Annotated in this window: 217 protein-coding genes, 1 tRNA gene and 1 pseudogene (2 of these 219 cut by a window edge); 30 read left to right on the plus strand and 189 right to left on the minus strand. The window is 50.6% G+C overall.

The window, feature by feature from the left end; genetic code table 11:
• Positions 1 to 1,643, minus strand: the 5' portion of a protein-coding gene (locus R50912_RS18685; RefSeq protein ID WP_042237026.1) for a glycoside hydrolase family 52 protein. 475 nt of this gene lie to the left of the window's left edge; the window shows 1,643 of its 2,118 coding nt (coding positions 1-1,643); the start codon lies at positions 1,641 to 1,643; its stop codon lies beyond the left edge, outside the window.
• Between the two features lie 174 nt (positions 1,644 to 1,817).
• On the opposite strand from R50912_RS18685, the gene R50912_RS18690 reads away from it, so the two are divergent.
• Entirely contained in the window at positions 1,818 to 2,783 is a 966-nt protein-coding gene (locus R50912_RS18690; protein WP_052416489.1) for an AraC family transcriptional regulator, read from the plus strand.
• A 356-nt stretch (positions 2,784 to 3,139) separates the two neighbouring features.
• On the opposite strand, the gene R50912_RS18695 is transcribed toward R50912_RS18690, so the two are convergent.
• The gene (locus tag R50912_RS18695) at positions 3,140 to 5,044 is read right to left on the minus strand and encodes a beta-L-arabinofuranosidase domain-containing protein (protein ID WP_231637673.1); all 1,905 of its coding nucleotides are present in this window, start codon (positions 5,042 to 5,044) and stop codon (positions 3,140 to 3,142) included.
• Between the two features lie 143 nt (positions 5,045 to 5,187).
• On the opposite strand from R50912_RS18695, the gene R50912_RS18700 reads away from it, so the two are divergent.
• Positions 5,188 to 6,072, plus strand: coding sequence for a helix-turn-helix domain-containing protein (locus R50912_RS18700; RefSeq protein ID WP_042237028.1), 885 nt, complete (start codon positions 5,188 to 5,190; stop codon positions 6,070 to 6,072).
• Positions 6,073 to 6,192: 120 nt separating this feature from the next.
• Entirely contained in the window at positions 6,193 to 6,945 is a 753-nt protein-coding gene (locus tag R50912_RS18705) for a YdcF family protein (protein ID WP_042237029.1), read from the plus strand.
• A gap of 4 nt (positions 6,946 to 6,949) precedes the next feature.
• Here the strand turns inward: R50912_RS18705 and R50912_RS35035 are convergent, their stop codons facing one another.
• A complete protein-coding gene (locus R50912_RS35035; RefSeq protein ID WP_156123195.1) occupies positions 6,950 to 7,195 on the minus strand; it encodes a hypothetical protein in 246 nt (81 codons plus the stop codon).
• Positions 7,196 to 7,455: 260 nt separating this feature from the next.
• On the opposite strand from R50912_RS35035, the gene R50912_RS18710 reads away from it, so the two are divergent.
• Positions 7,456 to 8,265 carry an aminoglycoside phosphotransferase family protein gene (locus R50912_RS18710; protein ID WP_042237031.1) on the plus strand — a complete coding sequence of 270 codons (810 nt, stop codon included), beginning with the start codon at positions 7,456 to 7,458 and terminating at the stop codon, positions 8,263 to 8,265.
• A 63-nt stretch (positions 8,266 to 8,328) separates the two neighbouring features.
• Here R50912_RS18710 and ybaK read toward each other — a convergent pair whose 3' ends face one another.
• From ybaK to R50912_RS18730, 4 genes are all read right to left on the minus strand, one after another.
• Positions 8,329 to 8,805 carry a Cys-tRNA(Pro) deacylase gene (gene ybaK, locus R50912_RS18715; RefSeq protein WP_042237032.1) on the minus strand — a complete coding sequence of 159 codons (477 nt, stop codon included), beginning with the start codon at positions 8,803 to 8,805 and terminating at the stop codon, positions 8,329 to 8,331.
• Positions 8,806 to 8,892: 87 nt separating this feature from the next.
• Positions 8,893 to 9,144, minus strand: a complete 252-nt coding sequence (locus tag R50912_RS18720; protein ID WP_039294685.1) for a YolD-like family protein — start codon at positions 9,142 to 9,144, stop codon at positions 8,893 to 8,895.
• A gap of 144 nt (positions 9,145 to 9,288) precedes the next feature.
• Positions 9,289 to 10,713 carry an aspartate ammonia-lyase gene (aspA, locus tag R50912_RS18725; RefSeq protein ID WP_042237034.1) on the minus strand — a complete coding sequence of 475 codons (1,425 nt, stop codon included), beginning with the start codon at positions 10,711 to 10,713 and terminating at the stop codon, positions 9,289 to 9,291.
• A gap of 207 nt (positions 10,714 to 10,920) precedes the next feature.
• A complete protein-coding gene (locus R50912_RS18730) occupies positions 10,921 to 12,594 on the minus strand; it encodes a hypothetical protein (protein WP_042237036.1) in 1,674 nt (557 codons plus the stop codon).
• A 294-nt stretch (positions 12,595 to 12,888) separates the two neighbouring features.
• Between R50912_RS18730 and kduI the strand changes: the two genes are divergently transcribed.
• The 3 genes from kduI to kduD all read left to right on the plus strand — a co-directional run bounded on the left by kduI (position 12,889) and on the right by kduD (position 15,334).
• Positions 12,889 to 13,722: a 5-dehydro-4-deoxy-D-glucuronate isomerase gene (kduI, locus tag R50912_RS18735; RefSeq protein WP_042237039.1), complete on the plus strand. Its 834-nt coding sequence runs from the start codon at positions 12,889 to 12,891 to the stop codon at positions 13,720 to 13,722.
• 34 nt (positions 13,723 to 13,756) lie between these two features.
• The gene (locus R50912_RS18740; RefSeq protein ID WP_039294698.1) at positions 13,757 to 14,512 is read left to right on the plus strand and encodes a DeoR/GlpR family DNA-binding transcription regulator; all 756 of its coding nucleotides are present in this window, start codon (positions 13,757 to 13,759) and stop codon (positions 14,510 to 14,512) included.
• A gap of 66 nt (positions 14,513 to 14,578) precedes the next feature.
• Positions 14,579 to 15,334, plus strand: coding sequence for a 2-dehydro-3-deoxy-D-gluconate 5-dehydrogenase KduD (kduD, locus tag R50912_RS18745; RefSeq protein WP_042237041.1), 756 nt, complete (start codon positions 14,579 to 14,581; stop codon positions 15,332 to 15,334).
• A 214-nt stretch (positions 15,335 to 15,548) separates the two neighbouring features.
• On the opposite strand, the gene R50912_RS18750 is transcribed toward kduD, so the two are convergent.
• A complete protein-coding gene (locus R50912_RS18750) occupies positions 15,549 to 15,917 on the minus strand; it encodes a hypothetical protein (RefSeq protein WP_042237043.1) in 369 nt (122 codons plus the stop codon).
• Positions 15,917 to 16,342, minus strand: a complete 426-nt coding sequence (locus R50912_RS18755; protein WP_042237045.1) for a hypothetical protein — start codon at positions 16,340 to 16,342, stop codon at positions 15,917 to 15,919. Before R50912_RS18755 ends, R50912_RS18750 begins: the two co-directional genes overlap by 1 nt.
• Positions 16,343 to 16,494: 152 nt before the next feature.
• On the opposite strand from R50912_RS18755, the gene R50912_RS18760 reads away from it, so the two are divergent.
• Complete coding sequence (locus tag R50912_RS18760) at positions 16,495 to 17,124, plus strand: NUDIX hydrolase (RefSeq protein WP_042237046.1); 630 nt, start codon at positions 16,495 to 16,497, stop codon at positions 17,122 to 17,124.
• A gap of 254 nt (positions 17,125 to 17,378) precedes the next feature.
• Here R50912_RS18760 and R50912_RS18765 read toward each other — a convergent pair whose 3' ends face one another.
• Positions 17,379 to 19,457 carry a beta-galactosidase gene (locus R50912_RS18765; protein WP_042237047.1) on the minus strand — a complete coding sequence of 693 codons (2,079 nt, stop codon included), beginning with the start codon at positions 19,455 to 19,457 and terminating at the stop codon, positions 17,379 to 17,381.
• Between the two features lie 188 nt (positions 19,458 to 19,645).
• Here R50912_RS18765 and R50912_RS18770 point away from each other — a divergent pair, with 188 nt between their 5' ends.
• Positions 19,646 to 20,512, plus strand: coding sequence for an AraC family transcriptional regulator (locus R50912_RS18770; protein WP_081956570.1), 867 nt, complete (start codon positions 19,646 to 19,648; stop codon positions 20,510 to 20,512).
• A 194-nt stretch (positions 20,513 to 20,706) separates the two neighbouring features.
• On the opposite strand, the gene R50912_RS18775 is transcribed toward R50912_RS18770, so the two are convergent.
• From R50912_RS18775 to R50912_RS18790, 4 genes are all read right to left on the minus strand, one after another.
• Complete coding sequence (locus R50912_RS18775) at positions 20,707 to 21,234, minus strand: histidine phosphatase family protein (protein WP_231637674.1); 528 nt, start codon at positions 21,232 to 21,234, stop codon at positions 20,707 to 20,709.
• Positions 21,235 to 21,497: 263 nt separating this feature from the next.
• Positions 21,498 to 22,628 carry an IS4 family transposase gene (locus R50912_RS18780; RefSeq protein ID WP_042237049.1) on the minus strand — a complete coding sequence of 377 codons (1,131 nt, stop codon included), beginning with the start codon at positions 22,626 to 22,628 and terminating at the stop codon, positions 21,498 to 21,500.
• A 393-nt stretch (positions 22,629 to 23,021) separates the two neighbouring features.
• Entirely contained in the window at positions 23,022 to 24,761 is a 1,740-nt protein-coding gene (locus R50912_RS18785) for an ABC transporter ATP-binding protein (RefSeq protein ID WP_042237051.1), read from the minus strand.
• Positions 24,758 to 26,497, minus strand: a complete 1,740-nt coding sequence (locus R50912_RS18790) for an ABC transporter ATP-binding protein (RefSeq protein WP_042237052.1) — start codon at positions 26,495 to 26,497, stop codon at positions 24,758 to 24,760. Before R50912_RS18790 ends, R50912_RS18785 begins: the two co-directional genes overlap by 4 nt.
• Before the next feature lie 169 nt (positions 26,498 to 26,666).
• Between R50912_RS18790 and R50912_RS18795 the strand changes: the two genes are divergently transcribed.
• On the plus strand, positions 26,667 to 27,536 hold the full coding sequence (locus R50912_RS18795) for a LysR family transcriptional regulator (protein WP_042237054.1): 870 nt from the start codon (positions 26,667 to 26,669) through the stop codon (positions 27,534 to 27,536).
• Between the two features lie 468 nt (positions 27,537 to 28,004).
• On the opposite strand, the gene htpG is transcribed toward R50912_RS18795, so the two are convergent.
• Positions 28,005 to 29,888, minus strand: a complete 1,884-nt coding sequence (gene htpG / locus R50912_RS18800; protein ID WP_042237056.1) for a molecular chaperone HtpG — start codon at positions 29,886 to 29,888, stop codon at positions 28,005 to 28,007.
• 224 nt (positions 29,889 to 30,112) lie between these two features.
• Between htpG and R50912_RS18805 the strand changes: the two genes are divergently transcribed.
• A complete protein-coding gene (locus tag R50912_RS18805; RefSeq protein WP_042237058.1) occupies positions 30,113 to 30,565 on the plus strand; it encodes an AraC family transcriptional regulator in 453 nt (150 codons plus the stop codon).
• 1 nt (position 30,566) lies between these two features.
• Here the strand turns inward: R50912_RS18805 and R50912_RS18810 are convergent, their stop codons facing one another.
• Together R50912_RS18810 and R50912_RS18815 are read right to left on the minus strand one after the other, a co-directional pair.
• Positions 30,567 to 31,253 carry an MBL fold metallo-hydrolase gene (locus R50912_RS18810; RefSeq protein WP_042237061.1) on the minus strand — a complete coding sequence of 229 codons (687 nt, stop codon included), beginning with the start codon at positions 31,251 to 31,253 and terminating at the stop codon, positions 30,567 to 30,569.
• A gap of 60 nt (positions 31,254 to 31,313) precedes the next feature.
• A complete protein-coding gene (locus R50912_RS18815) occupies positions 31,314 to 32,210 on the minus strand; it encodes a LysR family transcriptional regulator (protein ID WP_042237062.1) in 897 nt (298 codons plus the stop codon).
• 120 nt (positions 32,211 to 32,330) lie between these two features.
• Between R50912_RS18815 and dapA (R50912_RS18820) the strand changes: the two genes are divergently transcribed.
• Positions 32,331 to 33,206, plus strand: a complete 876-nt coding sequence (gene dapA, locus R50912_RS18820) for a 4-hydroxy-tetrahydrodipicolinate synthase (RefSeq protein ID WP_042237063.1) — start codon at positions 32,331 to 32,333, stop codon at positions 33,204 to 33,206.
• Between the two features lie 278 nt (positions 33,207 to 33,484).
• Here dapA (R50912_RS18820) and R50912_RS18825 read toward each other — a convergent pair whose 3' ends face one another.
• The 99 genes from R50912_RS18825 to R50912_RS19310 form a co-directional block, all read right to left on the minus strand.
• Positions 33,485 to 35,053, minus strand: a complete 1,569-nt coding sequence (locus R50912_RS18825) for a DEAD/DEAH box helicase (RefSeq protein ID WP_042237065.1) — start codon at positions 35,051 to 35,053, stop codon at positions 33,485 to 33,487.
• 275 nt (positions 35,054 to 35,328) lie between these two features.
• On the minus strand, positions 35,329 to 35,901 hold the full coding sequence (pduL, locus tag R50912_RS18830) for a phosphate propanoyltransferase (protein ID WP_039294751.1): 573 nt from the start codon (positions 35,899 to 35,901) through the stop codon (positions 35,329 to 35,331).
• A gap of 157 nt (positions 35,902 to 36,058) precedes the next feature.
• Positions 36,059 to 37,057 (minus strand): dipeptidase, encoded by a 999-nt coding sequence (locus R50912_RS18835; RefSeq protein WP_042237067.1) that lies wholly within the window; start codon positions 37,055 to 37,057, stop codon positions 36,059 to 36,061.
• Between the two features lie 265 nt (positions 37,058 to 37,322).
• Positions 37,323 to 37,583: a stage V sporulation protein S gene (locus tag R50912_RS18840; RefSeq protein WP_019910496.1), complete on the minus strand. Its 261-nt coding sequence runs from the start codon at positions 37,581 to 37,583 to the stop codon at positions 37,323 to 37,325.
• A gap of 202 nt (positions 37,584 to 37,785) precedes the next feature.
• On the minus strand, positions 37,786 to 38,580 hold the full coding sequence (locus tag R50912_RS18845; protein ID WP_039294761.1) for a TIGR00282 family metallophosphoesterase: 795 nt from the start codon (positions 38,578 to 38,580) through the stop codon (positions 37,786 to 37,788).
• A 66-nt stretch (positions 38,581 to 38,646) separates the two neighbouring features.
• Positions 38,647 to 40,188: a ribonuclease Y gene (gene rny / locus R50912_RS18850; RefSeq protein ID WP_042237068.1), complete on the minus strand. Its 1,542-nt coding sequence runs from the start codon at positions 40,186 to 40,188 to the stop codon at positions 38,647 to 38,649.
• A gap of 308 nt (positions 40,189 to 40,496) precedes the next feature.
• Positions 40,497 to 41,231, minus strand: coding sequence for a regulatory protein RecX (locus R50912_RS18855; protein ID WP_042237070.1), 735 nt, complete (start codon positions 41,229 to 41,231; stop codon positions 40,497 to 40,499).
• Positions 41,232 to 41,365: 134 nt separating this feature from the next.
• A complete protein-coding gene (gene recA / locus R50912_RS18860) occupies positions 41,366 to 42,430 on the minus strand; it encodes a recombinase RecA (protein ID WP_042138075.1) in 1,065 nt (354 codons plus the stop codon).
• A gap of 284 nt (positions 42,431 to 42,714) precedes the next feature.
• The gene (locus tag R50912_RS18865; protein ID WP_042237073.1) at positions 42,715 to 44,004 is read right to left on the minus strand and encodes a competence/damage-inducible protein A; all 1,290 of its coding nucleotides are present in this window, start codon (positions 44,002 to 44,004) and stop codon (positions 42,715 to 42,717) included.
• Positions 44,005 to 44,063: 59 nt separating this feature from the next.
• Positions 44,064 to 44,651, minus strand: coding sequence for a CDP-diacylglycerol--glycerol-3-phosphate 3-phosphatidyltransferase (gene pgsA, locus R50912_RS18870; RefSeq protein ID WP_039294770.1), 588 nt, complete (start codon positions 44,649 to 44,651; stop codon positions 44,064 to 44,066).
• Positions 44,652 to 44,801: 150 nt separating this feature from the next.
• Entirely contained in the window at positions 44,802 to 45,293 is a 492-nt protein-coding gene (locus R50912_RS18875; protein ID WP_042138080.1) for a YajQ family cyclic di-GMP-binding protein, read from the minus strand.
• Positions 45,294 to 45,527: 234 nt separating this feature from the next.
• The gene (locus R50912_RS35635; protein ID WP_167347618.1) at positions 45,528 to 45,689 is read right to left on the minus strand and encodes a hypothetical protein; all 162 of its coding nucleotides are present in this window, start codon (positions 45,687 to 45,689) and stop codon (positions 45,528 to 45,530) included.
• An 83-nt stretch (positions 45,690 to 45,772) separates the two neighbouring features.
• Positions 45,773 to 46,723 carry a RodZ domain-containing protein gene (locus tag R50912_RS18880; protein ID WP_042237074.1) on the minus strand — a complete coding sequence of 317 codons (951 nt, stop codon included), beginning with the start codon at positions 46,721 to 46,723 and terminating at the stop codon, positions 45,773 to 45,775.
• Between the two features lie 29 nt (positions 46,724 to 46,752).
• The gene (locus tag R50912_RS18885) at positions 46,753 to 47,520 is read right to left on the minus strand and encodes a DUF3388 domain-containing protein (RefSeq protein WP_042237076.1); all 768 of its coding nucleotides are present in this window, start codon (positions 47,518 to 47,520) and stop codon (positions 46,753 to 46,755) included.
• 147 nt (positions 47,521 to 47,667) lie between these two features.
• Positions 47,668 to 47,928 (minus strand): DUF3243 domain-containing protein, encoded by a 261-nt coding sequence (locus tag R50912_RS18890; protein ID WP_036692667.1) that lies wholly within the window; start codon positions 47,926 to 47,928, stop codon positions 47,668 to 47,670.
• 115 nt (positions 47,929 to 48,043) lie between these two features.
• Positions 48,044 to 48,811: an elongation factor P 5-aminopentanone reductase gene (gene ymfI / locus R50912_RS18895; protein ID WP_042237078.1), complete on the minus strand. Its 768-nt coding sequence runs from the start codon at positions 48,809 to 48,811 to the stop codon at positions 48,044 to 48,046.
• A complete protein-coding gene (gene yfmH, locus R50912_RS18900) occupies positions 48,811 to 50,091 on the minus strand; it encodes an EF-P 5-aminopentanol modification-associated protein YfmH (protein WP_042237079.1) in 1,281 nt (426 codons plus the stop codon). The genes ymfI and yfmH overlap by 1 nt, the downstream gene beginning before the upstream one ends.
• Positions 50,092 to 50,093: 2 nt before the next feature.
• Entirely contained in the window at positions 50,094 to 51,374 is a 1,281-nt protein-coding gene (gene yfmF, locus R50912_RS18905) for an EF-P 5-aminopentanol modification-associated protein YfmF (protein ID WP_042237082.1), read from the minus strand.
• A gap of 182 nt (positions 51,375 to 51,556) precedes the next feature.
• Positions 51,557 to 52,423: a spore cortex-lytic enzyme gene (gene sleB / locus R50912_RS18910; protein ID WP_081956571.1), complete on the minus strand. Its 867-nt coding sequence runs from the start codon at positions 52,421 to 52,423 to the stop codon at positions 51,557 to 51,559.
• Positions 52,424 to 52,795: 372 nt separating this feature from the next.
• A complete protein-coding gene (locus R50912_RS18915) occupies positions 52,796 to 55,474 on the minus strand; it encodes an FtsK/SpoIIIE family DNA translocase (RefSeq protein WP_042237084.1) in 2,679 nt (892 codons plus the stop codon).
• A 94-nt stretch (positions 55,475 to 55,568) separates the two neighbouring features.
• On the minus strand, positions 55,569 to 55,784 hold the full coding sequence (locus tag R50912_RS18920) for a YlzJ-like family protein (RefSeq protein WP_042237086.1): 216 nt from the start codon (positions 55,782 to 55,784) through the stop codon (positions 55,569 to 55,571).
• Positions 55,781 to 56,515, minus strand: a complete 735-nt coding sequence (locus R50912_RS18925) for a ClpP family protease (RefSeq protein ID WP_231637907.1) — start codon at positions 56,513 to 56,515, stop codon at positions 55,781 to 55,783. The genes R50912_RS18920 and R50912_RS18925 overlap by 4 nt, the downstream gene beginning before the upstream one ends.
• 178 nt (positions 56,516 to 56,693) lie before the next feature.
• Positions 56,694 to 57,713, minus strand: coding sequence for an anti sigma factor C-terminal domain-containing protein (locus R50912_RS18930; RefSeq protein WP_052416492.1), 1,020 nt, complete (start codon positions 57,711 to 57,713; stop codon positions 56,694 to 56,696).
• Positions 57,710 to 58,207, minus strand: coding sequence for an RNA polymerase sigma factor (locus R50912_RS18935; RefSeq protein ID WP_231637675.1), 498 nt, complete (start codon positions 58,205 to 58,207; stop codon positions 57,710 to 57,712). Before R50912_RS18935 ends, R50912_RS18930 begins: the two co-directional genes overlap by 4 nt.
• 167 nt (positions 58,208 to 58,374) lie before the next feature.
• The gene (locus R50912_RS18940; RefSeq protein ID WP_039294807.1) at positions 58,375 to 60,054 is read right to left on the minus strand and encodes a ribonuclease J; all 1,680 of its coding nucleotides are present in this window, start codon (positions 60,052 to 60,054) and stop codon (positions 58,375 to 58,377) included.
• 574 nt (positions 60,055 to 60,628) lie between these two features.
• On the minus strand, positions 60,629 to 61,504 hold the full coding sequence (gene dapA, locus R50912_RS18945; RefSeq protein ID WP_042237088.1) for a 4-hydroxy-tetrahydrodipicolinate synthase: 876 nt from the start codon (positions 61,502 to 61,504) through the stop codon (positions 60,629 to 60,631).
• A 16-nt stretch (positions 61,505 to 61,520) separates the two neighbouring features.
• Positions 61,521 to 62,741, minus strand: coding sequence for an aspartate kinase (dapG, locus tag R50912_RS18950; protein WP_039294812.1), 1,221 nt, complete (start codon positions 62,739 to 62,741; stop codon positions 61,521 to 61,523).
• Positions 62,742 to 62,881: 140 nt separating this feature from the next.
• Positions 62,882 to 63,781, minus strand: coding sequence for a dipicolinate synthase subunit DpsA (dpsA, locus tag R50912_RS18955; protein ID WP_042237090.1), 900 nt, complete (start codon positions 63,779 to 63,781; stop codon positions 62,882 to 62,884).
• A 134-nt stretch (positions 63,782 to 63,915) separates the two neighbouring features.
• Positions 63,916 to 64,512 (minus strand): dipicolinate synthase subunit B, encoded by a 597-nt coding sequence (locus R50912_RS18960; protein WP_039294817.1) that lies wholly within the window; start codon positions 64,510 to 64,512, stop codon positions 63,916 to 63,918.
• Positions 64,513 to 65,409, minus strand: coding sequence for a dipicolinate synthase subunit DpsA (gene dpsA / locus R50912_RS18965; protein WP_042237091.1), 897 nt, complete (start codon positions 65,407 to 65,409; stop codon positions 64,513 to 64,515).
• A gap of 431 nt (positions 65,410 to 65,840) precedes the next feature.
• Positions 65,841 to 66,287, minus strand: coding sequence for a dUTP diphosphatase (gene dut / locus R50912_RS18970; protein ID WP_197072942.1), 447 nt, complete (start codon positions 66,285 to 66,287; stop codon positions 65,841 to 65,843).
• Positions 66,265 to 67,530: a M16 family metallopeptidase gene (locus tag R50912_RS18975; protein WP_042138111.1), complete on the minus strand. Its 1,266-nt coding sequence runs from the start codon at positions 67,528 to 67,530 to the stop codon at positions 66,265 to 66,267. The genes dut and R50912_RS18975 overlap by 23 nt, the downstream gene beginning before the upstream one ends.
• A gap of 79 nt (positions 67,531 to 67,609) precedes the next feature.
• Entirely contained in the window at positions 67,610 to 68,596 is a 987-nt protein-coding gene (locus R50912_RS18980; RefSeq protein WP_042237096.1) for a polysaccharide deacetylase family protein, read from the minus strand.
• 255 nt (positions 68,597 to 68,851) lie between these two features.
• On the minus strand, positions 68,852 to 70,954 hold the full coding sequence (pnp, locus tag R50912_RS18985) for a polyribonucleotide nucleotidyltransferase (RefSeq protein WP_042237097.1): 2,103 nt from the start codon (positions 70,952 to 70,954) through the stop codon (positions 68,852 to 68,854).
• Between the two features lie 222 nt (positions 70,955 to 71,176).
• Positions 71,177 to 71,446, minus strand: coding sequence for a 30S ribosomal protein S15 (rpsO, locus tag R50912_RS18990; RefSeq protein WP_019910460.1), 270 nt, complete (start codon positions 71,444 to 71,446; stop codon positions 71,177 to 71,179).
• Positions 71,447 to 71,596: 150 nt separating this feature from the next.
• Positions 71,597 to 72,544 (minus strand): bifunctional riboflavin kinase/FAD synthetase, encoded by a 948-nt coding sequence (locus tag R50912_RS18995; RefSeq protein WP_042237101.1) that lies wholly within the window; start codon positions 72,542 to 72,544, stop codon positions 71,597 to 71,599.
• Between the two features lie 36 nt (positions 72,545 to 72,580).
• The gene (gene truB, locus R50912_RS19000) at positions 72,581 to 73,495 is read right to left on the minus strand and encodes a tRNA pseudouridine(55) synthase TruB (protein ID WP_042237103.1); all 915 of its coding nucleotides are present in this window, start codon (positions 73,493 to 73,495) and stop codon (positions 72,581 to 72,583) included.
• Positions 73,492 to 74,472, minus strand: coding sequence for a DHH family phosphoesterase (locus R50912_RS19005; protein WP_042237105.1), 981 nt, complete (start codon positions 74,470 to 74,472; stop codon positions 73,492 to 73,494). The genes truB and R50912_RS19005 overlap by 4 nt, the downstream gene beginning before the upstream one ends.
• A gap of 27 nt (positions 74,473 to 74,499) precedes the next feature.
• On the minus strand, positions 74,500 to 74,847 hold the full coding sequence (rbfA, locus tag R50912_RS19010; protein WP_042214811.1) for a 30S ribosome-binding factor RbfA: 348 nt from the start codon (positions 74,845 to 74,847) through the stop codon (positions 74,500 to 74,502).
• 18 nt (positions 74,848 to 74,865) lie between these two features.
• Entirely contained in the window at positions 74,866 to 77,568 is a 2,703-nt protein-coding gene (gene infB, locus R50912_RS19015; protein ID WP_042237107.1) for a translation initiation factor IF-2, read from the minus strand.
• A complete protein-coding gene (locus R50912_RS35640; RefSeq protein WP_039295273.1) occupies positions 77,561 to 77,884 on the minus strand; it encodes a YlxQ family RNA-binding protein in 324 nt (107 codons plus the stop codon). Before R50912_RS35640 ends, infB begins: the two co-directional genes overlap by 8 nt.
• Positions 77,877 to 78,185, minus strand: coding sequence for an RNase P modulator RnpM (gene rnpM / locus R50912_RS19025; RefSeq protein WP_036692616.1), 309 nt, complete (start codon positions 78,183 to 78,185; stop codon positions 77,877 to 77,879). The genes R50912_RS35640 and rnpM overlap by 8 nt, the downstream gene beginning before the upstream one ends.
• A 30-nt stretch (positions 78,186 to 78,215) precedes the next feature.
• Positions 78,216 to 79,313 carry a transcription termination factor NusA gene (nusA, locus tag R50912_RS19030; protein WP_039295270.1) on the minus strand — a complete coding sequence of 366 codons (1,098 nt, stop codon included), beginning with the start codon at positions 79,311 to 79,313 and terminating at the stop codon, positions 78,216 to 78,218.
• A gap of 26 nt (positions 79,314 to 79,339) precedes the next feature.
• Positions 79,340 to 79,807: a ribosome maturation factor RimP gene (rimP, locus tag R50912_RS19035; protein ID WP_036724721.1), complete on the minus strand. Its 468-nt coding sequence runs from the start codon at positions 79,805 to 79,807 to the stop codon at positions 79,340 to 79,342.
• A 180-nt stretch (positions 79,808 to 79,987) separates the two neighbouring features.
• Entirely contained in the window at positions 79,988 to 84,313 is a 4,326-nt protein-coding gene (locus tag R50912_RS19040; protein ID WP_042237110.1) for a PolC-type DNA polymerase III, read from the minus strand.
• A gap of 160 nt (positions 84,314 to 84,473) precedes the next feature.
• On the minus strand, positions 84,474 to 85,922 hold the full coding sequence (gene proS / locus R50912_RS19045; protein ID WP_042237112.1) for a proline--tRNA ligase: 1,449 nt from the start codon (positions 85,920 to 85,922) through the stop codon (positions 84,474 to 84,476).
• A 99-nt stretch (positions 85,923 to 86,021) separates the two neighbouring features.
• A complete protein-coding gene (gene rseP, locus R50912_RS19050; protein ID WP_042138122.1) occupies positions 86,022 to 87,296 on the minus strand; it encodes an RIP metalloprotease RseP in 1,275 nt (424 codons plus the stop codon).
• A gap of 150 nt (positions 87,297 to 87,446) precedes the next feature.
• The gene (locus tag R50912_RS19055; RefSeq protein WP_042237114.1) at positions 87,447 to 88,586 is read right to left on the minus strand and encodes a 1-deoxy-D-xylulose-5-phosphate reductoisomerase; all 1,140 of its coding nucleotides are present in this window, start codon (positions 88,584 to 88,586) and stop codon (positions 87,447 to 87,449) included.
• Between the two features lie 22 nt (positions 88,587 to 88,608).
• Positions 88,609 to 89,412, minus strand: coding sequence for a phosphatidate cytidylyltransferase (locus R50912_RS19060; RefSeq protein WP_042237115.1), 804 nt, complete (start codon positions 89,410 to 89,412; stop codon positions 88,609 to 88,611).
• Positions 89,413 to 89,433: 21 nt separating this feature from the next.
• Positions 89,434 to 90,201: an undecaprenyl pyrophosphate synthase gene (locus R50912_RS19065; protein ID WP_039295253.1), complete on the minus strand. Its 768-nt coding sequence runs from the start codon at positions 90,199 to 90,201 to the stop codon at positions 89,434 to 89,436.
• 78 nt (positions 90,202 to 90,279) lie between these two features.
• Complete coding sequence (gene frr / locus R50912_RS19070; RefSeq protein ID WP_039295250.1) at positions 90,280 to 90,834, minus strand: ribosome recycling factor; 555 nt, start codon at positions 90,832 to 90,834, stop codon at positions 90,280 to 90,282.
• Positions 90,834 to 91,562, minus strand: a complete 729-nt coding sequence (pyrH, locus tag R50912_RS19075; RefSeq protein WP_039295247.1) for a UMP kinase — start codon at positions 91,560 to 91,562, stop codon at positions 90,834 to 90,836. The genes frr and pyrH overlap by 1 nt, the downstream gene beginning before the upstream one ends.
• Positions 91,563 to 91,669: 107 nt before the next feature.
• Positions 91,670 to 92,320, minus strand: coding sequence for a translation elongation factor Ts (gene tsf, locus R50912_RS19080; RefSeq protein ID WP_039295244.1), 651 nt, complete (start codon positions 92,318 to 92,320; stop codon positions 91,670 to 91,672).
• A 136-nt stretch (positions 92,321 to 92,456) separates the two neighbouring features.
• Positions 92,457 to 93,158, minus strand: coding sequence for a 30S ribosomal protein S2 (gene rpsB / locus R50912_RS19085; protein WP_036692565.1), 702 nt, complete (start codon positions 93,156 to 93,158; stop codon positions 92,457 to 92,459).
• A 196-nt stretch (positions 93,159 to 93,354) separates the two neighbouring features.
• The gene (locus R50912_RS19090; RefSeq protein WP_042237117.1) at positions 93,355 to 93,990 is read right to left on the minus strand and encodes a hypothetical protein; all 636 of its coding nucleotides are present in this window, start codon (positions 93,988 to 93,990) and stop codon (positions 93,355 to 93,357) included.
• Positions 93,987 to 94,565 (minus strand): hypothetical protein, encoded by a 579-nt coding sequence (locus tag R50912_RS19095; protein WP_042237118.1) that lies wholly within the window; start codon positions 94,563 to 94,565, stop codon positions 93,987 to 93,989. The genes R50912_RS19090 and R50912_RS19095 overlap by 4 nt, the downstream gene beginning before the upstream one ends.
• A 62-nt stretch (positions 94,566 to 94,627) precedes the next feature.
• Positions 94,628 to 94,936, minus strand: coding sequence for a hypothetical protein (locus R50912_RS19100; RefSeq protein WP_042237120.1), 309 nt, complete (start codon positions 94,934 to 94,936; stop codon positions 94,628 to 94,630).
• Positions 94,937 to 94,998: 62 nt separating this feature from the next.
• Entirely contained in the window at positions 94,999 to 96,402 is a 1,404-nt protein-coding gene (locus tag R50912_RS19105) for a flagellar assembly protein A (RefSeq protein WP_042237122.1), read from the minus strand.
• Between the two features lie 30 nt (positions 96,403 to 96,432).
• Entirely contained in the window at positions 96,433 to 97,221 is a 789-nt protein-coding gene (locus R50912_RS19110; RefSeq protein ID WP_042138136.1) for a FliA/WhiG family RNA polymerase sigma factor, read from the minus strand.
• Between the two features lie 77 nt (positions 97,222 to 97,298).
• Positions 97,299 to 97,715, minus strand: a complete 417-nt coding sequence (locus R50912_RS19115) for a hypothetical protein (RefSeq protein ID WP_042138137.1) — start codon at positions 97,713 to 97,715, stop codon at positions 97,299 to 97,301.
• Between the two features lie 2 nt (positions 97,716 to 97,717).
• A complete protein-coding gene (locus R50912_RS19120) occupies positions 97,718 to 98,215 on the minus strand; it encodes a chemotaxis protein CheD (RefSeq protein ID WP_039295222.1) in 498 nt (165 codons plus the stop codon).
• A complete protein-coding gene (locus tag R50912_RS19125; RefSeq protein WP_216626453.1) occupies positions 98,208 to 98,801 on the minus strand; it encodes a chemotaxis protein CheC in 594 nt (197 codons plus the stop codon). The genes R50912_RS19120 and R50912_RS19125 overlap by 8 nt, the downstream gene beginning before the upstream one ends.
• A 36-nt stretch (positions 98,802 to 98,837) precedes the next feature.
• On the minus strand, positions 98,838 to 99,299 hold the full coding sequence (locus tag R50912_RS19130) for a chemotaxis protein CheW (protein ID WP_039295214.1): 462 nt from the start codon (positions 99,297 to 99,299) through the stop codon (positions 98,838 to 98,840).
• Positions 99,300 to 99,326: 27 nt separating this feature from the next.
• Complete coding sequence (locus R50912_RS19135; RefSeq protein WP_042237124.1) at positions 99,327 to 101,411, minus strand: chemotaxis protein CheA; 2,085 nt, start codon at positions 101,409 to 101,411, stop codon at positions 99,327 to 99,329.
• A gap of 34 nt (positions 101,412 to 101,445) precedes the next feature.
• Positions 101,446 to 102,861 (minus strand): protein-glutamate methylesterase/protein-glutamine glutaminase, encoded by a 1,416-nt coding sequence (locus R50912_RS19140; RefSeq protein WP_042237126.1) that lies wholly within the window; start codon positions 102,859 to 102,861, stop codon positions 101,446 to 101,448.
• Positions 102,862 to 102,896: 35 nt separating this feature from the next.
• On the minus strand, positions 102,897 to 103,778 hold the full coding sequence (locus R50912_RS19145; RefSeq protein WP_042237128.1) for a MinD/ParA family protein: 882 nt from the start codon (positions 103,776 to 103,778) through the stop codon (positions 102,897 to 102,899).
• Positions 103,775 to 105,163, minus strand: a complete 1,389-nt coding sequence (flhF, locus tag R50912_RS19150) for a flagellar biosynthesis GTPase FlhF (RefSeq protein WP_042237131.1) — start codon at positions 105,161 to 105,163, stop codon at positions 103,775 to 103,777. The genes R50912_RS19145 and flhF overlap by 4 nt, the downstream gene beginning before the upstream one ends.
• Positions 105,160 to 107,142 (minus strand): flagellar biosynthesis protein FlhA, encoded by a 1,983-nt coding sequence (gene flhA / locus R50912_RS19155; protein WP_371916295.1) that lies wholly within the window; start codon positions 107,140 to 107,142, stop codon positions 105,160 to 105,162. Before flhA ends, flhF begins: the two co-directional genes overlap by 4 nt.
• A gap of 71 nt (positions 107,143 to 107,213) precedes the next feature.
• A complete protein-coding gene (gene flhB / locus R50912_RS19160; protein WP_039295197.1) occupies positions 107,214 to 108,308 on the minus strand; it encodes a flagellar biosynthesis protein FlhB in 1,095 nt (364 codons plus the stop codon).
• Positions 108,309 to 108,330: 22 nt separating this feature from the next.
• On the minus strand, positions 108,331 to 109,122 hold the full coding sequence (gene fliR / locus R50912_RS19165; protein ID WP_042237133.1) for a flagellar biosynthetic protein FliR: 792 nt from the start codon (positions 109,120 to 109,122) through the stop codon (positions 108,331 to 108,333).
• 4 nt (positions 109,123 to 109,126) lie between these two features.
• Positions 109,127 to 109,396 carry a flagellar biosynthesis protein FliQ gene (gene fliQ, locus R50912_RS19170; RefSeq protein ID WP_042237135.1) on the minus strand — a complete coding sequence of 90 codons (270 nt, stop codon included), beginning with the start codon at positions 109,394 to 109,396 and terminating at the stop codon, positions 109,127 to 109,129.
• 22 nt (positions 109,397 to 109,418) lie between these two features.
• Positions 109,419 to 110,183 (minus strand): flagellar type III secretion system pore protein FliP, encoded by a 765-nt coding sequence (fliP, locus tag R50912_RS19175; protein ID WP_039295192.1) that lies wholly within the window; start codon positions 110,181 to 110,183, stop codon positions 109,419 to 109,421.
• Positions 110,180 to 110,710, minus strand: coding sequence for a flagellar biosynthetic protein FliO (locus R50912_RS19180; protein ID WP_052416495.1), 531 nt, complete (start codon positions 110,708 to 110,710; stop codon positions 110,180 to 110,182). The genes fliP and R50912_RS19180 overlap by 4 nt, the downstream gene beginning before the upstream one ends.
• A 9-nt stretch (positions 110,711 to 110,719) precedes the next feature.
• Positions 110,720 to 111,085, minus strand: a complete 366-nt coding sequence (locus tag R50912_RS19185; RefSeq protein WP_019910416.1) for a response regulator — start codon at positions 111,083 to 111,085, stop codon at positions 110,720 to 110,722.
• 26 nt (positions 111,086 to 111,111) lie between these two features.
• Positions 111,112 to 112,422 (minus strand): flagellar motor switch phosphatase FliY, encoded by a 1,311-nt coding sequence (gene fliY / locus R50912_RS19190; protein ID WP_042237137.1) that lies wholly within the window; start codon positions 112,420 to 112,422, stop codon positions 111,112 to 111,114.
• Entirely contained in the window at positions 112,412 to 113,410 is a 999-nt protein-coding gene (fliM, locus tag R50912_RS19195; RefSeq protein WP_042237139.1) for a flagellar motor switch protein FliM, read from the minus strand. The genes fliY and fliM overlap by 11 nt, the downstream gene beginning before the upstream one ends.
• A gap of 40 nt (positions 113,411 to 113,450) precedes the next feature.
• Positions 113,451 to 113,918 (minus strand): flagellar basal body-associated FliL family protein, encoded by a 468-nt coding sequence (locus R50912_RS19200; protein ID WP_042237140.1) that lies wholly within the window; start codon positions 113,916 to 113,918, stop codon positions 113,451 to 113,453.
• On the minus strand, positions 113,915 to 114,139 hold the full coding sequence (locus R50912_RS19205) for a flagellar FlbD family protein (protein WP_039295177.1): 225 nt from the start codon (positions 114,137 to 114,139) through the stop codon (positions 113,915 to 113,917). Before R50912_RS19205 ends, R50912_RS19200 begins: the two co-directional genes overlap by 4 nt.
• Before the next feature lie 122 nt (positions 114,140 to 114,261).
• Positions 114,262 to 115,080 carry a flagellar basal body rod protein FlgG gene (gene flgG, locus R50912_RS19210; RefSeq protein ID WP_042237142.1) on the minus strand — a complete coding sequence of 273 codons (819 nt, stop codon included), beginning with the start codon at positions 115,078 to 115,080 and terminating at the stop codon, positions 114,262 to 114,264.
• A 124-nt stretch (positions 115,081 to 115,204) separates the two neighbouring features.
• Positions 115,205 to 115,588 carry a TIGR02530 family flagellar biosynthesis protein gene (locus tag R50912_RS19215; protein WP_042237144.1) on the minus strand — a complete coding sequence of 128 codons (384 nt, stop codon included), beginning with the start codon at positions 115,586 to 115,588 and terminating at the stop codon, positions 115,205 to 115,207.
• Positions 115,585 to 116,070 (minus strand): flagellar hook assembly protein FlgD, encoded by a 486-nt coding sequence (gene flgD, locus R50912_RS19220; protein ID WP_042237146.1) that lies wholly within the window; start codon positions 116,068 to 116,070, stop codon positions 115,585 to 115,587. The genes R50912_RS19215 and flgD overlap by 4 nt, the downstream gene beginning before the upstream one ends.
• A gap of 26 nt (positions 116,071 to 116,096) precedes the next feature.
• Positions 116,097 to 117,557 carry a flagellar hook-length control protein FliK gene (locus R50912_RS19225; RefSeq protein WP_042237148.1) on the minus strand — a complete coding sequence of 487 codons (1,461 nt, stop codon included), beginning with the start codon at positions 117,555 to 117,557 and terminating at the stop codon, positions 116,097 to 116,099.
• 22 nt (positions 117,558 to 117,579) lie between these two features.
• Positions 117,580 to 118,536, minus strand: coding sequence for a MotE family protein (locus tag R50912_RS19230; protein ID WP_231637676.1), 957 nt, complete (start codon positions 118,534 to 118,536; stop codon positions 117,580 to 117,582).
• Positions 118,537 to 118,554: 18 nt separating this feature from the next.
• Positions 118,555 to 118,998, minus strand: a complete 444-nt coding sequence (gene fliJ / locus R50912_RS19235) for a flagellar export protein FliJ (protein ID WP_042237149.1) — start codon at positions 118,996 to 118,998, stop codon at positions 118,555 to 118,557.
• 6 nt (positions 118,999 to 119,004) lie between these two features.
• Positions 119,005 to 120,318 carry a flagellar protein export ATPase FliI gene (gene fliI / locus R50912_RS19240; protein WP_042242743.1) on the minus strand — a complete coding sequence of 438 codons (1,314 nt, stop codon included), beginning with the start codon at positions 120,316 to 120,318 and terminating at the stop codon, positions 119,005 to 119,007.
• Positions 120,311 to 121,159 carry a FliH/SctL family protein gene (locus R50912_RS19245; protein WP_042237151.1) on the minus strand — a complete coding sequence of 283 codons (849 nt, stop codon included), beginning with the start codon at positions 121,157 to 121,159 and terminating at the stop codon, positions 120,311 to 120,313. Before R50912_RS19245 ends, fliI begins: the two co-directional genes overlap by 8 nt.
• Positions 121,152 to 122,168, minus strand: coding sequence for a flagellar motor switch protein FliG (gene fliG / locus R50912_RS19250; protein ID WP_042138160.1), 1,017 nt, complete (start codon positions 122,166 to 122,168; stop codon positions 121,152 to 121,154). The genes R50912_RS19245 and fliG overlap by 8 nt, the downstream gene beginning before the upstream one ends.
• A 4-nt stretch (positions 122,169 to 122,172) precedes the next feature.
• A complete protein-coding gene (gene fliF, locus R50912_RS19255; RefSeq protein WP_042237153.1) occupies positions 122,173 to 123,762 on the minus strand; it encodes a flagellar basal-body MS-ring/collar protein FliF in 1,590 nt (529 codons plus the stop codon).
• 34 nt (positions 123,763 to 123,796) lie between these two features.
• Complete coding sequence (fliE, locus tag R50912_RS19260; protein ID WP_042237156.1) at positions 123,797 to 124,105, minus strand: flagellar hook-basal body complex protein FliE; 309 nt, start codon at positions 124,103 to 124,105, stop codon at positions 123,797 to 123,799.
• Positions 124,106 to 124,133: 28 nt separating this feature from the next.
• Positions 124,134 to 124,580, minus strand: coding sequence for a flagellar basal body rod protein FlgC (flgC, locus tag R50912_RS19265; protein WP_042237159.1), 447 nt, complete (start codon positions 124,578 to 124,580; stop codon positions 124,134 to 124,136).
• Positions 124,581 to 124,586: 6 nt separating this feature from the next.
• Complete coding sequence (gene flgB / locus R50912_RS19270; RefSeq protein ID WP_042237161.1) at positions 124,587 to 124,994, minus strand: flagellar basal body rod protein FlgB; 408 nt, start codon at positions 124,992 to 124,994, stop codon at positions 124,587 to 124,589.
• A gap of 375 nt (positions 124,995 to 125,369) precedes the next feature.
• Positions 125,370 to 126,770: an ATP-dependent protease ATPase subunit HslU gene (hslU, locus tag R50912_RS19275; RefSeq protein ID WP_039295151.1), complete on the minus strand. Its 1,401-nt coding sequence runs from the start codon at positions 126,768 to 126,770 to the stop codon at positions 125,370 to 125,372.
• 33 nt (positions 126,771 to 126,803) lie between these two features.
• On the minus strand, positions 126,804 to 127,346 hold the full coding sequence (gene hslV, locus R50912_RS19280; protein ID WP_039295147.1) for an ATP-dependent protease subunit HslV: 543 nt from the start codon (positions 127,344 to 127,346) through the stop codon (positions 126,804 to 126,806).
• A 144-nt stretch (positions 127,347 to 127,490) separates the two neighbouring features.
• Positions 127,491 to 128,870: an FADH(2)-oxidizing methylenetetrahydrofolate--tRNA-(uracil(54)-C(5))-methyltransferase TrmFO gene (gene trmFO / locus R50912_RS19285; RefSeq protein ID WP_042237162.1), complete on the minus strand. Its 1,380-nt coding sequence runs from the start codon at positions 128,868 to 128,870 to the stop codon at positions 127,491 to 127,493.
• Positions 128,871 to 128,893: 23 nt separating this feature from the next.
• Positions 128,894 to 130,990 (minus strand): type I DNA topoisomerase, encoded by a 2,097-nt coding sequence (gene topA, locus R50912_RS19290; protein WP_042237164.1) that lies wholly within the window; start codon positions 130,988 to 130,990, stop codon positions 128,894 to 128,896.
• Positions 130,991 to 131,089: 99 nt separating this feature from the next.
• Entirely contained in the window at positions 131,090 to 132,208 is a 1,119-nt protein-coding gene (gene dprA / locus R50912_RS19295) for a DNA-processing protein DprA (RefSeq protein ID WP_197072943.1), read from the minus strand.
• 182 nt (positions 132,209 to 132,390) lie between these two features.
• The gene (gene sucD, locus R50912_RS19300; RefSeq protein ID WP_039295139.1) at positions 132,391 to 133,320 is read right to left on the minus strand and encodes a succinate--CoA ligase subunit alpha; all 930 of its coding nucleotides are present in this window, start codon (positions 133,318 to 133,320) and stop codon (positions 132,391 to 132,393) included.
• A gap of 35 nt (positions 133,321 to 133,355) precedes the next feature.
• Positions 133,356 to 134,513, minus strand: a complete 1,158-nt coding sequence (gene sucC, locus R50912_RS19305) for an ADP-forming succinate--CoA ligase subunit beta (RefSeq protein ID WP_039295138.1) — start codon at positions 134,511 to 134,513, stop codon at positions 133,356 to 133,358.
• A 357-nt stretch (positions 134,514 to 134,870) separates the two neighbouring features.
• The gene (locus tag R50912_RS19310; protein WP_042237169.1) at positions 134,871 to 135,338 is read right to left on the minus strand and encodes a MarR family winged helix-turn-helix transcriptional regulator; all 468 of its coding nucleotides are present in this window, start codon (positions 135,336 to 135,338) and stop codon (positions 134,871 to 134,873) included.
• A 148-nt stretch (positions 135,339 to 135,486) separates the two neighbouring features.
• On the opposite strand from R50912_RS19310, the gene R50912_RS19315 reads away from it, so the two are divergent.
• Positions 135,487 to 135,915 (plus strand): organic hydroperoxide resistance protein, encoded by a 429-nt coding sequence (locus tag R50912_RS19315; RefSeq protein WP_042214922.1) that lies wholly within the window; start codon positions 135,487 to 135,489, stop codon positions 135,913 to 135,915.
• 217 nt (positions 135,916 to 136,132) lie between these two features.
• Here the strand turns inward: R50912_RS19315 and R50912_RS19320 are convergent, their stop codons facing one another.
• The 11 genes from R50912_RS19320 to R50912_RS19370 form a co-directional block, all read right to left on the minus strand.
• Positions 136,133 to 137,863: a YifB family Mg chelatase-like AAA ATPase gene (locus R50912_RS19320; protein ID WP_042237171.1), complete on the minus strand. Its 1,731-nt coding sequence runs from the start codon at positions 137,861 to 137,863 to the stop codon at positions 136,133 to 136,135.
• A gap of 212 nt (positions 137,864 to 138,075) precedes the next feature.
• Entirely contained in the window at positions 138,076 to 138,585 is a 510-nt protein-coding gene (locus R50912_RS19325) for a metallophosphoesterase (protein ID WP_042237173.1), read from the minus strand.
• 35 nt (positions 138,586 to 138,620) lie between these two features.
• Positions 138,621 to 139,034 (minus strand): hypothetical protein, encoded by a 414-nt coding sequence (locus R50912_RS19330; protein ID WP_052416497.1) that lies wholly within the window; start codon positions 139,032 to 139,034, stop codon positions 138,621 to 138,623.
• Positions 139,035 to 139,167: 133 nt separating this feature from the next.
• Positions 139,168 to 139,554 (minus strand): YraN family protein, encoded by a 387-nt coding sequence (locus R50912_RS19335; RefSeq protein WP_042237177.1) that lies wholly within the window; start codon positions 139,552 to 139,554, stop codon positions 139,168 to 139,170.
• Complete coding sequence (locus tag R50912_RS19340; protein WP_042237178.1) at positions 139,551 to 139,853, minus strand: EscU/YscU/HrcU family type III secretion system export apparatus switch protein; 303 nt, start codon at positions 139,851 to 139,853, stop codon at positions 139,551 to 139,553. Before R50912_RS19340 ends, R50912_RS19335 begins: the two co-directional genes overlap by 4 nt.
• On the minus strand, positions 139,850 to 142,066 hold the full coding sequence (locus tag R50912_RS19345) for a hypothetical protein (protein WP_042237179.1): 2,217 nt from the start codon (positions 142,064 to 142,066) through the stop codon (positions 139,850 to 139,852). The genes R50912_RS19340 and R50912_RS19345 overlap by 4 nt, the downstream gene beginning before the upstream one ends.
• Positions 142,067 to 142,134: 68 nt before the next feature.
• Entirely contained in the window at positions 142,135 to 142,746 is a 612-nt protein-coding gene (locus R50912_RS19350; protein ID WP_042242746.1) for a ribonuclease HII, read from the minus strand.
• Positions 142,747 to 143,367: 621 nt separating this feature from the next.
• Positions 143,368 to 144,228 (minus strand): ribosome biogenesis GTPase YlqF, encoded by an 861-nt coding sequence (gene ylqF, locus R50912_RS19355; protein ID WP_039309356.1) that lies wholly within the window; start codon positions 144,226 to 144,228, stop codon positions 143,368 to 143,370.
• A gap of 29 nt (positions 144,229 to 144,257) precedes the next feature.
• Positions 144,258 to 144,878 (minus strand): signal peptidase I, encoded by a 621-nt coding sequence (gene lepB / locus R50912_RS19360; protein WP_042237180.1) that lies wholly within the window; start codon positions 144,876 to 144,878, stop codon positions 144,258 to 144,260.
• Positions 144,879 to 145,083: 205 nt separating this feature from the next.
• Positions 145,084 to 145,428: a 50S ribosomal protein L19 gene (gene rplS, locus R50912_RS19365; protein ID WP_039309361.1), complete on the minus strand. Its 345-nt coding sequence runs from the start codon at positions 145,426 to 145,428 to the stop codon at positions 145,084 to 145,086.
• Positions 145,429 to 145,574: 146 nt separating this feature from the next.
• A complete protein-coding gene (locus R50912_RS19370) occupies positions 145,575 to 145,868 on the minus strand; it encodes a hypothetical protein (RefSeq protein WP_042237181.1) in 294 nt (97 codons plus the stop codon).
• 266 nt (positions 145,869 to 146,134) lie between these two features.
• Between R50912_RS19370 and R50912_RS19375 the strand changes: the two genes are divergently transcribed.
• Positions 146,135 to 147,085, plus strand: coding sequence for a hypothetical protein (locus R50912_RS19375; protein ID WP_042237182.1), 951 nt, complete (start codon positions 146,135 to 146,137; stop codon positions 147,083 to 147,085).
• Between the two features lie 108 nt (positions 147,086 to 147,193).
• Here the strand turns inward: R50912_RS19375 and R50912_RS19380 are convergent, their stop codons facing one another.
• Positions 147,194 to 147,451 (minus strand): LSm family protein, encoded by a 258-nt coding sequence (locus tag R50912_RS19380; RefSeq protein WP_042237183.1) that lies wholly within the window; start codon positions 147,449 to 147,451, stop codon positions 147,194 to 147,196.
• 229 nt (positions 147,452 to 147,680) lie between these two features.
• Here R50912_RS19380 and R50912_RS19385 point away from each other — a divergent pair, with 229 nt between their 5' ends.
• Entirely contained in the window at positions 147,681 to 147,881 is a 201-nt protein-coding gene (locus R50912_RS19385; protein WP_042237184.1) for a hypothetical protein, read from the plus strand.
• Between the two features lie 68 nt (positions 147,882 to 147,949).
• Here R50912_RS19385 and R50912_RS19390 read toward each other — a convergent pair.
• From R50912_RS19390 to R50912_RS19430, 9 genes are all read right to left on the minus strand, one after another.
• Positions 147,950 to 148,028: transfer RNA gene (locus R50912_RS19390), tRNA-Pro, on the minus strand.
• A gap of 921 nt (positions 148,029 to 148,949) precedes the next feature.
• Positions 148,950 to 149,738, minus strand: coding sequence for a tRNA (guanosine(37)-N1)-methyltransferase TrmD (trmD, locus tag R50912_RS19395; protein ID WP_042242748.1), 789 nt, complete (start codon positions 149,736 to 149,738; stop codon positions 148,950 to 148,952).
• Positions 149,738 to 150,262: a ribosome maturation factor RimM gene (gene rimM / locus R50912_RS19400; RefSeq protein ID WP_042237185.1), complete on the minus strand. Its 525-nt coding sequence runs from the start codon at positions 150,260 to 150,262 to the stop codon at positions 149,738 to 149,740. Before rimM ends, trmD begins: the two co-directional genes overlap by 1 nt.
• Before the next feature lie 93 nt (positions 150,263 to 150,355).
• Positions 150,356 to 150,586, minus strand: a complete 231-nt coding sequence (locus R50912_RS19405) for a KH domain-containing protein (RefSeq protein ID WP_019910364.1) — start codon at positions 150,584 to 150,586, stop codon at positions 150,356 to 150,358.
• Positions 150,587 to 150,608: 22 nt separating this feature from the next.
• A complete protein-coding gene (gene rpsP, locus R50912_RS19410; RefSeq protein ID WP_039309374.1) occupies positions 150,609 to 150,881 on the minus strand; it encodes a 30S ribosomal protein S16 in 273 nt (90 codons plus the stop codon).
• Between the two features lie 388 nt (positions 150,882 to 151,269).
• Positions 151,270 to 152,658 (minus strand): signal recognition particle protein, encoded by a 1,389-nt coding sequence (ffh, locus tag R50912_RS19415; RefSeq protein WP_042138192.1) that lies wholly within the window; start codon positions 152,656 to 152,658, stop codon positions 151,270 to 151,272.
• A gap of 21 nt (positions 152,659 to 152,679) precedes the next feature.
• Positions 152,680 to 153,036, minus strand: coding sequence for a putative DNA-binding protein (locus tag R50912_RS19420; protein ID WP_039309377.1), 357 nt, complete (start codon positions 153,034 to 153,036; stop codon positions 152,680 to 152,682).
• A 148-nt stretch (positions 153,037 to 153,184) separates the two neighbouring features.
• Positions 153,185 to 153,832, minus strand: coding sequence for a PAQR family membrane homeostasis protein TrhA (gene trhA, locus R50912_RS19425; RefSeq protein ID WP_042237186.1), 648 nt, complete (start codon positions 153,830 to 153,832; stop codon positions 153,185 to 153,187).
• 93 nt (positions 153,833 to 153,925) lie between these two features.
• Positions 153,926 to 155,443, minus strand: a complete 1,518-nt coding sequence (locus tag R50912_RS19430; protein WP_042237188.1) for a carboxypeptidase M32 — start codon at positions 155,441 to 155,443, stop codon at positions 153,926 to 153,928.
• 276 nt (positions 155,444 to 155,719) lie between these two features.
• Here R50912_RS19430 and R50912_RS19435 point away from each other — a divergent pair, with 276 nt between their 5' ends.
• From R50912_RS19435 to R50912_RS19445, 3 genes are all read left to right on the plus strand, one after another.
• Entirely contained in the window at positions 155,720 to 156,298 is a 579-nt protein-coding gene (locus R50912_RS19435) for a beta-class carbonic anhydrase (protein WP_039309384.1), read from the plus strand.
• A 187-nt stretch (positions 156,299 to 156,485) separates the two neighbouring features.
• Positions 156,486 to 156,911: a membrane protein gene (locus R50912_RS19440; protein ID WP_042242751.1), complete on the plus strand. Its 426-nt coding sequence runs from the start codon at positions 156,486 to 156,488 to the stop codon at positions 156,909 to 156,911.
• Positions 156,911 to 157,198, plus strand: coding sequence for a YxcD family protein (locus tag R50912_RS19445; protein WP_039309385.1), 288 nt, complete (start codon positions 156,911 to 156,913; stop codon positions 157,196 to 157,198). Before R50912_RS19440 ends, R50912_RS19445 begins: the two co-directional genes overlap by 1 nt.
• Positions 157,199 to 157,399: 201 nt before the next feature.
• On the opposite strand, the gene R50912_RS19450 is transcribed toward R50912_RS19445, so the two are convergent.
• Positions 157,400 to 157,753: a hypothetical protein gene (locus tag R50912_RS19450; protein WP_042237189.1), complete on the minus strand. Its 354-nt coding sequence runs from the start codon at positions 157,751 to 157,753 to the stop codon at positions 157,400 to 157,402.
• Between the two features lie 203 nt (positions 157,754 to 157,956).
• On the minus strand, positions 157,957 to 158,796 hold the full coding sequence (locus R50912_RS19455; RefSeq protein ID WP_042237192.1) for a DegV family protein: 840 nt from the start codon (positions 158,794 to 158,796) through the stop codon (positions 157,957 to 157,959).
• A 240-nt stretch (positions 158,797 to 159,036) separates the two neighbouring features.
• Between R50912_RS19455 and R50912_RS19460 the strand changes: the two genes are divergently transcribed.
• Positions 159,037 to 159,267 carry a hypothetical protein gene (locus tag R50912_RS19460; RefSeq protein WP_042237194.1) on the plus strand — a complete coding sequence of 77 codons (231 nt, stop codon included), beginning with the start codon at positions 159,037 to 159,039 and terminating at the stop codon, positions 159,265 to 159,267.
• 122 nt (positions 159,268 to 159,389) lie between these two features.
• On the opposite strand, the gene R50912_RS19465 is transcribed toward R50912_RS19460, so the two are convergent.
• Together R50912_RS19465 and R50912_RS19470 are read right to left on the minus strand one after the other, a co-directional pair.
• On the minus strand, positions 159,390 to 160,373 hold the full coding sequence (locus R50912_RS19465) for an aldo/keto reductase (protein ID WP_042237196.1): 984 nt from the start codon (positions 160,371 to 160,373) through the stop codon (positions 159,390 to 159,392).
• Positions 160,374 to 160,460: 87 nt separating this feature from the next.
• Positions 160,461 to 161,321, minus strand: coding sequence for an aminoglycoside phosphotransferase family protein (locus R50912_RS19470; RefSeq protein WP_052416499.1), 861 nt, complete (start codon positions 161,319 to 161,321; stop codon positions 160,461 to 160,463).
• Between the two features lie 164 nt (positions 161,322 to 161,485).
• On the opposite strand from R50912_RS19470, the gene R50912_RS19475 reads away from it, so the two are divergent.
• Positions 161,486 to 162,295 carry an alpha/beta fold hydrolase gene (locus tag R50912_RS19475; RefSeq protein WP_042237202.1) on the plus strand — a complete coding sequence of 270 codons (810 nt, stop codon included), beginning with the start codon at positions 161,486 to 161,488 and terminating at the stop codon, positions 162,293 to 162,295.
• A gap of 112 nt (positions 162,296 to 162,407) precedes the next feature.
• On the opposite strand, the gene R50912_RS19480 is transcribed toward R50912_RS19475, so the two are convergent.
• Positions 162,408 to 163,094, minus strand: a complete 687-nt coding sequence (locus R50912_RS19480) for a metal-dependent hydrolase (protein WP_042237204.1) — start codon at positions 163,092 to 163,094, stop codon at positions 162,408 to 162,410.
• A gap of 206 nt (positions 163,095 to 163,300) precedes the next feature.
• Between R50912_RS19480 and R50912_RS19485 the strand changes: the two genes are divergently transcribed.
• Positions 163,301 to 164,089, plus strand: coding sequence for a PaaX family transcriptional regulator C-terminal domain-containing protein (locus R50912_RS19485; RefSeq protein WP_042237207.1), 789 nt, complete (start codon positions 163,301 to 163,303; stop codon positions 164,087 to 164,089).
• Between the two features lie 67 nt (positions 164,090 to 164,156).
• Here R50912_RS19485 and R50912_RS19490 read toward each other — a convergent pair whose 3' ends face one another.
• The 15 genes and pseudogenes from R50912_RS19490 to R50912_RS19545 all read right to left on the minus strand — a co-directional run bounded on the left by R50912_RS19490 (position 164,157) and on the right by R50912_RS19545 (position 176,164).
• The gene (locus R50912_RS19490) at positions 164,157 to 166,277 is read right to left on the minus strand and encodes a thioredoxin domain-containing protein (protein ID WP_042237209.1); all 2,121 of its coding nucleotides are present in this window, start codon (positions 166,275 to 166,277) and stop codon (positions 164,157 to 164,159) included.
• Between the two features lie 499 nt (positions 166,278 to 166,776).
• A complete protein-coding gene (locus R50912_RS19495; RefSeq protein ID WP_042237212.1) occupies positions 166,777 to 167,226 on the minus strand; it encodes a DUF1569 domain-containing protein in 450 nt (149 codons plus the stop codon).
• 256 nt (positions 167,227 to 167,482) lie between these two features.
• Positions 167,483 to 167,872 (minus strand): YhfM domain-containing protein, encoded by a 390-nt coding sequence (locus R50912_RS19500; protein WP_042237215.1) that lies wholly within the window; start codon positions 167,870 to 167,872, stop codon positions 167,483 to 167,485.
• A 283-nt stretch (positions 167,873 to 168,155) separates the two neighbouring features.
• Positions 168,156 to 168,770: a DUF4304 domain-containing protein gene (locus tag R50912_RS19505; protein WP_042237217.1), complete on the minus strand. Its 615-nt coding sequence runs from the start codon at positions 168,768 to 168,770 to the stop codon at positions 168,156 to 168,158.
• 34 nt (positions 168,771 to 168,804) lie between these two features.
• The gene (locus R50912_RS19510; RefSeq protein WP_042237218.1) at positions 168,805 to 169,002 is read right to left on the minus strand and encodes a hypothetical protein; all 198 of its coding nucleotides are present in this window, start codon (positions 169,000 to 169,002) and stop codon (positions 168,805 to 168,807) included.
• Between the two features lie 70 nt (positions 169,003 to 169,072).
• Positions 169,073 to 170,467, minus strand: coding sequence for an ADP-ribosylglycohydrolase family protein (locus R50912_RS19515; RefSeq protein ID WP_042237219.1), 1,395 nt, complete (start codon positions 170,465 to 170,467; stop codon positions 169,073 to 169,075).
• A gap of 115 nt (positions 170,468 to 170,582) precedes the next feature.
• Positions 170,583 to 170,756: a hypothetical protein gene (locus R50912_RS35040; RefSeq protein WP_197072944.1), complete on the minus strand. Its 174-nt coding sequence runs from the start codon at positions 170,754 to 170,756 to the stop codon at positions 170,583 to 170,585.
• A gap of 340 nt (positions 170,757 to 171,096) precedes the next feature.
• A complete protein-coding gene (locus R50912_RS35045) occupies positions 171,097 to 171,477 on the minus strand; it encodes a hypothetical protein (protein ID WP_156123199.1) in 381 nt (126 codons plus the stop codon).
• Positions 171,474 to 171,944, minus strand: a complete 471-nt coding sequence (locus tag R50912_RS35050) for a hypothetical protein (protein ID WP_156123201.1) — start codon at positions 171,942 to 171,944, stop codon at positions 171,474 to 171,476. Before R50912_RS35050 ends, R50912_RS35045 begins: the two co-directional genes overlap by 4 nt.
• A gap of 630 nt (positions 171,945 to 172,574) precedes the next feature.
• Positions 172,575 to 172,796, minus strand: a pseudogene (locus tag R50912_RS34265) (IS5/IS1182 family transposase); the annotation flags it as partial.
• Entirely contained in the window at positions 172,778 to 173,137 is a 360-nt protein-coding gene (locus R50912_RS19525; protein WP_081956573.1) for an NUDIX hydrolase, read from the minus strand. The gene R50912_RS19525 and the pseudogene R50912_RS34265, both read right to left, overlap by 19 nt.
• 68 nt (positions 173,138 to 173,205) lie before the next feature.
• Positions 173,206 to 173,733: a hypothetical protein gene (locus tag R50912_RS19530; RefSeq protein WP_042237222.1), complete on the minus strand. Its 528-nt coding sequence runs from the start codon at positions 173,731 to 173,733 to the stop codon at positions 173,206 to 173,208.
• Positions 173,734 to 174,041: 308 nt separating this feature from the next.
• Complete coding sequence (locus tag R50912_RS19535) at positions 174,042 to 175,013, minus strand: MerR family transcriptional regulator (protein WP_231637908.1); 972 nt, start codon at positions 175,011 to 175,013, stop codon at positions 174,042 to 174,044.
• Positions 175,014 to 175,139: 126 nt separating this feature from the next.
• Complete coding sequence (locus R50912_RS19540) at positions 175,140 to 175,835, minus strand: stalk domain-containing protein (RefSeq protein ID WP_042237223.1); 696 nt, start codon at positions 175,833 to 175,835, stop codon at positions 175,140 to 175,142.
• Positions 175,836 to 175,876: 41 nt separating this feature from the next.
• A complete protein-coding gene (locus R50912_RS19545) occupies positions 175,877 to 176,164 on the minus strand; it encodes a hypothetical protein (RefSeq protein ID WP_042237224.1) in 288 nt (95 codons plus the stop codon).
• Positions 176,165 to 176,527: 363 nt separating this feature from the next.
• Here R50912_RS19545 and R50912_RS19550 point away from each other — a divergent pair, with 363 nt between their 5' ends.
• The 9 genes from R50912_RS19550 to R50912_RS19590 are packed head-to-tail and all read left to right on the plus strand — an operon-like array spanning position 176,528 to position 184,505.
• Complete coding sequence (locus R50912_RS19550; protein WP_042237226.1) at positions 176,528 to 177,001, plus strand: M67 family metallopeptidase; 474 nt, start codon at positions 176,528 to 176,530, stop codon at positions 176,999 to 177,001.
• Positions 177,002 to 177,013: 12 nt separating this feature from the next.
• Positions 177,014 to 177,886 carry a formylglycine-generating enzyme family protein gene (locus tag R50912_RS33380; RefSeq protein WP_052416501.1) on the plus strand — a complete coding sequence of 291 codons (873 nt, stop codon included), beginning with the start codon at positions 177,014 to 177,016 and terminating at the stop codon, positions 177,884 to 177,886.
• A 14-nt stretch (positions 177,887 to 177,900) separates the two neighbouring features.
• Positions 177,901 to 178,176 (plus strand): MoaD/ThiS family protein, encoded by a 276-nt coding sequence (locus R50912_RS19560; protein ID WP_042237228.1) that lies wholly within the window; start codon positions 177,901 to 177,903, stop codon positions 178,174 to 178,176.
• Between the two features lie 45 nt (positions 178,177 to 178,221).
• The gene (locus tag R50912_RS19565) at positions 178,222 to 179,007 is read left to right on the plus strand and encodes a HesA/MoeB/ThiF family protein (protein ID WP_042237230.1); all 786 of its coding nucleotides are present in this window, start codon (positions 178,222 to 178,224) and stop codon (positions 179,005 to 179,007) included.
• A gap of 33 nt (positions 179,008 to 179,040) precedes the next feature.
• Positions 179,041 to 180,090 carry a hypothetical protein gene (locus R50912_RS19570; RefSeq protein ID WP_042237231.1) on the plus strand — a complete coding sequence of 350 codons (1,050 nt, stop codon included), beginning with the start codon at positions 179,041 to 179,043 and terminating at the stop codon, positions 180,088 to 180,090.
• Positions 180,080 to 180,334 carry an acyl carrier protein gene (locus R50912_RS19575; RefSeq protein WP_042237233.1) on the plus strand — a complete coding sequence of 85 codons (255 nt, stop codon included), beginning with the start codon at positions 180,080 to 180,082 and terminating at the stop codon, positions 180,332 to 180,334. The genes R50912_RS19570 and R50912_RS19575 overlap by 11 nt, the downstream gene beginning before the upstream one ends.
• Positions 180,335 to 180,388: 54 nt before the next feature.
• On the plus strand, positions 180,389 to 181,648 hold the full coding sequence (locus tag R50912_RS19580; RefSeq protein WP_052416503.1) for an ATP-grasp domain-containing protein: 1,260 nt from the start codon (positions 180,389 to 180,391) through the stop codon (positions 181,646 to 181,648).
• 23 nt (positions 181,649 to 181,671) lie between these two features.
• Entirely contained in the window at positions 181,672 to 182,940 is a 1,269-nt protein-coding gene (locus R50912_RS19585; RefSeq protein WP_042237236.1) for an MFS transporter, read from the plus strand.
• Entirely contained in the window at positions 182,940 to 184,505 is a 1,566-nt protein-coding gene (locus tag R50912_RS19590) for an AMP-binding protein (RefSeq protein WP_042237239.1), read from the plus strand. Before R50912_RS19585 ends, R50912_RS19590 begins: the two co-directional genes overlap by 1 nt.
• A gap of 58 nt (positions 184,506 to 184,563) precedes the next feature.
• Here R50912_RS19590 and R50912_RS19595 read toward each other — a convergent pair whose 3' ends face one another.
• The 32 genes from R50912_RS19595 to R50912_RS19755 form a co-directional block, all read right to left on the minus strand.
• On the minus strand, positions 184,564 to 186,861 hold the full coding sequence (locus R50912_RS19595) for a glycosyl hydrolase (protein WP_042237241.1): 2,298 nt from the start codon (positions 186,859 to 186,861) through the stop codon (positions 184,564 to 184,566).
• 338 nt (positions 186,862 to 187,199) lie between these two features.
• A complete protein-coding gene (locus R50912_RS33385; protein ID WP_052416506.1) occupies positions 187,200 to 193,178 on the minus strand; it encodes a tail fiber domain-containing protein in 5,979 nt (1,992 codons plus the stop codon).
• A 38-nt stretch (positions 193,179 to 193,216) separates the two neighbouring features.
• A complete protein-coding gene (locus R50912_RS19605; protein WP_042237243.1) occupies positions 193,217 to 193,399 on the minus strand; it encodes a hypothetical protein in 183 nt (60 codons plus the stop codon).
• 19 nt (positions 193,400 to 193,418) lie between these two features.
• The gene (locus tag R50912_RS19610) at positions 193,419 to 196,265 is read right to left on the minus strand and encodes a tail fiber domain-containing protein (protein ID WP_042237245.1); all 2,847 of its coding nucleotides are present in this window, start codon (positions 196,263 to 196,265) and stop codon (positions 193,419 to 193,421) included.
• A gap of 28 nt (positions 196,266 to 196,293) precedes the next feature.
• Positions 196,294 to 197,040, minus strand: coding sequence for a phage tail protein (locus R50912_RS19615; RefSeq protein ID WP_042237247.1), 747 nt, complete (start codon positions 197,038 to 197,040; stop codon positions 196,294 to 196,296).
• Positions 197,037 to 197,909, minus strand: coding sequence for a baseplate J/gp47 family protein (locus R50912_RS19620; protein WP_042237249.1), 873 nt, complete (start codon positions 197,907 to 197,909; stop codon positions 197,037 to 197,039). Before R50912_RS19620 ends, R50912_RS19615 begins: the two co-directional genes overlap by 4 nt.
• Before the next feature lie 32 nt (positions 197,910 to 197,941).
• Positions 197,942 to 201,580, minus strand: coding sequence for a putative baseplate assembly protein (locus R50912_RS19625; RefSeq protein ID WP_042237251.1), 3,639 nt, complete (start codon positions 201,578 to 201,580; stop codon positions 197,942 to 197,944).
• Positions 201,580 to 201,975, minus strand: coding sequence for a GPW/gp25 family protein (locus R50912_RS19630; protein WP_042237252.1), 396 nt, complete (start codon positions 201,973 to 201,975; stop codon positions 201,580 to 201,582). Before R50912_RS19630 ends, R50912_RS19625 begins: the two co-directional genes overlap by 1 nt.
• Before the next feature lie 3 nt (positions 201,976 to 201,978).
• Complete coding sequence (locus tag R50912_RS19635) at positions 201,979 to 202,374, minus strand: PAAR domain-containing protein (protein ID WP_042237255.1); 396 nt, start codon at positions 202,372 to 202,374, stop codon at positions 201,979 to 201,981.
• Positions 202,375 to 202,390: 16 nt separating this feature from the next.
• Positions 202,391 to 203,113, minus strand: a complete 723-nt coding sequence (locus R50912_RS19640) for a phage baseplate assembly protein V (RefSeq protein ID WP_042237257.1) — start codon at positions 203,111 to 203,113, stop codon at positions 202,391 to 202,393.
• A complete protein-coding gene (locus tag R50912_RS19645; protein WP_042237259.1) occupies positions 203,110 to 204,153 on the minus strand; it encodes a phage late control D family protein in 1,044 nt (347 codons plus the stop codon). The genes R50912_RS19640 and R50912_RS19645 overlap by 4 nt, the downstream gene beginning before the upstream one ends.
• Positions 204,154 to 204,165: 12 nt before the next feature.
• Positions 204,166 to 204,777 carry a CIS tube protein gene (locus R50912_RS19650; RefSeq protein ID WP_042237260.1) on the minus strand — a complete coding sequence of 204 codons (612 nt, stop codon included), beginning with the start codon at positions 204,775 to 204,777 and terminating at the stop codon, positions 204,166 to 204,168.
• Positions 204,777 to 206,327: a hypothetical protein gene (locus R50912_RS19655; RefSeq protein ID WP_042237261.1), complete on the minus strand. Its 1,551-nt coding sequence runs from the start codon at positions 206,325 to 206,327 to the stop codon at positions 204,777 to 204,779. The genes R50912_RS19650 and R50912_RS19655 overlap by 1 nt, the downstream gene beginning before the upstream one ends.
• Positions 206,327 to 206,803, minus strand: coding sequence for a phage tail protein (locus tag R50912_RS19660; protein ID WP_042237262.1), 477 nt, complete (start codon positions 206,801 to 206,803; stop codon positions 206,327 to 206,329). The genes R50912_RS19655 and R50912_RS19660 overlap by 1 nt, the downstream gene beginning before the upstream one ends.
• 9 nt (positions 206,804 to 206,812) lie before the next feature.
• The gene (locus R50912_RS36480; RefSeq protein WP_081956574.1) at positions 206,813 to 206,998 is read right to left on the minus strand and encodes a DUF6760 family protein; all 186 of its coding nucleotides are present in this window, start codon (positions 206,996 to 206,998) and stop codon (positions 206,813 to 206,815) included.
• Positions 206,995 to 207,363, minus strand: coding sequence for a hypothetical protein (locus R50912_RS19665; protein WP_042237263.1), 369 nt, complete (start codon positions 207,361 to 207,363; stop codon positions 206,995 to 206,997). Before R50912_RS19665 ends, R50912_RS36480 begins: the two co-directional genes overlap by 4 nt.
• Before the next feature lie 140 nt (positions 207,364 to 207,503).
• Positions 207,504 to 207,947, minus strand: a complete 444-nt coding sequence (locus R50912_RS19670; protein ID WP_019910188.1) for a phage tail protein — start codon at positions 207,945 to 207,947, stop codon at positions 207,504 to 207,506.
• A gap of 23 nt (positions 207,948 to 207,970) precedes the next feature.
• A complete protein-coding gene (locus tag R50912_RS19675; RefSeq protein WP_042237265.1) occupies positions 207,971 to 209,509 on the minus strand; it encodes a phage tail sheath family protein in 1,539 nt (512 codons plus the stop codon).
• A gap of 210 nt (positions 209,510 to 209,719) precedes the next feature.
• Positions 209,720 to 210,292: a Pvc16 family protein gene (locus R50912_RS19680; protein ID WP_042237266.1), complete on the minus strand. Its 573-nt coding sequence runs from the start codon at positions 210,290 to 210,292 to the stop codon at positions 209,720 to 209,722.
• A 2-nt stretch (positions 210,293 to 210,294) separates the two neighbouring features.
• Entirely contained in the window at positions 210,295 to 212,706 is a 2,412-nt protein-coding gene (locus R50912_RS19685; protein ID WP_042237267.1) for an ATP-binding protein, read from the minus strand.
• A 299-nt stretch (positions 212,707 to 213,005) separates the two neighbouring features.
• Positions 213,006 to 213,677 carry a hypothetical protein gene (locus tag R50912_RS19690; protein WP_042237268.1) on the minus strand — a complete coding sequence of 224 codons (672 nt, stop codon included), beginning with the start codon at positions 213,675 to 213,677 and terminating at the stop codon, positions 213,006 to 213,008.
• Positions 213,678 to 213,735: 58 nt separating this feature from the next.
• Positions 213,736 to 215,670, minus strand: a complete 1,935-nt coding sequence (locus R50912_RS35055) for an HNH endonuclease domain-containing protein (protein WP_052416509.1) — start codon at positions 215,668 to 215,670, stop codon at positions 213,736 to 213,738.
• A gap of 120 nt (positions 215,671 to 215,790) precedes the next feature.
• A complete protein-coding gene (locus tag R50912_RS19705) occupies positions 215,791 to 215,982 on the minus strand; it encodes a hypothetical protein (protein WP_156123203.1) in 192 nt (63 codons plus the stop codon).
• Between the two features lie 178 nt (positions 215,983 to 216,160).
• Positions 216,161 to 216,769 carry an SMI1/KNR4 family protein gene (locus tag R50912_RS33390; protein ID WP_052416516.1) on the minus strand — a complete coding sequence of 203 codons (609 nt, stop codon included), beginning with the start codon at positions 216,767 to 216,769 and terminating at the stop codon, positions 216,161 to 216,163.
• A gap of 1 nt (position 216,770) precedes the next feature.
• A complete protein-coding gene (locus tag R50912_RS35945) occupies positions 216,771 to 217,586 on the minus strand; it encodes an HNH endonuclease family protein (RefSeq protein WP_052416518.1) in 816 nt (271 codons plus the stop codon).
• Between the two features lie 184 nt (positions 217,587 to 217,770).
• The gene (locus R50912_RS19720; RefSeq protein ID WP_042237269.1) at positions 217,771 to 218,208 is read right to left on the minus strand and encodes an SMI1/KNR4 family protein; all 438 of its coding nucleotides are present in this window, start codon (positions 218,206 to 218,208) and stop codon (positions 217,771 to 217,773) included.
• Complete coding sequence (locus R50912_RS34280) at positions 218,195 to 219,472, minus strand: hypothetical protein (RefSeq protein ID WP_231637678.1); 1,278 nt, start codon at positions 219,470 to 219,472, stop codon at positions 218,195 to 218,197. The genes R50912_RS19720 and R50912_RS34280 overlap by 14 nt, the downstream gene beginning before the upstream one ends.
• Positions 219,473 to 219,778: 306 nt before the next feature.
• The gene (locus tag R50912_RS19730) at positions 219,779 to 220,336 is read right to left on the minus strand and encodes an SUKH-4 family immunity protein (protein WP_042237271.1); all 558 of its coding nucleotides are present in this window, start codon (positions 220,334 to 220,336) and stop codon (positions 219,779 to 219,781) included.
• 30 nt (positions 220,337 to 220,366) lie between these two features.
• Positions 220,367 to 224,458: a hypothetical protein gene (locus tag R50912_RS19740; protein WP_052416520.1), complete on the minus strand. Its 4,092-nt coding sequence runs from the start codon at positions 224,456 to 224,458 to the stop codon at positions 220,367 to 220,369.
• Between the two features lie 161 nt (positions 224,459 to 224,619).
• Positions 224,620 to 225,417, minus strand: a complete 798-nt coding sequence (locus tag R50912_RS19745; protein WP_042237273.1) for a DUF1906 domain-containing protein — start codon at positions 225,415 to 225,417, stop codon at positions 224,620 to 224,622.
• Positions 225,418 to 225,462: 45 nt separating this feature from the next.
• Positions 225,463 to 225,729 (minus strand): hypothetical protein, encoded by a 267-nt coding sequence (locus tag R50912_RS19750; protein WP_042237275.1) that lies wholly within the window; start codon positions 225,727 to 225,729, stop codon positions 225,463 to 225,465.
• A 113-nt stretch (positions 225,730 to 225,842) separates the two neighbouring features.
• Positions 225,843 to 230,686: the 3' portion of an HYR domain-containing protein gene (locus tag R50912_RS19755; protein ID WP_042237276.1), read on the minus strand. It continues 2,650 nt past the right edge of the window; 4,844 of the gene's 7,494 nt are visible here — the last part of the coding sequence; its start codon lies beyond the right edge, outside the window; the stop codon is at positions 225,843 to 225,845.

Genomic DNA, 230,686 nt, shown 5'->3' on the forward strand with positions numbered 1-230,686 from the left:
ACAATGGTTGCTGCGCAGAGCTCTGCCTGTCTGCCGGCAGTCTGTGACAGCTCCGTATTGCCGTTATCGCGGAAGATCTTCTCCATCGCCAAATACGCTGCCCAGCATTTACCCGCCAGGTAAATATTGTTGCGCGCCTGGCCCAGTGACACATCAAGACTGTCGTACGTAGTAATCTCCGCACCGCCCATTGTCCGCGAGCTGTCGAGGGCCATCACACCGTTTCGTTTCGCCGGGTCCGGATGATCCCGGTTCAGCATACTCTGCAGGCAGCTCTCCAGTACTGTAAGGTTGCGTTCCATCCAGCTAAGGTCACCAGTATGCTCCAGATATACCGCCGCAGTAAGAATCCAGTTCACCAGCTGCTCATGGGTCATATGCGAGAAGCAGCCGTCGATGCCGTACAGCTCATATGAGGAATACCCCGGACGTGAGACGGCATTGGCTACCCCCATATCATGGGTGAAGCTGAGCCCGCCCGGATATTCCGTCATGTCTCCCGGGAAACGGACAGTATCCACATAGCTGTACCGGTCCACGAACATATCCAGCTCATTGCGAACGGTCCACGGATTCATCTTCAGCTCATAGAATAGCTGGTCCACCGTAAGATCGAATGTGTTCATCATCCGGTATTCGCCTTCGTTCACAATCCAGAACGGCTGGGCTTTGTACTCCAGCAGCTCGGTTGAGCCATAATAACTGCGGATGGCATGAGCCAGCATGAATGTCTGGTCTTCGCTGAGCCCGGTTCCTTCCAGCATGGTGTTAGCCTGCTCTGCCTGCTGCTTCAGCTGATCGAAATGGGACAACGCATATTCCGCTACCGCCTCTACATTACTGTAATAGCGGTTATAGTAATAACTGGCGTCCATCCCCGAGGTTACATAGCCGGACCGGTGGAAGCAGACTGCGAACCGGTAGACCTTGCGCTCTCCTGCGGGCACATCCATAACCAGAGCTCCAACCTGGCCGAGTCCGAAGGTCCAGTTCTCCTCCAGCTCCGCTGTGAGAATATCCTCCAGGGTAAAGTGCATGGCAGCTTTCACGCTGCCCTGTTCAGCAGCAATGGCCAGAAACCGGCCTTGTCCGACACCGGTCAGCTCTGCCTGGCCGCCATCGAATCTTCTCAAGGCGTTATAGGGATCATTCCCCTGGAAGCCGAAGAAGGCACGGCGGATAGCATTGCCCGAAGTGTTATCGACTTCCAGCTCTACCAGCACTGCGGGCAGCAGCACTTCCTTAAGCTCTTCGTCAGTAGCCGTTTCGGGGTCCGGAACCGGCCGGACCGGTGACAGAATGCGGAAGGTTAGGTCACCTGCCTGCCAGCTATCCGATGCCAGGCGGAAATCGCGGGTGATCTCTTCGTCTGCGTAGTGATAAAGAATCTGCGGCTTATCCGGGTTCGGGTCGGGGTTCTCGATGTCATAACGTTTACTTTCATCGTCGCTGCCCTGCTCATGGAACGGCAAGGTATCGAAGCCGCTACCATCCTTGCGCTCCAGACCAATATATACATTCTGTCTAGGCGGTTTGCCCACTTCCAGGTCAAAGCCGCCGGACGCTCCCTTAAATCCGAGGGTAAAGCTTGAAAAAGATCCAATCGGTGAATGATGGGCATTAAAGAATTGATTCTTCGGCATAACGTAATGCACTCCCTCCAGGCTGTGGCCCGGCAGTACCGGGCTTATAACTCTATGTTAGCGTTGCCCCCGCTTATGCAACAGGCGCAAAGCCGCCAATTATTTGGACAAATCAATCGGACGCGGCGGCTTATGCTATAATAGAGCCAACTTTTAGTGAAAAAGAGGTTGAGTATGAACGTATTAGATCCCGGTACACAGCATTCCATGGACGGCCGGATGTCCCCGGATATACAGGCTGCCTTTCATATATTCGCTGCCCACTGGCGCAAGGTGAACAAGGAGTGGCAATATCCGGCACACACCCATCCGATGTTCGAGATCAATATCGTCCTGCAGGGTTCGCAGCAAATGAATGTAGGCGGACAGTCTTACATCCAGCACAGCGGCGACATTCTGTTCATCCGCCCAAGTGTCCTGCATTCCAGCCTGGGTACAGTGTCAGAGGATGAAATGACCTATTATTGCCTGCATTTCGACATTGATGATCTGGTCCTGCGCCGTTCCCTGATGACGATGGACACCGTCAGCCTAAGCGGTGACACTCCGGAGCTGCAGGCGATCCGTTCTTCACTCGATGCAATTATCAGCTCGACGATCCTCCCTGATGCCAGCGATGCCCAGCGGGGCCGGCTGGTGACGCTCAATGCTTCGCTGCAGCTGTTCACCGCACTCAGCAGCTGGGTGCTGGCTGCATTGCCCTCCCCTGTCCGGAGCACACTGCCCGGTGTTACGGAGAAAACCGTTGCCCTGGCGAACGCCATTGAAGGGCTTCTGCAGGAATCCGTATTCACCGCTGCGGCAACCGGCAGCCGGGCCGGAAGCATTGAAGACATCGCTGCAAGACTTGGCTACAGCCCGAATCACTGCAACCGCGCCTTCCGGCAAATCTACGGATTGCCGCCGAGGCAGTATCTCTCTGATCTGATCATCCGCCATGCCAAGCTACTGCTGCTGGATAACAGCCTGTCAGTGGAGAGTATCGCCTACAGGCTCGGCTACCGTGATGTCTCCCATTTCAGCAAGCAGTTCAAGCGCTGGACCGGCCTGCCTCCCATGGGCTACCGTCAGCTTACGGAGGAACCGGGGAAGACAGACGGCAAAGCGTTATCCGCCAATACGCTGGGAGGCACATTATGAAGATATACTTTTTCAATCAGGAAACCGGTAAATCAGTTTCAGCCTTCAGCTCCGACTTCATTTTATCCCGGATTATCCAGACGGATAGAAAATTGCTTCGAGGATTATTCACAAGAAAACGAAGGTCGGCAGACCTCCGTTTTCTTGTGTAGGCAATAGTGTAATGTCACCGCCAGTATTCCTGTACCTGCCTGTCGTATTCAGTATTGGCCCGTTTCATATATTCTAGTACATCCCCGTCCTTAACAACCATTTCCTGCAGCAGCCTATAGAACCGGTTACGAACTGCGGAGGAACCATTGTTATCTCCCCGCCCATTGTTGATCATCAGGGATTTGGTAACGGCTGGATCGGGTTTATACTCCAGTCTGCTGGCCCCCAGCCTGCTCCACCGGAAAATATACCGTATACTCCTCGTCCTTAACCTCAAACAAAGGAATCAGACGAAATCCCCGCTCCTGGCGGATCGTCCGGTAACTGCCGAACATCCACCAGCCATGGTTACGTTCGCGGTCAGGGGTGAGCATGCTGCCCGGATCTGCCGCATCACCAATCAGCCTCCGCTCTTCTCCAACCAGACCGGCCAGTACCACCGGACCGTCCACGAATGCGAAGATATCCTGATCACCCGGCAATGGCTCCGCAGTTACCCCCTTGGGGAGTTCCACATCCACGGTGTCTCCACTGCTCCAGGTCCGCTCAAGCTCAACAAAGGCAGATGGCCGGCAGACTACCTGCTGCGGGACCCCATTCACCCTGATGACAGCTCCCTCCCGCAGCCACCAGGGCATTCTCAGCCGCAGGCTGAACCGGCTGTCCTCATTAGCCGCAACGGTAAGCTTATAGACAAGCGCATCCGGACGGTGCGCCGGGATTGGCGGAATATCTACTCTGGTAATATTCGTCATGCCGGCTACCGACCAATTATTCATAGGGTAGACGCCATGTTGGCCATCCTGCTCCAGCCGGATACCTATTTCGGCTCCGCCCTGCTTGAAGCTTACTGTGGAAGGAATCCATTGGCATACTTCTAAGCCGCCCTCCTCCTGCATGTAAATCATCGGTTCATAGGAGGCGTTGGCCTGCATCAAGGTGCCATGGCAGCACCAGAAATGTCCTGTTTCCGAGCCCCATGTTTTGGTGCTGCCCGCACCGAGCCCCAGGAAATATGAAATCCGGCCGTTCTCTCCATGCTGATGGGCCAGCACACCGTTATAGAAGCGCCGTTCCCAGTAATCCCCGTAAGCCGCATCTCCGGTCCAGCGCAGCAGGGTATGCGAGAGCCGCATCATATTGTAGTTGACGCAGTGCTCCTGACCAGCGCCCAGCCGGGCTGACATCTCTCCAGCGGGCATCCACAGCTCTCCATCATCGCCCGCACCGCTGCACAGATAACCGCGCACAGTAACGGCACATTTCCAGAACGCCTCCACAATGCTGCGGTAACGTTCATCCCCTGTGACCTCGTACACTTTTGCCGCTCCCAGTATCTCGGGAATCTGTGTGTTGGCGTGTTTATTGGTCAGTACATCCTGACCGTCCAGCAGGGCATCGAAGAAGCGGCGTCGGTCATAGCGGCGGATCAGCTCCAAATGCTCCTCCGATCCGGTAATTCCGTACAGATCCGCCCAGGCTTCGAGCATCCCTCCTGTCTCCAGATCAAGCAGTTCATCCAGCTGCTCCCTGCTGAACCGTCCGGTCCAGCGGAAGAACCAGGCTGCGATCCCCTTCATGATCTCCAGTGCCTGCAGATTGCCGGCTATGGCATACATCTCGTGTAAACCCATCAGGAGCTTATGAACTGTATAATGCGGAGCCCAGACATACTTGCCGTTCGCAATGCGGTGCATATAAGTCTGCGGAAAAGCAGCCAGCCACTCCCCGCCGTTCGCTTCCTGGCATTTGGCCAGTTCACCCACAATATGATCTGCCTTGGCCTTCACCAGCATATCTTCCGTCTGTGCATAAATACGCGCAGCCGCAGACAGCCAGTGACCCATAATATGCCCACGCAGCTCACAGGTCGGTGACTCCCAGCCCCAGTGCCATTGCTCCGGTCCATCCATGCTTGTTGTGGAGGCCGCTGTTGTCCCGCCGTTACCGCTATAGCTCCAGAGTCCCGCCTCCAGATAGAAACTGCGCAGCAGATTCATCGGGGTCAGACTCATAATATACTTTTTGTTCAACTCAAACCGGGCTTGCACCGGTCCGGGGGAAAGCTTAATCTGTCCAATCCGTAAAGCTGACATTGCGCTGTGCATGATTCAACAACCTCTCTTTATTTTGGCTATAACAATAATTATAGTCACTGTCCATTAAGAGAAAATGCATCAAACCACAGATTGCATATCCTTTTTTGTGATTATATAATGCGGATAGATTAGAGAGGACAGGAGGTGAAACCTTGGAAGAGCAGATCTTTTTGACGGCAGACGGGTTTCCGCTTGTCCGGGATATCGGCTGGAATCAGGCTTCAGGCCTGTACACCCATCCGGACCGCCTGCTGGATTATGAGGTATTTATTTATGTGACCCAAGGCAGCATGCAGGTGATAGAAGAAGGTACGGAATACGTAGTACAAGCGGGAGAATATCTTTTCCTGAGGGGAGGACTTCATCACTGGGGCGAACCCCGCTGCGCTGCGGGAACATCCTGGTACTGGGTTCATTTCACATCCGCTGCAGAGCACCGGGACAAGAGCAGCTACAAGGATTATATTCCGCTGCCTGAGCTGGAGTATTATTATCCCGATTATTACAAGTACCGGTTCCCGTTACCCAAATATGGCAGAGCACCGGTTCAGCTTGGACTGGAGAGCCGTCTGCGGCTAATTCTCGAGCAGGTTCAGCGGACCGAATCGCAAACGCACTGGATGACACGGAGCTGCCTCAGTGTATATGAGCTGTTCATGGATATACATGCGGCCGGGCAGCAGGAGAGCAGTACATCTGTCAGCGGCAAAAGCGGGAATGCTGTGCGGAGAGTTACAGCTTATCTGATCAAACACTGCGGCGAGGATTTCGCCGGGGAAGAGCTCGCTTCACAGCTGAACATGAATTACAGCTACCTGTCATCCGCGTTCAAGCAGGCCACCGGACAGACGATTATTGAGACCCATACCAAGCTCCGGATGAACAAGGCCATCGAGCTGATGCGGACGAGTGCGTACAATGTATCTGAGATCAGTGATGCGCTTGGCTACCCCAACCCTTACTACTTCAGCCGCGTGTTCAAAAAAGTGCTCGGTGAATCCCCCTCCTCCTACATGAAGCATCTGTACCGCACCTGAACATGGGCGAAGCTGGGAACAGCAGCCGGACTCATGGTACAATACAAGCAGAATTGATCTCCATGCAGGGCAGATGAACATAAGACTCTTATATAATCCTTCAAAAAGTTGGTGACCTGCTTGATCTACCTCATTAAATTCGTATACAGCTTTGTTCTGCCTCCGGGAATTTTTGTGATCCTGCTGCTGGGGATGGTGGTCTGGCTGTGGAAAAGCAGCCGCCGGCCGGCGGTCGTACTGCTCGCGGTGAGCCTGCTGCTCTATCTGTCGATGACCTCTGTAGTCAGTGACCTGCTGATCGGCAGTCTGGAACGGCAATATACACAGCCTTCTGCAGTAGAAGGCGATGTTATTGTCATCCTCGGCGGAGGCGCTACCTCCGGCACGCCGGATTTGGACGGACAGGGCAATATGTCCGGTCCGGCGGCGAACCGGCTGCTGGCTGCCGCCCGGCTGTACCGGCAGACCGGACTGCCGGTTATTTTCTCCGGCGGCCAGGTGTTTGCAGACAGCGGCAATGAAGCCGATATCGCCCGGCGGCAGCTGATCGGACTCGGCATCCCGGCAGAAGACATCCTGCCGGAGAACCGCTCGCTTAATACCGAGCAGAATGCGGTCAACACCGCTGCACTTATGCAGGAGCACGGATTCAGCCATCCGGTGCTGGTCACCTCAGCCTTCCATATGCCGCGCAGCATGGTGCAATTTGAGCACGCGGGATTAACGCCGCAGCCCTTCCCGGTGGATTACCTGGCCAGCCGCCCCATGTCACTCTATGTGAGCAAATTCACTCCCTCCGCCGGGTCCGTCTCCACCACCGGACTGGCGCTGAAGGAGTATCTGGGGCTTGTGGCAGCGAAGCTGTTGCCTTAACTGCTCAAGCTGCAAACCGGTTATCACGGGCGTGACGGGCATGACGGGCATAACGGGCATAACGGGCATAACCGAGTAACACTGATCGCTTGTGGTCTGCACTCCGCTCGTATAAGAGTAACATTAAGCCCTGGCTGACCGCTGCTCGGCCGTAACGGAGCAAGGCCGGTTTCGCGCGGACTGAGATTCGCCCTGGACGGAGCAATCCGGTCTCGCCGGACTGAGATTCCGTTATTTCGCTCCATTCCACCTTTTTGGAACTCCCACGGACTGAGATTCCGTTAATGGTGCCCGTTTGCTCTGAAAAGAGCCTTTCCGCATCACTTAGCGGAATCTCAGTCCGCAAGCTGCCGGAAATGCCTGTTTTCCGGCAAATAAAGGATTCTCAGTCCGCATACTCCTGAACGAACGCATCCATTCACCTCGTTGGTCCTTACTTTTCGGATGGGCTGCCGGGTAGTATCCTGCACTATATTACATACATCCTAAGTGAAAGAGAGGACTAGCCTGGTGACTCAGCATGAAGAAATACTGACCGGCGGAAATGTGAATCACATTGTCCGTAAGGCGGATACCGTCCGCCGTCCCACAGGGGATTGGAGTCCTAATGTTCATGCACTGCTGCAGCATCTGGAGAAGCAGAACTTCGGGGGAGCGCCACGTTTTCTCGGATTGGATGAGCCCGGGCGTGAAATACTCAGCTATATTCCCGGAGAAGTTCCAGGCAATGCTTACCCTGAACTTAAGCCGTATATGTGGTCTCGTGAGACACTTGCAGGTGTAGCACGCCTGTTACGTCATTACCACGATGCGACTGAAGGATTCAATCCGCAATCAGAGGGAAGCTGGCAGCTCAGCTATGCCGATAACAGTGCACATGAAGTGATCTGCCATAATGACGCTGCCCTGTACAATGTGGTTTTTCAGAATGATGCTCCTGCGGCATTGATTGATTTCGACATGGCCGGACCCGGTCCGCGGATGTGGGACATTGCATATTCCATCTACACATCAGTTCCGCTGGCCAGCTTCGCACCTGACTACACATCAGGGTCCACCGCAGCTTACCAAACCCATTTACATGCGTCAGACCGGTGCCAGCGGATACAGTTATTTTTTGAGGCTTATGGGATTCCCGTCCCCGCCCCTAAGGAGCTGAACAAGTGGGTGGTCGAGCGCCTGACAGCAATGTGCGATACCTTGAAGCAGGGAGCTGCCGATGGCAATCCTGCTTTTATGAAAATGGTTGATGAGGGGCATCTGGCACACTATGAGCGCGAGATCCGGTTTATAGCCGGTCACTACACAGAATGGAGTTAGCCAAAACCGCCAAAGAAGCCGGAATCCCTAGACCTCTAGGAATTCCGGCTTCTTGCTCTACAGCTATTCTTTAATGAGATCCGTAAATACAGCAGATACCACATCTGCCAGCAGCTTAGGCTCAAGCTCCATCTGCATGCCGATGCGCCCTGCACTGACGGCGATGGTCTGCAACCCCTCCGCGCTGCTGTGTATGAACGTAGGATACAGCTTCTTCATGCCAACGGGCGAACATCCCCCGCGCACATAACCTGTCCACTTCAGCAGTTCCTTCAGCGGGAGCATCTCGATCTTCTTCGCTCCGGCGGCTTTGGCCGCTTTCTTAAGATCAAGCTCTTCAGCCACTGGAATAACAAATACATAGGGCTGCGGCCCGCTGTGTGAGACCAGTGTCTTAAACACTGTCTCAGGCGGGAGGCCAATCTTCTCAGCAACAGCACTCCCGTGAATCTGGCCATCCTCATTATCATAAGTATGAAGGGTGTATCCGGCCTTTTTTGCATCAAGCATACGCATGGCATTGGTTTTGTTCACTTGCATGTCCCTGCTACCTCCAACCACTCTCCGGCGCGCCGGAGCTTTCTTCTGCCCTGCTATACTCTACCTTACAAGACCTGCCTCCAGCGGCTAATCCCGCGGGTAATTCACCTGCATAATATCCATGAACGGAACCTTGATAATTTCTTCGTTATATCGCAGGTGTACCTTGCCGGTACGCGAATCCATCTCCACAATCACTCCGCGAACCTGTTCTTCCTTCCCCCAGACCGTCAGCAGAATCTCGGAATCCTCCTGTTTCGCCTCGACCAGCTGATTGCCCAGCTCTTCCAGCACGAATTCGTCGCGGGTTGGACGTTTTGCTACTTTTGCCTTCGCCACACTATGCCTCCAGTAAGCCATTACAAATTTATGATACTTCCGGGTGTAAATGCTCCCGTATATTATAACACGACCTTTACCCCGGGTTTACAAAATAATACCGGTCTCTGCAGCCAATTTTCGCTATCCCCCGGATTCTGCCCTTTATTCCTTATTCAAAAGCGCCGCCCCCGCGATCCCGGGATGGGTCATTTCATAGGGATCGAGGATCAGATTAAGCTCTTCCTCACTGAGCACATTGTATTTCAGGCATAGAGCGCGCACGGATTCGCCGGTCAGAATCGCTTCTCTGGCAATACGCGACACCACTTCATAGCCCAGATGCGGGTTCACCGCAGTAATGATGCCTACGCTCTGCTCGACTTCACGCTGCAGCTTCTCCTTATTGGCCACAATGCCCGCCAGGCAGTAGTCCGTGAACACCTTGAAGGAATTGTTCATAATGCTGATCGACTGGATCAGATTGAATACCAGCACCGGCTCCATAACGTTAAGCTCGAGTTGGCCCGCCTGGGAGGCGAGACAGATCGTATGATCATTTCCGATGACCTGAAAAGCGACCTGATTGATCACCTCGGCCATCACCGGATTCACCTTGCCGGGCATGATGGAAGATCCGGGCTGGCGGGCCGGAAGCGTAATTTCACCCAAGCCGGAGCGCGGACCGGAGGCCATCAGCCGCAGATCATTGGCGATTTTGGACATGTTCATCATGCAGACCTTCAGCGCTGCCGAGACCTCGCAGTAGGCATCTGTATTCTGCGTAGCATCGACCAGATGCTCAGCACTCACCAGCGGCAATCCGCTGATCTCGGCCAGAAGTTCTACCACCCGCGCAATATAACGCGGCTCCGCATTCAGTCCGGTGCCTACCGCCGTCGCCCCCATGTTCACCTGATAGAGATGCCGCCGTGTATGCTCGATCCGCTGAATATCACGCTCCAGCACCCGGCTGTACGCCTCGAATTCCTGGCCCAGACGGATCGGTACCGCATCCTGAAGATGGGTCCGTCCCATTTTGATAACCGGATCAAACTCCGCCGCTTTCAGCACAAATACGCCATGCATGCTCCGCATAGTCACCAGCAGCTGCTCCAGCAGGGAGAGCGTGGCAATATGAATTGCCGTCGGAAAAGCATCGTTCGTGGACTGTGCCATATTCACATGCGTGTTGGGACTGAGCTGCAGATAATCGCCTTTGGCCCGGCCCAGCAGCTCCAGCGCGCGGTTCGCAATCACTTCATTCGCATTCATATTCAGCGAGGTGCCGGCCCCGCCTTGAATCGGGTCCACGATGAATTGGTCATGCCACTTTCCGGCAATCACCTCATCCGCCGCCTCAACGATAACTTCCCCCAGTCCCTTGTAGAGTCTACCGATTTCCATATTGGCCAGTGCCGCAGATTTTTTGACGATGCCCATAGCTTTAATCAGCTCCTGATGCACCCGGTACCCGGTTATCGGGAAATTCTCTACTGCACGCAGCGTCTGTATCCCGTAGTAGGCGTGTTTCTCCACCGGTTTACTTCCTAAGAAATCCTTCTCCAGTCGGTATTCTATCTCTGTCATACTGCTCCCCCCATGTCTCCATAGTAGATGCTTCGCTGCCAAAATAGTGATCTTATTGTTTCCTATGATCTACTAAGATATTACCATTCTTAACATATCATGCTCCAGCCCAATCCTGCTAGGCGAAGCAGCCGCAGACAATATAAGAACCCGGCAGACGCTTCAGCATCCCCGGGTCCTCTATAGGTTCATTAATTATTTACAAGCTTAGACAGAATAACTGTCAAAAGAAACCGGTTTGCCGTTAATCTCTGCTTTGAACTCTGTCAGGCCATTGCCTGTGCTGAGCTGTAAATACTCATGGCCGAGCCATGTAGTGTATTCCGCAGACAGAATTTCTCCCGCTCCAAACTTAGGCGCCCGCTGTGCGGCGGCTGCGGCAAACTCATCAAACCCGCTTATTCCCAGCTCCGCAGCCTGGCTAACGCTTAGCGCTTCAACAATGACTCCGCCCGGCATCCCTTCGGAGATCACCTCAAGATAATCCGGGCGTTCCAGCAGCTCATAGCCATGCGATAAGTAGACTGCAAAATACACATTGCCTGCATAACCGAACAGCGCTGCAGGCTGTTTACTCCACTGCCCCTTAGGAAGAACACCCACAACCAGCTTGTTCTCACTTTCGGGTACCGGGAACAGAGATATGACGGTGTTCTTATGGTACAGCACTTCCATATAAGGGCTTTGGTGCCGCGGATCGCCCGCGTTATACCCCTGGCCCGGATGGAAGAAGTACAGCCGGTTCACGCCTTCAGCTGCACCCACCGGGAGCGAATACGCCCAGCGCAGCTGCTCATTGTCGAACTCCTCTACCCGCTCCCACATGCCGCCTGCCGCATAATCCTCTGTGAGGTAGGCATAGGAATGGAGCGGCGGCTGGCGGTCCGGATCACCGGCAACCACCTTCTCGGTTTGCTTCTTGACCTCTACCGCTGCCTCGCGGTTCAGCGCATTCGAACGCACCTGCTCCGGCGCTTCATAGAACAGGAAACCGGCATATTCGGTGCGCGGCATCTCCGCCGGCAGCTTGAAGTCTCCGAACTGCACATAGTCGTGCAGCACATTGCTGTCAGCCGGCACATCATGCGGCCAGCCTCTGGAATGGGCACCTGCCCAGGCGCCCTGCAGATACCACTGGCTCCGCTCGTTCCAGAGATAATCAAGCATCTCGCCAAGGGTACGCTTAATGCCGCTGTCTGTCTCCAGCTCCCAGGCACAGGTGAATGCCTGCACCCAGTGCCAGAACCACGGGAGGCTGCCGTACTCCGGCATTCCTGTCTCCCGGATATGCGCCAGCGTGATGTCCAGACTCCGCTGTCCGTCTTCCAGCAGCTCGTCATCCTCGAAGAAGCTGCCGAAGATCAGCTTGGCTGCCGTATATTTTGCTTCATGGTGGCTTAACGTCGTTACCGGCTTACGGAAGAAGCCGCTGCGGTACACATGACCGATGGCCGTGTGGTAGGCAATACGCAGCCCTGCGCTGAACTGGCTGGAATATTGCTTGCAGAACCAGACCATCAGGCTACCCATGATCTCCACCGGCAGCTCATGCGGCGGCGCTTCTCTGGGCTGCGGATTCAAGCCCAGCGGCCAGTGGCCATAGAGTTCTGTACCGGGCTGGCGGTTCTGCAGCAGGACCGTTTCCAGCATGACGGCTTCCGCCTTCCGTTTGGCTTCCTCCTTATCGAAAGGCAGCTCCAGCGTATCATCTACCGCAGCAGCAAATAAATAAGAAGCATAATAGAAGTTATTCCGCACATCATCATGGAACCAGAGGCCGCTCGCAAGCAGCGGACGCCGCTCCGCCTCCAGTGCGATTGAACTGATAATTTCCTGCTGGCGTACTTTATAAGAAGTCTGATTCTGAAGCCTGTCTGCCATTTCCCTCACCCTCCATTATATATTCTGTATCACGAGCCCCTAATCCGGGAGTCATGCCGCGTGTGTATACATAGAACAACTATCCCTCTTCAATTAGGTAGACTTCACCTTGGGAACTCACTGCTTTCCAGCTCTATTGTGCACGCTTTCAGTTCAGATGGCAATCTCTAATCCTAACAAACGAACTAAAATAAACGTACTAAAAAAGATTATCACTTGCCAAATGAACGTAAATGGATTAAATTGTACCTATACGAACGAAAATACATTTTTCTTAAGGAGATTGAATATTCAATGGAAAGACGTTTTGCATCACATCCGAATGAAGTTAAGCAGTTTGACACTGAGCGCCTGCGCAAGGAGTTCCATATTCCGGTTATTTTTGCTCCGGATGAACTGAAGCTTGTCCTGACCCATGAAGATCGCATGATCGTTGGCGGGGCTAATCCGGTCAATGGGGATGTTGTACTTACAACGGACCTCAAGGAGCTTGGAGTGACTTACTTCCTGGAACGCCGTGAGCTGGGTATTATCAATGTCGGCGGCAAAGGTTCGGTTGTTGTAGACGGAACTGAATATGAAGTTGACTTCAAGGAATGCCTGTATGTAGGCCAAGGCTCCAAAGATGTTATTTTCAAAAGCGCCGACAGCGCCAAACCAGCGAAATTCTACCTGAATTCCGCTCCGGCTCACCAGTCCTACCCTACTACCAAGACCACGCTGGCTGAATCCGAATCCGGAGCCATGGGCGGACTTGAGAATTCCAACGAACGTACGATTCACCGCTTCATTCACACGAACGGCGTGCAGAGCGCACAGCTTGTGATGGGAATGACTCAGCTGAAACCGGGCAGCATGTGGAACACCATGCCATCCCACACTCACCCGCGCCGGATGGAAGCTTACTTCTACTTCGATCTGCCGGATGACTCCATCGTCTTCCATCTGATGGGGGAACCAACAGAAACCCGCCACATTGTAATGCACAATGAGCAGGCTGTCATTTCTCCGAGCTGGTCCATTCACAGCGGTGTGGGTACACATAACTACACCTTCATCTGGAGTATGGCCGGAGACAACAAACGTTACGATGATATGGACCCCGTAGGCATGAAAGAATTACAATAGAAGCAAATCAACTACGGAAAGATGAGGCAGGCGGATGAACCCGATACGGCGGCACGAGATGATTATGGAAGTTATGCTGAACCAGAAGGATGTAACAGTGAACGAGCTGAGCGACAAGCTCCAGGTAACGGGAAAAACAATCCGCGAGGACTTAAGCAAGCTGGAGGAACAAGGACTGATCATGCGTGTACACGGCGGAGCTGTGCTGGCACAGAGCGATCAATTCGGGATTCTGCCCTCCAAAGACCCGCTGGATAAATATTCCGAGGAGAAATCGGAGATTGCCCTGCGTGCGCTGGCACATATCGCCAAGGATGACATTATTGCACTCGACGGCGGGAGCACCACGCTTGAGATTGCCCGGCGGCTGGAGAATATGCCCCTGACAGTCATTACCAACGATGTGTATATCATCAGCGAGCTGGTTCCCAAAGACAACATACGTCTGGTCGTTCCCGGAGGGTACCGTGTCCGCAACATGCTGGCCGGCCCTGAAGCTGTCTCCTATGTACAGAAGCTTAATATTCAAAAAGCCTTTCTCTCGGCGACAGCCGTTCATATTGAGCATGGCCTGTCCATCTATACCGGAGATTTAATCGATTTCAAACAAGCCTTAGTATCCACGGCCCGCCAGGTATTCGCCGCTTGCGATCATCACAAATTCGGGCATACCGCTCTGCGCACCTTTGCTTCACTGCAGGAAGTCGATGTGCTGCTTACAGACAGCGGGCTTGCGCCCGAGACGGTGGAGCTGTTCCGCAAGGCAGGCGTCAACATCGAGTGCGGGTAGTTTAAATACACATTTAAGCCTTATAAGCGATACTCAATTATGCAACTTAAAGGAGAGAATTATAATATGTCATCTTTATTCAGTTTGGCAGGTAAAACAGCAATCGTAACGGGTGCTGCCCAGGGTCTTGGACAAGGGATCGCCCTTGCCTTCGCAGAAGCTGGCGCAGATGTAATCTCCGCTTCCCTTAATGGGAGTGAAGAGACTGTTTCAGCAGCTGAAGCTTTTGGCGTTAAGGCACTAAGCATTGCTACTGATCTGAGCGATCATTCCAAGCTTCAGGGCATGTTCGACGAAGCTGTTGCCTTCACAGGCAAAGTTGACATCCTCGTGAACTGCGCAGGTATGATCCGCCGTACGCCAGCCAAGGATCACAGTGAAAAAGACTGGTTCGACGTCATCAACCTCAACCAGAACACTGTATTCCTGCTGTCCCAGATCGCCGGCCGCCACTTCCTTGAAAGAGGCAACGGAAAAATCATCAACATCTGCTCCATGCTCTCCTATCAGGGCGGCATCAACGTACCAGGCTACACAGCAAGTAAGCATGCCGTAGCAGGTCTGACTAAAGCATTCGCTAACGAATGGGCTGGTTCCGGTCTGAACATCAACGCCATCGCTCCAGGATATATGGCTACTGAGAACACAGCTCCAATCCGTGCCGATCAGAGCCGTTCCGATTCAATTCTTGACCGCATTCCAGCCGGACGCTGGGGAACTGCTGAAGATGTTAAGGGCCCTGCTGTGTTCCTGGCATCTGCGGCTTCCGACTACCTGAACGGACATATCCTTAATGTAGACGGCGGATGGCTGGCCAGATAATTCCGGCTCGGAATTTTTGAACAACAGCACCATAAATTGATTCGGCTTGCTCCAACTATAGAGATAATAAGCGCCGTATATACAAACTGAGCGCGTATAGATAGGATTGTTCATAGTTTAGCGGCGGCTGTTCAGAGCAACTGCTAAACACATCAAACCCCGGATGCTTCACTTATGCACCGGGGTTCTTTGTATGCTTAATCCGACCCATCCCTTATCGGAACACGATGAACTCGTCAGGATTGGTACGGATGTAACCAGCGATGATCCGCAGACTATGTGCAGTAAACGGAGCATCTTCAAAAAACTGCAATCCCTCCAGCACACTGCTCCAGTATCCCGGCTGATCCAGCAGATAACTGAGCCACCCGTAGTATTCTTCCGCAGACTTAGAGCTGTGGTCATACAGAATCCGGAACATACAGAGCGCCCTCTGTCCCCTGCTTAGCTGTGCAATTGCTTCATTCTTCACCGCCGGAGATTTCGCGCGGATCTTCATGAACGTGGGTTCCATGCAGGCATAGTCGAGCCGTTCGTCACTAAGCGAGTTGAATGTAGTAAGCTCCATGGGTACTGGCTGCATTATTCGTCCTCCCTGACAGTCAAGAATATAGAGCATGCCTGAACAATGGCTACATACAAGAAATGCAGGATAAGTATCCCTATGAAGATTAGTCCGGTAACCGGTGCCGGCTCGTCCTCATGTACTGTCATGGGAAAGAGCGCAGCGAACAGGTAGACGAATAAGCTGAAATAGGCAAACCAGAGCAAACTCGTAATCATAGCTATTCTCCGGTTGTCCAGTATTCGCCGGGTTACATACACGATCAGAATTCCGGTCAGCAAAAAGCCTGCGATATTGATTAGCGTGACCGAACGCTCAACCTTCCCGTACTCCCATCCGGTGATCCGGCTAATCCTCAGTGCATTTCCAATCAGCTCAATGGCTGCAAAGACCGGCAGAGCCAAGATGATGCTGGCCAGATTTAGCTTAACCAAATATTTCATCGTTCTCCTCCTGAGCCGTACATTCCCTCTACCACACCTTCATTTGAATATTACTGTATTTCTGTATCTATGGTAAGCTGTAAAAAATATAATCGTCAAGACCCGCTGCATTCCGCATCCTGCTTTGACGCAATTGGTGAAGGAGCTTCTGTATGACCGAAGAGATACTAACTACATTTGATGAGCAAGGTAATAGAACCGGAACCGCTCCCCGCGATGAGGTACACCGCCACGGTCTCTGGCACGAGACCTTTCATTGCTGGTTTGTCCGTCAGGCTGACAATGGACTGATGATTTACCTCCAGCTGCGCAGCCGGCACAAAAGAGATTATGCCGGACTGCTCGATATCACTGCCGCCGGCCATCTGATGGCTGATGAGACGGTGGAGGATGGGGTCCGGGAGGTACAGGAGGAGCTGGGCCTTAGGCTTGCTTTTGACGAATTAAAACCTTTGGGAATTATCCCCTACCAGATGGATACAGCCGGGTTTATGGACCGGGAGCGGGCGAATGTTTTTGTTTACGAGAACAATTATGCTCTCAGTGACTTCTCGCTGCAGCAGGAAGAGGTAGCAGGGATCGTCCAGGCCCGCTTCGCCGAGTTCCGCAGCTTCATCGCTGGGGCAAGCAGCACTCTACATGTGCAAGGCTTCCGGGTAACCGATGACAGTGAATGGGCCGAAATTAATGAACGGGTAAACCACGCACAGCTCGTACCGCATGAGCCAGCTTACTATTTGCGGGTGATTGAGGGAATCGAAGCTCTTTACAGCAGGGAATGACGTCCAGATTTCAAACCTATTTGCTTACTCAGCTGCTTCCACGGCAAAATGTCAGGCGTAATGCTCAAACTAAATCCTTTAGATGGATTTAATACATTTATTTTTCGTCGAACGAATTGATTCCTGGCATTACGTGGATAAACAGCATCTGCTTCACTGCATTTTAGAGGCTTATCATATCATTCAAAAAGGCAGAACCCGATTTTTAGCGGGTCCTGCCTTTTTGAACTCATTGCTTATATTTTCAGCCTGCTTTATGACTTAGCAGCTTGCCGTTTCAGCATAACCAGCCCGTTGACCGGCAGCTTCAGCTCTGTAGGTGCAGCAGCACCGGATTCGAGGTCCGTATACTCCTGACCATCCAGCGTTACCACTTGCTCGTTGCCGCTGAAATTCTGCACAAATACATAATCATGCTCGCCGTCACTGCGCAGCTGAGCCGTTACTCCTGTAGGAAGCTCGGTGTTCAGGGAGCGGCTGATGCGTTCTTTGCCGGTAATTGCGGCGTACAGATCTACATAGAACTGCGGGTCCTTCACCCGTGTGGCCAGATGATAGGCTTTGCCTGCCCCCAGCTTGTTCACGGTCAGTGCCGGACGTCCGGCGTAGAAGTCGCTGCGGTAATGCCCCAGCGCTTCTGCACCCTCCAGATGGATCAGCTCAGCGATTTCATGCGCATCATAGTCTCCGGTCAGCTTCAGGGTGTTGCCAGGGTCCATCACGAGGCCGTTCAGATCGCGGCTGTGCAGACCTTCTGTCTCTTCTGCCCAGATACCCAGGGTTCTGCGCAGCGGTCCAGGGAAGCCGCCCAGGTGGCACAGGTCCGTCTCGCCTACGACTCCCGACCAATAGGTGGCCAGGAATGTGCCGCCCTGCTCCACGTACTTCTCAATCCGCTTGCCATTTTCTTCGCTGATCAAGTATAGCATTGGCGCAATGACCAGCTTGTAGCCGGACAGATCATCACCGGAGCCGACCACATCCACCGGAATCCCCAGCTCCCACAATCCACGGTAATGCTGAAGCACAGTCTCTTCATATTTCAGCCCGGAATTGCGGATACCCTGGGCATCCTTAACCGCCCAGCGGTTGTCCCAGTCGAACAGGATGGCTGTTTCGGCAGGAGTGGTTGTACCGACTACATCCGTTAATCCTGCCAGCGTACGCCCAACCTCAGCCACATCTCTGAATACACGGGTCTCCGCATGTCCGCTGTGATCGACAACTGCGCCGTGGAACTTCTCGCTGGAGCCGCGGCTTTTGCGCCACTGGAAGTATTGTACGGAGTCCGAACCATGGGCTACCGCCTGCAGGGAGGACAGCTTGTGCATACCCGGACGCTTCAGCTTGCTGACAATCTGCCAGTTCGTGAGCGAAGGTGTGCTTTCCATCAGCAGGAACGGTTTCTTTTTGAAGCTGCGGTACATATCGTGATGCATCGCCGTCCAGGCCGCCAGCCGGGCATCATCATCATCCTCGGTATACCCCCAGTCCGGATAAGCATCCCAGGAGACCACATCAAGGATCTTCGCCAAGTTACGATAGTCAATACCGTCGATCATATGCATGTTGGTCGTCACCGGCAGTTCAGGATTGAAGCTGCGCACCGAGTCAATCTCATGCTGGCAGAAGTTAATCGTCTGGTCACTTACGAAACGGCGCCAGTCCAGGTTAAGACCATGCACCTGAGTCTCTCCGTGCGGAGCCGGGGATTCAATCTGTTCCCAGGAGGTGTACGTATGGCTCCAGAACGTGGCCCACCAGGCATGATTAAGCTCGTCCAAATCTCCCTTGTATTTAACCTTAAGCCACTCTCTGAAGGCATTCTGACAGTAATCACAGTGGCATTCGCCGCCGAATTCGTTGGAAATATGCCAGCCGATGACTGCCGGATGATGAGCGTAACGCTCAGCCAGCTTGGAGTTCATCAGCGCGGTTTTTTCACGGTAGACCGGTGAAGTGAAGCAGTGATTATGACGGACCCCATGCAAATTGCGCACCCGGTTCCGTTCTACCCGCAATACTTCAGGATATTTCTCCGACATCCAGGCCGGACGTGCTCCGCTTGGCGTAGCTAGGAAGGCATAAATTCCATTATCCTTAAAAGTATCCAGCAGCTGATCCAGCCAATCGAAGGTGAATACTCCTTCTTCACGCTCCAGCGATACCCAGGAGAAAATGCCCACGGACATTACATTGCAGCCTGCCAGCTTCATCATCCGGATATCTTCTTTCAGCACCTCAGGGTATTTCAGCCATTGCTCGGGATTATAGTCGGCACCATGCAGCATTACAGGAGCCTTGCTGCTGATTGCAGGAACTTTGCTGTTCATATTATTACATTCATCCTCTCGTATAGGGTTCGATGTTAGAATGAGACTTTTCACTGATATAAGTTTTTCGTCAGCTCTATCCCTTTAGCTTGTAACCATTTATACTATTTATAATAAAGGATAATCAGTTGCCAATGGTAGTATAATAATAGCGTTTCCATAGCACAAAATGAATATGAGGTGTTTACATGCTCCCCTTCTCCCTGATCGAAATGCCGCGCGACCTGAATGCGTTCCCCTTATACCCTTATTCGGTCGGCCGCCATATCCAGTATCACCATGTGCGTCCGGCCGGATTCCCGGTGCATCAGATATTCCTGATCCGCAGCGGTAGCGGACGGTTCCGCGACCTTGAGAACGGCACTGAGACGGTGCTGACACCGGGAATGGCCTATGCTTTTCCACCCGACCGCGGGCACGAGTATTATCCGTTGTCACATGAGCCGTGGCATGTAGGTTTCATCGGCTTCCATGGAAGCCAGTCAGCAACTGTGCTGGAGGGACTCGGCCTGCTGCCGTCTGCGCTGTTCCATCCTGAACGATTCGAGGATTGCTGGGATATGATCGGCGGAATCTGGCATACGGTAAACGGAAACAGCACCGGCCGCCAGGAGGAGCAGTCGATGCAGGATCTGTCGGTAACCCTCTACAGGCTGCTGCTGATGCTGCGCAGGAGCGAATGCTCCGCCGGTACAGCGACCCGCCTGGAGAACGAAAATGTACGCAACGAAGCTCTGAATAAAGCCGTCAGCCTGATCAACGAGCATTTCACGGAGCCGCTGCTGATTACGAATCTGGCCGCTGCCGTCGGTTATTCTGTCCAGCATTTCCAGCGTCTGTTCCTGCAGGAATACGGCGTGACTCCGCATAAATATCTGCAGAACCTGCGGCTGCAGCGCGCGCTGCAGATGATCACCGAGGACCCTGAGCGTCCTGTGCAGGATATCGCCCTCAACCTTGGCATGGACACCAATTATTTCATCCGCGTCTTCCGCAAGGCGCACGGAGTGACTCCGGGGGTGATGCGGAGCAGGCTGCACGGGAGTGACGAGTGAGCAACGTATTCTTGCTCCATCCATTTTGCCAACTGCATAAGACGTCCAGAACCCCCAAACGTATGTAGAATAGCCAATTCATCTGTGACCCGAAGGTGTGCTTGGGAGGATGGAGTTATTTTCACGGATTAGTTCAGCCCGCAAATACTTCAGCCAAATGCTCCACGCAGTTGTACAGCAGGCAATCCCAGTTATTATTGATTTTGGTGAGCAGGGTTAGCGAAGCATTCTTTATGTAAGTAGTGGTGAACTTGCGGCAGCAGGTGCTGGAGCGTCAAGCCGATTAAGGCACCGTGGCTGACAACCAGTATTTTTTTGTCACCATAGCGGGTATACAGCTCCTCTAGAACAAGCTTTCCTCTGCGTGATACATCCTCTGCCTTCTCCATCCCGAGCTCCAGGCTGCGCCAGTCCGGCCCCCATCTTCCGAGCCATTCTGCCTCATTCAGCCCTTCCAGCTGTCCGCAATCCATTTCACATATCCGTTCGTCAATCAGGTGCTCCTCAATCCCTGAGGCTGCAGCAATAATCTCTGCAGTCTCCCTAGCCCGGCACAAATGGCTGGAAATCATGAGGTCCCACGGTTCTTTACTCAGCCGTCCGGCAAGTCTAAGCGCCTGCTCTCTGCCTTCCCCGTTAAGCGGGATATCCGACAGTCCCTGAGCCCTTCCTGCGATATTCCATTCTGTGATCCCATGCCTGATTAAACCGATTTTTGCCACTCGAATGAACCTCCATTGTTATCGTCTATTGATCACTGCAATTTAAATCACCGAAATCTCTCGTTAGCTGTGGCACAGCAGATTGAGTTACTTACTCACTTTTGCATGGGGTACTATTGTTGGTCGAATTGCAACTTTAATCTCTTAATATCCGGGTGTTCAGGAGGATTGTTGTACGAAATACGAAATACAAGAATTGTCCCGCTCAGCCGCTCGGTGGTTGCGAAATCCTGCTTTTTATACAGGCCTGTTGATTCCCCATATTATGGGATGGATATAATCCCCAAAACCCCTTTGTTCCTGAGCAGACTAAGTTGAACCTGCCACTCCAGCGGAAGACTAAATATACGCCAATGCTGCATAAATTCCCAAAGGGTCAGTTGAGCAAAGGCAGGCACGTTGGGGTGAATTTCATCATAAACGCGTTTCAGAAGCACATAGACAGCAAGGGCCACAAACAATTGGCTGTATACCGCATTTTCGGTGGTTCCAAATAGACATGGCACGTTCAGATGCTGTTTAATCCAGCGGAAAAAGACTTCAATTTCCCAGCGTGCCTTGTAGATTTCAGCGATCACATGAGCGGACTCTTTTCTCAAATCGGTCACGACCCGTACGACTTCACCCCGGTCATTTTCAAATTCTACGACCCGGTGGCGCTGAGCAGATTGGCACTTCCCTTGACCGATATAACAAGTAATATCACGAACAATTTTCGTTTCTCCCTCTGCGGGTCGCTGGAGTTCTCTTGGCTTCACCAAATGGAGATTGTCTTTGAGCCGAATCACAAACGACTGGCCCTGGAGCACATATTGATCCAATCTGCTGATTTTTCCATACGCCCGATCCTGTACCAAAATGTAGTCCGTATCTGCCAAGACTTCTCCAAACGGAGCGTCATTGCGCTTCGCGATCGATTCCTTCACGTTCAGGGGTGAACGCTGGCCATGCGAAAGAGCAACATGCAGCTTAATACCCCCTCTGAATTTTTTGTACGAGGCCCAAGGCATTCGAGAGTTCGCTGCCGTGACCGTAGTCGAGTCAATCAGCAAAAGATCTTTAGGAAGGTTCAAATGCCGCCGGGTTTGGCGGTTACATTTCGTGACGAGCAGTTGAAAGATACGTTTGAAGATTTCGTAAGGGACTTCACCGGCCTTGCCGGAAAGGGTGGAGTAATGAATTTCTGGCAAGTCAAAGCGTGGGCCTAAGCGGGCACTCTGCCGGAATCCGTCCCATTTGTGGTAGCAGGCTTGGACAAAGTAATCGAGCAGCAACCCGACGGTCATTTTGGTTCCTCTATCCACGTAGTCCTCGGTTTGTCCGGTCACCATTTGGACTTCTTCCGGTGTTAACACTTGTTTGAAAACGGCTAAAAATGGGGTATATTTATTCATGAGGTCGCCTCATTTCGGTTTGGTTTGGTCGTACTTACCATTACCCGAAATGGCGGCCTTTTTCGTCCCTTTTTTTGGGAAATCAACACGCCTACTTTTTATACAACAATTTCCGATTTGGCCCGAAATAATGAAGAGAATGTTGTATTATGTGCAGGATTTTCAAAAAGTCACCGGTTCGCCGGATCTCCACCACGATCAGAGAGTTAACCGAAGGATCTTGGCAACAGCAACACCCATCAGCGGCCTGAAGTCCAGGGATCACCAAAGTCACAGCTCATTCTTATGTAAATCTCCTAATAAGTTCAGTTTATCCCGCTGCAAAAAAGACAGCGCAGTCAGCCTCTTCCGAAGAGGTCCTGACCACAGCTGTCTTTCTGCATATCACCCTATCTAAACCGCCGTAAACTGGCTATTGTACAAACGGGCGTAATAGCCCCCGCTCTCCACCAGCTCCTCATGCGTTCCGCTCTCGACAATGTCGCCGTCCTTCATGAACAGAATCAGGTCCGACTCACGGATCGTGGACAGCCGGTGGGCAATCACGAAGCTGGTACGGCCGGAGATCATCGCCAGAAAAGCCTTCTGAATCCGCACCTCCGTCAGCGTATCAATACTGCTCGTAGCCTCATCCAGAATAAGCATCGGCGGATCGACGAGCATCACACGGGCGATGGTAAGCAGCTGCTTCTGGCCTTGAGAGAGATTATCTCCCGAGCCGCTTATTTTCGTATTATAGCCCTCGGGCAGCCGTTTGATGAAGCTGTGTGCATTCGCGGCTTTGGCGGCGGCAATGACCTCCGCTTCCGTTGCTTCCGGCTTACCGTAAGCGATATTATCGCGGATCGAACCTCCGTACAGCCAGGTATCCTGCAGCACCATCCCGAAGTTACGCCGCAGACTGTCCCGGGTAATCGAAGTAATGTCCGTACCATCAATCCGGATGGTGCCGCTGTCGACTTCATAGAAGCGCATCAGCAGGTTCACCAGTGTGGTCTTCCCCGCTCCGGTCTGGCCGACAATCGCCACGCGCGTGCCCGGCTTCACTTCCAGACTGAAGTTCCTGATCAGCGGCCGTTCCGGGGTATAAGCAAAGCTCACTTTGTCGAAGGTAATGGTACCCTGGCTTCCCTTCATCACTACAGCACCCGGAGCATCCGGAGTCTCCTGCGGCAGATCCAGAATGGTGAAAATACGCTGCGCCGATGCCGTCGCCGACTGCAGCTGGGTAATGACACCTGTAATCTCATTGAACGGCTTCGCGAACAGATTCGAGTAGATCAGGAAGCTGGACAGATCCCCGACGGAGAAGTGTCCGCCGATCACAAGTGCACTGCCGATCATCGCGATCACCGAGAAGGTGATGTTGTTCACCAGACGTGTAGTCGGATTAGACAGAGAGCCGTAGAACTGTGATTTGATCCCTGTCTTGTACAGCTCATTATTGCGCTCAGCGAAGCCTGCAAAAGAGCGGTCCTCGTAGTGATAGGCCTGCACTACCTTTTGTCCGCCGACGAGTTCTTCCACATAACCGTTCAGCCCGCCGAGGATTTTGGCCTGCTCCCGGAACATCTGCTGTGAACGCATTGTAATGAAACGGGCGACGAAGAAGGTCGCCGGTGCAGACAACAGCACCACCAGCGTCATCACAGGGCTGATATAGAGCATTAGCCCGATAGCCCCGGCAATGGTCACAATCCCCGTCAGCAGCGTGGAGAAGCCCTGCAGCAGCCCGTCAGAGACAGCATCCATATCGTTCACGAACCGGCTGATGCTGTCGCCTTGCGGATGATTATCATGAAACTTCAGCGGCAGTGCGTCCAGCTTGTCAAACAGCTCGCGGCGGAGATCGTAAACTGTCCGGTAGGCCAGCTTGTTCGTATAGTAAGTGAGCAGCCAGCCGAAGAAGCTGCCAATCAGATATATGGCTCCCAGGATCAGCAGCAGGCGTAAAATCCCCGGGAAGTCCACCTGATCCGGCCCGATCATACGGTCAACCGCGCGGCCGATCAGCAGCGGTCCGATCAGGCTGGAAATCACACTCAGAATGGCGCAGATGACTGCCCCGATAGTAATCTTCCGGTATTGGCTTGTATATCTAAACAGCCGTTTCCAGGTCGCCCTGCTATTCATTGTACAGCCTCCTCGCTCGAGAGCTGGGACATGCAGATTTCCTGATAGACCCCGCAGCTCTTCAGCAATTCTTCATGCCTGCCGATACCGGCAATCCGCCCTTCATCGAATACAATAATCTGATCCGCCTGTCTTACGGTACTCACCCGCTGGGATACAAGCAGAACCGTCCTATCTCCGCTGTTCTTGTTCAGTGCACGGCGCAAAGCTGCATCCGTGGCAAAATCCAGCGCACTGGAGGAATCATCCAGGATGAGTATAGGCGGACGTCCTACAACCGCCCGGGCAATTGTCAGCCGCTGCTTCTGTCCTCCGGACAAATTATGCCCTCCGCGTGCGACAAGAGTATCCAGTCCCTGCGGCAGCTTGGCAATGAACTCTTCCGCCTGGGCCACCGCTGCTGCAGACATAATCTCATCCCGGGTTGCAGAGGCCTTGCCCCAGCGGATGTTATCGGCAATTGATCCGGTGAACAACATGGCCTTCTGCGGCACAATGCCAATCCTGCTCCGCAGCTGCTCCAGCCGGTACTGCCGCACATTTACACCTTCCACCAGGATTTCACCCTCTACTGCATCATAGAACCGCGGAATGAGGTTCACGAAGGTCGATTTACCGGAGCCGGTACTGCCGATTAGTCCGACCGTCTCCCCCCGGTGAATGTCGACCGTGATATTCTCCAGCGCAAGCTCACCGGTTGTGTTATACCCGAACGAAACATTGCGGAAGGAGATCACCGGCGCTGAATCATCACGCTTGGCCGCCGGCGCGTCTGCCGCAACCTCGGCAACCGTCGCCGTCATTGCCAGTACCTCGTTGACACGGTTGGCAGATGACGAGGCTTTGGTGAACAGAATAACGAGATTAGATACCACAATCAGCGCCAGCAGGATCTGTGTCACATAGTTGATGAATGCAATGATCTCCCCCTGTGACAGCCGCCCGGCATCGATATGAATGCCGCCTGCCCACAGAATGGCGATAATCGCCGCGTTAACCACCAGCGTGGTCATCGGGCCCAGCCAGGCGGATATCCGTCCGACCCGGATTGCGGTCTGTGTCAAATCCTCAGAAGCTTCATTGAAGCGCTGCTTCTCGCGGCGGCTCTCTGCAAAAGCGCGGATGACCCGGATACCGGACAGATTCTCGCTAAGCACCAGCGCCAGACGGTCCAGCTTGACCTGATATTTGCGGTAGAGCGGCGAGCTGCGCGTAATGATGAAATACAGAATGACTCCGAATACCGGTGTAGCCGCAATCAGGATCAGCGACAGCCGGAAATCCAGAATCATCGACATGATGATCGCCCCGATGCAGATGAATGGCGCACGGATAACCAGCCGGATCAGCATGGCTACGGCCAGTTGGAGCTGATTGACATCATTCGTGATCCGGTTGATCAGTGATGGCGTGCCTATAATATCAAGCTCTGCGTAGGATAACGATGAAATATGCTTGAACATTTTGTTGCGCAGCGATGTGCCGAAGCCCTGTGATGCCCTGGCTGCATAATACTGGCAGATCATGGAGCAGCCGAAGCCGAGGATGGCCATCAGCACCATTAGGGAGCCCATACGGTAGACATAGGCACTGTCCTGCCTGCCAATCCCGTTGTTGATAATCAGGGCCACAATCGTCGGCAGCAGCAGCTCCAGAATTGCCTCCAGCAGCTTGAAGATCGGCCCGATGATCACTTCTTTCCTGTATGGCTTTAGAAAAACAGCAATTTTGAACACAGTAATCCTCACCTAACCTACGTAGTATGTATTCACTCTTGAAAAAAACAAAAGACCCGTTATGATTATGTCATACCTGCTTACATATTAATAATATTGGTTTCGTATCTTTGCCATATGATCTTCATATGGATATGATTGAAGACGCGGGACGGGAGGCTGTAATAACTTGGATATCCGACAATTGAAATATTTCCTTGCGATTGCCGAGGAAGGTCAAATCACCTCAGCTGCCAGGAAACTGCAAATGGCCCAGCCCCCGCTCAGCCAGCAGCTGAAGCTGCTGGAGGAGGAGCTCGGGGTCAAGCTGGTTGAACGCGGTCCGCGCAGCATCCAGTTAACCGATGCAGGAATTATTTTGCGTAACCGGGCACAGCAGATTCTTGAATTAACGGATTCGACCACGAGAGAAATCAATGATTTTGCCAAAGGACTGAAGGGCAGCCTCTCGATCGGCACCGTCTCCTCTTCCGGAGCCACCCTGCTGCATGACCGGCTGGGCGAATTCCACAAGAACTATCTGGGGGTTACTTTTGAAATCCATGAAGGCAATACGTTTATGATCATCGATCTGCTGAACAAAGGCATCGTCGAAATCGGCATTATCCGCACTCCTTTTAATACCAGCAATCTGGAATGTCTGTATCTCAATTCGGAGCCGATGATTGCCGTTATGACCTCTTATTATGATTGGAATTCCGGCGAGGCGGCTATTTCACTCGGGGAGCTTCAGCATAAGCCGCTTATCATTTACCGCCGCTTTGAGCAGCTTATTCGTGAGACCTGCCTGGAGCATGGCTTCGAACCCCAAATTTTCTGCATGAACGATGATGCGCGGACGACCCTGCTCTGGGCCAACGCCGGTCTTGGCATCGGGATAATTCCCAAATCTGCTTTTGAGCTGGCGAATCACGGGAACCTGATCTATAAGGAGATCCGGTGCGAAGCGTTGCATACCCGTGTAGCCGCCGTCTGGATCAAGGACAAGTATTTGTCGTCGCTAGCTACCAAGTTTATCGAGACTTTCCAGGTACGCTAAACGCCAAACGCTGAACCCTGAACAAGAACATACCATTCCGGCTCCCGGCAGCAGTGCAGTTATCCGGCCCGGACATTCTGAAGGATGTCCAATCTCTGCTTCCTTCACCCTGTCCTTCAGGCCGCCTCTAACCCTGCCATCACGCTGGAAGAACCCAAGATTCTGACGTTTCAACACCGCATGGACTAAATGTTGTACATCTTACAACTTGATTACCTGGATACCTGGGTGTTCAGACAGATTGTTGTATGCAATACAAGATTTGTCCCGCTAATCGGCCCGGAGGAGTAAAAATGCTGCCTTTATACAACAATCTTGAAATATAGCCGGGATTATAGTGAAATTGTTGTATTTTGGGCAGGATTTTATATAAACTCTACCCTTCAACAAAAAAATACCCCGCACTGGTCTGCACCAGTAGCGGGGTATTCTTGTATCGCAGGTCCTCTGGCCGGTGCGAACGCCGGTTTAGACCATGATTTTGCAAATATCGTTCGTGAACTGCACCGGATCGTTAACCTGCAGACCTTCAATCAAGAGCGCCTGGTTATACAAGAGGTTAGTGTAAAGACCCAGCTTCTCCTTGTCCCCTTCAGCAGCAGCCTTCAGCGATTTGAAGACATCATGGTGAATGTTGATTTCCAGCACCTTGTCAGCTTGTACATCCTGGCCGCCGTTAGGCATAGCCTTTAGGATTTTCTCCATCTCGATGGTCAGCTCGCCTTCAGTAGACAGGCAGACCGGATGGGATTTCAGCCGCTTCGAGGCTTTGACTGCCTTTACTTTGCCGGACAGGATGCCCTGCATCGCTTCGAACAATCCCTTGTTCTCATTCTCTTCCGCTTCAGAAGGCTTATCCTCAGCACTTTCTTCAATCCCTAAGTCACCGCTGGAGACGTTCTTGAATTCCTTCTCTTTGTAGGACATGATCATCTTGATTGCGAATTCATCGATATCATCGGTGAAGTAGAGGATTTCGTACCCCTTGTCCAGCACCATTTCTGTCTGCGGCAGCTTCTCGATGCGTTCCACCGATTCACCGGAGGCATAGTAGATATACTTCTGGTCTTCAGGCATTCTTTCCACATATTCAGCCAGTGTAACCAGCTTCTTCTCCTTGGAGGAGTGGAACATCAGGAGGTCCTGCAGCGTTTCTTTTTCCATGCCATAGTCATTGTAGACCCCGAACTTCAGCTGTCTGCCAAAAGATTTATAGAACGTCTCATACTTCTCACGCTCATCCTTCAGCAGGCTCAGGAGCTGGCTCTTGATCTTGCTCTTGATGTTCTTCGCAATCAGCGTCAGCTGGCGGTCATGCTGCAGCAGCTCACGGGAGATGTTCAGCGACAGATCCTCGGAATCCACCATCCCCTTGACGAAGCTGAAATAATCCGGCAGCAGATCCCCGCATTTGTTCATAATCAGCACACCGTTGGAGTAGAGCTCCAGGCCTTTTTCATATTCCTTGGTGTAGTAATCGAATGGCGTATTCTCCGGAATGAACAGGATTGCGTTATAGACCACAGCGCCGTCGGCACTGATATGGATATGCTTCAGCGGCTTGTCGAAGCCGTAGCGTTTCTCCGCATAGAAGTTGTTGTAATCTTCTTCGGTCAGCTCGTTTTTGTTCTTGCGCCAGATCGGCACCATGCTGTTCACGGTCTGCTCTTCCGTTACATCGACGAATTCATTCTCAGCGCCTTCTTTAGGCTGTCTGCCGGTAATGTCCATCTTGATCGGGAAACGGATGAAGTCCGAGTATTTCTTGATGATCGACTTCAGGCGGTACTCTTCCAGGAACTCATCGTAGTTATCGTCTTCGGTGTTCTCTTTGATCTTCAGCGTGATTTCGGTTCCGACAGCATCCTTCTCACAAGGCTCAATCGTGTAACCGTCCGCACCCTGGGATTCCCATTTGAACGCCTGGTCGCTGCCCAGCGCCTTACTGATTACGGTAACATCGTCAGCCACCATGAATGCGGAATAGAAACCTACCCCGAATTGTCCGATGATGTTGTGTCCGTCCTTGGCTTCATTATCCTTCTTAAAAGCAAACGAGCCGCTGTTCGCGATAATCCCCAGATTGTTCTCCAGCTCTTCCTGCGTCATCCCGATTCCGGTATCGGAAATGGTTAACGTACGGCTTGCCTTATCGGCGGTCACTTTAATGTAGTAATCCTCTTTATTGAACACCAGGCCTTCATCGGCCAGTGCCTTGTAATAGATTTTGTCGATGGCATCGCTTGCATTGGAGATCAGTTCCCGCAGAAAAATCTCCCGCTGCGTATAAATGGAGTTAATCATCATTTCCAGCAGTCTTTTGGATTCGGCTTTAAACTCTTTTTTGGCCATGAATAAATAAATCTCCTTTCAAAAATAACCTTCGGATTGCGGATCATCGTTTAGCACTCCACTCACCTGAGTGCTAACACTACCTTTTATATAACATATTCTCGTTTTTGATGTCAATATCTTGCTGCATATAGAGCTCCGCTCAAAAAAGAAATGAATTCTATTTTAGTCCATGTTAGCATTCGGAATGTACTCATTACAGCGAAAGAAAGGACAATGAAACGATGAAAATCCAGCTCGAAACGCTTCCAGCAACACGTATTGCTTATATGCGCCAGACAGGCCCCTATGGTCCCGGTAACAGTAAGGCTATGGAGGCCTTAAAGGAGTGGGCACGTGCACACCAGCTGCTTACCGGATCAGCCATCCTCTTCGGGATTCCCCAGGACAACCCGGACACCACCCTGCCTGAACACTGCAGATATGATGCCTGTATCAGCGTGCCAGAGAACGCCCCAGCGGATAAGTCTATTCACTACGGTGAAATTCCCGGCGGGACCTATGCGGTTGTTACTATACAACATACCGCTGAGGCTGTTCAAAAAGCATGGACGGAGATCCTCCCCGCCCTCTACAGCAGCGGACATCTGCTCGATTACCAGCGGCCGGTCATGGAGAGATATACAGGTGATATGATCAGCAATCATCTTTGCCAGTTGTGTTTTCCTGTGCACTAAGTTAGAAGCTGAGTTTTCCGCCATGGTAGCAGTAGTAGGATTGTGCGTTAAGAGCTTTTAACCGGTTCAACGACTGCTCTGCACTCTCCAGGTCGATACAATACTGCGGATTCGCAACAGCCAATGCACTCCCCTCATTCACTGCTGCATCCCCGGTTATGACAATGCCCAGTGCCGGAAAATACAAAGAAATATGACCTGACGTATGCCCCGGGGTGGCAAGGACCTGACACTTACCATCCAGAATGCACTCTCCATCCCGGACCGTCTGATTCACCGGAACATGCCGCAAATTCTTCAATAGCTGTACAAACTCTTCACCGGACGCCTGTTCTTCTTCAGGCATCTCCACTAGCAGAGCTTCTGCCTGGATCAGCCGCTCAGATTTCATCAGGCCTAAGATCGATGGGCTCTCCACTTCGCTCGCGATGACCGTAACGGACGGGTATTTCTCCACGAACTCATACAAGGCGCCGATATGGTCATCGTCGTAATGGGTAATAATGATATTCTTCAGATTCAAGGGGTCGTACCCCAGCCTCAGGATCTCCTTCTCTATCAAAGGCATGAAAGCGGGATAACCGGTATCGACCAGGGTTAACTCTTCCCCGGATACAATGAGGCTCGGGTAAATGTAATATGGCTGTCCTTCATACTCAAACTGAATAGGTAGCTCAATGATATTCATATGATCCTCCGCATGTCTATATTAGAACATTGCATACTTCGCTTGCTCAGGCTTCCACCCTCACAGTACAGCGGCTTTAGCCTTCGCATCCTCACGCAGCATCTGGATCAGTGACTGGAGCGGCAGCGACTTCCACTTCTTTGGATGGAGCAGGAGCTGCAGATCGAAATGAATCTCCGGATGGGCAAAAGACAGCTCGGCGAGATTCCCCCGCTCGATCTCCTCCTCAGCCACAATTCTCGGCAGCAGCGCAATGCCCAAGCCGTTCCGCACACAGCGCTTGATCGCTTCCAGATTCGACAGCTCAAAACCGATCCGGAACACAATCCCGTGCTCCCGGAGCAGGTTCTCGAACAGGCTGCGGTAGATACAGCTCTCCTCCGAGACAATCAGCTCACAGTTGTTGAGATCCTGCAGCGTAACCCGCGCCAGGCTTGCCAGCGGATGACTGGCAGGCGCCACGAGAACGAGCGGCTCCTCCCGGATGATTGTACGCTCAAGCAGGGTATCCGCTGTGCTGCGGTCCAGGAGGAGGCCAATATCGACCTCGCCGTCCCTGATTTTGGAGACCAGATTGGCCTCCTGCTCCGTTTGCAGATGAATGTTCAGCCCGGGGAACATGGTCCGCAGCTGCTGCAGGAACGGCGGCAAATAAAAGGCGGCAAGTGAATCAATCGTCCCGATCGTCAGTGTGCCGCCAATCTGCTGGGCAATTGTTTCTTTGGAGCGGTCGTACAGATCAAGAATCTCCACGAACAGCTTCAGCAGCTCTTCCCCCGGCGGAGTCAGACGCAAGGCCCGGCCATGCCGCTCTATCAGCGGTACGCCGTATTCCTTCTCGATCTTCTGAATCTGCATCGTTACACTGGACTGGGCATAGCCCAGTTCTTCAGCCGCACGGGTGAAGCTCTGCCGCTTAGCAACCTCGCGGAAGGTCCGCATATAGGTTAAGTCCATATCATCCACCCTAACATCAATATTATTGATAACCTACATCATTTATTATAGCTAACGACGATGCAATAATCCATGGTACAGTAGGATAAAAGGATTTTACAATTTTGGAGGACGATATTCATGTTAACAGAAGAACAGATTTATGGAATCTATGTTCCCGTGGTAACCCCGTTCCATGCCGCCGGCGAGATTGATCTGGAGTCGTATCAGCGGTATGTGAACAACATCATCAAGAACAGTATTCATGGTCTGGTCGTTAATGGAACCACTGGAGAATCGCCGACAGTCAACATACAGGAATTGCAGACACTCGTGGATGCATCACGCGAGCTTTTGAAGTCCAGTCCGATCCCGCTCGTGGTAGGTACGGGTACGAACGATACCGCTTCTACTGTAGCCCGCACAGAGCTTGCCGCGAACTCCGGTGCCGATGCCGCACTGGTTGTTGTCCCTTATTACAGCCGTCCTTCACAGGAAGGCATCATCGCCCATTTCCGCAAAGCGGCTGAGGTCGGTCTCCCGGTCATCGCGTATGATATTCCCGGCCGCGCCGGTGTCGGCATGTCCGTAGACACCGCCCGTACGATCCTGGAGATGAACAACGTTGTCGGGTTAAAAGACTGCTCAGGCTCTCCGGTGCTGGTCTCCGAGCTGTCCCGCCACGGCTCCAAGCCGGTTCTCTGCGGCGATGACTTGAACTTCTTCGATATGCTGGGCTGCGGAGCCGCCGGTGGTATGCTGGCCTCGGCCAATGTATATACTGCCTCCTATCTCAGCATCTACGAACAGTACAGAGCCGGCCAGGTTGACGCCGCACAGGCTGCCTTTGATCAGCTCGTGCCGCTGATGAAGCTGCTGTTCAAGGAATCCAATCCGGCGCCGATCAAATGGCTGCTCAGCGCACGAGGTGAGATCTCCTCCGACACGCTCCGCCTGCCGATGACCTCCATCAGCGCTGCGCTGCGCGAAGAGCTGGGTGCTTATCTCGCCGGGTAACTTCTTCTACTCAGAATGGTAACGATAAAGGTAACATCGGCGAAACCGCCGCTTCTCAGTCAGGGACTGGAAAGCGGCGGTTTTTGCTTGTTCTTCTACCAAGTAATGTTTGACGAGTAAATGATGTTTGACTAGACGCTTCCTTACATTTCTCACAAGCATAAGAGCCCATTGTATGCGATAAACCGAATACATCCGCAAAGGTTCTACCTCAAATCAAATAAAGCAGCCTCCCAAGGGAAGGCTGCAGTTTATCTTACATTATTCATCTCAAAGAGTTATTGAGATCTGCCTGCTTTGGCCGCAGGACGGCTGCTGGGGCGTACGTTCTGGCTGCTGCCGGGTCTGCTGCCAGATTGGCTGGACCGGTTAAACTGTCCACCACCCGGTTTATTGTTTGAACCGCCCCCTGGACGGGACGCAGATTTTTCGCCCGGCCTGCTGCCGGAGCCTGCTCTGTTGCCGGACTCGCCAGCAGGCCGGCTGCTGCCAGCCCCGCTGCCCGCATAGCTACTGCCCGATGCGCTTTTCGCTCCGTTGCCTGCATAGCCACTGCCCGACGCGCTTTTCGCTCCGCCGTTACCGGCGCCTTGCTTGCCTTGCGTGAACCATTCCGATTTCGGCTTGCGTGCCGGATTCGTTTTAGCTTTCTGCGACGGTTTGGCCGGTGCTTTGCCTGGACGGTCTGCCAGCAATGCCAGATTGCTCTTGGACATCGGATAAGCATGATCCTTCACTTCCGGAATCACCTTGCCGATCAGCTTCTGGATATCCTTCAGGTATGGAATTTCCTCAGCTTCGCACAGCGAGATGGCAACTCCGCTCATTCCCGCACGGCCGGTCCGGCCAATACGGTGAACGTAGGTTTCCGGAATATTCGGCAGGTTGAAGTTGATGACATGGGATAGCTCATCAATATCAATCCCGCGGGCGGCGATATCTGTAGCTACCAGCACACGTGTCGCGCCGCTCTTGAAGTTTCTCAGCGCATTCTGGCGGTCATTCTGCGATTTGTTGCCGTGAATAGCCTGGGCGGTAATATTAATTCGGGTCAAATCGCGGGTTACCCGGTCAGCTCCGCGCTTGGTGCGGGTGAAGACGAGCGCTGACACGATCGAAGGATCCTGCAGCAAACGGTTCAGCTGATTCTGCTTATTACCATTCTCCAGCAAATAAATCGATTGCTCAATTCTGTCTACGGTCGAAGATACCGGAGTAATCTCAATTTTCACCGGGTCCACTAGCAATGTCTTCACCAGCTGTGAGATCTCCGCCGGCATCGTTGCCGAGAAGAACAGCGTTTGCTTCTTGGCCGGCATTTTGGCAATAATCCGCTTCACGTCATGAATGAAGCCCATGTCCAGCATGCGGTCCGCTTCATCCAGCACGAGAATCTGCACATGCTGCAGATCCACATGTCTCTGGCTGATCAGATCGATCAATCTGCCCGGTGTAGCAATCAGAATATCTGCACCCTGGCTAAGCGCCCGTTCCTGGGCCTTCTGGGATACCCCTCCGACAATCGCTGTCGAGCGGATCGTTGTGAACTTGCTGTACGCCTGAATATTCTCGGAGATCTGCAGAGCTAGCTCTCTGGTCGGGGTCAGAATCAGGGAACGGATACGTTTCGCTCCGCCGGTTCTGGCCGGCTGCTGGCTGAGCAGCTGAATAATCGGCAATGAAAAAGCTGCGGTTTTTCCGGTACCCGTCTGGGCGCAGCCCAGAATATCTCTGCCGGCCAAGGCCGCAGGGATGGATTCCTCCTGAATTGGAGTCGGGGATGTATAGTTTTCCAGGCTCAGTGCCTTGAGAATCGGGGGAATCAAGTTCAAATCGTTAAATGTCATTTTATCTCCTTAATTTTGAGTACATATATTTAGTAAGTCATTAATCACAATCACTGTATATACCTTCTGCGGCGTCTCCACATAGCGCTCGTCAAAGTCATAACACATAATGATAACACGTTTTGCCATTAAAAAGAAGCGATACTTTCATCTCCCCTCTTCAAAACCAATATACGCCGGACTTTTTTCAGTTGTTCTTTAATGCTTTTCGAAAAAACAAGAAAAAAAGCAGAGGATTTCTCCCCTGCCCGTTGCCTTGCAATACTATTATAAGACTAATCTACGATTTCAGCAGTATCGCCGTTATTGGCACCTGCAGCGTTAGCTTCGTCGGTGTCGATATGCATATCAAGCTTGAAATTGTCGGATACACGGGCGATTACGTTCTCCAGCACAAGGCCGCGTTCGCCGCCAAGGCGTACCTTCAGGAGCTGCTTGTCGGCAATGCCCCAAGCTTCTGCTTCAGAAGTGTGGAAGTGGATGTGACGGGCAGCCACGATGACACCAGTCTCCAGTTCAACTTCACCGGCTGGACCTTTGATAGTAATGCCTGGTGTTCCTTCAATATGGCCGGATTCACGTACAGGTGCCTTCACGCCGAGGCTGAATGCGTCTGTGCGCGATACTTCCAGCTGGGAAGCCGGACGGGCCGGGCCGAGAATTCTCACTTTGTCGAACTTACCTTTGGTACCGATTACTGCTACTTGCTCATTTGCTGCGAATTGTCCTGGTTGGGAAAGGGGTTTGAACTCAGTCAATTGGTAACCTGCTCCAAACAATGCTTCCACATGCTCCTGCGTAAGGTGAATATGTCGGGCCGACACACCTACGGATACAGTCTTGCTCATTTTTAAGTCACTCCTTGTATTTTCTCTAGTATCTGTACAAGCCACTGAACATTATACATCTTATTACTCATAAAAAAAAAGACCCTCATCACAATGAGCGCCTTTTTTTCGACATTTTACGATTCGATAAATGGATTGTCATAGTTTTGCCATTTTATTATCCCTCTGGTGGGGACAGCGGATTCGCTCCCGCAGAAGAAGGCAGATGCGTTCTTAGGAAAGTCAGCGCATTCCCGCACAACCAGCCTTTCACCTCATCCTCAGGGTAGTACCTCAGCAGCAAGTCGGTAAACTCCGCATATTTCCCCGGATGCTCAAGGCCCTCGACCCACATCTCAATGCCGTCAAAATCTGAGCCGAACATGAGCTGCTTCGAGCCTCCCAGCGCGCAGACATGTTCAATATGCCTCCGCACATCATCCACCTTCGCCCCTCCCCCGTCGCGTACAAACCAGGGGACAAAGGTTAATCCCATCCGCCCGTCCATCGCAATCAGCGCCTGAATCTGCCCGTCACTCAAATTCCGCGGATGGCCGCAGATGGCCGCGCTATTGGAATGTGAAGCTATGAACGGGCGCTTACTGCGCTCCGCCAGCTCCCAGAAGCCTGCCGGTGCCAGATGGGACACATCCAGCAGCATGCCGCTTCCGTTGCACCACTCGATCAGCCTCCTCCCCTTCTCCGTGAAACCGCCATTGCGCTGCTCCAGCACACCATCCGCAGCCCAGTTGGCGTAATTCCAGGTTACCCCCAGGAAACGCACTCCCAACTCAAAGCATAGCTGTGCATAGAACAGATTGCCCTCCAGACCGTCCACACCCTCCAGAGAGAGCATCCCGAAGGCAGGGGCTGTAAGTATCTGTTCATCTGCCTCTTCCTTCCAGCGGAGCCACTGCAGGCCCCCTGGACCAACTACCTTCTGCCGGAATAATTCAATTTGCCCGAGAACATCCTCAAACTTCGCTCTTCCGCGGTCCGCCGACAAATAAACCGCAAAAACCTGAAGTTCGACATTCCCCTCCACCAGCCGTTCTGCCGTCACGTCCAGACGAGGGTCATTCTTGAAATCTATCTCCGGACTGGCCTGCAGCTTGCTTAAAGCATCGCAGTGGAAATCCGCCACTCTCAGCTTCTTGACACTCACTGTAAAGATCATCTCCCTTCTCTTGAAGAACAGAATAACGGTGGAATCTCTTATTTATAAGTGTATGCCACAGCATCAGGGAAGAGACGGGACAGTAAGTGAACACGGCTACGCCATCCTTCAAGGAACGGGGTGTCTAAGCGAGAAATAGAAGGATAAGTTATCAGGCAGAGCTTATAAATTCTATATATCAAAATAACCCCACAAAGTGGGGCACCCCAAAAATACAAAAACCTGTTTACAGTGTAAACAGGCTCAATCTAAAAAGGTCATATAATTATCTGGGTTCAACAATAAGTTTGATCGCCGTCCGGTCTTCCCCATCAATCACTATATCCGTAAAAGCCGGGATACAGATCAAGTCGACTCCGCTAGGTGCGACAAATCCCCGGGCGATGGCAACTGCTTTGACTGCCTGGTTCAGTGCTCCTGCTCCAATAGCTTGTAGCTCGGCCGATCCACGTTCGCGAAGAACACCTGCTAGTGCGCCAGCAACGGAATTCGGATTGGATTTAGCTGATACTTTTAATACATCCATAGTAAGTACCTCCCCTGGGAAAATGATGGTGTTCTTCTTCCACTACAGTAGATGTTATTCGCGAGAGAAGATTTAATTCCTTCTTTTTGCGGACCTCTCTGGAGAAATTAGTTCAAAAGATACTCTTTTTCGATATAATAAATATCACACTTCACCCAAAACAAGCGACTTTTCCCGAAAACCCTGATTTTTTGTAAATCCTCTAGCTCATCACCCATTCATCTTCACGCAGCCGGATCTTCTCCAGTCGTGTCGCCTTACCTGTAGCTTCATCAAGTTCTGCAAATAAACCGTGCAGCTGCCATTTGCCTTCGTCGACTACAAACCGGGAGGGAAGCTGAGTTGTAAATTTATAGATGATCGCATCCTTTTCCATACCCAGAATTCCTTCTCTTGAACCAACCATGCCCGCATCTGTTAAATAAGCCGTGCCTCCAGGCAGGATTACATCATCATTGCTCTGTACATGAGTGTGCGTACCAACAACGATCGAGGCGAGGCCGTCCATGAAATAGCCCATTGCAATTTTTTCGGAGGTAGCTTCAGCATGGAAATCAACCAGAATACATTTATGCTCTCTGCGCAGCTCTTCCACAATCTCCTCGCCAATGCGGAAAGGATCATCAATTGCCGGAAGGAAGGTGCGGCCCTGCAGGTTCACAATTGCCAGCTGTTTGCCGTTGCCTTTAACGACTGTGTACCCTCTGCCCGGAGTCCCCGGCGGAAAATTAGCCGGACGGATGATCCGCGGCTCGTCATCAATGAACTCAAAGATATCCTTGTTGTCCCAGGTGTGATTGCCCATCGTAATCCCGTGCACACCCCAGTTGAAGAATTCATTGGCAATAGCCGCTGTGATGCCTCTTCCGGCTGCTGCATTCTCACCATTGGCAATAATAATATGCGGCTGATATTTACTTTTCAGAGATGGCAGCATTTCACGCAGTGCCTTTCTGCCCGTATTGCCAACGATGTCACCGATAAATAAAACTTTAATGATTTTCTCCTCCTAAAAGTTTTGTATGAAAGAAAAAAGGCCCCGCAGGGGGGCCGATTTCCTTGCTTATTTAGCATATTCTACAGCACGTGTCTCACGAATAACGGTAACCTTGATATGACCCGGATAATCCAGCTCACTCTCGATCATCTTCGTAATGTCACGAGCCAGACGGAATGCTTCCGCATCATCAATCTTCTCTGGCTGTACCATTACGCGGACCTCGCGGCCTGCTTGGATAGCGTAGGATTTCTCAACGCCTTCGAAGGACTCCGAGATCTCCTCCAGCTTCTCCAGACGTTTGATGTACGTTTCCAGGGTTTCGCGGCGTGCGCCGGGACGTGCAGCTGACAATGCATCAGCAGCTCCGACCAGCATAGCAATCACCGAGGTAGCTTCGCAATCTCCGTGATGGGACGCGATACTGTTGATAACCACCGGATGTTCTTTGTACTTCTTCGCCAGTTCGACGCCGATTTCAACATGCGAGCCTTCTACTTCATGATCAAGCGCTTTGCCGATATCATGCAGCAGTCCGGCACGTTTTGCAAGCACGATGTCTTCCCCAAGCTCACCGGCCATAAGTCCAGTCAAATAAGCAACCTCCATGGAGTGCTTAAGTACGTTTTGACCGTAGCTCGTACGGAATTTCAGACGGCCCAGAATTTTGATCAGATCCGGATGCAAGCCGTGAACGCCAACCTCGAAGGTAGCTTGTTCACCGTATTCACGAATCCGCTCATCCACTTCTTTACGGGATTTCTCCACCATTTCTTCAATCCGTGCCGGATGGATACGTCCATCAGCTACCAGTTTCTCAAGTGCTGTACGGGCCACCTCACGGCGGATCGGATCAAATCCTGACAGTATAACCGCTTCCGGCGTATCATCAATAATAAGATCAATCCCCGTAAGAGTTTCCAGGGCGCGGATGTTACGGCCTTCGCGGCCAATAATCCGGCCTTTCATCTCTTCATTCGGCAATGTAACAACAGAAACCGTGGTTTCTGCCACATGATCAGCTGCACAGCGTTGAATAGCCAGTGTAATAATCTCGCGGGCTTTCTTGTCCGCTTCTTCCTTGGCCTGCTGTTCTATTTCCTTAATCATCTGAGCAGTTTCATGGCGAACTTCCTGTTCAACATTGCTGAGAATGATACTTCTGGCATCATCGATGCTCAGATTGGAGATACGTTCCAGCTCAGTAACCTGATTCTTGTAAATAACATCAATCTGCTGTTGGGTTTCATCAATTCGTTTCTCTTTGTTAGCTACTTGTTCTTCTTTTCGTTCAAGCGATTCCATTTTTTTATCCAGCGATTCTTCCTTTTGCAGCAAACGTCTCTCTTGCCGTTGGATTTCATTCCGACGTTCACGAGTTTCTTTCTCAGCTTCGGTACGGATTCTATGAACTTCGTCCTTAGCCTCGAGTACCGTTTCCTTCTTCAGCGCCTCCGCCTCTTTCTTCGCGTTCTCCACGATGACTACGGCTTCTTTCTCTGCGCTTGAAATCTTAGCTTCTGCAAGGGATTTACGAATAAAATAACCGAATCCAAAGAATGCTGCAGCTACAACGAGAACGATAATGACCCAGATCACTGTTTCCATCTGTTCACCTCCTCGTTGATATCCTCCAAGGCTTACCCTTGGGTATTTGTGCAGTTGTTAAACTATCCGTTCATCACCATACAAAAAACCGGTAATACACCGATTGCCATACTGCACATGCTGCACATGCACACTGCCCGCCTTATCCGGCGATTACATTTCATATGAGTTGTACGCGAACCGGAACATAAGAGTCTGCTTTTTGGGAAGGAAAAAGGATTCTTAGTTTATGCCGATTCATGTTATATTTTATTATTTATAAAAAGACATTGTCAAGAGAGTCGATAAACGCATTAAAGTCAAGAGAATCAATCCAGATCGAAAATCTCCTCTTCTTCCCCCGCAGAATCCTCTTCCGCACGTAGAATCTGGATCACCTGGCGTACCATTTCACCGGAGAAACCTCTGCGCATCAGAAAGGCGCCCGTCTTGCGCCGCTTCTCATTTATATCTCCGCGGAGCAAATTCCATTTCTTCCGCCCGGTCTGCAGTGCGCCCTCCATTTCCTGCTCAGGGGTGATCTGATCGAGTGCTTCAGAGATCAGCGATTTATCAATCCCCTTCTCGCGGAGCTCCTGGCGGATCCACATTTTGCCCTTGCGCTGGTTCGTTATGCGCTGTTCCGCCCACTGCTTGGCATACAGGGGGTCATCCAGAAGCCGCTCCTCCTGCAGCCGCAGCAGAACTTCGGCAATAACAGTCTCCCCTATTTCCTTCTCCCGTAAACGGCGGGCCATTTCCTGTGCCGTTCTGGGCTTACGTTCCAGATATCTCAGACCTTCTACGTAGGCCCGCTGGCGTTCATCAGCAGCAACAATTTCCTCCAGATCCGCCTTCACAAACGAGCTTCCGGAAATCATCCGGTATTTAATCATGACATCTTCATGAACAGTCATCTTATAGGCACCGAAATGAATCAAATAACGGTAGTTCGACTTCTTCAGCCGCTCTACGCGCGTGATTATGAGCTCTTCATCTTCGGGAAAATCGGCCAGAATCTGTACATCCTGTTCATCCGGCTCAGAATCCAATTGTATCACCATAATTGTCATTCACCTCGTTAACATAGACATAATGCCGTTTAATTTACGAAAAAGCGCCCTGCTCATTCATCACAGGGCGCCTTATATCTTATCTTCATTATTAAAATTAAATTGCTAAGGACCTGCAACTTACCTTATTCAATCTCAAGCAGCAATTTCTCTTCTTCCTCTTGTTCTGCAACCACATCAGCTTCTGTTGGTGCAGCTACCAGAGTAGATAAGTTACTTGCTTCGCGGATCTTATTCTCGATCAACAGGGCAATATCCTGATGTTCTTTCAGGAACTGCTTGGAGTTCTCACGACCTTGGCCAAGACGCTCACCTTCATAAGAATACCAGGCACCGCTCTTGTTAACGATATCCATCTCAGTACCGATATCCACAAGGCTTCCCTCTCTGGAAATCCCTTCGCCGTACATGATATCCACATCCGCTTGCTTAAACGGAGGCGCCACCTTGTTCTTCACGACTTTGATCTTGGTGCGGTTACCCACAACATCGTTCCCCATCTTAATGCTCTCTACCCGGCGTACGTCGAGACGAACGGAGGAGTAGAATTTCAGAGCGCGTCCACCCGGAGTGGTCTCAGGGTTACCGAACATAACTCCGATCTTCTCACGAAGCTGGTTAATGAAGATGGCAATCGTGTTGGATTTGTTAATGGCACCCGAAAGCTTACGCAAGGCCTGGGACATCAGACGTGCCTGCAAACCTACATGGGAATCTCCCATGTCGCCTTCGATTTCGGCCTTCGGTACCAATGCGGCAACGGAGTCCACAACGATGATGTCTACAGCCCCACTGCGAACGAGTGCTTCAGCAATTTCCAGTGCCTGTTCGCCCGTATCCGGCTGGGATAGCAGCAATTCATCAATGTTAACGCCAAGCGCATTCGCATACTTAGGGTCAAGGGCATGCTCCGCATCGATGAAAGCAGCTTGTCCGCCAAGCTTTTGTACTTCTGCGATAGCATGAAGTGCAACGGTCGTCTTACCGGATGATTCCGGTCCGTATACTTCAATAATGCGTCCTTTGGGAAGTCCGCCAATACCTAGTGCAATATCAAGTGCCAAAGATCCGCTAGGTACTACTTCCACTTTCATGTGAGTGGATTCTCCCAGTTTCATGATCGAACCTTTACCGAATTGTTTTTCTATTTGACGAAGCGCCATATCAAGCGCTGCACGACGATCTGACAATCAGACCACTTCCTTCACTGTTTATAGTATTATAATAACGTGTTTTGGAGGTCTTGCCAAGCTTTTTTTCGAACATACATTCGTTTTTTTTGTCTCCCGGGTTAATACTCCCTTTTATTGTAAGCCTCCTTCCGGATGATAGACACACAAGCTTAATCCTCAAAAGGTCTCACGCGGTGGATCATAGAGGTCACGCCAGCGGGGAATATAAACAAAGAACCGCAGCAGAGAATTTCTATGCCACGGTTCTTCCGTATGAACAAATTATATACCGGCCCGGTTGATTATTGCAAGGCCGATCCTTCAAGCGGGGTTGCCACTTTGCGTTCCTCCAGCCGGCGCCAGAGGCGGTACAGCAAAGCCTTGACTGTACGCAGGCGGATGTTCTCACGGGTTCCCTTGAGATTCAGCTCGTATACTTCCGTCTTCCGGCCGCGTTCGGCCAGTCCGACGAACACAAGCCCCACAGGCTTCCGTTCGGAATAGCCCGGCCCGGCTACACCGGTAACAGACAAGCCAAAGTCACAATCCCCGATCATCCGCACCTGCTCTGCCAGCACTTCGGCTACCTCACGGCTGACCGCTCCGGGTGCATCAGGACCCTCCAGCATAGCTGAAGGCACATTCAGCAGCTTCTTCTTCAAATCGTTCGAATAACAGACGATTCCCCCGGCGAACATGGATGCACTGCCCGGGATGTTCGTAATGCTCTCCATAAGCAGTCCGCCCGTGCAGCTCTCAGCAGCACTAAGCGTCAGGCCTGCATCCGCCATCCAGTCGACAATCAGCTGTTCCAGCGGCACATCAATATTGGCATACAGATTCTCTGGCAGAATTTCGGCAATCTTCTTCTCCAGCACATCAAGCTTAACCATAGCCTCACGCTCGGACGGGGCTTTGGTGGAAATACGCACTGTCACCTCGCCTTCCTTGGCGTAAGGAGCAATCGTAGGATCGCTCTGGCCGCGGATCAGGTCAATCAGCTTGTCCTCCAGCAGCGATTCGCCAATGCCTGCAAACTTAAGCATCTTGGAGTAGATCGGCATTTCGCTGGTCAGTGCATGCTGCTGCAGCCAAGGCTTGGCTTTATCTGTGAACATCGGCTTCATCTCCCGGGGAGGACCCGGCAGCACGATGTAATACTTGTTATCTTCTGCAAAAGCAATACCTACCGCAAGGCCGATTTCATTAGACAACGGTGTCGTCCCTTCAATCACCAGCGCCTGCTTGCGGTTATTCTCAGTCATGATAATCTTGCGGTCATCGAAGAAGCGCTGCACATGATCCATAGCAAGCTGGTCGATATGAAGGGTACGGCCAAGCGCCGCAGCCAGTGCATCTTTGGTCAGATCATCTTCTGTCGGTCCGATTCCACCGGTGAACAATATAATATCCGCACGGTTCTGTGCAATCTCAATCGCTTCCAGAAGACGGTTCTTGTTGTCACCAACTACGGTCTGAAAATATACATCAATCCCTAACGCAGCCAGCTCTATTGAAAGAAACTGGGCATTGCTGTTTACAATCTGTCCAAGCAAAAGTTCTGTTCCAACGGCAATAATTTCCGCTTTCATAGCTGGCGTTCTCCTCCTGATTGTAGAAATCATGCAAAAATCAAGCAGCTCGGCAAACTTCAGGCATTATGTAGCTGCAGCAAGTCCTTGTTCTTCACAAAATAATCAATCCCCGAATAGATGGTGATAATCGCTGCAGCCCAAATTGCAATATCATCCACCGGGATGCTGACGAACTGGAACGGGAAATTGTTGAGCAGAAGCAGCGATATTGCGACAATCTGAGTGACAGTCTTTATCTTGCCCCATTTGCTAGCGGCCACTACTTTGCCTTCAAGCAGTGCCACCTGGCGCAGGCCGGTCACGGCAAATTCGCGGCTGATGATGACAATGGCAATCCAGGAATCGCATCTTCCCAGCTCAACCAGCGAGATCAATACTGCAGAGACCAGCAGCTTGTCTGCAAGCGGGTCCAGCAGTTTGCCGAGATTGGTGACCATGTTATACTTTCTGGCTATGTACCCGTCTATTCCATCTGTACTGGCGGCAAGCAGGAAAATAACAGCTGCAATCAAATGATTAATTGAAAGCTGAAATGAGCCCCAATGTATCGGTTCCGGATAGAAGCTGAAATCCACCAGCAGAAAAAACATCATAATCGGGATAAGACAAATACGTGCAAGCGTGATGCGGTTGGGCAAATTCACTGAAGTTCCTCCCCTGATCCATACGAATCCGATATTCCACAATTTCCTTCAAAACTGCTTTAGCTAGTATATTATAGCCATAAATAAGTGTCAAAAAAACATAAAACACCCCGCAAAGTAAGATGCGTATACACTGCGGGGTACGTAAGCTTACTTTAAATTGTTAAACTGCAGATCGAGCGGCAAATCAGCTTTGCGCAGGAGCTGGATAATTTGCTGGAGATCATCGCGGCTTTTGCCGGTAACACGGATCTGATCACCCTGAATGGTGCTCTTCACCTTCAACTTGGAGTCGCGGATCAAGATGTTAATCTTCTTCGCGTTCTCCTGATCAATTCCCTGCTTCAGGCCCAGACGCTGGCGTACAGTGCCCAGTGAGGCGGGTTCTACTTTGCCGAAATCCATATTTTTCAATGTAATTCCGCGCTTAACCATTTTCGACTGCAGGATATCGATAACCGCATTAAGCTTGTATTCATCCTCTGAAGCAATGATCAACGCATCTTTTTCCAGCTTTAGACTGCTTTTGCTGTTCTTGAAATCGAAGCGGTTATCAATTTCCTTCTCCGTCTGGTGAACCGCATTGGTCAATTCCTGCATATCCATTTTGGATACAATGTCGAATGAACTTTCCGAACTCATGATTCCACGTCCTTTGCTTACATTTAGTCTGTTCCTATTATATGAGAAAGGGACTCTTAAGTCTAATACTGGAAAGAAAAGCAGCGCCGGCATTACAAAATAACCCCACAATGTGGGGCCTTGGCTTCCTGAGATAGAACATATAAGAGACAGAGCGTATAACTATGTATTAAGGATTACATAATAAAAAACACGTCTCCCGAAGCAAACTCCGGGAGACGCTCAATCCAGGCATTATCTGCTACGTGCAGGAGCCCGGAACATATCCAGAATCCCGAGCACAATATGTGCCAGTCCGAAGCCCAGAATACCATAGCCCCAGGCACTCGGTGTCAGATAATATCCGAGGAGACTGACAATAATGCCAAGCCCTGTTACGATCCAGCTGACGGTCATGAGAGAATACACCTCACTTTGGAGTATGAACTGTAAATCATTCCTAGGTTCTCCAATCCGCCGAAACCTATACATTGGATTTGCTATTCGGTAGTGGTACTCTCACCGTCAGCAGCTGCACCATCAGTGCCGGAGGCAGAAGTTCCGTCATCCAGCTCCAGAAGCAGCCGGGACGATGTTTTGCCATCGGTAATAACTTGTCCGTTCACTGAAATTGTAGTAGCCGGGGAATATCCGGATTTGATGTACATTCCTGCACTTCCGAGCGTAAAGCTCATATTATCGCCAGCCTTAGTGTTCCCGAAGCTTAGCTTCTCCCCCTTGGAGTTCTCGCCCTGGTAGACTTCAAGCCAGCTGACTCCCGTTGCGGCAATCTCTACCTGAACCGAGCTTCCCGCAGGTGCCGTAACCTTATAGATTGTCGTTTTGCCCGACTTGCGGTCCTCTGTAACCGTTATGGACTGCGTGGACGGAGTCGGGGAAGGCACTGGAGTAGCAGTTGGTGCAACAGTCGCAGTTGCTCCAGTATCCGTAGTAGCTGTAGCTGCTGCACCGCCGCCGGCCGCTGTGGCTGATGGTTGAACCTTCGCCGGATCTTGCGTAGCGGCAGTTAAATTCCCTGAATCCGTTTTGTCCGCCTCTTCTTTATTCATCGTTGAAGATGCATACAGATAGATGACCACAAGGATTAAGACAGGAAAGGTCCACATCAGCAAGGTAGGCAGCCACTTGGCATTCCGTTCCGTTTCAGGCTTGCGGCTCCGCTTCTGGATCACTGTCTCCATGGTGGTATCGACCGGAGCCGCAGGCACATTGCCGTGCTCCTCCATCAGTTCATCCGGGTTTACCCCGACCGCTTCAGCATAGGTTTTGATAAAGGCCCGGACATAGAAACTTCCCGGAAGCACTTTATAGTCACCTGCTTCGATGGCTTCCAAATATTTTTTGCGGATCTTTGTTACTTCCTGGACATCATCAAGACTCATCCCTTTTTGCAGACGCGCCTCCTTCAAATGCCGGCCCAGTTCCGACATACCATCACCTCCTAAAAATATTGTATATATTAAAGATCATCACTGTAGCTTGTCGTAAACGACTCGTACAATATCTCTTCGTTCGGCATATTGCGCAGCTCGATAATGATATCGAAATCATCAAAGGTGTACTCGGATTCCCGCACAAAAATATCCGGGTGCTCAATCACCTTGGTGCTCGGCATACTCATAACGTTCTGCAGCAGGTTGTAATGCTTCTCATTCGAACGTATAGTGCTGACAATTCCGTCAATGATGAATACATTATTCGGGTTCAGCTCATCATCCGCCAGTTGGCTCCGTACCGTCTGCCGCAGCAGCGTCGATGAGACAAAGGTCCAGCGCTTCATGGCACATACACTGCCGGCAATAATAGATTCCGTCTTCCCTACACGCGGCATGCCTCGTAGACCTATAACCTGATTCCCTTCCCGCTTAAACAATTCACCGAGGAAATCCACCAGCAGTCCGAGCTCATCGCGGGTGAAGCGGAAGGTCTTGCGGTCATCCGAATCGCGGTCAATATATCGTCCATGCCGGACAGCAAGCCTATCCACAAGCCGTGGAGTGCGCAATGCCGTAACCGTTATATTATCAACTTTTTTGAGCATCTCGCCCATCAGCATGATCTTCTCATCGTCACTTGTTTCCAGCAGCATCCCGCGGGTTTTGCCTTCAACACCGTTAATCGTCAGGATATTGACTTCCAGCATTCCCAGCATTGAAGCGATATCTCCAAGGAGACCGGGTCTGTTCTTATGTATCTTGTACTCCATATACCATTGTTTATATTCCACTTTTGCGCACCTCATAGATTCCTTTTCCCTGCATGTCACTTTCGCTACACGGGTCATGTTAATGATATATAAAAAAAAATTGAAAGGCAAGGACACTGTTGTAATAATTGCAGAAAAGCTCCCGCTAGGGGAGCTTCTTCCGCGTGCTTATGCGTTTTTCTTTGCCAGTTTGACCATGAGTCCAGCAATGGTATGCTTCTCATCATCCGTTCCGACATCCCAGAGCTCTTTGATGGCCCGGTTGGAATAGTTGCCCGGATCGACCTTCTTATCGAGGAATTCCCCGATTTCAAAAGCCAGCTTGGTGATGGTCTCGTCGCTCATCCCCATTTTTTCAGCCTGAATGACCCGGTCTCCCAAAAAGCTTTTCCAGGTATCAAAGTTCTTCACTACGGAATCTGTTGACATCTTAAATCCTCCTCAAGTTGTAATGATATTGAGATTTAAAAGCAACAGTTATAATATGTCTCAAGCCGGAAGTTCTTATGCTGGAGCATTTCTCCAGAACTCATGCTGCCTGGCCTTAAGTAATCCAGCCGCCGTTCGGACTGATGATCTGGCCGGTAATATAGCCCGATTCAGGCAGCGCAAGAAAATAAACCAGCGATGAAATATCTTCAGGAGATGCAAGCCTCCCCGCAGGGATCTCATCCTCCAGCATCTTTACCTCATCCGCCTGCAGATTGGCCAGCATGGCCGTGTGGACCGCTCCCGGTGCAACAGCATTCACTGTGACCTTGGAAGGCGCCAGCTCCTTCGCCAGCGCCTTGGTAAAGGCATTTACTCCGCCCTTGCTGGCCGAATACGCCACTTCACAGGATGCGCCCGAAATCCCCCATACGGAAGATACATTAATAATCCGCCCGTAACGCTGGGAGACCATATAAGGCATAAAAATCTGGCTGCACAAAAAGGTGCCCTTCAGATTCACCGCCATAATATCGTCCCACTCTTCCTCCGTTACGTCTGCAAGCATGCCATAATGCGCCTTCCCGGCATTGTTGACCAGAATATCCGGCATCATGCCGCTGGCCTCAAGCCGCTCGGCCATACGCACAAGCTGGCTGCGGTCCTTCATGTCCGCAGCCACAGTCATCACCTTTGCCCCCAGCGCCATGCACCGCCGGGCAACATCATTCGCCGCTTCATGCGAATTCAAATAATGAATCACAATGTTCATGCCTACCGAAGCAAATCGCTCGGCGATGGCTCCGCCGATTCCCCCGCTGCCTCCGGTAATAAGCACTGTCATTTCTCCAATCGCTTTGCTGTCCTCTCCCGGTAATGCCATTAAGGACTCACCACAAGCGATACGGCCAACTGCTCCCAGTCCACATGATTACGCAGCCGGTCATTCACTTCCTCCAGTGTGATCGATTCATAAAGGGGAAGCACTTCGAACAGATCTCCGCCGCGGAACTGGTAGCGGGTGAACTCATGGGCAATGCTCTCCGGCGAATTCAGCATACGCAGATAGCCGCCGATTTTCTTTTTGCGGGCACGCTCGAAATCCTTCTCGGCGAAGCCCGTCTCCTGGATATGTCCAATCTCTTCTTTGATCCGGTCAAGCAGCAGGCCCGGATCTTTGGTATCGCCACCGATTGCCGAGAACGCATACTGCGGGGAGCTGTTGAATTCATGGCCGAAGCTGTCCGAGATCAACTCCTCATCATAGAGCTTCTGATACAGCGCCGTACTGCTGCCGAGCAGCAGATCCAGCATCAGTCTGGTGGTCAGATCACGGCGAACTGCCGCCTCACCTGTGAGGCCATCTACCTTTTCCTTGAACCCGAACATCATTTTGGGAATGGAGACCGCGAGGCGGCTCTCCACATGCTTCGATGCCACCTCATGCGGCTCCTGCTCGAAGATACGGGTGATTTCACCCTGCTTCTCATAGTTTTTACCCTTTTGATTGTTGCGGATCAGTTCAATTACCTGCTCAGGATCGACACCGCCGACAATGAACAGCAGCATGTTACTGGGATGGTAGAAGGAGTTGTAACAGGTATACAACGTTTCTTTGGTAATGGTAGCGATCGACTCAATGGTTCCGGCAATGTCAATATGAACCGGATGTTTGGCATACATCGCTTCAATGAGCCCGAAATACACACGCCAGTCCGGGTTATCCGCATACATGTTAATCTCCTGGCCGATGATTCCTTTTTCCTTCTCCACATTCTCATCCGTGAAATAAGGACGCTGCACAAAATCAACGAGGGTACTGAGATTCTGCTCAATATTCTCCGTCGCTGAGAAAAGGTATACCGTCTGGTCAAAGCTGGTGAATGCATTCGCAGAAGCGCCGTTTGAAGCAAAGGTGGCAAAGATATCGCCTTCCGGCTCTTCGAACATTTTGTGCTCCAGGAAGTGAGCGATACCGTCAGGCACTGTGGTTTCTTCTCCGCCAGCTACCTTAAAGTGATTGTCTACCGAACCATATTTGGTCGCAAAGGTAGCGTAGGTTTTGAGAAAAGACGGCTTCGGCAGCACATACACCTGCAGACCGTTATCCATAACCTCATGATAGAGTGTTTCTTGAAGCCTTTCGTAATGAAGCTTTTCCACCGCTATTCCTCCTTCCCTGTCAGGAAATAAATCGTATCAAGCTGGAAGGTGTCTGCCGCTGCCTTCACTTCTTCCGCCCCGATGTGGTCAACCTGGTCCATCAGTTCCTGTGCAGAACGGTCTTTGCCTGATAACTGGCGGTTGAAATCAAACGAAATCATCTCAAATGCTGAATCTTGAATTTCGGACAAAAGGTTGCGGATCATCGCTTTGGTCTGGCTCAGCTCCAGATCACTGATATTCCCGGCCTTCAGCTCATCCAGCTGCTTGCGGATAATATCAACGGCCTTACCGTAATTCTGGGTTTCGATTCCCGATTGAATCGTCCCGATGCCCTTATGCCCGTCGTAGCGTGAGGAAGCATAATAGGCCAGGCTCTCTTTCTCGCGCACGTTGACGAACAGCTTCGAATGCGGATATCCGCCCAGAATGCCGTTGTACATGAGCGCAGAAGCGTATCTGTCATCCTTGTACGTGATTGAGGTGCGCAGACCCATATTCAGCTTGCCTTGATTGACATCCAGCTTCTCCTCCACCGTCCGCACTTCCGTAACCGTTACCGGGGTGAAGTCTGAGGTGTACGGCGCAGATTCGGAATGATGGGCACGGCCGAAATTGGCAATGATCAGCTTCTCTACTTCTTCCGGTGTAGTATCACCTACCACGTACAGATCAAGGGTCGCTCCATTCAGCCAGGAATTATAGGACTGGTACAGCGATTCAGGGGTGATGGTATCCAGATCGGCTCTTTGTCCGAGCGGATGCAGACGGTAGGGTTCAAGGCGGCACATTTCCTCAATGCAGCGTTCTGCCGCGTAACGGATTTTATCATTCACAATCGCTTCCAGCTTCTTGCGGACGGTCTCGCGTTCAGTCGCCACATAAGATGCGCGGAAGCTTCCATCCTCTAGCAAAGGCCGGGTCAATACTTCTCCGAGAAAAGCAAAAGATTCTCCAAGCAGGCTCTCCTTGCTCTGAACGAAGGAGTCATTGATCGTGTCCATCCGGAATTGCACAATCTGATAATCGCCGCGTTTATAAATATCGAAGCCGAAACCGGCACCATAAAGCTCTTCAAGGCGTTCGCGGAACTGTGTGGTTTCAGGGTAAGAGGCTGTGCCCCGGCGGAGCACAAAAGGAACCAGCGCTGTAGAGGTGACGGTACTTTCGTCAAGCGGAACGCCGGCATAAAGTGAGATGGCGAACGTCTTGAACGCCTTGGTAGGCAGAACGTGTATGCGCATGCCTGCGGCACTGCCATGTTGAAATCCATTATTTGTCAAGTCCAAAACTCCTTTGCGGCGAGGGTAGATGCTATACAACAAGTTTATGAAGTATTATCCATTCTAAACCATTCCAAAGTAAGGAAGCAACCGGAAGACAGCGTACCGGTTGCTCTCAGAAAAGATTTATACGGACGCTGTCATGCTGCCTTTAATGCCTTGGTGCAAAAACATTCCTACAGCTACATACAGAAAATATGCTCACCGATCGTCTTCACCTGCGGCCGGCTCCAGATCCACTTGGAGGTGGCCGTCTTGGGATTGAAATAATAGATGCAGCCACCGGAGGGGTCCCAGCCATTCAGCGCCTGTTGTACAGCTTTTCGCGCCTGTTCATTAGGCTCCAGATAAATTTGCCCGTCAGCAACAGCCGTGAAGGCCCCCGGTTGAAAAATCACCCCCGAAGGCGTATTGGGAAAGCTTGGTGATTTCACCCGGTTGAGAATGACCGCCGCTACGGCTACCTGTCCTTCAAACGGTTCCCCGCGTGATTCACCGTATACGGCATTAGCCATGATTTTCAGATCATTTTCGGATAGCCCCATCGTATTGCCGGAAGACAGCTCTGCTGTATTCGTTTTTGCTGTATCATTCTTTTTTGCCGCTGTGCCGGATGGTGTATCCTTTGTGGCGGTTGATGTCTTGGAGGCGGTAGGTTTCCAGGCTGTTGTTGCATTGTACAGTTTGAGCTTTGTTTTGGCACCAACGACTCCGTCGGACTTCAAGCCGAATTTCCACTGGAACCAGGTGACGGCATTTTTCGTTTTGGCCCCGAACTGGCTGTCAATAGCACCGGCATAATAGCCCAGATGCTTAAGTCTCCCCTGGAGCTCATACACATCCTGCCCGGAAGATCCAAGCTTCAGCGGCGTTGTTCCAAATGCGGGCAATGCTTCTTCCCCTTCGTCAGGAGTTTCCGTTATAACTGGCGCTGCAGCATACGATTGGGCGTAAGTCACGCCGCGATCTTCAAAGAATACGCCGGCAAACGGTGCGGCAGCCAAGCCAAGGGTTAGTACGGCCAAGATCCACTGCTTATGTTTTGTCATAGGGGTTCGCTCTACCTTTCTCTTGTAAGTTCTGCATGAATGGCTAAAGTTATTATGACGACTGACAAGACATCCTATGCATTACCGTAAGACTGGCAAGACCAAATCCATTGCAACTGAGAACAATTATCAACTATACTTGGGTTATGAACCAGCAGGAGTTGAGAAGAATCATGAATCTGAAGGACCACATTGTAATGTGGAACCACGCTTTAATAGAAGTTATTGATATCCGCAAGACCCTTTCACTTCGGGAGAACCTCCGTTGCTGTACCGCCTTCCAGCCAGTACATATAGTAAATGTAGATTAACCACAAATTTCCTAACTTAAAAAGATGACCCGTATTACTTCTACGGGTCATCTTTTTGGGGTTATGAACTGATTCTGTTATGCTGATACTGTTCGAGTGACATCAGCACCTCACGCGGCTTGCTGCCCTCGTAAGGCCCGATCACGCTTCTAGCCTCCATGGCATCGATTAAGCGTGCAGCACGGGTGTAACCGACCCGCATGCGCCGCTGAAGCAGCGACACCGAGGCTTGCTTGGCTTCAAGCACAATCTGGACAGCTTGTTCATATAATTCATCCTGCGGATCCTGATCTTCCGATAGGGTATCATCCACTTCAGGAACAAGGGATTCATCATAATTTGCTTCACCCTGGCTGCTTACATAATGCACAATCGTTTCGACCTCCTGATCACTCATGAAGGCCCCCTGAACACGGATCGGCTTGGAAGCCCCCATTGGCAGGAACAGCATATCCCCGCGTCCCAGCAGTTTCTCTGCACCCGGCATATCCAGAATGGTCCGTGAATCCACATTCGAGGATACTCCAAATGCAATCCGCGAAGGAATATTCGCCTTAATCAGTCCGGTAATGACGTCCACGGAAGGACGCTGTGTGGCGATGATCAGATGAATTCCCGCCGCCCGCGCCATCTGGGCAAGCCGGCAGATCGCATCCTCGACATCATTCGCCGCCACCATCATCAGATCGGCAAGCTCGTCCACAATTACTACAATGTAGGGCAATATCGCAGCCGGATTATCTTTCATTAATGTATTATAGCCTTCCATATTACGTGTGCCTGACTTGGAGAACAGCTCATAGCGCTTCTCCATCTCCACTACTATCTTCTTCAAAGCAAGACTGGCTCGCTTGGGATCGGTAACCACCGGTGCAAGCAGATGCGGAATGCCGTTATATACATTCAGCTCGACCATCTTGGGGTCAACCATGAGGAACTTCACTTCATTAGGCTTCGCCTTATACAGGATACTGGTGATAATGCCGTTAATGCAGACGGATTTACCGGAACCGGTAGCCCCCGCTACCAGCAGATGGGGCATCTTGGCCAGATTGCCTATAATCGTCTGGCCGGAGATATCCCGCCCGAACGCAATCGACAACCGTGACTCCGCCTCCTGAAAAATCTGCGTTTCCATCACTTCCCGCATGGTTACAATTGAGACCTCGGAGTTCGGTACTTCAATACCGATGGCGGACTTGCCCGGAATCGGCGCCTCCATCCGGATGTCCTTGGCTGCCAGCGCCAGCGCGATATCATCGGTAAGATTGACAATCCGGCTGACCTTGACGCCGATATCCGGCTGAATCTCATACCGGGTAACAGCCGGTCCACGGACCACCTCAAGCACCTTCGCCCTGACACCGAAGCTCTCAAGTGTAGCTTCCAGCTTACGGGCCGTCTGCATGTAGTCATTCTGGTCTCCAGCCTTAGCTCCGTTATTAGGCTTGGCCAAAAGCCGGAAGGATGGAAGCTTGTACGGCTTGGGAGGCGGAGGTGGCGGAATTGCCGGAACCACTTCACCATTCTCTGCCGTTCCCAGCAGCCCTTCCAGTTCTACAGGAAGTCCGTCCTCTGCAGCTTTATCCGCCGCTGCAGGATGTCCGGCAGCAGCAGGGAGAGCTTCATCGCCCACACCTGTAACAGCACCGCCGCGTGCAGCCGGCGAGAACTCGCTCCACTCCTCCCGGTCCTCCGCGTTCAGACCTTCCGAGCGGATGTGCTCGAAGAAGTCGCGGATGATAGGCGTAACCGGCTCCAGATCTTCTTCGGGGAATTCATCCTCGCAGAAATCCTCCGGCGGCATTCCCCTGCCTGCCGCAAGCCCTGATATTATCGGACCGTTCCGCGGTTCTGTCAGGATTACATCCGGCATTTCCCCGTCATCATATTCTTCCGTCCCGGGTTGCTGCTGATTACGGGCAGAGCCGCTGAACCAGCCGGCCACTCTTCCCAGCAGGTTCGGCTGTGCACGTCTAGGCAGCTGATTATTATTCTCTTCTTCATCGTCCTCGTAGTAGTCATCATCATCTGCCGGCTGTGGTGCAGCAGGTGTGCTGTTTCTTGCAGCCCTGGGCACTACCGGAACCGCTGCAGGGCGGTTGGCTGATCTGAGCTTAATTCCTTCCACCAGCTTAACCGCTCTTACCCGGAGCAGCGTAAACAGCTCCACATACGACAGATTGGTAATCAGCATGAAGCTGATCGCCAGCAGAACTATCATAAGCAGCTTCGCACCCAGATTGCCAAACAGCCACAGGAGAGCTGCATACTCCAGCGCTCCGATGTACCCTCCGCTGATGTCCTTGCCGAGCATGTACACACTGCTCTCACCAGCACCCGGAGACAGTGAACCTGAAAGGTCATTATGTATTTGGGCCAGCACATTGCCCGGATGCAGCATCCCGATCGGTCCCAGCTTCTGCTGCATAGCCGAAATCGTACTCATTAGGCACATGGACAGCAGCAGCAACAGCCCGCCGGTATACCGGCTGTTCCAGGTTGACGGCCATTTACGGTGAATCATGACCATCAGTCCATAGAAAATGCCGGCCAGCGGCAGCACAAAATAGAATCTGCCGAGTAAGTATCCCGCCATACTTGAAAGAGAGCGCCCTACAGCCGCTTCACCTGACAAAGCAATGACGGAGATGGTAATTAGCAGAATTCCATAGATTTCATATTTTAAAACGCTGCCCAGCAGCGCTTTTTTCTTTTTCTTTTTTCTTTTTTTAGCCACGCCAGCCACCCCCACAATATTATACCATATAATGGCGTGGCGTACCTATGTTCTCTTTTGTCAGAAAATGCATCTATAGGCAGTATGTTCGCATTTATTTGTCTAATTGAATGACCGATCCGGGGGACAGAGCTGCGTCCAGATACCTGTGGAGCGGACACTGAAGCAGCCTGACAATCCGCGCCTGACCGCCTTCAAGCGGTTCGACCTGCATCAGCATCCCCTGATAGCTGACCTCCTGCACCGGCAGCGCATAATGAAAAGCCCCCTCAAACACCTGCTCCATCGGCAGAATCGTATAAAAGGTCATTGCGGCAGCCCTCCCGGCGGCAGATGATCAGGCGAAAGCGAAACGTTTCCCGCAATCATTTGGTTCAAATGGGCCAGAGCGGCTCCTATACCGCCCACCTCATCCATAAGACCATATTTCACGGCATCCTGTCCGCCGACAGCGGTACCGATGTCACGGTTCAGCTCTCCGGTTTTGAACATCAGATCTTTAAATTGCGACTCAGTGATGCGAGAATGCGAAGTTACAAATTTAACCATCCGTTCCTGCATCCGTTCCATATATTCAAAGGTTTGCGGCACTCCGATCACAAGACCGTTCATCCGGATTGGATGGATCGTCATCGTTGCACTCTCAGCAATGATGGAGTAGCTGGAGGATACCGCGATCGGGACGCCAATGCTATGGCCGCCGCCGATTACCACAGTCACAGTTGGCTTGGATAAGGAGGCAATCATCTCGGCAATAGCCAGCCCGGCCTCCACATCCCCTCCGACGGTGTTCAGGATAATCAGCAGCCCTTTAATATTCTTATTCTGCTCGGCGGCAACCAGTTGGGGAATGATGTGTTCATATTTCGTAGTTTTATTATGCGGCGGCAATACGAAATGTCCTTCGATCTGGCCAATAATCGTCATGCAGAAAATATCCGGCTCCCCTGTAGGCACCGCCGTTTGCCCCAGCTCCTTCAGAACCCCCACCGGTCCGGGCAGCACAGGTTCACTGACCCCGGGTTTGATCTCTCCAGGCATAATCTCTTCGTTCTTGCCGCTGTTCATGCTTGCTTCTGTGAAGTCCATTGTGCGCAGCTCTCCCTTTCTGCTTACAGCACCCATCCGCTGCAGCCATACTATCTCCTGGTAGTATGACATTCCGGGGGACTCCCTTATGCAAATCCGGTTATAAAATATCAGTCTGTGTTTGTTCAAGTTAATAGGGATCTGCTACGGCACCAAGCACAGCCCCCCGGATATAGGTTTGTCCATTCAAGCTTTTCAGACCTGCGGCAGAGCCGGTGACAACAACTCCCAGAATCCGGACATCTGCGGCGTCAGGCTCAGCCTTATCCTTTTTTAGGTACCGGCTGATCCGGCTGTATTCGCTATAATAATTGTCTTTGTGCTCCAACCCGGATTGAAGCAATCCGAGAAAATCCTCCGGCGACACCTCACCGCCATTGTCATTGGGTCCGGTGCCGAATCCATAGATGCTCGAGGAAGATGACACAGGCTGCGGGCTTATCATTACGCCATCCCTACTCTCGTGGGGTTTCAGATAGAATCCGGAGCTATCGTCATACGTATCCACCCAATACCATACAGGTCTGGCCTCTTTGGGAAGCATTCTGTTTACCTCCTCGAAGGAATAGGGTTGATCAAAAGACAGCGCCATCTCTGCCAATTCATCCGGTTCCATCGCGGTAAGCAGGTTAAGGTCATTGAGGATTGAACTGTCGTATTCCACGCCCGGGATGTAATAGGCCATCTCCTTTTGCCCATTGTGCGGGTTATACTGCCTTCTGTATGCATTGCTGTCTGTGCTCCCCGGCGGCCGGATTTCCTCCAGATTCGATGTTCCCCCGTAAGCTCCGGTAGCAAACGGAAACCACCACTCGTTATAATTGAACCATTTCTCATTCCACGGAACAGGTACGCCTTCAATGATCTTGTATGTGTTCATTTCCAGCACTCCTGACAAGAATCCGCGGTTGTCTCTATAGCTGGACGTATATTCATTGGGACTGCTGATCATCAGATATTTCCATTCACTCATCTTTGTCTCAGCGGAGCGGTGGGCCACCAGCTGTGCCGCACCGAAGAATATCGCGGTCAATGTTAGAAGGGTAACGAGCAGTGAAATAACAATACTGCGGATTAAGCTTTTACGTTTAGCTTTTTTTAGTGTCAGGGCCAGATTCTGATCCTCTTGTCCTTCCCATGGGGCTGTCATTTAGCCTTACCTCCATAAATATGTTGAAACTGCTGTCTGGCACGATATAGAGAAGCCTTTACTATCCCTTCTGTGACTCCCAGAAGCGCAGCAATTTGTTTATAGGAGAAATCCATTTCATACTTCAGCAGAATTAGCTGGCGGTTCGCCGGATTCATTCGGCCAAGGATCTTCTCAATAAGTATTTTTTGCTCCTGCTGCAGCAGCATGGACTCCGGAAGTTCGCTCTCCGGCGCTTCATAATCCTCCATTTCATCAGAATACCGGAACCGTGTCTGCCTCCGGCATAGATCATAATAGCTGTTAATCGCTACCTTGTAGAGCCAGGCACTGAACTTATGCTCCTCAATTCCGTCAATATACAGCAAGGCTTTGTAGACTGTATCCTGCACAATATCTTCAGCATCCGCATTGCCGGCGCCAAGCCGGATTAAATATCTGCGTATTTCCGCCATTTTGGATTGGAGCAGCTGCTCTCTGTTTCCAGCCCCCACTTTCGCACCCCCTTGGCAGTATAACGATTGAGCTCCTTAAATGTTGTGTCCGCTGTCGAAAAAAATCTTATAGCTGCACAAAAAGCCCCTCCTCCCCAGGAAACCGTCCAATATTTCCGGGGAGAAGGGGCTATTGCCCTGCATATATTCTTAAATAACGCTTTGAATTATACTTCCATGATGATCGGCAGGATCATCGGTCTGCGGCGTGTCTGCTCGTAAAGGAAACGGCCGAGCGAATCTTTGACACTGGTCTTCAGAGAAGCCCACTCATTGACCTTCTCGCTCATCAGGCGCTGCAGCGTACCGGATACAATCCGGTTAGCTTCGTCCAGGAGACCTTCAGACTCCCGCACGTAGACAAATCCGCGGGAAATGATGTCCGGTCCGGAGACAATAGCTCCATTCTGCTTGCTGAGTGTTACCACTACAACCAGAATTCCGTCCTGGGACAAGAGCTTACGGTCACGCAGTACGATATTGCCGACATCGCCGACACCAAGTCCGTCAATGAGCACGTTGCCTGCAGTAACCTTACCGGCTCTGCGTGCTGCACCTCCGGAAATTTCAATCACTTCGCCAAGCTCCGTGATGAAGATATTACTTGGTTCTACACCGACGGACTCTGCAAGAATTGCATGTCTGCGCTGCATCCGGAACTCACCGTGAATTGGAATGAAGAATTTCGGCTTCATCAGGTTGAGCATCAGCTTCAGCTCTTCCTGGCTGCCGTGACCGGATACGTGAACACCGGAGTTGGAGCCGCTGTAAATTACATTGGCGCCAAGACGGAACAGTTCATCAATGGTACGGCCTACATACTTCTCATTACCCGGTACCGGTGTAGCTGCAATAATAACGGTATCGCCCGGCATAATGTCAACCTTGCGGTGACTGGAGCGTGCCATACGCGTTAACGCGGACATAGGTTCGCCCTGGCTGCCTGTACAAAGCACAACTACACGGTTGCCGGCCATTCTGTTCATTTCTTCCGGTTCAATCAGCATACCGTCAGGAATGTACAGATAACCGAGCTCGGAAGCAATGGAAACTACGTTAACCATACTGCGTCCGATGACAGTAATCTTGCGGCCTGTCGATTCTGCTGCATTCACCACCTGCTGGATACGGTGCACGTTGGAAGCAAAGGTTGCTACAACTACACGCTGTTCAGCTTTACGGAAAATATCTTCCAGAACAATACCGACATTCTTCTCCGAAGGTGTAAAGCCCGGCTTCTCGGCATTGGTACTGTCCGACAGCAGTGCAAGCACACCCTTCGATCCGATTTCGGCCATCCGGTGCAGATTCGCAAATTGACCGTTAACTGGCGTGTGGTCGAATTTGAAGTCACCTGTGTGGACAACGTTGCCTTCCGGAGTCTCGATGCATACACCCACGGAATCAGGAATACTGTGGTTAGTTCTGAAGAATGTTACCTTAAGCGAGGTGCCCAGTTCAATTTCCGAATCTTCGTTGATCAGAATCCGTTTGGTTTCACCCAACAGGTTCGCTTCCTTGAGCTTGTTATCCACAAGGCCAAGTGTAAGTCTTGTTCCATAGACTGGAACATTCAGGTTCTTGAGCACATAAGACAATCCGCCAATGTGATCCTCATGTCCGTGGGTAAGCACAATCCCTCTTACTTTGTCACGGTTCTCAGTCAGGTACGAGATGTCAGGTATTACAATATCAATACCGAGCATATCTTCTTCCGGGAATTTCAGGCCGGCATCCACGACTACAATGTCATTGCCGTACTGAATAACGTACATGTTTTTTCCGATCTCGCCGACTCCGCCTAATGCGAATATCGACAATTTATCGTTGTTGTTTTTTTTCGACAAATGAATCTAACCCTCCTATGATGTTGGACGTCATACTTTTATTTGTAAACAATGAGCTTCAATTATTTCAGCGGCGCTGTAGACTTTCTTCAAATTGCTGTTAACTTTCCTTATTCGACAATGAAATTCCGATAAGTCTGTATAATTGCGCAAGGCGAAACTCCCGAACCGGGCAGTAATATCGTCTTGAAGCGGGCAAACGCCGTCAAAATTTCACCACCGCGCCCCTCGCGCGAAAATCCGGCAGTTTTAGCACAGACTTATCCAAGGACCTATCCTGTCTCACAATGTAAAATCACATTGACGGAAGATTACCGCATATTTTATTTTAACCGCACCGAATCACTTAAGGACATTATACATGATTTTTTTGGCAAAAGACAAGTCATCCTGATCCCAGTCCTATTCTTTCCTTAACAAACAGCCATTATTTGAGGAAAAGACAAGCAAAAAAGTGGTTATGGCTTGCGTTTTTTTACATAGTCTTTATCCCGATCTGACAAACTAAAAAACCGGGCGCTCTCTAGAGCGGCCGGTTAAAGGTATAAATCTGCTTGAAATATAGCGGCAATGCCTATTTCAGTAAAGCTGCAATGAAAGCCGCTTCCTCTTCCGTCGGAGAAACCAGCGGCAGACGGACGGAACCTACGTCGATCCCGCGCAGACCCAGCGCATATTTCACCGCCGAAGGATTCGGCAGCGGCTGCGGGCATTCGAACAACCCTTTGAACACAGGAAACAGCGTCCGGTGGAGCTCACCGGCACGCTGGACGTTCCCGGAAGTGAAAGCTTCGATCATCTCCAGCATCTGCGCCCCGACAATGTGGCTGGCTACGCTGATAATGCCATGGCCACCCACAGCAAGCGTGGCCAGACCCGCAGAATCATCCCCCGAGTAGACATGGAAATCATCCGGGCAGGCCGAGGCAATCAGGGTGATCTGATCCACCGAGACGCATTCCTTCGTAGCGACAATGTTCGGAAGTGCGGCCAGACGCAATGTCGTTGCGACGCTAAGGCTCACCGTAGTGCGGCTTGGTACATTGTATAAAATGCAAGGCAGCGAAGTCTCAGCGGCAATGGACGAGAAATGCCGGTAGAGCCCTTCCTGATTAGGTTTGTTGTAATAAGGGACGACCAGAAGCACACCGTCCACGCCGAGTTTCTCGGCTTCCTTCGTGAGCTCGATGGAATGTCTAGTGCTGTTGCTGCCGGTTCCGGCGATGATTTTGCAGCGTCCGCCTGCCTGCTTTTTGACAAAAGAAAAGAGCTTCAGCTTCTCATCATCGGTTAAGGTAGGCGATTCACCCGTTGTTCCGCAGACTACCAGCGCAGCGGATTTCTGTTCTTCTATCAAGTAATCGACAAGCCTTGAAGTTGCTTCCCAGTTGATTTCTCCGTCCCCGTCAAACGGGGTTACCATTGCGGTTATTAGTCTTCCGAAATCCACTTTGAATTCCTCCTTGTCAGCGGTGCAATTCAAACTTGGCATGCAGGGCGCGAACCGACTGCACCATATCTTCCTTCTTCACCAGAACCCAAATGGTTGTATTGGAGTCTGCGGATTGCAGAATCTGAATATTTTGCGAGCTGAGCGCTTCAACAATACGGGCCATGATTCCCGGCACCCCGTTGATGCCTCCGCCGATAACGGATACCTTCGCACAGCCAGACAAGCTCCTAGGTCGCAGCCCCAGCTCCTGTAGCACAGAGATTGCCTTCTCCGATTTGTCATCGAATACAGTGTACAGAGCCTCGGATGGAGTCACATTGATGAAGTCTACGCTGATTCCATTATCCGCCATGCTTTTGAAAATCTGCAGCTGTACACCGGTTCCGTTGCCGTCCGGACATTCTACGGAGATCTGTGTAATGTTGCTGACGTACGCAACGCCCGTGACAAAACGGTCAACGACTCCGTGCGAAACATCGCTAAAGCCTTCAGGATGGGTAACAAGCGTCCCTTCCGCTTCGGAGAACGTTGACCGTACACGTACCGGAATCTGAGCCTGCATGGCGATTTCCACAGCCCGGGGATGAATTACCTTGGCTCCCTGATAGGCCATATTGCAGATTTCCGTATAACTGACATAAGTAAGCTGCTTGGCATCTTCGACAATCCGCGGATCAGCGGTCAGAATGCCGTCGACATCGGTATATATATCGACCATGTCCGCACGCAGTGCGGCTCCGAGCGCTGTAGCCGAAGTATCGCTTCCTCCGCGGCCAAGGGTTGTGAAGTCGCCAGCCTCAGTTTGGCCCTGGAACCCTGTTACTATTACTACTTTATGCTCACGCAGTTCGCGTAGAATGCGTTCTGTCCGCACATCCAGAATTCTTGCATTGCCGTAGCTGCTGTCTGTTACAAATCCCGCCTGCGCCCCCGTAAGCACGGTAGAACGGATCCCTTCCTGCTCCAGCAGTCCGCACAGATTGGCCGCCGAGATAATCTCCCCGCAGCACATCAGCAGATCACGCTCGCGGTCGGGCAGCGAGTTCCCGCTTTGAGCCGCCAGATCCAGCAGTGTATCTGTAGCATAAGGCTCACCTTTGCGGCCCATTGCCGAGACTACAACCACCAGGCTGAACCCGCTGGCCAGCTCCCGTTTGACATGACGGATTACATGTTCTCTGGCCACCGGTGTGGAGAGCGAGGTTCCGCCGAATTTTTGCACCAAAATACCCATTTATAATTCCTCCAATTACTTCTCTAAGCAAGCGCTGATAAATACGCAGAATAGCTGTTACTTTCATAGAAAACAGCTCTTGCTGCGCTGGGTGCATACCTTGAAATACTGAATCATGTGTTAATCAAATCTCTGACAGTTCATTCTTCCCCCGGCGTGTGCGAAACCTCGTCCGAAATCGACTGCAGCAATGCACCAGCCATAATCCTCCCTGCGCTTGCCGGGGCGACAATCCCGGGAAGGCCCGGGGCGAGAATCGCCTTGATCCCCCGCTTCTCCGCGTAACGGAAATCACAGCCGCCCGGAGCCGAAGCCAGATCGATAATTACACACTGCCGGGGCACACGCGAAAGAACCTCTGCCGTAAGCAACATGCCGGGAACGGTATTGAAGATAAGGTCAACATCATCCACATGAAGCTGCAGGGCTCCGGTCATAAAAGGCTTCCACCCCATTTCTTCCGCACGGGCGTAATGCTCCTGCTTCCTGACCCCCACAGACACCCTGGCTCCAAGGCCTTGCAGGGTCCAGGCCATCGTGAAGCCGGTTCTTCCCATGCCCAGCACCATTGAATTGGAGCCATGTATGGTGAAATCGGTGTTCTGAATGGCTATAACCAGCGCGCCTTCCGCTGTAGGAATGGAATTGTATATCGCCACATCATCCCTGTCCAGCAGCTCCACGAGCTTCAGTGAATGCCTGGTACACAAGGCACGCAAATAATCTTTGGCTATACCAGTATATACTATACAATCTGCCCGCAGCGCCGCGATATGTTCGTCCAGCAGTTGCAGCGGACCGGAGGAATACATCGCGTTAAGCTTCCCTTCCTCATCGCATCCTGCCACGGGCAGCACTAGCACATCAGCTGTGCCAAGCAGTTCTGCGGACATCAGTTCCAGAGACACCCCCGGAACCGGAGTCTTCCACTGGTCGAACCCCGCGGCACTTACTGCCGCATTCATCTCTACGCATCTGCGGATCACTTCGAGTTGTCTTGCGTCCCCGCCCAGGAATACGATCCTGATGCCAGTAAGCATAAGGAAAATGCCCCTTTCCTCCACCCTGAAAAATGCTCCAACCTTACCCTGCTGAATAAATTGTTGAACCGCCCTCAGAATGAGGACGGCAGTTAGGTTACATATGTGCTTGGCTGCTGTGAAGAGCCGTAATGCTATGCTGAATGAAACCGTTCGATAATCATAGGCTGCAGCTGGCTGCCTTGCAGGGCTGCATAACAAGCCTCAGGAATAAGGTCCATCCGGGCCACAAGTGAGTTAGGCTTAGCAACCGGATTATCCTGGCCGAATGGCACAAAATAAATATTTTTAGTTACCAGCAGCTTAGCAATATTCGCCGCATTCAGGCCCAGGCCATCGTTGGTGGAGATCGCCAGCACCAGCGGACGCCCATTGCGCATCTGCGATTTGGCAGCCATCAGCACCGGACTATCCGTCATGGCATTCGCCAGTTTGCTTGTTGTGTTCCCTGTGCAGGGAGCAATCGTAAGTACATCCAGCAGCTTCGAAGGACCCAGCGGTTCCGCTTCAACAATTGTAGAAATGATATCATTCCCCGTTATATCTTTCAACTGTTTTAACCAATTTTCCGATGTGCCAAAGCGCGTATCCGTGTTCAGCACAGATGCCGATACAATCGGCACCACGTTGGCGCCGCCATCCATAAACCGCTGAATCTGCGGCATTACCTCAGCAAAGGTGCAGTGAGAGCCGGTAATTGCATAACCAACTGTTTTACCATGCCAATCCATTTATTCGTCCCCCCTGATTGAAGTCTCGCCTGATAACGACTGTACCAGCGCATTAGCCATAATGATTCCGGCGCTCTTGGGGGCCACAATACCGGGAAGTCCCGGTGCCAGCATCGCCTTGATCCCGCGCTTCTCGGCATAGCGGAAATCACACCCGCCCGGTGCGGAAGCCAGATCGATGATCACGCAGTGCAGCTGAAGACGCGATAGAACCTGTGCGTTAATAATCATGCTTGGAATGGTATTGAAGATCAGATCCGCTTCCGGTACGTGAAGCAGCAGATCTCCGGTCATAAACGGCTTCCAGCCCATTTCCTCTGCCCTTGCATAATGCTCCTGTTTCCTTACGCCTACTTTTACAGTTGCACCCATGCCTTGCAGTGCCCTGGCCATGGTGAATCCCGTCCTGCCCATTCCGAGTACCATTGAGGTAGAACCATGGATGGTGAAATCGGTATTCTGTATAGCCATAACCAGTGCACCCTCAGCAGTCGGGATAGAATTGTAAATGGCCACATCATCCCGGTTCAGCAGCTCCACCAGCTTGAGTGAATGTCTGACACACAGGCCGCGCAAATAGCTTTTGGCCATGCCGGTATACACGATAGCCCGGGACGGCAGCGCAGCTATATGCTCTTCCAGCAGTTGCAGGCGTTCTGAAGCAAATACCGCATTAATATAACCCTCATCATCGCAGCCGACAGCCGGCAGCACCAGCACATCTGCGCTGCTGAGTAATTCTGCCGACATTTGTTCCAGGTTTACCCCCGGGCTTGGGGCATCCCACTTGTCGAACCCGGCAGCGCTTACCGTCCCATCCATTTCCACACATTTCCGAATCACTTCAATTTGTCTCGCGTCCCCGCCCAGGAACACGATCCTGATGCCAGTAAGCATAGGGATGACGCTCCTTTCAACATACACATTCGACTATAGAGCATCTTATGCCGTGTGGTGCGGATGGGTGAAGAGCGGAGATGAATTCCGGTGAAGCTGAGATAAATCACTGATAATAAGTGTTATTCATTCTACAATCAGCTATAAAAGTAAATTCACCCGCCCCGATCCCAGCCGTGATCCGGCCAATGCAGTTATGCCTGATATCGAAGTCTATACAACGGCTCAGGATATTATCGACCGCCGGGATGCCCAGATGGAGAAGCTCTATGAGGTAGTCGGGCATAAACAGGCTAAGGGCACAGCCAAATAGAAGGCTAACGTATTTACGCATATGCCAAACATAAAAAAGCTTGCGGTTACGCACCATGAAGGTGCGGTTTCCGCAAGCTTTAGTCTAATTTCTATAAGATCCTATACGAATTTGCTGCTTATTTACCCGTATGTCCAAAGCCTCCGACGCCGCGCTCCGTTTCAGAGAGCTCACCGACTTCCACCAGCGTTACAGATGGCACAGCCTGGAACACCATTTGGGCAATCCGCTCATTGCGGGCAATCGCAAACGGCTCCTGACCCAGGTTGATCAGCAGCACCTTAATCTCACCACGGTAATCCGCATCGATGGTACCCGGGGTATTCAGGCAGGTGATACCGTGCTTAAGGGCCAGGCCGCTGCGCGGACGGATCTGCGCCTCCAGCCCGTCCGGCATGGCGAGTGAGATTCCTGTGGGGATTAATGTGCGCTCGCCCGGAGCAAGCACCACAGCCTCTGCTACAGCGGCATACAGGTCATACCCAGAGGCCTGTTCGGACATTTTGCAGGGCAGCAGCACATCCTCATTCCCGGGAAGCTTGTTAATTTGAACGTAATAAGACAAGATCATCTCTCCTAACATTGGCTATCGCTTTATCTGTTGAGCCTACCATAGCCAGAGACAACGGCTGTGCGAACATAAAATCCAGCAGCGCATTGATATCCTCCATGGTCACGGCCCCTATTTTGGCAATCATCTCATCGAGGGTATCCTGCCTGCCGAGCATCAGCTCATTTTTGCCCATCCGGTTCATCCGGCTGCTGGTGCTTTCCAGACTCAGGATCAGACTGCCTTTCAGCTGCTCCTTGCCTTTGCGGAGTTCATCCTCACTCAGGCCGTTCACAGCAAGATCGTGCAGCATTTCTTTGATCAGCTCGGTAACCTCTTTGGTCTGCTTCGGCGCTGTGCCGGCATATACGGTGAACAAGCCACTGTCGGCCTGGGCACTATGATACGAAAATACTGAGTACGCCAGACCGCGCTTCTCACGGATTTCCTGGAACAGCCGCGAGCTCATTCCGCCGCCAAAGGCATTGTTCAGCAGAGCCATAGGATACTGCAGCGGGCCGCCGCTCTTCACACCGGGCAAGGAAATGCAGATGTGATTCTGCTCTGTTTTCTTCTTGTGGAAGACCAGCTCCCCCTGATAATCCGGTTCAGTCAGCGAAGGCGATTCACCGTGGTTCGCGAACGAGCCAAAATGCTGCTCCAGCAGTTCAATCAGCCCGTCATTAATATTTCCGGCTACGCTGATTACCGTATTCTCGATCGTATACTGCTCTTTCATGTATGCACGCAGGTCATCCGGCGTCATTTCCAGCAGACGTTCCTTGAGTCCGAGTATCGTGTAAGCCAGCGGGTGTTCGCCGTATGCAGCTGCACACATCAGCTCATGGACCAGATCATCCGGCGTATCCTCGCACATGGAGATTTCCTCCAGAATGACATTCTTCTCTTTAGCCAGCTCCTCGGCATCCATCCGTGAACGGAAAAACATATCCGCCAGCACATCCACAGCAATCGGCAGATGCTCATCCAGCACTTTGGCATAATAGCATGTATATTCCTTCGAGGTAAACGCGTTGACATTACCGCCAATCGCATCAAACTGTTCGGCGATCTCCTTCGCGCTGTACCGGTCAGTTCCCTTGAAGAGCATATGCTCGATGAAATGAGAAATCCCGTTGTTCAGCGGGTTCTCATTGCGTGAGCCCGTCTTGACCCAGATTCCGAAGGATACGGATCTTCCGGTAGGGATCTTCTCGGTAACCACCCGAAGTCCGTTCGATAATAATATTTTGTCCAATGTAAAATCCTCCTGGCACAGCCCCTGTATCTGTCTGTATTTATTATTCGCGCCTCTTATCCTATCAGAAATAGTCTGTTCACTCAACTTCCGGAGGTGTAATACGCTCTGTTGAGAGTGTCTGACTGACGGTTCCCAGCTGCAAGCCCTTGGCTCTAATCCCACGGATCATTCCCCTCAGCGCCTGGGAAGAGGAGTCTGTAGGATGCATCAGTACCAGGGTTCCGGGCTCCGCTTTGCTGCTGATCTTGGCAATAACCGAATCCGGAGAAGGATGGCGCCAATCGACTGTATCCAGCGTCCATAATACCGTTTTTAGTCCCAGTGAGGCTGCAATCTCCACCGTCTGCTGATTAAAATCTCCTGAAGGCGGAGCAAACCATTGGTTGGTTACCCCCAGGGTATTCTTCAGCAGCTTCTGTGTCTTCTCAATCTCGGCCGTTGCACGCGCGCGGCTGAGTGTACTCATGTTGGGATGTGTGTAGGCATGGTTCTCTACTTCATGTCCCCGCTTCAGCATTTCGGCGGCAAGCTCCTTGTTATGACTAAGCCAGCTTCCATCCAGAAAAAAGGTCACCTTGACCTTCTCCTCGTCCAGAATATCCAGCATCGGCACAATATACTCGTTCCCCCACGCCACATTAATCATCAGCGACACCATCGGCTTGGCCGGATTGCCCCGGTAGATCGGCTGCGCCCCCAGATCACTCAGCGATACCTTCGGCTCTGTCTGGCGGTACACCAGTTTGAGGCTGTCCGCCGGGCCCCGCAAAAGCGCGTTCCGGTAGGTTGCCTCCACATCCACTTCAAGTCCATTGTACCCCGGTATGGCTTTCCATACCCGGTCAACGACAGCATCGACAGGCTGCGCATTCAGCTCCGCTGCCTTGCCGGCAATCTGGGCGCGCAATTCATCGTTGGTTTGCTTTGGCGCATAGCTCATCACGGCCGTATCGGCCTGCGGCTTAAGCCCGGCGATCATCTCTTTGACCGGCCCATTCGTGCTGCCAATCCCGATTACTACTGCAATGCAGGCCAGCACAAGCGCTGCTTTGTCCGTCTTCATGACGTCTTTCCTCCCCGGCAGAAACGGTCTGATCCATCCCGGCACAAGGGTAGAAGTGCAGGGACGCTTTGTCCCAGCCTATGTATGAAAAGGGCCGAATATGCATAACGCAAAGAGTGCAGCCCACTGCCATATACTATCCGCACCTGAGTACTGTCGGTTCATTGCTAGAAAAAAAGAGCCAGAACGGTACTGCTTCTGTCTCTTCTTCATTCATTTAATTAGATTTCCGGAAAACCGCAGGCGAGGTTATCCTTACGCCTTCGCTCCGCTTTCCGAAGTCAGCACAGCTTTGCGCGACAGATTGACGCGGCCCTGCTGGTCGATTTCGGTTACCTTTACGGTAATGGTATCGCCGATGGCAACAACATCTTCCACTTTAGCTACACGTTCTGTAGACAGCTGGGAAATATGCACGAGGCCGTCTTTACCAGGAATCAGTTCAACGAATGCGCCGAACTTCTCAATACGTCTAACAGTACCGACATAGATCTCGCCGACCTGTACTTCACGCACAATGCCTTCGATAATGCCGCGGGCCTTCTGAATCATCTCTTCGTTGGAGGACCCAATGAAGACACGGCCATCTTGTTCGATGTCGATCTTTACGCCGGTTTCTTCAATGATTTTGTTAATGATCTTACCGCCAGCACCGATAACATCGCGGATTTTGTCCGGATTGATGTTGATGATAATGATTTTTGGAGCATATTTGGACAGGCTTGTTCTTGGCGCAGAGATTGCTTCATTCATTTTACCTAAGATGAACATACGTCCTTCTTTGGCCTGCTGGAGCGCATCCTGCAGAATTTTACGGTCGATGCCGTCGATTTTGATATCCATCTGAATCGCCGTTACGCCTTCTGCTGTTCCCGCTACCTTAAAGTCCATATCGCCGAGGTGATCTTCCATACCCTGAATATCTGTCAGGATGGAGACATGTTCTCCGTCTTTGATCAGACCCATTGCGACACCGGCTACCGGCGCCTTGATGGGCACCCCTGCATCCATCATCGCCAGGATACTGGCACAGATACTCGCCTGGGAAGTCGAACCATTGGATTCAATGGCTTCCGATACGAGACGGATGGTGTACGGGAATTCAGTTTCACTCGGAATCACTTTGGACAATGCGCGTTCACCCAGTGCACCGTGGCCGATTTCGCGGCGTCCCGGTGCTCTCAGCGGCCGGGCTTCCCCTACGCTGAACGGAGGGAAGTTGTAATGATGCATAAAGCGTTTGGTTTCAGCCGGATCGATTCCGTCAAGAATCTGTACATCCCCCAGCGCACCCAGTGTACAAACGCTAAGGATCTGTGTTTGTCCGCGTGTGAACAGACCAGAACCGTGTGTACGCGGCAGCAGCGCTGTATCGCATTCAATCGGACGAATCTCATCCAGCTTACGGCCATCTGGACGTACCTTATCATGCGTGATCAGACGTCTTACTTCGTCCTTCACGATATCATGCAGCACTTCCTTAACATCTTTAAGAAGCTCTGGTGACTCTATGTATTTCTCTGCGAAATACTCCACCGTTTCATTATTAACCAGATCGATAGCATCCTGACGGGCATGCTTCTCGGCAATCTTCACGGCGTCAACCAGACGGCTCTCCGCATAGGCACGAACCTGTGCGTTCACATCAGCGTTAACCGCATGCAGCTTCACAGCCATCTTTTCTTTGCCGGCAACGGCTACGAGCTGCTCGATTACAGCTACGATCTTGCGGACTTCATCATGTCCGAACATGATCGCTTCAAGCATTACATCTTCAGTGACTTCATTGGCTTCAGCTTCCACCATCATGATAGCGTCCTTAGTACCGGCTACAACGACATAGATATCGCTGATTGCCTGCTGGGCTACATCAGGGTTGATGATGAATTCACCATTAATACGGCCTACAGCTACGCCCCCGATTGGACCGTTGAAAGGCACATCGGAAATACTCAGAGCAGCAGAAGTACCGATCATAGCTGCAATATCAGGCGCACAGTCCTGATCCACGCTCATAACCAGGTTCAATACTTGTACGTCATTGCGGAATCCTTCCGGGAACAATGGTCGAATCGGACGGTCGGTCAGACGGCTCGACAGGATCGCCTTTTCACTTGGACGTCCTTCACGCTTGATGAATCCGCCCGGGATTTTACCCACCGCGTACAATCTTTCTTCATAGTTCACCGTAAGCGGGAAGAAATCCAGATCTTTAGGCTCACTGGATGCTGTAACCGTACACAATACTGAAGTATCTCCGTAACGCACCATAACGGCTGCGTTCGCTTGTTTGGCCAGACGGCCTGTTTCCAGCACAAGGCGTCTTCCGCCCAGCTGCATTTCCACACGTTGTTCCATAAAACCCCTCCTTGAATGATAGTAATTTGTTCTGTATGTTCTACAAGCAAAAACGGCTTGTCCTCCATGAGGTGATCTAGCCGTTTTTGCGAATAATATCCACTTATCTACTGTAAAAGTTTACCCTAAATTTTCAAAAAGCAACCCGGCTGTCCCGCTGTCGCTCGTAAGAAGGACATACGGTATACAACCAGGCTGCTTTAGGGCTCTACTTATGGAAAATTAACGACGCAATCCCAGTTTTTCGATCAGGGCGCTGTAACGTCTGATGTCTTTGTTCTTCAAATACGCCAGCAGTTTACGACGTTGTCCAACCATCTTCAGCAGTCCGCGACGGGAATGATGATCCTTCTTGTGCGTGCGCAAGTGGTCAGTCAAATTAACGATGTTCTCCGTAAGGATAGCAACTTGCACCTCAGGGGATCCAGTATCGGATTCGTGAGTTTTGTGCTCGTCGATCAATTGGTGTTTACGTTCTTGAGTCAATGCCATCCTGTTCACCTCCTTCATTATAATCGCCAGTAGCCTCGTCACCGTCGGTGAGAACAAGCAACCAAGCTAAGGTTATGCTGCTGTCATTCCAGCAACGTTAATCAGTATAGCACCTACAAAGACAAAAGTAAACGGCATGTCCGGGAAAGATTAGGAATGATATCCCAGAAGCCCTTTGGCTGTCTCGGCATCTGCGCCGATCTGGGCGATTAAGGCCTGGATGGACTCAAACTTGCGTTCAGAACGGATAAAGGATACCAGTTCTACCTTAAGCTCCTGCCCGTAAATATCTCCCGCGAAATCAAACAGATGCACTTCAAAGCTTGGAGCAATCATCCCGTCATGAAACGTAGGCTTCACGCCGACATTCATCACACCGTACAATACTTCTTCCTTGTAAAATACCTTGACGGCGTACACGCCTCTGGCCGGAATGACATAGCGGTCATCAAGCTGCAGGTTTGCTGTTGGAAACCCGATGGTCCTGCCCCGCTTCTCTCCATGACCCACAATTCCTCGCAGGTGATAACAACGTCCAAACCAGGCATTGGCTTTATCCAGTTCCCCGTTCAGCAGGCTCTTGCGGATGCCGGAGCTGCTGACCTTCTCTCCTTCGAGAAGAAACGGGGAGACCGTTTCTACATTCATAACACCCTGCCCCAGCTCCCGAAGTGTGTCTGTATCGCCTTCGCCCTTGTAGCCGAAGCGGAAGTCGAAACCGACTACGGCGGTAACAATCTGCAGCGGCAGCAGCATTACAGAGACAAAGTCCACCGGGCTAACCCGGGAGAGTTCTTCATTAAATGCAATAATATATAAAATATCAACGCCCATCCCGGCAAGCAGCTCCTGCTTGTCCCGGGATGGTGTCAAATATCCTTCATAGTCACCTTTACCCATAACATCCTTAGGATGGGGATAAAAGGTCATGACAGCTGCAGGTACACCTGCCTGGCGGGCAAGAGCTACAGCAGATGTTATGACGCTGGCATGTCCGCGGTGCAGTCCGTCGAACTGCCCCAGGGCAACTACTTGAGGCTGCGCCCACTCTGCTGCCGTCTCCGGCAACATAGGATAGCTTAAGGTTACGGTTCTCACGCTGTTTCTCACCTACATTCACAAATAAATTAAAGTCTAAGCCTGTGCAAACACTTTAACAGGAGCAATCGCACCGGTGGCTTCTAAAGCATAGATGCCTAGAAACTCCCCTTGCAGATCATAGAGCCGGAAATCTCCGCTGCTCTTTACTTCAGGTGCCACAACGCGTAGCGACAGACGTTGCCCTTGTAGGGCGGCCTTCTTCTTCTCCTCGGCTACCGTATGTTTGGGCAAATGCGAAATCGCCTCATCGGCGGCAATTAAATGTTCTTCCAGCGTACCTGCTTCCTTATATTCAGCAATTTGCTCCAGGGTCAGACAATGACTGGCAGATATCCCTGCCGACATGGTCCGCTCCAGCTTCACCATCACACCCGGTACTCCAAGCGCACGCCCGATATCCACGCATAGGGTACGGATGTACGTTCCTTTGGAGCATAATGCCCGGAACGTGATATCGGGATAATTGCCGCTCCAGACCATACCCTGCATTTCAATCTCATAAATTTCCACTTCACGGCTCTTACGTTCCACCGTCTTGCCTTCTCTGGCCAGCTCGTACAGACGCTTACCATCCACCTTCACTGCTGAATACATCGGGGGAACCTGTGAAATCACACCTTTGAAGGAATTCAGAACAGCCAGCACTTCAGCTTCCGTAACTTGAACCTCTTCAACTGATTCCGTAATCGTCCCTGTTAAATCCTCTGTATCACTGGCAAATCCCAGCCGCAGCGTAGCAACATACTCCTTGGGAAGCTCCTGGATGTACTCAACCACCCGCGTGGCCCGTCCCAGACATAACGGCAGCACTCCGGTCACCTGGGGATCAAGTGTACCGGTATGTCCTATCCGCTTCATGCCGAGAATCCGCCGCGCCTTGGCCACAACATCATGTGAAGTGAACCCTGCCGGCTTATATACGGCCAGAACACCTGTAAGTTCACTCATAAATGAAGTTTAACCTCCTCAAGCACCTTCGCTACCGCCTCTTCAAGACTTCCGTTAATGCGGGCTCCCGCTGCCCGCGTGTGCCCGCCGCCGCCGAAGACCTGCGCCAGCGCCGCGACATCGACCTTACCTGCTGAGCGCAGGCTGGCCTTCACCGCATGCTCATCGATTACCTTGAACAGAATGCCTACTTCAACCCCGCGGATATTACGCGGATAATTGACAATCCCTTCAAGATCCTCGTTGGCCGCATCACAGTCCAGCATATCCTGAGGTGTAACGTACACCCAGGCAATATCCCCTTCAGGACTGAGCTGCAGTGTACTGAGTGCCCGGTTCAGCACTTTGACCTGCGGAAGAGTCATCTCTTCAAGCAGTGTCTCTGCCAGTTCAGGTCCATTCACGCCTAATGCCAGCAGTTCGGATACAGCTGCCATCACTTTAGGCGAAGTGTTGTTATAGCGGAAACCGCCGGTATCTGTTAAGAGACCGGTATAAATGGCCGTGGCAATATCGATATCCCATTCCACCTCAAACGTCTTCAGCAGGTCGAACAGAATCTCTGCTGTAGCTGCCGCATCCGGCTTGATGAGCGTTACGGCACCGTACCCATTATTGGTGGGATGATGGTCTATGTTTACGATAAGTGCATCACTGGTGAAATGACGCTGGGTAAGTCCTACACGCTGAAAATCCGCACAGTCGACACAAATGACGTTGCTGTACTGGCGCGGCAGTTGGCCTGCAGCAGACAGATTGACAATTTGATCGGCATGCCATAAATATTCCATACGCTGCGGAATCTGGCCCTCGTTCAGCATACAATATTTTTTGCCCAGACATGAGAGAAGCCAGCCCACCGCGAGGGTGGAGCTGACTGCATCTCCGTCCGGCTGAACATGCGACACTACAAGATAATCGTCGTGTTCCAGCAGAAACTTACGGGTCTGCTGGAGACTTTGTTCATAGCTCTGCATTCGCCGTCTCCTTTATGTTCCGTAGCTCTATTCGGTTTTGCCGATTTCTCCGAGCAGCTTCTCAATATGACTTCCGTAAGCAACGGATTCGTCAATCTTGAAGATCAGCTCAGGAGTGTGGCGCAGGCGGATTGCTTTGCCAAGCTCCGAGCGGAGAAAGCCGTTAGCTTTCTCAATCGCCTTGAGCGAGTCTGACTTCTGCTCCTCGTCCCCGAATACGCTCAGGTATACCTTGGCCTGTGACAAATCATTTGTCACATCTACGCCAGTTACAGTTACGAACCCGACGCGCGGGTCCTTCAGTCCACTTTGGATGAGCTGGCTCAGTTCTTTCTTAATCTGTTCGCCAACCCGTCCGGTTCTGATTTTAGACATCTATATTCACCTCTTCGCTTAGCGCTCTACCGTTTCCATAATGAACGCTTCGATAATGTCGCCTTCAACGACATCATTATAGCGTTCCAAAGTTATGCCGCATTCATAACCCTGCGCCACTTCTTTGGCATCATCTTTGAAACGTTTCAAGGTGTCGATCTTGCCTGTGAAGACAACGATACCGCTGCGGATCAGGCGCATCTCAGCGTTGCGGGCAATTTTGCCGGAAGTAACCATACAACCTGCGATGGTACCCACTTTGCTGATTTTGAACACATTGCGCACTTCAGCATGGCCGATAACATTCTCTTTGTAGATGGGATCAAGCATCCCCTTCATGGCACTTTCAATTTCTTCGATTACATTGTAGATAATGTTATGCAGACGCACATCCACTTTCTCCTGCTCAGCTGCCGCTTTCGTCTGGGTATCCGGACGAACGTTGAAGCCGATAACAATAGCGTTGGATGCTGCTGCCAAGGTAATATCGGATTCCGTAATCGCTCCGGCACCGCTGTGAAGGATCTTCACGCGAACACCTTCAACTTCGATCTTGGCCAGGGAGCCTTTCAGCGCCTCTACCGAACCTTGTACGTCACCCTTGATAATCACGTTGAGATCTTTGATCTCTCCGTCCTTGATGTGCTTGAACAGATCATCCAATGTTACACGGGTGTTCGTGTTCAGCTCAGACTGGCGCTGCGTAGTCGAACGTCTGTCCGCAATCGCACGGGCCTTGCGCTCATCTTCGAAGGCCATAAACGGATCGCCCGCCTGCGGCACTTCAGTCAAACCGGTAATTTCCACTGGTGTGGAAGGTCCCGCTTCTTTGATCTTGCGTCCCTTGTCATTGACCATGGCACGTACGCGTCCGAAGCAGTTACCTGCTACAAAGGCGTCGCCGACTTTCAGCGTACCGTTCTGTACGAGAATACGGGCAACTGGTCCACGGTTTTTGTCAAGCTCAGCTTCTATAACAGTACCGCGTGCCCGTTTGTCCGGGTTCGCTTTGTACTCATTTACTTCAGCAACAAGCAGAATCATTTCCAGCAGCTCTTCCAGGTTGATGCGCTGTTTGGCCGACAGGTTAACGAAGATCGTATCGCCGCCCCACTCTTCCGGAACCAGCTCATAGCTTGTAAGCTCCTGCTTCACCTTGTCAGGGTCCGCACCTGGCTTGTCGATCTTGTTAACTGCAACAATGATCGGAAGTCCGGCTGCCTTGGCATGGTTGATCGCTTCTACCGTCTGCGGCATAACACCGTCATCGGCAGCGACGACGATAATCGTCATATCCGTAACCTGGGCACCACGGGCACGCATAGCAGTGAACGCTTCATGGCCCGGTGTATCAAGGAACGTAATTTTCTTGTGGTTGATTTCGACTTGGTACGCACCGATGTGCTGTGTAATTCCGCCTGCTTCTCCGCCAGTTACGTTCGTGGAACGGATGGCATCGAGCAAGGTTGTTTTACCATGGTCAACGTGACCCATGATCGTTACAACCGGAGGACGGGACTGCAGATCATCGTCGGAATCATTCTCTTCCACGGTTTCGAAGCTGTCTTCATCTACAGGGATCTTCACTTCTACTTCTACACCGAACTCGCCGGCCAGAAGCAGGATCGTGTCGATATCAAGCTCCTGATTGATCGTGGCCATAACGCCCATCGAGATCAGCTTCTTAATCACTTCCGAAGCATCCTTGTGAAGCAGCTTCGCCGTTTCACCAACCGTCATGCTGCCGCGGACAATAATCTTCTTCGGTGTGTTGTCAATCTTCTCACGGTGTACCATCGGCTGGTTTCTGCCGCGGTTGTTCTTGCCGCCACGGCCGCGGAAGTTGCCGCCTTTGCCGTCATCAAAACGTTTCTGGCCGCTGTTATTGTTCGGTCTGCCGCCAGTAGCATTCTTCTTAGGACCTCTGTCACCGCCGCGGGAGAAATCTCCGCCTGCGTTGCCTTGACCCTGCGGGCGGTCGCCCGTGCGTGGTGCAGTACCTTGACCTTGTGGACGGTCACCTGTACGGGGTGCGCCGCCTTGACCTTGCGGACGGCTACCAGTGGTGGAGCTGCCCTGCGGACGGCTGCCGCCGGTGGAGCTGCCTTGCGGACGGCTGCCGCCAGTGGAGCTGCCCTGCGGACGGCTGCCAGTGGTGGAGCTGCCTTGTGGACGGCTGCCAGTGGAGCTGCCTTGTGGACGGCTGCCAGTGGAGCTGCCTTGCGGGCGGCTGCCGCCAGTGGAGCTGCCTTGCGGACGGCTGCCAGTGGTGGAGCTGCCTTGTGGACGGCTGCCAGTGGAGCTGCCTTGCGGGCGTGAATTCTGCGTTGTACCTGTTGTTTGTGTTCTGCGGGAATCTTGTCCGCTTTGGGGCCTTGGGGACGTCGTCGATTGGTTGTTGTTTTGGTTACTGTTCATACCTACCTGCTTTTCCGGTTGATTTTTGTTGGCATTCTGAGCACTTTGGGGTTCGGCTGTTACCGCGCCGGTAGTTACCGGTCGGCTGCTGGTGCCGGTGTCCCGCTTGGCTGCAGCGTTTGACTTGATGTCCTTGAAGAACTGTTCTACTTTGTTCACGGAGCCATTCTCCATGACACTCATATGATTATTCACAGGGACATTCAAACGCTTCAGAATTGTAATGATTTCTTTACTGCTCATGTTCAGAGACTTCGCGTATTCATACACGCGCAGTTTATCCTTATTGTCTTCTTTAGTCAATAACTCCACCTCCGACAGTATCTCCAAGCGTTCTGGAGATCATTTCCGCGAATCCTTTATCCGTAACGGCCAGCACTACGCGCTGGTCTTTACCAATACTTGCACCGAGTTCATCCCGGTGAAATGCGATTACTAGTGGAATATCGTAGGTCCCGCACTTATCGCGGAACTTCTTTTGGGTATTATCTGAAGCGTCACCTGCCAGGACGACCAGCCTCGCCTCTGAAGACCGCACTGCCTTAAGCACAGCCTCGTCGCCGGTGACAATCTTGCCTGCTCTCATCGCAAGCCCTAAATAAGAAAGAGTCTTACTCATTGTCCTCACTATCCTTCGCTGCCAAAAATTGCTCCTCCACGGATGCAAAATCCCGGGCAAGCTGGGCATAGATTTCAGGACTCACTTGACATTTCAATGCTCGGTCAAGTGCTTTGGTCTTTTGTGCCAGCTTAAAGTATTCCAGTTTACCGCAGATATAAGCGCCACGGCCCGACTTCTTGCCCGTCAGGTCAATGAGCACTTCGCCCTCAGGCGTTCTCACCACGCGAATCAGCTCTTTTTTGGGCATCATCTCTTGGCTGGCAACGCATTTGCGCAGCGGTACCTTTCTTTGCTTCATAGTAGCGCCTCCCGTCAGTCAGCAGATTCATTAATCGATGGAGACGGAATCCTGATGCATTTCATCATTAGAAGTTCTGGGTCTGCCGTATTCCTGCTCTGCCTGAGTCTCACTCTTGATATCAATTTTCCAGCCGGTCAGCTTAGCAGCAAGACGGGCATTCTGCCCCTTGATGCCGATCGCCAGCGACAATTGGTAATCAGGAACGATGACACGCGCCATTTTCTCAGCTTCAAAGACCTGAACTTCAAGCACTTTGGACGGGCTGAGTGCATTGGCCACATACTCCTGCACAAGCTCGGAATACCGTACGATATCAATCTTCTCGCCCCGAAGCTCGGTTACGATGGTCTGAACACGTGTGCCTCTAGGGCCTACGCAGGAACCAACGGGATCGACTTCGGGATTACGCGAGAACACGGCGATTTTGGAACGGAAGCCGGCTTCGCGGGCAACGGAACGAATCTCAACCACTCCGTCAAAAATCTCCGGCACTTCCAGCTCGAAGAGACGCTTCAGCAGACCCGGATGACTGCGGGACAGCATGATCTGCGGTCCTTTGGTCGTATTCTCCACCTTGGTGATATAAGCCTTGATACGCTCGCTCTGCTTGAACTTCTCGCCCGGCATAAGCTCGCCCAGCGGCAGAACCGCCTCGATTTTACCAAGATCCACATAAATGTTACGCATATCCTGACGCTGGACAAGGCCGGTAACAATATCATCTTCCTTGTCAATAAAAGCGTTATAGATAAGTCCGCGTTCCGCTTCACGGATACGCTGTGTAACAACCTGCTTGGCAGTCTGGGCAGCAATACGCCCGAAATCACGCGGTGTAACTTCGAGTTCGGCAATATCCTCCAGTTGGAAATGCGGGTTGATCTCCCGGGCTCCCGGCAGAGAAATCTCTGTCCGTGAGTCCAGAACCTCCTCCACAATCAGCTTGCGGGCAAAAACCTTGATTACGCCTGTGTTGCGGTTCATATCCACACGCACATTCTGCGCCGCATTGAAATTGCGTTTATAGCTGGAGATCAGCGCAGCTTCGATGGCTTCAAACAGCACATCCTTGCTGATGCCTTTCTCCCTTTCCAGTTCATTCATAGCTTCGATAAACTCCATACTCATGAAATTCCGGTCCCCCTTTCAAGACGTTAAAAAATAATGGCCAATCTCGCACTGGCGACCTTGGCGTACGGTACTACATGTTCTTTTTTGCCCGCGGAGATGAGCAGTTCCTCGTTCTCGAACGAGAGCAAACGACCTTCGAATTCTTTGAGTCCTTGAATCGGCTCATACACCGTTACATATACATCCTTGCCAACCGCTTTGGCAACATCCGCCGCTTTCTTGAGCGGACGTTCAGCTCCGGGCGAGGAAACCTCAAGGAAATAAGCTTCGGAAAACGGATCATTCTCATCCAGCTTCTGGCTGATGTATTCGCTGATGGTACCGCAGTCATCGATATCAATGCCGCCTTCTTTATCTACGAATACGCGCAGGAACCAATTGGAGCCTTCTTTCACGTATTCAACGTCCACCAGTTCGAAACCATTGTCCTCGAGATAGGACCCGAGCAGCTGCTCTACCGTCTGTTTAATTTTGGATTTGGGTGTGCTCAAAAGAAGATTACCTCCACGAACTTGTCTTTTGCTATATACCAAAGATAAAGAGTGGGTTTCCCCACTCTTTACACAACGGACTTATCTCATTATTACCAAAAAAATTATACCATAGTGAGTCTGCACTGACAAGTACCAGCCCTTGACTCCCTTATTTCAAAGCATGATTTGCAGCGGAATTTAGAATAATGACAGCTGGTTGCTCTCAGGCAGACCGCGGAAGCAGCCCATTCCATTCAGCAGCTCAATTACCGTTTTACTGGCTTTGGATTTCTGCTGGAAGTCCTCAATGGAGAGGAATTCTCCGGCATCCTTGGCAGCCGCAATATTGATCGCGGCATTATCACCAATACCCGCAAGCGAAGAGAACGGCGGAATCAGGCTGGTGCCGTCAACCGTGAATTTGGTGGCATCGGAACGGTACAGATCGATATTTTTGAAGGTGAAGCCGCGGGCAGTCATCTCCAGTGCCATTTCCAGTACCGGAAGCATCGCTTTTTCCTTCGGCAACGCCTGGAAGCCTTTTTGCTCGATCTCTACAATCTGGCGACCAATGGCCTCATAACCCTTACAGCAGAGTTCAATATCAAAATCAGCGGCACGGACAGAGAAGTAAGTCGCATAATATTCAATCGGATAATACAGCTTGAAGAAGGCGGTCCGCACTGCAGAGATGACATACGCTGCCGCATGCGCCTTCGGGAACATGTACTGGATTTTGAGACAGGAATCAATGTACCACTGCGGCACCTTGCATTTCTTCATCTCTTCGATCCACTCGGGAGGAAGCCCCTTCCCTTTACGCACACTTTCCGTAATTTTGAAGGCCAGGCTGGCATCCATATCGGCCTTATAAATCAGGTAGAGCATGATATCATCACGGCAGCCGATAACCGTCTTGATGTTGCAGGTATTATTCTTGATGAGCTCCTGGGCATTCCCCAGCCACACGCCGGTCCCGTGGGACAAGCCTGAAATCTGCAGCAAGTCGGCAAAGCTGGAAGGCTTGGCTTCCACGAGCATCTGGCGGACAAACTTCGTCCCCATCTCCGGCACTCCGTAGGTGGCTACAGGGGTACGGATCTGATCCGGTCTTACCCCGAGCGCATCTGTGGAGTTGAACATGCTCATTACCTTTGGATCATTCATTGGAATGGTGGTCGGGTCTACGCCGGTCAGATCCTGCAGCATGCGCATCATGGTCGGATCATCATGGCCCAGGATATCGAGCTTCAGCAGGTTGGCATCGAAGGCATGATAGTCAAAATGGGTTGTTTTCCACTCTGCCGTAACATCATCTGCCGGGAACTGCACCGGGGTAATGTCTTCGATCTCCATATAATCCGGCAAAACAACGATACCGCCGGGATGCTGCCCCGTACTGCGCTTCACACCCGTGCAGCCGGCCGCCAGACGGCCTATTTCGGCTCCGCGCCAGCGTTTCTGGTGATGCTCTTCATATTTCTTTGTGAACCCGAAGGCGGTCTTCTCAGCTACGGTACCGATGGTGCCTGCCCGGAATACATTATCAGGTCCAAACATCGTTTTGGTAAAATTGTGGGCATTCGGCTGATACTCCCCCGAGAAGTTAAGGTCGATATCGGGAACCTTATCCCCCTTGAAGCCCAGGAACGTCTCAAACGGGATATCCTGGCCTTCCCCCTTCAGATTCCCGCCGCAGTCCGGACAGGCCTTGTCCGGCAGGTCGAAACCGCTCGGTACACTGCCGTCCAGGAACCATTCACTATACCTGCATTCCGAATTCGTGCAGATATAGTGGGCCGGCAGCGGATTAACCTCAGAAATACCAAGGAACGTTGCAACAACAGATGATCCTACCGATCCACGCGAGCCGACGAGATATCCATCCTGGTTCGACTTTTTAACGAGCCGTTCCGAGATCAGATAGTTGGCAGAGAAGCCGTATTTAATAATCGGCGCAAGCTCCTTCTCCAGCCGGGCTACTACAACCTCCGGCAATTCCTCGCCGTAAATTGATTTGGCTGTCTCATAGCAGGTATTGCGGATCTCATCATCCGCTCCTTCAATAATTGGGGTGAACAGCTCGCTCGGGAATAGATCATATTCCTCGAAACGTTCGGCCAGCTCCACGGTATTGGTGACCACCACCTCCATCGCTTTTTCCGGGCCCAGGAACTCAAATTCCGTAAGCATTTCCTCGGTGGTCCTGAAATGGGCATCTGGTTTACGCTGGTCTTTAAGCGGACTGAAGCCGGTAATCCCATGAATTGTAATATCACGGAACAGCTTGTCACGCGGCTCCAGGTAATGCACATTGCCGGTAGCAATGACCGGCTTGTTCATCTGGTCGCCGATTTCGCATATCTTGCGCACAACACCGCGTAAATCCTCGGCACTGGCCACGAAACCTTTATCCACCAGATGCATGTACATGGTCAACGGCTGAATCTCCAGAACATCATAGAACTGGGCCACCTCTATGGCCTCCTCCACTGTCTTGTTCAGCACCGCTTCAAAGAACTCGCCGCGCTCACAGCCGGAGATGACAATCAGCCCGTCCCGGTGTTCCTCAAGCTTCGATTTGGGGATACAGGGTACCCGTTTATAATATTCCGTATGTGACATGGAGATCAGCTTATAGAGGTTCTTTTTGCCGGTCGGATTCAGTGCATAAATACCGCAGTGAAACGGCCGTACATTCGAGAGGTCATTGCCTACATAATCATTCAGCCGGTCAAGCCGGGTCAACCCTTTCATCTTTTCCGCATCCGCGAGCAATCCATTGAGGATTCCGCCCAGGGCAATCGTATCGTCCACCGCCCGGTGATGGCTCTCCAGCAGCACTTTGTACTTGTCAGCGAGTGTATTGAGCCGGTGGTTCTTCATGGTCGGGAAGAGCAAACGCGCAAGCTCCAGCGTATCCAGTGAAGGATTCGGCAGCTGCGGCTGGCCCAGCTTCTTCAGGGAAGCCTGAATGAACCCCATATCAAACCGTGCATTGTGGGCTACCAGAATGCTGTCGCCGATAAACTGGGCGAACTCTTTGAGTACAGGTTCCAGATCAGGAGCGTCTTTGACCATTTCATCGGTAATGTTGGTCAGCTGCTGGATATGATAAGGAATCTTTTCATGCGGATTAACAAAGGTGGTATAACGGTCCAGCTCTTTGCCTTCGCACATTTTAATTGCTGCAAGCTCTGTAATATTGTTGCGCGTGATCGACAGACCGGTGGTTTCGATGTCAAATACGACATAGGTTGCTGTTTTGAGCTCCAGGGGCTGTGCATTCTCCACGATGTTTACTGCGTCATTTACAACGTTGGCCTCCACACCATAGAGCATTTTGAGCTTATGCTTATGTGCAGCATGGTTCGCATCCGGGAAGCTCTGGACATTACCGTGATCCGTAACAGCCAGTGCCGGGTGTCCCCATTTCGCAGCGGTTTTGACATAATCGGTGATGGTTGCCACTGCATCCATCGTGCTCATTGTAGTATGCAGATGGAATTCAACCCTCTTCTGCTTGGCATTGTCCTTACGCGCCGGCGGTGCTGAAACTTCCGACAAATCCGACGGGATCATCACCAGTTCTGGAATTTGCATGAAACGGTCATATTCAACTTTGCCGCGTGCCCGCACCCATTTACCGTTAGCCAGCTGCCCCATCACTTTCAGATCTTCCTTAGTCTTCGCAAACATCTTCATCTGCAGAGAGTCGGTGAAGTCGGTGATGCAGAAGGTATACAGTGTGTTGCCGTTACGCAGCTCTTTGGTGTCGAGTCCAAATATCGTGCCTTGAATCGTGATCTTCTTCTCTTCATCCTGTATGTCCAGAATGGATACGGCCTGTTCTTTGATCTCATACCCGATCTGAAGCTTAATCACCTCATTCGGATCACCGGGTTCCTCAGGCTCGTCCGGTTCACTGGCCATCATCATCATCTCTACCAGTTCACGCTGCTCCTGCTGGAGCTTCTGCTGGAATTCCTCGTAGGCATCCGCTTTGCTCTCATTCTCGGCAATCTGCAGCTTCACCTTAAGGGTAAGTCCGAAATATTTATCATAATATTTAATAATGGCTGCTTCGATGCCCTTTTTACGGGCCAGCTCAAGAGACATGGAATCGCTCAGGCTAAGCAAAAGCGTGCCGTCCTGCAGGTCCTGACTGGAGCGCGTCAGCCATCCGTTAACAGATGGAATCTCACGCTGGACCCACTCGAGGAACATTCCCCAATACTCCTGTACAATATCCGCTCTGCTGATTGAATCATCATATAGGAACAAGAAGCTGACTTTTGCAATATGCTGCAGCTTCTCACGCATTCTAAGGACAAAGGTCCGGTAGGTCTGGGCCGGAACCAGGCTGTCTTTCGCAATTACAATATGCCAGTCACGGTTGCCGCGGCTGATTTCCACACGCTCGATCTGCCCGTCCAAAAAGTAGGGATCAATGATGGCCGGAGGAATTTCCCCCTGCTTCATTAACAGCTCGAACCTTTTTCTTCTCTCCACGCTTAGCTCCATGGTTTCCCCACCTAACTCGGCAATAATTAGCTATACCTATACTATAATTCTAGTATAGTAAGAAAAGCTTCCGGTTCAAAAAGCATTGGGTAATTGCGGCCCGCCGACTCCTCTCGCCAGAAGCTAATATAAAGGATCAAATAAAAATTGAAGTTGCCGCTTAATACGCTTTGGCGAATACAACTGTATGCAGGGCCGGCTCACCGCAGCAAATACAAGTCTCTTTCGTTTCTGACGGATTGAACGGAATATTACGGCTGCCTGCGCCTGTTTCTTCCTTCACCTTGGATTCACATTCCTCCGAGCCGCACCAGCCTGCAAGTGCAAAGCCGCGCTTCTCTTCCATGGAATCCTTCATTTGCTCTAAGGTATCTACAGAATAGAAATGATCCTCACGGAACTTCAGAGCCCGCTCGAACATTTCCTGGTGAACCTGCTCCAGCATAGCCTTCACTTCTTCAACCAGATTCTCCTGCTGGATAATCTTCTTCTCACCGCTGATCCGGGATACGATTACGCAGACTCCGTTCTCCATATCACGCGGTCCAAGCTCCAGACGTACCGGTACACCGCGCATTTCGTATTCATTGAACTTCCAGCCCGGTGTAACATCTGCGCGGTCGTCTACACGTACGCGGATTCCGGCACTCTTCAGCTCTTTGAACAGGTCATCTGTGCGCCCGATCACTGCTTCACGGGTCTTAGGCGGCCCGATCGGAATCATAATGACCTGAGTAGGCGCCACCTTCGGCGGCAAAGCCAGCCCGCGGTCATCCCCATGCACCATGATCAGTGAGCCGATTAGACGTGTGGTAGAGCCCCATGAGGTTGTATGTGCATATTCAAGTACATTATCACGGCTTAAGTATTGGATATCAAAAGCCACTGCGAACTTGGTACCCAGATAATGAGAGGTAGCCGCCTGCACAGCCCGTCCATCTTTCATCATTGCTTCAATGGAATACGTGTCCACCGCACCGGCGAATCGCTCGGATGGTGTCTTCTGTCCGGTAACCACCGGAATCGCCAGAAAAGTCTCTACGAAATCACGGTAGTTATCCAGCATCTTCATCGTTTCTTCACGCGCTTCCGTCTCATTCTCATGAGCGGTATGGCCTTCCTGCCAGAGGAATTCCGTAGTGCGGATGAATGGCAGTGTGCGCTTTTCCCACCGGACTACGTTAGCCCATTGGTTGATCAGCACCGGAAGGTCACGGTAGGACTGAATCCATTTGGAATACATATGGCCGAACATGGTCTCGGAAGTTGGGCGGATTGCCAGACGTTCTTCCAGCACATCGCCGCCAGCTTCAGTCACCCAAGGCAGCTCCGGATTGAAGCCTTCAACATGTTCTTTCTCCTTCTGGAAAAAGCTCTCCGGAATAAACAGCGGGAAGTAGGCATTGCGGTGTCCGGTTTCCTTGAGGCGGCGGTTCATCTCCTCCTGGATATGTTCCCAGATCTCGTAGCCGTCCGGTTTGAACACAATACAGCCGCGGACCGGAGAATAATCCATCAGGTCCGCTTTTTTGATCACATCAATATACCAGCGTGAGAAATCTTCGCCCTGCGGCGTGATTTCCGTAACGAACTGCTTGTCTTTTGCCATGTAAAGAGATCCTCCTAAATTCGCCCCGCAAAGCGCCGGTTAACAAGCGAAGCTCTCAAGCACTTTGCGGAGACCCCAAAAGAATGTAATGTGAACCAATCAGCCGCTTATGAGGCGTAATATATCATTATAAGTCACAGCAATCATCACCAGGAACAGCAGTGCAAAGCCTACAAAATGGACCATGCCTTCGCGGTTCGGGTCCACCGGCTTACCGCGCAGCGCCTCCACACCGAGAAACACGAGCCGGCTTCCGTCAAGTGCAGGAATCGGCAGCAGGTTGAAGATTCCGAGATACAGGCTGAGTATAGCCGCCCAATAAGTCAAATACTGAATCCCCTGCTGGGCAATCTGCCCGGTCAGCTGGAAGGTTCCCACGGGTCCCGAGATATCGTCCATATTGAATTTGTTGATCAGCTGCTTGAAGCCGATGAAGATCAGCTTCGTGGTATCCACCATGGCAGTGCCTGATTTGGTGATAGTCTCACCAACCCCGGCCTTGCGTGTAGGAAGCTCCGGAGTGATCCCGACTTTACCGCCTTCCTCCCCTTCCATACTGCGGGGAATCATAGCTACATTAAGGGTTTCATCGCCGCGCTGCAGTGTCCATTTCATCTCTTTGCCCTTGGACGCGGAAGTGAGCGAGATCATCTTCTGGTAATCTCCACCGATAGTTTCGCCGTTAACGGCTACAACTATGTCGCCCTTCTGCAGACCGGCTTCCTGGGCTGGCATTCCTTCGCTTACATCGCCGATCTTCACATAGGTCGGATTCTCCACCTGGATACCGGCCATTTGCAGATGAAGCGCGAACAGCACAAAAGCCAGAATGAAGTTCATCACCGGACCGGCCAAGATCGCCACCGCGCGCTGGCCTACGCTTTTGCTGCCGAACTGGCGGTCTTTGGGCGCGATCTGCGTCTGCTGGCTTCCCTTAATCATCATCGCCTGCGGATGTACGTCGTATGTGGTTACTTCACCATCCACATCCAGACGGATTTTCAGCTCATTCTCAAGATCCGTGAATTGCGCTTCACCGCGGATAACATTTCTGCGTGTATCCAGCGAATCCAGGTAAATATTCTTCACCTTATTATCCTGGCCCAGTCTGACCGCAATGGTCTGTCCGGGACCGATCTCAATCATTTCCGGATCCTCTCCGGCCATCCGGGCATATCCCCCAAACGGCAGCAGGCGAAGCGTGAACTGGGTTTCATTGCGTTTATAAGAAAACAGTTTCGGACCGAAACCGATAGCAAATTCCCTCACAAGAATTCCGGCGCGTTTGGCAAAATAATAATGTCCCCATTCATGGACGGTCACCAGAACAAAGAACATAAATACCGTCAAAAAAACGACTCTTACCATCTCCATTGCGAAACATTCCCCCCTTTAGGTGTAAGACCGAAGTATGTCCTCTTAATTTATCATTATTCCAAGGTAAGGCACAAGAGAATCAACAGTCCACCCCTATTTTTCAGGGCATAACAAATATTTCCGGAAAACAAAATGCGCACTGTCCGCTTACAGCACAGCCGCAAGTTCCCGGGTCACCGTATCACAGTGCTGAATCTGCTCCAGATTCGGATGAGCCGCATTCTCATGGCGCTGAAGGACTTCATCAATAATCTCGTCAATCCGCAGGAACGGAATCTCGCCGCGCAGGAAACGGGCAACGGCAATCTCATTCGCTGCATTGAAGGCGGTTGTAGCCGTCCCCCCCATGGTGCCGCAGTCGATAGCCAGCTTCAGGGCCGGGAAGCGCTCATAGTCCATCTCACGGAAAGTGAGACTGGCTACTTTGGCCAGCGACAGCCGCTCAGCAGGCGACTGCCAGCGGTCCGGATAGGTGAGCGCATATTGAATTGGAACCCGCATATCGGGCGTTCCCAGCTGCGCAATGATACTGCTGTCACGGAATTCCACATAGGAGTGAATAATGCTCTCCGGATGCAGCAGCACATTAATCTGTCCATACGGGAGGGCAAACAGATGATGCGCTTCGATTACTTCCAGCCCTTTGTTAACCATAGTTGCCGAATCAATTGTAATCTTGGCCCCCATGCTCCAATTCGGGTGGCGCAGTGCATCCTCAACAGTAACATTCTTAAGCTGTGATCGCGTATAATCACGGAAAGATCCTCCGGATGCTGTGATGGTAATCGAAGCAACATCTTCGCGGTTCTCGCCATTTAAGCATTGAAAAATAGCCGAATGCTCGCTGTCAACCGGCAGGAGCTTAACACCTTTGCGGCCCGCCAGCTCTGTAACCAGGTGTCCGGCGGTAACCAGCGTTTCCTTGTTGGCCAGTCCTATATGTCTGCCGGCTTCAATCGCCGCCATTGTAGACTGCAGACCCACGCTGCCCACAAGGGCAGTCACAACAGTCTCTGCGTCACCGCCAGCGGCAATCTCCACCAGACCTTCATGTCCGCTGTAGAGCTCTACGCCGGCAGGCAGACTGGATCTGATCTCTGCAGCAAGCTCCGGTGTAGACACAGAAACGCGGCGCGGATGGAAGCGGCCCACCTGCTCCAGCAGCAGCCGGGTATTCGATCCCGCTGCCAGCCCGTCCACCACAAAGGCTTCCGGATGCATGGCTACGACATCGAGTGTCTGGGTGCCGATTGAACCCGTAGAGCCGAGAATACTGATTCTTTTCACAGTTGAAACCTTCTTCCTGTCGTTAATAGTAAGGCATCAGCATTACGATATGTACGAAAGGAAATACGATAATCCAGCTGTCACAGCGGTCCAGGATGCCTCCATGACCAGGCAGCAACGAGCCTGAATCCTTAATACCGTACACCCGTTTATAAGCAGACTGTACAAGATCTCCGAGCTGACCCAGAACGGCGCAGGAAACCCCGATAAGCAGTGCGCGTCCGATGGTCAGCAGATCAGGAACCAATAGGGCAAAAACAATAGATATCACGGCAGAGATTAATACTCCGCCAAGGGCACCTTCGATAGTTTTGTTAGGACTGATCGCCGGCCAGAGCTTATTGCGTCCGAAGCTTCGGCCGACAAAATACGCTCCGGCATCACTTCCCCAGATGCAGCACAGCAGCAGAAATGTCCAGAGGAGCCCATGTCCATCTCCCGCACCGCGGGCGATAGCCATATAAGAGAAGCCCATCCCTATGTATACAATGCCGGTGAACATCAAAGCGGTGATCTTAATATCCAGCTTGTTCTTGCTGAAGACCGTAACCAGCAGGAATAACAGCATGAGCAGCCAGATTCCCTGCTCCCACGATAATAACTCGGAAGTCCCCAGCAGATTCCAGGGGATCATGAAGCATACTACGGACGCATAACCAAGTACAGCAGTCCCTCCGAAGGTTGCTGTACCTGTCATTTTTACAAATTCATAATAGCCGATGAGGGCCATGGCAGTCAGCAACAGCTGATACGGCCAGCCTCCCAAAAAGCACAAGCCCAAAAACAAGGCTCCGGCAACAATTCCGGTAATCACTCGCTGCTTCAAAGATTCCCATCTCCCATCAGGCTACTTCAATCCACCATAACGGCGTGTGCGGCGCTGATATTCCGCCACAGCCTGCATCAGATGCGTCTTGTCAAACTCCGGCCAGTACACATCTGTAAACCATAATTCACTGTAGGCAATCTGCCAGAGCATAAAGTTACTTAGGCGCATTTCGCCGCTCGTACGGATCAGCAGATCAGGGTCAGGCAGTCCGCCGGATAAGAGCCTGCTGTCAATCAGTGCTGAAGTAATCTCATCAGGTGTCAGAATACCTGCCTGGATATCCTTGCCCAAGCCGCGCATACAGTCTTCAATCTCTTTACGGCCACCGTAGTTCAGCGCAAAATTAAGTATAAGTCCGGTATTCCCTTCGGTCCGGGCAACCGCTTCTTCCATAGCCCTGCGGGTATGGGAAGGCAAAGCCTCGGTATCCCCCATTACACGTACCTGTACATTCTTCTCAATCAGTTCATCCAGTTCAATGGCCAGAAATTCCACAGGCAAGCGCATCAGGAAATCAACCTCATCCTTCGGCCGCTTCCAGTTCTCCGTGGAGAAAGCGTACATGGTCAAGAACTCTACTCCCAGGTCATTCGCCGCGATTGTCGCACGTTTGACCGCCTTCATCCCGTTCTGATGGCCCACAATACGGGGCAAGCCGCGCCGTTTCGCCCAGCGTCCGTTGCCATCCATAATTACAGCTACATGCCGGGGAATATTATCCGGTGAAATCTCGACTGGCTCCTGCCTGTCTTTACGGCTCAGCCATTCTTGAATCCGTTTGATCATTTCCGTTTCCTCCAAGCTCTTATCAGAAAGAGACAAACCCCACCATAGACGGAGGGGCCTGAAGTCTCTTGAATTTCATTATACTTCCATAATCTCTTTTTCTTTGGACAAGAGCACTTTGTCGACTTCAGCTATGAACTTATCCGTTGATTTCTGGATATCTTCCTGATGTCCATGTGATTCGTCTTCCGAAATGCCGTTCTTCTCCATCTTCTTGATGTCATCGTTCGCATCGCGGCGGATGTTACGGATGGCTACCTTTGCTTCTTCTCCGAACTTCTTGGTGAACTTTACAAGCTCGCCGCGGCGTTCTTCAGTAAGCGGTGGAATGGACAAACGGATGATTGTACCGTCATTGGCAGGCGTAATCCCGATATCTGACTTCATAATCGCCCGCTCGATGTCAGACATCGATGTTTTGTCCCACGGCTGGATCAGCAGTGTCCGGGAATCCGGTGTGCTGATGTTAGCCAGCTGATTAAGAGGAGTCGGAGCACCGTAGTACTCCACTTGAATGCGATCCAGCAGTGACGTCGAAGCACGTCCTGCCCGCAGCGTAGCCAAATCGCGTTTTAGCGACAAAATCGCTTTTTCCATACGCTCTTCGGCATTTTTCTTCACCGATTGTGGCATTAATTTACACTCCCTTTAACAATCGTCCCGATCTTTTCGCCGAGAACGACACGTTTAATATTGCCTTGCTCTGTAATAGCAAACACAATGAGCGGTATATTATTATCCATGCAGAGAGAGGAAGCGGTGGAATCCATAACACCAAGGTTCTTGTTCAGAATATCCATGTAAGTAAGTTGCTCGTATTTCACGGCAGTGCTGTCCTTGAACGGATCCGCGGAATAGACACCATCTACTTTGTTCTTCGCCATCAGAATCACTTCGGCTTCAATTTCGGCCGCTCTGAGCGCTGCCGTTGTATCCGTCGAGAAGAACGGATTCCCCGTTCCTGCGGCAAAAATAACTACACGGCCCTTTTCCAGATGCCGGATTGCCCGGCGGCGGATATAAGGCTCAGCAATTTGCTGCATGGCAATAGAGGTCTGAACCCGTGTAGGGACATCGATCTGCTCCAGGGCATCCTGAAGTGCCAGCGAGTTCATGACTGTTGCCAGCATCCCCATATAATCCGCTGTCGCCCGGTCAATGCCGCTTGCACTTCCCGCGATTCCGCGCCAGATGTTACCTCCGCCGCACACAATGGCAACCTGAACTCCAAGCTCAACGACTTCCTTGACCTGCTCCGCGATGGAGATGATCGTTTCGGCATCGATGCCATAGCCATTCTGTCCGGCAAGTGATTCACCGCTAACCTTAAGGACTACTCTCTTAAATACCGGCTGTTCCAATTGTATACCCTCACTTTCTTACAAAAGACGGAACACTACGTGATATGTGTTCCGCTCTTTTGATGCTTGCCTTTATTCAGTTCTTAATACAAAATGCTTCTCAGCTATTATTGGTTCACTTGTGCCATTACTTCTTCAACAAAGTTATCGACTTTCTTCTCAAGACCTTCACCCAGCTCGTAACGAACGAAACGGCGGATGGAGATGTTTTCGCCAATAGTGCTGATTTTTTCGTTCAGCAATTGGGAAATAGTCTTGTCTGGGTCTTTAACGAATGGCTGTTCAAGCAGGCAATATTCTTCATAGAACTTGCTGATGCGGCCCTCAACCATTTTTTCAACGATTTTTTCAGGCTTGCCTTCGTTCAGCGCCTGGTTCTTAAGAATTTCTTTTTCTTTCTCAACATCTGCAGCCGGTACTTCTTCACGGCGAACATACAGCGGGTTCGCTGCTGCGATTTGCATTGCGATATCACGCGCGAAATCTTTGAAGGAATCTGTTTTACCTACGAAGTCAGTTTCGCAGTTGATTTCTACCAGAACGCCGATACGGCCGCCAGCGTGGATGTAAGATTCTACTGTACCTTCAGTAGCGATACGTCCAGCTTTGTTAGCTGCTGCGGACAAACCTTTTTCACGAAGCAATTCAGCTGCTTTAGTGATATCATTGTTTGCTTCTTCAAGTGCCTTTTTACAATCGAGCATTCCTGCTCCTGTTCTTTCACGAAGTTCCTTTACTGCCTTTGCATCTACTGCCATTGTTATTCCCTCCAGATAATTGTCGTTGTCATACGCGGGCTCAAGGCCCATTATCCTAAAAAAAGGGCAGTGAGAGGTTATCCACCTGCCAACCACCCTTTTCATTTAAGTTCTTGTTTTATGTCCCGGATACTACTTAAGCAGTAGTTGTGTCTTCGCCCTGATGAGCTTCAACAACAGCGTCAGCCATTTTACCAGTCAAGAGCTTCACGGCGCGGATAGCGTCGTCATTGCCTGGAATTACGTAGTCGATTTCGTCCGGATCGCAGTTAGTATCAACGATAGCTACGATAGGAATACCCAATTTGCGAGCTTCTGCTACAGCAATACGCTCTTTACGCGGGTCAATGATGAACAGCGCGCTTGGAAGACCTTTCATGTTCTTGATACCGCCCAGGAATTTCTCAAGACGATCTTTCTCTTTGCGGAGAAGGATAACTTCTTTCTTAGGCAATACTGCGAAGGTACCGTCTTCTTCCCAAGCTTCCAATTTCTTCAGACGGTCAATACGCTTCTGAATAGTCTGGAAGTTAGTCAGGGTACCACCCAGCCAACGTTGGTTAATGAAGAACATACCCGAACGTTCAGCTTCTTCTTTTACGGAATCCTGTGCTTGTTTCTTTGTTCCTACGAATAGGATTGTGCCGTTGTCGCCAGCGACGCTCTTTACAAAGTTGTAAGCTTCCTCTACCTTTTTGACTGTTTTCTGCAAGTCAATAATGTAAATTCCGTTTCTTTCAGTGAAGATATAACGATCCATCTTTGGATTCCAACGACGAGTCTGATGACCGAAGTGTACCCCAGCTTCGAGAAGCTGCTTCATGGAAATTACTGCCATCTTCACACACCTCCTAATTTTGGTTTATTGTGTGTCTCCTCCGCCGCGTGTCATCTTTCTACAAGACTTTCTTCAGAAGAAAGCACCTCTTGTCGAAATCAACCGGCGTGTGTTTTAACACCGTCAATTACTATACCATATTAAAACATTCTATGCAACGATTACTGTGAATTTATAAATTTCTTATCCAGAACACTTATTTCTCCACAGTAATCAGCTTATCAATAATAGAGTCCATGCTCTCGCCCTTGGCAAAACTGTAGCTTCCGTATTGGATAATCTTGTTCACTTTACGGCTGTTCGCCGTCTTAAGAAACTCCGCTTTATCTTGAATAACTCCGGCATTGGCCAGCACATCAGCAGTTTGGGCGAGTGTAATTCCTGTAGGAATCCGCACAGAAATATCGCCGTTCACTGCAACCGCAGGCGCTTCCGGACTGGCTGGAGCTACAATCCCCGTGTCTGCAGCGCTGCTCTCCGGCTGTACAGGCGCTGACGGCTTGCCGGGAGTCACAGCTGCACTCGGCTCCACTGCGGCCTTAGGTGTGGCTGCAGGAGCCGGAGAAACAGTTGCCGCCTGCTCGGCGGGTACCTCGGAAGACTCAGGCTTTCCCGGAGGAGTGCCTTGCTGTGTTTCCTCTTCCCCGCTGACCGCCCCTTCATCTGCGGACTGCACATGATCCACCACGGTCAAATTCAGCCGCTCCGCTTCCTTGATCAGCTGTTCTTTGGAGAGCGGAGCAGCCTTTCCAGCAATCATCAGCTGCAACAGCAGTGCGCCAGCAATCAGCCCGACTCCTAACCCGAGCATGAAGAACCGGTTCTTGATCATACCGATTCCTCCTGATGGGCCAACTGCAGAATCAGCTGGACCTCGCCCCGCTGGAGACCTGCAGTCTTGGCGATAGAATCTATCGATTTGCCTTGTTCATGCAGTTCGAACAATCGCGGATACCTCAGCTTAATAGAGCTGACCGGCTTTTGCCTAGCAGGCTGGGCTTCAGCTTCAGCAGCGGGTGCTGCAAAAGCATTCTCCGCAGACTGAGCAGCCGAAGGCTCCCTTGAGAAGGTTGTCGCCAGCTGAAGCAGACCTTTTTCTTCAGCCGTCAGCCGGGCATCCAGAAGCAACAAGCTCTTACTAAGCCCAGTCACCTGCTCACGCAGTGCGCCAATCTCTTCCTGCAGGGCTGTTTTGTTACTCTGCGACTGCGCTTTGATGCTGCCGACCAGTTGAAGCAGTTCTGTATTCTCATGTTCGATATCTGCCATATATAACTCCAGAGCGGCCTCCGTCTCCTTAAGGCTCTTCTTCTCATCCGAGTCTTCCTTGCTGGCCTTTGCCGGCAATTTCAGGGCATAAACGATAGCTACAGCGCCTACCAGCACGATATATACCCATGGGTCCAAGTGTCTAATCTCCTTTTACATTCAATTCATTGAAGCTTACTCTTTCAATAGCTTAACTGGACTCAAAGACTGAGATCTATCCGGTGTCCTTTATAGGGATGCTCGGCATCGTGGACAGTCTCCGGCTTCCGTGGCTGACGCGGATTAGCGTGGCTGTCCGGCTGATTCTCCTTGCCCCCGTCCCGGAGGGCTGATTCGGAAGATTCGTCTACCTCACTGGAGCGCATGGCGATTTCCTGGCTATGCTTGACGTTCTGGCCTGCCAATTGCTGCTGGTCAAGCGCCGGACGTTGCTGCTGGCTGTTCTGAACTTTAGCGGCATCATGTGTCCGAGGCAGGGCGATTTGCAGTTCCACCGGTTTCAGACTCATACGATCTCATCTCCCATAGTCCATTTAGAATCAAGGAATAGCAGGCCGCCCCCGCTGCCTGCTTAAATGTACGGTGTTATCGTTATGTCCCCTTCACTGTAAACAAAGGATACCCGTTCTGTAGGATCTTTAACGAATCTGGTATACCTGCCAATAACAATCTTTGAACCACCATAGATTGTTTTGATAACATCCACCCGTGCTCTGCCTGTATCCTCAAGCATCCGCTCGATCTCGAGTACGCGTTCTTTGATTCTCTTTTCATCACGCATATGGGATTGCTTGGTCGCATTGAGCTTCACGCGGAGCGCCACCTTATCTGGGGAAAGCTGACCGTTGTTCGCCAACTGATTGAGAAGGTATAGTGCCTTATTGGTCTTGTCTTCATTCTCAAGAAGTTGACGCAATTCCTGGCGCAGCTCATTAATCTCATTTCTCAGCTCGGGAACAACGCCCACCTCAACCGCTGTAGCCGTCGACATCGTATTTCCGATAGTCCGTGCAACAACTTTATCGCCTGCCTGTACTATCCCGCCTACAATCAAACCTTTGGCACCGTTGCAGAGCACATCACGTCCTGCTCGGATGTTGGAATGCATAATGCTTTGCGAGACAATCACGTCTTCTCCGGCCACCACATTGCCATCCTGGATAAATGAGACTTTGACATTTTTCCCGGCGTTTACGAGACCTTTATTATAGCCGATAATTCCGCCGGTAATTTCGATGGAACCGCCAGATATCAGCTCGGCACCTTCCACCCCCCCAACCACTCGGATATCTCCAGCTGATTTGACAGTAAAGCCGGTAAGTACGTTGCCGCGTATGACAACCGTGCCGACAAAATCAATATTGCCTGTACTGTAATCCACATCACCATTGACCTCATATACAGGGAATACATTGATCTTGCCCTTGTCTGTCAGCGTAACCAATCCATCTATCGCCGAATACATGGAGGTCTCTTCCTGATCCACCAGTACATTCTTGCCAACCTTGAAATGGGCTTGCTTCCCTGCTCGATACGGAAGCTCCTCCCCAGTCACTGTCTTTCCGCTTACACCATTCTCTGCCGGAACGATTCTGGCTATAAGCTGGCCCTTCCTCACATTGTGAAGCCGGACCAGATCCTTGTAGTCAACCTTGCCATCTTCTTTCTCCAACGGCTTACGGTCTTCCTCCAGATCCACGGTCAGGACCATCCGTCCATCCTTGCCATTGACAGCAGGCTGGCCGATTGCGATTGGCACCCTGTTCCAGAAATATTCTTCCGGGTTGCTGCAGATCCGCTGAACAATATCCCGCTGGATACCAAATCGAATGTTGTGACTGACCAGGAAGCTTTCAAGATCCTCAATTGTACAGGAGAAATTCTCATCCTTCTTGATGAACTGGAGGTAAGCAATCCCTTTATCATCCGAAAACGTAATACTTAGGTATTGGCCCAAAACATATTGACCGATCAAATTCTGCTCCCCCTTATCACCGGCGCCCGGTTAATCATTTTGCATAAGAAGATCACGGTTCTTCTCAAGTGTTCCTCTTAGCCGCAAAATAGCCTTCGAATGAAGCTGTGAGATCCGTGAAGGAGAGAGTGACATCACTTCAGCGATCTCGCTCAAAGATAAATCCTCATAATATAAAAGGGACACGACGGTCCGTTCTTTCACTGTTAATTTCTCGATGCCTTTAGTCAGCGTATCACGTAGATAGAACTCATTCACTTTCCGGTCCGGATTCTTAGCCTTATCATCCACCAGAATAGACATCCGTGTCTCTGATTCTTCTTCACGAATAGGATCTTCTAATGAGCAGAGCGACATGACTGCAACATCCTGCAGCATAGTCTGAAACTCCGTTTCAGTAATGTTCAGATACTGGCTCATTTCATCGTCACTAACGGATCTCAAATACTTCTGTTCCAGCTGCTGGTAGGCATCCTCGATTTTTTTCGCTTTTTCGCGCACGGATCTGGGAACCCAGTCACTTTGCCGCAGAGAGTCAAGGATCGCTCCTCTCACCCGCCAGGAAGCATAGGTCTGAAATTGCAGTCCCCGCTTGTAGTCGAATTTCTCGATGGCATCAATCAGTCCCATCACACCATTGCTGGCCAAGTCATCTTTGGATACATTTTTGGGTAATCCCACTGCCAGACGGCTTGATACGTAATCTACAATATGGAGATAACTCTCAATCAGCTTTTTTTTGGCCTCAGGATCACCTTGCTCTTTCCATTGTTCCCATAGTCCATCTGTTTCTGACTGAGCAGCTTTATGCTCGTTCAACGGCTTTCACCCTTCCCAAAGTTTAGTCAGCGGGTACCATGCGGCGCAAGATTACGGACTTTCGCCGCAGCACTCGCTTATTCTTCTTTCAGGTGACGAACGGCCTTGGCCAATTCTTCAGGATCTTTCATAGAGACCAGTTTTGGCGGCTGCAGAGGTGTGAAACCACTCAAGTCCACACTTCCCGCTTCCGGTTTCGGTGTCAGCAGGTCCTTCAATTCCTGATCCTCTTCCGGCGTCTGAATATCAAGCTTGGCACCAAGTGCCTCACCGTTATCTTCAAATCCGGCTTCAAGGTCTGAAGATTCAGAGGATTTCCCAATAATAACACCCAATACCCATCTTAGAAGGAAAGCAAGCACAAACCAGATAATAAATCCATATATTCCCCGGATCAGGCTGGTTCCAACTAAATTATGTCCGTAGTTTGTAAGAAACGTAAATAGAAATCCAATCAACCCGAGGCCTGTGCTTAATAATATTTTCTTGCTCATGGCTATATTTCCTTCGGGCCTTTTTGAACGCTGCGGATAAAGAGCACCCCGGTATTGCAGGCGATCTCTATCGTACGTCCATAATTGCCACCCGTGTCCTCCGCGATCAGCGGAATGTTCAATGCGTCCAATGCTAGTTTGCAGGATTCCACATTACGAGGCCCGATCCTCATGGTGTCACTCCCCCCGGCAAATGCGAACATCTGCGAGCCTCCGGCCATCTTGGCCACAATCCGGCTCCGGACCGCCCCTAGCGCCAGCAGGCGGGATAAAAGCTCAGGAACAGCGGTATCGGCAAACTTGGCAATATTCATCTGTCCTTCCCGGGCAATATCTGACGAGGGCAGCATGACATGTGCCATGCCTGCAAGTCTTTTGCCGGGATCAAACAGTGTCAGGCCAACACAGGAACCAAGACCGGTCGTACGGATAAGACTGTCCTGGCTGCCAATGTTAAGATCCGCCATGCCTACTTTAATAATGCTCTGTTCTTCAATCATTATCAAACGGTACTCCTAATGCCTTAAATATTTTGGGGAATGATTCGGGATCGGGAATAAGGAAAAATTGCCCTTCAATCTCATTTTGGCCTTCCAGGAACGTCGTATCGATCAGTAGCGCATCATCACCCATCTGACCGAACTGCAGCAGCCCGTATCCAAGAATCGCACCGGCCATATCCATAGCAAGCGCTGGTACTGTCGGATACATGGAGAGTGAGGTGAAGTCAGCCAATGATGAAAGGTAGGAACCGGCAAGGATATTGCCGATTTCGCTCAGTGCGGATAACTCCATTTCACTGAGCTCTTCACCGCCTGAGATCTCAATTCCGGCAATCCGGCTTAGCAGATTGGTCGCTGCTTCCGGAGAGAGAATGAAGAACAGATTGCCAGGAGCTTCACCTTCTACACGGAGGAAAACAGCATACACCAATTCTTCAGCTCCGCCGACCTTATCGGTAATCTCCTCAAAACTGAGAAGCTGTACCTTAGGTACAGCCATATCAATCGGCTTATTAAGCAGCTGTGACAACGCGGTGGCGGCGTTGCCGGCTCCAATATTCCCGACTTCTTTCAGCACATCCATTTTGAAGTCCTTGAAGTTTTTGAATAGCTCCACTGGCTAGCCCTCCAGGCTTTCCAGTTGCACGATTTCGCCCTTGTTCAGAACTTCGGACAAGTTAAGCATAATCAGCAGACGGTCTTCTCCAATTTTGGCCACCCCGTCCAGATACTTCGCTTTGATCCCACCTACAACATCCGGTGGTGTATCAATAATGTCACGGTTGAGATCAATAACATCATTCGCAGAATCGACGATGAAGCCTACTTCCATCTCATTCACATTCACAATAATGATCCGGGTCTGGTCCGTATGCTCTGCTTCCTCAATACTGAAACGGCCGCGCAGATCAATTACAGGTATAACTACACCGCGCAGATTGATTACACCTTTGATAAACGAGTAGGTCTTGGGGACGCGGGTAATGGGCATCATACGCTCGATAGTCTGGACTTTCTCCACTTCAATGCCGTATTCTTCAGTGCCAAGCTTAAAAACTATGACTTTGATATCTTCAGCCATGGAATGAACCTCCCTGTTCTATCCTGATTATTTAATAAAAGCATTCGGATCAATAATAAGTGCAACTTGTCCATCACCAAGAATAGTGGCTCCGGAAATCCCTTGAACATCAGGCAGATACTTGCCGAGATTCTTGATGACAATCTCATTCTGCCCGATAAAGTCTTGAACCGCCAAGGCAACCAGACGTTCTCCCTTACGTACAACCACAATCTCTGTTTCCTCTTCGGTGCTTTCATCATAGTCCGGAATAGAGAAGATCTTGCTCAGTGAAACGAGCGGAATGTGGCTGCCCCGGAATTCCAGCATTTTGTTGCCGTGAATGGTACGGATCTGGGACTGTTTCACAATACCTGTCTCTACTATAGATGAGAGCGGAATTGCATATTTCTCTGAACCCAGACGAATCAGCATGGCTGCGATGATCGACAGTGTCAGCGGAAGCTGAACGGAGAAGTTCGTTCCTTTACCCGGTGTAGAGTAAATGGTGACGTTGCCGCCCAGTGAGGAGATCTTTGCTTTGACTACATCCAGACCGACCCCGCGGCCCGATACATCAGAGATTACCTCTGCTGTACTGAAGCCCGGAGCAAACAGAAGCTGATACGCTTCATCATCAGACATTGCATTGGCCTGCTCCTGGGTAATGGCGCCCTTCTTAACAGCAGACCCCAGAATCTTCTTCGGATAGATGCCTCTGCCATCCTCTTCAATCTCAATAAAGACATGGTTGCCGCTATGGAAAGCCCGGAGGTGGACGGTCCCTGTCTCCGGCTTGCCGGCAGCGACACGGTCCGCTATGGACTCAATACCGTGGTCTACTGCATTACGCAGCAAATGCACAAGTGGATCACCAATCTCGTCAATTACAGTACGGTCCAGCTCTGTTTCAGCACCGGTAACGATCAGTTCAACTTTCTTGTCAAGCGATTTAGCGAGATCGCGCACCATCCGCGGGAACCGGTTAAATACGGTATCCACCGGTACCATGCGCAGCTTCATCACTATATTCTGCAGATCCCCGCTGACCCGGCCCATATGTTCAACCGTTTCGGTAAGATCCCCGTTCTGCACTTCGGAAGCCAGCTGTTCCAGACGAACGCGGTCTATAAGCAGCTCACTGAACAGATTCATGAGTACATCCAGACGCTCTATGTCCACACGGATCGTACGCGAAGGAGAAGGCGCTCCGCCAGCTCTGGCCGGTGCTGCCTTATTCTCTTCCTTGCCATGTGCGGAAGCAGCCGGTGAAGCGTTAGAGGCAGCAGGAGCAGCCTCCGCCGCAGGAGCCGGGGCAGGCGCTTCTGCGGTAGCTGCAACACTTTCCTGTCCCATCTGACGCAGGGATTCCTGATCAAGCGCTACGGCTGTAACCGTATCGATCTCCGACAAATTCAGAATCATCTTCTGAATTTCACTGGCATCCTTTTGGGTTATGTAGTAGAGGGAGAATCCGTAATCGAATTTCTCCTGCTCTATGTCCTGAACCGAAGGGAAGGACTTAACCACTTCTCCTGAACGCTCCAGAAGGTCGAAGACCATATAAGCACGCACTGCCTTAAGCTGACAGTCCTTGCGGATAGCAACATCAACATACAGCACTTGATGGCCTTCCTGCAGCGACTGCTCCAGCACAGAGTACTGGAATTCATCCAGAAACACCTGGGCATCCGTGGCATTGCCAGCAGCAGCCGCAGTAACTTCTGCAGCAGCTCCACCAGCAGTGGGAACCTCTCCCCGGACAATAGCCTGGAGGGAAGATACAATTGCCGATACATCAGCCTTCCCCTCTCCCCCGGCTGTGATGTCCTCCACCATGGATTCCAGAGCATCAATACTCTTGAACAGGGTGTCAAAAATGAAATCCTGCATCCGAAGTTTATTGTTACGCACCAGATCAAGCACATTCTCCATTTGGTGCGTAAGCGAAGCCAAATCCTCAAAACCCATTGTAGCCGCCATACCTTTCAAGGTATGGGCAGAGCGGAAAATCACCTGGACAATACTCAGATCTTCAGGATTTGCTTCCAGCCCCATCATGCTTTCGTTCAATGACTGCAGATGATCATTTGACTCATCAATAAACATGGATAAATATTGGTTCATGTCCACTAACGAGCACCTCCCCTTCGAGTTCGCTTTTCCTTTATTTAACGGCTTGCACCAGCCTTGGAGCAATTTCTTGCAAAGGCAGGATATGTTTCACGCACTGTAGCTCCACTGCAGACCGCGGCATTCCGTAAACGACACAGGTCTCTTCACTCTCGGCAAAGGTTGACGTCACACCCGAGTCATAGAGTGCCTTCATCATTCGGGCCCCGTCGCTGCCCATCCCGGTCATAATGACCGCATGACGTTCAAGCGAAGTAAGCTGCAGTACCGATTCGAACAGTGTATCTACAGAAGGCCTATGTCCGTTGCGGGCTTCTTCCTTGGTAAGCTCAATCACATATTGGCCGCCGGCCGCCTGAGCAACCTTCAGATGATATCCGCCAGGAGCTATATACGCAGCCCCCTGCCTCAGAACCATGCCATGCTCCGCTTCAGCAACCTCCAGCGCGCTGAAGGTATTCAGCCGCTGAGCCAGCGATTTGGTGAAATTAGGCGGCATATGCTGAACAATGACAATCGGTGCCGGAAAATTACCGGGGATGTTCTCCAGGAACGCCTTGAGCGCCCGCGGACCGCCGGTAGAGCACCCTACCGCCACCAGCTTGCGCAGGCCCCTATTTCCGTTCACAGGGCCTGCCTGCGCAACAGGAGGATCAAAGAAGCCTCCTGCAGCCGTCTCAGCGGCAGCAGCCCGCAGATCGGGCAATGCTGCTCCCGTATCCCCTTGAGTCCGGCTTCTGAAGCGTTCGGATGCAGGTGGTGGCACTGCTGGAGCCGGCTTGCCCGGCCGCTTCGTAACTTCACTGACCGGGCCTTTCACTGGAGGGATCTTGTCTGCCAGCAGCTCCTGAGGGGCTCTGCCCTTCGGCATCAGCGCACTCTGAGCCGGCTTGCGCAAGGAGTCCGTTTCTTTCTTAAGCGGCTCTGCCTTACGTTTCAATGGTTCTATGACCGTGCGCGGAGCAGCAGGCGGCGCTGGCAGAACGTGCTGATCAGGAGGCAGCAGTTCAGGGGCCTTGTAAGCAGAAGCGCGTGCTTCACGCTGTTCGCGCGCTAGCATGGCTTCCTTCATCTGCTCGCGGAGTGATTCCCCGACTGCGATAATATCCTGGGAGTTTGAAATGGACGGCTTTCGGATGAAATCGAAAGCCCCCCATTCCAAAGCCAGAATGGTTTCCTTCATCCCCTCCTCATTAATCCCCGACAGCATAATGACTGGCAGCGGACGCTGGGCCATTATTATTTTCAGCGCCTCCAGACCATTCATTTCCGGCATTTCCACATCCATGGTTACCAGATCCGGACGAAGCTCGTTCACCTTCTCAATAGCTTCACGGCCGTTGGACGCCGTTGCTGTTACCTGAAAGTCAGGATCGTTTTCAATTAAATCGGAAATGATTTTACGCATAAAAGCAGAATCATCAACGACCAAAACCTTGTATGGCCTCATAGCATTTCCACCTCTGTCCCTCAAATTCAGAACAATTATTTGTTTCGTTTCAACCACTTGCTGATAAATCCCTTGATGCCCTGTACTTTAGCGGTTTCTACTGAATCAACAGCCAGATAGCTCAGCGCAAGCCGGTGCACATCTTTAGCTGCTATACTGTTCGGAAAAGCCACTGAGAATGGAATTTGTTTCTTCACTGCCTGAACTACATGGGGATCACTGCTTATATAGCCCAGAAACGGGAGTTCGAGCTGCAGAAACCGGCTGGCGGCCATGCGGATTTTATCACTGGTCACTCTTGCTTCCCGTTCATCCCCCGCCTGGTTGACAATCAGCCGGAATGAAACCTCAGGATGCGAGTTATGAACAACTTTCATCAGCGCGTATGCATCCGTAATCGCGGTAGGCTCAGGCGTCGTTACAACCAGACAGTCATCTGCAGAAGTGATAAACTTCATCGTTTCCTTCGACAATCCAGCCCCTGTGTCAAAGAGTATAAAGTCCATCGTGTCGGCAATTTGCGCAATCTGAGCGGTAAAGTAGTCCAGATCAGCTTCTGAGAGTGAGAATAGCTCATCCATTCCGGAACCGCCAGCGATAAAAGGTAAGGATTCCGGACCCAGCTGAATGATCTGTCCGATATCGGCTTCCCGCTTAAGCAGATGGTACAGATTGTATTTCGCTGACACGCCCATAAGCACGTCTATGTTAGCCATGCCGATATCGGCATCGAACAACAGAACTCTCCGCCCCAGGGATTTCAGTGCAAGCGCAAAGTTAAGGGTGAAATTCGACTTTCCGACTCCCCCCTTTCCGCTGCATACGGTAATGATCCGGGCAGAGACTCCGCTGCCGGTGAGCTGCCTAGAATCCTGGGTGGATACTAACCGTCTTAAAGCTTGCGCCTGATCCATCACTCGCCCCCTGTTCCCAGCAGCATTCCGGTAATCTGCTCTCTGGTAGCCATCAGAAGATCATCAGGAACATTCTGGCCATTCGTAATATAAGAGAGCTTTAGCGGAAAATCATTCAGAACATTGAAGAGCGGGCCATAGCTGCCTGTTTCATCCAGCTTCGTGAAAATAACCTTATCCAGCGGGTATCTGCCAAAGTGCTCAGCGATCTTTTTCATGTCGCGGCTTTTTGAGGTCAGGCTAAGCACCAGGAAGGTTTCGCTTTTGAGCTCCTTGGCAAGCAGGCTCTGCAGTTCGGCCACCAGCATTTCATTGCGGTAGTTCCGGCCTGCAGTATCCATAAGTATCAGATCACAGCCCTCCAGGCGGAACATGGCTCTTTGCAGATCCCCGGGCGACTGGACAACCTCCAGCGGCATATTCAAAATGGATGCGTATGTTCTAAGCTGCTCGACCGCTGAAATCCGGTAGGTGTCCGAGGTAATCAGGCCCACTTTGCGGCCCTGCTTAAACAGCTGCTCCGCCGCCAGCTTGGCAATGGTCGTTGTCTTGCCTACACCTGTAGGTCCGGCAATGTATACGATCTTTGTATCGGGAGCAATTCCTTTGCCGATGCGTCCAGCCAGGAATTCACCGATTTGCTCTTCCAATGCTTCACCGAAGCGGTCCGCCCTCCAGCCGCTGCCTTCTCCCCGGTAGCGCTCCAGAACATTTCCAATCCATTCATCCACAAGTACTGCGTCTGTCTCCTGATCAATCAGACGGCTTTTGAGCACTTCCAGTGCGTCCGGCAATTCAGCTGCCCCGGAGGAATAACGCGCGATACGCTCCATCCAGTGCTTCATATCCCTGATTTCACGAAGGACATCGCTCTCTTGTGCAGGAACACCGCCAGGGGCAGGCTCTTCGGCGACAAGGGAATCATAGATTGCCGAGAGAGATTTGCGGCCCTCCTCCGGATTTGGAACCGGCTGCGGCTCTTTAGCGGGTGCAACCGCCGTAATGTCCGGCTCCTCTGTCTTAGATAGTGCCTCCATCACCGCTACGCCTCCGCCGCCCTGATCACCAGGATCAGAAAGTGCAGCGGCAATCTCGGCAAATGAGCGGGCTGATGTTGGAGCAGATGCTGAAGCCGCCTTTTGGTAAGCTTGCGGAACAGCGCTTCGTGGTATATTCATCGGTTGAGCAGGTGCTTTCTCGGGCACGGCCGGCTTCTGGGCATTCTCAACGGCTGCCACGACTTCGATTTTCTTCTTGGTGAACATGCCCATAAATCCGCCGACTTTAACCTCTTTGGTGCTTAAAATGACGGCGTCGCTTCCAAGTTCGCTGCGGATGGAATGCATGGCGTCAGGCATCGTATCGACCACATAACGCTTCACTCTCATAAATTCACCACCCCAACGCTTTGAATTTCAATATTTGGCTCGAGCTCGCTGTAAGACAACACCGGAATATCCTGCATCGTCCGTTCAATCACCTGCCGCAGGTACATTCTAATGGTAGGAGATGTCAAGACGATCGGCTGCTGTCCGGATTGCAAGAGACGGTTGATCTGCTCCGTAAGCCGCTGATAGACGGTTTGAGTGGAAACAGGATCAAGTGCCAAATAGCTGCCTTGCTCTGTCTGCTGAACACTTTCGGTAATTTTCTTTTCAAGTGTGGGACCTACTGTAATTACACGCAATGTTTCACCCGATTGTGAGAATTGCTGTGTAATCTGCCTGGACAGGGACTGCCGGACATATTCCGTTAGAATATCAGGGTCCTTGGTGTATGTGCCATAATCCGCCAGAGTCTCGAAGATCGTTACCAGATCCCGGATGGAAATCTTCTCACGGAGCAGCTTGCCAAGGACTTTCTGAATATCACCAACCGCCAGTATGGAAGGAATGAGTTCGTCCACCAGAACGGGATAGTTCTCCCTGAGATTATCGACCAGCTGTTTGGTCTCCTGACGTCCCAGCAGCTCATGACCGTGACGTTTGATTAGCTCTGTCAAATGTGTGGCCACAACCGAAGGGGGATCCACTACCGTATAACCGGATAACTCCGCCCGTTCTTTAACAGATTCATCAATCCATAATGCAGGTAATCCAAACGATGGTTCGATAGTCTCAATCCCGCTAATCGACTCGTCATCATAACCGGGACTCATGGCAAGATAGTGATTAAGTAATAATTCACCGCCGCCAACGTTATTTCCTTTAATTTTGATGACATATTCATTCGGTTTTAGTTGAATATTGTCGCGAATACGAATAACCGGCACGACTAGACCCATCTCAAGCGCACATTGCCGTCGAATCATGATGATACGGTCGAGCAGATCGCCGCCCTGTCCCGTATCCGCCAAAGGGATCAGGCCATAGCCGAATTCGAACTCGATTGGGTCAACCGTCAGCAGATTAATGACACTTTCGGGGCTGCGCACTTCTTCAATCTGCTTCTCCTCTACCAGCTGTTCATCGGCAATCTGCTGCCTGCTGGCCTTCTGGCCCATGCTGTAGGCCGCATAAGCCATCAGACCCGCCAGAGGCAATGTAGACATCACCGTGATCGGGGTGAAGAAACCCAGAAAAGCAATGGTCACTGCTACAATATAGAGAAGCTTCGGATAAGACAGCAATTGTCCAGTCAAATCTTCAGCCAGATTGCCTTCCGAAGCCGCCCGGGTTACGATCAGTCCGGAAGCGGTGGAAATAAGCAGTGCCGGAATCTGGCTGACCAAGCCATCCCCGATCGTCAGTATGGAGTAGGTCGAAAGTGCATCCTGGAAGGACATTCCGTGAATTGTCATCCCGATAATAAAGCCGCCGATCAGATTGATCAGCAGGATGATAATACTGGCAATGGCGTCACCTTTAACGAATTTACTCGCACCATCCATGGCTCCGAAGAAATCCGCTTCGCGCTCAACATTACGCCGGCGTTCGCGCGCCTGCTGCTCATTGATCATCCCTGCATTCAGATCCGCATCGATACTCATCTGTTTACCGGGCATCGCATCCAGTGTAAAGCGCGCCCCCACCTCGGCAACGCGCTCAGAGCCTTTGGTGATAACAATGAACTGCACAACAACCAGAATCAGGAAGACGATGAAACCTATAGCGATTTGTCCACCTGCAATCCAGCTTCCGAATGTAGCTACCACTTCACCGGCATGACCATCACCAAGAATCAGTTTGGTGGTGGAGATATTCAAGGCTAACCGGAACAGTGTAGTGATCAAGAGTAATGAAGGGAAAATCGAGAACTGCAGCGGATCTTTCGTATTCATTGCGACCAATATAATGGTCAGGGCTATTGAGATATTGACAATTAACAGTACATCCAGAAGCCAGACAGGGATGGGCAGAATCATCATAAGCACAATGCCGATAACGCCCAGTAGAACTGTTAGATCTCTAGCTTTCAATGTCCTTAACCTCCCCCGGCTTATCTCCTCTTACCTTTAAGCTTGTATACATAGGCCAGCACTTCGGCAACAGCCTGGAACAAATCGGCCGGAACCACATCACCGATTTCCGCTCTCTGGAATAGCGCCCGTGCCAGCGGCTTATTCTCCATAGTCACAACACCATGCTCCTTGGCCAGCTCCCGGATACGAAGCGCCACATAATCCTGGCCCTTGGCTATAATCTGCGGAGCCTCCATTTTGGAACCGTCATACTTCAGGGCAACCGCAAAGTGGGTCGGGTTCGTGATGATAACATCGGCCTTAGGGACCTCCTGCATCATCCGCTGCATCGCCATTCTGCGCTGACGTTCCCTGATTTTACCTTTAATGATGGGGTCGCCCTCCATCTTTTTGTACTCGTCCTTGATGTCTTGCTTGGACATTTTCAGACTTTTCTCATGCTCGTATTTCTGATAAATATAGTCCAGAACGGCCATGATAAAAAGAGCCGCCGCAATCTTGATGCCCAGGCTCATGGTCAGCTTCGCAGCGAAGCCGAACACACTTTCAGCGCTAACACGTGCGAGGGAAGCAAAGCTCTCCTTCTCCCCCCAGAGCGTGCTGTAGACCAGATAGGCTATCAGCACCAGCTTGAAGATCGACTTGAGAAACTCTACAAACGAACGCATGGAGAAAATATTCTTGAAGCCTTTGATCGGATTAATCTTCTCGAACTTAGGTGTAATCCCTGCACCGCTAGCCATGAATCCCACCTGCGCGAAGTTGGCCACAAGCGCCAGAAGGAAGGTGATGCCCAGCAGGGGAGCCAGCAGAATCAGAATCTGCAGCCCGTACTGGTTGAAGAGCTTGGAGATATTCTCCGCTGTTACTTCCATCATCATCCGGTTCTGAAACACATCTGTGAACAGCTTGACAAAGCGTTCTTTCATGAAACCGCCGAAAATGCTCAGCGACAACAATGCCGAGAACAGCACCACTGCGCCGGACATCTCCGCGCTCTTGGCTACCTGCCCTTTCTTGCGGGCGTCCTGCCGTTTCTTCGGGGTGGCCTTCTCAGTCTTATCTCCCCCGAACAGCTGAAGATTTAATTTATATCGTTTTGGCTTAGCCATGACACTCTCTCCTTACCGTTACCTAAGGACTCTTCCCCACGAGGCCAAGTAAGTTATGCATGGACTCAAACATAATGTCGAAGAGATTCTGGAACAGCACAGCCAGCCCCGGCATCAGTATAAGAAGTAGCGCCAGACCTACAATGATTTTGAGCGGAACCCCGATGACGAACACATTATATTGCGGAGCAGTTCTCGCCAGGAAGGCCAGACCCACATCCGTTAAGAATAGTGCTGTAACCAGCGGCGCCGACATTTGAAAGGCCAGCATGAAGGATTGTGCGAAGGTGCGTATCAGGAATTCCGACAAGCTTCCGTCGATCATTTTGAGGAACAGGTCATTGTCGATAGGCACCCATTTATAACTGTAAACAATGGCATCCAGCAAATAGTGATGTCCGTTCATCGTCAGAAACAGCAGCAGCGCAATCATATACTTGAAGTTACCGATAATAGGGGCTGATGCGCCAGTCATCGGGTCAATTACATTGGCGATACCAAACCCGATCTGAATATCGATAAAAGAACCCGCCGTCTGAATCGTCATAAACATCAGATACGCGACAAAGCCAAGCAGCAGTCCGATTAAAGCTTCTCTGACGATCAGCAGAATAAAATTCAGATCCTGCGGAACGGTGATGTTCATCCCGCCTGAGCTGAAGATAACCATGGAAACAAAAAAAGACAAACCAATTTTGAATGTTGTCGGCACACTTTGCGAAGAAAAGACAGGAACGACAACAAAAAAAGCAGTAATTCGACAAAAAATCAGCAGAAAGACAGGAAAACTTTGCAGCAGGGTCTCTATATTCATAATCTCAACCGATATACATATAGAGGCTGCCCAAAATTTGACTGGTGAAATCCACCAGCTTCGTTATAATCCACGGACCGAATAGCAGTAATGCGAGCAGTACGGCAACGATTTTGGGAACAAACGCCAGGGTTTGCTCCTGAATCTGGGTTGTGGCTTGAAATATACTGACGATCAGTCCTACCACCAGACCAAGAATCAGCATGGGTGCGCTGGTTTCCAGCACCAAATATACGGCTTGGCCGGCTAGACCGATAATAAAATCCGCATTCATCCCTTACGCCTCCTCTTAAGGGTCAGGTGTTAAAACTTAGCAGCAGTGATTTGACTACTAGGTACCAGCCGTCCACTAGTACAAAGAGCATAATTTTGAAAGGCAAGGATATCATGACCGGCGGCAGCATCATCATCCCCATGGCCATAAGCGTACTGGATACTACGATATCAATAATGAGAAAGGGTATAAAAATCATAAAGCCCATCATAAATGCTTTTTTCATCTCACCAATCGCAAACGCCGGTACCATAACTGTCAAAGGGATATCATTGTAGCTGGCCGGTTTGACTGTTGCATTGTTGCCGGTATAGTTCATGAACAGCAGCAGGTCCTTGGTATTGGTCTGCTTGAACATAAATTCCTTCAGCGGTTCCTGCGCTTTATTGAGCGCCTCGCTCTGGGTCAGCGTGCCTTTCATATACGGCTGTAAGGCCGTTTCATTCACTGTTGCCAGTGTCGGTGACATAATAAATAGTGTCAGGAACAGAGCCAGTCCCACAAGCACCTGGTTTGGGGGCATTTGCTGCGTACCGAGCGAAGTTCTTACGAACCCCAGTACGATTACTATTCGGGTAAAGCTTGTCATTAACACCAGAAATGAAGGAGCTATGCTCAGAACCGTTACCAGCAGCAGTATGGAAATTGAACTCGTGCCACCGCTTGCAGTATCGTTATCACCGACCTGAATACTAATGTTGGGAATAGGATCCGCGTGAACCGGATGCAGAAGAACAATACTGAATATACCTAGAAGCAGTAACGAAAGAATCAGCTTTTTTTTCATAAATCCCTCGACTCATTCTTAAGGTCATCATCCCGCAGCAGCTCTTCGAGCTTCTCTTTACGCTCAGGCGCAAGCGCAAGCTTGGACTGCAGCGTCTCATAGAAAGACGAAGTCTCATTAAGTTCAATTTCCTGGGACGGGACTTCACCGCGCAGCTTTGATTTGATTTTGGCGATAAGCGGTGTAATAAAGTTGTCAGTTCCTGACGTTTGATCTTCGAATGCGGAAATGATTAAAGCAACTTCTGCCGGATCGGTGATTTTATCCATCATGGATATATTCTCACCCACTCCGATAAGATAGAGGCTGCTGCCGAGTTCGATGATCTGAATCGACTTATTCGGACCGAGCCCCATCGCACCAAGTGTACGGATGGAACGGCCGCTCATCATTGTCTGATTGCGGCGTCCCAGAAAACGGATCAGCAGCACGATAAGAATGACAATTACTGCAAGAACAAAAACAACTTTGAGCAAATTCAGCAGGGCATTACTACCGTCTCCGAGCGTTCCGGAATTGGCTAACATACCTGATTCCTACACACCCAACGTTTTATTGATAGCTTCAATTACACGGTCAGCCTGGAAAGGCTTAACGATAAAGTCCTTCGCTCCGGCTTGAATTGCATCAATGACCATAGCCTGCTGACCCATGGCTGAACACATGATGACTTTGGCATTGGCATCTACTTTTTTGATTTCTTTTAGGGCGGCGATTCCGTCCATTTCAGGCATGGTGATATCCATCGTGATCAGATCCGGACGCAGTTCCTTAAATTTCTCTATAGCCTGTGAACCGTCCTGGGCTTCACCCACTACCTCAAATCCGTTCTTCGACAAAATGTCCCGGATCATCATTCTCATAAATGCTGCATCGTCCACGATTAGAATTCGGTTAGCCATTTTTACAAAATCCTCCCTAAGTATGCTTATTGTAATTTTTGTATACGGTCCCACTGGCTGACGATATCCGTAACGCGGACACCGAAGTTTTCGTCTATAACTACGACTTCCCCTTTGGCAATGAGCTTGTTGTTAACCAGAATGTCAACAGGCTCGCCCGCCAGTTTGTCCAGTTCGATAATCGAACCTTGCGACATTTCCAGAATATCTTTGATCTGCTTCTGGGTCCTTCCTAATTCTACGGTCACTCTCAGTGGTATGTCCATCAATAAATTTAAATTATTTTCGTCAATATTGCCAAAAGCCCCTGCACTGAGGTTAGCAAATTGTACCGGCTGCACATTCACATTGCGATTAGGTGCAGAATTCTGCGGCGGCGCCTGCGGATATGGCATTCCTTGAGGCGGCATTCCGTAAGGCGGCATACCCGGCATTCCATAGGCTGGCATACCGGCCGGAGGATAATAATAGCCACCTTCAGGCATTCCCGGATATGGCGGCATCCCCTGCGGCGGATATTGAGGAGGGATCCCTCCAGGGTCAGGTGCCGGCATCTGCTGCTGTACCGGAGGTGCTGCCGGAGCAGGTTCTGGTGCGGCGGCGGGTTTGGGAGGTGTTGCGGTCGACGTAACGGCCGCTTCCTGGTCAGCCTGGCTGACATCGCCCAATAGCATGGTCACCATGTCTTTGGCGAACGGTACCGGTAACAGCTGCATAATCGTGGAATCGATCAAATCGCCGATCTTCAGCCGGAACGAAATCTGGATTAATGTTTCATCATCCGGCAGGCTTCCAACCCCTTCTCCACTGGACATATTTAGAATATCGATGCCTGGAGGAGAAATATTGACGAATCTGTTAAATATAGTCGACATGGAAGTAGCCGATGAGCCCATCATCTGATTCATGGCTTCCTGCACGGCGCTGATATGAATTTCATTCAATTCCTCGTCTTTGGGTTCTCCTTCACCGCCAAGCATTAAATCGGCAATGACCTGTGCATCCCTGATCTTGATGACCAGTGAATTGATCCCTTGGAAACCGTCCACATACTGTACATGAACTGCGACATGGGGTTTAGGAAATGCATCCTCGAATTCACTGCGGGTAATAATCGATACCTTTGGAGTCGTGATATCAACCTTTTTGCCGAGCAGAGTAGATAGCGCAGTCGCTGCACTGCCAAATGTGATATTACCGATCTCTCCCAGCGCATCCTGTTCAAAAGGTGTTAAATAATCATCCACTGTCTTCGGCGAGGGAGCCAGGTTACCTTCCGCAGACTGTCTAAGAAGAGCATCTATCTCTTCTTGGGACAAATAATCTTTACTCGTCAAACTCTTCAACCCCTTCGCTGACAATCTCGTCTATTTGCACAGCCACTCGTTCTTTGATTATCCCAGGACTTCCGATGAATTTCAGCTTGTCCCCTACCTTGATTGACAGTCCGGAATCCACAGTCTTGTTAAGAGAAATCACGTCGCCGACACTGAGCCCGAGAAATTCAGCAATGGATAACCTCGATTCACCCAGCTCTGCTACTATCGGAAGCTGAGCCCGGTGAACTCTTGCCCGGATGGCTTCAAGCTCAACCTCATCCCGCACCTTCTTCTCGGATACAAACCACTGGTGAACAGACAGCCTCGACATAATCGGCTCAAGAACAACGTGAGGGATACAGAGGTTGATCATCCCGGTGGTATCTCCAATTTTGGTGCTGAGGGAGATAAGGGCAATCGTTTCATTTGGCGATACAATTTGCATAAACTGCGGATTCGTTTCCAGTGCTTCCATCCGTGGATGGATGTCCAGAACTGTCTTCCAGGCTTCCTGCAGACTTTCGAAACATCTGCTGAAAATCCTCTCCATAATTGTCGTTTCGATTTCAGTCAGGGCGTTAATCTTCGAAGGTGCTATACCAAATCCGCCAAGCAGTCTGTCCAGCATGGCAAAGGCAATGTTCGGATGCACCTCCATAACCATCCGGCCCTCTAGAGGTTCGGCTTCAAAAATATTCAGTATCGTCATTTTGGGAATGGAGCGGATAAACTCATCATAAGGGAGCTGCTCTACTTGAACGACACTGATTTGTACAAAAGTGCGCAATTGGGCCGAAAAGTACGTTGTCAGGTAGCGGGCAAAGTTATCATGGATCCGGGTAAGACTGCGGATATGATCTTTGGAGAAGCGTACAGCCCGTTTGAAATCGTAAGAGCGGATTTTTTTCTGGGTTTCTTCTTTTTTCAGTTCGTCGGCATCCATTTCACCGGATGAGAGTGCAGCAAGCAGAGCATCAATTTCATTTTGTGATAGTACATCAACCAATTTCAATCACCCCCCCATCAAAGAATTATCCCGCCAGCAGTTACATTGGTGCCAAGATGAATTTGGTGAATTCTATCTGGGTAATCGTGCCTTCAGTCAAATTCTTATTGATTATGTTCACCAGCTTGCTGCTGAATTGATCTTTGCCGCTGGCCCCGTTTAATTCCTCAGGCCGGGCATCGGCAATTGCTTTGATAATAAGCGGTGTAATTTTAATAGCTTTTATCTTTTCGAATTCTTCCTTGGACTTCGCTGAATCTAGCTGAAACGCGATGTCAACTGAAAGGATATAATCGGGATCGGCAAGATTAGTTTTGATATCAGTGATTACCGCCGTCAAGGCGACGATTTCATCCGCGCTTAGTCTCTTAGCTTCCACGTTCTGGACAGCCTGGTTCACATCATTCGCATCACTGGGGAAAAACCTGTCCATTAGTAAAAATGCGGCTACTACAATGAGCGTAATCGCCAGTAAAATCGTAATGAGCCATGGCATCATCTTCTTCATGAAAGCTCCTCCATCGATTGGACTTTAATGGTGGCAGCATGTGTGCCTATGTCCCTGTTGTATTCCTTGATCTTCTCAATGACTTCATCAGCCTTTTCAAGCACAATCAGCCTTTTGCCGGTTACAAGCGTGATATACGTATCCGGGGATTCCTCAACCATTTCAACCAGCAGGGCATTTAACCACATCGCCGCCCCATTCAATCTTGTTACCGAAATCATAACAGGCCTCCTAACAAAATAGGGGGAGGAGTCCCCCCCACGACTATAATAACGATACCGCCACAGGCGAAAAGTTATTATTATACAGCAAGTTTATGACTAACCCTCATATTCCCAAAAACTTAACGCTTGAGGTTAACTACTTCCTGGAGTACTTCATCTGAAGTTGTAATAATTCGTGAGTTCGCCTGGAAACCACGTTGTGACACGATCATCTCCGTGAACTCGTTCGTCAGATCGACGTTAGACATTTCCAGCTGGCCGGCAACAATTGAGCCTGTTCCCACTTCAGCATTGTTGGCAGTAGTCGGTTCCAGCGCTCCCTCTGCGTTGGCATTCAATGTCATCCGGTACAGATTGCCGCCGATTTTCTCAAGACCTTGCGGGTTGCTAACTTTGGCAACGGCGATTTGAACCCCTTGTTCAGTCGTCCCGTCAGCCATCGTCTGAATAATCGTACCGTCACTCGAGATAGAGAATGCGGTAGCCTCTTCAGGCAATTGAATGGATTCCCCATCAACACTCACGACATGAAGACCATCGGAAGTAATGAGATTCCGGTTAGAATCCACATGGAAATCTCCTGCGCGCGTAAGGAAAGGCGTCTCCTGATCATCCGTGAGTTTTACCAGGAAGAATCCGTCTCCGTCAATCCGCAGATCCGTAGGGTTATTAGTTGTCATGGCACTGCCCGCCAAATGCATCGTATCCACAGAACCAATGCTTACCCCTAACCCGATCTGTTTGGCATTAACCCCGCCTTGTCCGCCATCAACAGGTGCCGTAACACCGGATACCGTCTGGCTCATGATGTCTTTGAACATTACACGGCCTGATTTGAAGCCGATGGTGTTGACATTGGCAATATTGTTACCGATAACGTCCAGCTTGGTCTGGAACCCGCGCATACCTGATACTCCTGAATACATAGATCTTAACATTGTTTGTCGTCCTCCCAGATATAGAGCCTTTCAGACTCTTAATTGTTAGAATATTGGAAATTGGAGTGATGCCCGCGTCAGTCGGTCGGCGGACATTCCGGCTCTCCAGTTAGGACCAGCCGGTTCATGAGATTATTACTGCACTGTCAATCTGCGTGAATACATTATCTTTCATAGAGTTCCCATCCATAGCTGTAACTACGGTACGGTTCGCAACGCTTACGATTAACGCCATATCCTTCATAAGGATTAAGGATTCCTTGCTGCCCTTGGCTGCTGCCTTGTCTACCGCAGACGAGATTTGATCTAATTGGCGGCTGCCAAGCTCAATTCCCCGCTGTTCAAGCCTCTTTGCCGCATGATTGCTGAACTTCAGCATATTCTTCTGCAGCACGCTCTCAAATGAAGCTTCAGAGCTTACAGAGCTCTTGGTTGACTGCTGACGTTGCAGCGTTGAAGGGTGTACACTCGCCGGATACAGCTGGCCTATTGTCAGTCTGTCGCTCATGTGGTCCCCCCGCTCTCCCCGCCGCCCGTTGAAGTATCACTGCCCGCTGCCGGTTCAGCAGAAGGATTCTGAATTTGTGTGATATCTGTTAAGGCGATCCGCTCACTGCCTACTACCGCGTACTGTACACCACTGCTCACAACAATGGATTCTACATTTCCTGATTTCGGTAATTTGGTTTGGGCATCTGTCCAAGTGACATCTTTGCCGATCAGACCGGATACAGAACCTAGTGACTGATTCAGTGCCGTAAGCTGGGTGGAAATGTTCATTAACTGTTCGACAGAGGAGAACTGGGCCATCTGGGCGATAAATTCTTTATCCTCCATCGGCTGCATAGGGTCCTGATTCTGCAGCTGGGTAATCAATATTTTAAGAAATTGATCCTTGCCCAGTGTCGAGCTGCCTGTTGTCTTGGTAGTTGAACTATCCGATACATAATTCCATGAGTTACTGCCAGAAACGGGATTCGTTGTTGCCATTTCATTTCACCTCGCTTGTCCAGTTATTATATTTTGGCCGAAAAACTGCCGTTCTGATTATTATCTTGCTGCGTTGCCGAAACCCAATCTTTCCATTCTCCATTAAGCTCTGCGGCAAGCACCGCCTCTGCGGATTCTTCCTGGCGCTCTCGAGAGCGTCTACCCTGCTGTTGTCCGCCAGCTCCCGTCTGTTGCCCCTGCTGTCCAGTCCATTGTGACTGAGCTGATGGGTTGTTCTGAGTCACCTCAAGTTTTTCTACCTGAAGGCCTTGGGACTGTAAAGCTAAACGAAGCTGGTTCATCTGCTGTTCAAGAATATCCTTCGTTCCGCTATGCTGGGTCAGGAATTGGGCAACCAGATTACCATTTTGCATCGATATCTTCACATCGACTTGTCCAAGATTCTCCGGGAATAGAGTGATTGTAGCTTCAGCTACTCCGCCTTTTTTGACGATTTCCAATTTACCGCTGATAAAAGTGTTCATTTCCTGAGCGAATTGCTGAACCGGCACCGGTGAGGGTGGTGCTTTCAGTGGTGCGGAAATTCCGTTACTGAGCGATAATTGGCCTGCTGTAACGATTTCAGGCTCGCCAGCTGATATTTTGGCGGCTGGCAAAGCTTCCTCGGCCGTTGCCGTCTCCTTCACTGGAGCTATCCCCGTGGAAGGAATCTGAGGGCTCTCTTCTGCAGTTACATTTGTACTATTTAGTGCTGTTGGTACTGAAGCAGACTCCGTCTTAACTGTGGCATCCAAAAATGTACGGATATTTGAAACTACTCTTCTACTATCATCAACATTCTGTTTGGTTTCTGTTCCGGATGCCTGCTTAAGCGATGCTGACGAAACCTCTGTTGTACTTACAGTCTTAAGCTTGGGTTTGTTATCGGCAGGCACGCTTTCAGCCAGAATAGCTGAGAATTGATTTAACAGTGCAGCACCTTTGGTTGCCGTTTCTTCACTTCCGCTTACAGCTGCATCCTGAACCAGTTGGACCAGGCTGTTCAGCTCATCCTGGACTGCAAAACGCAGGGTTTCCGGGTTCTGGGCAAGGGGCGACAAACCTGCTGTTGCCAATGCTCCAGTGTCTAATGCGCCTGTCTGATCAGCCGGAGTATTACCGGATAAGAGCGCCGACACTTGAAGAATCCACCCTTGAAGAGCAGCGAGCAGCGCGGGATCAGCCTCCAGACTTGCATCCAGATTCTCCATGTCCTGAGTGAGGCTTTCAAGAAGTTCTGCTTTCTTTGCATCTGTACTGACGGATTCCTCACCCTTGGTCTGTACCGCGTTCAGAAGACCCTGCAGCAAGGAAGCCAGATTGCCCAATAGAGGTGCTTCCGTCCCTTTAGAAGTAGTGCCTCCCATGCTCTGTACAAGCGTCTGGGCAAAAGGTGTAGCCGAACCGGCAGTTCCACTGGTACCCGTTGACGTTCCACCGGCAACAGTCAGGTTACCTGCACTTAATGTTTGTACGATTAAACTCATCTTTTTCACCTCCCTTCAAGTATTATTTACCGCCCATCAGCCGGTTTACAATTTTGGCTGTCTGTGCGCTGTCATTCTTGGTCATCTCCCCCAGGATAGAGGATCGTACAGTATCACTAACTGTATTCAGTATAGTGATGACCTTGTCCGGGCTAATGCTGTACATCGAACCCAGCAGTGTAGCCGCGTCAGCAGCAGGCATTGAAGTAAAAGTCTGGCTGAGCTTTTCCTGATCAAGATTGGCTGAGGCTGCAGCCGTGGTTGTACCGGCTTCATCCTGTTTCAGTCTCGATTGAAGGGCTGCAATAGCCATATCGGTTGAATTGGTTGTTTCTTTTAGCTTTATAGATACATCCGCAGCTTTTTTCGGGTCCATCTTTTCCAGGATGGCCGTTTTGCTGGCATTGCTCATCACACTGAAAATTTGGACCATTTCATCTGTAGTCAAGTTCTCCATAATCGGTGCAGCTTTAGAGGCTTTCATTCCCGCATACAGCTTGGCCAGATCCGTGACCTGCTTGAGATATGGATCTTCATCTTCCTCAGTGGCTGCAACTGCCGCCGCTTCTTCTTTCATCCCGTCAATCTGTTTCTGAAGCGCCTCAGCTTTGTTAGCCTCGGACGCCTTATCTTCTTCTGCCTGTTTCAGCTGCGCTGCCTGCGCGTTAAGCTGAGACTTCAGCTCTTTAATTGTACTCTCCGAGCTGGCGGCCTGCTCTTTAGTTTCAGCTTGCGGATCATCTGCGGTTTCTCCAGCGGTATCCGAATCCGGATCTGTGGCAGGTTCAGGCACCCATTTCTCCACAACAGGAATCTTGTTCGCAATCTCAAGGACATTATTGCGGATATCCATATTAAATAGGGTCAACAGTACTCCAAGCAGTACAAGCGTGAAGATGATTGGGATCATCAAGAATAAAAAACGCTCAAATTTACCTGCCGACCCTTCATCTTCAAGTTCCATTTGATTATTTGCCACTAGCGGAAACCTCCCGGGTTAGAGGGATTTCATCGCGAAGCGGACGGTAGCCATCTCATCCAGTTCGTTTTGTTCCCGTAAACTCATATTCTGCAGAAATGCTGTTTGTGCTTTGTCTTTGGCCTTGAGCCATACCTTCTCATCCAGAACCTTGGTACTGAGATGGTCCTGCTTGCTCTGAACCTCTATATGCGCCCGGCTGATATCGGAATGTTTGCGGGCAATGCACTTATCCAGATAATCCACATAATTCTGCATTTCGCGAAGCTTAGCCATAGGTGTCTTTTGCTCAGCAGCACTCTGTAAGGACAACATCACCGCATTGCGCTGTATAATTAATTCATCAAGGCTTTTTTCCTGTGCCTGCAGTTCTCCGAGCGCGCTTGAGAGCATCCACTCTGCCTGTGTTTTTTCGTTACCCTTCAAGTCCACCACTTTTTGAAAAGTATAATGGAATCTCATGATCAATCAACTCCTCGAGAACTGTGAAATTAAAGACTGCTGCACTTCGCTAAGAGTTACCTTCTCGTTTACTTTTTGCTTGGTGAAATCCCAGATGCTGTCGATGTAATGCATCGATTCATCGATTTGGGCGTTCGACCCTCTTTGGTAAGCTCCGATATTGATCAGATCCTCGGAATCCTTATAAACCGCCATAAGACGCTTTACATTCTCGGCTGCAGCAATCTGCTCTTCCGGTGCTATATCCTTCATAACACGGCTAATGCTGGAGAGAACATCGATTGCCGGGAAATGTCCTTTATTCGCGATATTCCGGTTCAGGACAATGTGTCCGTCCAGGATACCTCGCACAGCATCGGCGATCGGCTCGTTCATATCGTCACCGTCAACCAGCACGGTATAAAATGCGGTGATTGATCCAGTAGGGCCTGTTCCAGCCCGTTCCAGCAGCTTAGGCAGACTGGCGAACACCGAAGGGGTGTACCCTCTCATTGCAGGAGGTTCTCCTACCGCCAACCCAACCTCGCGCTGGGCCATGGCATAGCGGGTAACCGAGTCCATCATCAGCATGACATTCAGTCCGCGGTCACGGAAATATTCGGCGATTGTAGTAGCGATCAAGGCACCTTTGATCCGGATCAGCGCCGGCTGATCCGAAGTAGCCACGATAACCACCGAACGCTGCAGTCCTTCCGGCCCCAGGTCGCGCTCAATGAAATCAAGCACTTCCCTGCCCCGTTCACCGATAAGGGCAATAACATTCACATCTGCCGAAGTGTTACGGGCGATCATTCCCATCAGTGTGCTCTTGCCGACACCAGAGCCCGCAAAAATGCCGACCCGCTGTCCTTTACCGATGGTGAGAAGCCCGTCAATCGCTCTGACCCCGATGCTGATAGGTTCAGCTACACGCGGACGGTTAAGCGGATTGGAAGGAATGTTGAAGGTTGAACTGTGCGGCATACGTGCAGGAATGAGTGAGCCGTCAAGCGGCTGGCCCAAACCGTCAAGCACCTTTCCCAGCAGCTCCGAGCCTACCTGTACACTCAGCGGCTTGCCTGTGCCGACAACATCACAGCCAGGCCCAATAGCCTGCAGTTCTCCAAGCGGCATCAGCAGCACCTTGTTGTCACGAAATCCGACGACCTCTGCCTGAAGCGGCTTAGTTCCTTTCGCGGGATAAATAAAACACACATCACCGATGCTGGCATCCGGTCCTTCCGACTCCACCATCAGTCCGATGACCTGGGTAACCTTGCCGTTAATCCGGACCGGGTCAAAATTACGCAGCTGTTCTTTGTACCTTCCGCTGTCAAGCATCGTCTTCCCCATTTCTGTGTTCACCTACATCCAGGGCAATTCGCAGCAGTTCTTTTTTGATCTCAGCCAGTTGGGTATCCACACGTGCGTCGATGCTGCCAAAGGAGGAGCGGATGACACAGCCCTGATCCTTAACCGTTGAATCCGGAAGAATCTGCAGTTCTGCCTGTGAGTCCACGGCAAGTGAAAGCTCTTCTCGCGCTGCATTAACAAATGCGAACTGTGCCGGAGAGACACATAAGGAAATCAATCCCTGCTCGCGCTTGCGGGCCAGATTCTTGCGGATCAGCTCCATTGCAAATTGCGGTTCCACGGTCAGCTGCTTGTCCACTATTTTCTCGGCGATATCGCAGCTCAGCTCTACAAGAAAAGGTTCAGCTTCTTGAATAATTACATCTTTTGCCCGGTACGCTTCCTGAAGTACGGTTCTTGCTTCCTCCATCATCTCGGCAAGCCGCTGGGACATCTCCTGCTCCGCATGGGCGAGACCTTCCTGGTAGCCTTGCTGAAATCCTTCGGACTTGACGGCTTCCACAAGATGCTCGTCCTGTTCTCTGCGCTGCCGCCACCATTCTTCAGCTTCATTCCGTGCTGATTCCATAATATTCTCAGCTTCCTGAGAGGCACTGCGGACCTGCCCTTCAGCAAACTCCTGGGCATCTTTCAGCATTTGCTTGCGTGCCTGCTCTGCCGCTTCCCTGGCGGGATCCTGATAGTGGACTTCGCCTGGAACCTCCTCGGCAACAGGATCTTCTGTAAGCCCTGCATGATGTCTGGCCTGCTCCAGCCGCTTCAGTACATCTACCGGAACATATTGAGAATGTTTGATCAGCTTAGACAATAATGTCATCTCCTCCGCCACGGGCGATGATAATTTCACCAGACTCTTCGAGTCTGCGGATCGTGCCTACGATGCGGGTCTGTGCTTCCTCCACATCACGCAGCCGCACAGGACCCATGTATTCCATTTCTTCGCGGAAGGTTTCGGCCATACGCTTGGACATATTGCGGAAAATAACATCCCGCACTTCCTCGCTGGCCACCTTGAGCGCAAGCTGCAAATCCGCATTGTCGATATCTTTGATGATGCGTTGGATTGAACGGTTGTCCACATTGACGATATCCTCGAAGACGAACATCCGCTTCTTGATTTCTTCCGCCAACTCCGGATCCTGTATTTCCAGCGAGTCGAGAATGGTACGTTCTGTACCACGGTCAACGCCGTTCAGAATCTGTACAATCGATTCAATACCGCCCGCATTTGTGTAATCCTGGGTAACTGTAGCCGACAGCTTCTGTTCCAGAACCCGTTCTATTTGCGTAACAACCTCTGGAGAGGTGCTGTCCATAATCGCTATTCTCCGGGCAACCTCTGCCTGCTTCTCCTGAGGAAGGGAAGACAGGATAGAGGCAGCCTGTTCAAACTGCAAATAAGAGAGCACTAGTGCAATAGTCTGGACATTTTCGTTCTGGATAAAGTTAAGAATCTGGTTCGGGTCTGCTTTGCGGGCAAAATCGAACGGTCTTACCTGCAGCGTCGCCGTCAGTCGGTTAATAACTTCAAGCGCCTTGGCTGAACCCAGTGCTTTCTCGAGTATCTCCTTGGCATAGTTAATACCACCTTGAGAGATATATTCTTGAGCCAGACAGATTTGATGGAATTCTGACATGATCGACTCTTTCTCCACGCTGTCCACCTTACGGACATTCGCAATTTCCAGAGTCAGCTGCTCGATTTCCTCATCTCTCAAATGTTTAAATATTTGTGCCGATACTTCAGGCCCTAGTGTGATAAGCAGGATCGCCGCCTTTTGACGGCCGCTAAGTCCCTGCTGGCTAGCTTTTGCCATTCCTTCACCTCTGTTCTTCAGCAAGCCATGTACGCAGCAGATTTACGAATTCATCCGGCTTTTTCTTCGCAAGACTTTCCAGCTGCTTACGGACCTGACTTTCATTCGTCACGCTCTCCATATTAATAGAAGGAAACTCGGTAGGAACCTGCAGCGGAATGTCATCTTCCGCTTCTTCCTCCTGCTTATTCTTGCGGCTGCGGTAGATGAGGTAACCGCCGCCCGCACCGACCAGCAATGCGGCTCCGCCAATTGCCCAGATCATCCAGCTAGCCAGTCCGCCAGATGCTGCATCCGCCGCCGTACTGCCAAATTGTTGCGAGAACACCGAAACTTTTTTGGTTAAATCGGCGTCTGTATAAGTAATACCTGAATCTGCCAACGAAGCACGGACAATATTGACCAGAATATTCTGGATCGCCGCTGAAGTTGTATCATCCAAAGTTGTTTGCCCATTAGGTGGTTCAACTGCAACATTTATGGTTAAATCTTTAACAGTATATGGACTTGCAATAATATCTTTGGTGATTCGATTCACTTCATAGTTCCTGGTCTCCGATGATTCCTCAGAAGAAGTAGTACCCGTGTCAGTCCCCGAAGGATATCCAGAGACATCTTCCGATCCTGTACCAGCAACCCCACCGGATGTATTCCCTTGACCCGAATAAGTATTGCTGATAATTTGCGAACTGATCTCAATCCCTTTCATATTCTCCGCATCTACCGGCAGTACGATTTCTTCCTGACGGTTCTCCTTATCGAAGTTGAGCTTGGAGAACACCAGAACATCCACTTTATCGGGCCCTGTGAGCGTACTCAGGAATTGCTTGACATCTTTCTTGACATCATCTTCGAATTTCTTCTGCAATGCGAAGTTCTCTTCGACTTGGCTTGACACGCCAGCTTGCCCGCCTTTAGCTGTCGGCATCAATTCGACCTCATTATTAGTGATCGTAATGTTATCAACCGGCAAATTCGGCACGGCGGTCTTTACGAGATTGAAGTACCCGTCGATATTATCCTGTGTAGGTCTAAATCCTGGATTAAAGCTAAGCACCACAGAAGCCAACGCTTTCTCCTGGTCCTCCTGTGAGGCAAACACAGTTTCCTTCGGCAGGGTAATCAGAACCTTGACATCTTTAATCCCCTGCATTCTTCTCATCAGTTGCTCAACTTCGCCGTTCAGCGCATTGTTGTACTTCACGTTGAATTCACTGTCTGTAGTCCCAATCATCGAAGAAGATTGATCAAATACTTTGTACCCGATGGAACCTTCCTTTACGATCCCCTGCGAACCAATAGCTATCTTGATGCGCGCGGCATCAGTACTGGGTACTGAGATACTCTTTCCATCCGGACTTAAGCGGTAAGAAATTCCTGAAGTATCCAAATAACTCATAACTCCCGCTGAATCGGTACTATCCAGATCCTGAAAAGCAACTTCGTATTCTGTCTTTGATAATTGCATGGTCAAAACTACGATTATTATTATGATGATAAACAGAGTGGAGAAAAATAATATTTTCTGTTTACCGCTGAATCTGTTCCAATACAGGGTAATCTTCTCCCGGTACTGGGCCAATCTTTCATTCACAGTGTCACCCCATCCGAAACGTAGCTAGGATTATTTAGATTTGAGTTCTCATAATTTCCTGATAGGCTTCAATTACTTTGTTCCGGACTTGTGTAGTCAACTGCAAACTCAGCAATGCCTGTTGGGACGAAATCATTGCTTCATCAATGTTGACTTCTCCCAAAACAAATTTGTTACTCATATCTTTAGCCTGTTTCTCCTGGTCCGCCACCTGATTAAGAGCATTCTCCAGGTATGAACCAAAGCTTTGTCCCGTTTCGGAGACGGCTGATGCTTCTGAAGCTACGGGTTTCATAGCCAGCGGCTGTACAGCCTGAGTTCCAATCAATAAGTTCTGTATCAATTATTCTCCTCCTAAACAATCAATTCAATTAACGGCCGATTTCAAGCGCCTTACCCACCATCGCTTTGGACGCATTAAGCATCGTTACATTTGCTTCATAAGAACGTGAGGCAGACAGCATGTCCACCATTTCCTTCGTAAGGTCCACATTCGGCATGTACACATATCCGTCAATATCAGCATCCGGATGACTTGGATTGTATACGGGCTTCAGCGGTGAAGTATCCTCAATAATCGACTTCACTTTAACACCTTCGCTGCCGCCGCTCATTTTTGAATCGAGTATATTAGAGAAGCTGTCAGCCTGGGATGTTTCCAGTACTACAAGCTTACGGCGGTAAGGTACGGCTTTGCCGTCAACCACGGAGGCCCTGGTTGTCTCTGCGTTAGCGATATTGGAGGAAATTACATCCATCCGCAGGCGCTGGGCAGTCAATGCCGAGGCGCTTATTCCAAAGCTGCTACCAAAGTTCATTATTGATTACCCTCCCTGCACAACTGTACGCATCATAGTAATCTGACTGTTCAACTGTTCAATGTAAGAGTTATACCTTAGCTGGTTCTCAGCGCTCAGCGCCTGTTCGCGGTCCATATCCACATTATTGCCGTTGTTGTTCATAGAAGTAGTCTCATCTGTACTGACAACAGCAGCCGGCACAGCGGTTACTGTTCCAAATTGGAAATGGCGGGAGTTAGATACTTTCGCACTCAGCGTAGGTTTTACACCGCTCTCCTGTTGTCTCAGGAAACTTTCAAAGCTGACATCAGAGCGTTTAAAATTCGGCGTATCAGCATTTGCTACGTTATTCGCCAGAACACTTTGTCGTTTGGTGGCGGCATCTAGGCCTCCCTGTAATCTTTGAAAACTGACACTGTTCAGCAAACCCATGGTAATCCCCCTTCCAAACCTATCATAATGAAAAGAATTCCACAACTTCCCCCGAATTCCTGCTTGCTTTCGACAAAAAAAACTAAATTTTTCATTATTTTGTCGAGAACAGGTCGAACAATGTCGATGGATGATTCTTATGTCAATCTCACATACATTGATTCTCTTAGAATTTGTATATTATTACAATAAGAAATAAGCCCTATCTTTTCTGAAAAGAGAGGGCTTAAAGCATGTTTTTACAATATTCTACCTTTTTTATTCCAAATAATTCTTTTAATTTCTATTTTTTAACTCTTTATGCACGTTTTTCGAATTGAATTTGGATAGCAATAATTCTTAATACCTAATTTAACGGGATATCACGCTGTCGCTTTAAAGAATATATTGACTTAAATCGCGGTCCTGTGCGATTCCTGCCAGTTTTTCGCGAACATACTCCGGAGTAATGACCATTGTCTCCAGTGTTAGTTCCGGCGCTTCGAAGGACAAGTCCTCCAGCAGCTTCTCCAGAATCGTATGCAGGCGCCGGGCACCGATATTCTCCATATTCTGATTCACGGAAGCGGCGATTTTGGCAATTTCCTGAATCGCTTCCTTCTGGAACTGAATTTCGATGTTCTCGGTCTGCAGCAGATGAACATATTGCTTCGTCAGTGCGTTCTCCGGTTCGGTCAGAATAGAGACAAAATCCTCAAGAGTAAGACTGCTCAGCTCCACACGGATCGGGAAACGTCCCTGAAGCTCAGGAATTAGGTCAGAAGGCTTGGCAATATGAAAAGCTCCGGCGGCGATGAATAATACGTAATCCGTCTTCACAGGCCCGTATTTAGTCATCACAGTGGAACCTTCAACGATAGGCAAAATATCGCGCTGCACCCCTTCACGGGATACATCCGGACCGGAGCCTTTACCCTGGCTGGCCACCTTATCAATCTCATCGATAAAAATAATACCGGACTGCTCAGCGCGGGCTACCGACTCCTGAATCATATCATCCGTATCAATCAGCTTGGCAGCCTCGTCCTGAATCAGCACCTTACGGGCTTCACGGATCGGCAGCTTGCGCTTCTTCGTACGCTTGGGCAGCAGGCTGCCGAACATTTCCTGCATGTTCATGCCCATCTGGTCATTGCCTTGGCCGGCAAACATATCCATCATTGAAGGAGTGGTGTCTTCTACATCGATTTCAATGATATCGTCCTCGAGCTGACCCGCCAGCAGCTTAAACTTAATGCCTCTGCGGCGCTCGCTCAGACTACCGTCCTCCGGCTCTTCTTTGGCTTCCTCTGCACCGCCGTTATTACCGCCAAAAATCATCTCGAACGGATTGCGCTGCGATTTGCCCTTCGAGGTCGAAGGAACCAGTATGGCTACAATGCGGTCGTTCGCCAGTTCTTCAGCACGGTCCTTCACCTTTTCGGTACGTTCGAGCTTCACCATACGGATTGAAGTCTCTACCAGGTCGCGGACCATCGATTCCACATCACGGCCTACGTAGCCGACTTCGGTAAATTTCGTGGCTTCCACTTTGATGAACGGTGCATTGACCAGCTTGGCCAGACGCCGTGCGATCTCCGTTTTACCGACACCTGTAGGACCAATCATGAGAATATTCTTAGGAACAACCTCATCCCGGAGCTCTTCGGATAAAAGGCTGCGCCGATACCGGTTGCGGAGAGCAACGGCCACCGATTTCTTAGCCTGCTTCTGACCTACGATATATTTATCCAGCTCTGCTACGATCTGGCGGGGTGTAAGCGATTGATTCACCATTGTGACTTCCTCCCTTTTTCTATGGCACCATGCCTATAATTGTTCGACAATAATATTGGAGTTGGTATACACACAGATCTCGGAAGCGATCTGCAGAGCTTCCCTGGCAATATCGGCTGCGCCAAGATGCGATGCATGACGTTTGAGCGCGCGACCGGAAGCCAGCGCAAAGTTGCCGCCGGAGCCAATTGCCAGCACGTCATCATCGGGTTCAATAATCTCGCCGTTTCCGGAAATAAGCAGCATGCCTTCCTTGTCCATCACGATCATGAGCGCTTCAAGCTTACGCAGGATACGATCCTGGCGCCAGTCCTTGGCCAGTTCTACTGCAGCCCGCTGCAGGTTGCCGTGATGCTCCTCCAGCTTACCCTCAAACTTCTCAAACAAAGTAATCGCATCCGCTACGGAGCCCGCAAAACCGGCAATTACTTGTCCTCTGTACAGGCGGCGGACCTTTTTTGCCGTCGTCTTCATAATGACGCTCTCTCCGAATGTAACCTGACCATCGCCGGCAATCGCAGCATGACCGTCATGTCTTACCGCACAAATCGTAGTCGCATGAAAGCTGGGTAACATAATGGGCACCCTCCTAAAGTTTTGTGAGCATAGCTTCCTTGAATCACTTAGAACAAACCTGATCCGGAAGCATACACTTAGTGTTGTGGCATAAGCATCCCGGACCAGCTTCAGACAATCCGTCCAGGAGCTTACGATTAAGTTTTATTGTGCTGGACTTTCCGCTTCGGTAAGCTCAGGTTCTACAACCTCCGGCTCAGTATAGGCCAGGCCTTTGTCGGCAGCATAGGCAGCAAGACTGTCCAGCGCACGGTAAGCCAGGCGTTCGTTTTTCTCTTTTTTACTGCGGAATCTCGTTTCAAGCTTTGGCAGCAAACCAAAGTTGGCGTTCATTGGCTGGAAATGCTCGGGATCTGCGGAAGTAATGTAGGCTGGCATGCTGCCCAGCACGGTATCCTGCGGGAAGATCAGACCGTCCTCACCGAGCGCCGCTCTGGCAGCATTCATACCGGCGATCATGCCTGAAGCCGCAGACTCCACATAACCTTCAACCCCTGTCATCTGGCCGGCAAAGAACAGTCTTTCCCGTCCCTTCATTTGATAGGTGGGATGCAGCAGCTTGGGAGAATTGATAAATGTATTGCGGTGCATGACACCATACCGGACATACTCTGCGTTCTCAAGACCGGGGATAAGTGAAAACACGCGTTTTTGTTCGCCCCACTTCAAATGGGTCTGGAAGCCAACCAGGTTATAAAGCGTTCCGGCTGCATTATCCTGACGAAGTTGCACAACTGCGTAAGGAAGCTTGCCTGTATGAGGATTCATCAAACCTACGGGCTTCATCGGCCCGAAGAGTGCTGTCTGCTTGCCGCGCTTCATCATAATCTCGATCGGCATACAGCCTTCAAAGTAAATCTCTTTCTCAAAATCTTTGAGTGCGGCAGTCTCAGCCGAGATCAGTGCATCATAAAAAACATCGAATTCCTCTTCCGTCATCGGGCAATTCAGGTACGCAGCTTCACCTTTGTCATATCGGGAGGCCAAATACACCTTGCTCATATCAATGGTGTCCTTCTCGACAATCGGGGCAGCCGCATCATAGAAGTAGAAATACTCCTCGCCAAGCAGCCCTTTAATCTCTGCGGAGAGTGACGGAGAGGTCAGCGGGCCTGTCGCAATGACAACAATCCCTTCCTCCGGTATATGCGTAAGTTCTTCGTTTATGACTTCCACCAGAGGGTGATTATGCAGCATCGACGTAATCTCACCGGAGAAACCATCGCGGTCTACGGCAAGTGCGCCTCCGGCCGGAACCGCATGCCGGTCGGCTGCACCTAGTACCAGAGAGTCAAGACGGCGCATTTCCTCCTTGAGCACACCTACCGCATTACCAAGGCCGTTGGCCCGAAGAGAGTTACTGCAGACCAGCTCGGCGAACTGGTCCGTATGATGCGCAGGTGTCTTCACAACCGGACGCATCTCATATAATCTGACCGGAACCCCGCGCGAGGCAATCTGCCAGGCGGCTTCACTGCCGGCAAGTCCGGCTCCAATCACAGTTACTTTAGCTATATCAGTCAATTCCCTTTCCTCCTGTAACACATTTATTCTGCCAGTTCTTCGTTGTCCAGCACTTCCTCAGTATGATCACAAGAAGTGCATTGCAGCTTTGTTCCCTGTTTGTTGCGCTTCTCTACCATCCAGGAGCCGCAGACAGGACATGGTTTAACCGATGGTCTATCCCAGGATACAAAGTCACAGCCCGGATACTGATCGCAGCCGTAGAAGACACGGCCTTTCTTGCTGCGGCGCTCCACAACCTTACCCTCATGACATTTCGGACAGCTGACTCCGATATCCTTGATGATCGGCTTCGTATTACGGCAGTCCGGGAATCCGGAGCAGGCCAGGAATTTACCGAAACGGCCCAGCTTGTAGACCATCGGCTTCCCGCATTTCTCGCATAGCTCGTCGGAAACTTCATCTTCAATCTCAATTTCCTTCATTTCTTCTTCGGCGTAGAGGAGACGTTTCTCAAAAGATTCGTAGAACTGGGCCAGCACTTTCACCCAGTCCTCAGCACCTTCCTCCACATGGTCAAGATCCCCTTCCATATGGGCTGTGAATTCCACATCCAGAATTTCCGGGAAGAACTCTTCCATTTGCTCTATGATTAGCTCACCGAGTTCGGTTGGCATAAACTTCTTCTCTTCAATCGCTACATATCCACGCTTCTGGATCGTCTCCAGTGTTGGCGCATACGTACTCGGACGGCCGATCCCCAGTTCCTCCAGCGTTTTGACCAGACGCGCTTCCGTATATCTTGGAGGCGGCTGAGTGAAATGCTGCTTCGGCTCAATATCATGTTTGGTTAAATCATCGCCGGCCTTAAGCGGCGGAAGATACTTCTCCTCATCCGTTGTGCCGTCATCATTGCCTTCCACGTACACCTTCATGAAGCCCGGGAAAGAAACCTTGGACCCGACGGCTCTGAAAATCGCAGTGCCTGCTGTAATATCCACAGACAGTGTATCAAGCAGGGCGGAAGACATCTGACTGGAAACAAAACGCTCCCAAACCAGCTTATACAGGCGGAATTGGTCACGGCTCAGGAATCCTTTGACCATGTCAGGCTCTCGGAGCGCCGAGGTAGGACGGATCGCTTCATGCGCATCCTGGGCTCCCGCAGCTTTCTTGGAATACTGGCGCGGTGTCTCGGGAACGAACTTCTCACCGTATTTGGAGAGGATCAGCTCCTTAGCTTCTTCCTGGGCCGTAGGAGACAGACGGGTGGAATCCGTACGCATATAGGTAATTAAACCGACAGTGCCTTCCTTGCCCAGCTCAACCCCCTCATAGAGCTGCTGAGCAACAGACATGGTCTTGGATGCGCGGAAGCCCAGCTTACGGGCAGCTTCCTGCTGCAGTGAGCTTGTCGTAAACGGAGCGGAAGGATGCCGTTGTCTTTCCTTCTCTTTTACCTCTTTAACCTGGAAGGCGGAATTTTGAATAGCATCCAATACTTCCTGTACATCGCTCTCCTGGCCCAGCTCTTTTTTATCGCCATTCAGCTTGTGGAACTTGGCTTCGAACAGGGAATCGCGGATGCCCAGCTTCGCAGTAATACTCCAGTATTCCGTGGGAACAAAAGCAGAAATTTCGTTCTCGCGGTCCATTATAATCTTCACTGCTACCGATTGTACCCGTCCTGCGGACAGGCCTTTTTTGACTTTCTTCCATAATAGGGGGCTAATCTTGTATCCGACGAGCCGGTCCAGAATACGGCGGGCCTGTTGGGCATTCACAAGATCCATGTTAATTTTGCGCGGAGTCTTGAATGCATCCTTCACAGCCTGCTTCGTAATCTCATTAAAGACAACCCGGCATTCCTGTGTGTTGTCCAAATCCAGCGCATGCGCCAAATGCCAGGCAATAGCTTCACCTTCGCGGTCCGGGTCAGCTGCGAGATAGACTTTTTTCACTTTTTTGCTGGCATCCTTGAGTTCCTTCAAGATAGAGCCCTTGCCGCGGATTGTTATATATTTGGGGTTGAAATCATTCTCCACTTCCACACCAATCTGACTTTTCGGCAAATCTCTGATATGTCCCATTGATGCCTTTACAATATATTTACTGCCCAGATATTTACCAATCGTTTTTGCTTTTGCCGGTGACTCTACAATAACCAACGCATCTGCCATAGGTTTTCCTCCCAAAAGTTGTAAGCATACATCCTCCTGAACCTGCCCTCAGGCCCGGCCGGAAATCAAGAGTCTATGCTTAACACGGTTACTTCTATATTAAATTACCTTATAAATTGCACCCGGCAATTGTGTTACCGCTTTTTTTATGATTAAAGATAACAGAACTGAATGCAAATGTCCAAAATCCCACCTCGTGGACGCCAGTAGCTCATCGAGTGTAAAGGGGCCTTGATGCAGTATATGGTAAAGGTGTAGCTCCTCACTTGTCAATTTCTTTTCGATTAACCCGTCTCCGGCGAAAGGCCCGGAACCGCTTGCCGAAGACTCTGAAGTACCCTTTCCAGGCAGATAAGCTATGTATTCTTCTACGATATCCGCTGAGCTTGTCACCACCTTCGCACCTTGTTTAATCAGCTCTAATGCGCCTCTGCTCTTGGGCGAGGTTAGCGGACCCGGAACAGCAAACACATCTCTTCCAGCTTCTAGCGCAGCGTCGGCCGTAATCAGGGAACCGCTGCGGCTGTCTGCTTCGACCACCACCGTGCCGAGCGACAGTCCTGCGATAATCCGGTTGCGCTGCGGAAATAACCCGGGATGGCTCGGGGTGCCCAGCGGATATTCGCTTAGCACAAGACCGACACGTGAAATCTGCCGCTCCAGCTCACGGTTCTCAGGCGGATAGACCTTGTCCAGCCCTGTTGCAACCACCGCAATGGTACTTCCGGTTCCCGTTAATGCAGCTTCGTGGCAGACACTGTCAATCCCTCTCGCCAGGCCGCTTATAACCGTGAGACCGGCCGCACTAAGCTGTTCAGCTAGCATTTCACCAATCTTGCGTCCATAGGCAGTCGGCACACGGGTACCAACCATGGCTACAGAAGGACGGGAAGCCAGCTCCAGACGTCCGCGATAATACAAAACCCAAGGCGGCTGGGGTGTTTCCTTTAACTGGACAGGATACCCTTCATCCAGCAAAGTCACCATTGAAACACCGCTTGCTTCCATTAAAGAGCGGCGCTGTAGAATCCATTCTTCATTGAAGAGAGCGTTAAGCCTCGCCGACATTTTGCCTCTGATTCCAGCCCGCTCCCAATCTGTAACGGAACAGGACAACGCTTCATTCGTCAAAAGGCCCGCCTGACGTATTCTGTCCATACTTTTCCAGCCAATGCCTTCTACTTCATTTAAACCGAACAGCAGATCCCGCGTTTCCATATGCACTCTCTCCTATACGGAAGGGCCAGCCTTCCTTATTGATTACATAACCTGCTAAAAAAGACAAAAAAAGCAACCTTTCGCCCCAGTACTCCGGAACAAAAGGTTGCTTACCTTTAAGATGATTATACATGAATCAACGGTAAAAGCAGTGATCTTTGTGTGATTCTACAAGCTGAGCTCTAGTGGGTGGTGAAAGCATTCAGAATGCCGCGTTCCTCAAGCACACTGACGAGCGTAGATCCCATCTCCGCAGGCGTTGGCGCGACTTTGATCCCGCAGGACTCCAGCACAGCGATCTTCTCGCTGGCCGTTCCTTTGCCGCCTGAAATAATCGCTCCGGCATGGCCCATCCGTTTGCCAGGAGGTGCAGTAACGCCCCCGATAAAGCCGACTACAGGCTTTGTCATATTCTCTTTAATCCACAGAGCCGCCTCTTCCTCTGCCGTTCCGCCGATCTCTCCGATCATGATGACAGCTTTGGTGCCCGGGTCATCGTTAAACAGCTTCAGAATATCTATGAACTCCGATCCCTTGACCGGATCTCCGCCGATACCTACAGCCGAAGACTGGCCGATACCACGCTCTGTCAGCTGATGAACAGCTTCATAGGTTAATGTTCCGCTCCGCGAGACAACACCTACATAACCCGGCATATGAATATAACCCGGCATAATCCCGATTTTACATTCTCCTGGCGTGATAACCCCCGGACAGTTAGGACCGATCAATACAGTAGAACGGCCTTCCATATATCTTGATACTTTAACCATATCCAGCACGGGAATGCCTTCTGTGATACAAATGACGAGTTCCATTTCAGCATCCACAGCTTCCATTATGGAATCAGCCGCGAAGGCAGGCGGTACATAGATCACACTGGCGGTTGCACCTGTAGCTGCTTTTGCGGCAACGACCGTATCAAATACCGGGAGACTGGCTTCCGTGCCATTTTCAAGCGTGATCTGAACAAAGGTTCCTCCCTTGCCCGGGGTTACCCCGCCCACCATCTGGGTGCCGTAATCCAGTGCCCCTTTCGTATGAAATAAGCCCGTAGCGCCCGTAATTCCCTGTGTGATGACTTTCGTATGTTTATCTACAAGAATGCTCATGCGTCAGGTCACATCCTCACTTTTATTGTCGAATATTACACCAGAGCAACAATTTTACGGGCACCGTCAGCCATGGAATCGGCAGCAACTATATTCAGTCCCGAACCGGCGAGAATTTCTTTGCCCAGTGCTACATTCGTGCCCTCAAGACGTACAACCAGCGGCTTCGTTAACCCGAGCTGTCTCGCTGCCTCAACTACACCGGTAGCAATGACATCACAGCGCATGATTCCGCCGAAAATATTAACAAAAATCCCGCTGACCTTATCATCCGAGAGGATGATCTTGAAAGCTTCAGTTACCTTCTCCGTGGTTGCGCCGCCCCCTACATCCAGGAAGTTGGCCGGCTCTCCGCCGTAATATTTAATAATATCCATGGTAGCCATCGCGAGGCCCGCGCCATTCACCATACAGCCGATGTTGCCGTCAAGCGCGATATAGCTAAGATCGTATTTGGAAGCTTCAATCTCTTTGGCATCCTCTTCGTCCAGATCACGGAGCTCCAGAATATCCTTATGCCGGAACAGCGCGTTAGAATCGAAATTCAGCTTGGCATCGAGCGCCATCACATTTCCGTCAGCCGTTACAACCAGCGGATTAATCTCCGCGATAGAGCAATCTTTATCCACAAAAGCCAGATATAGCGCTTGCATGAACTTGACCGCTTTATTTACCAGCTCTGAAGGTATGGCTATGCTGTAAGCCAGTTTACGCGCCTGGAAGGTCTGTAGTCCCACTGCCGGATCAATGATTTCCTTGAAAATCTTCTCCGGATGTGTGGCTGCCACCTCTTCGATCTCTGTACCGCCTTCCTCGGAAGCCATCATGACTACCCGCCCGGAACCACGGTCTACAACAAGTCCGATATAATACTCTTTAACAATCTGGCAGCCCTCTTCAATCAGCAGCCGCTTCACTACCTTGCCTTCGGGTCCCGTCTGGTGGGTGACCAGCGTCTTGCCGAGGATTTCAGCCGCATAGGCGCGAACCTCATCACTGTTCTTTGCCACCTTGACGCCGCCGGCTTTACCGCGTCCGCCTGCATGAATCTGAGCTTTGACTACAACTACCGGTGTACTCAGCGCTGCGGCAGCTTCCACTGCTTCCTCCACTGTATAAGCTACTTTTCCGTTCGGTACGGCTACGCCGTACTTCTTAAGTACTTCTTTTCCCTGATACTCGTGGATATTCATACCGGAAGCCTCCTAAAGTTTTGCGGTGGCCGTGTAGCAGGCAGCCTGCAGCCATTCCGCATTCCGTTTTGATTGTCCATAGCCGGGTCCAGACCGGTGAAAACTGGCAATATCCCGGCACATGCAGAAAACCTCCGCCTGAATACTAAATCCGTAAACGGTACAGTTTTCTGCTAGTGGCATATAAACATATTACAGAGTGATATCTATAATTACCTATATGCCAGAATGTGAAACCCAGAATATTGTAACATGTTTTATAAGCGCTTTCCTTAAAAACTTTCACTATTTATACATACATTTTCGCTCGATTTCATGCCGGAATGCGAACGATTGCATTGACTTTGTGCTGATAGACTATTTCGAATTGCTAATGTTGCTCTCATGAACACGGGCGAGCAGGTCTTTGAACTGGCCGAGCAGTCCAACAAACTCCTCGGGGGAGAGCATGGTGCCTTCGGCCATTTTACCGGGAATGCACATCGCATCCTGCTGCAGTGCCAAACCTTGTGCGGTTAATGAAATTAACACCTTCCGCTCGTCCTGCAAGGAACGTTCGCGCAGAATCAGGCCTGCAGCCTGCAGTCTCTTGAGCAGCGGAGTCAGTGTGCCGGAGTCCAGGAACAGAGCTTCACCAAGCTCTTTGACCGTACATTGCCGTCTTTCCCAGAGGACAAGCATAACCAGGTACTGCGAATACGTTAACCCGATCTTGTCCAGGTGAGGCTGGTACAGCTTCGTAAATTCACGCGAACAGGCATAAATCGTAAAGCAGAGCTGATTCTCAAGCATTAGCTCCGGAGGGGTCATAGTTTCTTCTTCCATATCTTCTTCACCTGCCTTTGTGACATTAGTTTATCACAATTCATTCACAATATCATGTTAATAGCGGAAAATAGATTGACTTTTATTTTAATTGTGATAAATTATGTTGTGTACAATACATTATGAAAACGAACGGGAGCGATTTATAATGATGACTATTCAACAGAAAATGTATGAAACTACAGTAAAAGCGGTTGGCGGAAGACAAGGATATATTGAATCTGAAAGTCCTAAGCTGAATCTTACCATCAGCACACCACGCGAAATGGGCGGTGCCGGGGGTGAAGGCACAAACCCTGAGCAGCTGTTTGCAGCAGGCTATTCCGCATGTTTCGACAGCGCACTGAATATGGTTGCCCGTATGGGTAAAATCAAGATTGAGGGCAGTGAAGTAACAGCAACTGTAAGCTTCGGTAAAGTTGAAGACGGTGGCTTCGGCATTGCCGTGAAGATGGATGTTCTGGTCAAAGGCGTAGATCACGAAACTGCAGTCCAGCTGGTAGAAGCGGCTCACGGCGCATGCCCTTACTCCCGCGCAACCCGCGGCAATATTGAAGTTGAACTGAATGTGCTGTAAGACGAAATAGCGATACTTTCTTTAAAACACCCTGTCCAGCGGCCCCGGACAGGGTGTTTGCCGTTAACCGGCAAACTTTATGCTTTGAGGTCCGTGTTACAATTAACTTTCAAAAGCGTTACTGATACGCGTTCCCTTGCGGACCAGTTCCTTATCATTTCAGGCGGATGAACAAGATAACGCCCTCTCAGTCCGCTTCATCCTTCTCACTGCTCACTCAGTACTCCTCCTCTGCCGTCACCTGGCGGTCCAGATTACGGTACTGGACAGCTTCGGCAAGATGCGCAGAGCCAATCTCCTCCGCCCCTTCCAGATCAGCGATGGTGCGGGCCAGCTTAATGATCCGGTCATGCGCCCGCATGCTGAGACCAAGACTCTCCAGAATATGGTTCAGCAGCAAACTCTCATCATGCCTCAGAACGGCGTAACGGCGTAACGCCGCTCCCGAAAGCTCACTGTTCCAGGAGATCGGCAGGTGCTGGTAACGCTTAGCTTGAATAGCCTGAGCCCGCAGAACTTCCTCACGCATCCGCGCTGTACACAACGCCGGCACATTCCGGTCCACTTCTTTCGGGCGGGGGACATCGACCTGCATGTCCATCCGGTCGAGCAGCGGTCCTGAGATTTTGGCCCGGTACTGGGCGATTCGTGCCGGACTGCAGGTACACCGCTGCTGTGAGCTGCCGTTCCCGAGAAACCCGCACATGCAGGGGTTCATGGAGCAGGCGAGCAGGAACTGGGCGGGAAAGGTGAACGACGCCCTGGCCCTGCTGATAGTCACTACCCCGTCCTCCAGCGGCTGGCGGAGCACCTCAAGGACCGTACGGGAGAATTCAGGCAGCTCGTCCAGAAACAGAATTCCGCGGTGTGCCAGGCTGACTTCTCCCGGCTTAGGTATTCCCCCTCCGCCAATCAGTCCGGCAGCCGAAATCGTGTGATGCGGGGAACGAAACGGGCGGAGGCGCATCAGGCCTCCATTGCTGTCCCTCAGCTTACCCGCGGCACTGAATATTTTCATCACCTCCAGCGATTCATCGTCGCTCAGGTCTGGGAGAATGCCGGGAAGGCGTTTAATCAGCATCGTTTTGCCTGTCCCCGGAGGGCCGATCAAGATGATGTTATGCATTCCGGCAGCGGCAATAGTGAGTGCGCGCTTCACGTGATTCTGTCCAATTACATCACTGTAATCCTCCTTCATCAGATAATCCTCCCGGATCGGCGCAAGAACCTTGTTCCCTTCCGGCTGATATCCCAGATGGTCCAGCGTCAGCACCTGAACTGGCGGGCGGTTCCTCGGGGAGGGCTCATTGCTAACCGATACCGGAAACGGCAGCTCTGTCTGCGGCATGAATAGTTCCTGAACTTCCAAATCCGCCACTTCTGTAGGTAATCGCGGCTCCAGGCCTGGAGCTGGCTCTACCGTAGACGGAGAAGCCGGAACACCGGCAGCTGACGGTGACAACTCGCGCAAATGTCCGGACGTATATACACGAATTCCCGCAATCAGCGCCGCTTCGGCCGCATTGCCCGGTGGTACGAGGACTGCCTGAAACCCTGCCCGGCGCGCTGCCTCTACCATAGATAACACCCCATTCACCGGACGCAGACTGCCGTCCAGCGCCAATTCTCCGATGAGCAGCATTTTCCCGGCATCCGGCATAATAAGCTGGCCGCTTGTTGTCAGAATCCCTAGGGCAATGGCCAGATCGAACGCCGATCCCTCCTTGCGCAGATCTGCAGGTGCCAGATTGATCGTAACGCGCTGCTGAGGATAGCTGTAGCCGCAGTTTTTAACCGCAGCCCGGACTCTCTCTACCGCTTCCCTCACAGCAGAATCCGGCAATCCGATAATTATCGTCTGCGGCAGCCCGTTCGCCAGATCAATTTCCACGCCGATCATTACGCCTTCAATACCGTACAAACATGCACTATGCATCTTTCCGTACACAAAAAAACACCTCTCCTCCTGAAATACGCCCGGAACGGGCGTTTCTTTCCAAGAAAAAGGGTGCTTCCTCTTTTTTCCGTTAGCTTTATGATGTTGAGTATACCTAAAGCCCCTGCTGTCATGCAAGGACTATTACGCACAAGCCGCTGCACAAATCCCGACTTTCATCCATATTGCATCATTGTGCATCTATGACTAGAGAATCAATTTGTTCAGCCTTCCTCACTGGCCACAACGGCGTCCCTTATCTGTTCAAAGGACAACGGCGCATAATTCCAGTGCTCTACACAAATGTTAAAATGGCTGTTGCCTTCATATTTCTGTCCATGAATATGGCCATGCACATTTACGTAAGGCATATGCTTATTCATATACATAGGTTCATGGGAGAGCATAAAAAACTCTTTATAAATGATCGGGTATTCACTGACCTCGTTAAATCCCGCTTCCAGCCACCAATTACGCCCGCGTCCGCGGTCATGATTACCGAGAATCAGGATTTTGTAGCCGTTCAGCGCAGAAACGATATTCCGGGTAGCCTCCTGATTCAAGAAGGAGAAATCCCCCAGATGAAATACCTTATCCCCTTTGCCCACCACAGCGTTCCAGCTGGCAATCATCGACTGGTCCATCTCCCCGGCACTGCCAAAGGGACGGGATTCGAAATCTATGATCAGCTTATGGCCAAAATGATGATCCGAGGTGAAAAAGACATTAGTCAAAACAGCTCCCCCATTTCAAGTACTTCAGGAATGGTTCATTTATTCCAGTTTCTCTTGGACGAACGCCGATTCACGTCAACCTGAATCAATTCGGCCAGAGGAGGGGTTTCTTCATGCTCGATCAGCCATTGACGCATTTCCTTAATGGCCTCTACCTGACCGTTCCCCTTATCCTTCCAGGTAAGCAGCTCGATGACACTGATGACCAGTGACAACAGGCTGCTGTTGCTGCTTTCCGTTTTTTCCGCACGCATTTTATGGAATAAAGCCTCATGCTCCCAGTCAATTAATATCTCTTCCGCTATTGCAGGCCGCATAACGGTAAATGTCTTATTACAATTGCTGCAGCAGACAACGGACAGAGGCTCTCCGCCCAATTCCGCTACGATTCTGTGCTCGCAATGCTGGCAAGTAAAACTTACCTGTATATCAATCGGTTGATTTCTCACTCGGACAGCCCTCCTCATGGTGACATTAAAAGTTACACTAATGTTTACCCATTTCTTTCGAGAAATGACCCATGGAGCCCATGATATGTCAAGGATAAATAAGCAGAATCGTTGAATGCAGGCAAAAAAAGAGCTAAAATGCCTCACGGATATGCCGTAGTGAAGCAATACTTAAATCTCTATTTAGCTGTACGGCGATTACATCAAAGGAAATCACCGCATCATGCAGACCCTGCATATGTAAATACACCTGGGCTGTATTTCTCACCTGGCGGATTTTGCGTTCATCCACTGACTCCTCCGGGGTTCCCTGCACACCTGCCCTGCTCCGGCTGCGCACTTCAATGAAGACAATTCCCTCTTCATATTCAGCAATAATATCAAGCTCTCCGCTGCGGCAGCGCCAGTTGCATTCCCTGATTATGTATCCCCGGGAGGACAGATACAGACTTGCCGCCTGCTCGGCAGCAGTCCCTTTTTGCCTGCGGGTATAATTCGTCCCGTCCGCCCCGTGACTCACTTCGGTCTCCGTTCCCCGGCAGAACGGTCACTCTGATACACATAACTCAGAATCTCCGCGACCAGCTGGTACAACTGAGGCGGAATCTGCTGATCCAGATCCAGCTTAGAGAGGACCTCCACCAGCGCGGCATCCTCCTGCACCGCAACCCCGTTTTCCTTGGCTTTTTGCAGAATGATATCGGCTACCGAGCCTAGTCCTTTAGCAACAACAACCGGTGCTTCGCTTTGGCCGGGGATATATTTAAGGGCAACCGCCTTTTTGAGGTTCTGTGAAACCTTATGTTCAGACTCACTCATATGCGGTAATCGACTCCTTTGTAGGAATCCGGAACATAATCGGACTGTTTGGCAGGAGCTGCAGCCGTACTCAGCTCGGGCAACGGCTCCGTGCGCAGGCTGGACAGCTGATATCCTATAGATTCAACTGCTGTCTTAATGTCCTCACGGCGCCCTTCCAGCAGCTCCAGCACCCAGGGTTCATTATTATGCAGCTTAAGGCTGACAATCCGGTCAACGACCTGTACATCCACCATAGTCTGGCCGAGCTGCTTCATATCCAGATCAAACCACAGGCGGCAGTTCGCCGCATCCAGCTCGCCTTTGCGGCCGCGCCGGGACTGGATATGGACGGAAGCCGTCTCCTGGCCGTCCGGCCCCCGCAGCGGCAGGAACATCGTCACCTGTGCGAACGGCGCGGTGCGGTCTGTATTCAGCAGCAGCTGTTGTCCTGTCAGCTGCTGCACCAGCTGGCCCGCGGCTTCCTTGACCGCGGGCGGGACCTCGCTGCTGCCGAGAACCTGCAGCAGCACGCCCTTGAGCGTACCGGCGGCATCCTCCGCGCCGCCGGACGCTCCTTGCAGCGCCGCAGCCGGCAGCGCTGCCTCACGCCCCTGCGCGGCCGCGGCAACGCCGCCGCGCACAGCCTGCTGCTCGTGCTCCGCACCGAGCAGCTTCAGCACCCGCCCCACCCACGACTCCGTGTCGGGGGCGGGTGCCGTGCCCTGCTGCGGCTGCGCAGCCGCAGCAGAGGCGTCCCCGCGCGGCGCAGCGGGGACTTGCCCTTGCCCCGCCGGTGCTGGCGGGGCGGCATTGCCCTGCGGCGGCTGTGCAGCCGCAGGTCCTTCGCCCGCCGCGCCGGAGGCGGGCGGGGCTGTGGCGAGCTGCGGCAGCGTGCCGCGCAGCTCGGTGAGCACGCCCTGCAGCTTCGCGAGCAGGGCGGCCCCCGATACAGTGCTCTGCGGCTGCGGACCACTGCTTACCTGCGCAGCGGCACCCGCGCCTTCCCGCACGCCTGCGGCTTCGTTCCGGCCAGCCGCAGCAGCTCCCAAGCCTTCCCGCACGCCTGCGGACACGTTCCGGCCAGCCGTAGCCGCTCCCGCACCTTCCCGCGCTGCTGTGGCCTCGTTCCGGCCAGCCGTAGCCGCTCCCGCACCTACCGGGTCAGTGCTGCCGCTTCCACTGGCCACCCTCGCTCCCGCAGGCGCAGCTCCAGCAGGCTCTGCACCTCCTGCGGACACAGCCTTATTGGCGGACGCCACCTCGGAAATCGGCAGTTTCTGCGCCGGGCCTCCAGGCAGCTCCCCCTCTGCTGCAGCATCTGCATTCAAAGCTGCAGCCGTCTGTACTGGATTGCCTGTTGCTTGCGTATTGCCAGCACTGCCGCTACCATTATTACTCCCAGTGTTGCTTACCATTCCTGATCCAGACTGGGTTTCTAGAGAACCGGCAGTTCCCGAAGGAACATTATTACCTGTAGCGCCAGCTCTCACTGCCGGAAGGTCAGCATCTGCATGGGTTCCCGGCAGCACACCAGCCGTTACCGTACCGGTCGCAGAAGCTTGGGTGCCTCCTGTGAGCACACCTGCCGCAGGTTTATTCCCCCCTGCCGCTTCTGCTCCCTTACCAGCATCACCCTGCTGCGCCCATACGTTCAGCTCAGATTCCAGCGTTGCCAGCAGCTGATGCAGCTTCGGCCCGAATACTGCCTGCTGCAGCCCCTTCACCGTCTCAGCTGTAACCGGCAATCCGCGCTTCACGGAGATGACGGCCGCTTCCAGCCATTCCGAGGCTGGTACACCAGGCGGCTTGGCATTCATGACCGCATCCAGCTTCGCCGCCGTCTCTTTGGTCAATCCCAATCCGCCGGACTGCATCGCCTGAATAATCTCCCGCCCTGCCTTCGAATTCGTAAGGCCAAGCGATTCAATAGCTTCCCCCATACTCTGCGGTGAAGCCAGGGCCGCTTCACCAAGAGAGACCGGCTTCAGCACCGGTAAGCCATTCTCACCGGGTGTACCCACTTGCAGGTTCATTGTCTGTCCAGGCGTAAGCGGTGTTTCCAGTTCAGCACGGACAGGAGTCCCCTGAATCTGGACCACGGCTTCCTTGCCTGAATCAGACACGCTGAGTACAACGCCGCGAACAACCTGACCTTCCTTAAGCTCTACAGATTTAGGCTCTCCCGCCTTGCTGTCCCCGAGCAAGCCGCGAATGAGTGATCCGATATTCATGTTGTCCGCCTCCTGTCTCTTCTATTTAATATCGGAATTATCTGTCCTTTTGATAACTGCTTATATCCTTAGAACAATGTCTGCTGTTCAGCAAGAATATTACCGATGAAGCTGCGCCGGTGCATAGGCGTTACACCCAGCGTCTTAATCTGTTCACGGTGCAGCTTGGTTGCATATCCTTTATGTAATTTAATCCCGTAATCCGGGTATAATTCCTCCCACAAGCCTTCACAGAGCCGGTCGCGTGTAACCTTAGCTACAATCGAGGCGGCAGCAATCGACTGGCTGCTCGCATCCCCCTTGATGATCGAACGCTGCGGCAAAGGCAAGTCCACTTTCTCTGCATCAATCAGCATATAATCGGGCTGCTGGATTAATCCTTCAACTGCCTTGCGCATAGCCAGACGCGAAGCCTGCTTAATATTTATTTCATCGATCACCGTTGATTCTACATGCCCTACACTTACCGCCAGTGCCTGATCCATAATAATCTCATACAAGGCGTCACGCTTCTTGGCCGACAGCTTCTTGGAATCATCCACACCTTCAATAATCAGCCCGGCCGGCAATATTACTGCAGCAGCCACCACATCCCCGAACAAGCAGCCTCGGCCCACTTCATCCACACCTGCAATGTGCTGATAAGACAGCTCCCAGCCTTCTTTTTCATACAACAGCATATCTATTGTGCTCACTTCTACCCACCTGCCAATCAGCAATTTATCCGGTTCCTCTACTAGCCAGCTTAACATACGTGGCCATTACGGTCATCCGTCATTATAATGATTTTTTGACTTGAAGCTTAGCCTTCCCTGCGGTGAACATTTCGATTTCCAGCCGCTGCCCGCCACCAGTTTTCTTGATCTATTCCGCTGTTCGCAGTTGAATTCGGTAAACTAAACCGCCCGCTAGCGCTCGTACAAGACCAAAATTCTCTCTGTTTTTTTCGCTTTCGTTAATTCTCGCTTGTCATTAAATAGTCGGGGTAATTACTGCATCATATCAGTCTCCCGATTAACATTCCTGCACCAAATAAACATTCTCTTCACTATTTCCGCCCCAATCGAAAATTGTTGTATAAAATTGCAGCATTCCCCCTCCTCCAAGCGACTCAACGGGATTATTGTTGTATTTCATACAACAATCCAGCAAAACATCCAGTTATCCATAACCCAAAGCTGCATTAAGTACACCATTTCTCCGCACTCACCCGTTCTCATCTCCAACTCCCGTCCTGCACGCAAAAAAAGAGCCAGTCCACAAACTCGGATGGCTCTTCCATTCCACAATTCAATCTTAAGTTAAGGCGTCTCCAGCGTAAAGCGTCCAAGCTTGCCGGCGCGCAGCTCATGCAGGAGTGCGCGTGAAGCCTTCTCCAGATCTACGCGTCCACCGCTGAGCAGACAGCCCCGTTTACGTCCTACCGCTTCCATCACGGCAACGATTTCGTCCGGGTTTTCCAGATCCTCAGGCAGCTTGTCGATGCCGAAACGCTCCTGGAACCGGCTGCCGTAATCCTTCACCAGATATTTTACCGCATAGAACGCGATATCCTCAATGTTCAGGATTTCTTCTTTGATTGCTCCGGTTACCGCCAGCTTATAGCCTACAACCTGGTCCTCGAACTTCGGCCAGAGGATACCCGGGGTATCCAGAAGCTCCAGATTCCCGCCTGTTTTAATCCATTGCTGGCCCTTGGTGACCCCTGGACGGTCTCCGGTAATCGCGATACTTCTGCCCGCCATCCGGTTAATGAGTGTCGATTTGCCTACGTTGGGAATACCGACGATCAATGCGCGCATTGCCCGCGGGTTGATTCCCCTGGAAATCTGCCGGTCAATCTTTTCCTTCAACAGCAGCTTGACCTGCTCAGGAATCTCCTTAATGCCTGTCCCCGTAGAAGCATCTACAGGGTAGGCAACATGGCCCTGTTCCTTGAAGTAAGCAAGCCACTTGCGCGTTGCTTCCGGATCGGCTAGATCCGCTTTATTCAGTATAATCAGCCTTGGCTTATCCCGCAAAATATCGTCAATCATCGGATTGCGGCTGGAAAGCGGCAGACGGGAATCAAGCAGTTCTATTGCAATATCAATCAGCTTCAGCTTATCCTCAATTTGCCGTCTAGCCTTCGTCATATGACCAGGAAACCATTGAATGGCCATTGCCGTCACCTCCTTTGACTTCTGTCAGCTTAATGGTTAATTAATGTAATATCTTTGACCGGCCAGAAAATAAGGTCCGCACGGCCGACAATATCACCCAGCGGCACATAACCGATCATCCGGCTGTCTGTACTGTCTGAGCGGTTGTCCCCCATCACAAACACGTGTCCTGCGGGCACTGTGCCATCCGTAAAGTCTTCATTAGGGAAGTTCTTATTGTTGTACAAAGAGTTGTTATTATGCGCATCATCAATTGCGCCTTGGATATACGTCTCATTTACCGGTTCGCCGTTCACAGTTACGACATCCCCTTCAACTTTTACCGTATCGCCCGCTACACCGATGACACGTTTAATGAAGTCTCTGCCTTCAGACGGCACATGGAATACGATGACTTCACCACGCTGAGGTTTACGAATATCATAGAGAATTTCATTAACAATAACCCGTTCGCCAGTATGGAAGTTAGGCTTCATGGAAGGTCCATCCACGATAAATGGTTTGAACAAAAGCCAGCGTATTAGTATAACCAGAACCAATGCAATCGCAATCGCTTTAATCCATTCCAGGACTTCATTCTTAGGCTTCTGGGGGCTCTGGCTGTTAGATTCTGTAATCTCTCCTTGCCCTGGCTGCAAATCCTGCTGCATAGTTCACCGTCCTCTCCATATGTTGTTATCTCCACTATACAATACAAAAAAACTCCTGCCAAAAACTCCCCCGCGATTACTCCTTCAGGAGGCCTTTTCGGAGAAGCTGTTCCTAAGGCACATATTTCTTAATTCATTGTTTTGATTACATAGTAAGAATAAACGAAAGGGGCTTGAATTCAAGCCCCTTTCACTTGCCGCTATTCTAGCGACGGATTTCTTTAATTCTTGCAGCTTTACCGCGCAGTTCACGAAGATAGTACAGCTTCGCACGACGAACTTTACCACGGCGAGCCACTTCGATTTTCTCGAGCTTAGGGGAGTTGATTGGGAATGTTCTTTCCACACCAACACCATAAGAGATTTTACGAACTGTAAAAGTCTCACCGATACCACCGCCGCGACGTTTGATTACAACGCCTTCGAACAACTGGATCCGTTCACGAGTTCCTTCGATAACTTTTACATGCACCTTCAAAGTGTCACCCGGGCGAAAACTCGGGATATCTTTGCGAAGTTGCTCTTGCGTAATTGCTTGTAGGATATTCATTTAGGACTTCCTCCTTCCGTACAGGTGTTCTTGCCTCTTCCGGAGAGCCATTGCTCTCCCTCATTATCCGCAGAGGACCACCGTATTCCACACAACAGAAATAATATTATCACAAAAGACAGGCCTATGCAATATATATTTATTCTTCAAAGCGGCAGCATATCTCGTTTCTTCGCCTTAACCTTGCAATCCTTGCAGAGTCCGACCACACTACCGTTATCCTGGGCATAAAAAACCAGTTTGCCGTTTTTCTTCTTACAGGAAGAGCAAAGCTGATCTGCAGTGTTCTGCTTAGCCTTGCGGTGCCCTTCCATAGATATTACGTTGCTGGCTTTAACCATTCTTGGTGCCTCAGACTGCTCCCTGTTCGTCCGGTTGCGGGATATTACATAAACAACTGCACCAACCAACAAAATAATGAAGACCGCCGCATATTGCATTTGGCTCATCCGCTCCTCTGACTTCATCAGTCAAAATAGTAAACAGACCAGGCTCAGCCTTACCTTCTGTGCCGGTCTGTTCCAGATTCCGGTCTTTAGATCTAACGCTAGTTTAACATATTGCTGCATCAAAATGTAGTCAACAGGCTTACTGGACTATGGTCCAGTACAGCAACCCGCCGCCAGCCCGTTATCCATCTATTTTCCATAATATATAATAATGAATATACATAAGCAAATCACTAACCTTCAGGAGGGTATATATATTGAAGAAAAATCACAACACCGCAATTATTGCAGCAGTAGCCGTCTTCTCCATCGCTTTACTGGCCGGATGCAGGGACCTTCCCGGCAAAGAGGCAGCAGATCATCAGCTGGAGCAGCGTCTGTCCGGAAACTTCCAGCAGGAGGCCGCAGAGGCGGTTAAGCAGAGTCTTAGCAAGGCAACGGTCACGCTAGGAGATGCAGTCCAGACAACAACGGATAGGATTGAACAAAACATTATTGATGAGGGCATCAGCAGGGAATTCTCCACGTCCCTACCGGCGGGTTCAGCTACTGAATTTAAGCTTGATAATGTTCTGGGTGAAATCACCTTAGTTCCCGCATCCGGGGACGAGATTGTTGTCAAAGCCACCGTCGTTGTCCATGAACGTACATCTAACGACGACGCCTCCAAGGTACTTGACCACGCTGAAGTATCGATTGAACATAAAAGTGGCGTGCTGACCGTCTCTACTCACGGAGAGAATAGTCCGAAGAAGAATCTCTGGGACTGGTCACAGAAGGAATACGGGCATTCAGACTTCAGTATTAATTATGTAGTTGAGCTTCCGGATACAGTGAACCATATTGAGATCAATAATAATGTAGGCTCCACACAGCTTCGCGGTATGCAGGGTACCTTTGATATCGTCAGCAATATCGGAAGCATCATCCTTCAGGATACTGTTTTTACAGGCAAATCTTCTATTAAGTCAAATACAGGAAGTATCGAGCTTGGTATTTCCGGTATGGATAGCGGCAGCAGTCTTAAAGCTACAAGCGATATAGGTAAAATATCCGCCGATCTCGCCAGTTCAGTGCAATGTACTGTGGAAGCTGAGAGTGAGCTTGGTCATATAGCCGGCGCTTCCGGCGGCAAGCAGGATTATAACGGTGGCGGTCCGCTGGTAACACTAACAACCCAGATTGGAGCAATATCCGTTAATAACTAGACATTCCTTATGGATTTGGATCAAATATTCTCTTCGGCTCTGGCAGCCGGTACACAAAAAGTGGGCGTTCCTGTTTTCCAGGAGCCCACTTTTTAATTTGTGCTATGATCAGATCAGCGCAATGGCCAGCAATGTAAATAGGCTGAGTGTAAGGATTTCGCTGCCATAACCGAAGTACCCTCCATAATAATTCCCCGCGCCCCCCGGATAGAATGCCGAAGTTTTCATTTTGCCGTTGCCTTTTGTTTTCAGGTACACATTGTTCTGGTCCACATCCACAATAACCCCTTCATGACGTTTGCCGTCAGTGGTCAAAATGCGCACCCGCTTATTTTTGCAATGGAGACAATTATAATAAGCTTCCATCTGCTGATTCCTCCTCAATCGTATTTCTGTATCTTATGAGGGGAGGGATAAGCCGGCAACGGCAATCGCCATGAGGCAAATGTCTATAATTATATTAGCTGTGAATTCAAGAACTTGTGAACATTGTGTATCATTTTCCGAAGAAAAGGGGTATTATTAAGATAATAATACGAATTGAAGCGCTTACGATTGTGAACAATAGTCTACAATTCATAAGGAGGCAGGAATCATGAGCACAGCAGGCAGACGTTTCATTAATGAAGGAGTACTTCGTATCGCCTGGTTCATCATATTCACATCGCTCACCTACACGGTGCGCAATTATACTTGGGCTATAGTACTGCTTATGGTTGTTGCTGTATATTCGCTGGTCACCGGGATCATCATGCTTACCCGCCAGGATAGGGATAGGGACAGGGGTAGAGCTTAACCGGCGTTAATCGCATAAAAGTTAAAAACACTTCCACAGAGCTAACCGCCCTGACGGAAGTGTTTTTTTGGATCGGAGTAACAGGATTCGAACCTGCGGCCTCATCCACCCCAAGGATGCGCGCTACCTGGCTGCGCTATACCCCGACAGCTATGTATGCTTGCCTACGAAATAAGATACGCCCCCTCTTTTAACATTATGCCGGAAGGCGGTTACTTCCTGTTTATTTTTATATATACCGCAGAATTATTTTACTTTCAAGTACCTTATATATTTATTTTTTAAACTATTATTCAAATTTTATGGATTTTTCATATAAGCTATGCTATACTCTTGGCACAAGGAAAGGAGGTGCGTTCACATCAAGCATGACATGCTGAACGTATCCCTTACCCGGACCAACGGCTGAATCACTGGCCCTGGTGGCGCGGGATACGGATCAAAGTTACAAACTAGCGCCTCGGGTAAAAAGACCGTCTACGGACGGTCTTTTTTTATGGGATCAGAATATAGACGGGTTATTTTGCGTCTATAGACCTGTTCCTCTATAATCCATCACAAAATAAATAACCGCTAAAGCCAGCGTACCTTAGGTCCGTCTGTCTTTAGCGGTTATTTGTGTGCTCTGCTACAGTATCACTGAGCCTATTGAACCTGCTGCCAGGGTCTTGTTCATTCCTTGAGTTAGAGGGTTACGATTTACGATTCTTATAGAAATCAATAATATCGCTTACTGTGCGGAGCGGCTCCGCCTCCTTGTGGACAGTGTCCACGGCTGGCTTGAAGGGTTCATGCGTATTCGTAGTCACTTTCAGTCATTCCTTTCGATAATTAAGCTAGCTGCGTCTAAAGCTGCATGTATGATCGCGGCACCTCTATTCATTACCCTAAAAAAAGGGCATTAACGCACATTTGCTCTTATTTTTTGTGTGAATCTTCTGTGTCTGCTAATTTGTTCTATGGATTTGATCAGTCTCCACTTCTCAGCACATAACAAAAAACGCCTCCCTAACGTAATATACGTTAAAAAGACGCTATCTATGACTCTTCTCCGGGCCCAAATTTCATTTATTTGTTATTCAGGCTTGCCTGCTCCTGCAGCCGCTTCAGTGTCAGCTTATCTTTCGCAGAAAGCTCTGCTGTCTCCAGCAGATCCGGTCTGCGCTCAAGTGTGCGCTGCAGCGCCTGCTCGCGCCGCCATACCTCAATGTTGGCATGATGTCCGCTCAGAAGCATATCAGGCACCTTCCAGCCGCGGAATTCCGCAGGACGGGTATAATGCGGATATTCCAGCAGCCCCGTGCTGAAGGAGTCCGTTACTGCAGAGGTCTCGTTACCCAGTGCCCCCGGCTGCAGCCGCACTACCGAGTCAATGACGGTCAGGGCAGGCAATTCGCCGCCAGTCAGTACATAGTCGCCAATTGATAGCTCGTCCGTCACCAGATGCTCGCGGATCCGCTCATCGTAGCCTTCATAATGGCCGCAGATGAAGATCAGATGCTGCTCCTGCGCCAGCTCCTCGGCGATCTGCTGATTATACGTCTGGCCCTGCGGACACATGAGAATTATCCGGGGCTTCGCCGGCGGGTCTATAGCGGATTCAGCCGCACCTGCTTCAGCGCTGGTCCAGGCCAGCACATGCTCTACCGCCGCAAAGATCGGGTCTGGCTTAAGCACCATCCCCCCGCCTCCGCCATACGGCGTATCATCTACGCTGTTATGCTTGTTTCCTGAGAAATCACGGAAGTTCACGGCATTCAGCGATACGATGCCTTTGTCACGGGCTTTGCCGAGTATGCTTGTGCCGAATACACCTTCACACATCTCCGGAAAGAGTGTCAGCACATCAATCCGGATCATGGAAGCAGCCCTTCCATAATGTGCACCGTGATTTTTTTGGCCTCGATATCGACGTCAAGTACTACATCATTGATGACCGGAATCAGAATATCCTGGCCTTTGGCCGGCTTCACCACCCAGACGTCATTGGCACCCGGCTGCAGAATTTCCGTGATTGTACCCAGCGGCTGGCTGGCGTCTTCATCGGTGTACACTTCACAGCCAACGATTTGGTGGAAGTAATATTCATTCTCCGGCAGTTCCACCAGGTCATCGCTTGGCACTTTAAGCATACTGCCCTTATATTTCTCAACCTCATTAATATTGGTATAGCCCTTCAGCTTGGCTATATACATACCTTTGTGTTCTTTCGCGGATTCTACGGTCACCTCAAATCTCGGGCTTCCGTCCGCCGGAATCAGCAGCAGCTTTTTGCCGGGTGCAAAGCGCACTTCCGGGAAATCGGTATGCGACAGGATTTTGACCTCTCCGCGGATACCGTGGGTATTCACCAGTCTGCCTACTGTTAACTCTTCCGTCATGTGATCCTCTCCTTTGACAAAGTTTCGAACTTTATATATTTCAACAAAAAGGAGCCGGGATATACTATCCCTAGCCCCTCATTGTACGCACACTTAAGATAAAATATCTACGGTAACGCGTTTATCGCTCTTGACTGCTGCAGATGTAACTACGGTACGAAGCGCTTTGGCGATCCGCCCCTGCTTGCCGATGACCTTACCGACATCATCAGGATGTACGGAGAGCTCATAGACAATCAGGTGATCCTTCTCCACGGTCCGTACGGTCACATCCTCTGGATGATCCACTAAAGCCTTAGCAATAACACCAACTAATTCTTCCATAGAGGACCCTCGCAATCAGTCATTATTTCTGTTGCTTCAGCTCATGGAACTTCTTCATCACGCCAGCCTTGGAAAGCAGGTTGCGGACGGTATCAGATGCTTGTGCACCTGTTTGAAGCCATTTAAGAGCTTTTTCCTCATCAATCTTAACGATTGCCGGTACTTCAATCGGATTATAATAACCGATTTCCTCGATAAAACGACCGTCACGAGGGGACCGGGAATCGGAAACCACTACACGGTAGAAAGGCGCTTTATGTGCTCCCATTCTTTTCAAACGAATACGTACTGCCACGAAATTCACCTCCTTATAAGAATATCGGAAATTTGGAAACGGTTTGGGAAACCCTTTTCGATCCCTCCCAAACCCTCCCTTCCAAGGGAGGGCCCCAAGGGCTCTGCCCTCTGGACACCCGGCTAAGTGCAACTAGCGTAGGCGTTCAGACTGGCGGGACCTTGAGATGTTGGAGCAGGAACGCTTTTCTTCCCTGCGGGATACGCTTGACTGCGGCGTTACCTTGATACAGGGTAAAGATTTTAAGATCAAGAGATTAAGATCAAGAGATTAAGATCAAAACCCTTACGATCATCTGATATTGTACTATGTCTGATCTATAAAGAACAAAACCCTTGCGATCATCTGATGTTGCACTATATCTGATCTATGGTAAACCTTATTAAGATTAACGGAAAGGGAACTTCATACCGCCCTTGCCGCCAAGGCCTTTAAGCTGCTTCATAGCGTTCTTCTTGCCGCCCTTGCCTCCGCCGCCCATCATGCCGGAGAACTGCTTCATCATCTTGCGCATTTCATCGAACTGCTTGATGAGCCGGTTAACCTCGGCGACGTTGGTACCGCTGCCGGCAGCGATACGCTTGCGGCGGTTATGGTTGATGATCTCAGGCTGGGCCTTCTCGGCCTTGGTCATGGAATGAACAATGGCTTCGACGCGTCCCATCTGCTTATCGTCAACCTTCAGATCCTTCATGCCCTTGGCTTTGTTCATGCCAGGCAGCATATCAAGAATCTGGTCGATCGGACCAAGCTTCTTGACCTGATCCATCTGCTCCAGGAAATCATCGAACGTAAATTCCGCATTACGCATCTTACGTTCCATTTCCTTCGCTTTCTCGGTGTCGATATTGGCCTGAGCCTTCTCGATCAGCGACAGCATGTCGCCCATGCCGAGGATCCGTGATGCCATACGTTCCGGATGGAACGGCTCCAGTGCATCGATCTTCTCGCCAAGAGCGGCGAATTTGATCGGGCAGCCGGTTACGGCCTTGACGGACAACGCAGCACCACCACGGGTGTCACCATCAAGCTTCGTCAGCACTACGCCGGTAAGCTCCAGCTGTTTGTTGAAGCTGTCAGCCACATTCACGGCATCCTGACCGGTCATGGCATCGACTACAAGCAGCACTTCGTCAGGAGTTACGACGTTATGTATCTGCTTCAGCTCTTCCATCAGCTCTTCATCAATATGCAGGCGGCCTGCAGTATCGATAATGACATAATCAAGGTTGTTGTCCTTCGCATGCTGAACACCTTGTCTGGCAATTTCCACCGGACTTGTCTGATCACCCAGCGAGAAGACCGGAACCTTGATTTGCTCTCCCAGCACCTGCAGCTGCTTGATCGCCGCAGGACGGTAGATGTCAGCCGCTACGAGCAGCGGGCGGTGATTGCCCTTCTGCAGCAGCTTCGCCAGCTTGCCCGAAGTGGTTGTCTTACCCGCACCTTGCAGACCTGTCATCATAATGACGGTCGGCGGCTTGTTCGACTTCGCCAGCTTCGCCTGGCTTCCGCCCATCAGCTCAGTCAGTTCCTTATTAACGATGTCGATAATGACCATGCCTGGCGTGAAGCTGTCCATCACTTCCTTGCCGACGGACTTCTCTTTCACCTTGGACACGAAGTCCTTGACGACTTTGAAGTTAACATCGGCTTCCAGAAGGGCCAGCCGCACTTCGCGCATGGCTTCGTTAACGTCTTCTTCGGACACTTTCCCTTTGCCGCGCAGTTTGCTGAACACATTCTGCAATCTTCCGGTTAAACCTTCAAATGCCATATGCGGCTTGCTCCCTTCATGCTACTCTAACCTCTGCAAACGATCCACGATGTCCGTGAACCGCAGTTTATATTGCTCAGGCAGCATCCCATTGTCCGGCAGTCTGCGCAGTTCTTCTAAATATCTGTTGCGGTCTTCATGTTTGGACAGCAGTCCAAGCTTCTCTTCGTAATTCTCAAGAACTTGCTCTGCCCGCTTAATATGCTCATACACAGCTTGACGGCTGATTTCAAATTCCGCTGCGATCTCTCCCAGGGAGAAATCATCGTGGAAATAATATTTGAGAAACGTTTGCTGCTTGTCAGTAAGCAGCCGTTCGTAGAAAGCAAATAACAGGTTGATCCGGTTGGTTTTCTCGAGCCTATTCTCCTGACTCATTAAGGGCACTCCCTTCGTCAAGGAAAAACACTTTACAGCTTCACAACGTCCCTTATGATACCGAAAACAAAGAAAGATGTCAAGCCTTTTTGCTTGTCATCTTTTTCTTTGCCCGAAACCGGCATTTCGGAGGTAAATTCCGGCCTGCTTAGTGAATCGGCAGGATGTATATGAATACAACGAAGAAGTGAAGAATCGTCCCTGCAAGCACGAACAAATGCCAGATGGCATGATGGTACGGGAAGCCGCGCCACACATAAAAAACTGTGCCAAGCGTATACAGCAGACCGCCTACCATCAACAGAGTCATGCCGCCGCTGGCTACAACCTCAGACAGAGGGCTCCAGGCGATCACGATCATCCAGCCCATGGCGATGTAGAATATGGTCGACATGAACAGGAATTTTTTGACGAAAAACGCTTTGAAAAAGACGCCGAATACCGCTACTCCCCAGGCGATTCCGAATAAAGTCCAGCCCAGCGGCCCCCGGATCGCCACCAGCATAAAGGGTGTATACGTTCCGGCGATAAACAAATAAATCGAGGAGTGGTCGAGGAATTCAAAGAAGTCCTTCGCCTTGCCGTCCCTGAGACTATGCACCATTGTTGAATTAAAATACAGCAGCAGCATAGTTACCCCATATATGGAGAAACTGACAACATGCCAGGCCGTACCATTCTGGACAGCATATACGACCAGCAGAACCAGCGCAGCAATACTTAATACTGCACCAATCCCGTGTGTAATCGCGTTCGCAACCTCTTCCTTGCGGCTGTAAGTGTGAGTATTAGCCATCCCACTATTCCTTCCATTTGCGGTTTCCTTCTATTATAGCTCTTTCCCTGAGGTCCTTCCAGCTTACGGCAGCCGCAAGGAATACTTATCCGTTTACAGCTTGTACAGGTCAGTGTACTTTGCTTCCAGATAATCCGCCAGATAATCCGGATTCAGCGGCTCCCCTGTTACCTGCTCGATAATCTGCGAGGGTGTCAGGCTCTGACCGTAGCGGTAGATTTTGTCGGTGAGCCATTCTTTAATCGGCAGCAGGTTTCCGGCAGCAATCAGCTCCTCGAACTCCGGAAGCTCCTTGCGCAGCGTATTTAGCATTTGGGCTGCGTACATGTTGCCCAGTGAATAAGAAGCGAAATATCCGAAGTCTCCTCCCGACCAGTGAACATCCTGCAGCACGCCAAGCGCATCCGTAGGAGGGGTTATGCCGAGATATTCCTGATACTTCGCGTTCCAGGTCTTCGGCAGATCCTTCACTTCAAGCCCTTCATTGAAAATAAGCTTCTCGATTTCGTAGCGAACAATAATATGCAGGTTGTATGTCAGCTCATCGGCTTCGATGCGTATGAAGGAATTGCCAACACTATTGATGGCGCGGTAGAAATCCTCCATCTCCACATTGGCAAGCTGTTCCGGGAAATGCTGCTGCAAATCACCGTAGTAACGCTGCCAGAAGGCCCGGCTGCGGCCGATCATATTCTCCCATAGTCTGGACTGGGACTCGTGAATCCCCATGGATGCGCCTTGAGCCAGCGGTGTACCCATAATCTCTTGACCGAAATTCTGCTCGTACAGGGCATGTCCGCCTTCATGCAATGAGCTGAAGATCGAACTGGTCACATTATCCAGCAGATAATTTGTTGTGATGCGCACATCGCCGGGATTCAGGCCCGTAGCGAACGGATGCACACTTTCATCCAGACGTCCTGCCTCAAAGTCGTAGCCCATCTGCTCAAGCAGGAAGAGGCCGAACTTCTCCTGCTGCTCTTTGGGGAAAATCTGACTAAGGAATTCCGTATCCGGCTTGTTCGGCGACGCACTGATCGCTTCGGCAAGAGGAACAAGACGGCTGCGCAGACGGCTGAAGATGTCGTCCACTTTGGCCACCGTCAGATCCGGTTCATACATATCCAGCAGCGTATCATAACGTGAGCCTTCTACTCCCCAATAATCGATGAACTCCTGTTTGAACTCAACAATCTTGGTCAGGTAAGGCTCGAAGGAGGCAAAATCATTGTTATCCTTGGCTTCTTCCCAGATGGTCTGGGCATGGGCGGTCAGGACAGAGTACTCCTCGAATTTTTTGGAAGGAATGCTCTTACTGCGGCTGTACTCCTTGCGGGTATCCTTCACGATCTTGTTCTCATTATCGCTTAACTGGCTCATCACTTCCGGACGGCTGAAGAATTCGGTAAAAGCACCGATCTCCTCCGATACCTGCAGTTTGAACGCTTCTGCACTCAGCATGCCAAGCGTGGCTGATCGCATCTCCACACCTTTACGCGGCGCACCTGTACGCAAATCCCAGCCCAGGAGCCCAATAGCTTCATAATAACCTCTGATTTTGGATAATAGCTCTTTAAATTTATCCCACTCTTCTTTGACCAATTGTTCCATTGGTTGAGCACCTGCCCTTGTCTAATTTATCCACTCCTCTTGATGATACTTTTATTAATGGCTATAATCAAATTCAGAATAGACATCTTCAATTTGAAATACTTATATTCTAATGAATACAGTGAACCCGGGGAATTCTGATTACTGACTTTAAGTTCGCGGCAAGAAGATGTAGAATGAATAACAACTTATTGCGTAAGCTTCCCAAGTGGGAGCTGTACGAGGGGATTTCAGAAGAAGTCTATTATCATTTAACTTTGAGGAGGCAGCACGCTCATGAGTCAGGTCACAGAAATTATGAAATTTAACAAGCATTTTGTTGAGGAAAAAGAATACGAAGCCTATCTGACCAGCCGCTTTCCGGATAAAAAAATGCTGATCATCACCTGCATGGATACCCGGTTAGTTGAGCTTCTGCCCAAAGCGATGAATTTCAAGAACGGCGATGTCAAAATCATCAAAAATGCCGGAGCCGTCATCTCCCAGCCGTTCGGAAGCGTAATGCGCAGCGTAATGGTTGCGCTGTATGAGCTGGATGCGGATGAAGTTATCGTCGTCGGGCATTATGAATGCGGCATGGCCTCCCTGAATGCGGACCGGATGATCAATTCTATTAAGGAACGCGGTGTTTCGGAGCAGGTGCTCGACACTTTGGAGAATTCGGGAATTAAGCTGACCAAATGGCTGCGCGGGTTTGACAATGTGGAGGAAGGGGTAATTCAGACTGTGGAGCTGATCAAGCGCCATCCCTTACTCCCCCCAAACGTACCTATTCACGGCATGATCATCGATCCGGCAACCGGAGCGCTTGAGCTTGTCTCGGATGGATACGCGGAGCATAAGGCAACTCTCTGAAACTGCTGTTTGCGTGGATCCTGGATCCACGCACTTTTTTTTGGCCTGCTGGAGCCTTGAAGCCAGTTAACATTTCTATTTGTGATTATTAAAAATTGAAACCTCCTGAGGGTAACCTGCGTATTACCGGGCAGACACACAGAAACTAATGTGAACAAGATGGAGGTTCTCGTATTAAATGAAATCAATGAAACGTGTAATGATGATCGTCATGGCTTTCACTCTATTCTTTGCCGTAACTGCTCCTGACTTTGCAGATGCCCGCCGTGGCGGTGGCTTCAAATCGGGAAGCCGGGGATTCACCACTACCCCGAAGAAATCAACAACAAACAATGTGAAACAAAGTGATAGCACCAAAGGCACCACAGCCGGAAGCACAACGAAGGCAAACCGCGGATTCTTCAGCGGCGGCAGTCTGATGAAAGGCCTAATGATCGGCGGGATCGCAGGCTTCCTCTTCGGTGGAATGTTCTCCGGCATGGGCGCTTTCGGCAATATCATCGGCCTCTTCATTAACATGCTGGCCATTTATCTTGTCGTTATGATGATCATGTCCTTCTTCCGGCGCAGACAGGAACGGCGCAGAATGCAGGAAAGAGACGGGCGTTACTAATGAGTGTTACCGTACTCAGTATGGACGAGATTATCAATGCAATCTGCCTGCATATGGCTGAACGCAAAGCTGTACGGGTGGAGGAAGTCCGGGTGGAGCTTAGCTGGGACGAAGACACCGGCTACACCGCAGAGGTCTGGGTTCAGGGCCGCAGCCAGTTCCTGGTCGAATCCAATTTGATTGAATCGATTCTGCGTTATCTGCACAGCGAATACGGTATCCGCGCTTACCGTGAAAATGTACGCCTGGAGCTGGACGAGGAGATCACCGCTGTTGTTACTATGTAAAACTTGAATACCGTCTGCTGATTCATTCAGCGGGCGGTTTTTTTGTGGTACGCCTAGCATGGGCGTACCACAATAACCGGATCGGCAAGATGCTGATCCGGTTATTTTTCCATGTGCAGGTTATCCCCTTTACTCACAGCACTTAATACAATAACCTCAGTATTCAATCGCGCATTCGGGCAACTCTCGGCCCGCCCCGCCTCAGATTAACGAAATAGCCAGCAGTTCGAATAATACCAGCGGCAGGATGACATTATTATTCACTGGCCCCGGAAAGGGATAACCTGGACCTGGATAAGGCTTGTAGTACGGATTATAGTATCCGCGTCCCATTTCTGTAGTTATAGTCACCGTGAGGTACAGATGTTTGTTATCCATGCCGGCAATGGTGCCTTCATGCATCTGTCCATCGATGGTCTGTACCTTCACATTATGGTTCAAATAAGGCTTGCATGACTGGTGCAGAGACTCGCGGACACCGTGCAGATGCTGGACCACCGCAGGGTCTGCCTGATAGATAACCGCCGTTTGCGGGCCACTATGATATGTCGACATGAATGTTTGACCTCCGTATAAATGGATTTGCTACATTCTATGCACATGCCCAGCCCAGGGTGCCTAGCCGCTGCCGTCCCTCCACCCCGCTTCCTGTAATTCCTCCGCCTCTATACCAAAGCAAACTAAAAAGCCGTACACCGGAAAGTCCTTGTATACGGCTTAGCTATTCACTTATTCTCCATTAAATCTGCTGCAGCAGCCTAAAAAGCAACGCCGATTCCGCCTTGTCCTGCATATGTACCCATCACAGGTCCCATGGTGGACAGCAAAATTTCTTTGAAGGGATGCTTCTCCAGAATACGCTTCTTGATCTCCAGCGCCAACGCCTCACAATTGCTGTGAACAATGGCGATCACCGCCTGTTCATAATCATGCTGCTTCTGATCCAGCTTCGCCAGCAGATGAGTCAGCGCCTTAGGAAGTCCCCGGGTCTTCTCGACCACTTCAACAGTTCCCTCATCGCTGATCTTCAGCAGCAGCTTAATGTTCAGTACAGAAGCCACGGCACCGGAGATCCGGCTCAGCCGCCCGCCTTTGATCACATTCTCCAGAGTATCCAGTGTGAAATAAGCAGTGGTTTCTTCAACCTTGTGCATTACTTTATCTTTCAATTCAGCCAGACTTGCTGCCGTCAGCGACCATTTCGCTGCCATAGCCACAATCAGTGTCAATCCGCCTGAAAAAAGCTTGGAATCTATAATTTCAATCGCATTCGGATGTCCTTCTTCCTCGTACATCTCCTTGGCGATCATTGCGGTCTGATAAGTACTGCTGATATTAGAGGACATGCAGATGACCATAATGTCAGTGCCTGCTTCCACTTGTTTGAAATTGTCCAGGAATACCTGCGGACTTGGGCTTGCCGTAGTCGGCAACTCCTTCGCTTCATGCATCTTCGCATAAAAGGTCTTCGCGTCCGTATCATATGGCATGAGTTCATGTCCGAAATGAACCGGTAAGTGAACAATGGAAATGTCGTACTGCTCTACGTAATCTGGGGGTAAATCGGAACCGCTATCCGTAATAATCTTGATGGGCATCAGAGTGCTCTCCTTTCAATTCTATACTAGTATAGTCACCTTTTATGTAAACCAATAGTACAATTTATAACTTGTCAAAAGCATTTTTTTGTGCTCAGTGTTATTTTTCACAGCTCAGCAGACTATTCTCCCTGAAGGATTGTGACTCTCTGCGGCTACCCATAGCTGCATCAGGTTCTTTCTTAACTTCCCGTCTTATGATATGGTTTATGCATAAGTGAATAGAAATGGAGTGTAACGATGAGCAAGAACAGAGTGTGGAACAGAGGCAAACATAATGGTGCCGGCCTGTCCAAAAAGACCCCCGCTAACGTAGAATCCGAAGGCGCAGCAGATACGGCTCCGTCAGAGGACATCAGCCCCCTGGAGACTCCGAATCCGCGGATTGATACGGTGAAGCCGATGAACCGCAGCAATTGGGTATCCAGACCCGCCCGCGTGAAGCCGCAGAACCCTGAGCGCAATAAGTAGCTTGCCTTGTATAGGCAGCAGCTGAAGATTACCTGCATCCAAAAAAGAGGATCCGCATGCCTTACGCGGCTCCTCTTTTATCATAAAACGCACACTCTTAGCTGGTTCCCGAAGTGCAGCTGCTATAGATTCAAGCTTCTCATACTTTGCTCCGGATAACGCATGCCCGAGGCAGCCCCTTGAGGCGCAGCCTCATCAATCTGCTGCAGCTCCTCAGCGGTCAGCTCTATATCCAGTGCACCTACGTTCTCTTCCAGATACTTCGTCCGTTTCGTTCCCGGGATCGGCACGATGTCCTCCCCTTGCTTCAACAGCCAGGCCAGCGCAAGCTGCGAGGGCTCGCAGCCTTTCCCGGCAGCAATCTGCTTGATGCGTTCCACAAGATCCAGATTCTTCTTGAAATTATCCTCCTGGAAGCGGGGGGAGTTGCGGCGGTAATCGTCCTCGGCCAGATCCTCGAAGCTCTGAATCTGTCCGGTCAGGAAACCGCGTCCCAGCGGACTGTACGGCACGAAGCCAATCCCCAGCTCGCGGACAAGCGGCAGAATCTCGTCCTCCACCTCACGGCTCCACAGGGAATATTCGGTCTGCAGCGCCGTTACCGGATGAATGGCATGAGCGCGGCGGATAGTAGCCGGCCCTGCCTCAGACAGCCCAATGTAGCGGATTTTGCCTGCTGCAACGAGATCGGCCATCGCACCAACGGTTTCTTCAATGGGCGTGTTCGGATCTACCCTGTGCTGATAATATAGATCAATATGATCAACGCCAAGCCGCAGGAGACTGGCATCGCAAGCCGACTTCACATAGTCCGGACGGCCATTGATGCCGAGCATCTGCCCTTCCGGACTGCGCACATTGCCGAATTTGGTCGCCAGCACAAGCTCGTTCCGTTTGCCTTTAACCGCTTTGCCGACCAGTTCCTCATTCCTTCCCACACCATACATATCTGCCGTATCCAGAAAAGTAACGCCCAGGTCAATAGCCCGGTGAATCGTGCGGATGGATTCCGCTTCATCCCGGCCGCTGTAGAAATCGGACATGCCCATGCAGCCCAATCCTAATGCGGATACCTTCAGTTTACCGCCTAACACTCTAGTATTCATTCCCTGCCTCCGCCTCCCGGTTTGAAATTGAACGCTTGTCTTCCCAGATCATACCACAATCAAGTTTGAATATCATTCTGCGTTGCTTCAGAGCAGGCCCTCCGGCAAATATGAATTCCGCCTCAGGACAGTCTGTACAACTGAAAGTGTATCTTGAAACACCGGAATACCTGTAGTTCTATGCAGCTGGAGCCAGCGCAGACAAGCCAGCGCCTCGAATAGCTCAAGCTCTGCTGCTGAGTAACTGCTTTTGGCGAGAAATGCCGCACGGTAGACTTCTGAGTACTGCTCCCCCGCATAGATCCGGAGGATTAGAATAGACCAGGCTATATCATATCTAGGATCGCCCAGCTGGACATTCGTCCAGTCAATAATGGTGTATGATCCGGCTGCCTCCAGAATATTGCCCGCATGGTAGTCTCCATGAATCAGATGATGCGAGGTTATTCCAGCCTTGTCTGCCAACCCCAGCGCCAGCCTTCTGATCTCCGGCTGACCTCCCCACTCCGGGAAGAAGTAATCTGCGAAATCATATGCGGGTACGTTTATTCTGGTTAAAGATTCGCCCGGAAGGTTATGTATATCCAGCAGATTTTCTGCTATGGCTGTAAGAATTGAGGGATTCGCTTCCTTGAGGGGCACACCGTCGAAGCTGGTTAACAGCACCTGATTGTCCTCAGGGTCCAATCCCCAGGCATACGGCTGTGACACCGCGCAGCCGTGCCTGTACATCTGCTCCAGCACTTTATATTGAAGAGAGATATCCGGCCGGGAATCCCGGTTCCATATTTTGAACACAAGCTCAGTATCCGGCATTGTAACTTTGTACACCTCGGCTTCCAGCCCGCCCTTAAGCGGGGTTATAACTGCCTCACCAGCGTTACCCAGTAGCAACTCACACTCTGTACTTCGATCTTTCCAGCGGACATTGCTTAGAATATTATTCATGGTTATGAACCTTCCTTTCGGTTGAATTTCTTATGAATGATTCCTTTACGCCTTGCATTATGCAGCTGCTGTAAATTCAATTGCTTGTATTCTAGGCACTTTCCTCAGGCGCCTGAATAATATATCCCAATTAAACAATACAACGGATAAATGAGGGAAGCTATATGGAACATTGGATCAGAGTCGAACCGAACGTGAAGATTTATATTAATGATATCAACCCTCTGGGCAGCCGAACGATTCTCTTCATCCATGGCTGGCCTGCTAACCACCAGATGTTCGAATATCAGTACAACCAGCTGGTGCCGATGGGCTACCGTTGCATCGGGATGGACATGCGGGGATTCGGCAAATCGGATAAACCGCTGGGCCGGTACGACTACAACCGCTTAGCTGATGACATCCGCTGTGTGATCGGAGCTTTGGGACTGCAGGATATTACGCTCGGCGGGCATTCAACCGGCGGAGCCGTAGCGATCCGTTATATGGCCCGGCACCAGGGATATGGTGTCTCCAGGCTTGCACTATTCGCTTCGGCAGCCCCCAGTCTGATTCAGCGGCCGGGTTTCCCTTACGGGACGACCAGAGAAGCTATTGAGCAGATCATTCAGACTACTTATGAGGATCGTCCCAAGATGCTGCATGATTTCGGAGAAATTTTCTTCTATCAAAAAGTATCGCAGCCGTTCTCAGACTGGTTCTTCCAATTAGGGCTTGAGGCCGCAAGCTGGTCTACCATCGCTGTCTCCAAAGCCTGGCTTGAGGAAGAGCTGTTTGATGATCTTCCCCGGATACTGGTGCCTACGCTGATTCTGCACGGTATTCATGATCAAGTGTGCTTTTTCCCGCTGGCTGAGGCACAGCATCAAGGAATCCGTAATTCGGTACTGATCCCCTTCGAGAATAGCGGCCACGGCTTATTCTATGACGAACGCGACAAATTCAACCTGGAGCTATCCCGGTTCGCCAAGTAGAGTCATCCGCCATATAACAACAGCCGTTTCTTTGCGGAAGCAAAAAAACGGCTGTTTAGTCATTTTAAATCACGTATCAGTTAGTTCATCCTTAATCTTTCTGTATCCAACCTTACAGCTCCAGCGTCTCTCCATAAGCAAGTGCTGTACCACGGATTCCCGCATCTTCCAGCGCCTGGACGAAAGCTCCCGCATCCTGGCGGATCGGCGGGAAGGTGTTGTAGTGTACCGGCAGCACACTCTTGGCCCCCAGCCATTTCGCAGCAAGGAGTGCATGCTCAGGTCCCATAGTGAAATGCCCGCCGATCGGCAGAATCGCCAGATCAATCTCGTACAGCTCCCCGAACATTTTCAGATCACTGAATAGCCCAGTGTCTCCCGCATGCAGGATAGTCCGTCCCTCAGCCTCAATAATGAAACCCGTAGGTGTGCCTCCATAGATGCGCTGTCCGTCTTCGAGTGTAATACTGGAGGTGTGGAAGGCATGGATCATCGTCGCTTTGGCAAAACCAAGATCCACCGTCCCCCCAATGTTCATGCCAATCGTCTTGGCACCCTTCCCTTCGAAGTAAGAAGCTAATTCCACAGTGGCTACAATTGGGGCGCTATTGCGCTCAGCAATCGGTGCAGCGTCCAAAATGTGGTCCCCATGAGCGTGCGTCAACAGCACGGCATCTGTCTTAATATCCTCGACCTTCGTGACAGCAGCGGAATTGCCGCTAATGAACGGATCGATAATCAGTGACTTGCCGTTCACCTCAATTTGCACACAGGAATGGCCGTGGTAGATAATTTTCATAGATTGTCTCTCCTCTTCGTTGTTATTTTCAATGGGCATTAAGCGATTGAATCGTGCAAAAACCCAAAGTTTACGTTACAATGACACCAAGCTGCTCTGAAACCAGACATGCTAGTGAATCGATACAATATAACTATTTTTAATACGTTCGTTCGTTTTTATGATATATTCATTTCTGCCAGCTGTCAAGAGAGGTGTGAAGAACATTGCTGTCCGTTGAGAAAACCATGCTGTTCCTGGTATCCAAGGTGGAGCAGATGGGCGCCCAGCAGTTTGTTGAGATTTACGAGCAAAGGGGATATACCTCCACCTATATCCGCAATGCCCTGTCCCGTCTGAAAAAGGAAGGCTATATCGCTTCCCCGTCACGCTCCTGGTACAACGTTACTGCCGAGGGCCTCGCTTACATTAGAGCGATTAACAGCAAGCCCGCCCGGTATCAGGAGCAGTGGGATCACACCTGGGATGTGGTCATGCTGGAGGTTCCTGAATCTGAACGCAAGAAGCGCGACCAATTCCGTACGGCGCTCGGACAGCTGGGCTATGGTCTTCTATATAACAGTGTGTACATTTCACCTTGGAACTATCGCGATGAAGTCGCAGCGTATATCCAGAAGCTGGAGCTGGAAGGTAAGGTGTCCATTCTGCAAGGCCAATTCCAGGAAGGCTCCATTACACCGCACAAAGCACAAGCGATCTGGCATCTGGACGAAATTGAAGCCATGTATCAGCTAAAATCGGTCTGGCTGCAGGAAGAATTCGTTCCATCTTTACACGAAGCTCTCCATGCGGGTCAGCCTCTGCAGCTATTCCTGCTATATTTGCAGATGGGAGAGGAGTTAAGCGGGCTGTTTATGGCCGATCCTTATCTCCCGGATGAACTGCTGCCGGACCATTGGCCGGGTAAACGGATTATTGCTGCCATGAACGAACATATGCGTAGAGCCGCACAGGCAATTCCTGCGGATTCGTTCTATGCCCCTTTCGTCCGGTAAGATATTCTTGGCAAAGCACTTAACACAAAGAGCAGCCCAAACCGCAGGCTGCTCTTTGTGTTATATACTAACCCTCGCGATTACCGGAGGCCAAAAGCTCCCGGACCGCCTCCATATTCGTAAGCGGCGCACGACAGGCAAAGTTACGGCAGACATAGGCGGTCGCATCGCCGCGAATCGCCCGTTTGTCCGCCAGATGAGGCAGTAGGCGGAGAATGCCTTCGCTATCCCCTTCCCAGTTGACGATTAACGCAGCGTCAGGCAGATAGGCCTGCTGGACCTGAGCCAGCATTCCGTGCAGAGCCGGGTCTTCTTTTTTGCCGGAAAGGACCCATTCCCTGCCGCCGGAGGCCATCGCCAGATGAGCCTGCAGATACATCGCATAACCAGGAGGATACTCTGCTGCTGCAGATGAGAGCACCGCAGCTGTACGCTCTGCAATGCCTTTCAACTCTACATCCTGGGCAATCACCGACAGCTTCCAGAGCAGCTTCGCCGCTACAGAATTCCCGGATGGAATAGCCCCGTCATACAATTCCTTCGAGCGGATAGGCAGTTCTTCCCCATCATGGCCTGTGAAGAAGAAGCCACCGCCTTCGGAATCGTGGAACAGCTCCAGCAGCCCATCCTTAAGAATCAGAGCGCGTTCCAGATAGACCGCCTGACTCGTAGCCTCATATAATTCGCTGAGTCCCCAGATCAGGAAGGCATAGTCATCCACATAAGCCGGAATCGCCGCCTCCCCGTCACGGTAACGGGCCAGCAGCCGGCCATCCTCACGCCGCAGCTTGTCCCAGATGAAATTCGCCGCCGCTTCTGCGGCCTTGGCATATTCCGGCTTTTGCAGCGCCATGGCCCCTTGGGCCAGCGCCGCGATCATCAGCCCGTTCCACGAAGTGAGCACCTTATCATCCTTGAGCGGATGAATGCGCTGCTCCCTGTACTCAAACAGCTTCCCGCGCCATTCCTCCATCCGGGTCCGCAGACCCAGCGGGTTCATGCCCATGCGCTCCGCCATTTCTTCCGGCAGCCCCTGCAGCAGATTCGGAATATTAGCTCCCTCGAAGTTGCCTTCCGGGGTAATCCCGTAGACATGACAATACGAATGCATATCTTCCAGCCCCAGAGCTTCCTCAATCTCATCACGGGAGAAGACGTAGAACTTCCCTTCCACACCTTCCGAATCCGCATCCTCCGCAGAGTAGAAAGCGCCTTCGGGAGAGGTCATATCGCGCAGGACATAGGTGAAGATCTGCTCGGCAATCTCCGCATACAGCGGTTTCCCGGTAATCTGGAAGGCTTCCAGATAGACGTTCGCAAGGAGTGCGTTATCATAGAGCATTTTCTCAAAATGCGGCACCAGCCATTCCCGGTCCGTGGAATACCGCGAGAACCCGAAGCCTACATGGTCGTACATTCCGCCCCGGTACATCGACTCCAGCGTCTTCTCCACCATGCGGAGCGCTTCCGGCTGATTGTGCATCTGGCTGTACGCCAGCAGGAAGGACAAATTATGCGGTGAAGGGAACTTCGGCGCATTGCCGAACCCGCCATATTCCTCGTCGAACTGGCGCCGGTACAGCTCATACGCCTCATGCAGCAGCTCATCGCCCGGGATACCGCCGTCCACATCAGCCGAGTTATACGCATTCTTACGGTCAAGCGTATGCAGCTCTTCAAGCAGGTCATCGCCCAGCTTATTCAGCGCCTCGCCATCCTGCTCCCACTTCGTGTGGATCTGCTCCAGCACATCCATCAATCCGATCCGCCCGAACATCTGCCGCTTCGGGAAATACGTCCCGGCATAGAACGGCTTCTTCTCCGGCGTCAGCAGCACCGTCAGCGGCCATCCCCCGCTCCCCGTCAGCGCCTGACACACCGACATATACAGCGCATCAATATCCGGCCGCTCCTCGCGGTCTACTTTGATGGCTACGTAGTGATCGTTAAGGAGCTTTGCGACTTCTGGGTCCTCGAAGGATTCGCGTTCCATTACGTGACACCAATGACAAGTTGAATAGCCGACTGAAAGGAAAATCGGCTTGTTCTCGGCCCGCGCTTTGGCAAAAGCCTCCTCTCCCCATGGGTACCAGTCCACGGGGTTGTGGGCGTGTTGTAAGAGATAGGGTGATTTTTCGTTAGCTAATCTATTAGATGATTTGTGAATTGTCACGGGGTGTCCCCTCATTTCGGATAATTTGGGTAAAGTATTGTCTAGGGATAGTTTACCCAAAATTGTGGGGGTAGGCGCAGTTAATAAAAATGTCTTTACACTAGAGTATATTATTTTCTTGTTGTTAATACCCTATTCTCATGCGAGATCATAGCGAATACCATGGTCGAACCTCTGTATTCCTCATTTATTTACTATAAAGTTTAAATAATCCGCTTCTATTTCCATATTCCCTCCCTCAACAATCACACTTTGAAAGGCAACAGCGGTTCCGAACTTTTACCTACCTCAAATCACTGACGACAAAGTGTTTGACTTCTGATTGCTCAAACTCAGCGATTATATACATAGAGACGAGGGATAGAATTCTTATTGTTCTTCGCAAAAGAATGTCTAAGTACTTACTTGTTCCTACCGAAGTTATAGTGTTATCCTGCCCTTAAGCTGAATATGCAGCCGATCTCTCGGCTGCATATTGTCATAGTATTATCGATTCCCTTTTGTTGGACTTAATCTAAACGCCAAATTGCTTTAAATGATGGTCCAAATGCTTGTAAATCCCTTTCCCCCACTCCTCGGAAGTGAGTACTCCGAAAAAAGGATGTGGACGATTGTTACAATTCTTAGGACCATCACTTTGTAATATTAGTATATTTTGTTTTAGCTTTTCTTTTTCTACTTCAAATTCTCTCTTATCCACAATCATTATGGTTTGAATAGTAGACATATTGCGAGGAAGTGGTTTGTCGTTATAAAAAATTGGTTTTGCAAATTTTCCTATCAACATTCCTAACCAACTTCTTGGGGAATGGGACTTTCCCATTGCTATATCTTGAAAAGAGGAGCAATGCGCTAGCATTTGAGCAACATCCATTCGACCCCATTGCGGTTGAGTGCTTTGCATTAATTGATCAATGCGCACTAAAATTTCTTTTGAATGTGATAGATCAAATATATTATTCACTAGGACAACGACCTCCTGGCATTTCAAAAAATATTTGATTAATTATTAATCGATTAGGCTGTTTGCCTTCCTTGCTCTCCATTTATGTAGCCTCCTTAAGCGGTTTTGATCATAGTCAGTATTACCCGTTAAAAGGAAAAAAGACACTAAGGGAAGTTAGTGTCTCATAGTTTCGCATACCTAATCCATGTCTTACTTATGGATATTATAGAAGTTCAATAACTTAGAAAAATAAGCAGACCCTATACCTTAGAAATTATTTTTTGTTTTCTTTACTTAACAGATCGGCGAGTTCTTCCGAATTATGATCCTTTAAGTCCAGCATCTTTTCACTATTACTTTGTTTAATCAAGAAACCGTTTTTGGTTTTAAAATCCATATAAAGGCTGTATTCAACAACTTTAGAATTAGCGTAAGTAACAGTCATTCGATAAGTTGGTGGACCCACATCAACAGACCCGCGTACTTTTTTAACAGTTCTTATAGCATCTTCGAAGATTTGAACGCTTTCACTGTCAGAGTAAGTGATCTCATTCGTTTCGGACACAAGATTAACACTAATGATATCTGGTTTTGGTCTGGCAAATACATAAATCAAAATGACTAAAAGTATAATTGAAATTGAAAAGATACTCATTTTTTTCATGAATTACCTCCTACTGAAGAAATCTGGAGACTGAATATTCAGCCTCCAGACAATTCTATAGCTCATTTGAGTAAGTGTTAGTAACTTCATTTAGCAAATTATCTTTGATATCATTATCTCGTGTCCCTTAAATGAGTCAAATAATACCTATAAAAGCAACATCCGCATATGTATGCCATGAACCATTCTGTTATCCACGTTAATCGCCTCTTGTCTAGAGAAGATTATCTGTAAATCGCATAACGAACCTCCCAAACGACGACATTGTGTTTTCTTATAAGGTTCACCGTAATTGCACTTGCAGACCTAATCGGTAAGCCAATCCTGTAGCAAACTCTTTTTGAGAGTTTAGCTTCAGTTCGTTAAACACTCTTGTCATGCGAGCCTGTGCTTTTTCCATGTCACCTATTGAGCAATAGAGTACCGTTAAGTAGTGGGGATTCTCGTAAATCCCATCTTTCTCTCGTAACTCCATTACTTTGATTACATCGTTAATACTTTCAAACTGCCGAAGGTGAGGGAGTATATACTCTGTAATGTCTTTCATTATCATTCGTTTAAGTTGTTCAACTTTAGTATTGATAGTCAATCTGTACCAACTATCGTTTTTCGTTAGTTCTGTGCCACGTATCCGTAAAACGGAGTTTATTTCCATTGGAAAAGATGGTTTCGGGTATAAATAAACTGTTCCGAATAATTCCTCTATATAAATGCCTGTATTGAAAAAGAACTCAACTTCATCTTGTGTATTCCACTTTGATGACTGAATGTTCACTGTCGCAGAGATGTTAGAACAAACATGGGCAAAGTTATTGCCCTGCTTCTTAAACCCCTCTACCTTAAACAAGGGAGCAATGGTTTCTTTTACAACTTCCTTCAATACATCCTGTATTGTCATGCGTATTGATCCCCTTAGCGATAAAATCCTGTCTTCATTCGTCCATGTTATCCTCGACACATTTATCAGATATAACTTCAAAGTCACCTTTGAATATCAAATGCTTAACCACTTCAGCTGTTAGGGATTGGACGACTTTTTCAATTTCAGCATCAAACTCATCTATAGGTGCTTCTGGTAATAAACCGCATGGATTCCATTCATGAATAACTTGCCGTACAATATTTCCCATATGTATCTAGTCCTTCCTCAGCTATAGTCATGTTTACACTTCCAGACCTAACCGCCAAGCCAATCCTGCTTCAAATACCCAAATTCTCATTCACATACAGCTCGCTGGGTTGAATTCGGTGCTGGCCGGTATGTAACAGCTCTGGCAAACGCCCTATGCGCTCAGCCAAGCGGGATAGTTGTTGCTCATGAAAGTTAGATAACCCCGTATGAATCCGGTCCTGGAAAGGTTCAAGCCATCTCGCTTCCAAGCTGTCCGAGCCGAAATACACCCCGAGCAGCGAACCTGCTGTTGCTCCGAAGCTGTCCGTATCATTGCCTTGCATGACCTGCTTGCATATCCCGTCACCGACATTGTCTGCAAATCGAAATGTATTCATTAAAGTACCCATTTCCTGATACACCTGACAGTGGGAATAATTCGCATACTTCTGATGAATGCCCTGATAAGCTTCCAGCCAGTTATCTGCATTCCCTACCATCTGCAGGCAATCCTCGGTAATCTCATAGAATCGGCTCCTTCTAGGTACGAATTGTAGTGCAGTGCTTAGTATTTCAAGCGGATCGCGCAGTACGTGTGCGGCAGCAATTGCAGCGGCAATGAACATCGTGGCATAAATCCCCGTCCGGCGATGTGTAAAACTTGCATCACGCCAAGCCAGCTCAGCGGCAAGAGCGGGTTGACCGGGGCAGGCATAGCCGTAAGCATCTGCACGAATTGCCGCCCCGCATAGTTCTGTATCTTGCACCAGGAAGTCGGGCCAAGCCTCTATTTCAGAAGGATTGAATCGTTCCCGGTCATGCTCCAAATAGCTAATCCCCGACCGAATCAGGATGGCCCTCTCCGGCCCCCACGTTGTACTTATCGGAAGATGATTGATCCATAAATCTCTTAGATTCCTTTTCGTAAAACCCTTACCAAATTGCTCTAACGCCATCATTCCCATTAAGGTGTAATTGATATCATCATCAGGTGCTACATAACGAATCCGCCCCCGCGTTGTCTCGAACCAGGACCAATGACGACGATCCAAGGCATGGAGAACTTCTTCAGAAATATAATCATTCAGCGGCCATTCGCCTGCCGAGATTAACGCTTGACGTAATTCAGACAAACTGGGATTGATCTCGATCGGTTTGCCCAACATTGAACCACAGACTGAAGCGAGGAATCCTGCCTCTACACGCTTGGAGCTGTCCTTCAGATTCAATACTCCGATCTGGCCTAGAGGTCTATCCGGGTCGCATTCCCGCCATATCTCCTCCAAATCATCCGGCTCATAGTAAGGCCAATTGTCCCGCATTGGAATATCAGCCAAGCTATGGGCGAATTCTAAATAGGCATCATAGCTTGCGGGAAGCTGTCCCAACCGGGCTAGATAACCGGAGGTTTGGTGCCCCTGGGCAAATTTATTACGCAGAATCCCCTCTAATTGATGTTTAAGAAACGCAAGTGATGGTAGCATGTTATATCTCCTTTGCTCTGATTATTAATCTGCATGATGGAACAGCAGCCTGTCTTCCTTAACAGATGCTAACGTGATTCCGCGGATAAAGAATCTTTGGTGATACTTGGCGATCTCATTTCTTCCAATACTCTATCGTCACATCTGAATATTCATCTTCACTCAGAACAAATCCAAAACCCAGCTCCTCCGTTACCACAATCAAATCATTATGCATTTCATTCATTAATTTCATAATCATTTCTTTACAATCCAGTAGCGGGACTGCTACAGCAAGCGGAAAATTCAAATAAAGCTGATCCTCAGTCCTTAAAGCCACCCCAAACAATAGTGGTAACAATAATTGCGATAACAGAAACCACAACCGCAAGTAACCATCCCTTAGAGTCCGGCACTTCGTTCAACTTCATAACATCAAAGATAAAGACTCTCCAGTCGATAAGGGGATAGCGCTATTAAAGGATATTCTAGAGAAAGATGATCATGACTGTAGCGGATTGCGGAGTTTTGTTAAAAATGATTATTTAAAAACGTTAATTAAGTCTGAGTTCTTAATGAAATATATTTTTATCAAAATAAGATAAACAAGCGGCAGAAATGACAACCACCGCTTGTATGTGTGTTAGATATTAGTGAACCTTGGCAGCAATATAAACCGTAGAACTGTTATAAAAATTATAGTAGATACCATTGCTCCAGATAAAATTACTTGGATCAGTAATTCCAGTATTTTGCGATGGATTTGGACCGTGTTTTTCTGACCAGGTTCCTGTGCTATTTTGAAGCATAAAATGATAATCGACATTATCTCCACCAAAACCATACTGGTCGGGAAGGTCAACTTTACCATTACCATTGGTATCAATCCAACCTATTCTTAAAGCTATTCGATGTTCATCGGCGTTAACGGCAGCAGTTCTGCTACTTAGTATTCGCCAGCCAGATATAAAATATAATGGATTTGTATTTCCATCTTGGACAACCAGGTTAGCAACATAATTTACATTCAAAAATATTGTGAATCTGCGAGATTCGAAACACCATCTCCATCGCCAGGATTCATTTTCCATGGGGCTTTGGTAGCATAACCATAACAGTTAACTGCAGAACTATTAACAGCCGAATAGGGCCATGCATGACCATAATCGGATGCCAAGGTGGCAAAAGATTCGTTTGGGAGTTCAAAAGTGGGAGTTAGTAAGTCCGGTTGAATTAATACGTCTCGGATAGTTGTAGATTCTGTTGGAAATACTAAACTTGATGTTTTTTTGAGTTCCCCAGAGGTAGTAACATTGCCAAGGGAGTCAACGATAATTGTATCCTCCCCCTGCCATTCACCGACCCAAGTCTTATCTGCCCCAGATGTTTGCACCTGTCTCAATGTACTATTATCAATTGGAGCAGCCAAAACTACCGAAGAGAGAGAAAGACTCACAATTAATGTAAATGAAAATGCATACAAGGTTAATTTTTTCAATAATACCAATCCCTTCTTTTTTGATATAAGAACTTTACCATAAATTACTAATATATTGCATGAATAATGTCACTATATAAGCTGAACTTAACAATGTTGGCGAGCCGGTGAGCGAACCTCTTGCTGAGCAAGGACTTCACTGATGCAGTAAGTCAGATTCTTAAGTTCACTCTATATAAGTCAAATTTAAAGCCGCTTTGAAACTTAGTTAGACCAAATTAAACCAGAAAGTGTAATTGAAAATTACATCAACTATTAAGGAATTTTTCCGAATGAGTAACATGAAAAGGTATGTACTATTATTTATGATATGTCTAGTTTTGAATCCGACGCCTATCTTTGCATCCACCCCCAGTTCAAAGTTTGTGAAAGTATCGTTTCTATAGAATCATGGTCTTTTATTAAAGGATGACGAAAGCTTCTGACCCTTGGGGGATGAATGACAAAGGACAACTGGGCGACGACGTTTCGCTCTTCGCCTGTACAAGTGCAAGGGCTTCCGAGAAGTAAAGGAATTTTAACAGGATATGATTTTTCTGCATCTTACCGAGTACGGTGTAGTGTATACATGTGCAGCGAACGATCAGGGCCAATTGGGGACATCCAGCAAAAAATAAGTTTGAAAAAACTGCTCTCGTCCATAAGTTTCAATATTCGTTTTAACCTAACAGTGAATATCGCCATAGCTCCCTGAATTTCCACGCCAACTAAACCCGAGGAGGATGCAACATCGTACCCGTGTCTGTGATTGAGTTCGCTATTTTCGGCTTCAATTTTGTAGCGTTCTTTAGTTTTGGCTTTAAAGGCTTCGCTTTCCTGAAACGCAGCTTGCTTTACATGTTCGTTGTTCTTTCACCCTTTGCCTTACATCTAAAATAATATCCGACCGAATCGACCGGACCTTTAACCGTTTGATAGGCTGCGAATGGTTTAAGGCATTCCACCTCAAATTCCGGATTAATTCCTATCGTATCAATTCTTGTCTCATTTCCTTCTATTTCGTATACATCTAATCCAGTCTCTTCTTTAACCTCTCTGATCAGTGTTTGGATCAACGACTCAAAGGGTTCAATTCTCCCCCCGGGAAGCTCGAACTTAAAGGAGGAATCTGTTTTCATTCTTCTTTGTATGACAATCTCAGGTTCTCCATCATTGAATCGTTCAATGATTGCTCTTGAATTAACGTAGAACATCGGATCCACCCTTTCTTAGATATGTGACACCCATGGCATAACGAATCGTTGCGATTCTTAATATTTCATTAGCTGCCAAACTTTGCTTCCCATTGCTCTAACCAAGCTTTATAACTCATAGAATGCACTTCTTCTAATGTTCTTCCATCTAATGACCATACGCCGCCATCCATGGCCTGATCGATTACTGGATAAGAATGTCCGCCTACTGCCTGGTTATCCACGACATAGATCCAAATTGCGGTTTTCCCTTTAGATTTAACAATATTCTCCGGTTTGGCGCTTGTGGATTTCCAGTTATCCAATCGATGGTTTGTTACTATGAACTTTTGTACGTTAACCTCTTTGTCCAGATAAACACTGGGATCTTCGGTTTGCAGCCCCCAGTAATTGGAATACGGTAAATTCATTAACTTTTCTTTTGTTAAGGTGTAGACTTCACTGGAGCCTTCATACGAAGAGACCTTGTAACCCTTAGATTCCAAATAATCTTTTGCCGCAGTAGCATTGTGGTCTAATGTTGTGGCACTATGCGAAGCGGAACAGCTCGTTAAACTGAATAGAAGCGTCATTAATGTTAAGACAATTCTGACCAAACCGTCCCCTCCTCCATTGAGTTCTCGCTCTTATTGGGAACCATTACTCATTGACTATAACGAAATGAATTCAGCTTTGTTACACGTAGACAGATATATATGGAGTAGTTGCTCAGGGATTGGGAGGTTTACACAGATACTATGGGGGCTTGAAGGTTTATCGTATGTAAGAGGAAATACCGGGTGGAATTCACTGGCGCGTTGTTCTATAGTATCTGCGGTTATAATCACAGCTGTATAGTTATGCAGGTCAAGTACACACCAATTATAACCGCCGATTTCAATCTGTCTTACCCGGCGATCTACTCTTATACCCTCTCCTTAATCGGAAACAATAAATCAAGCTGTAAATCGTCCATTTTACCGCCTTTTTGTACGTAATTATAAAAATTCAACGTTTCTTCAAATCCTTGCCCCGCAACCGTCTCCAGCGATGTCCAGCGCGGAGAATCCCAATCATTATCATATTTATTGCTTGCGTCAACCCATTCTTTTAATAAACGCCAGTCCTCGAAGTCCCATGCCCTGAGCACATGTGCGGCATATAACCCGCCGTCGAACGTTCGTTTGACTAAAGGCGCGTGAACCTCTGTGTCGCCCGGAATGGATACCCACACCTCATATACATGAGATGGTTCTCCGATTCCTGCTGCCCCCTTAGAGCAGTCAAAACCAAAACTCCGGGCGTCGGGTTTAATGGTTAGCAGTCCGCTTTCGGTTACAAATTGCGTGATCATATCCAGCGCTTTGCCTTCGCAGCCTTCTCCCGTTGCATAAGCAGCAGCCACTGTCATGGGGGGTAGATAGACAATCCGCACATCTTTGTCCGCCAGTTTGTTTAAATTTTCATTTGCCTTGTTTAATTCTTCCATTGACTTTTCCTCCTTGAAGTTGATTTTTGAGACAGTCAAGGAATCTACAACCTCCAGTAAACTTGCGTCGTCAGGCAGCGCGAATTTCGCACCTCTGAGATTCAGATATTCGACAAAGGCTTTGATGACGCTGCGAATGGTAGAGAGCGCGGTGATTTCGTCCTCAATATCCGCAAGGTTACGCTCAAAGGCTTCGATGGCAACGCGCGCTTCCGCGCTCTGCAGAATCCCGGCAATTTGTTTGAGCGGTATCCGCAGTTTACGCAGAACGATAATCTGACGCAGACGTGTAATGGCTTCGGCATCGTATGCGCGGTATGCGGAATCTTCCTTTTTCGCAGGCGTAATCAATCCGATTTGCTCGTAATACCTAAGGGTACGGGTAGAGACTGAAAAGTGCTTTGACACCTGACTGATGGTTTGCAGTTCGATGACTATCCCTCCTTCTGAGAGTAAATATACAGGTTTACGCGACGTTAGAGTCAAGAGACCTGGTACCGGAAGCTTATGTAATTATCCTTAAGTATTACGATGTTACTCTATCTTCATCCATAGAGCATTCTGCCGGTCATCTGGACTTGATAAAACCATCATCCCAGATTGATGACCTTCAGGAACTAAGAATCCAACCCAACCGTTGAAGGGATTTCCTTCGGATACGCTGGGCGAATATTTGGAGAACATAAAAGAAGGGGTTCTCTTTAAAGTTACCGCGTCAATATACTCAAACCTATAATTATTTATTGATAGCGATGCCCCAGGTTTTTCAGATGCTAAGATTTCAAGGTTCACTTTTACAAGAACATAGGTATAACCGCTTGGAGCAGTTCCTTTTTTCTCCTCTAGGTTTTTCAAAACGTCCTTTCCCGTATTCGCTTCTTCGATAGAGACTGAACCAATGAATTTATCAAAATTTTCATTCATTTCGAAATACGCTTTTGAACCAAACATTAATGGATTGGACTCATTGTACCCGCCGTACATACTTATATCTCTTCTCAAAATACTAATTGTATTCGACTCAGGCATGACATGATATGATCCACCCATCCCTTCAATAACTGTGCGCAAAGGTACATAGGTCACTCCATCAATGACTTTAGCTTCCCCTTTAATGGTAGCCCCGTTTACCCTTAAAGAGTATGCTGCAGTGGCTGCATAGACCGTAATGGATAGACATACCACTGACAACATGATAAGAAAACTAGACATTATAAACTTTTTGTTCACTATTGGCACACTCCCTGACCGATTTGCTTCCCATAATCTTTTTAATATTCGACAATATCCCCTTCTGCCCTTCCAAAAGAACTTCCCCCATGTGATTTTTTTCCAACAAAAAAACCGAAGCTTTCATTTTCACCCCGGTTTCCATTGCTAACGTACTCAGTTACAAACTTTTCGGGAAAGGATTCTGTAAAATATTCATCGGAAGTTAGAATATAAGATAGAGCAAGGTATCTCAGGAAATTGTAGCCGCTACAATACTCCTCATATAGTATACCTAATATCTCCAGTTGCTCAGATTTTGCCTCATTGATTAAAAGATCATTTAACATGTTTGTTATTCTCTCTTGTTCAAACAGCCCGAAGCGGACTAGTCTTCTAATTTGCTTTTCTATTTCATGATATGCAAATTTGTCCTTATAGTCTCGGGAGATGAATTCAAAGTATTCTTGTATAACCTCTTAATTTTACACGAACTTAATAATGTCCACCTAATGAAAACATATCTATCACTTGTCCTCTCTGAAAAGGCAACATATCATGTGAGTTTACACAACGAAAACATAAATTGGGTTAATTAACATAGTTTTCACACTTTCGCTACATACGAGCTGTGGGAACTGGTTTATAATCCAAAAATAGATGGGAATTTTTTCTTTTATTTTTAATAATTCTCATAATAAAGGAGTGATTGGATGGCAGTTAAGTCCGTAGTATTGAATCGCACTTTAGCACAGCAATTTGTTAATGAAGTGAAAGCCCAGTATCCGAAGAAGGCGTTTGGTTTCTTTCTGTCTAATGAGAGATCCGGGGCCCCCACGGAGTACATCATTATGAAAGAGGACCAGAAGGACAATATGATGGATAAGTTCTATGATTACGGAAATTATTATCTGGATCATAAAGACGCCGGATTCTTAACCTCTCCGGAAGAGACGGTGCGGGTTGAGAAGTACATAAGAAACAGCCACCTGCACAAAGTCGGCGTCTTTCACAGCCACCAGCGCCATCCTGCCATTCTGGCCAAAGTGGATGTTGATTTGCATCCTTCCCCGGAAGTATGGCATTTGCTTATTTCGCTTCGGACCGTTGAATATCCGCAAATTCGTATCTTTTCGGTGGATTCCGCCAAGCGGGTGGGCGAAGTTGATATCCAATATACTTCATAAGGGGATGGTAAGGTGAGCAAGGACGCAGCTATTGAGCTACTGGAGCAGGAAACCGTACCGGATGATTTGATCCGGCTGGTAAGGGAAATATTCAAGACGGACCGCTTCGGCCGCCCCGTCGTTACCGACGGAGAAATTTTGTACAACGGTTATCAGCTGCTGAAGCAAATGCCCCACGCGCTGGAGGAAGAAATTCTATATTACCGGTTCTATAAAGACCGGAAGCAGCGCTACGAAGCGCTCATAGCTCCACATATGGTGGATCTGAAGCCGCAGCCTTTCAACATGGGCTCGGGACCTGACTCTAAGTACTTGTATTGTGGAGAGGAGCCGTTGCATCCCGTCAGACTGTCACCCTACAGGATCTCCAAAATTCCTGTAACAGAGGAAATGTATCATGAATATAACGCAAGCTACGAGGGATCAGGCAGCCGGTTTCCTGTGGTAAACGTGACTTGGTATGACGCCTTCATGTTCGCGGTCTGGTGTGATGCAGAGCTGCCCACTGAAGCTGAGTGGGAATATGCCTGCCGCGGCGGCATCTACGGCCCTTTCTTCTGCGCCGAGGAGCATTTAGCCGCTCATGCCTGGTTCAGCGAGAATTCAAAAGGTTCTCTGCATGAAATCGCCCAACATGCCGCTAACCCATACGGGCTGTACGATATGCTCGGAAATGTATGGGAATGGTGTTTGGATACGTATGATAGTGAATTCTATCACAAGAGCGATGTACTGAATCCCGTCAACTTGATGGTTCCCGGTAACAAAAGCTGCCGGGGTGGAAGCTTTCACTCTTTTACAGATATGTGCCGTCCTGCGTTCAGACATCATGAGCCCGCTTCTTTTTACGCATATGACTTGGGTTTCAGAGTATCCAAAAGATAAATGGAGGTTGACCTATGTCCACAGTTAAAGTATTGATCCCGCAATTTTTGAGCCACCTGATTGAACAAAAGCAAGAATTGCAAGTTGAAGCTGGCAGTATGGAAGAGTTGAAGACCTTCTTCCAACAAAGCTACTCCGAATTCGGCGAAAGAATCTGGACCGAAGAAGGAGCGGCCAAACGGAATGTACTGTTCGTGCTTAATGATGAACTGATCAAGGCTAACAACGAGAATACCGAATTTGCTTCCGGCGATGAGCTTGGCATCATCCTGCAATTTGCCGGCGGCTGAAGCCCCTCTGCTAACAAACACTAATTAGATAAGGATGTGCACCGCATGACCACTCATTCCGAAACGGAATTAACGCAAGACGAGCTCGCACGGTATAGAAGACAGCTGATCTTACCGGAGATTGGCCCCGAAGGACAACAACGCATCAAAAAGGCCAAAGTCCTGGTCATTGGCGCGGGCGGCATCGGCTCTCCGCTGCTGCTGTATCTCGCCGCCGCAGGCATCGGACATATAAGCATCTATGATCATGATGTTCTGGACCTGACTAATATGAACCGGCAAATCATTCATGATTCCGGCAATGTCGGTGTCCCCAAGGTACAATCGGCGGAGCAAACCTTGAATCGTCTGAACCCCGGGCTACATTACGAGCTTCATGCGGAAAGATTAACCCGTGAAACCGCGCTGTCCATCGTGCCGCAATATGATATTGTCGTGAACGCCGTCGATAATCTGGATACCAGATATATGCTGAACGATGTCTGTGTAGAGCTTCGCAAACCTCTGGTGGAAGGTAGTATCTTTCACTTTGAAGGTCAGGTGATGCTCATCTCTCCGGACGAGGATAGCGCGTGCTATCGATGCGTATATCCGGAGCCTCAGGAGCCGCCCAAGAAACAGGAATTTGGTGTAATTGGCGTAACCCCGGGAATTGTAGGCACGCTTCAAGCGGCGGAAGTGCTTAAATATGTGGCCGGAACGGGTCGATCGCTCAAAAACCGGATGATTTATTTTGATTTATTATCTGCCAGCTTCCGCGAGATTGAACTGAAGCCTGATCCGGATTGTCCGGTATGTTCGAAACTAAAACAGCAGCCGGTTCTTCTCTAGAACACATTCGCCAGCTGCAAAGGAGAACAAATTATGAAATCCATGCTGCGCCGTTTCGAACCTGTAGAGCTTAGCGCGGAAGAGATGGAAGAAAGCTTGATCTATGTTTGTTATGACCGGGTGATCTATCATTTTTTCAAAAGAAACCTGGGCATCCGCAATTTTTCCTGGCTGTTCTCGGACCGTTATTGGGGTTTCCATTATTCCGAAGCCAACGAGCCGGTCCAGCCGGTCCACAATGGTCTTGCTTCTATCGTTGATGCGCTTGGAGAGCATGTCTCGGTATCCCCCTCTAAACTTGGGGAAGCGATACGTCCAAGACTTGCGGATGGCTGGAAAGCCAGTGCGATGGTCCGCTTCGAACGTCCTGACGGAAGCTCTCATTACACCAGCACTTTAATTGAAGGAATGGATAACGACATTGTCTTCTACACCAAAACCAACGAAACTTCTTCCCGGGCATGCCTGCCTCTGCCGCTTGAAGAATTCGCGGAACGATTGGCGAGAAATGAGGATACTACCGTCAGCCTGCAGTTCTTGCAGGCTTCCCCGGCTCTGCTGAACAGTCTGCAGGGGGAAGGTGTTGCCCTTTATCAGCGGATTCATCAGCTGCTCTACAACCATGGCGAACCACGTACTTTAACCACAGACGGTCTGGATGATCTGTTAGCCGACATTGACAAGCGCAGGCAGGAATTGCTCACCCCGCCTTTAAGCAAGAGAGATCAGCTGAGAATGCATAAGCATGTGGCGAATAAAATAGAGCCTTTATTGTGGGCCTGGTCCTCCATTGCGTCCGATCCGGAATGTGCGGCGCTGCTCGGGGATCACCGCTCGCATGCCTTGATTACAGCCATAAACAGCATCTCCATCCGGTTAAAGGCCGTTTTGAAATGGACCAGTCTTATTTGCTCCCGTCCGAGGCCCGGCTTTCTGGATTCCTATGTGCAGGAGTTCTCGGAATTGATCCGGGAATTCAGGGCATTGCAGAACCTTGCTGCCGAAGCAGACAAGATACTTTTAAGCTCAGCAGCTGGCGGAGAGCAGGCAATGATGATAGGAGAGGAAAGTCATGAACAATAAACTTGAAGGGATCTTCAGCGGACTCGTTCCTCCGGAGACTCTGCAGCAAATCGCCTGCCAGTATGATGATATCGCCGATACAAATATTAAAGAACTGGGCGTGGATTCTCTCGCGATTATGGAGCTTGTGCTACGGATTGAGGAATCACTGGATATTATCATTGATTACGAGACATTCTCGGTGGAACAAGTGGCAACACCGCGCCTTATCATGAATATGCTGGCTTCCGGACAAGTCAGCTGACAGCTACCGTACATATTCGAACGCCCCACTACAATTTGAAGGCGAGGTATAATTATGGCCAATCGAACAGTTGCTATTTTTTCGGACGACGAAACCGGTCCTCTGCTGGCCGATGCCGCGCAAAGAGTCGGCGTTGAGCCGCATTTGTTTTTTGTCAAACCGCCTTCCAAACCGTTAAGGCATCCTTGGCATCAGGCAGATCCTTATCTTCCTCCAGAGCAGCTTGGGACAGTGATACAGGAAGCAATGGGGACTCCGCTCGGCATCGTGTCCTGCATCGAACAATTGTCAGTGAACTTAGCCCGAACGGCCGAATGGCTCGGGATTCCCCCCGGTCCGGTCACCGCATGTGAAATTTTGCGCAGCAAATCGAGGATGAAATCCGTTTGGGAAACGGCAGGTGTGCGCACTCCCTCTTCCGCCTTGATCCAGCGTACTTCAGAGCTTCAATCCGCCCGCTTGGATTATCCCGTCATCGTCAAGCCCACGCATGGCGCAGCAAGCGCCGGGGTACGAATTGTCGGCAATGAGCAGGAGCTTGTGAAACAAATCAGGCAAATCTTCCGTTTCAATGCGACGACCCTGGGTAACGAAGCGGTGGAACAGCCCGGAGCGCTGATTGAAGAATATATCGACGGTGAGGAGTACTCCGTGGACACGATCTGGTACAAGGGCCAGCCTCTAATGGACGGAATTATGAGCAAAGGAAATCCGCAGGGTCCCACCTTTCCGGACCGCTTATATTTCACCGACCCATCCCTTGACGAAGAGATTGAACAGCAATTGCTGGCCCTGTCCCATGCCGCCGTAAGTGCGGCCGGTGTGTATAGCGGAGCGAGTCATACGGAAATCCGTATGCGCAAGCAGGAGGGTTATGTGCTGGAGGCGGCTCTTCGCCCGGGTGCGGGCGGATGCTTCTACGAATTATTCGAGCGGGCCACCGGCCTTCCATTCTCCGAAGCCTTTATTCTAGTTTCTCTTGGAGCACATTCACCGGATGATATCCGCTATCTGAAAGAACTGTCTTCAAGGTCGGCCAAGCATAAGACACGGATGTACTGGTACAACATGGGCTATAAGGGCTACGGCATCATTAACAGCATTCACGGAACCGAGAAGGTGTTGTCCAATCCTTATGTGAGCAAGCTGGCGATCCGTAAGAATACCGGTGATTACCTTAGCCCGGAAAGCGACTCCTTTGCTTATTTCGGCTGGATTACGGGACAATTGCCAGAGCCGGATCCGGCTCTGGATTACCATGAATGGCTTAGTCGGCTGGAGACCTCAATTGAAATTGGTTACAAAACTAGCTGACCGGATATTACGGAGGGAGAATCATGAACATTCGGTTTACAAATCCCAGAATGTTATTGCCACTTGGAGTTCTGATTACCAATATAGGGAACGGTATGTATACTTTGGCTGTCGGCAAACTGCTGTACGATCAGACCGGTTCCTCCACTCCCTTTGCGCTGCTGCTGATGATGGAAGCGGTATTGACCTTCTCTACCCAGGCTATTGCCAGCTCCGCCGTTGACAGAGGACGTGCCAAGCAATGTGCATTTATCGCCGAATCGATACGCGGCTTAGCGGTTTTGACAGCAGCCGCTTTCGTATTCGCCGGTCATCCGGCAAGTATCTTGCTCGCTGCGGTCATTATCAACCTGCTGCGCCCGTTCTACAGAACGGCCAGCTTCGCCATCGGCCCCATGATTGCCGATGGCAAGCAGCTAGCCGTTTATAACGCCCGGACCAGCACCTTTTTTCAGATTGGACAGTTCTTGGGAGCCGGTATCGCCGGTGTGGTTATTTCATTCCTGTCACCCGAAGTGGCCATCGCCCTTAACGGTATCTCCTATCTTCTGTCAGCACTCTGTATAGGTTTAGCAGCCATTCCGGGACAAAAACTCAGAGCCCGTCAAGGCAGCGGGTTCGGTTCCGCTCTGGCCTCCATCAGTCCCAAGCGCTTTTGGCGGGAATGGACCGATCTGCTTGCGCTGGTGCTCAGAAAAAATGCAAAGGTACTGGGATTGGCCGTGCTGTGCACTGCCGATTTCATCGTTGTATCCTTCATCAACATTTCCTATGCGCCAATTCTGGAGACTATGGATGCACCCTCCTGGTGGCTATCCATATGGGATTCCGCCTTCTCGATTGGCGCCATTGCCGGAGCCTATCTATTCGGAAGGATGGACCATTCCCAAATCCGTATGAACCGCACCGCGCTGGCGCTGGTTGTGCAGGGACTGAATATTGCCGCAATCGGACTCATGAACCACCCGGTCTGGCTCTCGCCATTAATGCTGTTTCTGGGAGTCTCCAATGCTTTCTCGGTATCGAGCTTCACTTATTCGCTCCAGCTTACGGCGCCGGCGGAGTTCCATGGAAGAATATCCGGCATCCGGCAGTTTTTTATTTCCGCGGCCACAATGCTTGTAATTCCGTTGCTGTCCTTCGCAATGAACGGAAACGTGTCACTGTCCTCCTTGCTCGCCGGCGTAATATGCCTCGGTGTTGCTTCCGTGGTTCTACTCTATTTATCACCGCTGCTGAGCCGTCCCTTAAGCCATTCCGGCTCTATAGCGGGTGAACAGGAGGTGAGCTGATGCTTGCGCAGGCTCTCGTTGCCTCCACCCGGCGCCACTCTGCCAGGGCAGCCGTCCGGTATGGCGGTCAAACCCTCACTTACGAGCAACTGATTACCGAAGCCAGTGCCGTTGCAGCAGAGCTTCGCCGGCTCGCAGACCGGATGGAGCTGCCGGAGGAAGAACCAGCCTGCGGACTGCTGTTCAATCATGGCATTTCGGGAATTATCGGGGTCGTTGCTTCCGTTCTGGCCGGACTTGTCTATGTGCCCCTGGACGCCTCTTACCCACCTGGCCGGTTATCACAGATTTCCCGGCATTCGGGAATCCGTATTATGGTTACAGACCTTGATGGATTGGCAGCTGCAGAAGCCATAGGCTCCGGGCTTTCTTTTCCGGGGGAAATTGTAAGGGTTGACGCCCCCTCCTTCAAGCCAGGCAGTAAACCTGAAATTCCGGGAAAGATGCATAAGCGTCAATATCTGCTGTATACCTCCGGCTCTACAGGCGTACCCAAAGGTGTGGTCCAGCAAGGCGCGTCCATTGTCCATTTTGCAGAGACCTATATCCGCGAGCAGGGTATTACCGCAGATGACCGGTTAACTTTATTCTCTACCTTTGGTCACGATGCCGCTGTGGTGGACATTTTTGCCGGACTGCTGTCCGGTGCTTGTCTGTATCCCCTGGATTTGCGCATTCCAGAGAATCTGCTAAGATTACCCGGCTGGCTTGAAGGCAATGGCATCACCGTGTGGCACAGCGTACCGAGCCTGTTCCGTACATTCTTCACCTCTGTCCGCCGGCTGCCTCAGCTTCCTTCTCTGCGTCTTGCCGTCCTGGGGGGAGAAGCGCTACGCGCAGGTGATTACAGCCTTTGTTCCGGGAGACTTCCGGGCACGAAGTTGTACAGTCTCTACGGACAGACCGAATCCTCTTATTCAGCCGGCCATTTCATATCCAGCGCCAGGGATGCTTCAGCTGTAGGCTTACCCCTCGCAGGCACGAAGCTGCTTATCGCTCGCGGAGAAGGGAGCTTCACCGTTATCTCTCCGCGGGGGAGCTTAACGCAAGAAAGCTGCGAACTTCTGCGGACTCATAGAATTCCGGCGGGTGAGTTGCTAATCGCTTCTGCCTATGTAGCTGAGGGATACTTCAATGCCGCAGATGCATCGGAGCAAGCATTCATTACCTCCCCTGCATTCGGTACCATCTATCGGACCGGTGATATGGCCGAGATAGACGATACCGGCAGGATCATGTTCAGGGGAAGAATAGACGCTCAGATCAAAATCCGGGGATACCGCATTGAGCCGGGAGAGATCGAGTCGCATATTCTCACCATCGCAGGGGTTAAGGAATGCGCGGTGCTTCCCATAGTACGGGACGGGCAGGCCACATTGACAGGATTCATTCAGGCCGACCACTCCCTGTCACTTGCCTCGGTTAATCTGTGGTTGTCCCAACGGCTGCCTGATTATATGCTGCTCTCCGAAGTTATAATGAAAGAACAATTCCCTCATACCTTAACCGGCAAGATTGACCGGAGAGGTCTTGCAGACAATTACGGCGAGATGATTATAAGCTAGAACAAGAAGGGCTGGATCAGGGCATCACCCCGATCCAGCCCTTTTTGCCTTACCTGTGTTAAGGCTCAATCCCCCACACCAGCTGGCCATTCATATATCCGGTCACCTGCTCATTGTTAACAAATTGACTAGCGGATGCCTTGAACGAGTAATCGTTAGCCTGATTGTAATTGGACCAGTCGGTTTTGGAGAAGCGGGTCTGGATTTCGGCGCTCTGGCCGGGGTTTAGCGTCCCAGCCGAACTTGCGAAGCCAATTTCAAGAGCATACTCGGCACCGTTAGCCGGGGTATCCAGCTTCACGAATCTGCTGGTTACATTCGCGCTGCCGACACTGGACCAGTCGATCCAGGAGCTCTGATCTTTCTCGCCGTCAATCGTGTAGTAATACCGGAGCTTCACATCACTAAGCTGAACTGCCGAATTACCGCTATTGACGACTTTGAATTTGGCCGAAATTCCGTTAGTAGAGGCACTGGTGTTGCCATTAAAAGCCTGGATCGTCAAATTGCCCGCTGGTACCGGTACACTGGTATCCGCAGCATTCACTGTAAGCACAGCGTTATTTCCTCCATTGAAATGGAAGGTGATCGCATTCTGACCAAGCGGCAGCGTAGAGAGATAGGATTTTTTCAAGACGATCGTTGCGCCTGATGCCGTATAATCCTGGCCCGATACAAGCGTGTTGCTTCCATGCGTCAGGTTTGCAAGCTGATGTCCGTTTAAGGTAAGGGCTACGGAAATATCCTGCGCTTGGACCGGCGCTTTATCAAAGTCCGCGCTCACAGGCGTAATAGATGCGCTTGGAGTTGGATCATCAATTGTTAAATCAGGCAGCTCATCCAGCGTAATCACATAATCGCTCTGATATAGCGTGGTCAGTGTAGCCGGATAATTAAAGGCAGAACTCATGAGATGCTCGCCATACCACGGCAGGAAATAGAGCCAGCCCGACTTCTCCTCGGTCAGATTCTGTACGCTTGGGACAGTATCATTCTCGGTCATGGCTACCATTTTGGTGCCGCCAGTTAGATCCACCAGCTGATAGAAGGTCGAGGTAATCGCATCCTCATTGGGAACGCCGGACAAACCGTCATAGCGGTTGTAGACGGTATTGTATTTGTCGTAGCCGACAATATCCACCTGATCGTTACCGGGATACCAGGCGGGAGAAGTGCTGTACACATAGCTGTTATACGTCCAGATCAGGTTGTGCAGGTCGTAGGTTTCTGTAAGCTCGGTATAGAGCTGATCCCACAGCTGCTTATATACCTCTGCGCCTGCCGAGGCCCACCAGAACCACGCGCCTTGCCCGTTCAACCCGCCGTTGCCCTCTGCTTCATGATAGGGTCTGAAAATAACCGGCACGTTGTTATCCTGCAGAATCTGCAGCTGCTCCGCCAAATCCGCTATGGCCAGCATTACGTACTGGTACTCTTTTGTCCCGGGAATTACCGCATTAGCTGTATTGAAATTAGTTTCCGTCGGCTTGTAGGTCGCTTCCTTCCAATCTACGAATTCCCCGAGCTGATAGGCGGTGAAATCCCGGGGAACTGTGAGATGCCAGCTATTGGTCGCGATCCCGCCCCGGTTGTTCACCCAATCGATCATCCGGGCAGTTGTGCCGTCCTCCCAGCCATACAGCGGATTGTAGTTCATCAGATCGAACCCGCGGATAGCCGGATACTTGCCGGTTAAATTATGAATCCAGTCGAACTCCAGCTCGGAATTCCCGTCATTGCCTCCCCCGTAAATCTCCTGCTGGCCGGAGAGCACATGATTGCCGTACACCTCTGTCATATAATTCATCAGCAGCTGAGTTTCCGGTGTAGCTTGAGTATCACTGAGGACAGGCTGCACATCCAGGGGGTCCAGATCGGCAACCTCCACAGTGAAGCTGTCAAAATAAGCGAAGCCCCAGCCTGCCTTCAGCTGAATGATGTTACTGCCCTGATTCAGCTTGTGATAGCCAAAATCGAAATCCGACCAAGTGGTCGTGTAAGGCAGCATATACGAACCTTTCGTAACGCCGTTAACGTTCAACGATTGAAGCCGGCCGTCTGCGCTGAGCTCCTGCATATAACGGGTAGAGATCGTGTACATGCCAGTTTCCGGGACCGTCACATTGAAGGTAAGGGTGCCTGAATTCTGCATCCAGACAAAACCGCTCCCGGTGTAGCCGGGCTTAGGTTGTCCGTAAATTTGAGTCGTCACTTGAAGATCGGAGGTGAGCTGAGCATTTTCGCTTTCAATTGTGAAAAGTGCGTTATCTGCATGAACGGGCGGCGCTGTCATCACTCCAAGCAGCAGAGTAAATGCCAGAATCATTGTGCTTGCCTTCTTGAGCAAATTTTTCATTTCCACCTTTCCTCTCTACGATAAAATGGCAAATACTTTATTAACCTTTCAAAATATGGTTACGCTTTCATAGAAAACATAGCACAAATTCCATATTATGTAAATCCACTTTTTTTGAAATTTATTATATGTATGTATTCTGGAATTCCTGAAGGATGTTCTCCATGGAATACCTACGATGTATACTCGTATGGCTTCGATAGCATAGGTATGATCAGGTGTTTCTACAAGCCTCGAAATAGCGTTCAGCACATCACCCATGCATGTAAAAAGCTCCTGCAGCACAAGGGCTGCAGGAGCTGCTTCATGTATCTATTCCGCTTACAAATACCTCTTGATTATGCGCCTGCCAGGGCCGCAACCTGAACCTGAAGCTCCTTAACCAGCTTCCGCATATCCTGCCCTTCCTTCTGCTGCTTCTGGACAACAGTAGTCAGCACACCGATGATATCCATCAGCACAACGGACTTGTGATCGGAGGTAGAGAAGATTTGCGGCACCTCCTCGGCGATAAAACCGATGTTCTGTTTCTTGGCATTCTCCGCTTTATAGTTGAAGGTCACCGGCTTCAGCTTGTTCAGCAGCTCCAAGGCTCTTTTCACCGGAAGGCTGGCGATGTTCTCCTTGTAGGTTCTGGAGGAGGTCTGTGCGAAGTTAGTCGCCCGCAGGTTGCCGTCTACATCCAGCTTGTAATCATCGGTTGGGGTTTTGCCAATCCCCACATTGCTGCTGGAATCCAACGTTACTGCGCCTGCCACCTGGACCAGCTGATCATAGACAGCATCCTTGCAGACCAGAGTCTGCATAGTATCTTCTATACCGGCCTGCCATACATTGGCTGCATTATCCCAGAGAATCCGGGCCTTTTTGTCCGCTCCTCGGGTAACCTCGATCCCCTGGCTGACCACAAGACTGCCGCTGATTACGGCATCCTTCGCTGTCAGTTTATTGCTGAGGACAAGGTCCTTCACTGACAGCGTAGCGGTGACCGCCGCATCCTTAGCAGTCAACGTTCCGCTGAGTGCCGCATCCTTAGCAGCCAATGCACCGGTGAGTGTAGCATCCTTAGCGGTTAATGCGCCGCTGAGCGCCGCATCCACTGCAGTCAGCTTCCCGGACACTGCTGCGTTGCCGTTCACATCCAGCTTGGCGGTTGGCGCAGCGGTGCCAATCCCGAGATTGCCGGAAGCAACCTTCAGCACGCCACTCAGATCCGTCAGCTCCTGATGGGTATGACCGCTGTAAGCAAGCTGCTTCAAGCTGCCCGCAATCCCAGCCTGCCATTCCCCCACCCCTTCGTTCCACACCATCTGTGCCTTCGCATCTGTGCCTCTACCTACTTCAATCCCCTGGCTGAGGATAAGGCTGCCTGTTATTGCCGCATCCTTGGCGGTGAAGGTTCCGCTAACTGCTGCTTCTTTAGCCGTTAATGCGCCGCTGACTGTGGCATTCTTAGCAGTCAGTATACCACTAACATTAGCATCCTTAAGTTCGGCTGTGCCGCTCAGTGTTGCGTTCTGAGCCGTTAATACGCCACTAATCGACGCATCTTTAGCCGTTAACGAGCCACTGACTGTAGCATTGGTAACCGTCAATTGGCCGGATACAGCCGCGTTGCCGTTCACATCCAGCTTGGCCGTTGGTGCCGCGGTGCCAATACCCAGATTCCCGGATACAACCTTCAGCACACCGGACAGCTCCGTCAACTCCTGGTGGGTATGGCCGCTGTAGGAGAGCTGCTTCATGCTGCCTGCAGTGCCGGCCAGCCAGGCATCCAGCGATTCATCCCAGAGGATCTGCGCCTTCGGATCTGTTCCCCTGCCCACTGCAATCCCCTGGCTGAGGGTAAGACTGCCGGTGACTGCCGCATCCTTGGCGGTGAAGGTCCCGCTAACTGCTGCATCCTTTGCTGTCAGCCCACCGCTGAATGTGGCATCTTTCGCAGTCAACGCCCCGCTGACTGTAACATCCTTGAGTGCGGCCGTGCCGCTCAGTGATGCACCTCCAGCCGTCAATGTACCGCTGACCGCTGCATCAATAACTGTCAGCTTCCCGCTCACAGCCACATTGCCGTTCACATCCAGCTTGGCCGTTGGCGCTGCAGTGCCAATCCCGACATTGCCTGCATCCACGGTTATCGCTCCGGATAAGGAGGCAAACTCAGGATGGGTATGACCCTTGAATTCAATGGCCTTCAGGGTGTTCGAGATGCCGGCCAGCCATTCATCGGCGGTCTCATCCCACAGCAGCTGGGCGGGTAGAGCAGTCCCTCCGCGGAATACCTCCAGCCCGGCATTTTTGACAACCGGGGTGGCCTGAGGCGAATATTTGTTGACTCTTATGATGTTGTCCTCGACTTCGAGGGTTGCCGCATTGATGGTCACGATATCTCCATTGACGGTCAAATTGCCGTTCACAGTCAAATCCTTGGACAAAACGGCACTCACTGCACTGAGATCGCCCCTGACCGCCGCATTGCCTTGAACATCGAGCTTGGCTCCAGGATTGTAGGTCCCTATACCGACATTGCCGGCTCCGGTTACACTGAACGCAGTATCTCCACTGGATACCTTGACATCGACCAGCGCAAGCGGAGTTGTGGTTCCGATCCCTACATTGCCCTGGGCATCCGAATACACAGCAATGGTATTGCCCAGGGAATTGAACAGCTTGTTCTGGCCGCCCTTGCCTGTCCCGAATTCCGCGAGGGTATCCCCGTCGCCATAGAACCAGGCCTTCTGCTCGTTATTCCAGACAATGCGGGCATTCGGCAATTTCTCCCCGTTGCTGTCCAGACCGCGGGGGGCTTCAAAGCCTCCGGCCACCACATTGCCGCCAACGGATACATTATTGCTTATTGCGGCATTGACTGCTTTCAATCCCTTGTTAAACGTTACATCACCGTCAAACGCCGCCTCATTGTGTGCGGTAAGCTTGCCTGAGAAGGAAGCGGCCCCGGAGACCTCTGTCTCCGTACGGAAGATTGCTTTGCCCGCCACATCCAGTACTTCGGTAGGATTATCGGTGCCCACTCCCATCTTTCCGCTGCGGGTCAGGCTAAGCACCGTTTTGCCGGCGGTTCCCAGCTTCCAGCGGTCCTTCGCCCACTTGATCTGCGCACTGGTCTCTGTCCCCTGCATAACCTCTAGGCCGTCTCCGACTGTCACCGTTCCGGCAATTGCGGCGCTTGCTGCCGTCAATCCCCCGGAGATCACGGCACTTACAGCCTTCACTCCGCCGGAGGCAGTGACATTGCCTGAGGAATCCACGACCAATGCAGCACTGTCTGTTGGTGTGGCAAGCTGCCACTGGTCCTTATTCTCATCCCAGGACAGCTTGGCCGGCGTCTCGCCAGCGCCGCGGTAAATCTCCAAGCCTCCACCGGACAGCGAGGTAACCGCATCGGCATCCTTATTGATCGTAATCCAAGGACTGCCGATATCCAGCTCATCCGTAGCAATATTGGCAAAGGTCCCCCGGATCTCCAGGTCGCCGGCTACCGTCAGGCTGCTGCCGACCGTCAGATCATGATGGACATCCACATCGCCCTCGGCACTGGCACTAAGCGCCAGTACGTCATTCTGCGGATTGTAGAGCTGGCTGTGGATGTGCAGAGAATCTGCATTCCCCATTTGGGTAAGCTTGTCCCAGGAGCTGCCGCTTGCGACATTCTCGAGTGCAGTGCCGATGCCGATCTTCCATTTCCGCTCACTTTCGCTCCAGATCATTCTGGCCGCCGGCTGCGATTCTCCACGGTAGACCTCAATGCCGCTCTCGTTCGCAGGCGGCGAATCGCCTTCGAACTTGTTGATCTCGATGATGTTGTTGGTGACGACGAGATCCTCACGTTCAACGGTGGTCGTGGTGCCTTTGACAATCAGGTTGCCGTCTACCCGCACCTGGCCCTGAACCGCCAGGCCGCCGCTGATATCTGCCCCGTTGTTGACCGTAAGTGTGCCCTGGACCTCAGCCCCGTTAATGATCTCAATATCACCATCGGAAGTGGTCTGAAGCGCCGTGTTACCTTCGCTGTCACTCAGGGAGTTATGCCGGTGCAGGCCATCGGCATCGGAGCTTACTCCCCCGGTCAGCGCGTCCCAATTGCTGCCGTAGGCAATATTGGACAGCTCATCCCCCAGTCCCAGCTTCCATCTGCCCTCCGTCTCATCCCAGAGCAGCTTGGCGCTTGGATTCAGCTTGCCCCGGTAGACCTCGATGCTGCTCTGTTTCAGGGCTGAACTGTTGCCTTCGAATTTATTCATCTCAATCCGGTTGCTGACCACCACCAGATCTTCCTTTTTGACGAATGTAGTGGTGCCCTTTACCGTCAGATCCCCTTCAATTGTAGCGGAACCGCCCACTTTCAGGTCGGCCTTAAGATCCGCACTGCCCTTGGCAAGCAGGGTACCGCCAATCTCCAGATTCCCGGATGCCGACAGCTTCCCCTGCCCGTCAGCCGACAGAATGGTTCCGCCGGATGGTGTGCTCAGTGTGCTATGCTTGTGGGACGTATCGGCCACAGAGCCGTTCGTCAGCGAGTCCCACTTCGTGCCATACGGAATATCCGACATGCTGCCCTCAAGTCCGATTTTCCATTTGCGGTCCGTCTCATTCCATTCCATACGGGCTTGCGGATTCTGGCTGCCCCGGTATACATCCAGCCCCCCCTTGCTGCCTAACGCCGTGTGATCCTCCGCTTTGTTCACGGTCAGGAAGCTGTCTGCCACCTCCTGCTCAACTTTCCTGATCACGACCTCTTCTTCCCTGACAATCAGCTTGTTCACGGTCAGCGTCTCGCCGACCATCAGCTCATGGGGAATATTCACATTGCCGTCTGCACCAATCTCCAGGGCCAGCAAGCTCTTATCTTCATTGTGAAACTGCCGGTGGGTATGCAGGCTGTCTGCATTATGACTGCCGCCGGTAAGCTCTTCCCATTGCTTCCCGTCCGGGATATCGGTCATATCCCCGTTAGCGGTGCCGATCTGCCACGATTGCGCCGCCTCATTCCAGGCGATTTTGGCATTCGGCAGCGTTGCCCCGCGGAAGACTTCAAGACCATCCTTGCCGGACACAAGCGTTCCGGATACGCTCATTCCCCTGTCTACCAGGATATTTCCCTGATCGTCAGTGCGGAGTACCGGCTTGCCGTCCGCAGCATTCAGCTGGCTGTGGGTATGCAGGCTATCCGCATTCGCTCCGTGATGCAGCTGCTCCCAGTCTGCCCCATAGGCGACCTTGAACATGCCGCTGGTCTTGTCGCCCTCCTTCAGATCCGTTCCGATCATCCAGCCTTGATTATTCTCATCCCATTGCAGCTTGGCGCCGGGCTGATCCTTACGCAGAATCTCAATGCCCATTCTGTCTTCCTCTGCGGCATTCTGATTGAGTGTAACCTTGCTTCCGCCAATCACCAGCTGGGGGACATCCAGCACCGCCATCCCCCCGCTGACTTCGATCCCGCTCTTGGCAGAGAACGGGCCCTCGGCAGTGACCGCACCGGCAATTTCCATATCGCCGGAATCATTGACCTTGAATACCTTCTCACTGCCGGAGGTAACGGATAGCCCCCCGTTTACATCCACATCACCATAGGTGCTGATGGCTCCCGCGCGGATATTCCCCGTGAATTCTGTCTGTGCAGCGTGAACATTAAGCCGGTTCCCTTCCTCCCCGTCCTCATCCTTCGAATTGCTGAGGAAAGGAATCTCCGGGTCCTCCTTGGAGCCGATAATGATCTTATCCGCCTTCAGCTTGGTCCCGCCTACAGCCCGGGTCACCAGCGCCGATCCGTCAACATCCGTCTCATAGATCTGATCAATGCTCAAGGCTCCATCCTGAGTATGCGTCAAGGTTACACGGGCCAGCAGAATATTCTTGGATACATCTGCAGGCTTCCGGGAGCTGGCCTGGATGTCCGCAAGCTCCAGCACATGAATCGCCTGGCCTCCCCCCTTGATAAGATCGGGATCTGCCAGCTCTTCCTTATAGCTGACCGAAATATAGATCTGGTCCGAGGTGCTGTATCCTGAAAGATCGAGCACCCTGCCCGGGTGAGCGTCACTTACCAGAATTTCCTGGCTGATCTCTTCATTGTTCTCCGGATCGGTGACACGGTTGAGGGCAAAGCCCGGAGCAATCTCAACTTTGGTCAGGTCCCGCCCGGTAACCTTAAGGCCGTCCACGACTCCCCAATCATGAAAATAACGGTTATGCAGCCGCTGCACGCGCTTATGATAATTCTGATCCAGCGTCAGATCCTCTTCCTTAAGCAGCAGCCCGTTGAAATAATTCATGCGTTTCATATCCTTTGGCACAATCCCACTCCTCCCGGCTCTTCATGTGTACTGCCTGATCAGGCCTGAACGGACTCTTCTTCTGCGGCAATCAATTCTTCCAGCACCTGGATGGCCCCGCTGATCCGCGTCAGGGTATACCCCAGATTGGTGCGTTTCTCATCCAGCTCCTGGATCATCTGCCGGCCGGATTCCAGCTCTGCCTTCAGTTCATTCATTCGTGCTTCCAATTGTTCTTTCATGAGTTCATCCTCCTATGGATTAAGCACCCTTCAGGGTGTCGATTTGTTTTTGCATTCTCGCGATCGCTTTCTGCTGATCCTTCATTACGCTGGTGAGGACGGCAATGATGTCCATACCGCTGATCGCCCGCTGGTCAGGGTCGGCCAGAACTGCCGGCACTTCTTCAGCAATGAATCCCAGCGTTCTTTGCTTCGTGCTTCCCTTGTATTTAAAAGAGACCGGATTCAGCCCGTCCAGCAGCTGCTTCGCTTCCTTGACCGGGATATCCGAAATATTGTCCTTCAGCTCACGCGAGGACCACCAGTACATGCTGCCGTTGGCATAGACACCGCCGCTGGCATGCAGATAGATGCGGTCACCGGCATCATTGGATACTCCGATATCCAGCACACAGTTCTCTCCGCTGGTCGGGTAATACTTGATCCAGGCCGAGTCACCGCTGCCGCCGCCGGGATCTGACGGGAAGATGATGCCGTTATTGCCGCTGCCCGCGCTCGGGATCAGAGCATTTCTCACTTCAAGACTGCTGTGAACAGAAGCATAGGACCAGTCGTTGCCGTAATTGAGCACCAGATGGCTGCCGTTATCGACCAGTGCCCTGCCGGGAGCTCCACGGCGGCCCGGATAACCGATGTAGAAATCGGCACAGCGGACAATGGCGGCAAATTCTTCGGCCACATCCAGCTTTTTGAATTTTCCGGCGAAGTTGAACACATCTGTTTTGATGCTGCCTTGAATCTGGAGATCCCCTTTGATGAGGGCGCCCCCGTTCACCTGCAGGAAGCCGTTCACATCCAGATTGTCCCAGATGGAGACTCTGCGTGATCCCGACTTTCCGTTTCCTGCAATCATGAGTGAATTATAGCTGGTGGTATCATTGCTGATTTCGGCATTATTCACAGACTGGCTGGTGAAGCCTGACCATCTGGAGGTGAAGCGGACCGGATTCTGGCCGCTCAGGACACGCAGCTCACCGGCCACATCCAGCTTATCCGCCGGGGTCAGTGTCCCTACGCCCACATTGCCGGAGGCATTCAGGGAGATATGGTCACTGCCGTCATTGGAGGTGCCGATTTCCAGCGTGCAATCCTCTCCGGTCCGCGGATAGTACTTGATCCACGCCAGATCTGAACCGCCGCCGCCCGGATTTGCCGGGAAGATAATACCGTTATGCGCGCCGTTGCCCGCACTCGGAATAATCTCCTGTGAGGCCTGCATTTTACCGTTAACATACAGAAATCCGTTCACATCAAGCCGGTCCCAGACGGCAACCTTCCGCCCCTGCCCGGCAGACTGATTGCCGACAATCATCAGCGCTTTGTGGTCCGTGATATCGTTACTGATCTCGGCGCCGTTGATCTGATTATCAGGGAAGCCTGTCCACGCGGAGGTGAAGCGGACAGGGTTCCTGCCGCTGAGAATACGCACGCTGCCATCGACATCCAGAGAATCCTCCAGCACCTTCTGCGGCCCGACTCCGACATAGCCGTTCTTATTCCAGGAGAGCACCGGCTTGTCTGTCCGGGAGCCGTCGCTGTTAACCGTTCTGGTGCCAAGAACCCCGCCGCTGCCCCCGAATAATACGGGGCCGTCCACCGCAGCAGCAGCGAAAGGCTTACCGGTTCCGAACCAGCCCAGACCATGCGAGCTGTCGATAGTGTCCGGGTTCGTTCCCTTCAGCCACAGGATCTTGTCATCCTTAAGCGCCAGATCAGCATCGCTATAGACCTTGTCTGCGCCCGTGAAGCCGAAGGAGAGACCTCCCGGTGACGACAGCTTGCTGTGCCGGTGCAGCAGATCGGCAAATTCATACTTGATCAGGCTATCCCACTCATTGCCATAGGCGATCTTCTTCAGATCCGAGCCGATCCCCGCCTTGAAGCATTGATCCGCTTCCACCCATACAATCCGAGCGTCATGTGTGCCGCCATCCCCGCGGTAGACTTCCAGACCGCCGTCACGCGGACCGGGAAATTCATAGTCCGGATCATCGGTATTCGGGCTGTTCACCTCGACGAAGCTGTTCATGATCCGCATTTCACTTTGAGATTTATCCTTGCTCTGCAGGATGAGCTCTCCCTCAAGCGTCAAATCTCCGGCAATGCTAATGGCTCCTGTGAAATGCGTTTCTTTTGCGTTGACCTCAAGCATCTTGCCTTCCTGCAGCGTATATACGGACGGCATGGCAGCCAGAGCTGCCTCATCCAGCTCTGTGCTGTCCATGCTGTCTTCACTTTTAGCCTTGATCACCAGCTTCTCCGTCACCAGCTTCTTGCCGGCAGCGCCTGCGTAGGTCCTCAGCGGTGTGCGGGCTGCATCACTGTCATAATCGAATATGCACGCACTGTCGATCACAATTCCATTGTCCTGCTTGCGGGGAACCACCCTGGCCAGGAGGATTTTGTCAGTGCCCCCGGGCTTCACGGTACCATGGCCGATCTTGCCCCGCTCCCAGATGTGAATCTCCTGCCCCTGGCCCCGCTCAATATTGCGTTCAGCCTCGACCTCTTCATAGCTGACCCAGATATATATGCTTTCATTGGCATTGTACTCGGAGAGATCCACCGGATTGTCAGGATGTCCCTCATACATAAGAATTTCCTGGCTGATGCTCTCGCGCTTTCCGCTGCTGGGGTCCTCGGCTACCACCTGATTCAGTGCAAGCCCTTCGGCAATTTTCACCTTCATGTATTCCGCCTGGTCCACTAGCGGCAGCACCTTCAGTCCGCAGACAATGCCCCAGGTATGCAGATAACGGTTATGCAGCCGCTGCAAGCGCAGATAGAAATCCTGATCGAGCTTGTAATCCTCCGCATTCAGGAAGAGTCCGTCAAAGTAACGCATCCGTTTTAATTCTTTTCCCATGATTCGCTTGCCTCCCGATCTATAATCTCTATTGCTCTGTCATACCCCCGAGTAAGGTCTCCATGCCCACGCGCCCATAGACCCCCAGGCACATCTGCGGAACTTCTATATTCAGGCTGGAATTGGTGTAAAATGGCTTCTCCTTACGGATCACCTCCTGCAGGTTTCGCACTTTGCGCTGCAGAAGACTGCGGCTGTATGCCGGAAGGATGATATGAACGGAGAAATAGCTCGGCTCTGCCGCTCCAACCATCGTATTGATGCCTACACGCTGGGCAATGCCGCAACGTACAGGCTCCTCATAATTATGAATTTGAATGGCAGCCTCTTCACCCGCATAGACCTGCAGATATTCCGCCAAGCCGTCCAGGGTACCCCGTTTCTTGTAGAGCTGGACAATACTGCCTAGCAGCTTACGGTTGACTGTGCTGCGGGCCTCCGCAAGCGGGAGAATCTGCATCGGGGCAAGGGTGCGTTCCTGGTTATCCTGCTCTCCGTCGTATTCCACACCCTCAGCAAGCTGGAGGCCTACCCAGCCTGCAAGCCAGGGCAGAAATTGGGAAGGCGCCAGCTCCGGATCAAAATAGTGATGCAGCTCATCCAGCAGCGCTTCAATCCCCGCTGATTCGCCGGCCGTTTCCGTTGTACCGGAGAGCATCGCTTCAAAGGCCCTCAGAAAACGTCCCAGAAAATAATGTTCATCCGATTCCCCTGATTTCTGCTGGAACACTCTGGGAAGGTACTGTACGTACCTGTAATCATTCTGACTGCTCATGCTTCCACCTCAATCTTCAGGTCCTTCAGCTTAAATAATTGGAACGGCAGCAGGTCGGGAGAGTCCAGCGTCACACTCGTCACATGATCAATTCCGGTTATCCCTTCGACCAGATGATACAGATCCGAGGCATACAGCTTTCTTCCCGGAGACCAGCCCCGGCCTTCCTCTCCGCCGCTTACCGGGTCCAGAAATTGCACAATGCTGTCGTTAACGATGCTGCCGATGTTTTTGTTCCTGGAAGAAACCGTCATCTCAATCACAACCTCCCGGTAATCGGGCTCGACCACATGGACACGGGTTGTCAGCAGCTTGCGGGCATCCAGATAAGCCTTTACGCTTTGTCTGATCTCCGCGACTTCCCGGAGCAGATCCTTCTGATTCTCCGTCTGCAGCACCAGAATCACGGAGACATGCCCGAAGGCTTCCTTACTCCCTCCGGTGCCGTTCTCCATATCCGTATTAATCAGACAGAGCGTGCGCACCTTGAGGTCGGGATACGTGTCCAGAATGCCCGGGATTTCCAGCAGGCATTGCCTGGAGAGCAGCTGGAAATCCTCTGCCGTTACGGCCCTGTAGCATTCTGAGAACTGCTTCGCCCCGCGGCGTATTCCGCTTGTCAGCTCCTCCTCTTCACCCAGGGTTATCCCCAGCAGCTTGAGAAACTGCAGCTTGCTCTCGTCCGTCACCTGGTCAATCCGGTAGAGGACCATTTCACTGAAATAGGCAAACAGCTCCACCAGTGTAATGCCGGGATCGGAGGGGTTATAATTCGTCCAATCCGGATCGTAGAGCGGAATCAGTGTTTTGGCATCCGCTACAAGCTGGTCAAAGCCAAGATCATCCAGGTTCAGTACTGGAAGCGGCATAGGTTATTCCTCCTTTCTGGCTCAATGCCATGTTACTGTTCCAAGGGAAAACAATACGGACACCGCTTCGCCGTCTCCGGCAGACCGGACAGTCCTGTCAGATACTTGCGTTCCTCCTTGAGGATGGCTTCCAGCCTGCAGTCTGCCGTTGTCCCGGTCAAGTCATGGAGCAGGCCTGAACTCTTATCCATAAGATAGGGAAAGATATGCTCCTCCGGCTTGTTCACCAGCTGCATCCCGCCGCAGATCAGCTCATCCTCTTCCAGGAAAATATTCTCGCTGCTGATTCCATGGATTTTGAGCGGGGTCGTGTTGACATACTCATCCGTCCGGCTCAGGAAGACAATATCCTTCTGCTCGAATACGGCGGTTTTGACAAAAAAGGAAGCCACACCCGCGTCCAATCCATTCAGAATATAGGTGCGGACCGTCAGATCATCGGTGATGTCGAATTCAAGGTCGCTGCCCTCGGGATAGCTCCGTTCCAGCGGTTCCTCGTCCAGGGTCTGACATTCCAGAATGTCGCCGTTAATGGAGCGGACAATCAGCTCTACCGGCTCATAGTTTCTGTAGCGGAGCCTGATGATTCCATTCTCCTTGAATCCCTTAAGCACCAGTGACTTCACTTCGCTCCCGGCCTCCACCGGCTCTGCCAGCGCAAATTGAATGGAGTTGTCGTCAGAGCGGACCACGCTGTATTTCGGATAGGAGGCCAGGGGCTTATACGGACCGTTCTCCAAGGGCTCAAGCTTCAGCGTATAGCACTGAACCGAAGACTGGATGGCAATACCCGATACATAATCAACACCCGGCGTATTCTTGATCACAGCATAGACCTCGGACACATACAGGTTCTGGCCCAGCTCCCAGCCCGTACCTCCGTCCCCGCCATAGAGCGGGTGAAAAAACCGCTTCAGGTTGTCAATAATCCGGCCCTCCGCCACCTTCCGCTGATCTGCCGAGGTGAACGCAACGGCTGCCTCTACCCCGATCCGGACATAATCCGGACCTGTCACTTCAATTCCCGGTTCGCTTGTGTTCAGAACCGCCGAGGTCCGTTCGCACAGATAGGACTCAATTTCACTCAGCAATTCCTGACTGGGGACAGGCTTCGGATCCTCTGTCTCCGGCACTACAATGATTGTTGCTGTACCCGGAACGAATTCCAGATCACGGTTCATCGCACTGAGACATTTCACCTTGGCAATCTGGGGCATCGCCTCTCGCACCAGCCATTCCATATCCTCGGCGGTTACGCCTCTGTTCCAGCTCTTCAGCGTATGCGGCCCGCGGATCTCTGCCTGCTCCGCTTCCTCCTGGTCGAAGCCGCCGTCCGCCGCTACGGGGTTCGTCACCGAATCCAGCCAGCTGTAGCTGTCCCATATCTTGGTGATGGTGCCTGCGGCAACATTGCCGGATGCTCCGCCGCCATGCTTATAATCGCACTTGATGTTATCCGTTCCCGCCTGTGGAATCATGCCGTTCTTACCGTCCCCGAAAATAACCGTTCCGCTGCTTCTGTCCAGCATGTAGTGTCTGCCGTCCGGCCCGGATACCGAAAAGGTATCGACCTCCTCCCAGAGCACCCATTCCCCTTGTCCTGATGCCTCTCGGATACTGAGGCTCTGCCCGGGGAGCACAGGCGTCTTCGATAGCTGAAAGCTCTGGTTCTCTTCACCATTGCTGGAGCCCGGAATCTCCCCGGTTACAGCATTCGAATTGCGGGCCCATACCACATTTGTAGTTATGGCATCGACCTGAGGGACAATCTCAAAACGTCCTTCATCCAGCCGGGCACGGATCCAATAGTGCTCTGTTCCGAACAGCGGCCGCTTCTCGATGTCCGCCGGGAAGGCAAACTGCAGGATCTCCCTGCGGGTGAAGCCCCTGATCTCGTCATTTACACTTAATGTCAGCCATCTTCTGCCGTCCCAGTACTCCCAGGCAACAACCGGACGTCCCAGCTGTTCACCGGTTAGCGGAAAAAAGAGCGAGACCGGCAGATTGCGGATGTCACGGTCAAAGCCGAGATAAAAGACAGGCTCCAGCTCTGCGCAAGGGTAGAAGGGCTTAAAATACACCCCATCAGCCAGGCATGCCGCCGACTTGTCCGCGAAGCTGAAATTATTCTCTGTAAGCACGGTTTGGGGATGCGACTCCAGCGTGTAGCTGTAGGCAACGCTGAGCCTCCGGATGGAAGGCGGGGCATAGGAAGCCTGCGTAACCTTCAGCTTGGCGACATTGATGCTTCCCTCTCCCAGCTTGACCTCTTCATCCTGGTATTCATATTTCGCATCCTCACCATAATTGCCGCCCGTGATGCGGGCACGAATCCAATAGCGCTCTTCACCGCCCAGCGTCAGCAGCTTGATTCCCGGACATTCGAAGCTTAGCGTTCCACTGGCAGTCAGAGTAGCTGCGCTGCCTGTTCTGTCTTCTGAGCCCGCAGTGCCATCGCCTCGCAGCTCTTCCAGGCCGGAGATCGCGAGCCATTCCTTACCGTTCCAGTACTCCCAGCCGAGTCTCACATACGGCGTATCCGGCAGCTTGCTGATCTCCGGTTCAGACAGCTCGACCTTCAGCGTAATCCGGGAACCCGGCTTGGAGAAGGCTTCGCTGCAGGCGATATAGAAGGTGTCATTCACTTTGGGCTTGTCCCCGAAAGGATAATAATCCTTGCCCATGTCCAGCAGAGTACCGTTGTTCACCGTAACATCCGGTGCGAGCGGCAGCGGACTGACTACGTTCAGCCCGATGCGGATATCTTCGATATCCGGCATCTGAGTACTGGAGGTGATAGGCTTCTTCAGCTCGGCAAATATCCACTTGCCGGGCCATTCCCGCAGAACCTCCGCCTGTTCGTATCCGGCAAGTGTCTTCGCATGCACTCCGGACAGCTGATCGAACTGAACTACTGCCCTCCAGGCGGAATCCTCCGCGGACTCGGCCATTGAAGGGAACAGCTGCACGGTGTTCCCTTCTTCGTCGAAGCAGAACCAGTCCATATCCATGAGCAGATCCCGGGCTCCGCGCTGGCTCTTCGCGTCTGTCGCCAGTGCTGCATCCGGCTTGTTGAAATATACCGACACACGGCTGCCCGCTTCCTGGAATCCGAACAGCTCCGGATGTCCCAGGTACAGCCTGTGGACCACCGTCGAATCACCTCGGAACAATTTGGCACTCCGGCCGGTGGGCTCCTCAGCAAACAGATAATCCTGATTGGTCCACTGGTCCTCTTCGGGGTCAAGACTCACGGCCCTGACCAGCCGCGGCTGGATGACCGTCAAATCCTTCTCGGTTTCAAAAATCACCTCCGGCTGATTCTCGGGCTGGGCCGATACCCGGGTCCCTGCCGGAATGGTACTGAAGTTGTCCGCATCCGGCTTCAGCTTGAAGAGCAGCGGTACTTTGGCTGCTCTGGGTGGTGTGGGATGAATGCCGATCAGATTCAGAAAGGAGGTGAAGTTCTTCTCGGGGGCCTTGTTCAGCCGGCCGATGACTTTGCCCAGCATCCCGGTAAAGATATGGACCAGCGCATCCGCCTTCTTGTCTGCCGTAAGCTCCGGCAAATCTGTCCATTCTTTGCGGCAGTACTGGTAGATTAAACGTCTAAGCTCCGGAACCAGCTGTTCCTGATCCCGCTTATCTAGGGTAGGCACATTGTTTGGCATTATTTCCCCACACTTTCAAGGAAGAATGGATAGACCAGATTATATTTGCTGTTACTGGCCCTGATCGAATAGTCAATGGACACTTCCAGTTCAGAGCGGTCCGAGCGGGGAGTGACCGTAATATCATCCACTTCAATCCGCGGCTCCCAGTTCTGCAGTGCCTCTTCAATATAGCTTCTGAGCAGCGTAGCGGTGCTCATTGTATTCGGCGCGAATACCAGCTCGTTCAGCCTGCAGCCGAAATCCGGCCGCATCACCCGTTCGCCTCGGGCGGTTGACAGGATCATGATGATCGATTCCCGGATGGAAGCTTCTCCATCTGAAGAATTAATGCTCCCCCTCTGGACAGCGAAGGGATATTTCCAGCCCCGTCCCAAAAAATCTACGACTTCCATAACTCAGCCTCCTATTAAGACCGTTCCTGCCGCAACCACCTTGCCTGCCGGCAGGTCGGCCGGATCATTGCATGTCAGCGCCGGATCGCTGTTTCTGGCGGCCATTTTCCCGTTGATTTTTACCGATGCGCTTCCGGCAATGATTTTCCCCTGATTGGTTGGAGGCTTTTGAAAAGGGCCTCCCTGCGGAACATGGGCCGGTGTATTGGTGGCCGTGGAATCCACAGTAGCTGCCGGCCTGCCCATAATCTTCACATTTGCGCTAAGTGCGCCGTCCAGTATGCCTGTGAAGGGATGGGGCAAGGGTGTCGGAACGAGCGCCGATCCGGCCGGAAGCATTACGATATGTGTATCGGTCGCCAGAATACGGTCGCCTTTTTTCGCTGCAGGCTGTCCCATGAATGAAGCCCCCTCTCTAATTGATGTTGACCGTAGCCCCTTTGATATTCAGGCTGGCTGCCGCCTTGACATCCATCCCGGCCGAAGCTTCGAGCTTGGTATCTGCCGATGATTTCATTTCAATCGATTTGGCGGAGAGGGACAGCTTCCCGCTTGGTGCGGAAATGACAATATCCTGTCCGGACAGTAACGACAGCTTATTCGCTTTGGTATCCACGACGATTTGGTTCTTGCCTGATTTGTCGGTGATCCGTATCTGCTCCGCGCCGCTTTTGTCGTCCAGCTTGATGACATGGCCTTTGGCGGAAGTGAGTGTGATGCTCTCTTCTCCCTGGGTGTCGGCAAACTGCAGGATGTGTCCGCTGCGGGATTTGAACAGACGGATATTATTCTTACCGTCCTTGTTGGTCTCCGGCGGGATATCCTTGCCGTTCCACAAGGACCCGATCACATAGGGGCGGTTGACATCCCCGTTCTCAAAAGCGACCAGCACCTCGTCGTCCACCTCCGGCAGACAAAAGGCTCCCCGCTCCTTCCCCGCCATCCAGGAAGCCATACGGGCCCAGTTGGATTCCGGCATCCCCATCAGCGGGATCTTCACCTTCACCCGTCCGGGGCCGGGCTTATCCGCATGGTTCGCAGAATCATTGTTGATGACAATGCCCACCATCACACCGAAGATCCGTCCCTCGTTAATGATGCTGTCGACAAAATTGGTAATTGAAGGTCCTTCATTCATAGGCCAGTCCTCTTCACCTTAAAAGTCGTTGTATAGCCCTTGCTATCTATCTTGTGAACCGTGGATACTACATAATAAATGCCGCTGAAGCGCTCACCCATGCCCATCAGCTTCACCGTCTGACCGGCCCGCAGCTGCGGGTTCCCCCAGCACATGCCCTCCCCGGCGATGAAATCACGCAGGCGGCTGTTGTAGGCAGCGGAAGCAAGCCGCTTGGCCTCATTCATATCCAGCAGATTCTCCGCCATAATGGCGATCGGCGATTCCCCGATGGCCTTGGCGCTCAAGGAGAAGCCGTCTTGCTGTCCGCCCATCTTGGTCGTCTCGTCTCCGCTCTTAGCGCTGGCCTCCAGCTCCTTCTTCTCCTTCACATCCCAGCCCTTGACCTTCACCGTGCTTCCCCGGGTAAGAGCTCTCAGCTCCAGATTCAGCCGTTCGAAGTCCTTCTTGAAGCTCATCTCCGGCAGGGCCGGGGCTTTCACAGACCGGGATTTGACGAAATACAGCTTCTTGTCGGCCACGTAGAGCTCATAATCGAGCATGGCCGCCCGTTCCAGCAGAAATTCGTAATTGCTCTGATTATTCTGGAACAGGTAAGGGTACACAGTCCCCGTATCATCCACTACCGGGGTCAGTCCATGCTCCTTGGCGATTTCCGAAGCAATATCGCTGTCCTTCTTCTTCAGAAAAGCTTTGCTTCTCGTTCCCATACGCAGCCTGTGCAGCAGGTCATACCCGCGGATGTCCAGGACGGAATGCTCCGCGAAATTCAGATCAAGTGAGGTAATCTCCCCGCTGATCATCGGCTCAGGCTTGTCGAGTCCAAGCGACAGCTTCAATTGGTCTCCCGGCTTGATGCTCGCCAGATCCGTTCCCCGCCACATGCCGCTTCCGGAATTCACCATATTCATCTGGATGGAGAAAACAGCCGGCAGATTGATCTCATCCTCCAGCGTGACTCCTTCCACCGCCGCTGTCAGCTCAGCGGACAGCTTGCTCCCGTTCAGCTCAATCTTGTAATTCGCTACACTGGTGCCCATGCAATCCCCGCCTTAATCCGGGATGACCAAGGTTCTCCCGATATCATTTTTTCCAGGAAAGCCGATCGGATTGACAATCCGGTTCAGCTCGGCAATCCTGCGCCACGCCAGGGGCTCCTTCAGCGCCTCATTCGCAATGAGGTCGAGCCTGTCGCCGCTTTTCACAACCCATAGCTTCCGGCAGGCATTAAGACCCATGCTGTCTTCCACAGTTTTGTCCGACTCATCTGTAATGAAGGTTACATCGAGCAGTGAGCGGACCGGTGTGCCGTTATCCATAAACATCGTGAACTTCTGCTCAATCTTGCTGAGAAGGCCAAGGTAGGTGAAGCCGCCCCAGACGAACCTGCATTTCGGCGGCTTTTTCGTACTCTTTCCGCTTACCTTGGGGTCAAGCAGCGAGGTTAGCTGCTTGGTCTTCTTGCGCACATCCGTGCGCTGCTCATAAGTATCATAGAATAAGGACACCTTCAGCTCCGGTGTTTCAGTGATTTGAAATTGCTTGTTGTTCTTATCCCCGGTATATTTCCCCTCGAATGAAACGGTGTACTCGTTGGGGTTGAACATGACCTCAATGGGTCCTATGGGAATATCCACGGGAATAATTTTCGCTTTCTCCGCCATTATCTAAGCCCCCTCCGATCCTTGCGAATCGCCAATTTCTTCTCAAGCACCTGATAGACCCTTTCGGCCAGCAGGTTCAGTTCTGCAGCATCCATTGCTGCTGGGGCTGCCTTGGTGAAGACCTGGGATGGAAGCAGCACAGTCTCTTCCGGAAGCCTCCGTTCCATGTGCTGCTGAACCGGCTCCGGCCGGGCAGCCTTGGGTGCTTCAGGCTTCCGCAGAACCAGATTGCTGCTGCCTGCGGGCTTAAGGTACTCTTCATGCTCAGGGCCGGCACTCATGAGACTGCCTGCAGATCTTCTTCTCTGCGAAGAAGACGGCAATGCCTGCGCCTTGGGGGTGTAGAACAAGGCGGACTCCGGCGCAGCGGATAGCTTCACTCCCGGATAACCCGGCTTCGCAGCCCCAGTTAATGGTGCGGAAGCAGCCTGCCGGACCATGAACTGGGAATCTGACGAAATCCCAAGATTCAGAAGGGTCCGCAAGGAAGGCTGTTGCCTCCGGTACACCGCTACTAGTCCAGCAGGCAGCGGAGTCAGGAGTACCTGACTGCTCTCCAGCTTCTCCAGCGCAGCCGTCAGCTTCTGTCCTAGCCCCAAGTGAAGCATAGAGCCTGCCAAGGAATGCGAATCCGGATTTGGCCTGAAGATCAGGGATGGAGTGCTATACTGTGCTTCCACAGCTGTCCCGGACGATCCAGGGACTGCCTCATGTTTAGGCTTCAGTGCCATTGCCGGAGGGTCGGCCAGCTGTTCATGGCCTGCCTCCTGTCCGGGCTTCTGCCTCAAGGGCTGATTCGGAAATCCATGAGCGGCCTCTTTGTACAAGCTATAGGTCCGCAGCAGCTGAAGCTGGTGACGGACTTCCTGTGCAGCCTTGACCGTAAGGGATTCACGCTGCCGTGAAGCTCCGGTATCAGTCTGGAGCCTGTTTCCTGTAGCCCGCATTGCCAGATTACTTCCCGCTGTAGCCACTGCCGCCACCGGCAGATGATGCTGCCGCGAGGGGGGAGCTTCCGTCCGCGCCTGATCTCTTTCAGCCCTCTGAGGACTTACAGGTTCCACCGTACTCTTAGCTATATTTTCAGTGCGATATATCGTTGTTACCGGATGTTTATTACTTTGCTGCTTCCGGACTCTCTCCTGTAATACCTGTATGGAGGTAAGCCGCCCCGCTGCGGAGTGAACTCCGTTCCGTACACTATTATATTGTCCAGGATATGAAGACGGATTGCTGCCCGCAGCTTCACGGCTGCCCTGAGTAACAAGCACAATGCGGCTTACCGTTCCCGGGTCCTTCCGCCCCTGCGTTAAGGGGGAATAGACTGAATGATGAATGTAGGTTTGCTTGACAGGATAGATGTTGTTAATAACCGTGTCTGCAGGCTGCAGGGCTTCCGGCTCCGCGAACAGAAGCGGATATTGCCGCAGGATCAGGTTCTGAAGCCTGCTCCGCCACCTAGTCATGCCGTACTTCTCCAGAATGGCCTGGATGAAATCCAGTGGCTTCCGGTTCGCAGCCGAAGCCGTTGTCCGAAGGCTCTGATTCATTACCGGTACCTGTACAGCCCGTTATGAGTCAGAACCAGACTCTCCACAGCCACCGCGCTGCTGCTGGCGCTGAACGCCGGCCCTTCCCATTTGATGGGACAAGCTTCGATGAAGTTCCACCACACCTTGGGCGTGCCGGAATGATCCAGCAGACAGATGGACCCGCTGCGCCGTTTGACTACTCCATTCACCACATTCTGATACCAATTCCACAGATATTCATCGTTCGTGACCCCGTTCTTCAAGGTCAGATCCGAGTATTTGGTCTGTCCAAGGAAAACAAATTCCTTATGGTTCTCACCGCCGAAGGTTTTACGCTCCACCTGGGTCTCAATACTGAGTCCCGAGACCTCGGAGAAGCCGGCGACGGAGATCCCGTCAATCTCCACTATAAAGTTAAAGGCAAGATAGGGATCTTCCCTGTAACCGGGGGTCCAATTGCTTTTCGCACCGATATTTAGCATATTTGCCTTCATGTTATCCTCCTAAGCCTCAAAGAAGTTCTTCTTCTCTTCCCCGCCACTCAGCCTTTGGTTGATTTTGCTGACTTCGCTGCACCATCGCTCCCGTTCCGGGTGCTCCAGGTTCAGCACAGCTGTATAGTCCCAATGGAGATAGTAGGTTAGAAAGGCTACCTCCTCGTAGAGGCGGTCAAGGGGGTAGCCGACTATTCCCCCGGCGACTCCAGTTCAAGCTCAAACGGCTGCTCGCATTTGGGGCATTTCGCATGAACTGAATTCGTTCCGTTCTGGTTAATCCGGTTATACAACTCCTGCAAATAAGCAAAGTCCGACGTATACAATTCCTCGATCACTCTCGGTGTAATCATGCCAAGCCCGCCCAGGCTGGTTACTACCCTGGAGAGCAGGATCACTGTCAGATAGGCAGGATTCTGCTGGACCCGGGAATCCCGGAGCGGTGTAATTTCATCTGCAGCGGTTGCCAGTCGCATCGTGCCCTGCTTATGCAGGGTGCCCGCTTCATCCACATAGCCCTTGGGAAGGGTAAAGCTGAATTCGGTTTGTAAGAGTTCCATGATCTCCCTCGCTTCTTCTTCAGAACATTCTTGTGCCTTCGCTTTCTTCCGGCATCCCCGGCAATGAATTTGATTCCCATACCGACCATCTCATGTTTTGGCGTATTGCATCAAATTCAAGGTAACGGTGAGCGGAAAAGCTATTTCACTCTGCGTACGCCTTCATGCACCAGCTCCATCGATTCGACGGAAACCTCATTCCCTTTGGCGCTAAGCGCGCTGACATCGTACTTGATCGGCCAGGCTTCGAGGATATCCCACTGCGCCTTGTCATTGCCTTCTTCATCCACCAGGATGATCGACAAGCTCTTGCGGTTCTTCAGCGCACCCTTGTCTTCAATCGACTTGCGCCAGTTGTAGAGCTCCAGGGAGTCGGTCAGACCTTTTTTCAAGGTGATGTTCCCGAATTTGGTCAATCCGGACAGCTTGCGTGCATGCGGAGCATCGATGCCCTCGCGGTAATCCACAGCTTCTGTGGAGGTGTCCGGAATGGTTGCATCAGCGAATGCTGCGGTTTGAATACCGTCAATCACGACCCGGAAGCGGTAATTGCGGTACGGATCCAATCTTTTGCCGGTTGCCATAGGATAAATCTCCTCTCAATCTCTTATTTGGACAGGGTCTTCTGGCTGACCCGGATGACTACGAATTCAGCAGGCTTGACCGGTGCCACGCCGACTTCAATAATCAGCTGGCCTGCATCCCGCACGGCAGGAGGATTGTTCTCTTCGTCCACTTTGACGAAAAAGGCTTCTTCCTGTGTAGTTCCATAGAGTGCGCCGTCTCTCCAGACACGGGTCAGGAAGGCTGTAAGGTTGCGTTTCACCTTGCCCCAGAGGCTTGGATCATTCGGTTCGAATACCACCCACTGGCTGCCCTCATCCAGCGATTCCTCAATGTACATCATCAGGCGCCGGACGTTGACGTAATTCCATTCGGAATCGGAGGACAGCGTTCTGGCCCCCCAGACGCAAATGCCTTCCGGCAGGGAGCGGATGACGTTGATACCGTCCGGATTGAGCAGTCCCTGCTCCGCTTTGGTGATGATCTTCTCAATGCCGACTACGGAATCCAGATAGCCGTCCGTGGTGCCTGCCGGTGCTTTGTGGACACCGCGCATGGAATCGACGTAAGCATACGTACCGGCGATAGCGCCTGACGGCGGAACAAGCTTCTGCTTGCCTGTGAGCGGATCGTTAATGTAGACCCATGGATAATAGAGGGCTCCATAAGAGGTGTTGAACGAATTCCCCGAGTATTCGCCTGCGCCTTCCTTGAAATCCTTGACCTCCTGCGGGTTCAGCCCATGCGGAGGGTCAACGATGAAGATACAGTCTTTTCTCAGCTTGCAGTAGTTCAGCATGTCCAGAATCGTGCCCCGGCTGTAGGCCATATCCGCAAGGTCCGGCGCAGCCACAATGTTGATGCCGTCAATCGTATCAAAGGCATGGATGCCCGCCCGGGTGACCGAGTCGCCCAGGAAATCAATCGGAGACATCCCGTTCACACCGCCGCCGAGCGACAGGGCTGTTTCATTGAAGGCTGGTGTCTTTTCCATATTTTCGAGAATGGTCAGATCGACCAGCGGCTTCACGCTGACAAACGCGGAAACCTGATTCACCTTCTCCTCGAAATTGATCAGCAGCATATTATCGAAGATTTCGACGATTTTGCCGTCCTCGTCTTCCCCGGTGTATTCATCATCAAAATCGCTGTCCAGCATATACTGGACCACCATCTTGAAGCCAAACTGCTGCTTATTGGAGGACGGGCTGATCTTCACAGAGATCCGGTTACCCCAATCCCCTTCCGAGCGTGCAATCACCTTGAAGAGATCCAGGTTATCTGTATCTCTGACTGTAAGCGATGCAGGCCGGATATCGTTGGAAGCGGCTCTTACCACGTAGCAGGAGGTTCCTCCTTCCGCGAAAAAGCTGTACACGGCATAAGCCAGATAGCCATTCGGGATAAATTGGCCGAATTCATTGACGAATTGGCTCCAGTTTGTGACGAGTACCGCTTTGCCGATCACGCCTTTCTCTGCGATCCCCACGAACGCCCCTACAGATGTGCCTACACCGGCAATCGGCTTGACACCGCTTGAGACTTCCTCTACGTACACGCCTGGCGATAAATAATTTGCCATCTCTTACCCTCCTAAAAGTTTTGTTAGCTTCTGCTTCTGTGACATGCTTCGTACAAAACTCGCTTCGGAAGCATTCACTTAAGTTTTGTTAGCTTCTGCTTCAATGGAAGCAGCAGCCGGGTTTTGCGGATCATCCGCGGTTATGGGTGCCTTGCAACGATTTCCCTCCATGAATCACTCCTTTCAAAGAAGAAGTCAGGGCCAGTCTGTCTACATGGGATGAATCCCCAGCTCCTTAACTTCAACCCTTGGAATCATGATCGTCTTATCCGCCGGCAGTCTTACCGGTGACACCAGATAGGACAGGCTCACCTTCGCAGGCTTTCCCGGAAAAACCTCCCACAGCTGCTTGATATCCTGAATCGTCAGATTGTTGTAGGAGATCCGGATCTTCTCGTTGCCGCATTCGGCGAGATTGCCCTTCAGGTCAGTGCCGCTGAGCACCGGATGCTCATGGAACAGCTGAAAGATTCTGCCCAGAATAAGCTGCTCCGTTTCCCTGTCCTTGGCATACGGTGTGAGCAGATAGTACAAATCCAGATAAGCCGGCGGATACAGGAACTCGTTCGTGCCGCCGATCTCTTCCTTCTCACTGTTGCGCATGCTCGGGCTATGGCTCAAATAATACAAGCACATCGAGAGCTTCATCGTTGAGCTGTCAATGTCGCTGGGTGAGCCGAAGCTGATGAAGCTGTCGTCGTTCAGCTCAGGCACATTTGCCTTCAACAGCGTCTTCAGGCTGGTGCTGACATCTCTTATTACCGTACCGGTATCCACGGCCATGCCTATTTCACCTCAATCAGTGTGTGGTAGGGAGCATAATCCGACTGCAAAAAAGTTTTGCCCAGCTTGAGATATTCCCGCTTGGCAGCCAGCATAATCTGCTTCATCCCAATGGAACAGCCCTCGTGCGCAGCATAAAAGGCCGCATTCAAGGCAATGTTCTTGATGTTGCCGCCGGCGAGAATGAACTTCTCCGCCATGAAATCGTAATCCACATCCGGAGCAAGCGGCGCGCCCCCCGGGAACATCCCCCGCCAGATGAGTCCGCGCTGCTGCTTCTCCGGAAACGGGAATTCCAGCTTGAAATGCAGTCTGCGTGCAAAGGCATCGTCCAGATTCTGATTCAGATTGGTCGCCAGAATGACGATCCCCGTATATTCCTCCATCTTCTGCAGCAGATAGCTGATCTCCACATTCGCATACCGGTCATGCGCATCCTTGACCTCTGAGCGTTTGCCGAACAAGGCATCCGCTTCATCGAAGAAGAGAATGGCGTTCGAGGTCTCCGCTTCGTCAAAAATCCGCGACAGATTCTTCTCGGTCTCCCCGATATACTTGCTCACAATCTGCGAGACATCGATCTTGTAGATTTCCAGATTCAGCTCTGTCGCAATGACCTCAGCTGCCATTGTCTTCCCGGAGCCGGGCGGCCCGGAGAACAGGATGTTCAGCCCTCTGCCAAGGGACAGCCGTCCGGCAAAGCCCCATTCCCCATAGACCAGCGCCCGGTATTTCACCTGACGGCAGATTTCCTCAAGCTGGCTCAGCTGCTCGCCGGGAAGCACCAGCATGTCCCAGGTATACATGGCCCGGATCTTCGTCGCCAGCGCCTGAATCTTGCGGCTGGACTGGAAGTAACACGCTTGGTACAGGTCCTTGGCGCTAATCTCAACCTCCCTGGAACCATTCCAGACGGCGATATTCTCGCCGCCGTTCAGCGCATCCCGGATTTGACTGGAAGTGAAACGGAAGCTTCCGCTGAAGTCATCCAGCTCAATCTGCGGAGACAGCCTGTAGTCCTGCCCCAGGGCAGTCCATGCCGTCTTCCGGGCGGATGCATCCGGAAAGGGCAAGTCGAAGGGCATGAAATTCAGTGGAACCCCGGTCAAGCTGATCCCCCACTGCGCTTCTCCAAGGATAAACGTCAGAGGCGAACAGGCTGCCAGCATATCTACCAAAAGCCGGACCTGAAGGCTATAACGGTCATCCTCTGTCACTGCACTGTCGAAGCCGGTGAAGCAAAGAGCCGCATTATGCAGCAACGCATGCCGTCCAAGCAGTCTCAGCATGTCGCTGAAATTCACCTCAGGAAGCAGCAGCTTGCCCATGTCGGCAACCAGTACAGAGGTCCCCAGCTTGCCGCAGACCCCACGGATGCCGCTTAGTTTCCCGGCTTCATCCGGGCCGCTGCAGTACAGCAGGCTGCTGGGGCTACGCGGCTCCCCGCTGCTGTAATACTTCACAAACCGCAGCAGCCTGTGCTCCAGCTCTGCCGGAAAGCCAGTCTGCAGCGGAAGCGGCACAAGGCTCAGGCTCGCCGCCTTCGTCAAGCGCTCGTCCAATACCTCATAACCAAGCAGCAGATTCACCGCCCAGTCCTCCAGCTTCAGCGGCCGGGCGATCAGCGGAATGCGGCAGTCGCCGTAATCCCCTGACCGCTCCAGCAGAAACTTCATGAGCGGTGAATTTGCATCGAACAGCAGGCGGGCACTAAGCCGCTCTTCCTCCGTCCCGGTGAATAATTGCAGGACAAGATCTACCGAAAGGCGCTTATCCGACATATCATTCTGCAGGTAGGCGTAGATACGTTCATACTTCCGGTCCAGTTCAAGTGCAAGACAAGCGACAAGTATGCTTACCTCCAGTCCCGACAGCTTGAGCGCGGAAGCCACCTGCGGGAGCATCAGCCGGGGACCCTCACCGGGCGGCTGCCCGGAAGATAGCCCGTAGCTGGCCTCCAGCCGGGCAGCAATTTGCCGTTCCAGATGAGCGATTTCCGCTGTCAGGAGATTGAGGTAGCGCTCATCCTCAGGCTGGACATCCAGCAGACTTCGGATCTCTTCGTCTACCAGCGCCAGCTCTGCACCATGCTGCGGTGCCTCAAGCAGCCTTAGCTTAAGCCGGAGCTCCAGCAGCTGCAGCTCATCTGCCAGATGCTCGTGGTTGGAGCTGTAGGGCGGAGCAGCTTCGCTGCGCCCGGGTTCGGGAGCAGGAGTACAGGCCGTCGCTGGTTCGCCACCGGAATGAGCAGATGCTGCTGCGTCTGCCAGCTCAGGAGCAGCAATTGAACATGCTGCATGGCTTAAATCAGTGGCAGACCTCAATTGATCCGGAGCAGTTACAACTCCGTGTTCCGCACACTTCGTTTCCGGCGGTTCCTGTCGAAAGGTTCTGGCCAATTTTTTGAATTTCATCGGCAGTTATGTCCTCACTCTATATTTTCTCGTTCATATATAAAGTAAGTTTGGGGAGGGGGATTACAACTGGGTGAAATGATTTACGGGAGTTTTTTGTCAGAAGGATAGCTGAAAATGAAAGCACGTGGAGTGTGCATTTTTCAGTTGTGATTAAATTTTAAAAAACCGCAAGAAAACGATTATAACAAAAAAACAGATCAATTACAGTGGGAGAACTTACCATAATTAACCTGTTTTTTTATACGTATTATTAGTAATAATATATTTTAGGAATGGAAAGTAATATGACCAGTTTATTATGTCCAGTATACTCCGATTTCCTCAAATGAAGCCATACTTTCACTCAGACCTTCGGAATCTTCTGCTCCAATTATTTCAATCTCCCTTATTGTTAACGTGATTTTTTCATCAGGATTATTAACTTTTCTATCATATATGGCGATTAGCAATTCAACCTGCTCAGAAGTCATCTCATAATAATCTCGCCAAGATTCAATTGCATAGTCACTCTTCATTAACTGCCTTTCTATTAAATAACCACCACATTGAACTAGTTTGACAATATTATCAATTGAAGTAAATGTATCATTATCACCCCAAAATGCAGTTGTAATAGATGGGAAGGCTGTACCATTTTCACCTTCTTTAAGAAGGTATTCTAAAGTTTCATTTTTAGCTATCTCAAGAACTTCCTTTGGTGCATCTATAAAAAAATCAATTGCTTTAGAGATATCTGTTCGTGTAACGTTGTCATTTCGAAATGCCCCAACTAAATATTTATCTATGAAGGAAATAGTGCCTCTTCCTCCCGAACCATCAACAACACTATAGTTTTCTCCATCCCATGAATGCTCGTATGATAATTCTGGATAGTGAGCAACCATTATTGCATGAGCTATAGATGCAAGTATACAACCTCTCCATAGAATGCTTTTATTTAATTGATTATTTAATATTAATGGTTTCATTATGTTTCTCCTTTTCGGTTAAGTTGTTGGTATTGTCTTTCTAAGTTTATCAAAAGTCTTAGGGTAATTTATTGGATTTTTCTCTATTTGCTTTTCTAGATAAAACTTGAGCATTACTATAACTGTTAGAGCCACCTTTATCCCTTGGAATAATATGATCTATTTGCCATTCATTAGGATCAGGTGTAACGCCTTTCTTGCTTTTTTGGGGTTTGGTTAGTAATTCGCTTGTATCATCAGACTTAACAACGCCTCCATTTTTTTTCATATTCTCTTCAATTATCTTTTTCTTTTGAGCCGGAGTAAAATCCTTCCCAGAACCTACATACTTGGAATCTTGAATATGTGAATAAGGTCCATTACCAGATTGAAGAGTGCTTATCTTCTCTGCTTGATGTTTTTTTGGTTTTTGAGGTTTATCTTTAACCGTGTCCGCAATACTATCAAAATCAATTTTACCGTCTTCTTTTGCTACTGCTTTATTGTAGACTTCTTTTCTCTCAGAAGCCTTCAAGCTCTTGATTTTGTCATACTCAGCCTGAGTACTAATTCCTGCTTTTCTTCCATCGAGATTTTCTACTTCTTCTATAGTACCGTCAGCCAGCAGCACCCAAGGATTAACCTCGCCGTATAGACGGATATGCTTACCTTTGCGCACCAGCTTGAACTTCTTAAACTTGAACTTCTGCAGAATCCGGCCAACCAGATCCTGGAGCTTTTTGGCCCCCTTCATGAGCCCTTTCTTCAGGCTCTTGATCACGATTTTACCATTACGGATAATCATGCTGCCGGTCTTGGAGACCAGGTTGGCTCCGCTTTTCAAAAGGCCCTTGATGCCCTTGGTTCCTGCTCCGGCTGCTGCCTTCACACCTTTTTTGGCTGTTGAGGTGCTGCCCTTCTTAAGGGCTGTGCCCGCCTTATTGAGCCCTTTGCCAAGTCCCTTCATCCCAAGCGCCATGGCTAGCTCGACCAACCCCATAGCCATGGCCGTTGCCAGTGCGATAGCAGCAGGTTCAATCATCTTCTGCCAGCCCTGAACCAGGTAAGTGCCCACCTGCACGGAGGCTTGCGCTAAGGTCTGCGCGACAGAAACAATGGCCTGAGCTTCCATCAGAACAGTGATCGCATTAATAATGGGGCCAATCAGAACGGAAATAGATCCACCAGTGATGACTAGAGCAGCGCCAACGGTAACCAATATTCCCGCTACGGCTGCCAGGAGCTGTAATCCATGGGCCTTCATCCATTTTATTACAAATGATTTAATCTGGTCAAACAACATTTTCGCATTGTTCGCACGAAGCTTCGCACCGTCGGCAATTTTCCCGCCAAGGCTTTGATTCTCTTTTCCGGTGTCGAATTCTGCCAGGATGCTGTCCATCGTAGCCGGGTCGCGGCTGCCTGAGAGCTCCTTGGTTTCCCCGTCCTTGAGATTCGCTTCCTGCACCAGCGCCGGGTCCATCTCGCCTTCTTCCACCGACTCCATCTCGATATCTTCTGCGGTAAGCTTCTCTTCTGCAGCCGGACCCGCTTCTTCTACCGCTTCGCCTTCTGCCGCTGCGGCCCCCATAGGCTTGGAGATGTCTACACCGAGCAGATATTCCCACATCTTGCCTTCCAGGTGGCTGAGCGAACGCTTCGCCGCCTTGCCGAGCGCCCCAATCCGGGCAAGCACATCAAGAAAAGTGGCAATGAACAGGTTGCCTAACGTGGAGATCAGCTTGGTATAGAAGTTCTGTACCGCTGCCAGTGCCTGATCCACCTTGGCGGCCAGGAAGTCCATGACCTGAGTGACTTTTGTTTTGAGCTTTTGCGCCAGTTGATTGACGGCCTTAATGGCCTTGTCGACGACTCCGTCAATTTTGCTGCATATTTTGGCGGCTATACCAGGGAACTTGGCAAAGACAACCGACACCAGCTTTTTAAGCAGCGCACCCAGCCCCTTGATCAGGGTGGTAATCAGCTTGCGGCCCAGTTCAATAATACCCAGCACGGCCTGTTTGGCTTTTTAGAAAATAAAAAACCTTGAAAGTTATTAACCAACAAGGTTTTTAGAATAAATACTATTTAATCCATAAGTATTATCTTGATTCAATTGAGGTTCAAGCATTAATCACTGTTTATTGTAGTTGCTCAATTCTTCTTCCCAGAAACTTCCTTGAATAAGCGAATCAGAATCTATCTTCTCATATATGTTAGCAATCCAAGATAACGAATCTTTTGTTGCATTTCTTTCAAGAAATGCCTTTTTTCCATTTACATCTTTTATCTTTTCAATAAAATCAACTAAAACTATCCTGCCCAATGTTAGCATCCGAACCGTATAATTCGAAGTGTCTTTCCTTCGTAAGGATAGTTAAAATATCATTTTCCTACAATATTTTTTGAACACCATCCTTATTTTATCAACAGCGCATAATTAAGTAGCCAAAATACATATTAACGGTTAGCTGGTACGACTAACCGTTAATGGAATCTACCGACTAATCTTTTAGTAAATCATCATCTAACCATATTTCTACATCCCCAATATCTCCACTTTCAATAGTATCCTGACTGATATTCATATTAATCAAAAATTCTATAAATCCATTTGCCGCACAATACATATTATCCCAATAATTGTCTATATCATTTATTCCTGAATCTTTTCCAAGAATTAATTTAGCCGTAAATTCATTTTCATGGTTCCAGAAATAAATCTTACCAATTGTAGCGTCCTTTACTCCTAAGCAAATTAAATTCCCACCTGGACATTCACCAATAGGGATTAAATTATGGGGTATCCTTTCCTCATAACTCTCTATTTGTTCGGAGAGGCCATCGAGTCCATAGAAACCATCAAAGTATTGTTGTCCATCACTTTTAGTCAATGGTGATGCTTCAACAGGTTTGAAAACTATCATATTGTCAAAAAACACTTCATCGAAACTCAACAGAAATTCTTTATACTCTTCTGGAAAAGTGAAAGCATACCTCTTCTCAAACTCTAATAAAGCTTGACTTCTTGAATTATCAGTAATAATACTAGACTTTTCGACACCTAATTTAGTTAGTAAATTAATTATTTCGTTTCTAATGCTGCTTTCCAATTTAGTAACCTCCTCTTAAATCTGATGCTGAACCTACGTGTGGAATATGCTTATGCAGTTTGGTAGGTATCAATTCAATAGTATCGTGATCCAAATGATGGGGAGTCAAGCCTTCTTTTCTCAACCAGTTTTTAGCCTGGGTTCCACTACTGAAACCTTTGCTTTTCATAAGGCTTTCATATACTAATTTGAAATCATTATCTGAACCATCAAGTTGTCCTGGCTTAAACTTCAACTTTCCTCTAGACCAAGGAGAAAAAACAGGTCTATTGTTGTTAAATTCCACTGGGCTGCCACCAGTAACGCTTAAAGCATCACTGTTATCAGAATACCATTTTCCATTACCCGGTTCTCCTTCCCATTTTCCATTCGTTCTTGGCAACCTAGTTAGTGGATTCTCTAGATCCTGAAGATCATCAAAATTTATCTTACTCTTATCTCCGTCTGCATTCTTAGCGATATATGCTCGCTCTTTATTTTTCAGTGTACTGATTTTTTCATACTCTGCATCACTTAAAGAAATCGGTTTCTTCCCTTTAAGCTCAAGCTTCTCCAATTGTTTCTCATTGACGTCCTTCATCTTTCCGTCAATCAGCAGCACCCAAGGATTAACCTCGCCATATAGACGGATATGCTTACCCTTGCGCACCAGCTTGAACTTCTTGAACTTGAACTTCTGCAGAATCCGGTCAACCAGACCCTGGAGCTTTTTGGCCCCCTTCATGAACCCCTTTTGCAGGCTCTTGATCACGATTTTACCATTACGTATAATCATGCTGCCGCTCTTGGAAGCAAGCTTGGCTCCGGATTTCAGCAAGCTCTTGATGCCCTTAGCTCCTGCACCTGCTCTATATTTTCTCGTTCATATTTAAAATGCGTTTTGGGAAGGGATTTCAAGAAGAAAAGGAAGATAAAACAGGCTAGTCCGATGATTATGCTCCGGACTGGCCTGTTTATTAACTATCTTTTTGAAAATACTTATTTTATCTGAAGACTCGGTGTTACACATATCCGCTCATTATCACTTCAATACCAATATTGTCTACTAGAAGATCTCTAAGGGTAGGTGCTACTTTCACAGCATCATTAATATCCAAGTCACCAAACCCTACCATATACAAACCCAAACCACCTTCTCCTTCCAAATATATAATCACATTACCTCCTTCATCATCTCCGATCGCAAGTGATCTTGGAATATATTTTTGTATATGATAAGCTTCGTTCATCTCAATGCAATCCACCGGACCCCATATTCGGATATACATTTTTTCTTTCACTTTAATTTCTACTTCGGTAGCGATACTTATAAATTCAATATAGTCAAAAGGAACCTCAATAGTGGAATAATTAAGAAGTTTGCTGATTTCTTCCTTTTCTGCAGGAGATTCTCTGCTATCTATTGAATACATTGAACTTATTTCCTCAAAAATACTCATCTAGATCAATCCTTTCGAAAGGTACTTTAAGCTTTTCCAACATTTTATATTGCTGTTCCATTACCTTTTCTATTGTTTCTCTAGTGAATCCCGCAGCTTTAAAATCCTTTAAAGTATTTTGCAGCTCTTGTTGCAGAGTTGTGCTCCACTTTCCCAGTTTTTCAGCAACTCTTGCATCTCTTCTCTCATTTTGTCTATTTGTGATCTCAGTATGCGGTAATTTTTTATTGGTTTCTATAGTTACTGTGGGCGCTTTGTTATACTTATAGCCATACTGCTCTAGGTTCTCTTTTGCCCATAATCCTTGTAAGCCATGATGTGATTCCAGTTTACCGCCATTCGGTCCCCTTCCTCTTGGTCTTGGTAGAGCTTCTTCATGTGTTTTATTAAATAATATAAAATTAGTTTCTTTTAAGTTTTCAAAATTAATCTTACTTTTATCTCCATCTGCCATCTTGGAGATAGTTTTCAGCTCTTCTTCTTTTAGTTTTTTAAGTTCACTATATTCGGCATCGCTGAGTCTGATAGGTTTCTTTCCAGCATCTTCAAGCTGCTTCAACTTTTGTTGGTCGACGTCCTTCATCTTTCCGTCGATCAGCAGCACCCAAGGATTAACCTCGCCATATAGACGGATATGCTTACCCTTGCGCTCCAGCTTGAACTTCTTGAACTTCTGCAGAATCCTGTCAACCAGACCCTGGAGCTTTTTGGCCCCCTTCATGAGCCCCTTTTGCAGGCTCTTGATCACGATTTTACCATTACGGATAATCATGCTGCCGCTCTTGGAAGCAAGCTTGGCTCCGGATTTCAGCAAGCTCTTGATGCCCTTAGCTCCTGCACCTGCTGCGTTCTTGACTCCCGTAGCCGCGGCTCCGATCCCCTTCTTCGCAGCTTTTCCGGCCTTATTGAGCCCTGCTCCGATGGCCTTGAAGCCCAGCTCCATAGCCAGCTCAACGAGTCCCATCGCAAGCGCGGTTGCGAGCGCAATGGCCGCAGGCTCAATCATCTTCTGCCAGCCCTGGCTCAGATAGGTGCCGATATAACCGGAGGCTTGGACAAGAGTCTCGGCGACGGACTTAATCGCATCTGCTTGCAGGTACACGGTGATCATGTTGATAATCATCGGAAGTGCCGCCGTGATCGCTCCGCCGGTAACAATCTCCGCTACTACAACTCCAGCCAATATACCGATGACTGCAGCCAAAAGCTTCAATCCGTTACTCTTCATCCATTTTATTACAAATGATTTAATCTGGTCAAACAAGTTTGCGCGCCAGCTGATCAATAGCCTTGTCGACGACTCCGTCAAATTTTTCGCTGCATATTTTGGCGGTTATGCCAGGGAACTTGGCAAATACAACCGACACCAGCTTTTTTTAAGCAGCGCGCCCAGCCCTTTGATTTGATTATTGATCACTTTGCGGTCCTGTTTAGTAATACCCAGCAAAACCAGTTAGGCTTTTAGAGAATAGAAAAACCTTGAAAGTTATTAGCCAACAAGGTTTTTGAATAAATACTATTTAATTCTCATAAGTATTATGTTGATATAATTGGTGGTTCAAAGCATTTATCACAGTTTATTGTAATTGCTCAATTCTTCTTCCCAGAAACTTCCTTGAATAAGCGAATCAGAATCTATTTTCTCAAGTCTGTTAGCAATCCAAGCTAACAAATCTTGTGTTGCATTTCTTTCAAGAAATGCCTTTTTCCCATTTACATCTTTTATCTTTTCAATAAAATCAACATATGCAATCATTGATTCTGCCAACTGCGAAATCGAGGAATTTATAAATATCTCCTCATTATCGTTTTCATTATCAAAATATAAAACCTCGTCGTTCTCCTCATCGATACATATAGGATCTCCGTTACCAGTAAATCCAACATATATGAACTTTGAATATTCTTCTTCAGCATTCTCATATTTTTCAGTCAACCTTACTCCACCACCGTTAGCAGAAGATTCGAAAGTTAGAAATGGGGGAGAGGAGTCTGGCAAACCTGCTTTACTCAAAAAATCCTTAGTTTCCCTTGATAATGAAAACAACTCTATAATTTTTTCATCAAAGCTAACTAGCCCATAGGTTTCCTTTTTCCATTTATCCAAAAAATCTTTTGCTGTAATCATTTATGCACCTCCGCTAGGCTTATTATATTTTCATTTCCTCTTTTTTGGCAATTTCCGAGTTGATGTTGACTGTGAACCAGATGTAAATACTCTACCAATTTCAGACAAAGGGTCATTACCTCTTATATTATTCATTTTCTCAAAATTGTGTATACCACCAAACCCTTTATGCAACGATTGCGGAACAGCTGCGGCTTGTCCGCCTCCACCAATATGATGATGAATAAGCTTATCACCTTTATAATCTTTATATTGAGGAAAATGTTTAATAAATTCATCGTCTACTAATGGTACTAATCCATCTTGAATTCTATCAACATTCTCTTTGCTTAGAACTTCAGGATATTTTTCTAGAATTTCATTAAAATGTTTTGAAGCATCTCGTTCCCAGCCTGCCGAATTTGTTCCACTCTTTCCTTTTCCTTTATAATTCATTTCTGAAACAAGTTTAGGATCCGCTCTGTATTCAATCGGAATTTTCTCAACATCGACATCACGGTATGCTCTGATGTTGCTATAGTCAATCTTGTTGACCGTTTCTCTTGGAAGATTCCCTGTACTGTTAATACTATCAAAATCAATTTTACCGTCTTTTTTAGCTACTGCAGAATTATAAACATCTATTCTCTCAGAAGTATTCAAACCGCTAAGTTTGTCCAACTCAGCCTTAGTACTAATCCCTGCTTTTCTCCCATCGAGATTTTCTACTTCTTCTATAGTACCGTCAGCCAGCAGCACCCAAGGATTAACCTCGCCATATAGACGGATATGCTTACCCTTGCGCTCCAGCTTGAACTTCTTGAACTTGAACTTCTGCAGAATCCGGTCAACCAGACCCTGGAGCTTTTTGGCCCCCTTCATGAGCCCCTTTTGCAGGCTCTTGATCACGATTTTACCATTACGGATCATCATGCTGCCGCTCTTGGAAGCAAGCTTGGCTCCGGATTTCAGCAAGCTCTTGATGCCCTTAGCTCCTGCACCTGCTGCGTTCTTGACTCCCGTAGCCGCGGCTCCGATCCCCTTCTTCGCAGCTTTTCCGGCCTTATTGAGCCCTGCTCCGATGGCCTTGAAGCCCAGCTCCATAGCCAGCTCAACGAGTCCCATCGCAAGCGCGGTTGCGAGCGCAATGGCCGCAGGCTCAATCATCTTCTGCCAGCCCTGGCTCAGATAGGTGCCGATATAACCGGAGGCTTGGACAAGAGTCTCGGCGACGGACTTAATCGCATCCGCTTGCAGGTACACGGTGATCATGTTGATAATCATCGGAAGTGCCGCCGTGATCGCTCCGCCGGTAACAATCTCCGCTACTACAACTCCAGCCAATATACCGATGACTGCAGCCAAAAGCTTCAATCCGTTACTCTTCATCCATTTTATTACAAATCCTTTAATCTGGTCAAACAACATTTTCGCATTGTTCGCACGAAGCTTCGCACCGTCGGCAATTTTCCCGCCGAGACTTTGTTCTGCTTTTCCGGTGTCGAATTCTGCCATGATGCTGTCCATCGTAGCCGGGTCGCGGCTGCCTGAGAGCTGCTTGGTTTCCCCGTCCTTAAGGTTCGCTTCCTGCACCAGTGCAGGGTCCATCTCGCCTTCTTCCACCGACTCCATCTCGATATCTTCTGCGGTAAGCTTCTCTTCCGCAGTCGGACCCGCTTCCTCTACAGCTCCGCCTTCTGCCGCTGCTGCCCCCATAGGCTTGGAGATGTCTACACCGAGCAGATACTCCCACATCTTGCCTTCCAGGTGGCTGAAGGAACGCTTCGCTGCCTTGCCGAGCGCCCCGATCCGGGCGAGCACATCCAGAAAAGTAGCAATGAGCAGGTTGCCTAACGTTGAGATCAGCTTGGTATAGAAGTTCTGCACCGCAGCCAGAGCCTGGTCCACCTTGGCGGCCAGGAAATCCATGACCTGTGTGACTTTGGTTTTGAGCTTCTGTGCCAGCTGGTTTACGGCCTTAATGGCCTTGTTGACGACTCCGTCAATTTTACTGCATATTTTGGCGGCTATGCCTGGGAACTTGGTAAATACCACCGATACCAGCTTCTTAAGCAGCGTACCCAGTCCCTTGATGAGGGTGGTAATCAGCTTGCGGCCCAGTTCAATAATACCCAGCACCGCCTGTTTGGCCTTTTCAAAAATAAACTTGACCGCTTTTCGAAGACCCTCGAAAATGAAGTTGACCGCTTTCTTGACTATATTGACAACCGCCTCAAGCTTGTCCTTCACCCAGCCCAGGAAGCCGCCTTTTTTCTCTTCCTTTGCCTTTTCCTCCTCGTGCTTCCCGTCTGCCTCCTTCTTGGCTTTGCTGTAGGCCTGCGTGGCTTCCCGTTCAGCTTCGGACTGCTTCTTCTGTGCCTCACGCTCTTTTTCCGTCCGGACGCTGTTAATTTCGCCCTTTTTCTGCTGTGCTGCCGCTCCGGCCTGTCCGGCATAGTCGGCTTCAGCTGCATCCAGCTCACTTTTCCATTCGCCCCTGAGGTTATCCACTTCCGACTTTGCCCCGGCCTGCTGGCTCAGCTGCTTGTTCCTGGCATCGGCTTCCGCCTGCTGAATTTGCGCATGGCTGTCTGCTTTGGAGAGCTGTACCTTGGTGTCGAACTTCTCCTTTTCCTTGCTGTATTCAGCCTGCTTGGAGCCAAGCTGCTTCTTCATTTCCGGCGCAAGGCTGTGATTCAGACCCGCAGTCATATCCGCAGGCAATCCCAGTACCGGCAGCTTCTTGGCTGCGGGTGCGGCTCCGCCTTGCAGCTCTGCTGAGGACTTCAGCGTGGAACCGTCCGGCTCGGGATAGATGTCATTCTCACCAAAGGGATGGTTAATCTGACCCATCTCGGCCTGCTTCGCTGCTCCCACCTCGCGGGAGGCCTCCTGGTTAAAGCCCTCAAGCTGGGAAGGATCTGCCTCGCCGGTAAGGCTGATGCCCGGCGGCTGAGCCGCCGCAGAACGGATTTCGCCCATAATGGCCTCAGGATTACCTTCCGGGCCGGAAGATCCGATGTTCATTTGGTTCAGATTACCCGCAAGCGCGGCTCCGCCGGTGCGTTCACTTTTGAACCCTTCCGGAACAGCATGCTTCAGCATCCCCGGCTTTTTCCGGGCTTGCAGCACTTTTCCCTTCAGCCCTGTCGGTGCAGGAACTGCAGGCATCCCCTGTTTGGTCTTCTGCTTCTGCTTCGCGAACGCTCCTGCGGATACATTCACAGCCTGGGCATAGGCATCCCCCAGCTCAGTGGGCTGAACCTGTGTCAGCTGATCTAGAATTTGCCCCGGATCTTCCCCGTGGATGGTCACCTTCTTGGCCTTAGCCGGCTCTTCCTTCCCCTCCCCTGCCAAAGCGCCCAGTGCCGCTCCCAGCGAAGGCTCCTTCGCAGCTCCCTTCTGTGTGGATTCTCCCTTGCCCTCTTTGGCTTCATTGGCGGGCTTCGTTTCCTTATCGGCCTTCGGCGCTGTCGCCTCCTTGGCATTCATAGCCACCTTGGCTTCTGCAGGCTGTTCTGTTTCAGCTTCTTTCCCTTGCGGAGCCGTCTTTGCCTCCACCTGCCGGGGAGCAGCGGCCTTCGCTTTTCCGTCCGGCTGACCCGGTGCTAATCTCCCCTTGCTGACTCCAGTTCCGGCAGAAGTCCCTCCAGCTGAGGGTTTAACCCGCTCTTGGGAGACATCACTTCCCGCTGTTTGATGATTCGATTCCGCCTTGTCCTCCGTCTTCGGTTCTGGCTCTGGGCTGACTTGCTGCACCTCTGCTTGCGCCGGAGCCGGTCTTTGCTCTTGAACAGGTTCCGGCAGAACCGGCTCCCGGTCAACCTGCGAATTCTCCGGACTTCCCTGCCCTTGTTCAGCGGGTGTGGTCCCGGCAGATTTCTCTTCCTTCCCCTCTGCCTTCCGGCTATCCTTCAGGCTGGATAACAATTGAACCACGGCGCGGTTGCCCAGGGTACGCTGAAGCGCCAGTTTGTCTTCACGGCTTAAGGAAGACGGATTCTGGCGAACACGCCTGATGATCTCAACCGGGTCCGGTTGCTTCGCAGCTGCCGGCCGTACGAATACCTGCGGATTGCTGTATGGTTTATGACCGCCGGGTGTTTTCTCTTTGTCCTTGCTCACGGTTGCTTGGGTCTGCAAATGGAGTCCCCCCTCTGTAAAAAATCGATCCTACAGATAAAGTAAAATCCATAGCGTTTTTTACAGCCGGAGGCACAAATAAATCCATCTATTGAATTATTTATTGAAAAACCCAATGCCAAAAAAGCCACCCGGGGGTGGCTGTAATCCGAAGCTGCTGATTATTGAATATTTGAATCTGCCGCTTGTCCCGAAGCCTGGCGCAGTTCGTTGGCTAGACGGTGAAATTCTTTTCTGGACTCTGCACTGCCCGCAGCCATATAGGCAGCTTGAATGAACGCGATGATCTTATTAGCATCCTCTTTGTTCAGCATATAGTCATTTTCCTCTCCGTTTGTATTGCCCGGCTGTAGACCAGCCGCAGGCAGCGTGTTCCACCAGCCCACATCTCCACTGGACAGATCCAGATCCACATTCACTCCGTGGACCGGCTGACCCAGCCCTCTGGGGCCGTTGTCGTACTGATAAATGTGAATCCCCTCTGCCTTCCGGCCTTTGCTCCAGGCGTAGGTCTGCCAGAAGCCGGTGCAGGCCTTGGCTGCCATTGCAGCCTCAATAACAGCCACGCTTCCATAGACACCTGAGCGGTAATTCCGGGCAGCCTCACCCGCTGCCTTGATATATTGGATTACCGTATCCATCTGCTTGGCAGATGCGTCGAAATCTACAGCGAAGTAGATCCGGCTTCCAGCAGGCTGCCCAACCGCTAACGCCGTCTGTGCGGCAATCACCCCGTCAGTCAGACCGGCGGTGCGTCCGCCCAGCGCACGGCTGGCAGTCGTTTCAAACACAGAGACGATCTGCAGTCCGGCAGCGCTGATGGCCGCCGCCTCTGTCCTCGTAAGCCTTTTCCAGCCTGAGGGCACGAGGTAACGGCAGGCGAACACATAACCGTCATCCCGGAACTGCTTCGCCAACTTCTTCGACAGCGGAGCCGCACAATCAAATCCTTTGGCCATCCATGTCCTCTCCCTCTTCACGTCAATCATCCACTGCTGCTTCTGCTACCCGATTAATATTTTAATCAAGAGGCCGGCTGCGGCAATACATATCCCCACACTGCTGATCAGGGTTCCTACCAGCCAACGCTGGTTCTCCCCTTGCCTGAGCTTCAGTCTGGACAGTTCATCCCGTATCTCATCCATACGCAAATGTGCTGATTTGCTGCTCTGCATAGCCTCCAGTGCAATATCCCTTGCGCTGTTCATGATGTCGAGCTTTGTTTCTACGCGGGTCAACCGTTGAAGTATTTCATTCATGTCGTCTGGCATATAGTACCCCCGGAATGGAGCTGGTTGATCTCTCGATAATAAAATATAAACTCCAAGCTGCAGCCAGTGTTTCGGCGGCAGCCTGGAAGCCGTGCAATGCTGCACTTGCCCGCTTACGGTTCCATGCCTGCAATCAGATTGCCGGAGGAGTAGGCCGTAATTTTGTTGGTATCGGTATAACCTGTTGCCGATGCATTGAAGGAATAGTCATTCGTCTGGGTATAGTTCGAATAATTGGTTTTCCAGAACCTGCATTGGATTTCCACTTCTTCACCCGGCTTCAGACTTCCGGCACTGCTGGAGAATCCGATTTCCAAGTAATAATCACTGCCGGTTTTGCTAGCGGTCTTTTGAAAGCTCCCTGTAATATAGGACTGAATGGTTCTGCTGCCGGAACTACCCGATACCCTGGAGTAATCGGTATAGAAGCTCTGGGACTTCTCGCCATCTATCGTGTAGTAGTATCTAAGCTTGATGCTCGAGAGCTGAATGGTGCTGCTGCTTGTGTTCTCAAAGGTTATTCTCGGAAAAATCGTATTCGATACGCTGCTTCTGCTGGCGTTATACGATTGAACCTTAAATACCTGAGTTACGGTTACATATTGCACCGCCGTTGATACATTGCCGTTCACATCCGTGGCCGTCCAAGTGACCGCTGTTTTCCCGAACGGGAAGCCGTCTGCCGGAGCATCATTCTTCAGCGTAAATCCGAAGATATCGGTCGCTGTCGCTTGGCCCAGGTTTACAGGAGTTTTGGTGCCGAGAGCTGGAACAGCAATATCTGCTGGTGCTTTCAGCACCGGCTTCGTGGTATCCTTCACCGTGATCTTCTGCACGCCTGTAGTCACGTTACCATTGGCATCCGTTGCCGTCCATTTCACTTCTGTCATGCCCAGCGCATAATCCGCCGGAGCATTGCTGGTCACCGTCACCCCGAATATATCCGTGGCCGTTGCCAATCCGATGTCTACCGGAGTTTTCAGCGCAGTCGCTTCCACCGTCTTATCTGCCGGAAGCTTTAGCACCGGCTTCGTGGTATCCTTCACCGTGATCTTCTGCACGCCTGTAGTCACGTTACCATTGGCATCCGTTGCCGTCCATTTCACTTCTGTCATGCCCAGCGCATAATCCGCCGGAGCATTGCTGGTCACCGTCACCCCGAAAATATCCGTGCCCGTCGCCAGGCCGATGTCTACCGGAGTTTTTAGCGCAGTGGCTTCGGCGACTTTATCCTCCGGCAGCCCTAGCACAGGCTTCGTGGTATCCTGCACCGTGATCTTCTGCACATCTGTAGTCACGTTGCCATTGGCATCCGTTGCCGTCCAAATAACTTCGGTCATGCCCAGCGCATAATCCGCCGGAGCGTTGCTGGTCACCGTCACCCCGTAAATATCCGTGCCTGTTGCCAAGCCGATATCCACCGGAGTTTTCAGTGCGGCTGCTTCCACCGTCTTGTCTGCTGGCAGCTTCAGCACCGGCTTCGTGGTATCTACTACCGTAATCTTTTGCACGCCAGTGATACTGTTGCCGTTCTCATCCGTTGCCGTCCAGATCACTTCGGTTGTGCCCAGCGCATAATCCGCCGGAGCATTGCTGGTCACGGTAACCCCGTAAATATCTGTAGCCGTTGCCAACCCGATGTCCACCGGAGTTTTCAGTGCGGCTGCTTCCACCGTCTTGTCTGCCGGCAGCTTCAGCACCGGCTTCGTGGTATCTACTACCGTAATCTTTTGCACGCCAGTGATACTGTTGCCGTTCTCATCCGTTGCCGTCCAGATCACTTCGGTTGTGCCCAGCGCATAATCCGCCGGAGCATTGCTGGTCACGGTAACCCCGTAAATATCTGTAGCCGTTGCCAACCCGATGTCCACCGGAGTTTTCAGCGCGGCTGCTTCCACCGTCTTGTCTGCCGGCAGCTTCAGCACCGGCTTCGTCGTATCCTTCACCGTAATCTTCTGCACGCTTGTTGTACTATTGCCGTTTGGATCCGTTGTGATCCAGGTGACTTCCGTCGTGCCCAGCTCATAATCCGCCGGAGCATTGCTGGTCACGGTCACCCCGAAAATATCCGTAGCTGTAGCTATACCGGTATCTACCGGAGTTCTCAGCGCGGTTGCTTCCACCGTCTTATCTTCCGGCAGCTTCAGCACCGGCTTCGTCGTGTCCACCACAGTAATCTTCTGCACGCCTGTGCTTACATTGCCGTTCGCATCCTTTGCCGTCCATATAATCTCCGTTGTACCCAGCGCATAATCCTCAGGTGCGTTGCTGGTAACGGTCACATCATAGATATCTGTGGCTGTAGCTTCCCCAATCTGTACCGGCGTCTTCACTGCCGTTGCTTCTAACGTAATGTCTGCCGGAAGCTTGAGCACGGGCTTGACCGTATCCGTTATGGTCACCGTTACAATGCCGATCATGGCATTCCCGCTGTGATCTTTGGCTGTCCAGGTTACCTTTGTTATTCCAAGAGGGAACTCCGCAGTTATACTATCCTCTGATGTAATTGGACCTTGTTCACCAAAACCGGGAGCATCCGTGGTTAGCGTAACCGGGAACAGCTCGAGCACCTCTGGCACTTCCAGCTCTACCGGGGTTGCCAGCGCGGTTGCTTCCTTGGTCAGATGCAGAGATCCTTTGAACTTCAGCACCGGTTGAGTCGTATCCTCAACGGTAATTCGCTGTAATACTATAATTTCGTTGCCATTTACGTCCTTGGCCTTCCAGTTGACTGTCGTCGTTCCCAGCGGATAGTCGGCAGGAGCATCCGATGTAACCGTCACAGGGAAGATATCCTCCGCCGCAGCTTGCCCTATTTCAATAGGGGTCCGAACTGCGGTTGCCTCAACGGTCTGATCCTTAGGAACAATAAGCGTCGGCTTCGTGGTATCCACTACCGTAATCTTTTGAACAAAGGCAGTCACGTTGCCGCTCTCATCTGTTGCCGTCCAGGTAACCTCCGTAGTACCTAGCGGATAAGTTGCCGGAGCATTGCTCTCAACCGTAACTTTGAAAATATCTGTTGCGGTTGCTTGTCCAATCTCCACTAGTGTCTCAACCGCTGTAGCTTCTACGCTCATGTCTTCCGGTACGTTCAGCTGCGGCCTGGTCGTATCTACGACCTTAATCTTCTGTACCTTGGTAGATACATTGCCGTTCGCATCGGTAGCAGTCCAGGTGATCTCAGTTATGCCCAGCGGATAAGCATCCGGGGCGTTGTTTACAAGCGTAACTTTGAAAATATCTGTTGCGGTTGCTTGCCCGATCCCCACAGGTGTCTTCACCGCTGTAGCTTCTACGATCCTATCTTCCGGCACGTTCAGCTGCGGGCAGGTCGTATCCACAACCGTAATGGTCTGCACCTTGGCAGATACATTGCCGTTCGCATCGGTAGCAGTCCAGATGACCTTCGTTTCACCGAGCGGATAGGCATCCGGGGCGTTGTTGGTAAGCGTAACTGGATAAATATCCGTTGCTGACGCCAGTCCGATCTCCACAGGCGTCTGCACTGCGGTGGCTTCCACCGTCAGATCTTCCGGCATAGTGAGCACTGGTTTCGTGGTATCTACCACTGTTATGATCTGTACCCCAGTGGAGATATTGCCATTCTCATCTATGGCCGTCCAGTTCACTTTTGTGATACCTAACGGATAAGCCTCCGGGGCATCGCTCTTGACCGTAACCTCGAATAAATCTGTGGCTGTTGCCGTCCCAATTTCGACCGGTGTGTGTAGCGCTGCAGCTTCTACGGTTACATCCTCCGGAATACTAAGCACCGGCTTTGTGGTATCCACTACTGTAACCTTTTGCTTGCGGTTGGACACATTGCCGTTCTTGTCCTTGGCCGTCCAGGTCACCTCTTTCACTCCCAGAGGGAATGAAGCCGGAGCATCGCTGGTCACTGAGGCGACTCCGAAAATATCTGTGGCTGCCGGCACCCCGAGCTGAACCGGAGTTGTACGTCCGGTGGCTTCAATTGTAATATCCGGCGTTGCAGCTATTACCGGTGCGGTATTGTCCACAACGGTAATAATTTGCGTCCCGGTACTGAAGTTCCCGTTCGCATCGGTCGCCTTCCAGGTCACAATTGTTTTGCCTAGCGGATAACTGGAAGGACCATTACTGACAACCGTTACCGGGAACAGATCCGTTGCCGTAGCCTTGCCAATATTGACAGGGGTACTAACTGCTGTAGCCTCGATGCTGATATCCTCAGGGACTGTCAGCACTGGCAGTGTTGTATCGGCTACCGTCACTTTTTGCTTGCCTGTAGTTACTAAACCGTTGGCATCCTTAGCGGTCCAGATGACTTCAGTCGTTCCCACTGAATAGACCTCGGGAGCATTGCTGGTTACTGTAACCGGAAAAATATCCGTAGCTGTTGCCTCTCCAATCACTACCGGAGTTTTAACTGCTGTAGCCTCGACTCCTACATCTGCAGGGATCTGGAGTTCAGGAGCGGTCGTATCCACTACCGTCACATCCTGTGTCCCAATCGCCACATTACCGCTTGGATCACTAGCCATCCAAGTCACTCTGGTTGTGCCGACAGGGAAATCATCCGGCGCATCGTTAATGACAGTGGTCTTGAATAGATCGAAGACAACGGGCTGGCCCAGATCAACTATGGATCTGACCGCTGTCGCCTCTACTGTAATATTCTCAGGTACAGTAAGGACTGGCTTGGTAGTATCCACGATCTTGATCTCTTGCGTACCTATAGTTGCATTGCCATGTTCATCTGTTATGGTCCAGGTCACCTTGGTCGTGCCAAGCGGGAAATCTGCCGGAGCATCCTTCGCGATTGTCACCGGGAATATTTCTGTTACCACCGGCTGGCCGATGTCCACCTTCGTTCTTTCTCCGGTCGCTTCTGCCGTTTTATTGCCTGGCAGCGTGACAAGCGGCTTCGTTGTATCTACAATTTTTACCGTCTGTGTTAGCTTGGTGCTGTTGC

It is taken from the genome of Paenibacillus sp. FSL R5-0912, assembly GCF_000758605.1.
Taxonomy (GTDB): domain Bacteria; phylum Bacillota; class Bacilli; order Paenibacillales; family Paenibacillaceae; genus Paenibacillus_AQ.

Coding starts and splice junctions, on each gene's coding strand:
- flgB (WP_042237161.1), bottom strand. CDS start 124,994: ATGGGTTTGCTGAACAGTGTCAGTTTTCAAAGATTACAGGGAGGCCTA.
- R50912_RS19640 (WP_042237257.1), bottom strand. CDS start 203,113: ATGAATGAAGGACCTTCAATTACCAATTTTGTCGACAGCATCATTAAC.
- R50912_RS19460 (WP_042237194.1), top strand. CDS start 159,037: ATGAGCAAGAACAGAGTGTGGAACAGAGGCAAACATAATGGTGCCGGC.
- R50912_RS18960 (WP_039294817.1), bottom strand. CDS start 64,512: ATGGATTGGCATGGTAAAACAGTTGGTTATGCAATTACCGGCTCTCAC.
- htpG (WP_042237056.1), bottom strand. CDS start 29,888: ATGGCCAAAAAAGAGTTTAAAGCCGAATCCAAAAGACTGCTGGAAATG.
- flgG (WP_042237142.1), bottom strand. CDS start 115,080: ATGTTAAGATCTATGTATTCAGGAGTATCAGGTATGCGCGGGTTCCAG.
- R50912_RS19500 (WP_042237215.1), bottom strand. CDS start 167,872: ATGAAAAAAATGAGTATCTTTTCAATTTCAATTATACTTTTAGTCATT.
- R50912_RS19650 (WP_042237260.1), bottom strand. CDS start 204,777: ATGGCGGAGAAAGCGAAAATTATTCCCGTGGATATTCCCATAGGACCC.
- R50912_RS19605 (WP_042237243.1), bottom strand. CDS start 193,399: ATGAAAGAACAATTGGAAGCACGAATGAATGAACTGAAGGCAGAGCTG.
- flgC (WP_042237159.1), bottom strand. CDS start 124,580: ATGAACTTTGGTAGCAGCTTTGGAATAAGCGCCTCGGCATTGACTGCC.
- R50912_RS18980 (WP_042237096.1), bottom strand. CDS start 68,596: ATGAAGACGGACAAAGCAGCGCTTGTGCTGGCCTGCATTGCAGTAGTA.
- R50912_RS18825 (WP_042237065.1), bottom strand. CDS start 35,053: ATGACATTTAACGATTTGAACTTGATTCCCCCGATTCTCAAGGCACTG.
- R50912_RS18855 (WP_042237070.1), bottom strand. CDS start 41,231: ATGGTGATACAATTGGATTCTGAGCCGGATGAACAGGATGTACAGATT.
- rseP (WP_042138122.1), bottom strand. CDS start 87,296: ATGGAGATGGTAAGAGTCGTTTTTTTGACGGTATTTATGTTCTTTGTT.
- R50912_RS19185 (WP_019910416.1), bottom strand. CDS start 111,085: ATGGCTAACCGAATTCTAATCGTGGACGATGCAGCATTTATGAGAATG.
- R50912_RS19065 (WP_039295253.1), bottom strand. CDS start 90,201: ATGATCAAACGGATTCAAGAATGGCTGAGCCGTAAAGACAGGCAGGAG.
- ffh (WP_042138192.1), bottom strand. CDS start 152,658: ATGGCATTTGAAGGTTTAACCGGAAGATTGCAGAATGTGTTCAGCAAA.
- R50912_RS18815 (WP_042237062.1), bottom strand. CDS start 32,210: ATGGACTTAACCTATATGCGGACCTTCCGCGAGGTTGCTAAGCGGCAG.
- topA (WP_042237164.1), bottom strand. CDS start 130,990: ATGGCAGATGCGTTGGTTATTGTAGAGTCACCGGCAAAAGCAAAAACG.
- R50912_RS18770 (WP_081956570.1), top strand. CDS start 19,646: ATGCTCCCCTTCTCCCTGATCGAAATGCCGCGCGACCTGAATGCGTTC.
- R50912_RS19720 (WP_042237269.1), bottom strand. CDS start 218,208: ATGAGTATTTTTGAGGAAATAAGTTCAATGTATTCAATAGATAGCAGA.
- R50912_RS19100 (WP_042237120.1), bottom strand. CDS start 94,936: ATGAGTCTGAAACCGGTGGAACTGCAAATCGCCCTGCCTCGGACACAT.
- truB (WP_042237103.1), bottom strand. CDS start 73,495: ATGAGTGAACTTACAGGTGTTCTGGCCGTATATAAGCCGGCAGGGTTC.
- R50912_RS19680 (WP_042237266.1), bottom strand. CDS start 210,292: ATGGCCGTGGATACCGGTACGGTAATAAGAGATGTCAGCACCAGCCTG.
- R50912_RS35635 (WP_167347618.1), bottom strand. CDS start 45,689: ATGACCGTCAGCTGGATCGTAACAGGGCTTGGCATTATTGTCAGTCTC.
- fliG (WP_042138160.1), bottom strand. CDS start 122,168: ATGGCAAAAGCTAGCCAGCAGGGACTTAGCGGCCGTCAAAAGGCGGCG.
- R50912_RS19350 (WP_042242746.1), bottom strand. CDS start 142,746: ATGCTGTTGTATGAAAAAGAAGGCTGGGAGCTGTCTTATCAGCACATT.
- R50912_RS18890 (WP_036692667.1), bottom strand. CDS start 47,928: ATGTCAACAGATTCCGTAGTGAAGAACTTTGATACCTGGAAAAGCTTT.
- R50912_RS19635 (WP_042237255.1), bottom strand. CDS start 202,374: ATGGGACAGCCTGCAGCGAAAAAAGGCGACCGTATTCTGGCGACCGAT.
- kduI (WP_042237039.1), top strand. CDS start 12,889: ATGGAAAGACGTTTTGCATCACATCCGAATGAAGTTAAGCAGTTTGAC.
- R50912_RS19515 (WP_042237219.1), bottom strand. CDS start 170,467: ATGCTACCATCACTTGCGTTTCTTAAACATCAATTAGAGGGGATTCTG.
- R50912_RS18755 (WP_042237045.1), bottom strand. CDS start 16,342: ATGAAATATTTGGTTAAGCTAAATCTGGCCAGCATCATCTTGGCTCTG.
- R50912_RS19435 (WP_039309384.1), top strand. CDS start 155,720: ATGAGTCAGGTCACAGAAATTATGAAATTTAACAAGCATTTTGTTGAG.
- R50912_RS19745 (WP_042237273.1), bottom strand. CDS start 225,417: ATGGCCAAAGGATTTGATTGTGCGGCTCCGCTGTCGAAGAAGTTGGCG.
- R50912_RS19200 (WP_042237140.1), bottom strand. CDS start 113,918: ATGAAGAAGATGATGCCATGGCTCATTACGATTTTACTGGCGATTACG.
- R50912_RS19545 (WP_042237224.1), bottom strand. CDS start 176,164: ATGTTAAATGATCTTTTAATCAATGAGGCAAAATCTGAGCAACTGGAG.
- dprA (WP_197072943.1), bottom strand. CDS start 132,208: ATGGAAACGCGGGATCTGCTGTTCGGTTTAAATGAAGTAGAAGGCATT.
- R50912_RS19655 (WP_042237261.1), bottom strand. CDS start 206,327: ATGAATCAGAGCCTTCGGACAACGGCTTCGGCTGCGAACCGGAAGCCA.
- ymfI (WP_042237078.1), bottom strand. CDS start 48,811: ATGGCATTACCGGGAGAGGACAGCAAAGCGATTGGAGAAATGACAGTG.
- R50912_RS19090 (WP_042237117.1), bottom strand. CDS start 93,990: ATGATCAAGAACCGGTTCTTCATGCTCGGGTTAGGAGTCGGGCTGATT.
- R50912_RS19660 (WP_042237262.1), bottom strand. CDS start 206,803: ATGAAGGCAAATATGCTAAATATCGGTGCGAAAAGCAATTGGACCCCC.
- R50912_RS35640 (WP_039295273.1), bottom strand. CDS start 77,884: ATGAGTAAGACTCTTTCTTATTTAGGGCTTGCGATGAGAGCAGGCAAG.
- kduD (WP_042237041.1), top strand. CDS start 14,579: ATGTCATCTTTATTCAGTTTGGCAGGTAAAACAGCAATCGTAACGGGT.
- R50912_RS19505 (WP_042237217.1), bottom strand. CDS start 168,770: ATGACAATACAGGATGTATTGAAGGAAGTTGTAAAAGAAACCATTGCT.
- fliQ (WP_042237135.1), bottom strand. CDS start 109,396: ATGAATGCGGATTTTATTATCGGTCTAGCCGGCCAAGCCGTATATTTG.
- trhA (WP_042237186.1), bottom strand. CDS start 153,832: ATGGCTAATACTCACACTTACAGCCGCAAGGAAGAGGTTGCGAACGCG.
- R50912_RS19120 (WP_039295222.1), bottom strand. CDS start 98,215: ATGATTGAAGAACAGAGCATTATTAAAGTAGGCATGGCGGATCTTAAC.
- R50912_RS19565 (WP_042237230.1), top strand. CDS start 178,222: ATGACCACTCATTCCGAAACGGAATTAACGCAAGACGAGCTCGCACGG.
- R50912_RS18690 (WP_052416489.1), top strand. CDS start 1,818: ATGAACGTATTAGATCCCGGTACACAGCATTCCATGGACGGCCGGATG.
- R50912_RS19575 (WP_042237233.1), top strand. CDS start 180,080: ATGAACAATAAACTTGAAGGGATCTTCAGCGGACTCGTTCCTCCGGAG.
- R50912_RS19595 (WP_042237241.1), bottom strand. CDS start 186,861: ATGAAAAATTTGCTCAAGAAGGCAAGCACAATGATTCTGGCATTTACT.
- R50912_RS18875 (WP_042138080.1), bottom strand. CDS start 45,293: ATGAGTTCGGAAAGTTCATTCGACATTGTATCCAAAATGGATATGCAG.
- R50912_RS19180 (WP_052416495.1), bottom strand. CDS start 110,710: ATGTTAGCCAATTCCGGAACGCTCGGAGACGGTAGTAATGCCCTGCTG.
- R50912_RS19670 (WP_019910188.1), bottom strand. CDS start 207,947: ATGGCAACCGGCAAAAGATTGGATCCGTACCGCAATTACCGCTTCCGG.
- R50912_RS18695 (WP_231637673.1), bottom strand. CDS start 5,044: ATGCACAGCGCAATGTCAGCTTTACGGATTGGACAGATTAAGCTTTCC.
- R50912_RS19040 (WP_042237110.1), bottom strand. CDS start 84,313: ATGGAGCTAAGCGTGGAGAGAAGAAAAAGGTTCGAGCTGTTAATGAAG.
- ybaK (WP_042237032.1), bottom strand. CDS start 8,805: ATGCAAGTGAACAAAACCAATGCCATGCGTATGCTTGATGCAAAAAAG.
- R50912_RS19525 (WP_081956573.1), bottom strand. CDS start 173,137: ATGTTCTACGTTAATTCAAGAGCAATCATTGAACGATTCAATGATGGA.
- tsf (WP_039295244.1), bottom strand. CDS start 92,320: ATGGCAGTAGATGCAAAGGCAGTAAAGGAACTTCGTGAAAGAACAGGA.
- R50912_RS18865 (WP_042237073.1), bottom strand. CDS start 44,004: ATGAAAGCGGAAATTATTGCCGTTGGAACAGAACTTTTGCTTGGACAG.
- R50912_RS19430 (WP_042237188.1), bottom strand. CDS start 155,443: ATGGAACAATTGGTCAAAGAAGAGTGGGATAAATTTAAAGAGCTATTA.
- hslV (WP_039295147.1), bottom strand. CDS start 127,346: ATGTTACCCAGCTTTCATGCGACTACGATTTGTGCGGTAAGACATGAC.
- R50912_RS19560 (WP_042237228.1), top strand. CDS start 177,901: ATGTCCACAGTTAAAGTATTGATCCCGCAATTTTTGAGCCACCTGATT.
- R50912_RS18740 (WP_039294698.1), top strand. CDS start 13,757: ATGAACCCGATACGGCGGCACGAGATGATTATGGAAGTTATGCTGAAC.
- fliP (WP_039295192.1), bottom strand. CDS start 110,183: ATGAAAAAAAAGCTGATTCTTTCGTTACTGCTTCTAGGTATATTCAGT.
- R50912_RS19630 (WP_042237252.1), bottom strand. CDS start 201,975: ATGGAAGTCGTAGATTTTTTGGGACGGGGCTGGAAATATCCCTTCGCT.
- pnp (WP_042237097.1), bottom strand. CDS start 70,954: ATGGAACAACGTGTGGAAATGCAGCTGGGCGGAAGACGCCTTGTGCTG.
- flhB (WP_039295197.1), bottom strand. CDS start 108,308: ATGGCTAAGCCAAAACGATATAAATTAAATCTTCAGCTGTTCGGGGGA.
- R50912_RS19585 (WP_042237236.1), top strand. CDS start 181,672: ATGAACATTCGGTTTACAAATCCCAGAATGTTATTGCCACTTGGAGTT.
- rbfA (WP_042214811.1), bottom strand. CDS start 74,847: ATGTCTAAAATCAGAACCGGACGGGTTGGCGAACAGATTAAGAAAGAA.
- rplS (WP_039309361.1), bottom strand. CDS start 145,428: ATGAATATCCTACAAGCAATTACGCAAGAGCAACTTCGCAAAGATATC.
- R50912_RS18780 (WP_042237049.1), bottom strand. CDS start 22,628: ATGAATAAATATACCCCATTTTTAGCCGTTTTCAAACAAGTGTTAACA.
- R50912_RS19685 (WP_042237267.1), bottom strand. CDS start 212,706: ATGAAATTCAAAAAATTGGCCAGAACCTTTCGACAGGAACCGCCGGAA.
- ylqF (WP_039309356.1), bottom strand. CDS start 144,228: ATGGCCATTCAATGGTTTCCTGGTCATATGACGAAGGCTAGACGGCAA.
- aspA (WP_042237034.1), bottom strand. CDS start 10,713: ATGACAGAGATAGAATACCGACTGGAGAAGGATTTCTTAGGAAGTAAA.
- rpsB (WP_036692565.1), bottom strand. CDS start 93,158: ATGGCAGTAATTTCCATGAAGCAGCTTCTCGAAGCTGGGGTACACTTC.
- R50912_RS19370 (WP_042237181.1), bottom strand. CDS start 145,868: ATGCAATATGCGGCGGTCTTCATTATTTTGTTGGTTGGTGCAGTTGTT.
- flhA (WP_371916295.1), bottom strand. CDS start 107,142: ATGATGATTCTGCCCATCCCTGTCTGGCTTCTGGATGTACTGTTAATT.
- R50912_RS19455 (WP_042237192.1), bottom strand. CDS start 158,796: ATGCCCATCAAGATTATTACGGATAGCGGTTCCGATTTACCCCCAGAT.
- R50912_RS19205 (WP_039295177.1), bottom strand. CDS start 114,139: ATGATTTCGGTAACAAGATTGAATGGGGCGGCGATGTGGTTAAATGCC.
- sucC (WP_039295138.1), bottom strand. CDS start 134,513: ATGAATATCCACGAGTATCAGGGAAAAGAAGTACTTAAGAAGTACGGC.
- R50912_RS19345 (WP_042237179.1), bottom strand. CDS start 142,066: ATGAATATCGGATCACTCATTCGCGGCTTGCTCGGGGACAGCAAGGCG.
- R50912_RS19580 (WP_052416503.1), top strand. CDS start 180,389: ATGGCCAATCGAACAGTTGCTATTTTTTCGGACGACGAAACCGGTCCT.
- fliR (WP_042237133.1), bottom strand. CDS start 109,122: ATGAATATAGAGACCCTGCTGCAAAGTTTTCCTGTCTTTCTGCTGATT.
- R50912_RS19310 (WP_042237169.1), bottom strand. CDS start 135,338: ATGGAAGAAGAAACTATGACCCCTCCGGAGCTAATGCTTGAGAATCAG.
- sucD (WP_039295139.1), bottom strand. CDS start 133,320: ATGAGCATTCTTGTAGATAAACATACGAAAGTCATCACACAGGGAATT.
- R50912_RS18765 (WP_042237047.1), bottom strand. CDS start 19,457: ATGAACAGCAAAGTTCCTGCAATCAGCAGCAAGGCTCCTGTAATGCTG.
- R50912_RS18760 (WP_042237046.1), top strand. CDS start 16,495: ATGACCGAAGAGATACTAACTACATTTGATGAGCAAGGTAATAGAACC.
- R50912_RS19005 (WP_042237105.1), bottom strand. CDS start 74,472: ATGCAGAGCTATGAACAAAGTCTCCAGCAGACCCGTAAGTTTCTGCTG.
- dapG (WP_039294812.1), bottom strand. CDS start 62,741: ATGGGTATTTTGGTGCAAAAATTCGGCGGAACCTCGCTCTCCACACCG.
- R50912_RS19420 (WP_039309377.1), bottom strand. CDS start 153,036: ATGAGTCAGGAGAATAGGCTCGAGAAAACCAACCGGATCAACCTGTTA.
- dapA (WP_042237063.1), top strand. CDS start 32,331: ATGTTAACAGAAGAACAGATTTATGGAATCTATGTTCCCGTGGTAACC.
- R50912_RS19465 (WP_042237196.1), bottom strand. CDS start 160,373: ATGAATACTAGAGTGTTAGGCGGTAAACTGAAGGTATCCGCATTAGGA.
- R50912_RS19130 (WP_039295214.1), bottom strand. CDS start 99,299: ATGGCTGAAGATATCAAAGTCATAGTTTTTAAGCTTGGCACTGAAGAA.
- R50912_RS18835 (WP_042237067.1), bottom strand. CDS start 37,057: ATGATCTTTACAGTGAGTGTCAAGAAGCTGAGAGTGGCGGATTTCCAC.
- rnpM (WP_036692616.1), bottom strand. CDS start 78,185: ATGAAGCAAAGAAAGGTACCGCTGCGCAAATGCGTTGCCAGCCAAGAG.
- R50912_RS19340 (WP_042237178.1), bottom strand. CDS start 139,853: ATGAGTGAGTCTGAACATAAGGTTTCACAGAACCTCAAAAAGGCGGTT.
- R50912_RS18840 (WP_019910496.1), bottom strand. CDS start 37,583: ATGGATGTATTAAAAGTATCAGCTAAATCCAATCCGAATTCCGTTGCT.
- R50912_RS19750 (WP_042237275.1), bottom strand. CDS start 225,729: ATGCCAGACGACATGAATGAAATACTTCAACGGTTGACCCGCGTAGAA.
- rimM (WP_042237185.1), bottom strand. CDS start 150,262: ATGACGGAAGAGTTAACAGTAGGCAGACTGGTGAATACCCACGGTATC.
- R50912_RS19440 (WP_042242751.1), top strand. CDS start 156,486: ATGAAACGTGTAATGATGATCGTCATGGCTTTCACTCTATTCTTTGCC.
- fliJ (WP_042237149.1), bottom strand. CDS start 118,998: ATGAGATTCCATTATACTTTTCAAAAAGTGGTGGACTTGAAGGGTAAC.
- R50912_RS18750 (WP_042237043.1), bottom strand. CDS start 15,917: ATGCAGCCAGTACCCATGGAGCTTACTACATTCAACTCGCTTAGTGAC.
- hslU (WP_039295151.1), bottom strand. CDS start 126,770: ATGGTGAATCAATCGCTTACACCCCGCCAGATCGTAGCAGAGCTGGAT.
- R50912_RS19610 (WP_042237245.1), bottom strand. CDS start 196,265: ATGGGAAAAGAATTAAAACGGATGCGTTACTTTGACGGACTCTTCCTG.
- R50912_RS18730 (WP_042237036.1), bottom strand. CDS start 12,594: ATGGCAGACAGGCTTCAGAATCAGACTTCTTATAAAGTACGCCAGCAG.
- R50912_RS19215 (WP_042237144.1), bottom strand. CDS start 115,588: ATGAGCGACAGACTGACAATAGGCCAGCTGTATCCGGCGAGTGTACAC.
- R50912_RS19470 (WP_052416499.1), bottom strand. CDS start 161,321: ATGAATAATATTCTAAGCAATGTCCGCTGGAAAGATCGAAGTACAGAG.
- R50912_RS19125 (WP_216626453.1), bottom strand. CDS start 98,801: ATGGATGTGCTGAAAGAAGTCGGGAATATTGGAGCCGGCAACGCCGCC.
- R50912_RS19570 (WP_042237231.1), top strand. CDS start 179,041: ATGAAATCCATGCTGCGCCGTTTCGAACCTGTAGAGCTTAGCGCGGAA.
- R50912_RS19490 (WP_042237209.1), bottom strand. CDS start 166,277: ATGAGGGGACACCCCGTGACAATTCACAAATCATCTAATAGATTAGCT.
- sleB (WP_081956571.1), bottom strand. CDS start 52,423: ATGACAAAACATAAGCAGTGGATCTTGGCCGTACTAACCCTTGGCTTG.
- R50912_RS19615 (WP_042237247.1), bottom strand. CDS start 197,040: ATGAGCAGTCAGAATGATTACAGGTACGTACAGTACCTTCCCAGAGTG.
- R50912_RS19475 (WP_042237202.1), top strand. CDS start 161,486: ATGGAACATTGGATCAGAGTCGAACCGAACGTGAAGATTTATATTAAT.
- R50912_RS19620 (WP_042237249.1), bottom strand. CDS start 197,909: ATGCCGCTTCCAGTACTGAACCTGGATGATCTTGGCTTTGACCAGCTT.
- R50912_RS19675 (WP_042237265.1), bottom strand. CDS start 209,509: ATGGCAAATTATTTATCGCCAGGCGTGTACGTAGAGGAAGTCTCAAGC.
- R50912_RS18920 (WP_042237086.1), bottom strand. CDS start 55,784: ATGACCTTTTATACGATTCTGCCGATGGAGCAGGTGTTTGAGGGGGCT.
- R50912_RS18785 (WP_042237051.1), bottom strand. CDS start 24,761: ATGAATAGCAGGGCGACCTGGAAACGGCTGTTTAGATATACAAGCCAA.
- flgD (WP_042237146.1), bottom strand. CDS start 116,070: ATGGCAACAACGAATCCCGTTTCTGGCAGTAACTCATGGAATTATGTA.
- R50912_RS19590 (WP_042237239.1), top strand. CDS start 182,940: ATGCTTGCGCAGGCTCTCGTTGCCTCCACCCGGCGCCACTCTGCCAGG.
- R50912_RS18805 (WP_042237058.1), top strand. CDS start 30,113: ATGAAAATCCAGCTCGAAACGCTTCCAGCAACACGTATTGCTTATATG.
- lepB (WP_042237180.1), bottom strand. CDS start 144,878: ATGCAGCAGGATTTGCAGCCAGGGCAAGGAGAGATTACAGAATCTAAC.
- R50912_RS18880 (WP_042237074.1), bottom strand. CDS start 46,723: ATGTCGGAACTGGGCCGGCATTTGAAGGAGGCGCGTCTGCAAAAAGGG.
- R50912_RS19550 (WP_042237226.1), top strand. CDS start 176,528: ATGGCAGTTAAGTCCGTAGTATTGAATCGCACTTTAGCACAGCAATTT.
- fliI (WP_042242743.1), bottom strand. CDS start 120,318: ATGCTTGACAGCGGAAGGTACAAAGAACAGCTGCGTAATTTTGACCCG.
- frr (WP_039295250.1), bottom strand. CDS start 90,834: ATGCCACAATCGGTGAAGAAAAATGCCGAAGAGCGTATGGAAAAAGCG.
- dpsA (WP_042237090.1), bottom strand. CDS start 63,781: ATGCTTACTGGCATCAGGATCGTATTCCTGGGCGGGGACGCAAGACAA.
- R50912_RS19510 (WP_042237218.1), bottom strand. CDS start 169,002: ATGGGAAATATTGTACGGCAAGTTATTCATGAATGGAATCCATGCGGT.
- rny (WP_042237068.1), bottom strand. CDS start 40,188: ATGGAAACAGTGATCTGGGTCATTATCGTTCTCGTTGTAGCTGCAGCA.
- proS (WP_042237112.1), bottom strand. CDS start 85,922: ATGGCAAAAGACAAGCAGTTCGTTACGGAAATCACGCCGCAGGGCGAA.
- R50912_RS19645 (WP_042237259.1), bottom strand. CDS start 204,153: ATGGGCACCAGTGTAGCGAATTACAAGATTGAGCTGAACGGGAGCAAG.
- R50912_RS19380 (WP_042237183.1), bottom strand. CDS start 147,451: ATGGAAGCTTATTATAATTGTCTCCATTGCAAAAATAAGCGGGTGCGC.
- R50912_RS19445 (WP_039309385.1), top strand. CDS start 156,911: ATGAGTGTTACCGTACTCAGTATGGACGAGATTATCAATGCAATCTGC.
- rpsO (WP_019910460.1), bottom strand. CDS start 71,446: ATGGCATTGACTCAAGAACGTAAACACCAATTGATCGACGAGCACAAA.
- R50912_RS18925 (WP_231637907.1), bottom strand. CDS start 56,515: ATGCCTGGAGAGATCAAACCCGGGGTCAGTGAACCTGTGCTGCCCGGA.
- dpsA (WP_042237091.1), bottom strand. CDS start 65,409: ATGCTTACTGGCATCAGGATCGTGTTCCTGGGCGGGGACGCGAGACAA.
- R50912_RS18810 (WP_042237061.1), bottom strand. CDS start 31,253: ATGAATATCATTGAGCTACCTATTCAGTTTGAGTATGAAGGACAGCCA.
- R50912_RS19225 (WP_042237148.1), bottom strand. CDS start 117,557: ATGAGTTTAATCGTACAAACATTAAGTGCAGGTAACCTGACTGTTGCC.
- R50912_RS19385 (WP_042237184.1), top strand. CDS start 147,681: ATGAGCACAGCAGGCAGACGTTTCATTAATGAAGGAGTACTTCGTATC.
- R50912_RS19480 (WP_042237204.1), bottom strand. CDS start 163,094: ATGAAAATTATCTACCACGGCCATTCCTGTGTGCAAATTGAGGTGAAC.
- R50912_RS19115 (WP_042138137.1), bottom strand. CDS start 97,715: ATGAGCAAGAAAATATTATTAAGCACAGGCCTCGGGTTGATTGGATTT.
- R50912_RS19730 (WP_042237271.1), bottom strand. CDS start 220,336: ATGATTACAGCAAAAGATTTTTTGGATAAATGGAAAAAGGAAACCTAT.
- R50912_RS18930 (WP_052416492.1), bottom strand. CDS start 57,713: ATGACAGCCCCATGGGAAGGACAAGAGGATCAGAATCTGGCCCTGACA.
- R50912_RS19625 (WP_042237251.1), bottom strand. CDS start 201,580: ATGCCAAACAATGTGCCTACCCTAGATAAGCGGGATCAGGAACAGCTG.
- R50912_RS19665 (WP_042237263.1), bottom strand. CDS start 207,363: ATGGAACTCTTACAAACCGAATTCAGCTTTACCCTTCCCAAGGGCTAT.
- R50912_RS19690 (WP_042237268.1), bottom strand. CDS start 213,677: ATGAAACCATTAATATTAAATAATCAATTAAATAAAAGCATTCTATGG.
- pduL (WP_039294751.1), bottom strand. CDS start 35,901: ATGAGCAAGACTGTATCCGTAGGTGTGTCGGCCCGACATATTCACCTT.
- flhF (WP_042237131.1), bottom strand. CDS start 105,163: ATGAGAGTGAAGCGTTATGTGGTCGATACGATGCCTGACGCCATGCAT.
- nusA (WP_039295270.1), bottom strand. CDS start 79,313: ATGAGTATGGAGTTTATCGAAGCTATGAATGAACTGGAAAGGGAGAAA.
- R50912_RS19315 (WP_042214922.1), top strand. CDS start 135,487: ATGATGACTATTCAACAGAAAATGTATGAAACTACAGTAAAAGCGGTT.
- R50912_RS19450 (WP_042237189.1), bottom strand. CDS start 157,753: ATGTCGACATATCATAGTGGCCCGCAAACGGCGGTTATCTATCAGGCA.
- R50912_RS19140 (WP_042237126.1), bottom strand. CDS start 102,861: ATGAGGCCATACAAGGTTTTGGTCGTTGATGATTCTGCTTTTATGCGT.
- R50912_RS19405 (WP_019910364.1), bottom strand. CDS start 150,586: ATGGAAGAATTAGTTGGTGTTATTGCTAAGGCTTTAGTGGATCATCCA.